Origin of the sequence: Sphingomonas sp. M1-B02, assembly GCF_026167525.1 — a bacterium.
Taxonomy (GTDB): domain Bacteria; phylum Pseudomonadota; class Alphaproteobacteria; order Sphingomonadales; family Sphingomonadaceae; genus Sphingomonas.
This window is the reverse complement of sequence record NZ_CP110679.1, coordinates 1,581,452-1,812,137: the sequence shown is the minus strand read 5'-3', so window position 1 is coordinate 1,812,137 and position 230,686 is coordinate 1,581,452. Positions and strand designations below refer to the sequence as shown.

At 61.2% G+C, this 230,686-nt stretch carries 193 protein-coding genes, 1 tRNA gene and 6 pseudogenes (2 of these 200 cut by a window edge); 105 read left to right on the top strand and 95 right to left on the bottom strand.

The annotated features are described in order from the left end of the window. Positions 1-728: the 3' end of an exo-rhamnogalacturonan lyase family protein gene (locus OKW87_RS08660; protein ID WP_443025038.1), read on the top strand. 1,978 nt of this gene lie to the left of the window's left edge; the window shows 728 of its 2,706 coding nt (coding positions 1,979-2,706); the start codon falls outside the window, past its left edge; the stop codon is at positions 726-728. 116 nt (positions 729-844) lie between these two features. Here OKW87_RS08660 and rdgB read toward each other — a convergent pair whose 3' ends face one another. Next, positions 845-1,489 carry an RdgB/HAM1 family non-canonical purine NTP pyrophosphatase gene (rdgB, locus tag OKW87_RS08655; protein WP_265538619.1) on the bottom strand — a complete coding sequence of 215 codons (645 nt, stop codon included), beginning with the start codon at positions 1,487-1,489 and terminating at the stop codon, positions 845-847. Further along, complete coding sequence (gene rph / locus OKW87_RS08650) at positions 1,486-2,199, bottom strand: ribonuclease PH (RefSeq protein ID WP_265538617.1); 714 nt, start codon at positions 2,197-2,199, stop codon at positions 1,486-1,488. Before rph ends, rdgB begins: the two co-directional genes overlap by 4 nt. A gap of 45 nt (positions 2,200-2,244) precedes the next feature. On the opposite strand from rph, the gene OKW87_RS08645 reads away from it, so the two are divergent. The 5 genes from OKW87_RS08645 to OKW87_RS08625 all read left to right on the top strand — a co-directional run bounded on the left by OKW87_RS08645 (position 2,245) and on the right by OKW87_RS08625 (position 7,639). Next, complete coding sequence (locus tag OKW87_RS08645) at positions 2,245-2,796, top strand: DUF6438 domain-containing protein (RefSeq protein WP_265538615.1); 552 nt, start codon at positions 2,245-2,247, stop codon at positions 2,794-2,796. Beyond that, on the top strand, positions 2,793-3,836 hold the full coding sequence (gene hrcA, locus OKW87_RS08640) for a heat-inducible transcriptional repressor HrcA (RefSeq protein WP_265538613.1): 1,044 nt from the start codon (positions 2,793-2,795) through the stop codon (positions 3,834-3,836). Before OKW87_RS08645 ends, hrcA begins: the two co-directional genes overlap by 4 nt. A 17-nt stretch (positions 3,837-3,853) precedes the next feature. After that, entirely contained in the window at positions 3,854-4,414 is a 561-nt protein-coding gene (gene grpE, locus OKW87_RS08635; protein WP_265538611.1) for a nucleotide exchange factor GrpE, read from the top strand. Between the two features lie 79 nt (positions 4,415-4,493). Beyond that, on the top strand, positions 4,494-7,241 hold the full coding sequence (locus tag OKW87_RS08630; RefSeq protein ID WP_265538609.1) for a [protein-PII] uridylyltransferase: 2,748 nt from the start codon (positions 4,494-4,496) through the stop codon (positions 7,239-7,241). A 14-nt stretch (positions 7,242-7,255) separates the two neighbouring features. Then, positions 7,256-7,639 carry a VOC family protein gene (locus tag OKW87_RS08625; RefSeq protein ID WP_265538606.1) on the top strand — a complete coding sequence of 128 codons (384 nt, stop codon included), beginning with the start codon at positions 7,256-7,258 and terminating at the stop codon, positions 7,637-7,639. 145 nt (positions 7,640-7,784) lie between these two features. Here OKW87_RS08625 and infC read toward each other — a convergent pair whose 3' ends face one another. The 3 genes from infC to OKW87_RS08610 form a co-directional block, all read right to left on the bottom strand. Then, positions 7,785-8,318 (bottom strand): translation initiation factor IF-3, encoded by a 534-nt coding sequence (gene infC / locus OKW87_RS08620; protein ID WP_265538604.1) that lies wholly within the window; start codon positions 8,316-8,318, stop codon positions 7,785-7,787. 287 nt (positions 8,319-8,605) lie between these two features. After that, entirely contained in the window at positions 8,606-10,609 is a 2,004-nt protein-coding gene (gene thrS / locus OKW87_RS08615) for a threonine--tRNA ligase (RefSeq protein ID WP_265543935.1), read from the bottom strand. A 152-nt stretch (positions 10,610-10,761) separates the two neighbouring features. Continuing rightward, entirely contained in the window at positions 10,762-11,595 is an 834-nt protein-coding gene (locus OKW87_RS08610) for an LD-carboxypeptidase (RefSeq protein WP_265543932.1), read from the bottom strand. Between the two features lie 177 nt (positions 11,596-11,772). Between OKW87_RS08610 and OKW87_RS08605 the strand changes: the two genes are divergently transcribed. The 5 genes from OKW87_RS08605 (at position 11,773) to OKW87_RS08585 (ending at position 15,196) form a co-directional block, all read left to right on the top strand. Further along, positions 11,773-13,170 (top strand): UDP-N-acetylmuramate--L-alanine ligase, encoded by a 1,398-nt coding sequence (locus tag OKW87_RS08605; RefSeq protein WP_265543930.1) that lies wholly within the window; start codon positions 11,773-11,775, stop codon positions 13,168-13,170. Positions 13,171-13,457: 287 nt separating this feature from the next. After that, positions 13,458-13,886: a hypothetical protein gene (locus OKW87_RS08600; protein WP_265543929.1), complete on the top strand. Its 429-nt coding sequence runs from the start codon at positions 13,458-13,460 to the stop codon at positions 13,884-13,886. Further along, a complete protein-coding gene (locus OKW87_RS08595; RefSeq protein WP_265543927.1) occupies positions 13,883-14,092 on the top strand; it encodes a helix-turn-helix transcriptional regulator in 210 nt (69 codons plus the stop codon). Before OKW87_RS08600 ends, OKW87_RS08595 begins: the two co-directional genes overlap by 4 nt. Further along, complete coding sequence (locus OKW87_RS08590; RefSeq protein ID WP_265543925.1) at positions 14,089-15,045, top strand: alpha/beta fold hydrolase; 957 nt, start codon at positions 14,089-14,091, stop codon at positions 15,043-15,045. Before OKW87_RS08595 ends, OKW87_RS08590 begins: the two co-directional genes overlap by 4 nt. A 75-nt stretch (positions 15,046-15,120) precedes the next feature. Beyond that, positions 15,121-15,196 (top strand) — tRNA-Ala (locus OKW87_RS08585). 43 nt (positions 15,197-15,239) lie between these two features. Here OKW87_RS08585 and OKW87_RS08580 read toward each other — a convergent pair. After that, positions 15,240-16,565, bottom strand: a complete 1,326-nt coding sequence (locus tag OKW87_RS08580; protein ID WP_265543923.1) for a hypothetical protein — start codon at positions 16,563-16,565, stop codon at positions 15,240-15,242. Between the two features lie 519 nt (positions 16,566-17,084). Between OKW87_RS08580 and OKW87_RS08575 the strand changes: the two genes are divergently transcribed. The 5 genes from OKW87_RS08575 to OKW87_RS08555 all read left to right on the top strand — a co-directional run bounded on the left by OKW87_RS08575 (position 17,085) and on the right by OKW87_RS08555 (position 24,905). Continuing rightward, the gene (locus OKW87_RS08575) at positions 17,085-17,606 is read left to right on the top strand and encodes an RNA polymerase sigma factor (protein WP_265543922.1); all 522 of its coding nucleotides are present in this window, start codon (positions 17,085-17,087) and stop codon (positions 17,604-17,606) included. 11 nt (positions 17,607-17,617) lie between these two features. After that, the gene (locus OKW87_RS08570; RefSeq protein WP_265543920.1) at positions 17,618-18,598 is read left to right on the top strand and encodes a FecR family protein; all 981 of its coding nucleotides are present in this window, start codon (positions 17,618-17,620) and stop codon (positions 18,596-18,598) included. A gap of 138 nt (positions 18,599-18,736) precedes the next feature. After that, on the top strand, positions 18,737-19,186 hold the full coding sequence (locus tag OKW87_RS08565) for an XRE family transcriptional regulator (RefSeq protein ID WP_265543918.1): 450 nt from the start codon (positions 18,737-18,739) through the stop codon (positions 19,184-19,186). A 349-nt stretch (positions 19,187-19,535) separates the two neighbouring features. Next, the gene (locus tag OKW87_RS08560) at positions 19,536-22,466 is read left to right on the top strand and encodes a TonB-dependent receptor (RefSeq protein WP_265543916.1); all 2,931 of its coding nucleotides are present in this window, start codon (positions 19,536-19,538) and stop codon (positions 22,464-22,466) included. A gap of 66 nt (positions 22,467-22,532) precedes the next feature. Continuing rightward, on the top strand, positions 22,533-24,905 hold the full coding sequence (locus OKW87_RS08555) for an alpha/beta hydrolase family protein (protein WP_265543913.1): 2,373 nt from the start codon (positions 22,533-22,535) through the stop codon (positions 24,903-24,905). On the opposite strand, the gene OKW87_RS08550 is transcribed toward OKW87_RS08555, so the two are convergent. From OKW87_RS08550 to OKW87_RS08525, 6 genes are all read right to left on the bottom strand, one after another. Next, positions 24,887-26,638, bottom strand: a complete 1,752-nt coding sequence (locus tag OKW87_RS08550; protein WP_265543910.1) for an asparagine synthase-related protein — start codon at positions 26,636-26,638, stop codon at positions 24,887-24,889. The two genes, OKW87_RS08555 and OKW87_RS08550, sit on opposite strands and share 19 nt — an antisense overlap. 4 nt (positions 26,639-26,642) lie before the next feature. Next, positions 26,643-27,296: a lasso peptide biosynthesis B2 protein gene (locus tag OKW87_RS08545; RefSeq protein ID WP_265543909.1), complete on the bottom strand. Its 654-nt coding sequence runs from the start codon at positions 27,294-27,296 to the stop codon at positions 26,643-26,645. Beyond that, positions 27,293-27,415 (bottom strand): hypothetical protein, encoded by a 123-nt coding sequence (locus tag OKW87_RS08540; protein ID WP_265543908.1) that lies wholly within the window; start codon positions 27,413-27,415, stop codon positions 27,293-27,295. The genes OKW87_RS08545 and OKW87_RS08540 overlap by 4 nt, the downstream gene beginning before the upstream one ends. Before the next feature lie 69 nt (positions 27,416-27,484). Beyond that, positions 27,485-28,123: a GntR family transcriptional regulator gene (locus OKW87_RS08535; RefSeq protein WP_265543907.1), complete on the bottom strand. Its 639-nt coding sequence runs from the start codon at positions 28,121-28,123 to the stop codon at positions 27,485-27,487. Between the two features lie 199 nt (positions 28,124-28,322). Then, on the bottom strand, positions 28,323-29,717 hold the full coding sequence (locus OKW87_RS08530) for a hypothetical protein (protein ID WP_265543906.1): 1,395 nt from the start codon (positions 29,715-29,717) through the stop codon (positions 28,323-28,325). 440 nt (positions 29,718-30,157) lie between these two features. Further along, entirely contained in the window at positions 30,158-30,991 is an 834-nt protein-coding gene (locus OKW87_RS08525) for a hypothetical protein (RefSeq protein ID WP_265543904.1), read from the bottom strand. A gap of 53 nt (positions 30,992-31,044) precedes the next feature. On the opposite strand from OKW87_RS08525, the gene OKW87_RS08520 reads away from it, so the two are divergent. Together OKW87_RS08520 and OKW87_RS08515 are read left to right on the top strand one after the other, a co-directional pair. Further along, a complete protein-coding gene (locus OKW87_RS08520) occupies positions 31,045-31,539 on the top strand; it encodes a hypothetical protein (protein ID WP_443025092.1) in 495 nt (164 codons plus the stop codon). Between the two features lie 33 nt (positions 31,540-31,572). After that, on the top strand, positions 31,573-31,761 hold the full coding sequence (locus tag OKW87_RS08515) for a DUF5818 domain-containing protein (protein WP_265543902.1): 189 nt from the start codon (positions 31,573-31,575) through the stop codon (positions 31,759-31,761). Between the two features lie 68 nt (positions 31,762-31,829). Here OKW87_RS08515 and OKW87_RS08510 read toward each other — a convergent pair whose 3' ends face one another. The 12 genes from OKW87_RS08510 to OKW87_RS08455 all read right to left on the bottom strand — a co-directional run bounded on the left by OKW87_RS08510 (position 31,830) and on the right by OKW87_RS08455 (position 48,842). Further along, the gene (locus OKW87_RS08510) at positions 31,830-33,734 is read right to left on the bottom strand and encodes a DEAD/DEAH box helicase family protein (protein WP_265543900.1); all 1,905 of its coding nucleotides are present in this window, start codon (positions 33,732-33,734) and stop codon (positions 31,830-31,832) included. Beyond that, entirely contained in the window at positions 33,731-34,003 is a 273-nt protein-coding gene (locus OKW87_RS08505) for a helix-turn-helix domain-containing protein (RefSeq protein ID WP_265543897.1), read from the bottom strand. The genes OKW87_RS08510 and OKW87_RS08505 overlap by 4 nt, the downstream gene beginning before the upstream one ends. A gap of 194 nt (positions 34,004-34,197) precedes the next feature. After that, a complete protein-coding gene (locus OKW87_RS08500) occupies positions 34,198-34,620 on the bottom strand; it encodes a hypothetical protein (protein WP_265543895.1) in 423 nt (140 codons plus the stop codon). 352 nt (positions 34,621-34,972) lie between these two features. Beyond that, positions 34,973-39,523, bottom strand: a complete 4,551-nt coding sequence (locus OKW87_RS08495) for an autotransporter domain-containing protein (RefSeq protein WP_265543894.1) — start codon at positions 39,521-39,523, stop codon at positions 34,973-34,975. A gap of 261 nt (positions 39,524-39,784) precedes the next feature. Continuing rightward, positions 39,785-40,909: a rhodanese-like domain-containing protein gene (locus OKW87_RS08490; RefSeq protein WP_265543893.1), complete on the bottom strand. Its 1,125-nt coding sequence runs from the start codon at positions 40,907-40,909 to the stop codon at positions 39,785-39,787. Positions 40,910-40,912: 3 nt separating this feature from the next. Next, a complete protein-coding gene (locus OKW87_RS08485; protein WP_265543891.1) occupies positions 40,913-42,127 on the bottom strand; it encodes a hypothetical protein in 1,215 nt (404 codons plus the stop codon). Between the two features lie 13 nt (positions 42,128-42,140). Continuing rightward, positions 42,141-42,851, bottom strand: coding sequence for a vWA domain-containing protein (locus tag OKW87_RS08480; protein ID WP_265543889.1), 711 nt, complete (start codon positions 42,849-42,851; stop codon positions 42,141-42,143). After that, positions 42,851-44,293, bottom strand: coding sequence for a PrsW family intramembrane metalloprotease (locus OKW87_RS08475; RefSeq protein ID WP_265543887.1), 1,443 nt, complete (start codon positions 44,291-44,293; stop codon positions 42,851-42,853). Before OKW87_RS08475 ends, OKW87_RS08480 begins: the two co-directional genes overlap by 1 nt. A 2-nt stretch (positions 44,294-44,295) precedes the next feature. Next, complete coding sequence (locus tag OKW87_RS08470; protein ID WP_265543884.1) at positions 44,296-45,120, bottom strand: PP2C family serine/threonine-protein phosphatase; 825 nt, start codon at positions 45,118-45,120, stop codon at positions 44,296-44,298. Next, positions 45,117-46,451, bottom strand: a complete 1,335-nt coding sequence (locus tag OKW87_RS08465) for a serine/threonine protein kinase (RefSeq protein ID WP_265543883.1) — start codon at positions 46,449-46,451, stop codon at positions 45,117-45,119. Before OKW87_RS08465 ends, OKW87_RS08470 begins: the two co-directional genes overlap by 4 nt. 115 nt (positions 46,452-46,566) lie before the next feature. Then, positions 46,567-46,908, bottom strand: a complete 342-nt coding sequence (locus OKW87_RS08460) for a hypothetical protein (RefSeq protein WP_265543881.1) — start codon at positions 46,906-46,908, stop codon at positions 46,567-46,569. 110 nt (positions 46,909-47,018) lie between these two features. After that, the gene (locus OKW87_RS08455; protein WP_265543879.1) at positions 47,019-48,842 is read right to left on the bottom strand and encodes a hypothetical protein; all 1,824 of its coding nucleotides are present in this window, start codon (positions 48,840-48,842) and stop codon (positions 47,019-47,021) included. Between the two features lie 140 nt (positions 48,843-48,982). Between OKW87_RS08455 and OKW87_RS08450 the strand changes: the two genes are divergently transcribed. From OKW87_RS08450 to OKW87_RS08440, 3 genes are read left to right on the top strand one after another with little or no spacing between them, the layout of a single operon-like run. Then, on the top strand, positions 48,983-49,540 hold the full coding sequence (locus OKW87_RS08450; protein ID WP_265543877.1) for an ECF-type sigma factor: 558 nt from the start codon (positions 48,983-48,985) through the stop codon (positions 49,538-49,540). Next, on the top strand, positions 49,533-51,920 hold the full coding sequence (locus OKW87_RS08445) for a serine/threonine-protein kinase (protein ID WP_265543876.1): 2,388 nt from the start codon (positions 49,533-49,535) through the stop codon (positions 51,918-51,920). Before OKW87_RS08450 ends, OKW87_RS08445 begins: the two co-directional genes overlap by 8 nt. 28 nt (positions 51,921-51,948) lie before the next feature. Then, positions 51,949-52,596: a hypothetical protein gene (locus OKW87_RS08440; protein ID WP_265543874.1), complete on the top strand. Its 648-nt coding sequence runs from the start codon at positions 51,949-51,951 to the stop codon at positions 52,594-52,596. A gap of 1,137 nt (positions 52,597-53,733) precedes the next feature. Here OKW87_RS08440 and OKW87_RS08435 read toward each other — a convergent pair. From OKW87_RS08435 to OKW87_RS08425, 3 genes are read right to left on the bottom strand one after another with little or no spacing between them, the layout of a single operon-like run. Continuing rightward, positions 53,734-54,279, bottom strand: a complete 546-nt coding sequence (locus OKW87_RS08435) for a YybH family protein (RefSeq protein ID WP_265543872.1) — start codon at positions 54,277-54,279, stop codon at positions 53,734-53,736. Beyond that, positions 54,267-54,578 (bottom strand): hypothetical protein, encoded by a 312-nt coding sequence (locus tag OKW87_RS08430; RefSeq protein ID WP_265543870.1) that lies wholly within the window; start codon positions 54,576-54,578, stop codon positions 54,267-54,269. Before OKW87_RS08430 ends, OKW87_RS08435 begins: the two co-directional genes overlap by 13 nt. 1 nt (position 54,579) lies before the next feature. Continuing rightward, the gene (locus tag OKW87_RS08425; protein ID WP_265543868.1) at positions 54,580-55,098 is read right to left on the bottom strand and encodes a hypothetical protein; all 519 of its coding nucleotides are present in this window, start codon (positions 55,096-55,098) and stop codon (positions 54,580-54,582) included. A gap of 762 nt (positions 55,099-55,860) precedes the next feature. Between OKW87_RS08425 and OKW87_RS08420 the strand changes: the two genes are divergently transcribed. The 4 genes from OKW87_RS08420 to OKW87_RS08405 all read left to right on the top strand — a co-directional run bounded on the left by OKW87_RS08420 (position 55,861) and on the right by OKW87_RS08405 (position 59,310). Then, on the top strand, positions 55,861-56,235 hold the full coding sequence (locus OKW87_RS08420) for a DUF6180 family protein (protein ID WP_265543866.1): 375 nt from the start codon (positions 55,861-55,863) through the stop codon (positions 56,233-56,235). A gap of 205 nt (positions 56,236-56,440) precedes the next feature. Next, a complete protein-coding gene (locus OKW87_RS08415) occupies positions 56,441-57,232 on the top strand; it encodes an alpha/beta fold hydrolase (RefSeq protein WP_265543864.1) in 792 nt (263 codons plus the stop codon). Further along, positions 57,225-58,916 carry a PAS domain-containing hybrid sensor histidine kinase/response regulator gene (locus tag OKW87_RS08410; RefSeq protein WP_265543863.1) on the top strand — a complete coding sequence of 564 codons (1,692 nt, stop codon included), beginning with the start codon at positions 57,225-57,227 and terminating at the stop codon, positions 58,914-58,916. The genes OKW87_RS08415 and OKW87_RS08410 overlap by 8 nt, the downstream gene beginning before the upstream one ends. Before the next feature lie 223 nt (positions 58,917-59,139). Next, entirely contained in the window at positions 59,140-59,310 is a 171-nt protein-coding gene (locus OKW87_RS08405) for a hypothetical protein (RefSeq protein ID WP_265544189.1), read from the top strand. A gap of 25 nt (positions 59,311-59,335) precedes the next feature. On the opposite strand, the pseudogene OKW87_RS08400 reads toward OKW87_RS08405, so the two are convergent. Further along, positions 59,336-59,452, bottom strand: a pseudogene (locus OKW87_RS08400) (AtaL-like protein); the annotation flags it as partial. Positions 59,453-59,486: 34 nt separating this feature from the next. After that, positions 59,487-60,350, bottom strand: coding sequence for an NmrA/HSCARG family protein (locus OKW87_RS08395; RefSeq protein WP_265543861.1), 864 nt, complete (start codon positions 60,348-60,350; stop codon positions 59,487-59,489). 104 nt (positions 60,351-60,454) lie between these two features. On the opposite strand from OKW87_RS08395, the gene OKW87_RS08390 reads away from it, so the two are divergent. After that, complete coding sequence (locus tag OKW87_RS08390; protein WP_265543859.1) at positions 60,455-61,348, top strand: LysR family transcriptional regulator; 894 nt, start codon at positions 60,455-60,457, stop codon at positions 61,346-61,348. A gap of 290 nt (positions 61,349-61,638) precedes the next feature. Here the strand turns inward: OKW87_RS08390 and OKW87_RS08385 are convergent, their stop codons facing one another. Continuing rightward, positions 61,639-62,622, bottom strand: a complete 984-nt coding sequence (locus OKW87_RS08385) for an ATP-grasp fold amidoligase family protein (protein ID WP_265543856.1) — start codon at positions 62,620-62,622, stop codon at positions 61,639-61,641. Positions 62,623-62,627: 5 nt separating this feature from the next. Here OKW87_RS08385 and OKW87_RS08380 point away from each other — a divergent pair, with 5 nt between their 5' ends. The 3 genes from OKW87_RS08380 to OKW87_RS08370 are packed head-to-tail and all read left to right on the top strand — an operon-like array spanning position 62,628 to position 66,750. Further along, positions 62,628-64,754: an HAD-IIB family hydrolase gene (locus tag OKW87_RS08380; protein ID WP_265543854.1), complete on the top strand. Its 2,127-nt coding sequence runs from the start codon at positions 62,628-62,630 to the stop codon at positions 64,752-64,754. After that, on the top strand, positions 64,751-65,842 hold the full coding sequence (locus tag OKW87_RS08375) for a hypothetical protein (RefSeq protein WP_265543852.1): 1,092 nt from the start codon (positions 64,751-64,753) through the stop codon (positions 65,840-65,842). The genes OKW87_RS08380 and OKW87_RS08375 overlap by 4 nt, the downstream gene beginning before the upstream one ends. Beyond that, complete coding sequence (locus tag OKW87_RS08370) at positions 65,839-66,750, top strand: glycosyltransferase family 2 protein (RefSeq protein WP_265543850.1); 912 nt, start codon at positions 65,839-65,841, stop codon at positions 66,748-66,750. The genes OKW87_RS08375 and OKW87_RS08370 overlap by 4 nt, the downstream gene beginning before the upstream one ends. Here OKW87_RS08370 and OKW87_RS08365 read toward each other — a convergent pair. Both OKW87_RS08365 and OKW87_RS08360 read right to left on the bottom strand, forming a co-directional pair. Next, entirely contained in the window at positions 66,684-67,760 is a 1,077-nt protein-coding gene (locus OKW87_RS08365; RefSeq protein ID WP_265543849.1) for a glycosyltransferase, read from the bottom strand. The two genes, OKW87_RS08370 and OKW87_RS08365, sit on opposite strands and share 67 nt — an antisense overlap. 110 nt (positions 67,761-67,870) lie before the next feature. Then, positions 67,871-68,134 (bottom strand): hypothetical protein, encoded by a 264-nt coding sequence (locus OKW87_RS08360; protein ID WP_265543847.1) that lies wholly within the window; start codon positions 68,132-68,134, stop codon positions 67,871-67,873. A gap of 621 nt (positions 68,135-68,755) precedes the next feature. On the opposite strand from OKW87_RS08360, the gene OKW87_RS08355 reads away from it, so the two are divergent. The 4 genes from OKW87_RS08355 to OKW87_RS08340 all read left to right on the top strand — a co-directional run bounded on the left by OKW87_RS08355 (position 68,756) and on the right by OKW87_RS08340 (position 71,204). Next, entirely contained in the window at positions 68,756-69,025 is a 270-nt protein-coding gene (locus tag OKW87_RS08355; RefSeq protein WP_265543846.1) for a hypothetical protein, read from the top strand. Between the two features lie 98 nt (positions 69,026-69,123). Continuing rightward, positions 69,124-69,378, top strand: a complete 255-nt coding sequence (locus tag OKW87_RS08350; protein WP_265543844.1) for a hypothetical protein — start codon at positions 69,124-69,126, stop codon at positions 69,376-69,378. Positions 69,379-69,765: 387 nt separating this feature from the next. Continuing rightward, positions 69,766-69,939, top strand: coding sequence for a DUF892 family protein (locus OKW87_RS08345; RefSeq protein WP_443025090.1), 174 nt, complete (start codon positions 69,766-69,768; stop codon positions 69,937-69,939). Positions 69,940-70,331: 392 nt separating this feature from the next. Next, positions 70,332-71,204: a mechanosensitive ion channel family protein gene (locus OKW87_RS08340; RefSeq protein ID WP_265543842.1), complete on the top strand. Its 873-nt coding sequence runs from the start codon at positions 70,332-70,334 to the stop codon at positions 71,202-71,204. Between the two features lie 289 nt (positions 71,205-71,493). On the opposite strand, the pseudogene OKW87_RS08335 reads toward OKW87_RS08340, so the two are convergent. After that, positions 71,494-71,996 (bottom strand): annotated as a pseudogene (locus OKW87_RS08335) (IS5 family transposase); the annotation flags it as partial. Between the two features lie 289 nt (positions 71,997-72,285). On the opposite strand from OKW87_RS08335, the gene OKW87_RS17545 reads away from it, so the two are divergent. Continuing rightward, positions 72,286-72,420 carry a YciI family protein gene (locus OKW87_RS17545; RefSeq protein ID WP_443025089.1) on the top strand — a complete coding sequence of 45 codons (135 nt, stop codon included), beginning with the start codon at positions 72,286-72,288 and terminating at the stop codon, positions 72,418-72,420. 353 nt (positions 72,421-72,773) lie between these two features. On the opposite strand, the gene OKW87_RS08330 is transcribed toward OKW87_RS17545, so the two are convergent. Next, on the bottom strand, positions 72,774-74,288 hold the full coding sequence (locus tag OKW87_RS08330) for a tryptophan halogenase family protein (RefSeq protein WP_265544063.1): 1,515 nt from the start codon (positions 74,286-74,288) through the stop codon (positions 72,774-72,776). 821 nt (positions 74,289-75,109) lie between these two features. Between OKW87_RS08330 and OKW87_RS08325 the strand changes: the two genes are divergently transcribed. After that, on the top strand, positions 75,110-75,613 hold the full coding sequence (locus tag OKW87_RS08325) for a YciE/YciF ferroxidase family protein (protein ID WP_265543840.1): 504 nt from the start codon (positions 75,110-75,112) through the stop codon (positions 75,611-75,613). 124 nt (positions 75,614-75,737) lie between these two features. On the opposite strand, the gene OKW87_RS08315 is transcribed toward OKW87_RS08325, so the two are convergent. Beyond that, positions 75,738-77,225 carry a PAS domain S-box protein gene (locus OKW87_RS08315; protein WP_322740340.1) on the bottom strand — a complete coding sequence of 496 codons (1,488 nt, stop codon included), beginning with the start codon at positions 77,223-77,225 and terminating at the stop codon, positions 75,738-75,740. A gap of 201 nt (positions 77,226-77,426) precedes the next feature. Between OKW87_RS08315 and OKW87_RS08310 the strand changes: the two genes are divergently transcribed. The 4 genes from OKW87_RS08310 (at position 77,427) to OKW87_RS08300 (ending at position 79,606) form a co-directional block, all read left to right on the top strand. Then, a complete protein-coding gene (locus tag OKW87_RS08310; RefSeq protein ID WP_265543838.1) occupies positions 77,427-77,696 on the top strand; it encodes a GlsB/YeaQ/YmgE family stress response membrane protein in 270 nt (89 codons plus the stop codon). Positions 77,697-77,786: 90 nt separating this feature from the next. Next, a complete protein-coding gene (locus tag OKW87_RS08305) occupies positions 77,787-78,422 on the top strand; it encodes a hypothetical protein (RefSeq protein WP_265543836.1) in 636 nt (211 codons plus the stop codon). Between the two features lie 332 nt (positions 78,423-78,754). Next, positions 78,755-79,078, top strand: a complete 324-nt coding sequence (locus tag OKW87_RS17540; protein WP_443025088.1) for a diguanylate cyclase domain-containing protein — start codon at positions 78,755-78,757, stop codon at positions 79,076-79,078. Positions 79,079-79,186: 108 nt separating this feature from the next. Continuing rightward, complete coding sequence (locus OKW87_RS08300) at positions 79,187-79,606, top strand: hypothetical protein (RefSeq protein WP_265543834.1); 420 nt, start codon at positions 79,187-79,189, stop codon at positions 79,604-79,606. Between the two features lie 59 nt (positions 79,607-79,665). On the opposite strand, the gene OKW87_RS08295 is transcribed toward OKW87_RS08300, so the two are convergent. The 7 genes and pseudogenes from OKW87_RS08295 to OKW87_RS08265 form a co-directional block, all read right to left on the bottom strand. Further along, positions 79,666-80,016, bottom strand: a complete 351-nt coding sequence (locus tag OKW87_RS08295) for a VOC family protein (RefSeq protein ID WP_265543832.1) — start codon at positions 80,014-80,016, stop codon at positions 79,666-79,668. 570 nt (positions 80,017-80,586) lie between these two features. Then, positions 80,587-80,961, bottom strand: coding sequence for a hypothetical protein (locus OKW87_RS08290; protein ID WP_265543830.1), 375 nt, complete (start codon positions 80,959-80,961; stop codon positions 80,587-80,589). Between the two features lie 700 nt (positions 80,962-81,661). Further along, positions 81,662-82,201 (bottom strand): hypothetical protein, encoded by a 540-nt coding sequence (locus OKW87_RS08285; RefSeq protein ID WP_265543828.1) that lies wholly within the window; start codon positions 82,199-82,201, stop codon positions 81,662-81,664. After that, entirely contained in the window at positions 82,186-82,401 is a 216-nt protein-coding gene (locus OKW87_RS08280) for a hypothetical protein (protein ID WP_265543826.1), read from the bottom strand. The genes OKW87_RS08285 and OKW87_RS08280 overlap by 16 nt, the downstream gene beginning before the upstream one ends. Before the next feature lie 603 nt (positions 82,402-83,004). Then, entirely contained in the window at positions 83,005-83,361 is a 357-nt protein-coding gene (locus tag OKW87_RS08275; RefSeq protein WP_265543824.1) for an iron chaperone, read from the bottom strand. 342 nt (positions 83,362-83,703) lie between these two features. Further along, positions 83,704-84,864 (bottom strand): GGDEF domain-containing protein, encoded by a 1,161-nt coding sequence (locus OKW87_RS08270; RefSeq protein WP_265543822.1) that lies wholly within the window; start codon positions 84,862-84,864, stop codon positions 83,704-83,706. 496 nt (positions 84,865-85,360) lie between these two features. Continuing rightward, positions 85,361-85,468, bottom strand: a pseudogene (locus OKW87_RS08265) (DUF3606 domain-containing protein); the annotation flags it as partial. 163 nt (positions 85,469-85,631) lie between these two features. Here OKW87_RS08265 and OKW87_RS08260 point away from each other — a divergent pair. From OKW87_RS08260 to OKW87_RS08230, 7 genes are all read left to right on the top strand, one after another. After that, positions 85,632-85,871 (top strand): hypothetical protein, encoded by a 240-nt coding sequence (locus tag OKW87_RS08260; protein ID WP_265543820.1) that lies wholly within the window; start codon positions 85,632-85,634, stop codon positions 85,869-85,871. After that, the gene (locus tag OKW87_RS08255) at positions 85,861-86,214 is read left to right on the top strand and encodes a hypothetical protein (RefSeq protein WP_265543817.1); all 354 of its coding nucleotides are present in this window, start codon (positions 85,861-85,863) and stop codon (positions 86,212-86,214) included. Before OKW87_RS08260 ends, OKW87_RS08255 begins: the two co-directional genes overlap by 11 nt. A gap of 436 nt (positions 86,215-86,650) precedes the next feature. Continuing rightward, a complete protein-coding gene (locus OKW87_RS08250) occupies positions 86,651-88,783 on the top strand; it encodes a TonB-dependent receptor plug domain-containing protein (protein ID WP_265544058.1) in 2,133 nt (710 codons plus the stop codon). 337 nt (positions 88,784-89,120) lie between these two features. Beyond that, positions 89,121-90,137 (top strand): HWE histidine kinase domain-containing protein, encoded by a 1,017-nt coding sequence (locus OKW87_RS08245; protein WP_265543815.1) that lies wholly within the window; start codon positions 89,121-89,123, stop codon positions 90,135-90,137. Next, positions 90,134-90,502 (top strand): response regulator, encoded by a 369-nt coding sequence (locus tag OKW87_RS08240; RefSeq protein WP_265543813.1) that lies wholly within the window; start codon positions 90,134-90,136, stop codon positions 90,500-90,502. The genes OKW87_RS08245 and OKW87_RS08240 overlap by 4 nt, the downstream gene beginning before the upstream one ends. A gap of 692 nt (positions 90,503-91,194) precedes the next feature. Continuing rightward, complete coding sequence (locus tag OKW87_RS08235; RefSeq protein ID WP_265543811.1) at positions 91,195-92,766, top strand: ATP-binding protein; 1,572 nt, start codon at positions 91,195-91,197, stop codon at positions 92,764-92,766. 175 nt (positions 92,767-92,941) lie between these two features. After that, positions 92,942-93,355: a hypothetical protein gene (locus tag OKW87_RS08230; RefSeq protein WP_265543809.1), complete on the top strand. Its 414-nt coding sequence runs from the start codon at positions 92,942-92,944 to the stop codon at positions 93,353-93,355. Here the strand turns inward: OKW87_RS08230 and OKW87_RS08225 are convergent. Next, a complete protein-coding gene (locus tag OKW87_RS08225) occupies positions 93,321-94,448 on the bottom strand; it encodes an NAD(P)H-dependent flavin oxidoreductase (protein ID WP_265543807.1) in 1,128 nt (375 codons plus the stop codon). The two genes, OKW87_RS08230 and OKW87_RS08225, sit on opposite strands and share 35 nt — an antisense overlap. A gap of 208 nt (positions 94,449-94,656) precedes the next feature. Between OKW87_RS08225 and OKW87_RS08220 the strand changes: the two genes are divergently transcribed. After that, a complete protein-coding gene (locus OKW87_RS08220; protein WP_265544056.1) occupies positions 94,657-95,679 on the top strand; it encodes an IS110 family transposase in 1,023 nt (340 codons plus the stop codon). 336 nt (positions 95,680-96,015) lie between these two features. On the opposite strand, the gene OKW87_RS08215 is transcribed toward OKW87_RS08220, so the two are convergent. Then, on the bottom strand, positions 96,016-96,681 hold the full coding sequence (locus OKW87_RS08215; protein WP_265543806.1) for a PEPxxWA-CTERM sorting domain-containing protein: 666 nt from the start codon (positions 96,679-96,681) through the stop codon (positions 96,016-96,018). 424 nt (positions 96,682-97,105) lie between these two features. Here OKW87_RS08215 and OKW87_RS08210 point away from each other — a divergent pair, with 424 nt between their 5' ends. Further along, positions 97,106-98,080: an alpha/beta fold hydrolase gene (locus tag OKW87_RS08210; protein WP_265543803.1), complete on the top strand. Its 975-nt coding sequence runs from the start codon at positions 97,106-97,108 to the stop codon at positions 98,078-98,080. A 178-nt stretch (positions 98,081-98,258) separates the two neighbouring features. On the opposite strand, the gene OKW87_RS08205 is transcribed toward OKW87_RS08210, so the two are convergent. Further along, positions 98,259-99,002, bottom strand: coding sequence for a PEPxxWA-CTERM sorting domain-containing protein (locus tag OKW87_RS08205; protein WP_265543801.1), 744 nt, complete (start codon positions 99,000-99,002; stop codon positions 98,259-98,261). Positions 99,003-99,299: 297 nt separating this feature from the next. Here OKW87_RS08205 and OKW87_RS08200 point away from each other — a divergent pair, with 297 nt between their 5' ends. Together OKW87_RS08200 and OKW87_RS08195 are read left to right on the top strand one after the other, a co-directional pair. Continuing rightward, a complete protein-coding gene (locus tag OKW87_RS08200) occupies positions 99,300-100,322 on the top strand; it encodes an NAD(P)H-binding protein (protein ID WP_265543799.1) in 1,023 nt (340 codons plus the stop codon). Between the two features lie 195 nt (positions 100,323-100,517). Beyond that, positions 100,518-101,438 (top strand): alpha/beta fold hydrolase, encoded by a 921-nt coding sequence (locus tag OKW87_RS08195; RefSeq protein WP_265543797.1) that lies wholly within the window; start codon positions 100,518-100,520, stop codon positions 101,436-101,438. Between the two features lie 176 nt (positions 101,439-101,614). On the opposite strand, the gene OKW87_RS08190 is transcribed toward OKW87_RS08195, so the two are convergent. Further along, positions 101,615-101,830 (bottom strand): hypothetical protein, encoded by a 216-nt coding sequence (locus tag OKW87_RS08190; RefSeq protein WP_265543795.1) that lies wholly within the window; start codon positions 101,828-101,830, stop codon positions 101,615-101,617. 89 nt (positions 101,831-101,919) lie between these two features. Between OKW87_RS08190 and OKW87_RS08185 the strand changes: the two genes are divergently transcribed. The 3 genes from OKW87_RS08185 to OKW87_RS08175 all read left to right on the top strand — a co-directional run bounded on the left by OKW87_RS08185 (position 101,920) and on the right by OKW87_RS08175 (position 104,436). Next, positions 101,920-102,456 (top strand): ferritin-like domain-containing protein, encoded by a 537-nt coding sequence (locus OKW87_RS08185; protein WP_265543793.1) that lies wholly within the window; start codon positions 101,920-101,922, stop codon positions 102,454-102,456. Positions 102,457-102,529: 73 nt separating this feature from the next. Then, entirely contained in the window at positions 102,530-103,312 is a 783-nt protein-coding gene (locus tag OKW87_RS08180) for an SDR family oxidoreductase (protein WP_322740339.1), read from the top strand. Beyond that, a complete protein-coding gene (locus tag OKW87_RS08175; RefSeq protein ID WP_265543791.1) occupies positions 103,309-104,436 on the top strand; it encodes a glycosidase in 1,128 nt (375 codons plus the stop codon). Before OKW87_RS08180 ends, OKW87_RS08175 begins: the two co-directional genes overlap by 4 nt. Before the next feature lie 118 nt (positions 104,437-104,554). On the opposite strand, the pseudogene OKW87_RS08170 reads toward OKW87_RS08175, so the two are convergent. Continuing rightward, positions 104,555-105,183, bottom strand: a pseudogene (locus OKW87_RS08170) (tyrosine-type recombinase/integrase). Positions 105,184-105,496: 313 nt separating this feature from the next. Here OKW87_RS08170 and OKW87_RS08165 point away from each other — a divergent pair. Together OKW87_RS08165 and OKW87_RS08160 are read left to right on the top strand one after the other, a co-directional pair. Beyond that, positions 105,497-107,035, top strand: coding sequence for a sensor histidine kinase (locus OKW87_RS08165; RefSeq protein WP_265543790.1), 1,539 nt, complete (start codon positions 105,497-105,499; stop codon positions 107,033-107,035). Then, on the top strand, positions 107,032-107,424 hold the full coding sequence (locus OKW87_RS08160) for a response regulator (RefSeq protein WP_265543788.1): 393 nt from the start codon (positions 107,032-107,034) through the stop codon (positions 107,422-107,424). Before OKW87_RS08165 ends, OKW87_RS08160 begins: the two co-directional genes overlap by 4 nt. Positions 107,425-108,158: 734 nt before the next feature. On the opposite strand, the gene OKW87_RS08155 is transcribed toward OKW87_RS08160, so the two are convergent. The 4 genes from OKW87_RS08155 to OKW87_RS08140 form a co-directional block, all read right to left on the bottom strand. After that, the gene (locus tag OKW87_RS08155) at positions 108,159-109,733 is read right to left on the bottom strand and encodes an alkaline phosphatase D family protein (RefSeq protein WP_265543786.1); all 1,575 of its coding nucleotides are present in this window, start codon (positions 109,731-109,733) and stop codon (positions 108,159-108,161) included. Positions 109,734-109,747: 14 nt separating this feature from the next. Beyond that, a complete protein-coding gene (locus OKW87_RS08150; RefSeq protein WP_265543784.1) occupies positions 109,748-110,494 on the bottom strand; it encodes a TonB-dependent receptor plug domain-containing protein in 747 nt (248 codons plus the stop codon). 510 nt (positions 110,495-111,004) lie between these two features. Then, positions 111,005-111,901 (bottom strand): nucleotidyltransferase domain-containing protein, encoded by an 897-nt coding sequence (locus OKW87_RS08145; RefSeq protein WP_265543783.1) that lies wholly within the window; start codon positions 111,899-111,901, stop codon positions 111,005-111,007. A 107-nt stretch (positions 111,902-112,008) separates the two neighbouring features. Continuing rightward, positions 112,009-112,506 (bottom strand): hypothetical protein, encoded by a 498-nt coding sequence (locus OKW87_RS08140; RefSeq protein WP_265543781.1) that lies wholly within the window; start codon positions 112,504-112,506, stop codon positions 112,009-112,011. Positions 112,507-112,997: 491 nt separating this feature from the next. On the opposite strand from OKW87_RS08140, the gene OKW87_RS08135 reads away from it, so the two are divergent. From OKW87_RS08135 to OKW87_RS08125, 3 genes are all read left to right on the top strand, one after another. Further along, entirely contained in the window at positions 112,998-113,981 is a 984-nt protein-coding gene (locus OKW87_RS08135; RefSeq protein WP_265543778.1) for an AraC family transcriptional regulator, read from the top strand. A gap of 170 nt (positions 113,982-114,151) precedes the next feature. After that, entirely contained in the window at positions 114,152-114,730 is a 579-nt protein-coding gene (locus OKW87_RS08130) for a PEPxxWA-CTERM sorting domain-containing protein (protein WP_265543776.1), read from the top strand. Positions 114,731-116,013: 1,283 nt separating this feature from the next. Then, positions 116,014-116,643, top strand: coding sequence for a PEPxxWA-CTERM sorting domain-containing protein (locus tag OKW87_RS08125; RefSeq protein ID WP_265543774.1), 630 nt, complete (start codon positions 116,014-116,016; stop codon positions 116,641-116,643). Between the two features lie 1,115 nt (positions 116,644-117,758). On the opposite strand, the gene OKW87_RS08120 is transcribed toward OKW87_RS08125, so the two are convergent. Next, the gene (locus OKW87_RS08120) at positions 117,759-118,481 is read right to left on the bottom strand and encodes a Crp/Fnr family transcriptional regulator (RefSeq protein ID WP_265543728.1); all 723 of its coding nucleotides are present in this window, start codon (positions 118,479-118,481) and stop codon (positions 117,759-117,761) included. A 487-nt stretch (positions 118,482-118,968) separates the two neighbouring features. On the opposite strand from OKW87_RS08120, the gene OKW87_RS08115 reads away from it, so the two are divergent. The 3 genes from OKW87_RS08115 (at position 118,969) to OKW87_RS08105 (ending at position 120,284) form a co-directional block, all read left to right on the top strand. Next, positions 118,969-119,319: a response regulator gene (locus OKW87_RS08115; protein WP_265543772.1), complete on the top strand. Its 351-nt coding sequence runs from the start codon at positions 118,969-118,971 to the stop codon at positions 119,317-119,319. A 258-nt stretch (positions 119,320-119,577) separates the two neighbouring features. Then, positions 119,578-120,039 carry a MucR family transcriptional regulator gene (locus OKW87_RS08110; protein ID WP_265543770.1) on the top strand — a complete coding sequence of 154 codons (462 nt, stop codon included), beginning with the start codon at positions 119,578-119,580 and terminating at the stop codon, positions 120,037-120,039. Between the two features lie 56 nt (positions 120,040-120,095). After that, entirely contained in the window at positions 120,096-120,284 is a 189-nt protein-coding gene (locus tag OKW87_RS08105; RefSeq protein WP_265543769.1) for a DUF6771 family protein, read from the top strand. A 525-nt stretch (positions 120,285-120,809) separates the two neighbouring features. On the opposite strand, the gene OKW87_RS08100 is transcribed toward OKW87_RS08105, so the two are convergent. After that, the gene (locus OKW87_RS08100; RefSeq protein WP_265543767.1) at positions 120,810-121,145 is read right to left on the bottom strand and encodes a hypothetical protein; all 336 of its coding nucleotides are present in this window, start codon (positions 121,143-121,145) and stop codon (positions 120,810-120,812) included. A gap of 141 nt (positions 121,146-121,286) precedes the next feature. Between OKW87_RS08100 and OKW87_RS08095 the strand changes: the two genes are divergently transcribed. The 3 genes from OKW87_RS08095 (at position 121,287) to OKW87_RS08085 (ending at position 123,971) form a co-directional block, all read left to right on the top strand. Further along, positions 121,287-121,460, top strand: coding sequence for a hypothetical protein (locus OKW87_RS08095; RefSeq protein ID WP_265543765.1), 174 nt, complete (start codon positions 121,287-121,289; stop codon positions 121,458-121,460). A gap of 805 nt (positions 121,461-122,265) precedes the next feature. Next, positions 122,266-122,955, top strand: coding sequence for a hypothetical protein (locus OKW87_RS08090; RefSeq protein WP_265543763.1), 690 nt, complete (start codon positions 122,266-122,268; stop codon positions 122,953-122,955). Between the two features lie 26 nt (positions 122,956-122,981). After that, positions 122,982-123,971 carry an OmpA family protein gene (locus OKW87_RS08085; protein ID WP_265543760.1) on the top strand — a complete coding sequence of 330 codons (990 nt, stop codon included), beginning with the start codon at positions 122,982-122,984 and terminating at the stop codon, positions 123,969-123,971. A 377-nt stretch (positions 123,972-124,348) separates the two neighbouring features. Here the strand turns inward: OKW87_RS08085 and OKW87_RS08080 are convergent, their stop codons facing one another. Then, a complete protein-coding gene (locus OKW87_RS08080) occupies positions 124,349-124,879 on the bottom strand; it encodes a hypothetical protein (protein WP_265543758.1) in 531 nt (176 codons plus the stop codon). A 262-nt stretch (positions 124,880-125,141) separates the two neighbouring features. Between OKW87_RS08080 and OKW87_RS08075 the strand changes: the two genes are divergently transcribed. Then, the gene (locus OKW87_RS08075; RefSeq protein ID WP_265543756.1) at positions 125,142-125,378 is read left to right on the top strand and encodes a DUF3253 domain-containing protein; all 237 of its coding nucleotides are present in this window, start codon (positions 125,142-125,144) and stop codon (positions 125,376-125,378) included. 48 nt (positions 125,379-125,426) lie between these two features. Then, positions 125,427-125,681 carry a hypothetical protein gene (locus OKW87_RS08070; RefSeq protein ID WP_265544052.1) on the top strand — a complete coding sequence of 85 codons (255 nt, stop codon included), beginning with the start codon at positions 125,427-125,429 and terminating at the stop codon, positions 125,679-125,681. Between the two features lie 459 nt (positions 125,682-126,140). On the opposite strand, the gene OKW87_RS08065 is transcribed toward OKW87_RS08070, so the two are convergent. Continuing rightward, positions 126,141-127,190: a hypothetical protein gene (locus OKW87_RS08065; protein WP_265543754.1), complete on the bottom strand. Its 1,050-nt coding sequence runs from the start codon at positions 127,188-127,190 to the stop codon at positions 126,141-126,143. Positions 127,191-127,586: 396 nt separating this feature from the next. Between OKW87_RS08065 and OKW87_RS08060 the strand changes: the two genes are divergently transcribed. The 5 genes from OKW87_RS08060 (at position 127,587) to OKW87_RS08040 (ending at position 132,507) form a co-directional block, all read left to right on the top strand. Beyond that, positions 127,587-129,248, top strand: coding sequence for a beta strand repeat-containing protein (locus tag OKW87_RS08060; RefSeq protein ID WP_265543752.1), 1,662 nt, complete (start codon positions 127,587-127,589; stop codon positions 129,246-129,248). Positions 129,249-129,310: 62 nt separating this feature from the next. Beyond that, complete coding sequence (locus OKW87_RS08055) at positions 129,311-129,709, top strand: hypothetical protein (protein ID WP_265543750.1); 399 nt, start codon at positions 129,311-129,313, stop codon at positions 129,707-129,709. A gap of 55 nt (positions 129,710-129,764) precedes the next feature. Beyond that, positions 129,765-130,448 (top strand): C39 family peptidase, encoded by a 684-nt coding sequence (locus OKW87_RS08050; RefSeq protein WP_265543748.1) that lies wholly within the window; start codon positions 129,765-129,767, stop codon positions 130,446-130,448. Next, a complete protein-coding gene (locus OKW87_RS08045) occupies positions 130,448-131,203 on the top strand; it encodes a hypothetical protein (RefSeq protein ID WP_265543746.1) in 756 nt (251 codons plus the stop codon). The genes OKW87_RS08050 and OKW87_RS08045 overlap by 1 nt, the downstream gene beginning before the upstream one ends. Positions 131,204-131,211: 8 nt before the next feature. Continuing rightward, positions 131,212-132,507, top strand: coding sequence for a hypothetical protein (locus OKW87_RS08040; RefSeq protein WP_265543745.1), 1,296 nt, complete (start codon positions 131,212-131,214; stop codon positions 132,505-132,507). A gap of 339 nt (positions 132,508-132,846) precedes the next feature. Here OKW87_RS08040 and OKW87_RS08035 read toward each other — a convergent pair whose 3' ends face one another. The 8 genes and pseudogenes from OKW87_RS08035 to OKW87_RS08000 form a co-directional block, all read right to left on the bottom strand. Continuing rightward, entirely contained in the window at positions 132,847-133,554 is a 708-nt protein-coding gene (locus tag OKW87_RS08035; RefSeq protein ID WP_265543743.1) for a DUF899 family protein, read from the bottom strand. Between the two features lie 180 nt (positions 133,555-133,734). Beyond that, entirely contained in the window at positions 133,735-134,631 is an 897-nt protein-coding gene (locus tag OKW87_RS08030) for a nucleotidyltransferase domain-containing protein (RefSeq protein ID WP_265543741.1), read from the bottom strand. A 409-nt stretch (positions 134,632-135,040) separates the two neighbouring features. Beyond that, positions 135,041-135,356: pseudogene (locus OKW87_RS17535) on the bottom strand (cyclophilin-like fold protein). Between the two features lie 182 nt (positions 135,357-135,538). Beyond that, positions 135,539-136,054, bottom strand: a complete 516-nt coding sequence (locus tag OKW87_RS08020) for a (R)-mandelonitrile lyase (RefSeq protein ID WP_265543738.1) — start codon at positions 136,052-136,054, stop codon at positions 135,539-135,541. Then, positions 136,051-137,154: an alpha/beta hydrolase gene (locus OKW87_RS08015; RefSeq protein ID WP_265543737.1), complete on the bottom strand. Its 1,104-nt coding sequence runs from the start codon at positions 137,152-137,154 to the stop codon at positions 136,051-136,053. Before OKW87_RS08015 ends, OKW87_RS08020 begins: the two co-directional genes overlap by 4 nt. Continuing rightward, positions 137,151-138,380, bottom strand: a complete 1,230-nt coding sequence (locus OKW87_RS08010) for an MFS transporter (protein WP_265543736.1) — start codon at positions 138,378-138,380, stop codon at positions 137,151-137,153. Before OKW87_RS08010 ends, OKW87_RS08015 begins: the two co-directional genes overlap by 4 nt. Before the next feature lie 114 nt (positions 138,381-138,494). Beyond that, entirely contained in the window at positions 138,495-139,403 is a 909-nt protein-coding gene (locus tag OKW87_RS08005) for a LysR family transcriptional regulator (RefSeq protein ID WP_265543734.1), read from the bottom strand. A gap of 310 nt (positions 139,404-139,713) precedes the next feature. Further along, positions 139,714-140,694: a sensor histidine kinase gene (locus OKW87_RS08000; RefSeq protein ID WP_265543732.1), complete on the bottom strand. Its 981-nt coding sequence runs from the start codon at positions 140,692-140,694 to the stop codon at positions 139,714-139,716. 457 nt (positions 140,695-141,151) lie between these two features. Here OKW87_RS08000 and OKW87_RS07995 point away from each other — a divergent pair, with 457 nt between their 5' ends. Together OKW87_RS07995 and OKW87_RS07990 are read left to right on the top strand one after the other, a co-directional pair. Continuing rightward, positions 141,152-144,007 (top strand): PAS domain-containing hybrid sensor histidine kinase/response regulator, encoded by a 2,856-nt coding sequence (locus tag OKW87_RS07995; RefSeq protein ID WP_265543730.1) that lies wholly within the window; start codon positions 141,152-141,154, stop codon positions 144,005-144,007. A 969-nt stretch (positions 144,008-144,976) separates the two neighbouring features. Continuing rightward, positions 144,977-145,699, top strand: a complete 723-nt coding sequence (locus OKW87_RS07990; protein WP_265543728.1) for a Crp/Fnr family transcriptional regulator — start codon at positions 144,977-144,979, stop codon at positions 145,697-145,699. 610 nt (positions 145,700-146,309) lie between these two features. Here OKW87_RS07990 and OKW87_RS07985 read toward each other — a convergent pair. Together OKW87_RS07985 and OKW87_RS07980 are read right to left on the bottom strand one after the other, a co-directional pair. After that, entirely contained in the window at positions 146,310-146,450 is a 141-nt protein-coding gene (locus tag OKW87_RS07985; protein ID WP_265543726.1) for a DUF6894 family protein, read from the bottom strand. A 1,003-nt stretch (positions 146,451-147,453) separates the two neighbouring features. Further along, positions 147,454-149,058 (bottom strand): ShlB/FhaC/HecB family hemolysin secretion/activation protein, encoded by a 1,605-nt coding sequence (locus OKW87_RS07980; protein WP_265543724.1) that lies wholly within the window; start codon positions 149,056-149,058, stop codon positions 147,454-147,456. Positions 149,059-149,247: 189 nt separating this feature from the next. On the opposite strand from OKW87_RS07980, the gene OKW87_RS07975 reads away from it, so the two are divergent. The 3 genes from OKW87_RS07975 (at position 149,248) to OKW87_RS07965 (ending at position 156,023) form a co-directional block, all read left to right on the top strand. Next, positions 149,248-151,164, top strand: coding sequence for a FecR domain-containing protein (locus tag OKW87_RS07975; RefSeq protein WP_265543722.1), 1,917 nt, complete (start codon positions 149,248-149,250; stop codon positions 151,162-151,164). 108 nt (positions 151,165-151,272) lie between these two features. Then, a complete protein-coding gene (locus OKW87_RS07970; protein WP_265543720.1) occupies positions 151,273-153,564 on the top strand; it encodes a putative bifunctional diguanylate cyclase/phosphodiesterase in 2,292 nt (763 codons plus the stop codon). 1,730 nt (positions 153,565-155,294) lie between these two features. Then, positions 155,295-156,023, top strand: coding sequence for a PEPxxWA-CTERM sorting domain-containing protein (locus OKW87_RS07965; protein ID WP_265543718.1), 729 nt, complete (start codon positions 155,295-155,297; stop codon positions 156,021-156,023). Between the two features lie 342 nt (positions 156,024-156,365). Here the strand turns inward: OKW87_RS07965 and OKW87_RS07960 are convergent, their stop codons facing one another. The 10 genes from OKW87_RS07960 to OKW87_RS07915 form a co-directional block, all read right to left on the bottom strand. After that, entirely contained in the window at positions 156,366-157,004 is a 639-nt protein-coding gene (locus OKW87_RS07960; protein WP_265544050.1) for an SGNH/GDSL hydrolase family protein, read from the bottom strand. Positions 157,005-157,186: 182 nt separating this feature from the next. Further along, on the bottom strand, positions 157,187-158,269 hold the full coding sequence (locus OKW87_RS07955; protein WP_265543716.1) for an acyltransferase family protein: 1,083 nt from the start codon (positions 158,267-158,269) through the stop codon (positions 157,187-157,189). A gap of 310 nt (positions 158,270-158,579) precedes the next feature. Continuing rightward, entirely contained in the window at positions 158,580-159,599 is a 1,020-nt protein-coding gene (locus OKW87_RS07950; RefSeq protein WP_265543714.1) for a glycosyltransferase, read from the bottom strand. A gap of 251 nt (positions 159,600-159,850) precedes the next feature. Then, positions 159,851-160,837, bottom strand: a complete 987-nt coding sequence (locus tag OKW87_RS07945; RefSeq protein ID WP_265543713.1) for a beta-1,6-N-acetylglucosaminyltransferase — start codon at positions 160,835-160,837, stop codon at positions 159,851-159,853. Beyond that, the gene (locus OKW87_RS07940; RefSeq protein WP_265543711.1) at positions 160,837-161,487 is read right to left on the bottom strand and encodes a glycosyltransferase family 25 protein; all 651 of its coding nucleotides are present in this window, start codon (positions 161,485-161,487) and stop codon (positions 160,837-160,839) included. Before OKW87_RS07940 ends, OKW87_RS07945 begins: the two co-directional genes overlap by 1 nt. Positions 161,488-161,835: 348 nt before the next feature. Then, a complete protein-coding gene (locus OKW87_RS07935; RefSeq protein WP_265543709.1) occupies positions 161,836-163,317 on the bottom strand; it encodes a hypothetical protein in 1,482 nt (493 codons plus the stop codon). Next, complete coding sequence (locus OKW87_RS07930) at positions 163,314-164,492, bottom strand: O-antigen ligase family protein (protein WP_265543707.1); 1,179 nt, start codon at positions 164,490-164,492, stop codon at positions 163,314-163,316. The genes OKW87_RS07935 and OKW87_RS07930 overlap by 4 nt, the downstream gene beginning before the upstream one ends. A gap of 640 nt (positions 164,493-165,132) precedes the next feature. Continuing rightward, positions 165,133-167,742, bottom strand: a complete 2,610-nt coding sequence (locus tag OKW87_RS07925; protein ID WP_265543706.1) for a calcium-binding protein — start codon at positions 167,740-167,742, stop codon at positions 165,133-165,135. A gap of 35 nt (positions 167,743-167,777) precedes the next feature. Beyond that, positions 167,778-168,248: a PilZ domain-containing protein gene (locus OKW87_RS07920; protein WP_265543704.1), complete on the bottom strand. Its 471-nt coding sequence runs from the start codon at positions 168,246-168,248 to the stop codon at positions 167,778-167,780. A gap of 220 nt (positions 168,249-168,468) precedes the next feature. After that, positions 168,469-169,428, bottom strand: a complete 960-nt coding sequence (locus OKW87_RS07915) for a UDP-glucuronic acid decarboxylase family protein (protein WP_265544049.1) — start codon at positions 169,426-169,428, stop codon at positions 168,469-168,471. 729 nt (positions 169,429-170,157) lie between these two features. On the opposite strand from OKW87_RS07915, the gene OKW87_RS07910 reads away from it, so the two are divergent. Together OKW87_RS07910 and OKW87_RS07905 are read left to right on the top strand one after the other, a co-directional pair. Continuing rightward, positions 170,158-170,394: an XrtV sorting system accessory protein gene (locus OKW87_RS07910; protein ID WP_265543703.1), complete on the top strand. Its 237-nt coding sequence runs from the start codon at positions 170,158-170,160 to the stop codon at positions 170,392-170,394. A 169-nt stretch (positions 170,395-170,563) separates the two neighbouring features. After that, the gene (locus OKW87_RS07905; protein ID WP_265543701.1) at positions 170,564-171,961 is read left to right on the top strand and encodes a sugar transferase; all 1,398 of its coding nucleotides are present in this window, start codon (positions 170,564-170,566) and stop codon (positions 171,959-171,961) included. A gap of 425 nt (positions 171,962-172,386) precedes the next feature. On the opposite strand, the gene OKW87_RS07900 is transcribed toward OKW87_RS07905, so the two are convergent. After that, positions 172,387-173,652: a DUF1996 domain-containing protein gene (locus OKW87_RS07900; RefSeq protein WP_265543700.1), complete on the bottom strand. Its 1,266-nt coding sequence runs from the start codon at positions 173,650-173,652 to the stop codon at positions 172,387-172,389. A gap of 382 nt (positions 173,653-174,034) precedes the next feature. Here OKW87_RS07900 and OKW87_RS07895 point away from each other — a divergent pair, with 382 nt between their 5' ends. The 4 genes from OKW87_RS07895 to OKW87_RS07880 all read left to right on the top strand — a co-directional run bounded on the left by OKW87_RS07895 (position 174,035) and on the right by OKW87_RS07880 (position 178,539). Continuing rightward, positions 174,035-175,426 carry an oligosaccharide flippase family protein gene (locus tag OKW87_RS07895; protein WP_265543699.1) on the top strand — a complete coding sequence of 464 codons (1,392 nt, stop codon included), beginning with the start codon at positions 174,035-174,037 and terminating at the stop codon, positions 175,424-175,426. 36 nt (positions 175,427-175,462) lie between these two features. Next, positions 175,463-176,410, top strand: coding sequence for a glycosyltransferase (locus OKW87_RS07890; protein ID WP_265543697.1), 948 nt, complete (start codon positions 175,463-175,465; stop codon positions 176,408-176,410). Then, positions 176,407-177,648 (top strand): glycosyltransferase, encoded by a 1,242-nt coding sequence (locus tag OKW87_RS07885; protein WP_265543695.1) that lies wholly within the window; start codon positions 176,407-176,409, stop codon positions 177,646-177,648. Before OKW87_RS07890 ends, OKW87_RS07885 begins: the two co-directional genes overlap by 4 nt. Before the next feature lie 231 nt (positions 177,649-177,879). After that, positions 177,880-178,539: a PEPxxWA-CTERM sorting domain-containing protein gene (locus tag OKW87_RS07880; RefSeq protein WP_265543693.1), complete on the top strand. Its 660-nt coding sequence runs from the start codon at positions 177,880-177,882 to the stop codon at positions 178,537-178,539. Between the two features lie 168 nt (positions 178,540-178,707). Here the strand turns inward: OKW87_RS07880 and OKW87_RS07875 are convergent, their stop codons facing one another. The 4 genes from OKW87_RS07875 to OKW87_RS07860 are packed head-to-tail and all read right to left on the bottom strand — an operon-like array spanning position 178,708 to position 182,863. Continuing rightward, positions 178,708-179,496: a CpsD/CapB family tyrosine-protein kinase gene (locus OKW87_RS07875; protein ID WP_265543692.1), complete on the bottom strand. Its 789-nt coding sequence runs from the start codon at positions 179,494-179,496 to the stop codon at positions 178,708-178,710. Beyond that, positions 179,468-180,952, bottom strand: coding sequence for a Wzz/FepE/Etk N-terminal domain-containing protein (locus OKW87_RS07870; protein ID WP_265543691.1), 1,485 nt, complete (start codon positions 180,950-180,952; stop codon positions 179,468-179,470). Before OKW87_RS07870 ends, OKW87_RS07875 begins: the two co-directional genes overlap by 29 nt. Continuing rightward, the gene (locus tag OKW87_RS07865) at positions 180,949-182,163 is read right to left on the bottom strand and encodes a hypothetical protein (protein WP_265543689.1); all 1,215 of its coding nucleotides are present in this window, start codon (positions 182,161-182,163) and stop codon (positions 180,949-180,951) included. The genes OKW87_RS07870 and OKW87_RS07865 overlap by 4 nt, the downstream gene beginning before the upstream one ends. Before the next feature lie 25 nt (positions 182,164-182,188). Then, positions 182,189-182,863, bottom strand: coding sequence for a polysaccharide biosynthesis/export family protein (locus OKW87_RS07860; RefSeq protein ID WP_265543687.1), 675 nt, complete (start codon positions 182,861-182,863; stop codon positions 182,189-182,191). An 89-nt stretch (positions 182,864-182,952) separates the two neighbouring features. On the opposite strand from OKW87_RS07860, the gene OKW87_RS07855 reads away from it, so the two are divergent. After that, positions 182,953-184,485 (top strand): tetratricopeptide repeat protein, encoded by a 1,533-nt coding sequence (locus tag OKW87_RS07855; RefSeq protein ID WP_265543685.1) that lies wholly within the window; start codon positions 182,953-182,955, stop codon positions 184,483-184,485. Next, on the top strand, positions 184,482-185,258 hold the full coding sequence (locus tag OKW87_RS07850; RefSeq protein ID WP_265543683.1) for a WecB/TagA/CpsF family glycosyltransferase: 777 nt from the start codon (positions 184,482-184,484) through the stop codon (positions 185,256-185,258). Before OKW87_RS07855 ends, OKW87_RS07850 begins: the two co-directional genes overlap by 4 nt. 9 nt (positions 185,259-185,267) lie before the next feature. On the opposite strand, the gene OKW87_RS07845 is transcribed toward OKW87_RS07850, so the two are convergent. The 5 genes from OKW87_RS07845 to xrtV all read right to left on the bottom strand — a co-directional run bounded on the left by OKW87_RS07845 (position 185,268) and on the right by xrtV (position 190,176). Next, entirely contained in the window at positions 185,268-186,446 is a 1,179-nt protein-coding gene (locus OKW87_RS07845; protein WP_265543681.1) for a glycosyltransferase family 2 protein, read from the bottom strand. Beyond that, entirely contained in the window at positions 186,440-187,459 is a 1,020-nt protein-coding gene (locus OKW87_RS07840; RefSeq protein WP_265543679.1) for a glycosyltransferase family 4 protein, read from the bottom strand. The genes OKW87_RS07845 and OKW87_RS07840 overlap by 7 nt, the downstream gene beginning before the upstream one ends. Before the next feature lie 94 nt (positions 187,460-187,553). Next, positions 187,554-188,444, bottom strand: coding sequence for a SurA N-terminal domain-containing protein (locus tag OKW87_RS07835; protein WP_265543677.1), 891 nt, complete (start codon positions 188,442-188,444; stop codon positions 187,554-187,556). Between the two features lie 27 nt (positions 188,445-188,471). Continuing rightward, positions 188,472-189,194: an exosortase-associated protein EpsI, V-type gene (epsI, locus tag OKW87_RS07830; RefSeq protein ID WP_265543675.1), complete on the bottom strand. Its 723-nt coding sequence runs from the start codon at positions 189,192-189,194 to the stop codon at positions 188,472-188,474. Beyond that, entirely contained in the window at positions 189,178-190,176 is a 999-nt protein-coding gene (gene xrtV, locus OKW87_RS07825; protein ID WP_265543673.1) for an exosortase V, read from the bottom strand. Before xrtV ends, epsI begins: the two co-directional genes overlap by 17 nt. 141 nt (positions 190,177-190,317) lie before the next feature. Between xrtV and OKW87_RS07820 the strand changes: the two genes are divergently transcribed. Next, complete coding sequence (locus tag OKW87_RS07820) at positions 190,318-191,295, top strand: cell wall hydrolase (RefSeq protein ID WP_265543671.1); 978 nt, start codon at positions 190,318-190,320, stop codon at positions 191,293-191,295. Between the two features lie 16 nt (positions 191,296-191,311). Here the strand turns inward: OKW87_RS07820 and OKW87_RS07815 are convergent, their stop codons facing one another. The 4 genes from OKW87_RS07815 to OKW87_RS07800 form a co-directional block, all read right to left on the bottom strand. Beyond that, positions 191,312-191,836 (bottom strand): CAP domain-containing protein, encoded by a 525-nt coding sequence (locus tag OKW87_RS07815; RefSeq protein ID WP_265543669.1) that lies wholly within the window; start codon positions 191,834-191,836, stop codon positions 191,312-191,314. A gap of 123 nt (positions 191,837-191,959) precedes the next feature. Further along, on the bottom strand, positions 191,960-192,547 hold the full coding sequence (locus OKW87_RS07810) for a L,D-transpeptidase family protein (RefSeq protein ID WP_265544047.1): 588 nt from the start codon (positions 192,545-192,547) through the stop codon (positions 191,960-191,962). Between the two features lie 92 nt (positions 192,548-192,639). Then, positions 192,640-193,230, bottom strand: a complete 591-nt coding sequence (locus OKW87_RS07805) for a PEPxxWA-CTERM sorting domain-containing protein (RefSeq protein WP_265543667.1) — start codon at positions 193,228-193,230, stop codon at positions 192,640-192,642. Positions 193,231-193,657: 427 nt separating this feature from the next. Next, a complete protein-coding gene (locus OKW87_RS07800; protein ID WP_265543664.1) occupies positions 193,658-194,389 on the bottom strand; it encodes a PEPxxWA-CTERM sorting domain-containing protein in 732 nt (243 codons plus the stop codon). A gap of 263 nt (positions 194,390-194,652) precedes the next feature. On the opposite strand from OKW87_RS07800, the gene OKW87_RS07795 reads away from it, so the two are divergent. Together OKW87_RS07795 and OKW87_RS07790 are read left to right on the top strand one after the other, a co-directional pair. After that, positions 194,653-195,912: a DUF1996 domain-containing protein gene (locus OKW87_RS07795; RefSeq protein ID WP_265543662.1), complete on the top strand. Its 1,260-nt coding sequence runs from the start codon at positions 194,653-194,655 to the stop codon at positions 195,910-195,912. 145 nt (positions 195,913-196,057) lie between these two features. Beyond that, a protein-coding gene (locus OKW87_RS07790) for an IS5 family transposase (RefSeq protein WP_265543660.1) occupies positions 196,058-196,821 on the top strand; the annotation gives its coding sequence in 2 pieces (ribosomal slippage) (positions 196,058-196,370 and positions 196,370-196,821; 765 coding nt in all). A 732-nt stretch (positions 196,822-197,553) separates the two neighbouring features. On the opposite strand, the gene OKW87_RS07785 is transcribed toward OKW87_RS07790, so the two are convergent. Further along, positions 197,554-198,225, bottom strand: a complete 672-nt coding sequence (locus OKW87_RS07785; protein WP_265543658.1) for a PEPxxWA-CTERM sorting domain-containing protein — start codon at positions 198,223-198,225, stop codon at positions 197,554-197,556. A gap of 1,196 nt (positions 198,226-199,421) precedes the next feature. On the opposite strand from OKW87_RS07785, the gene OKW87_RS07780 reads away from it, so the two are divergent. Further along, positions 199,422-200,780: a hypothetical protein gene (locus OKW87_RS07780; RefSeq protein ID WP_265543656.1), complete on the top strand. Its 1,359-nt coding sequence runs from the start codon at positions 199,422-199,424 to the stop codon at positions 200,778-200,780. Between the two features lie 803 nt (positions 200,781-201,583). Here the strand turns inward: OKW87_RS07780 and OKW87_RS07775 are convergent. Beyond that, the gene (locus OKW87_RS07775) at positions 201,584-202,897 is read right to left on the bottom strand and encodes an HlyD family type I secretion periplasmic adaptor subunit (RefSeq protein WP_265543654.1); all 1,314 of its coding nucleotides are present in this window, start codon (positions 202,895-202,897) and stop codon (positions 201,584-201,586) included. A gap of 793 nt (positions 202,898-203,690) precedes the next feature. Here OKW87_RS07775 and OKW87_RS07770 point away from each other — a divergent pair. The 9 genes from OKW87_RS07770 to OKW87_RS07730 all read left to right on the top strand — a co-directional run bounded on the left by OKW87_RS07770 (position 203,691) and on the right by OKW87_RS07730 (position 215,083). Continuing rightward, a complete protein-coding gene (locus tag OKW87_RS07770; RefSeq protein WP_265543653.1) occupies positions 203,691-204,488 on the top strand; it encodes a TIGR02466 family protein in 798 nt (265 codons plus the stop codon). Between the two features lie 52 nt (positions 204,489-204,540). Then, on the top strand, positions 204,541-206,217 hold the full coding sequence (locus OKW87_RS07765) for an ATP-binding cassette domain-containing protein (RefSeq protein WP_265543649.1): 1,677 nt from the start codon (positions 204,541-204,543) through the stop codon (positions 206,215-206,217). A 95-nt stretch (positions 206,218-206,312) separates the two neighbouring features. Next, the gene (locus tag OKW87_RS07760) at positions 206,313-206,498 is read left to right on the top strand and encodes a hypothetical protein (RefSeq protein WP_265543647.1); all 186 of its coding nucleotides are present in this window, start codon (positions 206,313-206,315) and stop codon (positions 206,496-206,498) included. 245 nt (positions 206,499-206,743) lie between these two features. Beyond that, positions 206,744-208,159 (top strand): TolC family outer membrane protein, encoded by a 1,416-nt coding sequence (locus OKW87_RS07755; protein ID WP_265543645.1) that lies wholly within the window; start codon positions 206,744-206,746, stop codon positions 208,157-208,159. A 33-nt stretch (positions 208,160-208,192) separates the two neighbouring features. Further along, complete coding sequence (locus OKW87_RS07750) at positions 208,193-208,993, top strand: hypothetical protein (protein WP_265543644.1); 801 nt, start codon at positions 208,193-208,195, stop codon at positions 208,991-208,993. A 1,135-nt stretch (positions 208,994-210,128) separates the two neighbouring features. Continuing rightward, a complete protein-coding gene (locus tag OKW87_RS07745) occupies positions 210,129-210,791 on the top strand; it encodes a PEPxxWA-CTERM sorting domain-containing protein (protein ID WP_265543642.1) in 663 nt (220 codons plus the stop codon). Between the two features lie 822 nt (positions 210,792-211,613). Continuing rightward, the gene (locus OKW87_RS07740; RefSeq protein ID WP_265543641.1) at positions 211,614-212,384 is read left to right on the top strand and encodes a hypothetical protein; all 771 of its coding nucleotides are present in this window, start codon (positions 211,614-211,616) and stop codon (positions 212,382-212,384) included. 1,002 nt (positions 212,385-213,386) lie between these two features. After that, positions 213,387-214,153, top strand: a protein-coding gene (locus OKW87_RS07735; protein ID WP_265543640.1) for an IS5 family transposase whose coding sequence is annotated in 2 segments (ribosomal slippage) — positions 213,387-213,699 and positions 213,699-214,153 — 768 coding nt in all. Because the reading frame shifts where the segments join, the coding sequence is not laid out codon by codon here. A 471-nt stretch (positions 214,154-214,624) separates the two neighbouring features. Then, positions 214,625-215,083 (top strand): MucR family transcriptional regulator, encoded by a 459-nt coding sequence (locus tag OKW87_RS07730; RefSeq protein ID WP_265543637.1) that lies wholly within the window; start codon positions 214,625-214,627, stop codon positions 215,081-215,083. An 838-nt stretch (positions 215,084-215,921) separates the two neighbouring features. Here the strand turns inward: OKW87_RS07730 and OKW87_RS07725 are convergent. Next, positions 215,922-216,092 carry a hypothetical protein gene (locus OKW87_RS07725; RefSeq protein WP_265543635.1) on the bottom strand — a complete coding sequence of 57 codons (171 nt, stop codon included), beginning with the start codon at positions 216,090-216,092 and terminating at the stop codon, positions 215,922-215,924. Between the two features lie 965 nt (positions 216,093-217,057). Between OKW87_RS07725 and OKW87_RS17530 the strand changes: the two are divergent. Then, a pseudogene (locus OKW87_RS17530) lies at positions 217,058-217,240 on the top strand (DUF5818 domain-containing protein); the annotation flags it as partial. Positions 217,241-217,379: 139 nt separating this feature from the next. On the opposite strand, the gene OKW87_RS07720 reads toward OKW87_RS17530, so the two are convergent. Beyond that, positions 217,380-218,417 (bottom strand): SAM-dependent methyltransferase, encoded by a 1,038-nt coding sequence (locus OKW87_RS07720; protein WP_265543633.1) that lies wholly within the window; start codon positions 218,415-218,417, stop codon positions 217,380-217,382. Between the two features lie 140 nt (positions 218,418-218,557). On the opposite strand from OKW87_RS07720, the gene OKW87_RS07715 reads away from it, so the two are divergent. The 5 genes from OKW87_RS07715 to OKW87_RS07695 all read left to right on the top strand — a co-directional run bounded on the left by OKW87_RS07715 (position 218,558) and on the right by OKW87_RS07695 (position 226,194). After that, positions 218,558-219,646 carry a hypothetical protein gene (locus OKW87_RS07715; protein ID WP_265543631.1) on the top strand — a complete coding sequence of 363 codons (1,089 nt, stop codon included), beginning with the start codon at positions 218,558-218,560 and terminating at the stop codon, positions 219,644-219,646. Positions 219,647-220,027: 381 nt separating this feature from the next. Beyond that, complete coding sequence (locus tag OKW87_RS07710; protein WP_265543629.1) at positions 220,028-220,189, top strand: hypothetical protein; 162 nt, start codon at positions 220,028-220,030, stop codon at positions 220,187-220,189. 207 nt (positions 220,190-220,396) lie between these two features. After that, positions 220,397-222,364, top strand: coding sequence for a glycoside hydrolase family 2 protein (locus OKW87_RS07705; RefSeq protein ID WP_265543628.1), 1,968 nt, complete (start codon positions 220,397-220,399; stop codon positions 222,362-222,364). A gap of 60 nt (positions 222,365-222,424) precedes the next feature. Then, complete coding sequence (locus tag OKW87_RS07700; RefSeq protein ID WP_443025087.1) at positions 222,425-224,776, top strand: GH92 family glycosyl hydrolase; 2,352 nt, start codon at positions 222,425-222,427, stop codon at positions 224,774-224,776. Continuing rightward, positions 224,773-226,194 (top strand): glycoside hydrolase family 125 protein, encoded by a 1,422-nt coding sequence (locus tag OKW87_RS07695; RefSeq protein WP_265543627.1) that lies wholly within the window; start codon positions 224,773-224,775, stop codon positions 226,192-226,194. The genes OKW87_RS07700 and OKW87_RS07695 overlap by 4 nt, the downstream gene beginning before the upstream one ends. An 8-nt stretch (positions 226,195-226,202) precedes the next feature. Here the strand turns inward: OKW87_RS07695 and OKW87_RS07690 are convergent, their stop codons facing one another. Both OKW87_RS07690 and OKW87_RS07685 read right to left on the bottom strand, forming a co-directional pair. Beyond that, positions 226,203-227,390 carry an ROK family transcriptional regulator gene (locus OKW87_RS07690; RefSeq protein WP_265543626.1) on the bottom strand — a complete coding sequence of 396 codons (1,188 nt, stop codon included), beginning with the start codon at positions 227,388-227,390 and terminating at the stop codon, positions 226,203-226,205. Between the two features lie 100 nt (positions 227,391-227,490). Further along, a complete protein-coding gene (locus tag OKW87_RS07685; RefSeq protein ID WP_265543625.1) occupies positions 227,491-228,816 on the bottom strand; it encodes a sugar porter family MFS transporter in 1,326 nt (441 codons plus the stop codon). 107 nt (positions 228,817-228,923) lie between these two features. Here OKW87_RS07685 and OKW87_RS07680 point away from each other — a divergent pair, with 107 nt between their 5' ends. Both OKW87_RS07680 and OKW87_RS07675 read left to right on the top strand, forming a co-directional pair. Then, positions 228,924-229,871, top strand: a complete 948-nt coding sequence (locus OKW87_RS07680) for an ROK family protein (RefSeq protein WP_265543623.1) — start codon at positions 228,924-228,926, stop codon at positions 229,869-229,871. A 58-nt stretch (positions 229,872-229,929) separates the two neighbouring features. After that, positions 229,930-230,686, top strand: partial view of an MFS transporter gene (locus OKW87_RS07675; protein WP_265543621.1) — the 5' portion only. Its footprint extends 575 nt past the window's final position; the window shows 757 of its 1,332 coding nt (coding positions 1-757); its start codon is at positions 229,930-229,932; its stop codon lies off the right edge, out of view.

Genomic DNA, 230,686 nt, shown 5'->3' with positions numbered 1-230,686 from the left:
CCGTCGAGATCGGGCGGAAAGTCCCGAGCCGCGATCCGACGCCGCTGCCCGCGGGCACGATCCAGATGAGCTTCGGCACCACCTGGTCGGTGCTGGCGGGCGCCTGGCTCACCGAATGGGAGCGAACCGGCGATCGCAAATGGCGCGATCGCATCGCCGCGGGGATGGACAGTATCGGCCGGCTCGAGCGCGGCTGGCTCGCGGGCACCGCGCCGTTCGACTATAAGAGCGGGCGCTTCCTGGGTCCGGGCGACAAGGTCAGCCTGTCGCACCTCAACGCCGTGTTCGGCGCCGTCGAGATCAACGCCGAGCTGCTCCAGCTGCTCGACGTGCCGCGCTATCGCACTGCCTGGCTCGATTATTGCCGCTGGTACAATGCTTCGCGCGAAGCCTTCGTCGCGCAGTTCGGCACCGCCGGCGGCGGTCGGAATTTGCGCCAAGGGCATTCGCGGCTCACCGCTTATGCCGCCAGGGCGACGTCGGACGAGGGGCTGGCCCGCCGCGCGGCGGAGGAATTCTATTCGGCCGATGCCGGCATGGGAATGACTGAGGGCGATCCACGACGGACGCTGCCGGGCGGGATAGTCGAATGGCCCGGCGTCTCGACCAACGGCGCGTCGCAATGGGGGCTGGCGGCGATCCAGACGCTCGCGCTGGTGCCGGAGGCGCTGGACGTGGTGCCGGTGCCGGCACCGCGGCGGAGGGGCGGGGCGGGGGGCGGAGACTGACCTCACCCCGTTCGCCCTGAGCTTGTCGAAGGGCCGTTCTTCTGCTCACTCGGTCGCGAGAGAGAGCGGTGCTTCGACAAGCTCAGCACGAACGGGAGAGCCGCTCCCTTCGCGCGCTAGAAAATAGCGTCCACCAATTGCGCGAACGCTTTTGCCCGGTGGCTCATCGCGTGCTTCGTATCGGGGTTCATCTCGCCAAACGTCTCGCTATGCCCCAGCGGCACGAACATCGGATCATAGCCGAAGCCCTTGTCGCCCCGAGGCGGCCAGACCAGGGTGCCGTCAACCCGCCCCTCGAACCATTCGACATGGCCGTCGGGCCAGGCGAGCGCCAGCGCGCAGATGAAATGGGCGTCGCGTCCGGTTCCCGGGGGAAGCGCCGATAGGCGATCCTCGATGCGCTGCATCGCCACGGCGAAGTCCTTGGCCTCGCCCGCCCAGCGCGCGGAGAAGATGCCGGGCTCGTTGCCCAGCGCCTCGACGCATAGGCCGCTATCGTCGGACAGAGCGGGGAGGCCGGAAAGATCGGCCGCTTGCAGCGCTTTCAGCTCGGCATTGGCGATGAAGGTGACGCCGGTTTCCTCCGGCTCGGGCAAATCGAGCTCGGCCGCGGAGACCGGTTCGATCCCGAACGGCGCGAGCAGCGCGCGGATTTCGCGCACCTTGCCCGGGTTGTGGCTGGCGATCACCAGCTTGCCGGGCTGGAGCTTGCGGATCGCCTGGGGCGCCTCGCCGCCGATGCCCTCGTCGGGACCGCTCACTGGACGGCCTTCAACTGCGCCTCGAAGATGCGCGTGCAGCCGATGCGGGCCAAGCGGAGCAGCCGCAGCAGGCCCTCTTCATCATAGGTCGCGCCCTCGGCGGTCGCCTGCGCCTCGGCGATCTTGCCGTCGGCGAGCAGCACGAAATTGGCGTCGGCATCGGCATTCGAATCCTCGTCATAGTCGAGGTCGAGCACCGGATTGCCCTGATAGATGCCGCAGCTTACCGCCGCGACCTGAGTCAGGATCGGATCCTTTTCGAGCAGCCCGTCGGCAATCAGCTTGTTGGTGGCGAGTCGCAGCGCGACCCAGGCGCCGCTGATCGCCGCAGTGCGGGTGCCGCCATCGGCCTGGATCACGTCGCAATCGAGCGTGATCTGGCGCTCGCCGAGCAGCTTGAGATCGGTAACGGCGCGCAACGAGCGGCCGATCAGCCGCTGGATTTCCTGGGTGCGGCCCGATTGCTTGCCCTTGGCCGCTTCGCGCGCGCTGCGCGTATGGGTGGCGCGGGGGAGCATGCCATATTCGGCGGTGACCCAGCCTTCGCCCTTGCCGCGCAGCCAGGGCGGAATCCGCTCCTCGATGCTCGCGGTCACGAGCACGCGGGTGTCGCCGAAGCCGATCAGGACGGATCCCTCGGCATGGCGCGTGAAATTGGGTTCGATGGTGATTTCACGCATCTGATCGGGGGCGCGGCCGGATGGGCGCATCTGCTTCAGTCTCCTGCAAGGTTGGCTCGGGCAACTAGACGCTGCATGGCGAACGCGCCAGTGTCGGCGGGCGATCCTTGGGAGCATCAGATGGCGAAGCAGTGGATATGGGTGAGTGCGGCGGCATCGCTGCTGGCCGGCTGTGCGACGAATTATGACGGCATTTCCACGGTACCGGCGGGTGCAGTGGAGCGCGTCACCTACGAAACCGGTCCCTGCTACGGCACCTGCCCGGTCTATCGCATCGTCGTGGGCGCGGACGGAAAGGGGGTCTTCACCGGCATCCGCAATACCGCGGTGACGGGCGAACGGGCCTTCACGCTGAGCGCCGGCCAGTATCGCGCCTTCGCCGACGCGCTTTCGCCTTATCGCCCGTCGACCGGGGATCGTATCTATCAGCCCGGCAATGCGCTGTGCGCGAATGCGCCGACCGACATGCCGAGCGTCGATATCCGCTGGGCGATCTCGCGCAGCGAGCCGCAGCGGCTCTATTTCTATTATGGCTGCGATCGCGAGAAGAACCGGGCGATGGCGACGGCGCTGGGCAACGCGCCCGATCTGCTTCCTCTCGAGCAACTGATCGGTCCGCGCCCTTGAGCAACTCGCCGATCCACGAGCTTACCAATCGCGCCCGCGACGTCTTTCGGGTGGTCGTCGAATCCTACCTGGATACCGGCGCGCCGGTGGGGTCGCGGACGATCTCCAAGGTGTCGGCGCTCAACCTTTCGCCCGCCTCGATCCGCAACGTGATGCAGGATCTCGAGGAAGCGGGGCTGCTCGCGGCCCCGCATACAAGTGCGGGCCGGATGCCGACGCAGACCGGACTGCGGCTGTTCGTCGACGGGATGATGCAGGCGAACGAGCCGTCCGCCGAGGAGCGTGCCGCGATCGAGATGCGCGCGGGGCAGGGCGGCCCGATCGAGGATGCGGTCGCCAGTACCACCGCCGCGCTCTCGGGCCTGTCGGCGTGCGCCGGGCTGGTGCTGGTCCCCAAGGCCGAGCCGCGGCTTCGCCAGTTCGGCTTCGTGCCGCTCAGCGACGATCGTGCGCTGGCGGTACTGGTCGGCGACGATGGCTCGGTGGAAAATCGCGTGGTGGAGCTTCCGCCGGGAATGGACCCTTCGACGCTGCAGCAGGCGGCGAACTATCTGAGCGCGACGGTGAACGGCCTGACCCTCGGCGAGGCGCGCGCGCGGGTCGAGCGCGAGTTAGGCCAGCAGAAGGCGGCGCTCGATTCGGTGGCCGCTGCGCTGGTCGAGCGCGGGCTGGCGGTTTGGAGCGAGGATGGCGATCGGCGTCCGGTGCTGATCGTACGCGGCCAGGCCAATTTGATCGACGCGGCCGCCACCGAGGATCTCGATCGCGTTCGCCAGTTGCTCGACGAGCTGGAGGGCAAGGAAGAGATTGCCCGCTTGCTCGACAGTGCGCGCGAGGGCGAGGCGACGCGCATCTTCATCGGTTCGGAGAACAAGTTGTTCGCCTTGTCCGGCTCGTCGGTGATCGCAAAGCCGGTTCGTGCGTTGGACGGGCGCGTGGTCGGCGTGGTCGGGGTGATCGGCCCGACTCGGTTGAACTATGCGCGGGTAGTACCCATGGTGGATTTCACGGCCGCCACACTGGCCCGGATATTGGCCTGAAGACGAACAGGGACTTAATGGAACACGAAGAGAAGATGACGGACGTGCAGGACGCGGATACCAATTTGCGCGACGAAACCGCCGAAGCTGCTCCCGAAGTGGCCAATCACGATCGCGTCGCGGCGCTCGAAGCCCAGCTGGCCGAGGCGAAGGCAGCGGTGCTCTATGCCCAGGCCGAGACGCAGAACGTCCGCCGCCGCGCGGAGAAGGAAGCGCAGGACGCGCGGGCTTATGCCGCGACCGGTTTCGCCCGTGACGTGCTGTCGGTTGCCGACAATATCACCCGTGCGCTGGCCGCGATCCCGCAGGCGTTGCGCGAGGACGAGAAGCTCAAGGGTCTGGTGACGGGCCTCGAAGCGACGGGCCGCGAAGTCGATTCGGTGTTCGGGCGGCATGGGATTTCGAAGATCGTCGCGGTCGGCGAGGCGCTCGATCCCAATCGCCACCAGGCGATGATGGAAATCCCGACCGCCGACGCCGAGCCGGGCACGGTCGTCCAGGAAATCCAGACGGGCTATATGATCCGCGATCGTCTGCTCCGTCCTGCGCTCGTCGGGGTCGCGAAGAAGCCGGACTGAGGTGCTGCACCCTCTCCTGCGAAAGCGGGAGAGGGATAAGTGGCTGGAATCGGCGCGCAGGCTCCCCTATCTCCCGCGCATGTCCTCGCGTTTCGATACCGTCCCCAATCGCCGCGCATTGATCGATCGGCGTGCGGTCGCGGAGCGGCTTGCGGCGCTAGATGCGCGGGACACCGCCGCGCTTCGCCGCGCAGCCACGGTCGAGTTGAAGACGGCGCTGGATGCCGGGCATGGCGAGATCGCCAGGCGGCTGATCGAGCATCCGTCGCGCGGGCTCGAAATGGCCGCGGCCGGCGCCTTCCTGACTGACCAGATTTTGCGCCTGCTCTGGGACTTCACCGTCGAGCGGCTGCACCCGAATTCCAACCCGACGACCTCGGAGCGCATGGTGCTGATCGCGGTCGGCGGTTACGGGCGCGGCGAGATGGCGTCGCATTCGGATATCGACATCGGCTTTCTCACCCCCTGGAAGGTCAGCGGCTGGTGCGAGCAGGTCATCGAATCGATGCTCTATTCGCTGTGGGACCTGCAGCTGAAGATCGGCCATTCGTCGCGCTCGCTCGACGAGATGGTGCGGCAGGCCAAGGCCGATGTGACTGTGCGCACCGCCTTGCTGGAGGCGCGTTACGTATGGGGTGACGTCGATCTGTATGACGAGGCGGCGCGCCGCTTCAAGAGCGAGGTCCAGGCCGATACCGCGCGCACCTTCATCGCGCAGAAGCTGGAAGAGCGGAACGCGCGCCACAAAAGGATGGGCGACAGCCGCTACGTGGTCGAGCCCAATATCAAGGAGGGCAAAGGCGGCCTGCGCGATCTCCACACGCTCTTCTGGATCGGCAAATATGCCTATAATGTCGGCGAGCAGGCGGCATTGGTCGAAGCCGGGCTGCTCACGCCGCTCGAATATCGCCAGTTCCGGCGGGCCGAGAATTTCCTGTGGGCGGTGCGGTGCCAGCTTCACCTGATCACCGGCCGCGCCGAGGACCGGCTGACCTTCGACGTCCAGCGCGAGATCGCCGAGCGGATGCGCTATTCGGATCGGCCGGGGAAGTCGAAGGTCGAGCGCTTCATGCACTTCTACTTCCTGCAGGCGAAGGTGGTGGGGGACCTGACCGGGGTGTTCCTGGCGCATCTCGACGAGAAGTTCGCCGCCCGCGGCTCGCGCTTCGGCCTTACGACGCTGTTCCGCAGCCCGCGCAAGCTCAACGGCTTCAAGATCGACCGCGGCCGGCTGGCGCTTCCGAGCGACGACTTCTTTCGCGAGGACCCGGTCCGGCTGGTCGAGCTGTTCCAGCTGGCCGACCTCCACGGCCTGGAAATCCATCCGCTGGCGATGCGGATCGCCACGCGCGATTCGAAGCTGGTCGATGAGGTGCGGAAGGATCCGCGCGCCAACGCACTGTTCCTCGACGTGCTGGCATCGCCCCGCGATCCCGAAACCGTGCTGCGCTGGATGAACGAGGCAGGCGTCTTCGGCCGCTTCGTTCCCGATTTCGGCCGCGTCGTCGCGCAGATGCAGTTCGACATGTATCATCATTATACGGTCGACGAACATTCGATCCGCGCGATCGGTTTGCTCAACCAGATCGAGAAAGGCGACCTGCAGGAGGACCACCCGCTCGCGTCGGCGATCTTCGAGCAGATCGTGTCGCGCCGCGCCTTGTTCGTGGCGGTGCTGCTGCACGATATTGCCAAGGGGCGCGGCGGCGATCATTCGATCCTGGGCGCCGAAGTCGCCGAGCGGCTGTGCCCGCGGCTGGGGCTCACGGCAGCCGAGACCGAGACGGTGGCCTGGCTGGTGCGCTGGCATCTGCTGATGTCCGCAACCGCCTTCAAGCGCGACCTCAGCGACTTCAAGACGATCCTCGACTTCGCCGCGCACGTGCAGAGCCCCGAGCGGCTGCGCATGCTGCTGGTGCTGACGATCGTCGACATCCGCGCGGTTGGCCCGGGTGTGTGGAACAGCTGGAAGCGCCAGTTGCTCACCAACCTTTACGAGTCCGCGGAGGAAGTGCTGCGGCTCGGGCACAAGCAGAAGGGGCGCGGCGAGCGCGTCGCCGCCAAGCAGGAAGCGCTGGCCGAAATACTCGGCTGGGAGCCCGCGCGCCTGGCGGCGCTCAACAAGCGCCTGACCGAGCCCTATTGGATCGCCGAGCCGCTCGACGTGCTCGAGCGCAACGTCCGGCTGATCGACGGGGCGGGCGACAAGCCGCTTTCGATCGAGGCGCGCGTCTATCCCGAGCGCGGCGCGACGCTGGTGACGGTCTATGCCTCGGACCATCCCGGGCTCTTCTACCGTATTGCCGGGGCGATCCATGTCGCGGGTGGCAACATCATCGACGCCCGCATCCACACCACCCGCGACGGCATGGCGCTCGACAATTTCCTGGTGCAGGACCCGCTCGGCCGTCCGTTCGACGAAGAGATTAGGCTCCAACGCATCCAGGCGAGCATCACCGACGCGCTGGCCAACCGCGCCAAGCTTTCCGAGCGGCTCAAGACGCGACCCTTGTCACGCCCGCGCGCCGATGCCTTTTCGATCGAGCCCAACGTCTTGATCGAGAACAAGGCGTCGAACCGCTTCACGGTGATCGAAGTCAATGCGCGCGACCGGCCGGCCTTGCTCTATCACCTCGCCCACGCGCTGTTCCAGTCGAAGGTGACGATCCATTCGGCGCATGTCGCGACCTATGGCGAGCGCGCAGTCGACACCTTCTATTTGACCGACCTGATTGGTGATAAGATCGAGAGCGCAGCGCGGCTCAAGACGATCGAGCGCCGCCTGCTCGAGGCCGCGGCGGGGCAGGAGGTTGCCCAGGCCGCCTGAACAAGGGGAATGCGATGCCGGTGATCGGAATGGGTGGCTATTTCTTCCGCGCGAAGGATCCCGAGGGGCTGACCGCCTGGTATCGCGAGACGCTGGGCGTCGGCGGGGGCTGCGGCAAGGACGAGCAGGGGCAGTCGAGCGACTGGTTCTGGTATCCCGAGCCCGGCCCGATCGTGTTCGCGCCGTTCAAGGACAGCACCGATTATTTCGCGGCGGACAAGCAGGCGATGCTCAATTTCCGGGTGCGCGACCTCGACGGGCTGCTCGAGCAGCTCAATGCGCTGGGGATCGAGATCATCACCAAGGCGGAGTGGAACACGCCGGAGACCGGCCAGTTCGCGCGGATCCATGATCCCGAAGGCAATCCGATCGAGCTGTGGGAGCCGCCGGCGGCCTGAACGCCTCGCTGCCGAAAGTCACAGAAAGTCGCACCAAGAGCGTCTTTGTCTAGCCCAGCGCTTAACAGGGCGCTTTCACAATTGTCTATATAAATCAAAGGCTTACCACCCCGGTCACGCCGGGGTGGTTATTCCGGCGCGCGCCTTATTTGGGCGAAAGCACCATCAGCATCTGACGGCCTTCCATACGCGGATAGGATTCGACCTTCGCGTCTTCGACGGTATCGTCCTGCACGCGCTTGAGCAGCGCCATGCCGAGCTGGCCGTGCGAAAGCTCGCGGCCGCGGAAGCGCAGCGTGACCTTGACCTTGTCGCCCTCGCCGATGAACTTGTGGATCGAGCGCATCTTCACATCGTAATCATGGTCGTCGATGTTCGGACGCATCTTGATCTCCTTGACCTCCTGCGTCTTCTGCGACTTGCGCGCGATGTTGGCCTTTTTCTGCGCCTCATACTTGAACTTGCCGACGTCGAGGAACTTGGCGACGGGCGGATCGGCGTTGGGCGACACTTCGACAAGGTCAAGCCCGACCGACTGAGCCTGCTCCATCGCCTCGCGCGTGTACATGACGCCGAGATTCTCGCCGTCCTGATCGATCACGCGGACCTTGGGCGACTGAATGAATTCATTGAAGCGGGGGCCGTTCATCGGCGGCGGTGCCAGAGGGCGCCGGGTCATGGGAGGACGTATAAGACTTGCTCCGATAGTTGATGAGAATAGTTGCTACGACAAGATAGCGCCTGTGGGGCCATCCGAACAGGGGGAGAACGCACGAAGCTGCAATTTGTGGCGTTCGCGATGCGCGCGGGCCACAGTGCGGGGCTCGGGGCGGCGGGCGTCGCCTGCTACCCTCTCCCATTGGGAGAGGGTCGAGCGGCGCAGCCGCGAGGGGTGAGGGCGAGGCGCGGTCGCCCTCACCCTTCCGCCGCTTCGCGGCTCCCTCCCTCTCCCAAAGGGAGAGGGATTCAGCGCAGATCGGGCGGGGTCGCCTCCGCGACCAGCCTGGCGACCGCTTCGTCCAGCGTCAGCATCTGCTGGCCCTGGCTGCCGAGCACGCGCAGCGCGATCGTGCCCTCCTCGGCCTCGCGCTTGCCGATCACCAGCAGGTTCGGGACCTTGGCGACCGAATGCTCGCGGACCTTGTAGTTGATCTTCTCGTTGCGCAGGTCGGTTTCGACTCGGATGCCCGCCGCGGCCAGCTTCGCCGCAACCTCGCGGGCGTAGTCATCGGCATCGGAGACGATCGTCGCCACCACCGCCTGCACCGGCGAGAGCCAGAGCGGGAAGCGGCCGGCATGATGCTCGATCAATATGCCGATGAAGCGCTCGAACGTGCCGAGGATCGCGCGGTGGAGCATCACCGGGCGGTGGCGCTCGCCATCCTCGCCGACGTAGGACGCGTCGAGCCGCTCGGGCAGCACCGTGTCGGTCTGGATCGTGCCGACCTGCCAGGTGCGGCCGATCGCGTCGGTGAGGTGGAATTCGAGCTTGGGGGCGTAGAAGGCGCCTTCGCCGGGAAGTTCCTCCCAGCCATATTCCGCGGTGTGGCGGCCGGTCGCCTCGACCGCGTCGCGCAGGCTCTGCTCGGACCAGTCCCACATCTCTTCGCTGCCGAAGCGCTTGTCGGGGCGCAGCGCGAGCTTGATGGCATATTGGTCGAAGCCGAGGTCCTTGTAGACGCTGTCGAGCAGGTCGCAGAAGTTCTTCACTTCCTCGATCAGCTGGTCCTCGCGCACGAAGATATGCGCGTCGTCCTGGGTGAACTGGCGGACGCGCATGATGCCGTGGAGCGCGCCGTGCGGCTCGTTGCGGTGGCAGCAGCCGAATTCGGCGAGCCGGATCGGCAGGTCGCGATAGGATTTGATGCCCTGCTTGAAGACCAGGATATGCGCGGGGCAGTTCATCGGCTTGAGCGCCATCAGATCGCCGGTGCCGGTCAGAACCGGACCTTCCTCCTCGGTGCCGGGGATTTCGTCGGGGACGACGAACATATTCTCGCGATATTTGCCCCAATGGCCCGACTGTTCCCACTGGCGGGCGTCCATCAGCTGCGGAGTCTTGATCTCCTCATAGCCCGCGGCGTCTAGCCGGCGGCGCATATAGGCCTCAAGCTGGCGCCACAGGACGAAGCCCTTGGGGTGCCAGAAGACCGAGCCCTGCGCTTCGGACTGGAGATGGAACAGGTCCATGTCCTGGCCGATGCGGCGATGGTCGCGCTTGGCGGCTTCCTCGAGCTGGAGGAGGTGCGCGTCGAGCTGCTTCTTGTTGAGCCAGCCGGTGCCGTAGATGCGGCTGAGCATCGCGTTCTTCTGGTCGCCGCGCCAATAGGCGCCCGAGACGCGCGTAAGCTTGAACGCCTGGGGGTCGACCTTGCCGGTCGAGGCGAGATGCGGCCCGCGGCACATGTCGAGCCAGGCGTTTTCGCCCTTACCGGCGCGATAGACGGTCAGTTCCTCGCCCTCGGGCAGTTCGGCGGCCCATTCGGCCTTGAAACGCTCGCCCTCGGCCTTCCAGCGCGCGATCAGATCCTCGCGGCTCCAGACTTCGCGGATCAGCGGCTCGTCGCGGGCGATGATGCGGCGCATCTCCTCCTCGATCGCGGGCAGGTCCTCGTCGGTGAATTGCCGGTCCCTGGGGGCGAAATCATAATAGAAACCGTCGTCGGTGGAGGGGCCGAAGGTGATCTGGGTGCCGGGGAAAAGGTGCTGCACCGCTTCGGCAAGGATATGCGCATAATCGTGGCGGGCGAGCTCGAGCGCATCCTTCTCGTCGCGGCTGGTGACCAGCGCCAGCTGCGCGTCGCCCTCGAACGGGCGCATGATGTCGCGCAGTTCGCCGTCGACGCGCGCGGCGATCGCCGCCTTGGCGAGGCCCGGACCGATCGCCGCGGCGATGTCCGCCGGGGTAGTCCCCGGGGCTACCTCGCGGACGGAACCGTCGGGCAGCGTAATGCGGAACATCTCGGACACGGTGATTCTCACGTTCTAGGCGATTATTGGAGCGCGGCTTATGCCTTCGCGGGTGCGATATAGGCAAGCGGCGCGCCAAAGTCGCCGGGGAAGCGCTGCATTTGGAGCCTTGGGCCCGGCGACTCCCCGCCTTGCAGGGAGGGGAAAGACAGTCAGAAAATGCCGAACGGCACGACCCGGTTGAGCTTCACATGGCCGATCTCCGCTGCGCCCAGATAGGGCACGCCCATCTCGCGGCACCAGCGCACGATCATCTGCTCCACCGTCTCGCCGAAACTATAGCTGCCTTCCTGCTCGCCATTGTCGGTGATGGCGGTGACCTTGCCGAGGCGAACCCCGGCGATGCCCTGGAGCTGGGTGGCGTGCGCCATCGTGAAGAGCATGCGATCGATCCGATAGAGCGGCTCGCCCACTTCCTCGATCATCAGCACGTGATCGGTGAGATCGGGCAGCCACGGCGTGCCGATCAGCGCATCGAGGATCGAGAGGTTGAACGCGGCCGCCGGGCGTCCGTCGGCCAGGCTGGGATCGAGCCCGCGGCGATCCTTGTCGATCAGCCAGCCCAGCGCCCAGGCGGTGGCGTCACCGGGGTCATTCCTGCCCAGGCTGCTCGCCATCGAGGCATGGACCGAGCGGCCGATCCGCCGGGCATAGAGTGCGCCGAGCAGGAACCCCATGTCGGAAAAGCCGGCATAGGTCTTGTGCCCTGCCGACGCGTTGAGCTTGGGCATGACTTCGTGAAGGATGCGGTTCGAGCCATAGCCGCCGCGCGCGAACCAGATCGCGTCGAACCCCGGATCGTTGGCGAATTCGAGGAAGGCGGCGGCGCGCACCGCATCGGAGCCGGCGAAATGGCCCTCTTCCAGATAGCATTGCGGATGGAAGACGATGTCATGTTCGGGATAGGTGAGCGCCATGAACCCGGCCACCCGCAGCGAGGATTCCCTGCTGACGGTCCGTGCCGGTGCGACGACTCCGATGCGCATTTGCGTACAATCCCCAACAAGTCAGTCCGCCATGCTGAACTCGTTTCAGCATCCAACGCGCAACAACGGACACCATAGCCCGCGGAGGGTGGGACCCTGAAACAAGTTCAGGGTGACGGCGGGGAGATATGGGCCAATCCCTTGCCCCCCCAGCCCAAACTGCGATAGCGCGACGCCATGCATCATCGCAAACCATACTTCTTCGTCGGCATCGGCGGATCGGGCATGATGCCCCTGGCAATGATCCTGGCGGGGCAGGGCGCGCGCGTCGCCGGATCGGATCGCAGCCTCGATTCAGGCCGGCTGCCCGCGAAGTTCGATTATCTGGCGAAGGCCGGGGTGGCGCTCTTTCCGCAGGACGGCAGCGGGGTCGTGTCGTCGGACCAGATCGTCGTCGCCTCGGCCGCGGTCGAGGACAGCGTGCCCGACATCGTCGCGGCGACGGCGCTGGGCGCCGAGCGCAGGAGCCGGGCGGAGCTGCTCGCCAGCCTGTTCAACGCCGCGCCGCTTTCGATCGGCGTGGCGGGGACCAGCGGCAAATCGACCGTCACCGGCATGATCGGCTGGATCCTCCATGCCTGTGGGCGCGATCCGACGGTGATGAACGGCGCGGTGATGAAGAATTTCGTGTCGCCCGACGCGCCCTTCGCCAGCGCGCTGGTGGGCGAGGGCGACGCCTTCGTCAGCGAAGTCGACGAGAGCGACGGTTCGATCGCGCTCTATTCGCCGCACATCGCAGTGCTCAACAATGTCAGCCTCGACCATAAATCGATGGAGGAGCTGCGCGACCTGTTCGGCGGCTTCATCGCCAAGGCGCGGACGGCGGTAGTCAATCTGGACAATGGCGAGGGTGCCGCGCTGGCGATGGCGCTGCCGGCCGGGCGGCTCACGACCTTCGCGATCGAGGCCGAGGCCGATCTGGTGGCGCGCAACGTCGCGCCGGAGCGGTTCGGCGCGTCGTTCGACCTGATCGAGCGGGGCGCGGCGCCGGTCCGCGTCACGTTGCAGGTGCCGGGTCGGCACAATGTTTCCAACGCGTTGGCGGCGATCGGCGCGGCGCGGGCGGCGGGGGTTCCGCTCCTCGATGCGGCGCGCGCGATCGAAGGCTTCGTCGGGCTCAAGCGGCGTTTCGAACTGGTCGGCGAGGCGCGCGGTGTCGCGGTGATCGACGATTTCGGGCATAATCCCGACAAGATCGCGGCCACGCTCGAGACGCTCCACGCCTTTCCGGGGCGGCTGCTGCTGCTGTTCCAGCCGCACGGCTATGGCCCGCTCAGGGTGATGCGGCGCGAACTGGTGGCGATGTTCGCCGAGCGGATGGCGGCGGAGGATGTGCTGGTGATGCCCGACCCGGTCTATCAGGGCGGCACCGTGGCGCGCGAGGTCACCAGCGCGGACATCGCCGGCGAAGTCGCGGCAGCCGGGCGGCATGCGATCCACCTTCCCGATCGCGCGGCGGCGGCTGCGCACCTGGTGGCCCAGGCGCGCCCGGGCGATCGAATCGTCGTGATGGGAGCGCGCGACGATACGCTTAGCACCCTGGCGCAGAGCATGCTGGACGAGCTGTCCGCCTGAGATAGCATTTTGGGGGGAGGGGCTGGACCCCGACAAGAGGCCCAGCCCTAGACCCGGAAAGCCGTTGGCCCTCGGAACTGGGAGGCATAACTCGGCTTGGGCGACTTGGTTCCGCGAAAATATCGTAAAAATCACGAAACGCGGTTTTTTCTGGAAGCCCCACTTCGTTGCTTGCTGCCTTCGCGGGTGACCGGTGTCCACCACACTTTCCCTTGTGGAAAGCGACATTGACATTGCACGCTTTGTGCACGTAAAGCCTCCTTTACTGATTCGAAAGGGAGCTTGACATGTTTTCGCTACGCCAGCGTCATAATGCCGCCCAGCGGCGCTACATCCGTCGCTTCATGCCGACGATGATCAGCTATGTCGTCGTGCTGTTTGCGTGCACCTGGCTGATGCGCTTCCATCCGCCCCAGGGCGCGATGCTGGTCGTCCTGTCGGCATTGCCGGCGCTGCCGCTTCTCGCCGTGATCGGCGTGATGGGCGTCTATCTCGCGGAGGAAGCCGACGAGTTTCTGCGCGCGCGGTTGGTCACGGCGATGCTCGGCGGTCTCGCGGCGACGCTGGCGGTCACCACCATTTGGGGCTTCCTCGAAAATGGCGGCGTGGTCCCGCATTTCGAGACGATGCTCACCTTCCCGCTTTGGTGCGGGAGTTTCGGGCTGGTGCAGTGTGGGCTGAGCTTGCGCGACCGGCTGGCGGGCGAGAGCGCATGAAGAACCGTCTCCGCGTGCTGCGCGCCGAGCGCGCGTGGAGCCAGCAGGATCTGGCCGAACGGCTCGAAGTCTCGCGCCAGAGCGTCAACGCCATCGAGACCGGCCGCTACGATCCTTCGCTGCCGCTCGCCTTCCGCATCGCCGATCTGTTCGAGATGGCGATCGAGGACATCTTCACCAATCCCGCCAAGGAGAATTCGCAATGATCCGCGTCAAGCTTTGCAAGGGCCGCCTGCCGCTCTTCGCTATCCTGATCGCATTGTGGGCGGCGCTGTTTCCGCACCAGAGCAGCGCCCAGGCTCAGCCGGCCCAGGCCGCAACCGCGGTGTCGGCGCCGCTGATCCAGATGGACCACATCTCGGTGCAGGTGATCGGCAAGGGCAGCCCGGTCATCCTCGTCCCCGGCCTTTCCAGCCCCCGCGCCGCCTGGGACGGCGTGGTCCCGGAGCTCGCCAGGGCGCACACCGTCTACCTCGTCCAGGTCAATGGCTTCGCTGGCGACGACCCGCGCGCCAACCTCAAGCCCGGCATTCTCTCCGGCATCGTCGCCGATCTGCAGACGCTGATTAAGGGTCGCAAGCTCAAGAACGTCGCACTGGCGGGCCATTCGATGGGTGGGCTGGTCGGGCTGATGCTCGCCGCGCGCCATCCCGATAGCGTGGCCCGGCTGATGGTGGTCGACGCGCTGCCCTATTTCGGGGTGCTGATGGCGCCTCCGGGCACAGCAGTGACTCCGGCGATGGTCGAGCCGCGCGCGGCGCAGATGCGTGACGCCGTCGCCGCGAGCTATGGCAAGCCCGCCGATGCTGCCGCCGCCGAGGCGAACGTGCGCGGGCTGACGGTGAAACCGGAAGAGACTCTGGCGAGGATGAAGGCATGGGCGATGGCATCGGATCCGCGCGTTGCTGCCCAGGCGATGTACGAGGACCTGACCACCGATATGCGCCCCGAACTGGCGGCGATCCGCGCGCCGGTGACGATCGTCTATGCCTGGAACCAGAGCTACCCGCGCAAGGACCCGGCGGACGCCTTCTTCCGCAAGGAATATGCCGGTACGCCGCGCATCCGTTTTGTGGAGCCGGGTGAGGCGGGCCATTTCGTGATGCTCGATCAGCCCGAGGCGTTCGCCAGTTTGCTGACCGCATTCGTCGCAGGTTGAAGGGCGCACGGAGTTGCAAAGGGGTCCGGGGGTGGCTAATTGCAGCGCCTCCCGGGCCGGCCCCGACGAGGCGGCGGGGCTGTAGCTCAGATGGGAGAGCGCTGCAATCGCACTGCAGAGGCCAGGGGTTCGATTCCCCTCAGCTCCACCAACCGCATGTTATTGATATAGTTGTAGAAAGTCGGCTTTTGACATCAGGGGCCGGGGTGCTGAACTAGCCCTTTGGTATCGCTCTGGTATCGCAAGTGTACCGAAGTGAAGCGGCCCACCTCGCTCCAGAAGGCCTCGATACCAGCAACGAACTCCATCAGATACTCGGGCCGAAGATGATTGTATCTGTCGCCGCAGCCGTCTTCGGTCGTGTGGCCGGCGGCGGTCTTTACTTGAGCCGAAGGCACGCCCTTCGATGCGAGGAACGTGTGCAAGGAGTGACGCAGCGTGTTGGGCGTGCCCACGCCTTGCATCAGCGGCCGAGGCTTGTTTTCCCGAAGCTTCAGGCGCGGCGGAAGCGTGATCGGCACGCCATGCTCATCAAGGACGGGGCGACATAGATCGAGGGCTGGCTGCTTCAGGCCGGCTTCTATTAGGCAACTCTTGAACGCACGTCCGACGTCTGCCGTCGGATGGTGAAAGTGGTCTGGTCCCCCGCAGACGCGGGCAGCCTCGAAGATGACCGCGCGATACACGATCACTTTGCCAGTGATCCCTTCCAGCCACGGCCTCAAGGTTGGCGCGATCGGCACCACGGCGCGGCGTTTACGGGTCTGCTGGCGGCCAGGCGCATTGAAGTAGATCCGATCGCCCTTGATCTGCGTCTCTGCCACAAGCTCCAAAATCGCTTGTGATCGTGCGAGCGTCGACAGGGAGATAACCATATACAAAAGCAGGTGTCGCCTTTCCGGCAACGCCGCTGCCCGCTCTAAGAGCGCGGCAATCTGCTCGGGCGTATAGACATCCTCGCGCGAACGGTTGCTGCCCTCGGGGACGATGACCTTCGGGACCGAGGCGACCATGTTTTCATTGCGCGCCCACATCACCGGACCGCGAAGTGCCGCAAGATCGCGTGCGATAGTGGGGGGACTTGCGCCCTCCTGCTCACGAAAGCGGATGAAGGCGCGCACCAAGCCGGTGCGGATGTCGGCGATCGTGGGTGCCCCCCGCAGCGTGCCTCGTGCCTGCTCACGCTCAAAGAAGCGAGCAAGCGTCGCGATCGAAGGGTCGTAGCGCTCAGGCGCCTTGAGGTAGGCTACATGATCACGTCGCCAAAGTCGGGTGATCTCCTCGATCGTCAGTTCTGAGGGATCCTGAAAACCCGTTTCTGGTCGCTGGTTCTCCAGAAAATGCTTCCCCAGCGCTGCCTGAGCTTCGCGGGGCGGGGTGACTCCCGCCCCCTTGATGCCGGTGCTGCGACGGCGGACCGCACGACGGTCGAGCCAGCAGATTTGCCAGTCGTCGCGATCACGCCTGTACCAAAGCCAGTAGGGGCCCAACTGCACCCTGAGGGCACTTTCCGACTTCATGTATTTTCCTCCGACAAACCGTGTCGGCAACTTCCCTTCGATTGACCTTCCTCGCGGCCATGCGCTCTGCAGCGCCCAGCCCTCAGCGCGCAGTCGGCCTACTGACCATTGCGACATCGGAGATTGATTCGCTCGTTCCTACGCATTCCACCGAGCCGGATGTTTGTCCGCTGACCCGGCTATTGCTAGTCTGAGGTTGGCGGGCGCCGTGAAATAGGGATCGTGCCTGAGTGCTGGGGGGCTCATCGAGCGTTGGCGTGGCGCGATCGCAAATAGCGGACCCTCACAATGGGTTTCCAACGCCCGCCCCCCCTCCGCCGGGCTTGCCCGCGGGATTTGCCTGAGTCAGGCTTGATAAGCACGCGGCGCCGGCCGGGTGCAGGGTGTGGAAACCCTTGTGTCGGGAACAGCTGGAAGCGGGTAGTGCCCATGCTTTCACATCGAGCGCGCGCGTCTTCGCGCGGCCGTCGCCCTCACACGTTTGTCTTTCCACTCCCTTGTCATCGAGGAGGCAAGACCGTGACGGCAAAAAGAGCGCAGGATCATTCGCGAACCACCGAGGGGCTCGAGCGTGCCGCGCTGGAGCGCGACTACCGCGCGCACGCCCCGTGGCTGGCGAATTTAGCGCGTCGCCGTTTGGGTCGATCGGAAGACGCCGAGGATCTTGTGCAGGAGACTTACATACGGGCCTCTCGCTATCCCGCCAAGGCGCGTCTCGAACCGCGCTCCCTGCTGGCACGCATCCTTGGCAACCTCATCAAGGATCGTTTTCGGGCAAATGCTCGGGAGAGGGCTGGCTATAAGGCATTTGGCGTCGAAGGAGGAGAGGGCGGGCCCAGCGAAGCAGACCAGCATCATATGCTGGTCCTCAAGCAGATCGTGCTTGGAATGCCCGCGCCACAACGCGACGTGTTCCTGCTCGTCAGGTTTACGCCGCTGAGCCAAGCTGAAATCGCGACGCGTCTGGGCATTTCGATCAAAACCGTCGAGTGGAGGCTTGCCAAGGCGCTCGCCTATTGCGCGGATCGGATCGCAGAGTGATGCTGTCCGGGATGTCGAGCGCAAAGGATCAAGATGCCCGCCTCGAGGCTGCCGAATGGTACGCGCGACTTCAGTCGCGTGCCGTCACCCATGACGAACTCGAACGCTTTTACGCCTGGCGAAGCAATCCCAGCCATGAACGCGCCTTCGCCGAACTCGACAACATCTGGGGTCAGGCGTCCGGACTATCCCGCGATCCGGACATCATGCGAGCCCTGCGGAGTGTAAAGAGCCAGCGGATGTCCTTTGGCACTTACATACTTGGCCTCTTGCGCGGCCGAGCGAGACTGCTGTGGATTCCCGGCGCCTTCGCTGCGCTTGCAGTGATGGTGACGGCATGGGCGATTACGAACCAGCCGGCGACCTATCGCACCGGCGTAGGTGAACGGCTTGTGGTGGAGTTAGAGGATGGAAGCCGGCTGACGCTCAACACCGCGACAAGCCTTTCGGTGCGCTTGGCTAGAGGCGAGCGCCGCGTAGAATTGGAACGTGGCCAGGCGATGTTCGAGGTGGCGCATGACCCGCAGCGCCCCTTCAAGGTGACGTCGGATGGCACCAGCGTCACTGCGCTTGGAACGGTCTTCGAGGTGCGCCGCGACGGTGACCAGGTCCGCGTCACACTGGTTGAGGGGCGCGTGTCGGTCGTGTCGGCACATGCGTCGTCGCCGGCGACGCTGGAGCATCCGGGCGAAACAATGGAGAGCGGCGCCGTGCGCGTTGGGATACGGCGCAGCGATCCGGCCGTCGCGACGAGCTGGATCAATGGCAAGGTGGATCTACGAGATGTGCCGCTGGCGAGCGCCATCGCCGAGATCAACCGATACACCAGCAAGCCCATCGTCCTAGATGCTCCTGCGCAGGCGCAGACGCGCATTTCCGGTGCTTTTCTCGCCGGAGACGAGGACGCGTTCGCCGCTGCGGTGACCGCGCTGCTGCCCTTGCAGAAAACGGTCGACGAGAGCGGCACCATTCGTTTGTCGGAGCGCCGATGAAGCCCACCAGCGAGTTTCTGATCGACTGCGTGCATCGAGCGTGGAGCATCTCGGTTGGCTGAGGGCGACGGCACCGAACCGGCTCGCGATGTCGCAAAGCATCCCGGAGACATAAGCGCGGCAACGATTGGCGCGACGATGCGCCTCATTCGCCGCGCCCGGCGGCTGCGCGTCAACGATATAGCGCGCGAAATGAAGATGCCGCTGCGCTCATACGAATATCTGGAGAGCGGAAAAGGTCGTGTAAGCTTCGAGCGCGTGATGGCATTTGCGCGCGCGACCGACACCGACGGGTGGGCGCTCCTGGCAAGCGGCCCTCTCAATTCGCCTGAGTTCGCGCTTCGTTGTGCCGACAATAAGCTGATGACGATTTTGATGATCACCATGAAGGAACTCGACGAAGATCTCGGCGACGACATCGTCTTTCTCGAGCCGGGGGCGCTGATCGGCGCCTTCACCCGGGTCCGCAACGATCTGACGCAGCATGTGCGCAAGCGGGACCAATTCGCCGAAACCTGGCTGAACGAAAAGGCTCCGATGCTTGGCCGGTGGCTCAACGACGGACCCAAGGGCTCTGGGGACGACTGAGCGACGATACGGCCGATTCGCTTCCACTCTGCGTGCTTCCCGCAAGGTTCTTGCGGATTTTCGGGTGCCAGCGACACTTGGGCGCCTCTGTAGCCAGCACGCGACCCGCGAAGAAAGAAAAAAGTCCGCCCGTGCCCGCGATCGCCGCGGTCGCCCATGCAAAGAAATTCTCTCGGCCGTTAGGGGTGAGCGGGTTCTGCGGCGTTTCCTTCATGATCGGGGAGGCCGGCGATACGTAGAGCTTCTCGCCCCCCCCGGAATCACAGGGGGACGAAGGATGAAGATGGGCAGGGCAAAGACAGCGCGGTGGATACTCCCGGTTGCGGCGAGCCTGTTGAGCGGGGCGGCAATGATCCCTCTCGACAGCGTTCAGGCGCAGGCCGCGCAGAGCTATCGCTTTTCGCTGAGCGGCCTCTCACTGGACGCGGCCCTGCGGCAATATTCGAGGATCACCGGCCGGCAGATCATATTCCGCCCGGAAACGGTCGCCGGCCGACCCGCGCCAAAGTTGATCGGGACATATGATGCGGATACCGCTCTCGCGCTTTTGCTGAACGGCGTAACCGTGCGGGTCGAGCATGTGCGGCCCGATGTTATCGTCATCTCGGCGGCGGGCGATGCTGCGCAGGTCAGCGAGATTGCCCCGGTCCAGGGCCGAGATATGGAGGCGGCCGCGCAGGCCTCGGAACCGATCGTCGTGACAGGCACCACCATCCGAGGAGCGATGCCGGCGGGTGCTTCCGTTACGACCATCGATCGCCGGGCAATCGACCGCTCCACCCGGGCGAGCGTCGCCGATGTCGTATCGCTCCTGCCGCAAAATTCCGGAGCGACCGGCAGCGACGCGGCGACGCTGGGAATCCTTGACCGCTCCAGCCTCAACTATTCGCTAGCCTCGTCGCCGAACCTGCGCGGTCTTGGGAGCGATGCGACATTGACCCTGGTTAACGGGCGGCGCCAGGCCGGCTCGGGCGGGCGGGGCGACTATTCCGACCTCTCGACGATCCCGCTCGCGGCAGTGGAACGGATCGAGGTCCTGAAGGACGGGGCATCGGCGATTTACGGTTCCGATGCGATCGGTGGCGTCGTCAACATCATTCTCAAGCAGGATTATGAGGGCGCAGACACGCGACTGCGCTCCGGCATCGGCACGAGCGGCGCGCCGGCGAACTACCAGGCGAGCCAGCTTGCGGGTGTGCGGTGGGGGGGTGGCGGTGTCCTGGTCGCCTACGAGTATGACCGGCGCGGCTCACTTGCCTCCAGCGAGCGCGCGGTCACGCGTTCGGCGGATCTGCGCCCGTTGGGCGGAAGCGACTGGCGTTCCTACCTGTCGGCTCCTGGCACGGTTCTACGATATGATACGGTCGCGCGTGCCTATGTCCCGGCGTTTGCGATCCCCGCCTCGACCGATCGACCGTCGCGGCAGGACTTCACACCCGGCCGCAACCTAGAGAGCCAGTTCGAGCTCACCGACACGCTGCCCCTGCAGGAACGTCACTCCGTTTATGTTCGAGGTGATCAGGAGGTAGCGTCGGGCATCGAGTTCTTTCTCGAGGGACGCTGGGCACGGCGGCGCTTTTCCTACGCGTTGCCGCCTTCGACCGCGACGATCGCCGTGACGGCCGCCAATCCCTATTTCGCGAGCCCCGACGGCACGCCGGCCACGATCATCGCCTATTCCTTCGGTGATGATCTGGGCCCGATCGATGCGCGAGGCTGGGTCGATGCAGCCAGCATCACCGGCGGCATGACTGCGGACATCTGGAGCGGCTGGCAGCTCGATGCCTATTTCCTGCACAGTCGGGAGCGCTCGGGCAGCACAACCAGCAACAAGATCAACTCCAGCGCGCTTTCCGAAGCGCTCGGCACGGCGCCGGACAATCCGGCGACACAATTTCGCGCTGCGCGCGATGGCTATTTCAATCCTTTCGGTTCCGGCATGTCCAACTCGCAAAGCGTTCTGCGTTTCATAGGGTCCGGCGTTTCGGGCAGCACCGGGCGCAGTTCTCTCGCTACTGCGGTCGCCAAGCTCGACGGGCCCCTCCTCCGCTTGCCTGCAGGGTCGCTCCGGCTCGCGGTGGGGGGTGCCTGGCGCGGCGAGACGCTCGAAAGTGGCGGATTCAATTTCGACAGCGGCACGGCGCCGCGTCCCGTCTCCACGACCTACGCCGACCGGCAGATCAAGGCGGTCTTCGGAGAGCTGAGCATTCCGGTCTTCGATGTGGCGCAGGACGCGGGGCCTGGTAAGCTCGACCTGTCGGCTGCCATTCGCCACGAAGAGTATAGCGATTTCGGCAAGACGACGACGCCCAAGGTTGGTGCGACGTGGCGGATTGCAGGTCCGCTGAGCCTTCGCGCGAGCTGGGGACGATCGTTTCGGGCCCCCGCATTGCCCGAGATCTACAGCACGTTCGGCGTTTCACCGACGCTGCTACCCACCGGCGCCGGCACCACCACTCCGGTCCTGTTCCTGAGCGGTGGCAACCCAGCCCTTAAACCCGAGACTGCGGACACGATTACTGGCGGCCTCGCCTTTCAGATGAGCCGGCGCGTGCGCCTCGACATCAACTACTTCCGCACGCGTTTCGTGAACAGGATCGATCGGCCCGCGCTGCAGTCGATCCTGACGGCGCTGACCGACGCATCGCTTTCCCCTTTCGTGGAGCGGCTCGATCCCGTGACGAATCCGGCGGATCTCGCAAGGGTGCAGACGCTTCTAGCCGATCCCGGCGCAGTCGATGTCGACGCACTTCCTATCAACTCATACCGAGCAATCGTCGATGGCCGGTATGTGAACACATCCAAGGTGGAAGTCGAAGGCCTCGATGTGGAAGTAGATGCGAACATGGCGTTGGGCGCGGGCACCATTTCTGCGACTGCCGGAGCCTCGTACCTTTTTCGGTATTCGCAGCAGATCACCCCTACGGCTCCGACGCTCGGTCTGGTTTCGACGGTGGGTTATCCGGCGCGGTTCAAGAGCCGATCCAGCCTCGACTGGTCGGACGGTGGCTTCGGCGCGACCCTGTCAGCGACCTATGTCGGGAGCTACCGCGACATCGACAGCGTACCCTCGCGGAGGGTTCCGGCCTGGCTGACGTTCGACTTGCAGCTTCGCGCGACACCGCAGTCGGCCAGGGGGTTCACCCTGTCTCTTGACGCCAGAAACCTGTTCGACCGCTCGCCCCCTTTCGTGAACCGCGCCGCCGGCGTGGGCTACGATCCGGCCAACGCGGATGTACTCGGTCGCCTGATCTCGGTTCAGGTCTCGAAGACCTGGTGATCCCGAGGGACGCCGCTGCGACCTAGCGCAGCGGCGTCCAGCCCACCCTTTCGAAGGAACATCGTCATGCGAGCCTTCCTCGCGGGCCTGGCTCTTCTGTGCCTCGCTTCGGCCGCCTCCGCGCGCCCCTACACGCTTGAGGATATGCTCAAGCTCGAGAGCTATGGTCAGATGCTGATAGCGCCGGACGGACGGTCGGCGATCGTCGAGCGCCGGGGCGCCTATGACAGCGCCTCGCGCTACTCCTATGGCTACTTGGTGCAACGGATGAACTCGCAGGTTCTGCGTCTCGACCTCGGGACGTCGCACGCACTTCGGCCGGCATTCCACCAAGAGGCAGATGCCGGTTATTGGGCCGGCGGCTTTTCGCGATCGGGCGCAAAGCTCACCGTATACCGGCTGCAACAGGATCGGCTGCGCCTAGGCGTCGCCGATCTTAAGCGCGGCAGCGTCCGCTGGCTGGAGGGCGCGCCCGATCTTCCCCTCGCAGCGCCGGCGCCGGTGTGGCTGGATTCGCATCGTATCCTCTATCTGCGATTCAAGGAGGAGCGACTTCCATTTGTTCTCGATCACCCCGGCGTGGTTCAAAAGACGATCACCGCGCGGTGGGCCGCAGCCGCAGAGGGCAAGCTAGCGTCTGCCGATCTGGCGCGTTTGCGGGGCATTTCAGAAGCGCGGTCCCGGGAAATCCGAGAGCTCGTGGTGGTGGATGTCGAGAGCGGAGAGGCGCGCGTTCTATTCACTGGCGCTGCAGATGAGTTTGTCGCGACACAGGGAGACAACCGGGTCGCGATTCTCGTCCGTGGAGAAGCGGTTCAACCTGACAGCGGCGTCCCAATTACTGCAAACTACGAGCCCCGCCGCCGTCGTCTGCTGTTGCTCAATCTGCGTTCCGGAACCGTTTCGCAGCCCTGCGGGCGCTGCGATGTCATGGCGAGAAGCGTCGAGATCTCTAGGCTCGGTGCGCTTGTCTTCTTAAGCCGCCTCGATGGTGAACCATGGAGCGCAATGGCGCTGCGGCTAATTGGCGCCGGGAGGTCTGCGCTGGACATTGGGACGCTGGGCCCGGCGAAGTCCGCGCTCTGGCTCGGGGAGCGTCTTCTGTTCCAGGCAGAGGACGGCTCTTGGATGCTGGGGCAGGGTGATGGCGCCTTGCGGGTCGGCATCGAGCGGAGCGCGCGCCTGGTTGCCGGGGACTTTAAGGCGGCTTGGCTGGCCGCAGGCGGAAATTCCCTGTGGCGGCTCGACCGCTCCGGCGCGTTGAAGCGTATCCATCGATGCGCCATCGTGCGCAGCGGCCTCGAATATCTGGACGACTCGAGCACCGGCATCCGCGCCGTTCGGAGGCCGCCGAGCCCGGTTCTCGGGTGCCGCGATGGGAACCGCATCACGGCATATTTTGGCTTTGAAGCAGGCCAGCCGGTGAGCGCCCCGTTGAGCGAGCGCGACGAACTCCTCGCCGTATCGCCGAAAGGTGGCGCGGCCATCACGCTGCAAACCGACGCCTATGGCGTGGGCTATCTCGTGCTTCACGAGAAAGGACGAAAGCGCATCGTCGTGGACCGGATCTCCACGCATCTCGCCCACGTCGACCGTCCAGAGGCGCTGCCACTTGTGCGACAGGGCCACAACGGCAAGAAGCTGATCGACTGGCTTCTCCTGCCTGCCGGATCGTCGCGGTCACCCCTCGTTGTCGTACCCTATCAAGGCACAGTTTATACCCGGTCGCTGCCGGCGGCTGCGCGTGCCGACTATTTCGGCTCGGCCAAGAACGCGCTGCTTCTCGTTGCGAACGGCTACGCAGTGCTCTTGCCCAGCTTGCCTGCAGGTCCGCCTGGTGCCCCGCAAAGCGTGTTGGTGCGTGATGTGGACGCAGCGATCGACGCCGCGGTCGGAACTGGGCGCGTCGATCCCGAACGGCTGGCCGCGCACGGACACAGCTATGGTGGTGTAAATGCGCTGACCCTCGCTGCGGAAAGCAAGCGGTTTCGAGCGATTGTGTCGGCCAGCGGCCTGAGTGATCCGGGGTCGGCTTACGGCACCGTACCGCCCGCCCAGCGCGTCGTGCTGGGGGAAGGCGTGCCGCTCGAAGCAGCCGCCGCTTGGTATGAGACCGGACAGGGGCAGTTCGGCGCGCCACCCTGGATCGATCCAACACGCTACCGGCAGGCGAGCAGTTTCCTGGAAGCTGAGCGAATCACCGCGCCGCTGCTGCTCATCGGGGGAGACATCGATTATGTGCCGATGGAGCAGGCTGAACGCTTGTTCGTCAGCCTCAATCGCATGGGGCGGGATGCGACCTTGCTGCGCTTTTACGGCGAGGGGCACGTAGTCCAGAGCCCCGCCAATCTGCGCCTGCAATGGGATACCATTCTTGCCTTCCTTGCCAAGGCGCTTCGGGACGAGACGGGTAGCCGCGCTCAATCAGCGGTCCAGTAGCGCAGCCAGGCCTCGAGACAGGCATAGACGGCGAAAGCTCGATAATCGGTGCTGATTGCAATCTGCTCAATCTGAAGCGCTTGTTCCACGGCCTGCCGGTCGATGAGACCGGCGCGCGCGAGGGCACCATCCAGCAATACGCTCAGCAGCCAGTCGCGGTTGTGCAGCACCGCGCGGGCATAGTGATCCGATGCTTCTCCCTTGCTGCGACGATGGAGGACCGCCTCGGAAAGCCTGTCGCGCATGGCGTCGCGGGCGAGGCCCCGGTCGAGGGGCCCCTTGGCCAGCAGGTGCACCGGGCATGCGAGGAGGCGCTCGACGAGCGGCTGGGCCAGGAGGGGATGATGGAGCGGCGCGCTCGGGTGGAAGAGGCGGGGACCGTGGACCAGCTGCGAGTTGGCGAGCATCATCAGGTGTCGGCGTTTTGCCGGCGGCAACTTGCCCCCTTGGGAAAGCCATGGATGGGTCGGCGCTGGGCGCTGGAGTGCCCCAAGCGAGACATGCCCGAGCAGGTGCGGCGTGAGCGGCGGCAGCGCGTCCCGATCCGCTTCCATACGCACGCCCATGGCCGTCGCGGCGACGCTCCAGATCGAGGATCCGCTGCGGACCGCATCGTCGCGCAGCTTGGTGACAGCGAGCCCGCGTAGTCCCTGTGCTTGCAGTCTGTCGACGGCGACAAGCCGGGTTGGCAGCTGGAAGAACAAGGCGTCGCCGCCTTGTCCGGTCATCACCAGGTCCAGCTTCTCCTCGGCGGCGAACGTCTCGCGCGCGGCTGCGAACACGCTGTCCAGTCCGGTGAGCGCGGGTTGCACTTCATGGTGGAGGTCGAGAAGCGGCCCATAGTCCGGAAGTGCGGCCCCGGCTTCGAACTCCCTGAGTGGTGTGCTCCATCGGGCTGCGACCGAGCGGGCAAAGTTCCGCTCGTCGCCAGCACTCGAGGCGGTTGCCACGTTGAAGGGGCGCATACGCCGGCCAGTTGCTGCGAGGCTTGCGAATACGCTCGAGGAATCGAAGCCGCCCGATAGCTCCACGCCCGTCAATTTGTCGGTCGCGAACTTGCCGGTGACCGCATCCAATGTGGCGAGGATGTCCCCGGGGGTCAGAGGCTGTGGCGTCGCGGCGATGCTGGCGGGCGACCAGACCGTCTCCCTTCGCTCGGGCTCTGCAAGGAGTACGGCATCGCCGGGCGTGACAATCGAGATGCCCTTCAGAAGCGACAGGTGCGCGGCCGCCGGGGGATGGGCGAGGACGTGCGCGACATTGTTAAGGTCGGGATCGGGCGGAAGCCCTGCCGCGCGCAGCAGACGAGGTGTCAGCGCCGTTGCTGCGATGGTGATGCCGCGGCCGCCCAGCACGAAGAGCGGCACGCCCCCCGAGGGATCGCGCAGGACAAATGCATCCGCGCCGTCGCCCAGGAGAGCGACATAGCTGCCCCAGCACGTGCGGGTCAGGGTCCGCGCGAGAGCCGCTGACCTCCCGTCGGGCGTGGTCCTCGCCGCGCTCCGATACATAGCCAGTCCGCCCGAAGGACAAACGTCGCCCAAAATCCAGTTCGGCGTCTCGCCATCGATGCTCTGCAGGTGTCCCGGCGCGGCCAGCGCGAGGATGACTCCATTGTCGATGACGCGCGTCACGCCCGGGAATTCCCGGAGAATGGCATCGGCGAACCTATCCGCGCCGTCCGGCGGCCCGCCCGCATGCCCATGTCGCAGGATGAAGAAGGCCGGGGGCATCCACTCAGCCCACTACGATGGGCGCGTAGCCCGAGAGCTGTTCCAAGTCGTCGGTGAGGACGACGTCGCCGGCCTGCACCCAGCTATGGGCGTCGAAGGGGAAGAGCCGAACGCCAATGACGAGGCGCGCATCAAGCCCCAGGACCCGCAGATAGGAGAGGAGCAGCAGCGAGCGCGGCAGGCAACGCCGAACGCCCGGCACATAGGGCCGCATCGAACGGAAACGTCGCGCCGCTGCGACGAGCTCGCCGATTGGGCGCAAGGGAGCGCTCGCATCGCCCCTGAACCAGGCGGAGGGCGGGGCGATACGAAGCTGGAAAAGGCTGAGCGGCAGCGCGGCGAGCAGCGCCGCCCAGTCAACCAGGGCAGGGTGCTCGCCGAGGTCGACGCCGAGATCGCGCCTGGGCATCTGGAAGCGCGGGTGAAGCGACGCCGCAAATCCGATATCGGCGCTAGAAGCCGCTAAGGTTTCGGCAAGCAGCGCCCCTTCGTCCGCCAAGCCGCAGGCGCCCGCGTCGCGGGCAACCGCCAGATAGCGATCGTCCTGCATGTCGAGGACAATATGGAACGCGTCCAGGATAGCGATGCGGAAGCGGGGAAGCATGGCGGGCGCTCGAATCGGCGGAGGCGGCAATGCCACCTCCGCCTGGTCGTTCACGCCTTCTCGCGAAACATGATCGGGGTCTCGAGCTCGGTCCGGTCGCCGGCGAAGACGGTCCGGGTGAGCCGGCGAGCGCTGCCGAGCGCGATCGGCTGCGGCTTGTTCGTATGGTTCATGGCAAAATACTCCTTGGTACATTGTGCCGCGGGACTGCGGCAACATGCATCAAAGGCCGATCGCGCAATCTACTCGAATGCTTTCCGCTCTCTTTTCGCAATCTGTTCGGCGAGCCTGGACAACATCCCCGCCGCCTTGATGCGCCGGGCATAGTAACGACGCAGAGCGGCGCGCAGCGGCGCCTTCTCGCCGCCGGCAAGCAGTGCCTCGAGAAGAGCCAGCTCCCCTTCCCAATCGCTGAACAGCTCGGGCTCGAGGCGCTGATAGCCGACCAGGCGAAGCGCCGAGCGTTCGAATATCGCTGCCGCCACATTGGACCCGGCTGCTGTCGCTATTGCCATCACCAGGCGCCGGGCGCGGGCATGCGGCTCGGCCCGGACTCCGGCCTCGGTAAGGGGAGGTGCAACGACATGGGGTGCGACCCCTTCGGCCAGGATGCCGAGCACATGATATTCGTCCGCGAGTTCGTGCGGCATCAGGCGGGGAACTGAATAGCCGTCGCGGTGCCGAACCTCGATTGCGCCTTCGCCGTGCAGCGTCGCGAGCGCCTCGCGAACCGGGCTGGGGCTCATGCCGATTTCATCGGCCAGGGTAACGGCCGGGATCGGCGTACCGAAGCTCCAATAGCCCTCGATGAGGCGCCGTTCGATAAAGGATCGGGCGTGCTCGCGTGCGCCATCAGGGTGCTTCGATGTCAATTCCGTCATCCGCAGATGGAAGCATGCGTCGCCGACGCCGCAAGCAAAGGGCAGCCGGCACCGTGCCTCGATAGACGCCGGCCGTTTCCTTCACGCGCAGCCCGCAGGCCCGCCTGGACAATGCCCCGGCGCCGCTGCGCATCCCCCGCGGGATCCACCGCGGGGCTCCGCAACGCCGGGCGAACGTCGCGGCGGGCGAGTCGGCCGCTCACGGGCGCCTGCCGACTGCGCCCAACGCGCGCGATACCCAGCGCCGCGCAGCTCCGATGACCGTGCGGTTGCGCGCGTGCTTCGGATCGCTCGGGTGCCGGTGGGCGCTCGTATAGGCATCGAGTTCGTCGAACAGCTTTTCCATCCCCGCCACGAAATCCGAGAGATAGTCGGGCCTCACGTGCGTATAGATCGATCCCGAACCATCGCCCCCCGCCTCGTGTCCGGCCGCCGTCTCGATCTGCGCGCGGGGTACGCCCGTGCGCTCGAGCCAGGTGTGGCTGGTGTGACGCAACGCATTGGGCGGACCCATGATTTCCATCTTGGGCCGCCATTCGCGGTCCTTCAGGTTGCGGGCGTTGCGCGGCCGCAGCCAGAGCAGCTCGCCCGTGCCCGTGGTCGCCTGCCGGGCCAGGTCGAGCTCGGGATGCGCGGCATGCGCCCGCAGGAGGCAGGTCCGCCAGGAGCGCTGGAGCCGATGGGTCTGGCGCTCCTCGAACGTGCCCTTGCCCGCCTGGATCTCCGCCTGGGTGCGCGACCGCCGGTACATGACGACCTTGCCCTCGATGCCTTGAAGCCAGGGAGCCACGCTGGGCACTATGGGGACGATGGCGCGGTGCTTCCTCGTCTGGGGCCTCTCTTCGGCGTTGAAGTGGATCCGGTCGCCTTTGATCTGTGCCGAGTAGAGCTCCAGCACAGCCTCCCCCCGGGCGTGCTCGAAGACCATGAGGAGGATGAAGAGGAAGAGGTGCTCTCCGTCGGGCATGCTGGCCGCCGACTCGAAGATCGCGGCCAGCTGCGGCACCGAGAATTCGATCTGCCGCTTAACCTTGTGCCCCTCGACCTTGGGGATCCGGGGCGCGAACGTCAGCAGGTGCTTGGTGACGGCCCAGTTCAAGGCGGAGCGGACCGCGCCGAAGTCCCGTTCGATCGTGGGCGCGCAGACGCCTTCGGCCTGGCGAAATGCGAGGAAGTCCTCGAGGAGATCGTCGTCGAGGATGCTCACGGTGCGGGCGCGCAGGTCGCCCTTCTTTTCGCGGTCGTCGAAGAAGCGCTGCCACGCCACGACCGACCAGGCGTAGCGCTGGGGGGCAGCCAGCCCCGAGACATGCTCGAGGAGCCAGCGGTCGAGGACCGGCCCGATCAACAGGACCTCGGGCGCCGCAGGCCCGCCCTTGTTTGGCGAGGCGTGCCGCCTGTGATGGTCGGTCAGCGCTTCGATCGCCTGCTGAGGCGGATTATCCGCATCGCCTCCACCGATACCGGTCTGGACACGGTGAGTCTTGCCGTCGGCGTACCAGCAGATGGCCCAGTCATCCCGGTCGCGCCGGTACCAGAGGTGATACTCCCCGAATTGAAATCGTCCGCTCGGACGTATGCCTGAGTGTTCCATGAAGCCCGCGACTCCTTGATCTTGCGCTTGGTGAGTTCGAGAAAGATGTCGCTGTGAAGCAAAGCGAGCGCGTGATGGGCGGAAAGCACCAGTGGCCTTCCTGTGCTCGCCGAGAGCTCGATGCGGTCGACGGTCTCGCTGAAGGGCCTGGCCAGAACCGCGGCACCTCGTGCGAGATCGTCCGCTAGCCCGATGAATGCTTCGCCCGACATGCTCGGGGCGTCCGTCGAGCCTAGGCTCGCTGGTTGGTCCTTGTCGTCGTTGCCGTCGCGCACTTGCTACATCCTTCCGAATGAACTCGGATAAGATGCGTGTATCGACTTCGAGGCCCGCTTACCTTTCCCTACTTCGTCGCGACTTCAGGACGATCTGGGGCAGGGCTACCTGCAGACGCATAGCCCGCTAGTCGTGGCTGCTGGGCAAAACTCGCACTCCGTTGCCTATTTCTTCAAAGCCTTCTGCACGAAGCGCACTTTGGGCGGCGGTGGAAGGCACGGAGCGTGGACGGTGCGGGCGAACTCTCGCCATAGCGAATGCAGAAACGCGAGGAACCGGGAAGGATCCGGGTCCCGGCCTTCAGAAATATGGGCAGTCGGCTTGCGTCCGGTGACTTCCTCAAAAAGGACTGCCGCCGAGGAGATCAGCCTCGCCGTCAGCCAGTCGGACCGCTGCCCCGCCGATCGGTCCTTGTGGAACAGTTCGCCCTTCTCGATGTCCAGGGCGAGCGAGGCTGCGGCTTCCGCACCGGCAACCAGTGCGCCGGGGCGGTAGTCTCCAAGGACCGTCGTGCTGCCCAGAGGATAGTCGCGCAGCGGCACAGAATGCCGCACCGCCTCGCGGGCGAGGTCCTCCGGCAGGTGGGCGGCTGCTATGGCGCGTTCGAGTCTGGTGGCAGCGTCGTGGAACTCCATCTGGTCGATTTCCGCAGTCATTCGCGCGTGCACCGCAGTCGTGCGGAAGCGTGCGACGATAGCAGCCGAAGAGAGCAGATGTCGCTCGAGAGTTTGGAGCAAAGTGAGCGCCTCCCGTCGGCCCCGGACGGGTGGCTGCGGCTCCAGGTCGGCATGGATGAAGGACATATGGAGGTAGGCCGCGCAATCGCTCCAGAACTCGACCATGGCTGCGGCGACGGGACGAGGCGGCGGACGTGTCGCGTGCGCCTCGAGCTCGCGCTGAAGCGTGTCCAGATCCATGCCGCGCAGGAGCGGCTCGATTGGGCGCATCGTGCCCGAATATGCGGCGGCATCGATGCCTGGCGATGGTGACGTCGTCATTTCGACAGAAGGCAAAAGGAGGTCGGCGGCGTCAAGCCCCAGTGGCGAGCACGGTGCTTCGGCAGCGAGCGGGCGGGGGCGGCGCCGCACTGAGCATGATCTTCCTGTCACCGCTTGTCTGGCTGGTCGCGGCCGGCACATCCTTCACCTGCACGCCAACCGCAGTCTGGGACGGCGACGGTCCGATCTTGTGCGCCGAAGGCCCCAAGATCCGGCTGCACGGCATTGCCGCGCGCGAGGTCAAACGGGTCGCCGGCCAGATCGTCGATGGTGGCTGCAGTCGCGGGCATCCATGTCCGAACGTCTCGGGCGTTGTGGCCCGCGACAAACTGGTCGCGTTGCTCGGCGGTGCAAAAGGGGCACTTCGCACCGGCCATGTCCGTGTGCGAAGCCGAATCCTGTCCTGCATTTCCTACGGGTCCGCCAAGGGAGGGCGAACCGATGCCTCCTGCTCGGGCCCTAGGACCGGCGACCTGTCGTGCGCGATGGTGCGCTCGGGCACAGCGCTTCGCTGGCGCGCCTATGGTGGTGATGCGGTGTGCCGCTGAGTGCCGCTTGGTGGCCGCCTCGAGCTGGAAGGCATGCTGCTCGAGGAGGGCCGGCAGCTTGTGCTCCGTATGGACGATGGCGGTGTCTGGCGCGTCGAGGCCGGAAGGTGGGCGTGGAAGCTGGCTGGGCGAAGAGTGTCGATCGTCGGCACGCGCGATGGCTTCAACCTCGTGGCGGTCGACAGGCCTGTATTGGCCGAACGTGGAACGCCCGGCCCCTAACCCGACAAGCGCTGCAACGCCTGGCCGGCGGATAGGGCAGGGCCATGGCACCGATGATATCGATCGCCTCATCCTGCGCCTTCTTCAAACGCGACCTCCGAAAGTATGCGACGAAGCCGGCCGAGGCACTCCTCGGGCACCGTACGCATCACACGGATGAGAGCGTCGTCCCCGGATTGCAGGACGGCCGTCCGAACGCGTTCGGCGTTGGTGTCGAGCCCCGCCAGCTCGTCTTCTTGGAGGCGCACGCCGCGCGAAATCGCGCCGTCGCGAAGAGCCTCGCGCAAGGTGACGGTATAGGCCTGCTCGAACTTCGTGCCGCAGCCTTGGCATGCGCTGGCCGCAGCCGGCGTAAGCTCGTCGCAGCTGGCGCAAGTTTGAAAACGCGGCACGGGCATGGGGAAAGGCTCGCCGCACTTCTCGCATTCCACCGCGAAGCGGAGGTTCTCCGCCCGACAGTTTTTGCAGCGCTTGGTCGGCGGCCGCTCCTCGCGTGCGATGCGCGGCGGCATCTCCTCCTCCACGCGCTGGGCGAACGCGTCGAGGATGTGAAACGCCGGCATCACGACATAGGCGCGGCTGTCGTCGTCGGGACCAGCGCTTCGCACCACTCGCCCGACCGCTTGCCGGAAGGCGAGTTCGGTCAGCGCCGAGGGAAGATATACGAGGACGCGTAGCCGCGGGATATCGACGCCTTCGGTGATCATCGCCACCGATACGATCCAGCGCTTGGTCGAGCGGCGGAACGCGTCGATGCGGCCGTCCGCGCCGGTCATGTTGGAGTGGACGAGCATCGGGCGCTCGCCTTCGATTGCGTGCAGCAGGTCGGAGAAATATTCGGCAACTTCGATCGTCGGGGCGATGACGAGGCCACCGGCCCTCGGCATGCGCTCCCGAATGCGGTCGAGCTCTGCCGTGGCGCAGGACAGCATGCTTGCCTGGAAGCTCTCCTGCGACGGCGTGCCGTCGGCATTATAGTGTGGCGAGCAAGCCAAGCGGTAGAAGTCGAGCGCCCGGCGCAGCGCCTGGGCAGCGGGGTGCTCGTCGGCGATCGGTGCTGCTTCCTGGCTGCTCACGGTCAGGCCATCGGGAAGGGCGGTGCCACCGGCATCGGCGCTTGACGAATCGTCGAGGACGATTCGGAAGCGGCCTTCGTGGCGGTGGAACGTGACCGGCCGGCAGTAGCCGAGATCGACGGCCTCGCCGTAGGTCAGCGTATAGACTGCGTCGGCGGGGAGGGCAGCCGAGCCGTCGGCGCCGCGCACCGTCCAGACGGTCTCGCCGCCATCGGAGCGCAGCGGCGTGCCCGTCAGGATGAGCACGTGCGCGGCTCTGGCGAAGGCCGCGTCGGCGCCTTCGCCCCAGGCGGCATCGACGGCGGCGTGATGATGCTCGTCGCAGATGACGAGGACGCGCGACTGCGTGCAGAGATGCGCGAAGGCGTCCTGCCGCGAAGCGACCGCCGCCCAGGTGGCGCAGATGTCGAGACCGAGCGCATGCATGTCCTCGTCGCGGCCCGTCACACGACTCATCGGCCGGCCGGTCATCTGGAGGAAGTCGGCCGCCCACTGGTTCACGACCTCGCTTCGCGGCGCGATCACGACGACGCGGTCGATGGCGCCGTCCTGGAGGAGGGTCGCTGCAATCGCGCAGCTGAGCAGCGTCTTGCCGGCCCCGGGTGCCGCATTGACCATGAAGAGGCGCGGATCGTCGGAGGTGAGGAAGCGTCGGATCGCCATGTCATGTGCGGCATTCTGCCAAGGGCGCAATTGCGGCATGTGGGAGCCTTTCTTGAGATTGCAGTCGGCGCAGAGGGGCTGCGCATTGAGAAGGACGGTCTGGCCGCCGCGGGCGTGCGGACGCCGATGGTCGGCATGGAAGGCCGGTCCGATCGGGCCACCGCAGCCGGCGCAGTGGCCGCCCGACGCGAGCGCCAGCGCAAAGCGCTGGCGCCGCGAGAAGCGGCGTCTCACCGCGCGATGCGATATTCGGTGAGGCTGATCTCGCGCACCGGGAGATCCGACGGCGGCACGACCTGCGCGCGGGGCGAAAGCCGGCGCAGCGCGTCTGCGACGGACACGCGGCCGCGCTCGAAAGCGTGGCCTTCGCGCTTCAGGTCCGAGACGATCTTGGTGAGGTCGGGCACACCGAAGAGGAGCAGCGCCTCAATGCGGGTGATTGGCATTCCGCTCAACAGGTGCTCGCGCGTGCTGGCGACTCCGTAGCGCTTGGTGATCTTCATTTCTGGTCTTCCTTTTTCATGTGCCATGTCCGGCACACCGACCAGTTCGACTTCTCCTACCTCCTTCAGTCCCAGGCGCGCTTGGGCGCCTGTCGTGAACGCCGCCGCCAGCGCGGGAAGGGTGCGGCCGTGTCCGCGTTGTGAAATCCTGCTTTAGCTTCGCCAGCGTCCGAAAATGGCAGGCCCGCGCTCCCTCAGCCGGCCGTCCTGGATACGGACATGGAGCTGCGTTCCATCCGTGGGGATGAAGGCGGCAGAGCCGTCTTGCCGCGAGCACCACAAGCGGCAGTCGGCAGCCAATCGACGCGGCCCGTGACGCGCATCCCCAGTGAGAAACGCAGCGGCGCCCGCGGGTTTACGGAGGGGTAGATCAGCACGATCTCGCTGAGCGGGTCGAAGGCCAGCGGGTCGGGGGACCCCTCAGCGACCAGGGCGAAGGTGAGCTGTCGGTGTTGGACAACCCCGATCATGCCTTGCAGGCGACTTGCTCCATGCGCCTCTAATTCTTTGGCCACAAGCGCTAGCGTCGCAGCTGTCTCATCTTCGAGTTGGTCGGGCATATCAGGTCCGGTGGTCTGTTCTGCCGGGACCAAGTCATTTCCTTTGGCCTGCGACATTGTCGCCACTTCGTTACTTCACTGCACTGCAGTGCATTGCATTGGGCCGGGCGTACGCTGTGGCGAGCTTCTTTCACCTGAAGCGCACCTTCCGAAGGTTCCGCATTCACGACGCGTTTGGATGGCAGGAAATGGGCCGACTGCCGCCCGTCAGCTTTCAGACAGGTATCGGGCAGGCGCGGACAACGGCGGGTGAGCGGCAACATAGCTGAGCGTAGGTAAACCTTTGTCCAAGCAACTCTTCGGGATGCGTGTCGCCTGTGTGAAAGGCTCAATCGACGAAGCGCGAGCGCAAACATGCATTTAGGGGAGTTCCAGAACAGCGGACAGGAGGCACGAACCCCGTTTCCGGCTAAAAGCGAAGCCGGATCGTGGCCTGTCCGGCGATCTCACGCTCTTGGCCCGATGCGACGAGTTGCGCATGTCCTCCCAGTGACCAACCTCCGCCCAGCCCGGTCTCGCCCGCCAGCTTAGCTTCGACACCCCACCGATCGGCCTGCGCGGGGCGAACGCGATAGGTGGTGCCCGCGGCCCCGGCCAGCCGCAGCGCAACCGCGCTGTCGCCCCGACCGTTCAGGAGTGTGCGCACGCTTGCGTCCAGCCAGCTGCCGCCCGCGGCGTAGCGGGCGAATATCCCCGCGCCATATCGCGTCCAGGCGTTCGACTGATCATCCGCGGATATGTCCAATGATTGGGCACCGGTCTCGGCAAATCGGGAGAGCTCGGCACGGCTGTAGAGCACCCCGGCCGTCGGACCCAGGATCCAGCCGTCGTTGCCGAAGCCGTAGCGCACCTCAGCATTGGCGCTGATCGTGCCGCTATCGACGCGGCTCCCGGCGGTGCGGCTGAGCGTGCCCAACGCGATCCCGCGATTGACCCGGGCTTCATTCGCCTGATGCACCACCGCGGCGGACGCAGTGAAGCCCGCTCCGCCGGTGCCGGCGCGGGCATAGGCGCCCAGATGCCAGCCGTCGATCGCGGCACGACTCGCCCGTCCAGGCAAGTGCACGTCGCCCTTGCCCCAACCGCCGCCGACTCCGACCGTCCAACGTGCGTCGGTGGCGGCATAGCCGATCCCTACGTCGCCACCGAACTGATCCTGCGTGAAGCGCGCGCCATTGCCGTCGCTTCGGACACTGCCGTTGAGCCCGAGCAGGCCGCCCCAAAGTGACCAACCGGCGCCCCCCTGCGTGAGTGCACGGGTGGCGAAACGGCTTGCAGCCGCCTGTCCCTGCCGCTGCTGCGATGCGCGCAGCACGCCATAGATCTCGCCGGAGGCGCTGTCGAAAGCAGCGCGCGCCGGGGCTTCATCCAGGAGCAAGAGCGTGCGGTAGACGCTCAGCGAATCGCTGCCCGCGGCCTGGGCAAAGTCGCGCAGGCCAGTCGCAGCGTTGGTCTGGTTGAACGTCTGGGCCACGGTCGGGAACGTGCGCACGACGTTAACCCGCACGTCGACTGCATTGGCGGCATAGCCGAGCACGAAGTCGAGAAACGCAGAGCTTTCGACCAGCCGACCGAACGTGCCGCTGACGCCACCCGTCGCTTCGAGGATGCGGATACTGCTGCCATCGGTGAATTCGAGCTCGGGCGAGAGGGTCGAAAGCGTCAACGTGCCGCCGTTCAGCTGCGCCATGCCGGTTACCAGGATCCGGTCGCTTTGGCCTGCGGCCGAAAGCTCCGCCTGATAATTCGAACCCACGCCCAAAATGAGATTGCCGTTGACCGTCAGCGTGCCTGCCGAATTGCCGGGCGCGATGGTGCCGTTGACGGTCAGGCTGCCGGTAGTGCCCGTGCCCGACAGAGTCGCGCCGCTGTCGATCAGGAGCGAGCCACCGAGCGTGCCGGCGAGATTGAGTGTCCCAGCGGCGACGCGCGCCGCGCCGGCATAGCCGCTATTGTTGCCGCTCAGCGACAGGATGCCGTTGCCGGCCTTGGTCAGCGTGCCGGCGCCGCCCAGCGCGCCTGAAACCGTCAACATATTTTCCTGGGTATCGAGCGTGCCGCCACCCGCCGCGATCACGAGGCCGCGGTTGCTGGCGAAGCTCGCGCCTGCGCGCAGCGTGCCGCCGTCTAGCGTGACGCCGCCCGTGCCGAGTGCTGCCTCCGCCGAGATCTGCAGCACGCCTTCGCGCACTTGCGTGCCGCCGGTGTAGCTGTTGCTACCGCTCAGGATCAGCGTCCCCGGGTCGCGCTTTACCAGCGCGCCGGTGCCGGTCACGGGCAGTGCGACGTCGGCAGTCGCCCCGGGGCCCACGCGAATGACGCTCTCCGCATCATCGAGCCCGAGCGATCCATTGGTCCCGGCGGTTAGCCGGTAGCCCGAGGTCAGGAACTGCAACCCCCGCACGCTTTGCGCGCCTTCCACCGAAACCGTGCCGGCAGCGCCCTGGAACGTGGCGAACGCGGGGGACCATGCGCGATTCTGCGCGCCATTGGCGTTGGTCCAATTGATCCCGGCGGCAGTCCAAGTGCCGTTGCCGCCATCGACGAGTCCGTCGGCGATGCTATCGCCACCGTCCCAGAAGAGAATATCGGTGAAATTGCCGACGACGAGATTGACCTGGCCGGCGGTTGCGGTCTGGACCTGATAATCGGCGGTGGACCCCGTGCCTGTGACCAGACCGTTGTCGGTCAATGTGCCGCCATAATTGAACAGACGATACACGCCGTTCCCGAAGCCGGGGCGCGGCGCGACGTCCAGTCGCCCGTCGAGTACCAAATTGCCGGTCACTTCGATCAGGTCGTTGGTCGCCCCGCCAACCGTTCCTGCCTGGCCGAGGTCGAAGCGTGCAATCGAATTGGCGCCCAGCGCGAGCGAAGCGAGGCGCAGCGTGCCGACTTCGCCTCCGCCTGCAGACAAGGTCGCGCCGTCGGCGATCGTGACAGCGCCCAGCGTCCCGCTTGCCTCCAGCACGGTGCCGGCCGCCGCATCGACGCGCATTGCGCCCAGATCGCCACTGGTGCGCAGGCGCCCACCGCTGAGCGCGGTGCGGGTCGCGGCGCCCGCGTTCAGCGTCAGCGTGCCGCCGCCGGTCTTCTCGAGAAGCTCAAACCCAGTGACGGCGCCGCCGATCCGGTCGGCGAACGCGACGGTACCACCCGCAACGTCGAAGCCGATCGCGTCAGTGCCATCGCCGCCGTCGAGTGCGCCGGTAAGCACGCCACCGGTCCGCGCTTCGAAACGGTCGTCGCCTGCGCGAAGCGATACCGATCCCTCGATACGGCCCGAATTGTCGATCGTCTCGCGCGCAAGATCGCCAATAATGGCAGTCCCGGAAGTCGCGGTGATCACCCCGGCATTGCGCACCACGTTGCGCTCGCCGCCGATGAAGCGAATCCCGGCACCATCGCCCGAGCCGCCGCGGACCACCGAGGATGCCGAAAGGCCGACTTCGAACGTGCCGATATTCTCGGGACCGCCCAATCCGACGCTGTCCAAATAGAGACCGACCGCGCCGTCGCCGCTCGCGGCGACCGTGCCGCTGTTTATGAGCAGATTGCGTTGATCGGGCGCAGGCCCGGTCTCGTCGAGATGCGAGCGACTGACTTCGATCGCAAAGGCGCCGGTCCCCGATGCGAGTATCTGGCCGCTGTTCGCGATCGTGAATAGCCCCGCTGGGCGAAAGGCGTTCGAATAGGATGAGCCGCGGGCCTTGATTCCGCTCGAATTCGGTCCGGTGACGTCGATCAGTCCCGCATTGCCGATATCGACAATTCCACCGTTGACGCTGATGCCGAAACGGGAACTTTCGCCAAGGGCATCGATCTCGATAGCACCCAGCGCGGTATTGACGATACGGGTCGTCGCAATTTCACCCCGGCCATCGACAATGATTTGCGTGACATCGATTCCGTACTGCGCTTCGATACGGCCATTGTTGGTAATCGAGACGTCGCCATTCTGATCGACGAAGACGCCTCTAAGCGCTGCCAGGGAGCCGTTGTTGATGATCTCCCCGCTTTGCCGGCCAGCGAACCCCGCAGCGATGTCGCCGTTAGCAAGATACTCCATGTAGCGGTTATTGACGCCAATCGCCGGGTTGTAGTCATTATTTGCCAGACCCCCTGCTTGGATCCTGCCGTTGTTGACGATCCGATAGCTGAAATCGACGAATTGCGGGACGTCCGGCCGATCGAAGCCGTCCGAGTAGAATTGGCGCGGGTCGAACTGCAGCGCGACCGCGCCGTCCCCGAAGTCTGACTGACCTTCCTCAAGCGTGGTGATGATGGTGCCGTCGTTGATGATTTCGATCCTGCGGTTGTCGGCAGTGGCGATGATGCCTCCGCCGTTCCTCGACGTCAGCGTCCCGGCGTTGCGGATCGAGACCAGGTCGGCGCCAAAGATGTCCGCCACGATTGCCGCACTTTGCGTGAACAGGCCGACCCCGTCGTTGTCGAGCGTGATATCGCCCAGATTTTCGATAGCGAAGGTGCCGCCCGACCCGCGCACCGTGATCCCCACGGGCATCAGGGCGCGCCGGCCGTAGCAGCTGGTAAGCGAGCAAATGGAGCGACCGAAAAGGTCGATGTCGGATCGTAGCGAAAGGCTCGTATTATTGGTTGCGGTAGCCAGGATGGCGCTGGCATTTAGATCGCGAGCAAGCACATTCGGTGTCGTCGTCGTTATCCGCAGCGCACTATCGGCATCGGCGATCCGGATCGAGCTGGTCGGCGTCCCCGCCACGAAGGCGATCGCGGGCCGCGTAGTGACCGAGATGTCGCCGGTGATGTTCTGGACCGTCAGTCCATCGCGGTTCCCACCCGCAGGGACGTTCACGCCGCTCGGCAAGCTGCCCGAGCAGGTGACGATCCGATCGACGATCGGGCATTCGACGCTCCCGGGGGTTGCTTGGGCGCTGGCCTCGTTGGGCGCGAAGAGCGCCGCCGCTGCGAGCGCCAGCACCGATGCGCCTGCTCCCTTGGCCGAGCGAACCCCGCGGATGTGACGCGATACGCTTCCCGCCTTCGACTGCAGGCCCATTCGATTGAGCTTACCGGAAAACCAGCATGCATCCTTGTGCCGAACGTCTCGCATCGCGTGCCCCCGCTTCCAGCTTGGCGAAGGCAAATCGCGCCCTCATGCTTCTCGCGGAAAAACCCGAGAGAACGGGTCACGGAAATTCTCAGTTCTGCAAATCGAGCCGAAGGATCGTCCCGTGCCTGCTCAGCGGGCCCTGGATTCGGACGGCAGTGGCTCCATCGGCAACCCTGCCTGAGCCCAGGAAGCCAGCCCCCCACGATACCAATGGACGTTGCGGTAGCCGGCAGCGCCTGCGCGCAAAACGGCATTGTAGGATTCCCAGCATTGCGCACCGGCACAGAAGAAGACCAGCGCTCGTTGTGGATTGCCTTCGCTAAGAGTCTTCAGGACGGCCTCGAACGGGGCCTGGTTGGCGTCGGTCACCGTGCCCGGCAGCCCGCCGCCGGGTACGAAATGGGCGCCCTTGAGGGTTTGCGGGTGCTGCTGGGCGAGCACGTCGACCAGCAGCGTCTTTTGATCCTGGGCGAGCAATGCCTGCAGCTGTGCGGTGGTGATTCGCTTTCCCACGGGGATGTCGGTGGGCGTGGGCGCGCCGACATTGGTTTCCAATTCGCGCTTTGGCTGGACGCCGAAGTCCGTGTCTTCGCCGCCTATGCCAACCGGGACCACTCCGTTTTGCTGGCCACCGGGGCCCGTGTTCCCGGCAATGATGGGTGCGGCGGGTTCCGGCGCGCTCATTTCATTCAACGTGAGCCCGGCCGCACCGACGGCAAGAAGCCCACCCCATAGATAGACCTGGGTCTTCGGGTAGCGCTTGTTGGCGATCAATATGGTGCCGGGCGCCGGCTTTTTCCGTTGCGTCTGGGCTCGATGTACGGGCGCGGGCGGCGCATGCACCGGCTGCGATAGTCCCGCCCACCGATCGGGAAAGGGCGGCGGCGGCGGAACCGCCGGGGAGGCGGTGTCAACATAGAGGGATGGCAACGGACCCAAGCCGAGCCCATAGGATAAGGCACGCACGATCGGCCGCGCGATATCGCCACGCAGGCCCGTGGTGGACTCGAGTCGATCGGAGAGCCGGTCGATCTCGAGTCCGAGCAAATGGCGCTCTGCCACGAGCAAGGCCTGCGGCACACCCTCATCGATCGCAGTCCCGACGGCACGAATTTCCCGCCGCGCATCGGGCACGCGATCGGCCAGAAGCGCGATGGTGCGCCGGCGGTCGCCGAAGGGCGGGTCCCCGAGCCGCTCGCGGATTTCCGCCAATGCATGCGCGAGCGCATCGAAGACTGCGATCGAGCCGCTCACCGATCAGGGTACCTGGCCGCAGCCGACGACGCGCTGGCATTCGCCGTCGAGAATGCACATCTTCGACCCCTTCAGCGTCACCTCCGGTAGCCCGCCCTGACCACCTTGACCTCCTTGTGCGGTCATGAAGGCAACGCACATGCCGCCCAGATTGATGCCGTCCTGCTGCCAGTTCACCGTCCCCGCCCGGGTCGGCGCGCCGCTGCCCTGCGTGCGTGTGAGCATCAACTGGCCGGCGCTGTCGATCTGTTGGGAGTTGGGATCCCTGGCGAAGGCTACCGTGGCAGGACCGTTATCCCAGCCCCCGGCCGGCAGCAGCAGCGCGCCGGTAATCGCCCCCACCTGCGTCGGTATCGAGAAGCCGATGGCAGGCGTACCAGTTTGCGACTGTTGCATGTAAAGCATGGGCAACTGACCCGAGGAAGGCGGGGCAAGCATCGGCGCCTGGGCCGAGCCACTGCCGGCTCCTCCGCCTTGGCCACCCTGGCCGCCGCCTTGGCCCCCGCCTCCTTGACCACCGCCCCCTTGGCCCCCCTGGCCGCCGCCACCTTGTCCTCCCTGGCCCCCTTGGCCACCGCCCTGACCCCCCTGGCCACCGCCTTGTCCGCCCTGACCGCCGCCTTGGCCGCCCTGTTCGAAGGGCGGGCCCGGCTGGGGCTGCTTGTTCATGTTGCTGTAGGCGAACAGCGCAACTGCGGCCGCAACCCCTCCGACTGCCCATTTATTTTGCCAGATCGGCTTCTTCTCTTCTTCCTCGTCTTCCTCTTCCTCTTGCTCTTCCGCGAGCGGGCCTGCTGGCGGTGGGGCATAAGCGAACTGGGGGGCGACGTGCGGCGCGAAGCTGGCCGGCGGGCTGGCACCGGCGATCACCGACTCGCCTGCCCACCCGGCGCCGGCGGCGTTCGGCGCTAGCGGTGCGGCAGCCGCCAGCCGCTGCGCGACCACAACGGCAGGACGGACCGATGCGATCGACAGCTTTTGTGCAGCGGCGATCTCCGATGCGATTGCCTGGATTTCAAGATCGGGATTGGCTGCGGCGGCGATGCGGCTACCGGCATTGCTCGCGAACGCCGCGGCAAGCGCGCGGATTTCGGCGTGAAGATCGGGTGCCTTGCTCGAAAGCTGGGGCACCAGGTGCGCGGCGTTGGTCAGGGCGGCGGGTCCAAACTGGTCCCGATAGCTTATGGCAAGCGATTGCAGGCGTTCTTCGACGGACATGTCCGACTTCCTTTCACCAGATGAGTTGGCTGTCGTCCGGCTCCGCCTGATCCCGGCTTTGGGCGAGCGGGGCGAGCGGATCGGGGGCGTTGGTGGGCGAGGACGCGGCTTTGACCGGCGCGGTGGTGGCCCATTTGATATGTTCGACCAGCGCAGTCGCATTGTTGGCGCGCAGCGGCTTCATGCGGGGGTGGCGGATGAAACGCTCCAGCACCTCCAGGTCGGCGTCGGTGCCGATCGCGATGGCGATGCGGATGGCGGCGTCGGCATGCTCAGACGCGAAGAAGACGGCGAGGCCCGCTTCGAAATCGTCAGTCGGATGACCGTCGGAGGCGATGACGACGACAGGCGGAAGCTGCCTCCCGGTCATTCCCGCACCGCCGAGCGCCTCGGCAAGCAGCACGAGCGCGGCGCCCATGTCGGTTTCGCCGTCCGCGGTCAGGTCGGTCCAGCGCAGGTCGGCGACCGGGAGTGCGTCGGGAAATATCCACGACGCCCCGGTCGCAAAGCGCAGCACCCGCACGCGGACATCGACCTCTGGATTATCCTCGGCCACACCGCGCAGTTCGGGGAGCGCAGTGCGCAGGGCGTAGTTGAGCGAAGCGATGCGATCGCCGCGCATCGAGCCCGAGCAATCGAGCGCCAGGATCACCTGGAGCTGGCGACGCTCGACGCCCATCATCCCCATCTGGTCGCTCCAGTCCACGGATGCGCCGCCGCCCATCAGAGCGCCACCACCGCGCCGAACAGCCCGTCGCCAAAAGCGATGCTGACCCCCGGCGCAAGGCGGATATTCTGGTCGCGGTCGATCTGCTGCTGGCTCCCGTCGCGCAGCCGTGCGGTCCAGCCGACGCTGCCGGTGTTGCGCAGGCCCAGCACGTCGGCGCGGGTGGGATGCGGCACGACCATGCCGGTCACGCCGACGCCCCGCCCGCCGAGCGCGGGTTCGGCGGACAGGTCGATCACCCCATTGGCGCGCAGCGGAATCTGCAGACCATCGATATCGAGCGCGATCGCGCCGGTGGCGGCAGATGCGAGTGGCACAAGGACCGGCGGCGCGGCGGACGCCCGTGGCGCGGGCGGGAGGGGCGCCGCGGTGGGCGCGGATCGTTCCTTTGCCGGCTCGACGATGATCGATCCGAACGTATCCGGCGTGGCCTCGCCGCCTTCAAGCAAATCGATCTGACGCGCTTTGAGCAGGCAGCCAATGGCCATGATCACGGTCGCGATCGCGACCAGATAATAGGCATATTCGTGAATCATTCCGGCGGAGTTCCACAGCGCGTGGGCGACGGAGGCGACGGCCCAGGCCCCGAAAATCAGCTTCCACTTCGATTTGGGGCGGATGACCGCAAGGCCGATCCCATATCCGACCAATGCCTGCCAACCGATATGCCCCGCGAAGCTCTGGACGACGCGTGGGACCATTAGCGTGAGCGCCTGGGCGACGCCGGCATCCCAGCTGCCCGTCTGCTGGATGGTCTGCTCCAGGGTGCGCGGCACATATTCGAAGGCGGTCTCTGCCATGATGAAGCCCGCGCCGGAGAACATGCCCATCAATACCCCGTCGAGCGGTCCGCGCAGGCGGAACTGCGACACGAAGCCCTTGTCCTTGGTCTTGCCCTGCATCACTTGCAGGGTGAGCCAGAACGCGATCAGCGTAGGAACCGCTTTGGTCCACTCCTCGGTAAGCCCGGCGATCATCAGCATGCCGAAGAAGCGCGCCGGGAAGGTGGGCGCGGTCAGGCCCATTTCCATGATGCCGGGGATCGTGTTCCGAAACGGAATGGCAAGGATCCCGAAGATCGGGCTCGCAGTGATGAACACGGTCGCGACGAAGGCGATACTATAGACCCAGATCGGTCGGCGCGGACGCGCGTAAAGGTAGATCGCGACCATGATACTGGCCAGGATATAGAAGACGCTCAGATTGACCTGCCAGGCGAATAGCGAGCGCTTGGTGGCGATGTCGGTCGTCTGCCCGTCCAGCCCCATGGTAATGTAGAGCATCGGCGCGACGATCGCAGTGAGCAGCGCGAAGATCATCAGCGGGCTTTTCTTCAGATCGATCTTGCTCGATCGGAAGGGGACCATCTCCGTGAAACTGGCCTCCGCGTGATCGCGCGGAACGAGCATGTCGTGGGATTTCTTCGACTTTTTCGCCATGGTCAGTTTCCCCTGTCAGAATCGGCGGGCGCGTGGACCTCCGCCGAGATGGCAATGCAGACGGTGCAATCGTCGCCGCTGCCGCCCGCCGAAATCTCCGCCAGCCAGTCGGGCAGCGCCGCCATCAGCGCGTCCCAGTCCCGTTCCGCGCGCACGCGCATCGCGGCGATGGCGGCGACGAAGCTGGCGTCGTCGCGGAACGACTTGGAAACGCCGTCGCTTGCCGCAAACAGGAAGTCGGGCAGCGCCTCCCCGCTTTGCCGCCACCGTGCCGCGACGCGAAACCGCTCGACGGCATCGGGCAGGCACAGCGAATAGGTCTCTTCGCCGCGCAAACCGGCGTCGGGGCGCAGCGGCCGTTCCAGCCGACCGTCGGCATAGCCGAGCAGCAAATCGCCATCGCCAATGTGCAACGTGAAGATCATGGCATGGCTGGCGGCGAAGGCGGCGAGCGTGGCGCCATATGGCGAGAGCGGCGTCGGCTGGGGCATCAATGCCTCGGCCTCGTCATAGGGATTGGCCGCAAGGTGCGCCGACACGTCTTGACGCCAGAGTGCCAATATTTCCTCGGCGATGGCGCTGTCGCTATCGTCGATCCACCGGTCGTCGAGATGGTGGAGAAGCAGGCTTACCGCGCAGCGCACGGCGATCTCCGACCCTATTTCCGAGCGGAAGTGCGCCGCGGCGCCATGCCCATCCGAAACGGCGCCGACCAGACGCGTGCCGTCCGGACTTTGACCCCAGGAAACCGCGTCCTGGTTGGGCTTGCCCGTGCGAATATGCGCGCTGCCCCGCGCGGAGGCGCCGCCGATGATCCAGCGGCTCATGCGGCCGCATCCATCAGCTGGCAGGCGACGATCTCGCCCGACACCGTTCCAAACGCGATGCGGGTGCCGGCAAGAATGCGGACGGCCTGGCCGGGCTCGACATCGCGGCGCGCCCCATCGGCCATGACCGCAGACCAAGCAAATGCGGTGAGGTTGCGCAGCCCGAACAGGCCTGGCCGGCTGGGATGGGCCTCAACCCGCCCGTCGGGCGTGCGTGCCGCGGTGCGCCGGCTGGCAAGGATGACGGTGCGGCCCTCATCGAGCAGCACGGTGCGGCTGCCGATCCGCAACGCCGGCGGCCAGACGATCGCCGCGCCGCACAGACAGCATCGCGCAGGCGCGCAGGCGCTGCTCTCGACGAGATGCTCGAAGCCGCATCCTGCGCATGCCAAGGCGGTATCCTCTACCGCTGCGAGCGGGGCGCGCCATTCGGTTTCCAGCGCGCGCGCGGCAGGATCGCGCAGGCCTTCGCCAAAGGCGCGGATGAACAAGCCGCGAAGCTGCGGCGGCAGCCCCTGCCAGCGCGCGACAAGCGGATCGTGATAACCGGCGACCGGACCGTTATCTGTGTCGTTCGGATCGAATAGGAACAGCGGATCGGTGCCGTACAGCCGCAGTTCGGCGTCGGCATTCATCAGCCGAATGGCATGTTCGCGGCGGCCATCCAGCGGATGCCAGCCAAGCATTGTGTAAAAGAACAGCACCGACATCGAGAAGAGGTCGGTGCGGCTGTTGGGCAGGGTCTCGCGCCGCACGACTTCGGGCGCCATGAACTTGCGCGTGCCATAGATGCTGGCATCGGCACCGTCGATGTTCACATTGTCATTATCGCAGATCAGCACCGATGCCGTCGGCGCATCTATGAAGATGTTGCCAAAATTGATGTCCTGGTAGCAAAAGCCAGCGGCGTGGAGTTCGAGGAAGCTGTCCGCGAGCTGCAGGCAGATATGCGCGCGCTGGGCCAGGGTCAGGTCCAGGCGGTTGGGCGGCGGCGCGATGAGATCGCGGATGCTGCGATACTGATCGCCACGCAACGGCATCAGATAGCCGAACGAGGGGCTCCCGGCGATATCGACCATGTCGATTGGCCATAGGAAGGAAGCATTGGGTGCACCGCGCCGGACGGCGCTTTCCAGCCGCCCGCGCAGCCCGCGGTCGATCTCGATATAATGCGCGTGGTACCATTTGAGTGCGAGCGGGAGGCCCTCGAGCGTGACATGATAAACCTCGCCCTGGCCGCCGGCGCCGAGGCGATGATTGACTACGCCGCTACGGCCATTTGCCGTGACGAGCCGCTGCCCGGGCGAGAGCGCCCCCGCCGTGCCGGTCATCGGTCCCGCCTCATGTCGCTACTGTGCCCCCTGCCCATCCTGGCCCTCCACAGGCTCAAGCGGCGCAAAGGCGCAGAACGGTTCAGCATCCGGCCGGAATATCGGACGCGGCACCTCATTTTTTTGACTTCGCCGCGACGGCCGCCCTAGCGGCGGCAAGATTGTTGGGATCGCAATTCTTGCAGTCGCGGATATATTCGATGAAGCGGCGATGCTCGATCTCGTCTTGCGCCTGATCACGATACCAGCGTTCGACGCTATCGTCGGCAAGTGTGTCGACGTCGCCGATAAAGTCGCCATTGCGGTCCCAGTAGCGCGGATCGCGCGTGTAGCGGGGATCCTCGAGAATATAGCGCGGCACCGGCCGCCCCTGGCGATCGTAGCCGCTGCGGCGTACCGCCTGGTCCCGGCTGCCGCCCGCCTGGCCGCAAGCCGAAATTAGCAACGTGACCAGCACGATGGCGCATCCAAAACGCCTGCCAACCTTGGGCATCCGCCGTCCCCCTCGTGCTTCTCAAAGGCATTTGCGGATAGATCCGGCAAAACGGATCATGCGGCGGGGATGGCTCAGTCCTTTTCCACCACGCGCGTCACGATTGCGCCGAACAACAGGCTCATCGCCCAACCGAACAGAACGATCAGCCATTCGATCGTCTTGCTGAGCATCCCGCCCTCTAGCGGGCGCACGGTGCCGCTAGCATCGGCATAGGTCACCGCTGGCGCCCAGAATGCGAACTGGCGGAAGTCCACGACCGGAAGCACGAGGTCGGCGGTGAACAGCCAGCCGTCGAAATGCGGATATTCGCTGGGCAGACCGGGACAGCGCGCCCAATAATTGTCTGGCGTCACTTCGTTGCGCACGCCGCAGCTTCCGGGGCCGCGCGCAGCCGTCGCGCGCTTTGCGCCGTCGAGATTGGCGACGATGATTGTCGGCTCCGAGGGGGCCATGATCCCGGATCGGCCGGCGGCGCTGAAATAGAGTCCCCCCACTAGCCAGACCATGACGATCCACATGCCGATCCGCTCCGGGCGATGCCCGTATCCGGCAAACAGGCCATAAGCGCCGTGAATCAGTCTTGCCCAGAAATTGCCCGCTGCAGTCGACGCTTGCGCAACGCCACGTCGGATCGCGAGTACGGCGTCAGCCTTGTGCCAAAGGGGGTCGAATAGGGCTGGCGGCAGGCGATTGCCGATCCGGCCGGCGCGCCGCATCGCCCGCTGCTTGGCTATCGCGACCACCGTCGCTTCGCGGGCATGACCCATCTCGCGCAGCACACGGATCAACTGTTCCCACGGTTGCGGACGAAACGTCCGGCCAACATCGTCTGGAACCTGGCTCTCCAGCCAGGCGATGCGGGCCTCCGCGCTCATCACCGGGCTGCTAATCCGCTGATACCGGAGCCCGTCGAGCGCGATCTGCCCTACGGGCCAGCTGACGAGATCGTCAGCTAGCGTCGCGATTTGCGCATCAGTGAGCACCACGCGTCCCTGGATGACCGTATCGCGCAGGATGAGCGCCTGGCCGATGGCCGCATTCTCGGCATGGATGGCATTGCCATCGCCATTCTCGAGCCGCGCTTCCTGAAATGCCAGATGCCCGCCGATACGCGCGCCCGGAATGCGAAACTCGCCGATGACGTGCGCGCCGGCGCCTAGCAGGATATTACCTTCCACTTGGATGCCGTCGGCGGCGAATGCGACGCCCTGCTGCGTGAAGCGACCGCCCGACAGGACCAGATCACCACCCACCTGCGCGCCAATCAGCCGCATCTGCCCTCCCGCTGTGAAGCTGTCGCAAAGCAATATCTGCCCCGCGACCGCGCTGTAGCTCGCATCGAAGGCAAGACTCTCCGCACCGACAAAGCATGCCCCCCTGCAATCCAGATCACCGCCGATCCGTGCACCGACCAGCGACAAGGGCGAGTCGACGACAAAGCCCCGGTTCAGCGTAAGTCCCCCGGCAATCTCGGCGCGATCGACGCGCAAGCTGGCGCAGCGGCTCCCGGAGAGGTTGAGCGACCGCAACCGCGCATCGAATCCATGCAGCGCCTCGTCGAGCATGCAGTCGAGCAAGCTTAGTCGCAGTGCGACGTCGCAGGCGGAGAGCCTCAGCCCTCCGCTGATCCAGCTGCCTTGGAGCTGCACGCCGGCCTCGTGAACCGGGTGCAGCGAGTCGCCTCCCAGCGCCAAGAAGCGGATCAGCGCCGCGCGGACGACGCATTCGGGCGTGGCCTGAATGGGTCGTTGTCCGCCCAACCGGCACCAATCGCCCTTTGTGCAAGCATCGACCAATTGTACCTCGGCAGCGGAAAGCGCGCCGAAGTCCGCGAGCCAGCGTCCCCGGGCACGCTCCGCCGGGCGCGGAGGTTGAGGCGTCTTTGATCCAGCCACGATATCAATTCCCCCTTCGAAGGGACAAGCGGATTGCAGCGGCATAAAGGGTCAGGCGGTGCGGGCGGGGCCCTCAACCGCGTTGCGTCTGAGCAAGCTTTCACATATTCCTGTTTTTGCAAGCGAAGTGGGGGCTGGCGATGACCGGGGACGAAGGCACCGCCATGTTATTGGCGCGCTGGCAGGGTGGTGAAACCACGGCCCGCGATCGGCTGATCACTCGACTCTATCCCGAGCTTGCCCAGATTGCTGCGGCCCGGCTGCGTGGCGAACGCAACTCGTCGCTATCGACGGGCGATCTGATCAACGACGCCGTGCTGCGGCTGATGCGAAGCGAAGCGCTGGGGCCGGTGGATCGCGCGCATTTCATCGCTTTGGCGTCGCGGATGATGCGCAACATCCTGGTCGATCATGCCCGCGCCAAACATGCCGCGCGCCGCGAGCACGTCCGTGTCGAACTTTGCACCCGCGTAGAAGGAGAGCAGCGCTTTGACCTGAATTCGCTCGATTCCGCGCTGATCCGGTTGGGCGCGATCGACGCGCAATTGGTGGAGATCGTGGAGATGCGCTATTTCGGGGGTATGACGATCGAGGACATCGCCACGGTGTCCGCATTGTCCGAAGCGACGGTCAAACGACGCTGGCACACCGCCCGCGCCTGGCTGCTCGACGTGCTGGCCAACCCGATCGATGGATGAGCTCTATGTCGAGCGCGCGGCGATCGCGCTGTTCGAAGAGATGCTCGCAGTAGATCCAGACGCGCGCGAGAGCTGGATCGAAAAGCGCAGCGAAGGCAGGCCAGCGCTGCGCGCACGGCTTATTGCGATGCGCGACGCCGATCGCGTCGCTTCGCTGCGCACCGGTGGCGCCTCGGAAAGCCTCGAGCAGGAAGCCGATCCGGAGCGGATCGGCGCTTATCGTATCGTCGAGCGGATCGGCCGTGGCGGCATGGGATCGGTCTATCGCGGCGAGCGCGAAACCGGGGACTTCGCGCATGTCGCGGCGATCAAGGTAATCAAGCCGGGGCTGATGTCGGAGGCGCTGGTCGAGCGCTTTCAGCGCGAACGCCAGACCTTGGCGCAGCTGACTCACCCCAATATCGCGCAGCTTTATGACGGTGGCGCTACCGATGCCGGATCGCCGTATATCGTGATGGAATATGTCGACGGACTGCCGCTGCTGCAGTTCGCCGAAGAGCGAAATCTTTCGCGAAAGGCGCGGCTGGCGCTGTTCCTCGACATCTGTTCGGCGGTGGCCTTCGCCCACCGCAACCTTGTGGTCCACCGCGACCTAACGCCCTCGAACGTGCTCGTCACGAAAAGCGGCACCGTGAAGCTGATCGACTTCGGTATCGCCAAGCCGGCCGATGACCAGGAGGCTCCGGTCGACGCCGTGTCGATCGGCAGCCTGAGTCTCACGCCAGGCTTCGCCGCCCCGGAGCGGATGACCAGCGCCCGCGTTTCCACGGCTGCGGACATCTATTCGCTCGGAATGGTGCTCCAACGGCTGGTGTCACCCAAGCCAAACGACGTCGAGCTGCGTGCTATCATCGGCCGCGCGACTGCGCTGGATCCGTCGAAGCGTTACCTGACCGTCGACGCGCTGCGCGCCGATATCGACGCGTGGCAATCGAAACATCCGGTAGCGGCAATGCGGGCCGGCGGCGGGTATCGGCTGGCGAAATATGTCGCGCGGCATCGCCCGACGGCGATCGCGGTCTCGCTAATCCTGCTCGCGCTGATCTCCGCGCTTACGGTGGCGCTCATCGCCAATGCCCGGACGGAGCGTGCGCTGGCGGAGGCCGAACGACGGTTCCAGCAGACTCGCGGCATCGCCAAGGCAATGCTGTTCGATGCCTATGACGAAGTCAGCAAGGCGCCCGGTTCGACGGCGGCGCGCGTGATGCTGGCGCGGCAGGGACTGACCTATCTCGATGCACTGGCGGCGGACCCCGATGCCCCGCTCGACGTGAAGCTGGAGGCCGGGCGCGGGTTCAAGCGGCTGGCGACGGTGATCGGGGGGGGGCAAGGAAGCCAGCTCGGCAAACTCGCCGATGCCGAGACCCTACTGGATCGTGCCGAAAAGATCCTCGCCCCGATTGCGGCGCACTCCAGCGGCAATCGCGACGTGGTCATTGCCTATGCCGACTTGTTGCTCGAACGCTCGGGCACCAATCTCTACAACAATAATGCGCCCGAAAAAGCACGAGCCCTGGCGATTGAGGCGCAGCGCCTCGCCAAATCCTTCGCGACGCAGACTCCCGAGACCGCGCGAATCTATGCCACGGCGATCCAGGCCGAAGGCGACTCACATGGCTGGTCCGACGACTATGCCGGTGCGCTGCCAATCTATCAAAAAGGTGCGGCGTTTCTGAATGGCTTGCCACCGCGGATCGCTAACACGGCAGATGTCTTGTCCCCCCGCTCGGCGATCCTTCGGTTGCTCGGCGAAGCGCATCACAAGCTCAAGCATGCAGAGGAAGCACGCCGGGCGCTGGACGCCGCCGTCGCGATCAACCAGCGGCTGGTCGCCTCCGCGCCAGAGGATCCGCGATTGCTTCGCAAGCTGGCCATCTCGGAATGGTATCGCGCGGTGGTCCACCGCACGAACAAGCGTGACGAAGCGGCACGGCAATCGGTGGCGTCCGCGGCACAACATGCCGCAATCTTGGCGGGACGCGACCCGCGCGATGCCGGCTCGTTGAGCCTTTATGCCGCAATCATAGACCTGCAATCGCAGATCCTCGCCGATCACAAGAGCTTCGCGGATAGCTATGCCAAGGGCGACCAGGTCCTCGCGATCCACGAGAGGCTGATCGCGCTTGGCGGCAATGCGGTCGGCCCGCGCAGGGCAAGGGCGACCGCGCTGATGACGACAGGCGCCAACCATTATAACGGCCGCGACTATGCCGGCGCGTGCAAGCTCTGGCGAATGGCCAAGGCGAGCTATCTTGAAATGGAACGAAGCGGGCAATTGACCGGATCAGACCGCGCCGGCTGGGGCAAGAATGCAATGAGCTTCACGCGCGACAGCTGCGACGGGGGTGCGCCGCGCGCGGGGGTGGGCCCCGAAGTCTGAACTGCTTTGCAGATTATTGGAGGCAGGCGTGACCGCAGCCGTTTTCGTATCCCTTGGCCTTATGTGGTCACTATTCTCGGGGCAGACGGGTGCCGGAGAGGCGGTAGCGTTAGACCGCATCTCCGGGTGCGGTATCCCGCGTAAGACGATCGCGGTCAAAAGGAACGAGGGCGGCCTAATCGAGCTCGCCGTCGCGAGGGCGCCGCCGCCGCGCGACGACCAACAGCCCACGGCGCCGGACATCGATTGCGCGGTAACCGCAGCCATCGAAAGCGAGCTTTCAATCGAGTTCGCCGATAATTACGTCAACGAGCATTTTCAACACGCATATGAAGTGGCACACCGCGCCCGCACAAAGAGAGTGGCAACGGCCTGGCTTGTTGCGCGCGGCATGTTCGCGAATCTGCCAATCTTCGATGCGGATACGGATAGTCTCGCCGGCTACGGCCGTAAAATCGAAACATTTTGTGCGATTCCCCCGGGAACCATCGTGCATCAATATGATGTGATGGTTCTGGCCTTCAAAAGGCGATCGGCCGAATCGGGGGTGACCGATACGCAGATGGAATGTCTGTCTCAATCGTTCGGCGCCTCCAATCTGAACAGCGACTACAACGACTTCTTTTTCGGGATCGTCGTGGACCAGTATGGCGTTCTGGCGGAGGGCAAGCGTTGATACCTGGAGCTTGAGCGCTCTATAGACGACCGCTTTCAAGACCGCTGAGAGTTGGCGATTTGTGCAGGGGCCCATCTAGATCAAGCGGGGCATCATTATGGTCAGATTCCGTTCGCAGAGTACTTCAATACCGACGCCGAGATAACGAATCGCATTAAGCAGACACCAAGCAGGTGCTCCTTGTGCCGTAACGTAAAGCCTTCCACGAACTTTCGGAAGGAGCAGCGAATCACCATCTTTAGAGTTTGAGCCGCGTCAAATCACCATGGCGCGGATCGTCCGCTTACGAGGCTCCGCGATCGGGACGGGAACGGCAACAAATGGGGCAAAGCCGCCGGTCGGCTCACGAACCACTAGCGGACGCTGTACAGGCGTGTCAGTTTGCGCGAATGCAGTTCTTATGCCCCGCGACTTCCGCAATTCGCCTGCCTGCCTTGCCCGCTGTAAGCGAGCACCTTTCGCTGGGCGTTATCTTTGCCATATCAGCTTTGATGTCGGCGGGCGCACCAACTGCTGCTGAAGCCAACGGGCAAACGCAACACACGACCTGCCCGGGTGGACGTACTGGAGAGGCCTGTCTTACGGCATTCGAGGTCGACCTGGACGGTGATCACAAGCCTGACCGGGTAGGCTTGGGCTTCGAACCAAGGCTCCGACTATATCACGTTGAAGTATACACCCATTCCGGTCGAAAGTTCCGGCCGTTTAGCGGTAGTTTGAATCACAAGCGAGATAAGGTTACGCTCACATCGCGCTCAGGTGAAGGAGATCTACGATGCCGCGCATGGACGAATGGAAAAGAGTGCGGATATGCCCGGATGTCACATGACGTTCCACCAAGCGTGCTTTATCTTTCAGACAGCAAGCACGGCGACTTTGTCCTCTACATCCCTCAAGCATATGGAAAAAGCTACAATGCGACCGGCGTGTTTTCGGTCATGCCTGCGCTTGGCAATATTTCTGCCGAGGCGCCTCCGATAACGCAGTAGGTCACCGCACGTGCGATTGAGCGGCAGAAAGAAGAAGCTGCGACGCGAATTCAGCAAACGGCAGCTAACCACCCACTTTCTTTCATTACGGCACTAGATCCGCCCGCCCCGGAGGCTGTTGGTCCGCTACCGACCCACTTGCAGACGTTCATTTAGGTGCCGTCGTCCCGCCCTTGCTCATTCTTCTGCGCCACTCATCATATTCAAGCAGGTCGTAATTCGGCGTGCCCCGCCAATTGAAGGCGTTGGTAGCCGAAGCGATCAGCCATCGGTTGCCCACCTTGCTCAGCGTTATCGTTAGATAGCCTGATTGGGCTCGGTCGGCGATCGCGGGCTTCGTCCAGAGTCCGTCCCATACGCTGTAGGTAACGGCAGTAACCGGGTTGAGGAATTTGACCGTCAGGTTCTTGTAGGAAACGTTATTCTTCTTGGGATCGACCATCCCAAAGAACAACGCGTTACCATCGATGATCTCTTGCCGACCATTCATCTTCATGCCATCCACAGTGATGAAGACGGCTTCGGGCGTGAACAGGGCCCCGTAGGCGTCCGCCTGACGGGCACCGAACGTGCGATATTGCTCGGCTACTACGGTTTCAACGGCAGCACGGTCAGCGGCGGTTTGAGAATGGCTAGGCGCGCTGAGACTGCCCGCACAAAGCGAAAGTGGCGCGATGTATTTCAGATGTCGCATAGGACGCTCCAATCACGTTCTGCCTCCGCTGGCGTTCCATCATGCCTCATCTGAAAAAGATCGCAACCGCGAAAGCTGGATGCGCTATTTCGGATGTCTTCTTTCCACCCATAGGCCTTACGGGGCCTATCTACACGCATCAAAAGCTGCCCGGCCGTAAACGACTCAATTGCTGCCGTTCGTCCAAGGTCACGGTGTGCCTGAAAGCGGCCGCTGGAAGGATCATATAAACCGGCATCCGCATCTACTAGACGCAGGTCGGTGAAGGCTTCCAGTAAACAAATCAACTCAGTGCTCATTTCAGTTCGTTTGATTATACACGACCGTAAAGCTAATTGGTGTAGAGAGTAGCGAACTGACAATGGTCGTTTCTGCCACGAGTTGCTGGCCATCTCTGCGATACAATATGGTCCGCTCGCTGTCGGCCGCACGGAACGTTAGCGAAACAGCTTCACCGTCCGCTTTTGCCGACACGTCAAAAACAAGGCTTTCCACGAGCTTCCATTTGATCGGCTCTTGGGCTATCCAAACGACAATCAGTGGATGGGCATCGTACTTGATCGAGAATCGACCTTCTGAACTCGAGATTCTCATTCTATCTGTAGCCGTGGACTTGCGCAGCCTTATGCGAGCGAGAGGGCGGGTTGCGTTGGAAAGGCCGGCAGTAGCGCTCTCGATCGCTTGGAAGTAGTCGTCGCTCCGTTCCCGGTCCACGACATAGTTGCCTGAAACCACACCTTGCGCCGGGCTCGCTGAGCCTGAGGTAGAGATCAAGATGGCAGCTCCGATCGCCGCCGACAAAGTTGAATGGCGCTTCACGCTTTCCTCTAATCTCGCCGCTCATCGTGACGGGTGTAGTGACGATCCGCCTCAGCGCATAGAGGGGCTAAGGCTTGCACTAACGAGGGAGTCGGCGGCATCAATGAGGCGGCTCATGATGCATGAACCATTAGGATACGGCAGTAGGCGATCTAATCGGATTGGCAGCGGCAAACCGAAGGCCAAAAGAGTTTGCTGTCTCGCTGCCTACGACGTGATGCCGCCTTTGATATGGCAGCTTTCATAAGAGAGACGCCCTAAAGCGGCCCATCCCTTATTCACCCGTCATGGTCATCGCCGCAGCCTAACGGACGGCGGCATTTGAGATCTCCCGTCCGATTGCGAATGGCCGGGATTCGGGCGCCTTGCAGACCGGCAACTCGTGGCGAAACCAGTTCGGCAGCCCTTGGGCCGTCTGCAGACCGGCAGCTATCGGCGTCAGATCGCGGAAAGCAGACATTGGCTCAGCTCGGCGGTCGAATCCAAATGCGGTCATTCCGAGGGCTCGCGAGCTTCCCAGCTTCGGACATTCGTTCTCCTCAGGCCGGTGGCCTCTTTCGAGCACTTTGTTGCTAAACCGCACGGGTAGCGTGGTTAGCCGCCGTTCGCCTGCCGGCCGAAGAACGCCACTACAGCTATCAAGGCGAGCTTAAAATGGGACTAGGTGATCTCCAACCGTCACCGGGGCAGCGAAGCCGATTGTAACCCTCCACCGCGTTCGGCATGTTCGGTCCGCATTGCAACGCAGCTGGAGAGTCACATATGAAAGTAAGTTTGCCGATAGCCCTTGCCCTTCTTACTATCGCTTCGCCTGCGCAATCTCAGGACAGCGACTTCAACCTCACTTACCACGTTGAGCGAACGCCATCAGCGCGGCTGAGTCTGGCGACCTGCGGAAACGCGGTGGCCCATATGGCGCGTCAATCCAAGCTTAGCGTTGATATGCAAAGTTTCCCAGGCCAGCTCGTGATCGTGAAGGGTGGCCGCGCAGGGGCTGGCGCATTCGTTGTACAATGCATCGCTGTGGGCAACACGACAGTAAGTGTTGTGCAGGGGATCGACTACAAAGCGCAGAAGGGGGCGCTAGGGCAATTCGCGGACCGTGCCTTTGCTGCAGTGAAGGCGGCTATCAAATAGGCAGGAACGGGGGCGCTCTAACCTGCCTGCGAGTACGGCGGCCGCTTTTAGAACGACGATCTTGGCTTTCCGAATAGGAGGCTGGGCGATGCGCCTGCCTGCGTCGCCGGTGACACTGCTTGGGAAAACAGCCCTCACTCCGGTTGGCTTGGCAAGTGTGGTTCTATGGTGTTAGCCGCGACCGAGGGCGGCTAGAGGATCGGCTATGTCTTTCTCGACTCGAAATAATGCGCACGTTCGTGGTGCGGGGAATCGGGCGATTGTCTTTGCGCACGGGTTTGGCTGCGACCAGAATATGTGGCGCTACGTGGCCCCTGCGTTCGAAGCCGACTTCCAGACAATACTTTTCGATCATATTGGCGCCGGGGGCTCCGATCTCGATGCGTACGACCCGGTGAAATACGCCTCGCTTGACGGGTATGCGGACGACGTCGTCGGGCTCTGTCGCGAGCTGGGGGTCAAGTCCGGCGTCTATGTCGGTCACTCCGTGAGCGCGATGATCGGCGTGCTGGCTTCGAAGAAGGCGCCAGAGCTTTTTGAAAAGCTGGTCCTTATCGGTCCCTCCCCCTGCTACATCGATGATGGTGAGGGGTACGTCGGTGGCTTCAGCGAGGCTCAGATCAACGAGCTCCTCGAGTTCCTCGACAGCAATCACATGGGCTGGTCGCAGGCAATGGCACCGGTGATCATGGCCAACGGCGACCGGCCCGAACTGGGTGAGGAGTTGACCAACAGCTTCTGTCGTACCGATCCGGAAATCGCCAAGGCTTTCGCACGCGCTACCTTCCTGTCGGATAATCGCGACGATCTCGCTGACGTGCCTGCCAGGGCGCTCGTGCTGCAGTGTTCCGATGACGTGATCGCGCCTCAGTACGTTGGCGAGTTCGTGCATCGTAACCTGCCCGGCAGCGAATTTGTGTTGTTGAAGGCAACAGGCCACTGCCCCAACCTTAGTGCGCCTGAAGAAACCATCGCGGCGATCCGCGCCTTTGTCTGACCAACTCCGTCCCATTGCCGACGCCCACGGTACGGCTGACGATCTCGAAGACCTGTTTGAGAATGCGCCGTGCGGTTACATCTCGGCGCAACCGGACAGCCGGATTGGGAGGGTCAACAGCACGCTTGCGAAGTGGCTCGGACACAAGCCCGAAGAACTTGTGGGGCGTCGGGTCCCGGACTTGTTCAATATTGCGGGCAAGATCTACTACGAGACCCATTTCGCACCGCTGCTGCGAATGCAGGGCGCCTTCCACGAAGTAGCTTTGGATCTGGTTCGCGCGGATGGTGGCTTGCTTCCCGTCTTGCTCAACGCAGTCGAGCGTCGGGACCCCGATGGAGCCGTTCGCTTTATCCGGATAACCGTCTTCAATGCCAGCGACAGGCGGCGTTACGAGCGTGATTTGCTCGAAGCGCGTCGAACGGCCGAGCAAGCCAGCACAGACCTCCGCGAGCTGAACGCCGACCTAGAGGCGCGGGTAGGTGAAGCAGTTGCAGAGCGGATGAAAGCGGAGGAGGCGCTGCGTCAGGCCCAGAAGATGGAGGCCATCGGCCAGCTGACTGGCGGAGTGGCCCACGACTTCAATAACCTGCTCACCGTCATCTTGGGCGGTTTGGACACGATACGCCGTCAGGTTTCAACGCTGCCGGTGTCCCCCGCGACCGAACGCATCGAGCGCTCGGTACGAATGGCCTCGCACGGCGCCGAGCGAGCGACTACACTTACCGCCCGGTTACTTGCTTTTGCGCGGCGCCAGCCGCTTGACCCCAAGCCGCTCGATGCCAGTCGCCTGGTGACAAACCTCGCGGACCTGCTTCAGCGGACCTTGGGAGAAACCATCGCGCTGGAGACGGTCACCGGAGGTGGCCTTTGGCGCACCCAGGCGGATCCGGGCGAGCTGGAAAACGCTCTCGTGAATCTGGCGGTGAATGCGCGAGACGCGATGCCCGCCGGGGGCCGTCTTACCATCGAGACGGGCAATGCGCACCTCGATGAAGACTATGTCGCGCAGGTGCCCGAGCCCGTCGTGGCCGGTCAGTACGTGCTCATTGCCGTGAGCGACACCGGCACCGGCATGTCCGCCGAGACCTTGGCGAAGGTGTTCGAGCCGTTTTTCACGACGAAAGAAGTCGGCAAAGGCACAGGTCTGGGCCTGAGCCAAGTATACGGCTTTGTGCGGCAATCCAACGGGCACATTCGCATCTACAGCGAGGTCGGTGAAGGAACGACGATCAAAATTTATCTCCCACGCCTTATTTCTGAAGGAGCCGTGGCCGAAGCAGATGAACCCTCAGTCGCCGCACCCACGCACGGCGGCGTAGAGACCATCCTTGTCGTTGAAGACCACGATGATCTTCGAACCTTCAGCACCGGCATTCTGCGCGAACTTGGATACGAGGTTCTCGAGGCCGCCAACGGGCATAGCGCACTCAAGGTGCTGCAAGCCGCGCACGACGTCGATCTGCTATTCACCGACGTGGTGCTGCCAGAGGGGATGGACGGCCGCCGGCTGGCCGACGAGGCCAGACGGCGACGCCCAGGCATCAAGGTACTCTTCACGACCGGCTATACGCGCAACGCCATCGTCCATAACGGACGATTGGACCTCGGCGTGAACCTGATCAGCAAGCCCTTTAGCTTCGAGCGGCTGGCATCAAAGGTGCGCGAGGTTCTAGATAGCTAGACAACAGCCGTGAAACGCGCGCATTCCGGCAGCTCTCGCCTATCTTTGAATGGCGAACGGCCTGATCGCGGAATGTCGCATGCTGGGCCGAGAGCTGCCGATCGCGTCCGATCCACCGCGAGCGTCTGCTATCTCCGGTTCCGGCCCAATATCCGGCTGGCCACTACCGGCACAGGAGGTCCGGTGTTTCGTCCCGCAGTCGGAGATAACAATAGAATTTGAGTTGAAGCTCGCCCGCTTCGTTCTCGAACAGCTCGTCGATGATCGCGCCTTCGCGCGGGCCCCTCGCCTGGAAGAAGGTAATCTTTCGCTGCGGCTCGAGCACGATTATCTCGCGCAAATCGTTGCCTGCGATCGTGGCATCGCGAACGAGGTGCGTCGCTTTCCTCCGTGACGTCGCAGCTGGTACAGAGGCCGGGCGGGAGAAACAACCGCGCGTCGCGGGCCTTGCGCTCGAGGCCCTTCCAGACCTGCGCGCGGGTGAGGCTGGTTGCGCCTTGCGGGTTCACGGGGACGGTGGCGGTCGAATAGATCATGGCAGGTGTCCTTGTCTGCGTGATGGGACGCCGGTCAGCGGGCGATCTGCGCCACATGGTCGCGGTAGGAGCGCAGGGGGCGGCCCAGCAGCGCGGTCAGCCGCTCGGCATCGCCCGCATCCGGAAGCATGCCGTCGCTCAGAAACCGCTCCGCCATCAGACGCATGTCGTATGCCATCCAGCTCGGCATGAATGCCCCCAGGTTCTGCTCGAATCCCCGGGTGTCATCGCCCGGATAGACGATCGTTCGGCCGAGCACTTCGCTCCAGATTGCAGCGGCATCAGCGCCGGTAAGCGTATCCGGACCGACCAGGTTGATGCGGGTGAGTGGCAGCGGCATGGCCGACTTCTCACGGCGGATGAGCTCGATCGCGGCAATCTCGCCGACATCGCGAGCGTCGATCATCGCGAGACCCTTGTCGCCGATCGGCATGGGGTAGATCCCGTAGCCAGTGACCACGTCCTTGATGGTGATCTCATTGTCCATGAAATAGGCGGGACGCAGGATCGTGGCATTCATGCTCATCTGCTCGATCATCCGCTCCACGCCGAACTTGCCCGCGAAATGGGGGACATTCACGTAGATATCGCTGTCGATCACCGACAGATAGACGATCCGCTCGATCCCGGCTTCGCGAGCGAGGTTGAGGGCGATCAGCGCTTGGCTAAATTCGTCCGCCACGACGCCGTTCAGCAGGAATAGCGTAGTCGCGCCCGACATCGCGCGGCGCAGCGAGCCCACGTCGAGCAGGTCGCCCTGGACGACTTCGACGCCGTCCGGGAAGCTGGCCTTGGAAGGATCGCGGACAAGCGCGCGTACCTTAGCGCCGCGGTCGACGAGTTGCTTGACGACGTTGCCGCCGACATTGCCGGTCGCGCCGGTGACGAGGATGGTCATTGGGTTACTCCTGAGGTTGGGCCGTTTGGCTATCCTCAAAATAGCGATCCACATCCACGCCGTTAGTCGCTAGATTTGTACAGACAGTCTTACTGGTGGAACGCATGGATCTTCTCGCTCTGGCAGATTTCAATCTGGTCGCCCGCCATGGAGGGTTCGGAAAAGCCTCGCGCGCCACCGGTCGTCCCAAGGCGACGCTGTCCCGGCGCGTTGCGGAGCTGGAGGCGAGCCTCGACCTGCGGCTGTTCGAGCGCGGCGCGCGCACGTTGAAGCTTACCGAGGAAGGTCGCGCATTGTCCGAGCGGACTGGCCAGTTGCTGACCGAACTGGAAGAGACGGCCGCAGCGATTGCCTCGGGTGGGCATACGCCGCGCGGCAGGTTGCGGATCAGCGCACCTTTGCTCTTTTCGCAAACGGCGATGGGGAAGCTCGCCGCGGGCTTTGCACTCAAATATCCCGAGGTCCGGCTCGAGGTCACGACCGAGGATCGGTCCGTCGACATGATCGAAGAGGGCTATGATCTGGTGATCCGCGTCAACCCGGAGCCGGATGAAAGCCTCATCGGACGGATATTCCTTCGGGATCGGCTGGTGGTGGTGGCGAGCCCAGACTTGGCGCCGCCGACAATTGGGTCGGCCGTTCCCGCCGTTGTTCGCGGACCGGTGGGTCGAAGCGATATCTGGAATGCAACGACGCCGACTGGCAAATCGAGCATCGCGGTCAATCCCGTGCTTAGCCTGTCGTCGCTCATCATGGTCCGGGATGCCGTGCGGATGGGCGTAGGCGCGGCGCGATTGCCGATATCCCTCGTCAGCTACGATCTCGCCGACGGTACGTTGGTGAATTGGGGAAATGTCGAAGGGTCCGAGATCGCTTTATGGACGCTCTACCCAACGCGGCGGCTACTAAGCGCCCGCGTCTCGGCGTTTCTCGACCATCTGAGAGAGGCCTTTCCGCTGGGAACCCCCAATGAGCTCGCCGCCTATCTTGCAAAATAATGATGCGTACTAAGATGTTTCGCTTCCATTGTCATTGGCCGGCGTCGTGAGGGCCATATCGCCCAGCATCGGACGCAACCAACATTCTAGTGCCATTGTGATAAATCGGCGCAATCGCAGCCATTCTCGGCAGCAGGCGCAGGACCGCAATCTGCCACGGCTCCCCAACCGGCACTATCCAAACTAGCTGACAGGCATGCGCCCATGATGTCTTACAGGGGTTATGCTCGTTTCCCGAAAACATGCTTATTCAGAGGACGGCAGTGTCTCTGTGCGCGGTTAGAAGCTATTCAAGTGCTGCTAAGGCTAAGCGCTGACACCATGGCGGTGCTGTACGCCAGATGCGTCGGATTTATCGCATGATCCCCCATTGCCGATGGCGCGATGCCGAGCGCCGCTGCGGGTGAAAAGGTCAGCTCGCCGAAGAAGATGCCGTCGCGGCCATCGTAAAGATCAACGCGGACGATCTGGAATGGCTTGGAGAGCGCGCTCGCAGCCTCGATCATGGCGGCGATCCTTTCAGCCGTTGGACGCCGGTAGGTTTCGGGCCATGTAAGACCGTCAGCGGGGTCGAACGGCTCTAAATCCGGAATTCGAAGCAGGCGGCTCCACGGCCTCCCAAAGCGGCTGTGATCGACTTGGCAGACGATCGGCACGCCGTTCGCGCAATGGAATTTGTAATCGTCCGGCGATTGTTCCGAGGCCGCGTCGACGAGCATCTCGACGATGATCTGCTTGCGCATCCCGGCATACTGCATTTCGCGAAGGATCGAGGAGTAATCCATCGAGGCCAGCGAAAAGAGACTGTCGAGCTGCCGCGCCGACTTCAAGTCGCGCAGGAAGATGACCGCCCCACTGGCGTGCGTGGGCTTTGCGATTGCCGGCATGCCAATGAACGACTTTAGCGCCTGATAAAGTGCCTCCACCGACGCAATATCGTCCATCGCTATGATGCCGAGCGTGTGCGGAGCGCGTAGCATTGGCGCAAGTTTCGCCGCCTCGAACTTGGCGGTCGCCTTGTCGACGACGGCACGTTCCAAATCCGTCCAGTCGGGATCGATCATCCGAGCGAAGATATGGTCGTTTATCAACGCGCGCGGATCGCCAACCGGAAGCGGCCACCGTTGGAAGCGGCGCGCAAAATGCGTGCCCGCGATCAAATGGTTGAAGGCCCGAGTGATAGGTTGCGAATGCGCCCACCCGCTTCGCACAGCGCCGACCGCAGGAGCAGCGTTCGATAGAAAATCGCAACTCGGCGAACGAAGTGTCGGCATCAGGCATGATCCTTGACTTGCCTACGAAACTCCAGCCCAAACGGAACGTTCAAACACCGAGGATCACCCGGTCCAATAGACCGATATTGGAGTTGTGGCTGGTGTTCGTCCTGTCGATCGTGCTCGGCGGCTGCCTCAAAGGCCCGCCAGTAGAATTCGGTATCAGCGAGGATACCGGTGGGCACATTACGTATGCCCTCGGCGCTGCCCAAGCGCTTTCCGAACGGCCGGATGTGACGCACGTGGAAATCGTCACGCGGCTGATCGACGAGACGCATTTCGGCCCGGCTTACGCCAATCCCCTCGAGCAGGTGTCGCCGAAACTGACGATCCGCCGTCTCGACACGGACAATCGTGCCTATCTGAGCAAGGAAGCCAATGCTGCCGATCGCCCGGCCTTCGCGGCCGCGCTGATCGCTTATATCGAGCGGCTGGATCCTCGCCCCGATGTCATCCACGCCCATTTCGCCGACGCTGCCGACGTCGCGGCACAGGTCAAGCGGGTGTTCAGGATACCCTTTATCTACACCGCGCATTCGCTCGGCATCGACAAATTGGCCTGTAGCGGTCAGCTGCAGCCGCATCTTGCCGCACGCATCGCCGAAGAGGACCGCGCCATCGCCGCGTCGGACGCGATCATCGCTTCCTCACGCGACGAGGCCGAGCGACAGCTGCTGCTCTATCCGTCGGCGTGCCCGGCAAAGATTCATTGCGTGCCGCCGGGTGCCGGGCTGCCCGGCGCCGGAATTCCCACGGCCGACCGCGCACGCCATCTGCTCGCGCCGTTTCTGCGAAACATGGACCGGCCGATGATCCTGGCGATCGCGCGACCGGTCGAACGCAAGAATCTGGCGGGGCTGGTCGATCTGTTCGCGCAGCATTCCAATCTATGCGAGCAAGCGAACCTGGTCATCATCGCCGGCCTGCGTCACGCGCCTGACAGCGGCGAGCCTGAGCAGCAGCGAGTGATCGGCGGCTTGCTAGCCGCGATCGACCGCCACGATCTGTACGGCAGCGTCGCGCTCCCCAAGCGCCATAGCCAGGATGACATCGCCGCGCTTTATGCCTTGGCCCGCGAGTCCCGCGGCGTGTTCGTCAATCCGGCGTTGAATGAGCCTTATGGCCTGACGCTGACCGAGGCTGCGCTGCACGGATTGCCGGTCGTCGCTACCTGCCATGGCGGCCCGGTCGATATCGTCGCGCGGCTCCAGCATGGCCGCGTCGCCGATCCGCGCGATCCGCCCGAATTCGCGGCCGCGATCCGGGCGTTGCTCGACGATCCGGCCGAATGGGCTCGGGCATCGGCGGCGGGCATCGCCAACGCCAGCGAGCTTGATTGGCACGGCTATGCCGCACGGTTCATCGAGATCGCGACGAACTTGGCCGCGGTCGTGCCCATGCTTCCGCGCCGGTCCCGTCTGCTGTTGTGCGATATCGACAATACCCTGACCGGCTGCGCCGTCGCGGCCCGCGGGATGTCGGGTTTCCTCGCCAATGAACCCGGACTGGCGTTCGGGATCGCGACCGGACGCTCGCTTCAGGAGGCCGATCGCTTGCTGCGTCACTGGGAGCTGCCCGTGCCGGAGGTGCTGATCACGTCCGTCGGCACCGAAATCTATTGGCGTCGGGGCGGCCGGCTCATCCAGGATGTTGCGTTCGCGCGCCATATCGACGCCGCCTGGGATGGCAAGGAAATCGACCGGCGGATCCTCGGGATGCCAGGCGTCGAGCCGCAGCCGCCGGTCGAGCAGCGTCGGCACAAGCGTAGCTATTTCGCGACCGATCCGGCGGCGATCGCCGCGGTCGCCGACGCAGTGGCGTCGCTGCCGGTTCGCGTCATCCATAGCCATGAGCGCCTGCTCGATATCGTCCCCGAACGCGCCGGCAAGGGTGCCGCGATGCATTGGGTCGCGGGCGCGATGGGCGTGGACCTCCACCATGTCTATGCGGCCGGCGACAGCGGCAACGATCTCGACATGCTGACCGCCTGCCGCAACGGGATCCTCGTCGCCAATTTCAGCGCCGAGCTTGCGCCGCTGGTCGGGCGTCCGAGCATCTATGTCGCAAGCCAACCGCATGCCGCGGGTATCGTCGAAGGCATGCGCACGTTCGCCCAGACGCTCGCCGCATGACCCGCCCGATCGGCTATTTCGTCCATCATCAGGGCAGGGGCCATGCCGAGCGGGCTGCCGCGATCGCCAATGCAGTCGCGAAGGAGTGCCCGGTCGTCCTTTTCTGCGCGAAGGACGATATCTTCCCGCCGCTCGCGGACCACGTCTCGGTGCGCGAGATTCCGTCCTTGTTCGAGGCGAGGGGAGATGAAGATCTCGGCCTGGCGAACGCGCGGACCCCGCCGAACCTGCACTGCGCACCGCTCGGATGGCCGGGAATCACGCATGCCGTCGCCACGCTCGCGCAATGGTTCGACGCCGAACGCCCGGGATTGTTCGTGACCGACGTCTCCGCCGAACTCGCGCAGCTGGCGCGGATCGCATCTGTGCCGTGCGTCAGCGTCCTCCAGCATGGCGATCGATCGGATATCGGGCACATGGCCGCCTATGAATCCGCGCTCGGCATTATGGCACCCTATGCCGAGGTGCTCGAGCAGCCGGGCCGGCCCGATTGGATGCTCGCCAAGACCTTCTATGCTCCCGGCGTCGGCGTCGCGGTGGAACCGCTCGCGCGCGAGGAAGCCCGCGAGCGGCTGCGTATCCCGCTCGATCGCAAGGTCGTCGTAGTGATCGCCGGCGGCGGTGGAAGCGGGACGCCGAGTACGCCGCTGACGCTGGGCGCGCGCGCCGAGCCCGACAGCCTGTGGATCACGATCGGGGCGGTCGAGCATGAATGGCATGCCACCGCCCCGGGCAATCTCGAGCATCGCGGCTGGGTGGATTCGCCTGAACGCTATATCGCCGCGGCCGACCGGATCGTGTCGTCGACCGGCAATACAACAGTGCACATGGTCGCAGCTATCGGACGGCCTTGGATCGTCGTGCCCGAATGGCGCTATTTCGACGAACAAGTTTGGAAGGCACGCATGCTCGATCGGGCCGGAGCCGCAGTCATGCTCGATCACTGGCCGTCGCATGCCGACGCTTGGATCGCCGCCTGGCAACGCGCCGCTGCTCTCGATCTCGACCGGCAGCAGGGACTTGTCGACCGATCGGCGGCAAATTTGGTCGCCGCCTGGCTCAACGGCCTTGCCGAGCGCCGCGCATGACGGTCTCGATATGCACGCTGGCCCATGGCCGCGACGCGCACCTCGTCAATCTGGTCCATGGCCTCAACGCCCAGGAACACCAGCCCGACGAGCTGGTGATCGGCGTGATGCAGGAGGCGCGGTACGATCTGCCGGCTACGGGCTTTCCGATCCGCCAGATCACGCTCGGCGCGACGGGCGTAAAGCTGGCTACGGCGCGCAACGCCGCCGCCCATGCTGCCCGCGGCGAGCACTTGCTGTTCCTCGATGTCGACTGCATTCCCGATCCCGCGTTCGTTGCCGATTACGCGCGGCAGCTCGATGCCGTCGACGCGCTGCTGATGGGTGAGGTTCTCTATCTTGCTGCGGGGGCGACGGAGCACGGGCTCGACTTCGATCGCTTCCGCGTCGACGGCGTCAAACATTCCGAACGGTCGGGCCCGCCGGCGGAGCCGCTCGGCGAGTGCACCGACTATCGCTGCTTCTGGTCACTCAATTTCGCGATCCGGCGCGCGACCTACCTGCGCATCGGCGGGTTCGACGAGGGCTATGTCGGCTATGGCGGCGAGGATACCGATTTCGGCAGGATCGTCAGGACCGCGGGTATTGCCTTCAAATGGTGCCGCGGCGCCCGCGCTTTCCACCAATATCATCCGCACCACATGCCGCCGGTGCACCATATCGACAGCGTGATCGCCAACGCGACCCGCTTCCGCGACAAATGGGGCCACTTCACGATGGAGCATTGGCTGCGCGCATTCACGCTGATGGGCCTGGTCGAGCTGCGCGACGGCGAGCTGGTGCAGGTGCGGCAGGTCAGCGACGACGACCTGGCGCTGACACGCCAGCAGTCCCACCAGCCTTATGCGAGTAGCGCCACCGTGCTCGCATTGCTCGAGGCGCGCGCCCCGGCCATTGCCGCCGCATAAGCGTGTTCATATCCCTCGATCATCGATCGGATCGAAAAGGCTTGTTCGACACGCTGGCGGCATGCTGCGCGCGAAATCCGGCGCGCCGCCACGATCGCATCGGCGAGCGAACGCGCATCGCTCGCCAGCACTCCGCACGCGCCGATCACTTCGCGCAAGGCTCCCCGGTCCAGCGCCGCGACTGGGACGCCGCAGGCCATCGCTTCCGCGGCGATGAGGCCGAAGGGCTCGTCCCAAGTCGGGGTTGCCAGCAGCACCGAGCTTTCGCCCACCATCCGGACCAGCTCGGCGCCTTGCATATGGCCGTGATAGACTCGCTCCTGGTCGAGCCTCGGCACGACCTCTGCCTGGAAATATTCCGAGCAATCGATAGGGCCGATCACGTCCAGCGCAATGCCGGCGTATTTTGCGGCGTCCAGCGCGATGGCGGTGCCCTTGTTGGGGGTGATTCGACCGGCCCAGACCGCACGGCCGTTCCCGTTCGGTCGGAAGGTCCAGCGGTCCGTGTCGATGCCATTATACACCACCGACGCAGTCGCGGGCGGGTTGGCCCACCAGCTTGCCAGATGCGCCTCGGAGGTGACCGTCTGGTGCGCCCAGGGCGCCGCTTCGTCGCAGAGTGCCGAGAACAGCGTAGCAAAGGGCGGCACGTGCAGCGACGTCACCATCGGCTGCCGGTCGCGGCGTGCCCAATGGTGGAGGGCAGGGTCCATCGAATTGTTGTGCACCACATCGAATTCGCCCGCGGTCACGGCCGCCCAGGCACATTCGAACGCGCCCGACAGGAATTGGGCCAGGCGCGGCGTGCTGTTCCAAAGGGCCCATGGCAATTCGGCGTCGTAATGCCGTTCGACGATCGGATGGAGCGGCAGGGCCGGATCGCTATCGCCGCTCGCGAACAGCGTGACCGAATGTCCGCGCGCGACCAAGGCCGAGACGAGCTGGTGGCAATGCGCCTCCATCCCGCCCATGAACGGGGATGCGATCGGATGGCGGAGATGACCGATCACTGCGATCCTCAGCCTAGCCCGATCCATGAAAATAACCCGCTACTTGTCGTGGAACATGCTGAGTCGCCCCGAGTACGGGTGCGGCCTCAATAAAAATCATCGGTCACCAATCAAGAATCGGCGGTTTTGATTTCCGTAATTTCGTTGTTCGAGAGTCCTGCATTTTCCTCCCGCAGGAAGCGCAGAAGTTCCCCGATTTCCCGCGGTCCGAACTTGAGGTCGAGGCCATCCATCTCGATAGATGCCGATTTTTGCATCTCCGGCGAAAGACCGGCAACGACTTCGGTGCACTCTTCCAGCGTGCCCCGCCCTAACGCGTCAGGTGCGCCGGTTGCGCGAATCGTGGCCGGCTCGCTCAATGGGTATGTCGTCATTCTAGTTCCTACCGTGTCGTCGCAGACATCGACAACGCCCCGGGGGTCCTTCCGGGTACATACCCCGTGAGGCCGAGTCTCGTCGCAAACGGCCGTCGACCTTGGATCTGTCGCCTTTGGGGCTGATCGATGACGGCGTACGGCAAGCGCAGATGAATGGCGATTTTGCACCGACATCCTGATGCAGATCGGTGTGAGGCGCTCCAAGGCTACACCTTCGCTAAATCACTCTCTCAAACGTGAGCAACATTTTTTTGCTCGGTTGCGCGCCTCGAGACTTGCGACATTCCATTCGACTTCATCGCACGACCGAGCATGGTGTTCGACGAATCGCGGCCGAGTTGATCGGCCGATGCCCTAACCAACCGGTGATAGCGGCGTTTCTGGCAGGGAAGCGTTGACCGCTTCTATGAAGAAAGGGGATGCGCCCGAACGACCACAATTGGGTGGAAAACGGAAAGGCAGCTTCAGGTCTGCAGATGGCGTAAGCGGAGGGGACAACGATCTCGGCCATTGCGGCACGGTAGATTGTGGGACGGGGCCGGTTACCGCCGTCACGGTTGTAACTGGACAAGCGCTCATTTCCGGGAGCAGGCTTAAGGTGGCGAGTCGGAGGGGGCGATGCTTGAGAAGATTTACGGGGAATGGCTGATCTCTGTTGATCCGCTTCGGATATCGAATGCGGATCAAATACTTGGCGTCCAACTTTTGTGCGATTGTCGCGGGCGTCCTGAGTTTGTGGACTTCCAGTATCAGACGGCCGATCAGGATCTCTCGATCCAGGAGGTGCGGATGGATTGGTCAAACGCCCTGGCGTTGCTCAGCTATCTAAAGTCTCTCCAGTTAGACTCTGGCCAACCTTTTCCGCTCGATCCAAGGGACCGGAACTAGCGGGCAGCGAGGGGTGGGGCGGGTTGCCGCCGTCAGGGGGTCACTGGACAGGCACACGTTTCCGACTGCAGGTTACGAAGAACGATTCGGAGAACCCCATGGCGGACAAAATTTACGGCGAATGGATGGGATCTGCCGAGCCTCTCCCGATCGTGAACGTGGATCATATACTTGGCGCCCAAGTATCGTTTGATTGGCGGGGCCGTCCCGAATTTGTGGAATTCCAGTATCGGACTGACGATCAGACATACCCGTTCCAACAGGCGCGGATGGACTGGTCGAACGCTATGGCATTGCTTTCCTTTCTCAAGTGCATCCAGCTAGATTCCGGCCAGCCTATCCCGTTTGATTAGAGGACGCGAAATGACGGGCAGGATGGGCGGATCGGATGATTGCCGTCAGAGACGAAAAGGGCCGGGGGTTAGCCCGGCCCTCTCGATTTCTCTGGCAGCTGGCGCTTAGGCCATGCCCATCCGCATCGTGTCGCGGGTCGAGCGCGGAGCATGTGAAAAATGACCTTGGGTATGCCTCCGTGGCAATCTCCGGGCAAACGCATCGAAGCTTTCCAACGTCCACCAGTTGGGTCCGGCGGGAAGGTACGATCGCAGAGCCGCAAGGTCGCTGACTTCACCGGACGATCAACTGAAACTTCGAGTGAAAGCCGGTGCAGAACACACGACTGAAGAAGCCCCGGAAAGGGCCCGCTTCTCAACGCGGTCATTGTCGCGCAAAATCAGCGCATGAACCATTATGGCATCGCCGGGTTTGGCACCGCCGCTTCCTTTGCCGGGACGCTCGGCTTGAAAAAGGCGGCCAAAGCGCTCGATAAAGCCACGAAGGGAATTTACAGCGGCGACGTATATGTAACAAAGCTAGCCGAGATGACCGTCAACGTCGATGCAGAAGACTCGTGACCTTTCGCCGGGTGCCGTTTCAGGCGGTCCGGCATCTTCGCATCTTCGGCGTGCCCCGATGAGGTCAGATTGTAAAAGATTCTGATCTCACCCAGCTCCGTGGCGAGGCGTCCGCAAGGTCTGCTGTCGAGGAGAAATCCGGAATCCGACTTGTTTGCCTCTATGGCGCGCATCCCTGACCTGCAGCTTATTGTCGCAACCTGCCCTGTTTTGGTTTTCGCAGGCCAACAGCAGAAAAGCGGGTTTTGGTAATTCGCGGCGAGTGCTGCACATCGCGTATGGATTGACGAGTGTTGGGTCCTTAACCCGGATCGGAAACCGGCCTCATACCCGATCTGCTTGGTCGCCAGCAATAGACGGACATAATGCATTAGATAGGGGTTAAGCAGCGAATGAGTGGAACCTTCCAAGACGTCGCCCTCGTATGGGGACTGAAGATTGTTTACGCTGGCGCAGTCCTCGGCGTCGGCATCTGGCTTGCGTTCTTTATTTCGCGGTTCGCAAAAAAGCAGACGGTAAAGAATCCAAGAATAGACAGCACGCTTGGGACATTTCTGTCCAGAATGGTGCGGTACGTTATCATCATCGTCGTCGTGATTGTCGTGCTCCAGATGTTTGGAGTTCAGACTGCCAGCCTCGTCGCTATAGTCGGGGCGAGTGCACTGGCAGTTGGCTTGGCGCTACAGGGGACCTTGGGGAATGTCGCATCCGGGATCATGGTTGCGCTGATACGCCCCTATCACATCGGAGACTTCGTAGAAATCAACGGAAAGGAAGGACTGGTTACGGATTTAAACCTGTTCTTCACTGAGCTGGCGACGCTGGATGACAGGCGCATTCTGGTTCCGAACGGACAGGCGGTATCCAATCCTATTATTAATTTCACCACCCACGGGCGGCGTCGATGCGTCATAATTTTCGGGGTCGGCTACGAGGATGACCTCGACAAAGTGATAGAGGTCTTGCACCAAATCATGACTACCGACCGTCGGGCCCTCGACACTCCGTCGGCCTGGTTCGGGGTAGAAAGCCTAGGCGATTTCTCGGTGAACGTGTCTGCTAGGGTTTGGGTCGGCACAAATAATTATCTCGATTATCGTGCTGACATGATCAAGGCAGTTAAGGAGGCATTTGATCGGGAAGGGATCGAAATGCCCTATCCGCATGCGGTCGAGATGAGCAAAGGCGAGTTGCAAATGCGCCAGGCACCAATCAAGCCGGCAATCATTTCAGATCAGTCTCAGGCGAAAGTGGAACCGGACTGAAGGCTTATGCAGGCAATAGCGCAAAGAGTTCGTCGAAAGCTTTCGAGCCCGTGACAGCTGAACCAGTCAGTAGGATCTTGCAACCAAACCATCCCTACATCGGTGCAACCAGATGTCCGTGAATAGAGCCGTTGCGCGCATATGAACCACCGGCGGGTTAAGGGAAGCGCTGACAGCAGACCGGATGGTTTCAAGCCCGGCAGTCGTGAAATAGACCTTCGTTCAGTAAACTCTGAAGCAGCAAGGCCCATGTTAGGGCGTAGACTCATAAGCGCGGAGCCAGAGGCGCCTTGTCGGCCAGAACGATGGTGCGCGGATTGAGGCGATCGAGCAGGCCGAGCGCAGCGGGTCCGTCGTGGGCCTGGCCGGCTGTCAGGCCGAGCCTGACCGGGAGACCTTGGGCATCGACGACGGCGTGGATCTTTGTCGTGAGGCCGCCGCGGGAGCGACCGAGACAATGATCTCGATCCCCCTTTTTGCCGTCGCAGCCTGCTGGTGCGCCCGGATGGAAGTGCTGTCGATCATCTGGATATCGCCGTCGTACGCCGCGGTGATGGCATCCATCAGGCGGTCCCATACACCGGCTTTGCGCCATCGGCTGAAGCGATTGTAGCAGGTGGTGCGCGGCCCATAACGCTCGGGCAAATCGCGCCATGGCGCGCCCGATCGCAGCACCCAGAAGATGCCGTTCAACACCCGGCGATCGTCGACACGCGGCACGCCTCTCGGCTTGTTGGGCAACAGTGGCTCCATCACGCGCCACTCGAAATCGGTCAGGTCGTATCGGCTCATGCCGACCGTGAATCAGAAATGCGCCGTCCTGGGAATCCCGTTTATGGGTTCACGACCTAGTCAGGCGAAATCACCTTGGGAATTTATTAGCTCGCTTATGCCGAACCGGACGAACGGATAGGAAAACAACACGCCGCATTTCCTGGTCGAGTATCGCGATATCGGCGAGTCGCAGGTGCGCGCGGCGCATCGCGACGACCATATAGCCTGCCGCAAGGGCCTGGGCGATGCCTCGCCTTGGCAGGTCCCGTCTTGAGCGATGATGGACGGCCGATCGGCAGCATGGTGATTGATTCTCGAAGCGCCCGACAAAACCGCGGCCGAGAGCATCGCAAGATCTGATCCGTTTGTGACCGCCGGGGTCTTGGAACTGGTTTCGGTCAGGTCATATCGTATTGCCGCGATGAGACCGGTGGACCGATAAGCGGTCTGGATTGATGCGCGCGCGCCAATTTCCTGCTCTTGAGCAGGGCAGGCGGGCGATAACGTCGGCACGGACCCTCGGGGCTGGCATTCCGCCGCCGGGCTTTTGGTCATTGATCTCGTCCCGCGGCCAGTCACGGCTGATCTCGCCGGATCGACAGGGCGATGAGCCGAAGACGAACACCTGCCGGCGGGTCTTAGCCAACGCTGATCGTGAGTGATGTGAGCGTTCCGGCAAACGTCCTTTTCTCGACCGAGTCCCCGCAGGCGGCTTTCCCCGTGCGAGCGCGACCTTTGAGACCGTTTGAGCTCCCGAAGGCACCCGGCCACATCCCTGTGAAACTGGCAAACCGCCTACGCCGGGATTGCTGCCGGGCAATATCGGCTGAGGAAATCTGGATGGCTGGGCATGTCGTTGACCAGGTCATCAATTTCACGTTTCATCCGTGCCAGCTCGTTGCGTAGCTGCTGCTCGGGCATCATCTCCGCCAGACGGTGATACCCACGCGGTTGTCGGCGCTGACCGAGCAGGACGGCCGCCCAGCTGTCGACGCGGAACAGCTCGTGCGGAAGCTGGTAGGCGCGAGCATTTTCCTCCCACAAGGCGAGCCGCTCCCTGACGCTGTCGGGCGGATCCATCGTCCGGCAATGGTCCCAGAAGCCGGAGTCGTCGCGCTCGGTCACATGATAGTGGAGGATGATGAAGTCGCGAATATTCTCGAACTCCTGCCGCGACTTGCCGTTGAAATAGGCGAGTAGGGAGGGGTTGAAGCCCTGAAAGGGAAAGTCCTCGATCAGCCGCGTGACGCCCGCCATCATCAGGTGGATGCTGGTCGACTCCAGGGGTTCGATAAAACCGCCCGCCAGCCCCAATGCCACGCAATTCTTATGCCATGCCTTGGCGCGGGTCCCCGTCTTGAAACGGATCAGCCAAGGTTCGAACAGCGGCTCTCCGCTGATCTCGGCGAGCAGCCGCGCATGCGCCTCGTCGGCAGACATGAAATCGCTGGCGAAAACGAAACCATTGCCGTCGCGGTGCTGCAGCGGAATGCGCCAGCGCCACCCTGCCTCATGCGCGATGGCGCTGGTATAGGGCTGTTCGGGCCCGTCCGATGTCGATTGTACCGCCACCGCGCTGTTGGTGCGGATCCAGTGACCCCAATCCTCGAATTCCACGCCGAGTGCGTCACCCAGCAACAAGGACCGGAAGCCGGTGCAATCGACGAAGAGATCGGCCTCGACGCGTATGCCGGATTCCAGCACCAGAGCCTCGATGAATCCGCTTTCGGGGTCCAGCTCGACATTGCGGATCTTGCCCTCGATGCGCTTCACGCCGGCCGGCTCGGCCAACTCTCGCAGAAACCGCGCATATCGCGCGGCATCGATGTGATAGGCATAGCTTGGCGCCAGCGGTGGTCCCAGAGACATCCGGTTGGCCTCGCCGGCCCTCGTCTCCAGACAGTATTCGCCCAGCTCGCCGCCAAAGCCCTGCGCATGGGCATGAAGCCAGAAATGGTGAAAGTCCGCCATCCAGCTCCAGCGGCGGCCATAGGTCCCGAAGGGGTGGATATAGCGGTCCCCCACGCGCGCCCAGTTTCGGAACTCGATCCCCAACTTCACCGTTGCCTGCGCGGCAGACATGAAATGCTCTTCCTTGATCTTCATGAGATTGTGGAAGCCCCGGAAGGTAGGCGTTGTAGATTCGCCAACCCCGATCGTCCCGATCTCCTCAGATTCGATCAGGGTGATATCTAATAGCGGTCCCAGATGCCGCGCGAGTGCCGTCGCCGTCACCCAGCCGGCCGTGCCGCCTCCAGCAACAACGACACGCTTAACAACCCGCTCGCCAGAAGGCGCCTTCACGTTCATTTCGCTATCATACTCAGGTTGGCGAGCGCGGTTGAAAGCGCTCCGGGCCGACGAGAAGACCAGCAACGCTTGCGCAGCGCACGGTCAGGCATATCAGTGGCATCATCGTTCTCCGTCGCTCGCCAAGCAAAAACTGCGGCGCCCGGTGAATAGCCCGCGAGGGCATCGGATGGCGTGGCTGCGGATCGATGCTAAAGCGCTCGACAAAGAATGCGCGGGCGCCTTCGCGACGCTGGCGGCAAAATTAATCTTGTCCATGGATCACCTCGCCCTCCCTCCGGATCTGCGCCCGACGCATTATAAAGCGGATATGCCCAGCACCCTAAGTGACCGCTTTCGGGATCGAGGGTCAATCCTGAGAATGATGCTTCTGGGGCGCCTTGTCGTGTGGCAGGTCTAGGGCCGTCTGCGGACCGGCAGCTATCGGCGTCAGGCCGCGGAAAGCGGACATTGGCTTAGTTTGGTGGTCGAGTCGCAAAGATCCACAAGTGGACGTTCGAACCGCGATTCCTCTGCCCGTAATTCGAATATCCGTTCATCAATGACGAGGCGCTGGCGCGAGTTGGATGTCTGAGGTCTAAATCAGGTCGATAGTGATGTTATGCTCTCTTCCGCGCGCAACGATGGGTCCAGGCTCCTCCCTTGAACATGATGCCGAGGGGTCCGACACGTCGTTCTCGTTCCGCCGTCCAGCTGCGGCATGCCCGCAGGATAGATCGCCACGATTGACGTCGAGCATGTGTTGGCTCCCAAGGAACTTGGAAGCTGGCGCCCCGTTTGCGGTTGGTAGCACCCCCGCTGCGCCCAGCAGGAGAATGCTGATGTCGGCTCCCGAAAATCTAAACGATCTCTACACCGGCGAACTTCAGGACCTATGGTCGGCCAACGATCAAATGGCAAAAGTCTTGAAGAAGATGGCCACGAAAGTCAGCGACCCGGCCCTGAAGGAAATGCTTGCGAAGTCGCAAACTGGAATTACCGAGCATACAGAGATGCTGAAGGGCCTGCTGGCTGACTCGGACGAGAAGGTCAAAAAGGAACATTGCAAGGGGATGGAGGGATTGGTCGCCGAGGCGATCAAGCACACCACTGAAGAGGCACCCGAAAAGGGCCCAGTTCTCGACGCTGTGATCATCGCGCAATATCAGCGTATGAGCCATTATGGCATTGCGGGATTCGGCACCGCGGCCTCGTTTGCGGGGACGCTCGGTCTGACCAAGGCAGCGAAAGCGCTCGATAAAGCGACCAAGGAAATTTACGGCGGCGACGAGTATATGACGAAATTGGCCGAAACTAACGTCAATATCGACGCAGAGGACGAATAGTATCCCGCCGGGTGCCGTATGTACGGCACCCGGCGCATTTACTTGGAGTTAATTTCCCCGTTGCTTCACGTTTTGGGTGCGCATATCGAAGCCTCAACGGCAAACCGAGCGCACCTAATGGACGCTAACCTACCAAGCTGGAACTGCCAATACCGCGTTCTCGTGCCCAGATGACGGCGGCACTTCGGCGATTTACTCTGATCTTGGCATATAGCCGTGCGATGTGGTTGCGCACCGTGTTTGGTGACAGGCCCAAGGCTTCGGCAATCGCACTGTCGTCCTTATCCTGACAGATCAACTCCAGCACTTCGCGCTCTCGCGGGCTCAACGGCGCGCCGTCGGTTGTAGGGGTCGGACCTGACTTGCCGCGAAGCGTCGCGAGCTTGTCCATGATCGAGCGACTGAACCATGTGGCGTCATTCATAACCGCCTCAATCGCATCGGCCAGTTCGAGCTCAGTGTGACGCCGCGCAGTGATATCTTGATACAACCAGACGACGCATTCGCTCCCGCCCATCTTGATTGCCTCGGCAGAAACGAGGCAATCGATCGCGTCGCCATCGCGAGGGAGAACGCGAACATCTTGGTTACGCGCACCGCCTCGTTTCCCGATGTCGGCCTCTACGTCGCGCCGCTGGCCGGCGTCGCTCCAAAGCTGGATGTCATCAGCGACCCGGCCAAGCAATTCAGCGGAGCTGCGGCCCGAGAGTCTGCCGAAGGCATCGTTCACCTCGATGATCCGGTTGTCCTCACCCGTCGTGACGACCATCGCTACGGGCGCTAGTCGGAACACCGTCGCAAAGTGCTCCTCGCTGTCTCGCAATGCCCCTTCGGCACGGCGTCGCGATTCTAGATCGGCGAAAGTGAAGAGCATGCAGCGTTCGTCGGCGAGCTCGATGGGCTGGCCTGCGAGTAATACTAGGCGCGTACCGCCGTCGGCCGTCGGCAATTCGGCTTCGACCTGCGGTATCGGGGCACCGTTCGCCAGCCGCTCGGAAACATGTTCGCTTCTCTGCGCTGCCGCCAGGATGTCTATGTCGCGTAGATGGCGCCCGAGCACATCGACGCGACAACGGCCGATCAGTTCGAGAAAACCGGCATTGACGCGAACATATCGCTGATCGGACAACCGAACGATTGCGGCGGGTGCAGGATTGGCCTGGAACATTGCTTCGAAGCGCGCTTCTGCCTCGTACCGCTCGGAAACGTCCTGAATGACGAGCGCAAGGCAGTCCGGCTCGCCACCATCGACATCCATAACCACGTCATGCACTTGATGCGTCCAACGTGGCTCGTTCTCGCCAAGCGGCGACACTTCGACAACCATGTCCGGGAAGCTTTCGCCCGCCAGCATGCGCATGATGGGATAGTCACGCCGATCCAACCGGTGATGGTTTCGATGACGCAGGCAAAAACGCTGGCAATAGTCGTCGGCGGTGGCGCCGAGCTCGCTCGCCTTCCTCACCCCATGCATTTTGAGCGCCGCGCCGTTGGCGCTTAGTATCGCGCCGGCGGGATCCACCAAAATTACTCCCGCTGTCATTCCCGCAACGAGCTGCTGAAGGTGCTGGAGCGTCGGCGAAGCGGCTCGGGGCTTTTGAGGGGAGGGCATGCCAACACAGCGCGCTGAGAGGCTTCGAGTTCCGGGTCAGCACGCAGTCGGCGCAGAAAGAACTGCACCAACGCTATTGGTATTAACTAACTAGGTCCGAACTCGCGGACCACGCGCCCACATGAAACTTCCAGCTGTCCCCGCGTTGACGTTCCAAGACCAGCAACCCGCTGGTTGCAGGGTCAAAAGCAGGAGCAACATATGGGAATAATCATTCTCCTCGTCGTCGGTGGTATAGTCGGCTGGCTTGCGAGCCTCATAATGCGGACCGACGGGCAGCAGGGCATTTTCCTCAACGTGGTCGTCGGTATCGTCGGCGCTCTGCTCGCCGGCTTCATCCTCACGCCGCTGATCGGCGGCGCGCCGATCACTAGTGGCGAAATCAGCATCCAGTCGATCCTCGTGTCATTGGTTGGCGCGGTCATCCTGCTGGGCATCATCAACTTGGTCCGTCGTGGCTCGGTTCGCTGATCAGCCAGGTCGCTGGAGAAGGCCGAGCATAGCCGCCCTATAGATCCTTCGGCATCTTACTTCGTAAATCGACAATCCAGGAGAGAATCGATGAATAACAATCAAAATGGCACCTTCGGCTTCGACGATCAGAACCGCGGTCACATGGATCGGGCGGTCGATGCAGGGACCAGTGCCCATGGCATTACGCAAGGCGTCGCCAGTCCTGGCGTCATCTCAGCAATTTTCGACAGCAATGAAGAAGCGCAGCATGCGGTTTCGGAACTGCGCAAGTTGGGCGTCAACGATGCCGACCTGTCACTCATCGCACAAGCAAAAGGCACGATGACCACGCGCGAAGGTGGCGGTGAAATAACCGACGAGGAACATTCAAACGTCCTCCGAGGCATTCTCGGCGGCGGCGCACTCGGTGCGGGCCTTGGCGTCGCAGCCCTCGCGATCCCCGGCGTTGGTCCTCTGGCGGCCCTCGGCGCCATCGCAGCTACCGTGGTCCCGGAGGCCATGGCAATCGGCGCAGTTGCAGGCGCCGCTGCAGGCACCTTTAACGAATCTCTCAAGAAGCACGGCGTCAGTGATGACGATGCCGCCTATTACGGCGACCGTCTGAAAGGCGGTGGGGTTTTAGTTACAGCGAACGCTAGCGGCCTCGATCGCGAACAGGCGCAAGAAGTGCTCTATCGCAATGGCGGTCATTCCGCAGCGCGAGCCCGGTCCGCAACTATCTAAGCGCTGCCCGAGAGCGGAGGCGCCACCACCTAGGTGCCTCCGCCTTTCATCAATCGACCCATCGGCCCGAGTTTATCTTGTAGATCAACGCGCGACGATGCGCCTCCTGAGGCGACGGGCCCTACAGGCCTGGTATGCCTCTTAGCTTCTAACGGCGAAACGGCTGAGATATCGATCAAGCCCTCTCCTTGTAGGTTCGCTCCCAATTTAAGCCGTCAGATAGTAAGGCTTCCAAGTTACCGGTTTCTCCTGCCGCAGGTGGTCACGCATCTCGATTGTGATCGGAAGATTCTTATCAGTGCTCGGGTAGCGTCGTTTCTGCGAGTTCGGTCGTGAGCATCCCCCGATCCGACGAGGAAAGGTTGCGATCTCGCTTCGTTGCCCGCTTGGGTTTGGCTCACCTGGCTTTCTGGCGCCTGGTCTTTCGCGTGAGTCGTCGGCTGGCAGTTCGCTCCTCGGCTGCAGGCAGTGCCGAGGATGTCGCGGCCCTCGTTGAAGGCGACGAGTTCGTTATTCTTCAGAAAGGAGCCCGGCAGCCCGGCGAAGCAGAGCGGCTCGCGCGCCGGATTGCATGCGCGATAGCTGAGCCTTATTCCATCGTCGGGCATTCGCTCTTGATCAGCACCAGCGTCGGTTATGTACGATACCACCCATAATTGGTCGATCTGCCGTGATCGCGCCCCGCTAGAATCGGTCGGGCTGGTGACGACCCGATTGCGGCCATTCCGGCGATCTGTCATCTTCGCCGCTGAGGGTCCGCGCATATGAAGATCATGTTCATTACATTAGCTTTGGCAATGAGCGTTTCGAGCTCTTCGGAGCCCGATCTCGATGCGGTCGTAGCGGCCCCTGGGAACCATCGTGTCCTGCTAGAGAACGAGCAGGTTCGGGTATTGCAGGTCGAAGTCGCGCCGGGCGAAACCGAGAACGTTCATGAGCACCGCTGGCCAAGCGTGCTGCATATCCAGTCGGCGCAACCTGCCATCGACATTAGCTACGCCGTGAGCGATGGAACGCTGGTCGAAACAGGGCGGACCAATCTGCCCGGTGGCGCGCCGCCCCCGGCGATCTGGGTCGCGCGTCAAGGGGCGCATGCGGTCAAAAATCTGGGGAAGGCACCATTTCGGCTTCTACGAGTCGAGTTGAAACAGGCCGTACCTAACCGGAGCTTGCCAAGTCGCTAATGGCTCACTTGCGGACTTTCAGCCTCTAACCTGAGGTTCCTGGAAGCCGACAGCAACGGCTAGTGGCTTGGGCGACCGATGCGAACGAGCATCCCGCTGGGATCGCTGACGGAGAACTCATATGTTCCCCACGGCTTGGTGTGCGGTGCGCCCTCTTCGATGATTAGGTCGTGGACGTCTGCGGCCATCGCGTCGACGTCATCGACATACAGGTAAAGCCCGAACGGGTTGTCCTCGATGTTCTTCGGCCACCCGGGCGCATGGGTAAGGTGCAGATGCCATCCCTGGCCATCCTCGAGGATCCGATAGTCGCCGTAGTCGCTTACGACGGTGAACCTCAGGCGTCGGTAGAACGCCTCACTCGCGTCCAGATCGCTACTCGGTATGATCGCAACCGCACGATGATCCATGCTTCGGGTCTCCAAATCTAGGTTCCCCACGATGTGATCCCTCCCGCATGATTTGGCGAGCGCCAAAGGGCGCCGGCGCGACCGAAGCGGACTGCATAGAAGAAGTCCGGCAAGTCATGCCTCGTAACCGCGACCGACGCTGCTAAAGTCGGCACATGCCGGACAATCCTTCAGCGGCCAATCTTCGGACATCACGCACTCGGAGCATCATCGTCCATGCCTTTACCGCACTGGCGCTTGAGCACCGCTATGATGCAACTCGCGTAAGGCCCGATGATCGTTATTTCGTGGTTCGCGGACCCTTATGGCGCTTGGCCAATCCAGCGCTTGATCCAGAGGAACAGAGTCGTCTCGTCCACCAGCTCATGGAGGTACGCCGGGCTATCTCGTCAGCAAGGCGTTCAGGAGGCCCGACAGCGGAGAGCGAAGCGCATGCGGCAGTGGATCAAGCAAGCAAAGCGCGCTGGGCGAGCGGGGGCTAGTCCGGTGTGCCGACGGGACGCCTGACCTCAACCGCTATATGGTGACAAAAGCCGACTATGCCGGATAGCTCCAGACGGTCGACGATCCCTAGACGAAGCTATTGGAACTGGCAGGTCCTGTGGGGGTACTTGCCGCTTCTAGGTCTCGGCCGGAGTCGTTGAGCAGCCATTCCTCTGCCAATGCGAGATCACTAAAGAACGATACACCGGGTCGGTTGGTCAACCGCTTAGCCTGCAGTCTCGACAGCGATGATCCCGTGACGAAAGCTAACCGTTTCGACCGGAGCCGCGGTGCGCCAACGACCGACGAAAAAAGTCTAACGACGTCCTGTGTCTGGATTTTCATGCGTTGCACGTCGCACAGCATCAAATGTTCGTTTGGACCACGGCCCAAGCGATCCAGATTGAGATTCAAATCGTGCACGAATTCTACGACATCAGCGTGGCTGAAGAAGCCGCCCATGGTCACTCGGAGCATTCCAGTGGCGCGATCGACAACGGTGGTAAACTGCGCTTGCATGGAGCTGAAGTAGCTCTTGTTGGGTTAGCGCTTCGCCGCCAGGACGCTCCGGTTTCTTACGGAGCTGAGAGCCTGAGTGAGCTGCTCCAGAATCGCTGGTTTGGTCCGCGACCGCCATTAGAGGGGGGGGCTTCGGGAAGCCGCAGACGGCATAGAACAGTGCCACCGGGAGCCGCTGAGGGCGTTTTAGCCGAAGTGCCTATTGTCAGGAGTGCTAAATGAGGTTGGTCGCTTGTATCTCGCGGTGGCAATTATCTCGTGGTCGCGTTCAACATCGCCTACCTACGTGCAGACGAGAATCGGCAGACCAAAAATCGGGTTGGTCGGCGAAGACTCCTTGCGGGCCGTCGGAAACATGACAGATATAGCATCGCAAGTCCTGGCCGATGGCATGGACGAGTATACTAGGTGCGGCGAGCGATGCCGATGGGCCTGGGAGCGGCCGCGCTAGGCCCATCAGAACCGGAGGAACAAGCAGCGAGCGTAAGGGCAACGGCTAGAATAGCAGTCAGCGAGACGGAAAGACGTTCCATAAAGAACGAAGCGTCAAACGCCGACGGCGGTTTCGCCACTTCCGCGCTCCACCGTCCGCCGGACATCACTCGGTCGAATATCGACGATGCCAGGTCCGAAGAGAAAAAGATCAAGGCCGATTTGCCTCCTCGACGGGCGCACCGACGTCGATCAGCCGCTGTGCGATCCACCGATAAGGCAGGTGGCAGCTGGTCCAAGGGTGTTGCGGCTCGATCGTCGCAGCGTTCCAGAACTCAGTAAGCAGCTGCTGATCCTTCACGAACGGCCGCAGCACGTGGAGGGCGAGACGGACCTCAAGCGTGCCCACCGCTTCTCGAGATGAGCGGTGCGCGGCCTCACGAAGGATCTGCAGGGAGAGGTTGACCAAGGCGTGCCGGTGCGCCTGTCGCCGCGCACGCTGCTTGCCGAATGGTAGGGCAACCAAATCAATTCGAGGCGCTGGGCAATGCTGCGGGCATTTGACCGCATGGTGAGCGGCCCGCCAGTCGGTACTCCCGCCGTTCTTCCTCACCTCGGCGATAAGCGCGTCCAACTCCCACACTTCGCTCGCCCGGCAACTCCGGCACGAAACCCGCACCTGTGCTTCCACGCGATGAAGATCGAATAATGACTTGGGCGGGCCGACCATCCGGCTCAGGCGGTCGCCCACTCCTTAGAAAGCGCGAGATGGCTGAATTGCTCGGCTAGGAGAGCGCGCGCCTGCTGTGCAGCACCGACGACCTGGCGATAGTGGATCATCCTGAAATGCTCGGCCTCGTCGAACTCCACGGGGAAGCAATCCTCGGTTGGATAGCAGGCTTCGTATATCGCGCGCGCCGCACGCAGCCGGAAATCATGCTCGATGCTCAAGCTCCATCAGTTCCGAATCACCGCGGCTGACCGCGGACGTTAAGCTAGAACAATGCGCGAACATTGAGCAAGCGTGTTTCGGCCTGGGGTTAGCCTAAAGCGCTGGGCAGATCGTCGCGATGATTATGGCTGGCCATAGCGGGCGAGAAGCGGACGCCTTCACCGCCATCACGTGACACGTTGCTGGTAGCGGTGAAGGTGATCCCGGCTGCCGTCAGCGTCTCGGCAATCCTCTCAAGCGAAGGTGGCCGCGTCTACGCACGGCTTCGATGAGGGCAACCCCCCGGCATGCTGAGACGGAGCGGATGATAGAGAAGCTAAGCGAGCGAGTTGCTTCCCGCCAGGGATTTGGCCGGCTGGTCGCCAATTCGCACCGCAACTCGGAGTGACTAAGCGCAAGCTACTCTATAGGGCCTTCAGCTCGCGACGGAGGGGGGCTGCTTGGAACCAAGCCGCCCAGAGAGGCTCCCGCCCGCCTTACCAACGTTCCACGCACGCCGGCATGCATGGCATGATCAAATTGTGAGTGTCCCATTGTCATCTTCCGTGGCCTCCACAGCCAGCGGCTTCTCGAGTTCTGCAGGCAAGTCTAAAGCCAACCACTCAAACGGCCAGTTCCTTACGCGAAGCAAGAGCGAGTGCAGCGATCAGTTCGGCCGGAATAGGCTTGTTTGGCGAGAATGTGACACCCGCCTTGGACGCCTTGAGACCGGCTGCGACTATATCGCCTAAGAGCGTGCTGATCGCACCTTTTTGAACGTACAAGCCGCACTGTTTGCTAAAGGCCGCATAGCCTGCGATAATTACACCCGCTGAGCCAAACCCTGGCATGTCATACTTGATGACCTCATCCACGTCGGGAAGCGTTAGCGCAAGCTGGGCGCGAACAAACCTTAGCTGCGCCCGGAGTGCCTCAGGAGCCGCAGCAATGTAGGCATCATGATCGGCAAACGCGGTCATCCCATATTATCGGCTATCTGACGTGCCCGCGCAAGCGGCGCAGTGGCTACGGACCCAACAGGTCCATTCAAAAGCCGCCCACTCCCAACTACTCCTGGCTAACCACAGTTAATCGGCTAAACTAACGGTGGCTTTCGGGATGGCCCATGGGCTGGCCGACCGTCCGGGATCGGGGCGCACAGACTCCGAGAAAAGCGTTGGCTTCAATGTCGACTTTCCACCCGCAATCGTTTCAGGATTTGTCAACTGTGCGCTCAGATTCTGAAACTGCGCTAATCTCAGGCGTCATACTCTAATGTAAGGCATCCTAGTCCGAACGCTAAGTTCTTATAAAAGCTCAGACTATGCGATTAGAGAATTATGATGTTCCCACACTTCGCCCCTCACTCCGCAATTTGTATTTGCTTCATAAGAGGCCACGCCCCCGCCCGAGCGCTTAATGCTGATCAACGCTTCGTCGGCGCGAACGATGAGTTCGTCCAGATCGCGGCCGTGCTGCGGATATAGTGCATAACCGACGCTGGTGCTGATCAAGAGCGAATGCCCGAGGATCGAATAAGGCTCAGCTATCGCGCGTGCAACTCGGCGCGCGAGGAGCTCTGCTTCGCCGGGGTGCTGGGCTCCTTTCTGAAGAATAACGAACTCGTCACCTCCAACGCGGGCCGCAACATCGCTTCCGCGCAGCACGGATCGTAGCCGGTCCGACACCGCTTTGAGGAGCGCATCTCCCACAGGATGACCGTGGGTATCGTTGACCGCCTTAAATCGGTCGAGATCAAGGCAATGTAACACCAGCAGTCCGTCGCGGCCGGCGCTATCCACCGCCATGTCGTATGCTTCGCGCAAAGATAGACGGTTTTTGAGGCCGGTTAGTGCATCGGCGCGCGCAAGGGTCGCGAATGCCGCGCGCGAGGTGATCTCGGTCGTCGCTAAGCGATAGTTGCGCATCATGCTATGAATGCCGCCGAGCAAGAACAGGAGCAACAGCGCGCCGGTTGCCATGTAGGTCGGATCTGGCGTCGCCAATGCTGCCGCGCAAGTCGGGATCACGGCCAGCGCGAGGCTCGGCAGCGCGATCCATGGACGCAGGAAGATTCCTGCGGCAACACCCGCGGCGTAGCCAAACACCAGCCCGATCACGAGCATGTGCGCTTCGACGCTAGCGACCTGGAACGCACGCACGCTGAATGCCCCGAAAGCCGCCGCGAACGCCAGGTAGGGGATCGCGAACAGCCGCTCGACGTGACGCGCCGAGGGCAGATCCAACGCCAGGCCGCACGCGGTTGCGCGATATTTCAGTAGCGCGCCAAGCCGCGCAACCACGGCAACGCCGCCGATCGCTATCAACAATGTGAGGAGTTGGTCTCGGGCCTCCAGCGCGACATGGGTGCCAACGCCTAGAAAGGCCACCGCCATGATCGTGCTCGGCGTGAGCGTCGCATACAGCGAGCGCACGGCTACGATGTAGGTGCCTTCCGGTAAGGTCTTCGAGAGATCGAACATTTGAGGCCTCTTTTCTCAGCCTAGTCGCGGGACGTTAACGTTGCGTGCGGCTTCGGGCCGTAGTTGTCCGGTGCGGGGAAACGAGCGATTTTTACGCCCTGCTGTCGACTGGCTCTGCCGGCTCAGACGAAAATAAATGCTGGGAACTTCATACCGGGAGCAGCGCAAGCGATGGAATCGCCGAGGCGCAAAGTCAGCTCGATCATACCTCGCCCCTCCCGCGTGGACCGACAACAATTAGTCGAACCGGGGAGGGTCATCCTTTCGAATCTCAGGTGGCGGAAGCGTATCGGTCGATGCCAGCACTTCCATTCTCGTGGCCGCGCCAGCGCTAGTGCCAGCAGTCGGGCTGGTCGCTTCGTGCGCTGCTTTGTATGCCTGGGCCTTCCCCAAGTCCCCGCTGACTGCTTGGGGCGCGCAGCATGAACACGCGCTGGCCGTCACCCGCTTGGTGCCTGCCATCGCGGCCCGGCGTTCGTGTCTATTCATCGTGTCGTTAAGCTTTCAGATACTCGCGGACCTTCTCGGCGGAATTGCCGACGGCATCGACGGCACGCTGAAGCTCCTCTTTCGACACGCCTAAAGCCTCGGTCCAATAACGGACCTCATGCTCCTCCCCATCGCGATCGGGTCACGGTCGGGCAACCCCACGTCACTTAATTTGTCGGCCATGGTCCTCTCCTCTCTGCGAGTGAAACCCTGTCCTCGGCGAAAGTTTCCTGCCGGCTTGAATGGAACGCGACTCGGCGCACGAGAGTCACGATGCGATGGCCATTATCATGACCCCGATCGCGATGCGCGAATTGCTCGTTACCCACCTGGAGGGCGCGGCGGGCGAGAACCGGGCGCATTGGGAGCGAGCCATTGGCCCTGTCGAGAAGTTGCCTACCCACCTGAACCTACACTGCAATTGGGGCATCGAGCCTAAGGCGAGCGACCGCGACATTCATACAATTGAGCAGGCAGTCGCGTTGGTTCGCGCTGAGTATCCATACGTTGCTCCGTGAACATCCGGTAACGCCCGACGGTCGTTATTTTGTCGTTCGGGGCCGATTATGGCGTTTGGCTAATCCAGCTCTAGATCCCGATGAACGCGATCGGCTCGTCCATCAGCTTATGGATGCACGGCGGGCGGTTGCAAAAGCGAAGCGGGCAAAAGACTCAGCAGAAGAGAGCGAGGCGCATTCCGCAGTGGATGAAGCAAAACGCGCGCTCGGCGAACGCGGGCCGGTATGGTGGACCGACGGGGCACCAGATCTCAACCGCCACATGGTGGCGAACACGACATATGCCGTCTGGTTCGAGATGATAGGCAACTCCAAGACGAAGGTATTGAAACTCGACGGATAGAAGCTAGGCTCGCGGTATGCGAGTAGCCCCCCGCTCGATTGCCTGATCTCGGCCCTCACCGATGAGGGTGCTCGGCTGTCGTGGCGATCATCTTCGCCGATGTAACTGATGCTGGCTTTTGAGAGCGTCAACACGACTGACGGCATCCCTGGCAATCCATTCGCCGACCTGATCTGCATCCAAGCCGAACGACGCTGGCTCATCTAGTGAGTGAGAACCGGGACCGCGTGGCGGACAAACAGTTCGAACGGGGATGCATGAAGGCGTCTTCACGTCGCGGCGGACATGGATTAGATTTCTCGGCACGTCGGCGTTCATGGCCGTGGCCACCGCAATCGTGGACGCACTCCTCTAGGTAGAGGCCAAAAGCTGCCGGCCGGCTACCGATCCAATTGCGGACATTTGCCGGACAGGCTGAAGCGGCTACTTGAACGAGATGAAAAGTCTCATGCTCACCGGCTCGCTCAATGCAGTCTGGGTGCCCGCGCTTTTTGCCGCGTCCGCGGCGAGCGCGCAGGAGCATCAGTCTACTGAGCGGGAGCATAAGGAAGCGGCGGACGAGGAGCAACACGAGGAAGCCGAAGAAATCATCGTTCAGGGCACGCGCACGCGCCGCCGCATTCAGGACGAGCCAATTCGGGTCGAGGTGATCGTCCGCGAGGAGATTGAGGAAAAGCTCCTCATGCGTCCGGGCAACATCGCCATGATTGTCAACGAGACGCCGGGCATTCGCGTTCAGGTGACCTCGCCTGCGCTGGGAGCTGCCAATATTCGCGTTCATGGGCTGGAAGGCCGCTACACGCAACTGCTTGCCGACGGCCTGCCGCTTTATGGCGGGCAGACCTCCTCCCTCGGCGTGCTCCAAATTCCGCCGACCGACCTTGGACAGGTGGAGGTAATCAAGGGCGCTGCTTCCGCCCTTTACGGCCCCTCGGCACTGGGCGGGGTCATCAACCTCGTTTCACGCAGACCCGGTGACAGCTTCGAGGCTGAGACGCTGCTCAACCTGACCACGCGCGACGGGCAAGATGTCACTGCTTATGTATCCAGCCCGCTTGGTGGCGGATGGAGCGCATCACTGACCGGGGGAGCACACCGCCAAAGTCGCGACGATCTGGACGCAGACGGCTGGATCGACATACCCGAATACGAACGGTTGACTGCGCGACAGCGCCTGTTTTGGAAGGGCGCGGGCGGTGCCTCCCTGTTTGTGACATTGGGCGCGATGACTGAGAGCCGGATCGGAGGCACGCTACCGGGCCGCACCACGCCGGACGGGCAGCCATTTCCGCAGGCGCAGGGCACCGAGCGGCTCGACGCGGGTTTGGTTGCGGAACTTCCCTTGGAGGGCCTCGGCACGCTCGGCCTTCGCGCCTCAGGCGTCACTCAGAACCACCGTCACCTTTTTGGCAACGTGGTGGAAGACGACCGTCACGACACTATTTTTGCCGAAGCGTCGCTCACGGGCCGGTCGGGCGCAACCTCTTGGGTCGGCGGCGTCGCATTCCAGCGCGACGGCCTCCGTTCTGATGCCTTTCCCGCCTTCAACTACGGCTATGAAGTACCCGGCCTGTTTGCGCAGGTTGAACACGACGTTCGACCGAACCTCACTTTCGCTGCGAGCGGGCGGGTAGATTTTCATAGCGATTACGGGACGTGGTTCAGCCCGCGCGTGTCCGGCCTTTGGCGACCGGGGGCGTGGACTGTGCGCGCGTCCTACGGACGTGGCTTCTACGCTCCGACGCCTTTCGTGGAGGAGATCGAGGATGCGGGCCTGTCTCGACTTGAGCCGTTGCGAGACCTTCATGCGGAGACCGCGGAAAGCGGCTCAATCGACATCGGTTACGCGCATGGCCCGATTGAGACGAGCCTGACCTTGTTCTCCTCGACAATCAAGAAGGCGACGCGGCTGGTGCCGGTCGCGGCAGACCGGGTTCGGCTGGTGAACCTTGCAGGGGATACGCAGGTGGGCGGGTCCGAACTACTGCTGCGATACCGTCAGGCCCCGTTTACCGTCACCGGCAGCTACGTCTACATGGACGCGAGCGAGCCGGACGAGGTCGGTAGCGGGCGTCGGCAGACGCCGCTCGTTCCACGCCACACCGCAGGTTTGGTGGCAGTGTGGGAACGGCACGGGGCCGGTCGGATCGGCGTGGAGGCTTACTACACGGGGAAGCAGCCACTGGATGACAATCCCTACCGGAACGAGAGCCGTCCTTACATTCACGTCGGCATCCTTGGCGAGATTGCGATTGGCCGAGTACGTCTGTTCGCCAATGCCGAAAACATCCTTGGGGTCCGCCAGACCCGCCACGATCCTCTTCTTCGTCCGCAGCGAGCGCCCAGCGGGCAGTGGGCCGTCGACGTGTGGGCACCGACCGAAGGCTTCATCCTCAATGCAGGGGTCCGACTGCGGCTCGGGGAGGCGAGTAGGTGCGATGTCGGTGCGTCGACGTCCGCCTCCCACCCAATCCCGGACATTGGAGGCAATGACGCGCCGCGCGGAAAGCGGACGGTCGGCAAGCGACCGTTTGCGGACGTTCGTCGCCCAGGCGCGAAACGCTTCTAAAACGGGTTGGAGAACGCGGCCACCAGCGCCGTAGAACAGGTTGCTCTCCGCCCAGTAAGACCACCACTACGGACTGGCTCGCTGGTTCACTTTCGATAGGGGCGGCTTCATCTCAGAGGCGGAACTGAGCCACCGTTTAGTCGGGAGCTCTGATAAGCGAAGTCGATCGAGAAATGGTCCAACACGAGCCGGCTTCTTGCATCACGGTCATCCTCCAGGCTCGCGTTAAAACATGAAAAATTATGTTTCAGTCAAGCAAAGTAGAATGCATCTAGGTTAATTTCTGCGCTCATTTACCGTGTATGAATGACACTCGAGTGATTCAGGATGCAAAGCTTTGGAACAGCGAAAATCCCAGGAATTGTCATTATCAGAAATTGACGCGTTCCGCGATCAGCTGGGTCCGTTCGTCGTAGCTGCGGAGAAAACTCGCATGCCGATGATATTCACTGAAGTGAATCATGATCATAAAATACTATTCGCGAATGATGCGTTTTTGACACTCACCGGCTACAGGCGCGATCAGGCGCTTGGCAAGAGCTTTCATTCTTTGTTGGCCTTGGAGAGCAGGACTAAGACTCGTTCGCTTGTGGAGGCTGCGTTCCGTGGGGAGTGCGACAGTGACCCGGAAATTCACTATCGGCGAGAGAATGGTTCTGAGTTTTGGGCATCGATGTTCGTTAGTCCGGTGTGCGATGGGCAAGGCCATCCCATTCAGAACTTTGTCTCGCTAATAGATCTGACCACTCATCGACGAATGATCGATGAACTGAACCATCGGGTCAAAAACACGCTGTCAACGGTCCAGTCGATCATTTCTCAAGCAGTGCGTGATTTGCCTGAGGCCGATGCTGTGCGAGCTTCGATTGAGAGTCGTGTCCTCGCATTGTCACGGTCACATGACCTGCTAACCAGCCAAAACTGGGAAGGAGCTGGCCTGCATGAACTTATCCGTGGTGCATTGCATCCGTTCGAAGCCGTTGCTGGACATGCTGAGCGGTTCTTGATCAGGGGTGAAAATCTGCATCTTCAGCCGAAAATGGCGCTGGCACTGACGATCGCCCTCCATGAGCTTGCCACGAATGCGATCAAATATGGTGCCTTCTCAAACAACGCAGGTAGGGTCGAAATCTCCTGGGTATTGGTACTCGATGCGAATGGTGACCGACTGGTTCTGTGCTGGCAGGAACAGGGTGGACCGCCCGTGATCGCGCCGACGCATAAAGGATTTGGATCGTGGGTGCTCGAGCGCGGACTAGCCCATGAGCTAGGCGGCACTGTCGCACTCGAATTTTTGGAACAAGGCCTCATGTGTACAATAGATATACCCGCGCCCGTCGAGATGGATGTATGATCGGCCTGCTCGCTGGCAGAAGAATGCTCATCGTGGAGGATGAGATGCTTGTCTTGATGCACATCGAGGCCGCGCTCGCTGAACTCGGCTGCTCCACAGTCCTAGCAGCGGCGAACGTAGATCAGGCCGTTGGGCTTCTCTCCAAACACAATTTCGACCTCGCTATACTCGACGTGAACTTGGGTGGAGAGAAAAGTTACCCGGTCGCCGACGCTCTAGCGAAGCGTAGCATTCCCTTTGCATTCTCCACAGGCTGCGGTGACCATGGTGACCGCACCGACTTCGAAGAGCGTCCAGTTCTGCGCAAGCCTTACGTGCAGGCCCGTCTTAAGGCCGTAGTGACACAGTTGCTAACCGGTACTTAGTTGGTCTCGGCATTTTTTAGCTATGGTTCTCGGACTTTTGACGCGGGCGGCAAGCCCACATCGCTTCAGTAAGCTGCCAGTCCGCTATCGTGCTGATCGCCTCGCTTTGCGGAGGTGCCAACATTTCAGTGTTGGCAGCTCAATAACATCTCCGGAGTGCCCCTCTTAAGTCATTGTTTAGAATGATTTCCTCTCTGCGGTGTTTGCGGAATTGTACCGCGTTTCTCGACGCTTGTCCGCGCCTCTTTTTGTCCACCGGGGAACAGAGATGCGAAGCGCCCGGAACAGGACCGCGGATCGGTCAGGCGGCTTTTATGTGAGCCGATCAGCGCCCAAGTGGCCGCTTGGCCGGAACGCGAGGTTGCGCAAAGCAACGCGGTCTGCGGCGATTAGCTAAGAGCTTCTAACTCGTTCAAATGTGACCGGTTGGGGACCGGCGTTGAATAGGGGGACTGCAGCACCAGGCTGCTCAGCGGAGCCCATGATAGGCTATGAGCGAGCTTGGCCTACTCAAGGGGGAACCTCCCCCGCGGCTCGAAGGTTGCGCTTCATACATGCAAGAGCAGAGACCCTGATCGCCCCAAGCTTGGAAGTTGGCTCCCCGCCCTGTTTTGGCGAGATAGGATAAATTGCAGAAGCCTTACAGATACGACGCGAGGATTAAACGCCTTTCGACTAGCAGAGGTACTTTAGTGGCAAAGCCCGTCGACCCCCAGATTGCGCAGGATGCTGCTGAGAAACGCATTGATCACTTCCGGAAAGGACTAGGTCCCTTCGTCGTAGCGGCGGATCATACCCGAATGCCGATGATCTTTACGGATGCGCAGGTCGAGCGGCACCCTATCGTATTTGCTAACGACAGCTTCCTTTTGCTGACAGGCTATAGTCGCGACGAAATACTTGGCAAGAACATTGGCTGCCTGCTCGGGTTCGTAACGGACAAAAAGACACACTCCGACATCGAAAATGCTCTCGACCGCGGCGCGGACGGAATTTGGGAAGTCGAGTGTTGCAGAGCGGATGGATCTGAGTACCTGGCTACAGTTCTGACGAGCCCCGTCCTGGATAGAGAAGGCGTAATTCGTCAGAACTTTCTGTGCTTCGTTGAGGTTGCGGGCCGCTTAGATCGGCTTAAGGCCCAGCGCGATGAATTTAATGCGCTCTATGAAAATGCCCCCGGCTTCATCGCTGTATTGCGAGGAGACGATCACTGTTTCACTTTCGCGAATGCATCATACGAACGTCTGGTCGGTCGCAATAAGCTAGTAGGACATAGAGTTATCGAGGTACTTCCAGATGTTGCACGCCAAGGTTTCATCGAAATTCTGGATCGGGTATACAAAAGCGGAGAGCCATACGTAGGAAGTAAAGTCCCGATTCAATTTCCATCGGAGGATGGCTCTCCTTGTGTGACTAAGCATGTGAACTTTGTATATCAGCCTGTCCGCGACGGTGACGGGCGGATCAGCGGAGTGTTTGTTGAAGGCTATGACGTGACGGCGGAGGTTTTGGCCTCGAACCAACTTTCTTTTGTGGAAGGAAAGATCGCTCACGCCTCGCGGGTCAATGCCATGGGCATGATGGCCGCAACACTCGCGCACGAACTTAGCCAGCCCCTCACGACAATCTCAAACCATGCCTGGGCAAGCGCCCGTCGCCTTGAAGATTTGGATCCCGCGCATGCCGCCCCGCTGGCTGAAGGATTGCACGCGATCGAGGAGGCGGCCAGGCGTGCGAGGAATATCATCCGGAACGTGAGAGAATGGACATGGCGAGGTGAGACGTCAAAAACCGAGTTCAACTTGAAGTCTGCCGTAGAAGAGTGCGTGCGGCTCGTGCGTGCCGGCGGCTGCCCTACCGCTACTATCGACGATCGCATTTCTGAAGAGCTGGCAGTGTTTGCGGATCGGCTTCAGATTCAGCAGATCCTAATCAACCTATTGCGAAACGCCTGCGACGCGACCGATCTAGTTTCGAGCGGTCGAGTAACGGTTGATGCGACACTCAGTGAGGGGCTCGTAATCCTTAGCGTTACGGATGAGGGCTCTGGAATGTCTGGGGCCGCAGCAGAACGCATTTTTGAGTGGGTAGAATCATCTAAGGAGGGCGGGACCGGATTGGGACTCTCGCTTTGCCGCGCCATGGTGGAAGCACAAAAGGGCAAGATCTGGCTCGCAAGAAGCGACTCGTCAGGTTCGCAGTTCCGCTTCTCGGTGCCCGCTGCAGTATCGCGAGGCCGCGGTACCTCAGCCGTTGTGTATTGATCGCGCAGGCGAGGGATTACGCGTCGACGCGTAGAGGCTCTCGATCGGCGATATCTAGTGCGCTGGAAGGGGAAGCCCGGGCCACCGGGTATGCGTGGGCAAGCAATGACGACCCATGGTCCATGCGATGCGCCTAGTGATATGAGTGGGCGATAGCCGCCAGGGGAGGTGCCCAATGCTGTCGTTGTTTCTGTCGTTCGCCTTGTCCGTCGCCATTCTACCTCAGACAGCGCCAGCCGTGGATTATTCCCGGCTCGCCGTCCTGGGTGAGGATTGGGTAGCAGCCGCTCGCGCCGACAAACTGAGCACCTCTGAGGTGACGGTGGTGCTCGAACTCGCGCAAACCTGGAAGGCGAGCAACAGGGAGAATGAGTTCGACCCCTACGTCAGAAAGCTCAACGCCTTCTATGTGCGGTCGGCGCAAGACCCTGCAAAACTGCGCCCGATTGTGCATGGGGCCGCTTGCTGGCACTCGCGTAAGGTGGCCGCGGCCAAGACGGTGGATCCCGGCAAAGGGCGAATCGTCGAGCCGCCTAGCTTCCTGTGGAACTGGATCAGCCCGAGGAACCCCGCTCGCTGTCCTGGTTGAATGACGAGGAAAGCGGCTGTTCTCGAGCCGCTTCTCGACAGCTCTGCAGCTCGGCTCGTAGCACTTGAACGAGTTCGGCAGCGGGCGTCGTACGCGCGAGTGGTGCGCCTTGTCCGGCCCATTGCGCACCGAAGCCATGCTCTCCCTTTGCCTTCGCGGCGGCATGCAGAGCTTTGCCTGCGTCATACGCGATGGGGTAATCAGGAGGCAGACTGTTGCTAACCGCAGCCGCCAGTCCGGTGAACCGATTGGCGAGCGCCCGAGCCGGTCGGCCCGAGATAAGCGATGTTAGCGAGGTGTGGTAGGCGCCTGGCCCCTTCAACGCCGCACGGTAGGCTTCATCCGCTGCGCTCTCGGGACAGGCAACGAAGGCAGTGCCAAGCTGCGCCGCAACTGCGCCAAGATCCAGGGCGGAGGCGATCCCTGCGCCGTCCATGATGCCTCCCGCCGCTACGACTGGAATCCTGGTCTTAAGCACTAGAAGGCGCGTCAGCGCGATTGTGCCAAGCGCGTCGTCGGGCGCGAGAGGATCGAACACACCACGATGGCCGCCAGCTTCAATCCCCTGTGCCACAATCGCATCAATGCCGGCTGCTTCGATCGCACGGGCTTCGTTGAGACTAGTGGCCGTAGCCATCAACAAGATGTTCCGGTCGCGTAAGGCAGCTATGATCTCGGTGGATGGCAGGCCAAAGTGAAAGCTGACCACAGGCGGCGCCAATGTCAGCAGCATCGCTAGCATGTCAGGATCGTCCGCGAAGCTCTTGTAGACGGTTCTTAGCACTGTCGGCGGCTTGGCCCCGAACTCGTTAAAGAGCGGCGCAAGCCAGTCGAGCCAGGCCGCTTCTCTGGCAGGGTCCGCGTTGGCGATGGCGTGAACGAAAAGGTTTACATTGAACGCCCGGTTGGTTTGCGCTCGCGTCTCAATGATCATGGCGCGTGCGCCAGCGGCATCGGTCGCTCCAACGCCGATTGAGCCCAAGGCGCCTTGTTCAGACACCGCAGCCGCTAGTGCCGGTGTGGATACTCCTGCCATTGGAGCCTGAATAAGCGGGACCGAGAGCCCTAGTCGGTCGATGAACGAAGTCGGCATCCGACACCTCAGCGCGAGCGTTACGGTTGCTTATGGGCCTTGCAGCTGCGCCTGTGAATGACCGGAAGTGGGTCGTTACCGGCCCGTCCGCTGTCAGCCAGCGCTTTCGCCCGCCCCGATGTCCGAGATTGGGTGATGGGGGTGACGCCCCCCGACGGCATCGATGTGCCAAAGTGGAGGTGAAGAACACCACTCGAGGGAGGCGTCCATATCGGAAGTTAGCATAATTGGGTTGGATATCGCCAAGCATTTTTTTCAGGCGCACGGCGTAGATGCGTCGGGCCATGTGCTTCTTCGCAAGAAGATCGCGCGTGCGAAGTTACTGCCGTTTTTCGCTGCCCAGCCACGTTGTCGGGTCGCTCTCGAAGCGTGTGGCAGAGCGCATTACTGGGCGCGCGAGCTGCTCAAGCTGGGTCACGATGTGCGGTTGATTGCGCCGGCCTATGTGAAGCCGTTCGTAAAGAGCCAGAAGAACGATGCGGCCGATGCCGAGGCGATCTGCGAGGCAGCCCAGCGACCGAGCATGCGGTTCGTGCCAGTGAAGACGGAAGAGCAGCAGGCGGCAGCGATGGTGTTCCGTGGCCGTGATCTGCTGGTGCGGCAGCAAACTCAGATCAGCAATGCCCTGCGCGGTCACATGGCCGAGTATGGCTGGATCGCACCAAAGGGCCTGGCGCATCTGGAGAAGCTTGCCGCACTGCTCGCCGATCCGTCGGCTGTTCCCCAGGGCGTACGATCGGTCTGCATGCTTCTGCTCGATAGCTTGGCCACGCTCGACCGGCAGATCGCCGAGCTCGACAAAGAGATCGTGCGTCGTTCACGCGAAGATGCGGTTGCACGCCGGCTGATGACGATCCCGGGCATCGGCCCGATCACGGCGACCGCGATACTGGCGCTCGCGCCGCCGCCCGGCACGTTCGCCAAGGGGCGTGACTTTGCTGCCTGGGTCGGCCTCACACCGCGGCAGCACTCAACGGGCGGCAAGCAGAAGCTGGGTTCCATCTCCAAGATGGGCGAGCGCACGCTCAGGCGGCTGCTGATCATCGGCAGCAGCGCGGTGGTCCTGCAAACGAGCAAGCGGGGGGCGCCCAAAGGATCCTGGCTGGAGCAGATGATGGCGCGCAAGCCACGCATGCTTGTCACGGTGGCGCTCGCCAACAAGACGGCGCGTATCATCTGGGCGCTGCTGATGACGAACGAGGATTATAGAGCTCCGGTCGCGGCGGCGTAAGCCAAGGCGGGCCGGAGGTCGTCGGGGCGTAGGTCGGTCGAAGGAGTGTATGGCACAACAGTGGGCGAGACGGGGTCGGAAGAACCAGGGCTTGCCACCGTGCTTCATCAGCACGCTCAGGGTGATGTGGTTCCGATCCGCGAACTCCCATACGGGCCCGCAGCCATCATCGCTGCATCAGAGGCCGGACAGATGGCAGCATCCGACTACGCGCCAATACTCCAAACACCGCTTGCGTCACGCGGGACGTCCACAGATGGAAAGCGGACGCTCGCCCACAGCAAAGCGCCGCCAGTCTTTAGACCAGCGGCGCTGCCTTACTCTAGGTATCAGTGCTTAGGCGATGGCGAACTGCGGGCCAACATTCTGTTTCTTGCCGCGACGCATGCCAGCGCCGACTGCGCCGAAGCCCACCAGAATCATCGCCCAAGTGGCAGGCTCGGGAACGGCCGACACGGTCGCGCCCGCGCCGAGCTGTGCGAAGCTTGTGACGGTGTTCCCGCCGGCCGTGAGATCGAGACGATAGGTGTTGTTCGCGTTCGCGTCGAAGCCCAATCCGGAGAACTGTGAGAAGCTCAAACGCTGACTGTTTTGAATGTCGCCGCCAGCGCTTACCTTGTTGTCATTAAGGAAGCACAGCGGCGAGATCGGGCAGAGAGGGTCGTACGTTACGAAAGCGCTCGTCAGGAGGTTGGTGAGTCGAATATTTGACCCGGAAGTAGCGCCGCCAATGCTGAAGTCATAGCTTACGTCCGTTCCGAGGGCGAAGACGTAGAGGCCGCTCGTTGAGGCCGACGCAGGATTTTGATACTCGTGGAAGCGAACTGCCAGTTCGTTATTTCCATCCGTCAGAACCGTCGCGTTAGCAGGGGTGTAATTGTTGCCCGTTCCATATTGGAACCCACCGGTTGGGTTCGAATTGTAGGTCGTCACCTGCGCTGAACTTGGTACAGCAACAGCCATAACGCACGCGGCAAGAACCGTTATAATCGCCTTCTGCATGGAAGCCCCCTCTACGCCGCGCATTGAAATCGTCGCGGCCCTTCTATTTAGTTCGATACCTACGAATTTAATGGAGTGTCAACGTTCGATCGAATCCCCATTCGGGGCACCTCTGTTGGAACGAAGCGAGGCTCCGGGGTCCATGCGAGGTGTCAGACGCGCAATCAGTCGGTGGGTAGGAATCTCTGAACAGCTAATATGGGCGGTGGGCAGCGCTTCCGACCAGCAGGACGGAATGTCCGGAATTGGGTCGGTTAGCGGCCCGGCCGCTACTGGGGCGCGACTGAGAGAGCACGAACCGCTAATGATGGGTGGGAAGCCGGGAATTTGTAGGCAGCGAACCATTCGGGGGCGCTTCGTCATATCCACCGCAATCTCTTGAAGCGTCGCTTGTGAATGCCAGATTTGGCTCTACAAAATGGGCATGCGGCGCATCGGTCTGTTCTTCGCACTGTGGCTCACCGGGCAAGCAGCGCTCGCTCAAAGGCCCCCGTCGCCTGCCCAAACGCGCGGTCCCTTGCCCCTGCCTCTGGTTGATCGTCAGGTCGCCGTGGACGGATCCCGGCGCCTGCACATCCGCTGCGGAGGAGCGGGCACCCCGACCGTCGTGCTCAATGCTGGCCTCGGCGGTGACGCCGACAGCTGGCGTGGCGTCCAGCATCAGATCGCGCAATCCACCCGGGTCTGCAGTTGGGACCGACCGGGCTTCGGATCAAGCGACGAAAGTGGTGCTTCGCAAGATGCCGCCTATACCACCTCTCAGCTTGAGAAATTGCTCTCCGCCGCCGACGTTCGACCGCCTTATGTGATTGTGGGACATTCCTACGGGGGTTATGAATCGGTGCTGTTTGCACACAGGAATGAGAAAGCGACCCGAGCACTGGTCCTCCTCGACCCGACCTATCCGCATCTCGACCGGATTTTCCTGCAGGCCGCCCCGTCTATCGGGCGCCTCTACAGCGATTATTTGAAGGGTCGGATCGCGGTCGGCCGTGCATGCCTCGCCGCGGCGGCGAAGGAGGGATGTGCAGGGCCGCCTGACAAGGACCCTGCCCGTCGCGCGGCCTTCCTCCGTAGCCGGCTATCCATATACGAGAGTTGGCAGGCCAGCGCTGTGCAGGTGGGGGCTGTAAAGGCATTAGGCCGGCTACCGCTGTTCGTGCTTACGGCAGGAGTGCATAGCCCGACCGATGGAGCAGATCCCGCGGACGAACCCAAGGCGGAGGCGGCTTGGAATGGAATGCATCAACGCTATGCGAAGCTCTCGACTGTCGGTGTGCACCGCCGCGTTCCGGGCGCCGGGCACATGATACACGACGATCGACCCGACATCGTGGTCGCTACCATCGAAGAAGCGATCGCGGTTGCAAGAGAGGGCGCTGGCCCCCGAGGACGTTGAAGGTGAGACGTTTGGTCGGTAGCCGACCGTCGCTTTTCGATGCGGGAGGGCAGGGGCGAGGGCTCCAAAAGCCGAAATTGGGTGATGGGGCGGACGCCCCCCGACGGCATCGATGTGCCAAAGTGGAGCGCCGCCAGTCTTTAGACAAGCGGCGCTGCCTTACTCGAGGTATCAGCGCTTAGGCGGTGGCGAACTGCGGGCCAACATTCTGTTTCTTGCCGCGACGCATGCCAGCGCCGATTGCGCCGAAGCCCATTAGCATCATCGCCCAGGTCGCCGGTTCCGGCACGGACGGGACGGCCACCGGGATCGCCGAGACATTTCCATTGAGCGAAAACGGGCTGGCATTCGTGCTGGGGGTGTAGTTCTCAACACGGAAGGTGCCGCCGGGGGCCGATGCGGCACTGGTCGCAACGATGCGGAAAAAAATGCTCGACGCGCCGGTCAGGGGGGCGAAGTCTAGGATGCGGCTCGTATCCGAAGTGCTTTGGGTAAAGGTCGAGACTTGCGTGAATGCGCCGCCGTCCACCGCTGCGAAGACGGCCATGTTACTTGGTCCAGTGTTCGAACGAGACGACGTGAAAGCGAGCTGATTGACCACGGCGCTATAGCCGGTGGTGACGTTGAAGCCGAAGTTAAGATAGTCATTGGCATTGGACGCAAACGCGCTCCAGCCAGACGAATTAAACCCGTCCGAAGCGCTGACCGGGGTAAGGCCGCTGCCTCGCGTGAAGTTCACCCCGGTGAGGTTCGCGGCGACAAACGATGGCGCTTCGGTCGCGGTGATCCCCGAATTGTCGCTGAAATTATACTGGAGCAGCGATGCCGCGTAAGCGGGGTTGGCAATGGCGAGCAGGCCGAGCGCGGTCGCGCCAGTGAGGCCAGATTTGATACGCTTCGCAACCTTCATATCCATCAACATTCTTCTTGCCCCTTATTTGTTTGGCGAGGGCTAATCTCCCGCTGCATGGTTTGATAGAGCGGCGTTGTGACAGGGCTTTGACGGATAACGGAAAATTAACGCTTGTCGAAATGGGGCCGAAAATCAGATTGTGGCTGAATGGCGGGTATGGGGAATTGGGCCGGGCAGGCTGAATGGCGACTTGTAGGTCGCTTGCGGACTGGCAGCTCTCGGGACAAGTGGTCCCAGACCCGCCAGACGAGTCGGGTGCCCTGTTCCTAAGCGCTCCATGATCGTAGGGTCTTTGACTGAACCGATATGAACACTGGGACGGGCACCGAGACAGCGGCGGCATTATCTGCAGTCGAACGGGGCCGCGCCTTCCCGCCAACGCTGGACGTGCGCAGGCCGGGGGAACGCCGACGCGTCTGTCTGCTGGGAGCGACCGGCACCATCGGTAGCGCAACTGCCGCCGCGCTCGTTCGGCAGGGACACGACGTAGTCTGTCTGGTCCGGGCCGGGGCTGGCGTCGGTAAATCACGAACGCCGGCAGGCTCCACCGGGCTGTTTGAAGGCGTCACCGTCAAGGCGGTCGACCCCACCGATCCCACCGCGCTGGCCCGCGACGGGTTTACCGGCGAGCGGTTCGATGCCGTGGTGTCGTGCATGGCATCGCGCACCGGAGCGCCTCGCGATGCTTGGGCGATTGATCATCGCGCCCATCTGAACGTGTTGGAGGCTGCGCAGGAGGCCGGTGTCGGCCACTTCATCCTGCTGTCTGCCAATTGCGTGCAAAAGCCGCTTCTTGCCTTTCAACATGCCAAATTGGCATTCGAGGCGGCGATCATCGATTCCGGCATGCGCTATTCGATCGTGCGACGCACTGCCTTTTTCAGATCGCTATCGGGCCAAATCGAACGTGCCCGCGAAGGCCGCGCCTTCCTGATCTTCGGCGATGGAAGTTTGACCGCTTGCAAACCTATCAGCGACGGCGATCTGGGGGACTACATCGCAGCGTGCCTGAACGAGGACAGCCGCTGGAACCGCATCCTGCCGATCGGTGGTCCGGGCGACGCCATCACTCCGCGGCAGCAGGGCGAAGCGCTGTTCGCGTTGCTCGGCCGCACGCCCAAGTTTCGCTCGGTTCCAGTTTGTCTGCTGGACGTGATTGCCGGGGGCCTCGCGGCATTTAGCCGAATTGCGCCATCGTTGGCCAAGAAGGCCGAGCTGGCCCGGATCGGCCGCTATTACGCCACTGAATCCATGCTCGTGCTGAATCGGGCAATCAGGCAGGTACGACGCGGCTGCTACCCCTTCGACCGGAACCGAGACCTTGTTTGACTACTACCACGCCGTCCTTGCCGGCGAAGTTGTGCCGCGACGAGGGGACCACGCCGTCTTCTAAGGACCGGACGAAATCGAAAACTGCGCATCTCCAAGAGGATGAGCCATTGCGCTGATGCGCGACCCGAGACAGTTTGTGTCGGCCGGCATCAAGCGGGGCTGCGTGTGGCTAAACGACCGAAGAGGATTTGGATGATCTTTGCCTGGGTGGTGGGCCTGGCCGCGGTCGCTATCGGCATCCTGGCAGTATCGCTCTATGCCCCTGACAAACCCCGCGCTGCGCTTGAGGCATCATATGCCGGGAACTATCGCACGGTCGACGGCGTGCGCCTGCGCCTGCGTGATACGGGCCCGAGCGATGCGCCGGCGATAATATTGCTGCACGGTTTCGGCGCGAGCCTCGACACATGGGAGCCGTGGGCGAAGGCCCTGTCGGCGCGTTACCGTGTGATCCGGTTCGACCTGCCAGGCTTTGGACTTACCGGTGCCGATCCCACCGGCGACTATAGCGACCAACGCGAAATCAATATCCTCACAGGCCTGATGGACCAGCTGCGAGTCGACCGCGCAGCGCTTGTCGGCAATTCGCTGGGGGGACGCATCGCCTGGAAGTTCGCCGCCGCCCATCCCGCCAGGGTAACTCGGCTGGTATTGATTTCCCCGGACGGGTTCGCCAGCCCAGGCTTCGACTATGATAAGCCCCCCAATGTCCCGCTGATGATGCAGGCGCTACCCTACGTCGCGCCGCGCGCTATGCTAAGATCGAATCTAGCCGCCGCCTATGCGAATGCCGCGGCGTTGCGCGAAACGACCGTTACCCGCTATCGGGACCTGATGCTCGCGCCAGGCGTACGGCGCGCAATGCTGGAGCGTATGGGCCAGACAATCCTGCTCAATCCTGCCCCGATCCTCGCGCGCATTGAGGCACCGACTCTCCTGCTTTGGGGTGAGCGGGACGGCATGATCCCCATCAGCAACGCGGCCGATTATCTTCGGCACCTGGCTGATGGCGAGTTGGTGCGGCTGCCTGACCTCGGCCATGTGCCGTTCGAGGAAGACCCGGTCACATCTTTGCCGCCGTTAGAACGGTTCTTGTCCGATAAAACGCCGTAGGCGCAGGCGGGAGAGTACCGTTTCTTTCCTGAACGCACCCGGTACGACTGCGGAAGACCAATGCCGACAGGGACGGCAATTGTCGGCGCGATCACATCGTCGGCTGAACAACAGTTCTCGGAGCGCAAAGCTCCCCTGCGTAGGCGCGGTCCCCGTCGGCAAGGACCGCGCCAGGTTCAGATCTCGGTCTTTTCTGCAAGATTCTGCTTGGACACACCAAATCGAGAACCTGGTCCGGCATGTGCTGTCTGCAAGCGGCCGCTTACGAGCGCAGTCGCATCGATGTCGAAGCGGCGGTTGGCGATGGCGACATAGACTCCGGTGAGGGCGATTCCCGAAAGTCGCCATAAACACAGATTAAATCGTGATTTTTCACCGTATATACCCCTCAACGCAGCGCAATCCTGCCTCGGCCCTTCGGCGACCGGCAACCTTCGCGGGGGGACGCCGTTTCTCTCGCAATTCCCAATGGAGCGAAGACATGGCGACGACGTACCAGGGCACTTCCGAAGGTCTGAAGGACCTGTTCATCGTGGCGTTGCGAAATGCCCACGCGCTGGAGAAGCAGGCGCTTTCGATCATGACGCCCCAGGTGGCCCGGATCGAGAATTACCCCGAAGTGGCCGAGCGGCTCCGCGCGCATATCGAGGAAACCAACGGACAGCTGACCCGCCTGGACGAGTTGCTCGCCGACCTGGACACGAGCGGCTCCGCGCTGAAGGATCTCGGGCTGAGCCTGACCGGCAGCATGGCGGCGATCACCCACAGCATCGCAGGCGACGAAATCCTGAAGAACAGCTTCGCCAATTACGCGTTCGAGAATTTCGAGATCGCGGCCTATAAATCGCTGATTACCCTGGCTGAACATGGTGGTTTCGCAAGCGCGACACCTGCCCTTGAGCAGACCCTTCGCGAGGAGCAGGCCATGGCGCAGTGGATCGACGAGGCGCTGCCGATGGTCACGCGGCGCTATGCCGACCTCTATGTGACCGAGGGCTCTTCCGAAGCGAAGGTCTGACACCCATTGCCACGCGGGCGACCGAACCGGTCGCCCGCGGTCCGGCGTATCAGCCGCACAAAGGATTCAGCCAGTGACCGATCTCGCCGATCCGCCTGCCACCACCCTGTCCGATGCCCATACCGAAATGCCGAGCCTGAACGGGCGCAAGGCGATAATCACCGGCGGCACCACCGGCATCGGCCGTGCCATTGCCGTGCTGCTCGCTTCGGAAGGCGTCGACGTCTTTGTCTGCGGCCGTGAACCGCAGCATCTTGAGGATGGTCTCAAGCGCATCAGGGAGGTCGGGAAAGGCAACGGGATCAATCTCGACCTCGCGGAGCCGGACGCCGTCGATCGTTTCGTCACGTCGGCACGCGATTATTTCGGAGACTTCGACATCGCGATCGTGAACGCAGCGGTCCCGGCGAAAGGTCTCACCACCATGACGGCCGAAGAATTGCGCTTTGCGATCGCCATCGACTTCACGGCGTATCTGACCACTGCGTATGCCGCGGTCGAAGTGATGAAGGATCATGGCGACATCGTCTTCATCGGTTCGGTTTCGGCGCATATGCTCGGCGCCGAAGGCAGCGTATATGCCGGCATGAAGGCCGGGATCGCCGGCTTCGCGGAGGCGGTGCGCAAGGAACTTGGCCCCAAGGGCATCAAGGTCTGCAACGTCGAGCCCGCCAAGACTGGCGCCGATTTCCAATATGAAAGCTTCACCTCGGAAGCGCAGGCGGAGGAGAATCGACAGGAGACGATGCTGCGCGCGGAGGACATTGCCGTGGGCGTGCATTACGCGCTCACTCAGCCACGCCGCGCAGTGGTGCAGCAGATTGTTATCGCGCCCCGTGCCCGGGGCGATGAATGACTGTATTCGATATCGATCAACTGGTATTTGGGCCGGACGATGTAGACCTCTCGCGGTCGCCGCTGGCTGGCCATTTGGACGCGGAAACCTATGTGCTCGGGGCGTTCAATCCTGGGCTCACGCGGTTACCGAACGGCAATCTCGCAATCTTCGTCCGTATCGCGGAGGCGCTGCGCAAGCCTGTGGTGGACGGAAACATCCACGCGATCCGCTGGACGGAGGGGCGCTATGTGCTCGACCCCTGGCCGGTCGATTTGTGCGACACTTCCGACCCCCGCAAGTTCCTCGTGCGCGGTGGAAAGTGGAGAGTGATGGCGCTCACGTCGCTGTCGTGGATACTTCCGGTCGAGCTGACTCCCGATGGGCGCGAAGTGGTGACCGTCCATTACGACAAGGCGATCGCCCCGCACGCCAGCTTCCAATGCTATGGCGTCGAAGATCCGCGCGTATCGAAGGTCGGCGACCGCTGGCTGATGACAACCTGCTCGGTCAGTCCAGAGCGCCATTCAACGACGCTCTACAGTTCTACCAACGGCCTCGATTATGTTTTCGAGGATATCGTGCTTGATCATCAAAACAAGGATATGCTGATCTTCGAGGGCTTGGTCGGCGGTAAATACTGGGCACAGACTCGACCTCTCGGTGACCTGTATTTTGCATATCCAACGGGCAGCGAATGGCGCGCCGGCCCTTCGATAAACCTGGCAACTTCGCTTGATGCACTCCACTGGAAGCCGCATCGCGAGCCTGGTATCCGCCCAAGTGCCGCGACCGTGCACACCGCGCGCATGGGAGGCGGCACGCCGCCGATCCTCACCGATCGAGGTTGGCTGACGCTGTGGCATGGTGTCGAACCAAAGGAGATTGTCGGGATCTACCGAACCTATTGGTCAATCCTTGATCGTGACGATCCCGCGAAAATGGTAGACACCAGCCACACCCCTTTGCTCGAAGCCAATCCCGAACTAACCCGCCCGCTTGAAGACAAGATGTACGTTCGAGACGTGGTCTTCACCACCGGTATCGTCGACGCTGGTCATCACTATATTGTGGCATCCGGGGAGGCGGATCTTGCATGTAGGATCACGCATATCCCGAAATTGGCATTAGAGGATCTTAATTAACAATAGGAAGCAGCGTCCGGTTTCAGCCACCGGCATGAGTACGCAGAATGCCTGAAAGTGGGGCGCAAAGCCGCCCAAAATTTGAGCGGCCCATCATTACCGACGGGCCGCTCTCGCGTCAGAGCTCGGTTCGCTCTGCGAGGATCAGAGCAACTTCAATGTCGACCCCGAGATATCGATGCGTTTTCGATCTTCGCGTGACCGAGCAGGATCTGGATAGCGCGAAGATGCCGGTGGCTTTGTAAATCATCGATGCCTTTCGTGAAACGAAGCAAATGCGTGCCATACTCAGCGCGTCTGAGGCCAACTGCATCGACCGACTCATCGACCAGCCGAGCATATTGTCTCGTGCTGAGGTGACTCGCGTGATCGACACGCTCGGAAAAGCATAGTCGTCGATTCCGCCGCCGCGGCGCTCGAACCAACTGAGCAAGCTCGCCCTGACCTCAGCGGTGAGGTCAAATTAGACCGGCTTTCCAGTCTCGGCTGGATCACGATCGACCCTGTCCAGATATCTGCTCCGGATACGAGATCGCCGATCTTGATCTTTACCAGATCGCAGCCTCGCAGCTTGCTGTCGATCGCTAGATTGAGGAGCGCTCTTTCACGAAGGCGACCTTCTCAATCCAGGAAAAAGCGCACGGCCCAGATTTGCTTCTGCGTTAGCGGACGCTTGGTGCCGACTGTCTTGCCTGCGTTCCAAGGGGGCCGGCGCTGGGCAACAGGATCATAACGCGAGTGTTCCATTGTTCCTCTCCACGGCCGTAATTGGCCGCAGGAGTGAACGCGGTGGGCGTCGTCGATAAATGCGGCCGTCCGTTAGCGACCCAATTGTCGCCGTTTAGGTCGCTCACCTAGCTTCCCCAAACCTGCGTCCGCTCAGCCATGATTTTTCGGCTCACATTGCGGGCGACGAACTGGCAGTTTTGACGGATGATCGAGATAGCGGCCGTTTGTCGCCGGGTCGAATCACCCGCTCGTTGACGGGATTCATTAGATCGCATGCATCAATCTATGGTTTACTGCGTTCGACCCATGCACAATGTAACAAGGCTTTTGAATGGCATCGATTGAAGAGCTCAAACAACGGCAGAAGGCACTTGCTCAGTTTGGCGCGTTCGTTCTCGATCATGACGACCTTCAAGGCGTTCTCGAAGAGGCATGCCGAATCATCGCTTTCGCGCTCGGTGTCGACCTCTCCAAGGTTATTCAGATCGAACGCAACTCTAACACAGGCCTCGTGCGGGCCGGCTACGGCTGGAAACTGGGCGTTGTCGGCAAGATGCGCGTTGATCTCGACGAACGCTCTTCAGAGGCATACGCGATCGAAAAAGGCGAGCCCGTCATCACCAACGACCTTGCGCAGGAGGAGCGGTTCCACTTCCCGGAATTCCTTCGCGACCACGGCGTCGTAGCTCTCGTAAACGTCCCGATCTTCCTCCCGGGCCGTAAGCCCTGGGGCATCCTGCAGGTGGACGCGAAGGAGCCGCGAACGTTCGGCGAGGAGGATATAGACTTCCTGCGGACCTACGCCATGATCCTCGGGCCGGTTGTGGACCGGCTGGAAACCGTGAGCGAACTTAGCGCCACGGACGAGCGGCTACGCCTGATCGCTGAAAACGCGCGAGATTACGTGATCGTCTTGAGCGATCCCGCGGATAGGATCACCGACTGGCTCGGCGGGTCCGCCGAGATCCTAGGCTGGGCTGAGGACGAAGTGCTTGGGAAGACGACCAGCCTCCTTTTCACGCAGCAGGATCGCGACGAGAAAGTGCCGGAGCGGGAGCTAAGTGAAGCGACCGCGGGCGGCACCGCGGCAAATGTCCGCTGGCACTTGCGGAAAGATGGCAGCAGGGTCTTTCTCGATGGCCATACCGTCGCGCTGAAGGACTTGGGCGGGGAAGTTCAGGGCTTCCTGAAGATCGCCCAGGACGTGACTTCCCGCAAGAGAGCCCAGGAGCACCAAGCGGTGCTGTTGGCCGAGCTTCAACACCGGGTCCGCAACATCCTCGCCGTGATTCGCTCGATGGTTCGCAGGACGCACGAAGAGGGGCAGACGGCCGAAGAGTTCATCCAGCATCTGGAAGGGCGGCTCGGCGCGCTTGCCCGTACCCAGGTGCTACTCACCCGCACCGTGGACGCGGCGGTGGACCTAGATATGCTGATCCGCGATGAATTGGTGAGCCAGGCTTCAGACGACGACGAGATGAAAATCGAGGGCCCGGAGGTCAAACTCGCACCAAAGGCGGCGGAGGTGCTCACGCTAGCGATCCACGAGTTGACCACGAATTCGGTCAAATACGGTGCACTTTCGCAGCCGCGTGCTGAAATTGAAATCTCTTGGAACGTCGAGCAGCGAGGTGGATGCGCATGGTTGAGCTTGAGCTGGTCTGAGACCGGCGTGCCGATAGTTCCGAGCTCCCCGCTTCGCCGCGGCTTCGGAACCGAGCTTATTACGCAGCGAGTGGCATACGAGCTGCGGGGCACCGGCACCTTGAAAATGGGCGCCGGCGGAATTCGTTGTACGCTCGAATTCCCTTTGGAAGCGCGGCCGAGCATTCTTCAGACAGACGAGTATAAGGGGCACTTCCAGGCATGATGCGTGAACGAAAGCCCAGCGCCGACCTAGGCGGAATGAGAATCTTGGTGGTCGAGGATGAGTTCTACCTCGCTACGGACATCGCTGATCAGATTGAGCGGGCGGGCGGCACTGTGCTGGGGCCGTGTGCCGACGCTTCTGCGGGCGTGGCGGAATTGGACGCAAGTCCCGACTGCGCCGTTATCGACATCAACCTCGGCCAAGGCCCCTCGTTCGAGATGGCCGAGGCGCTGAAGAGAAGGGGGGTGCCCTTCCTATTCATGACAGGCTACGATGCTGCGACGATCCCCCTGGAGTTTGCGCATGTGGAGCGGGTCGCAAAACCGGCGGACACCTCCCGCGTAATCGATGCTATAGCCCGTCTGACAGGCGGAGGAAGAGTGAGCTAGTTATCAGTCTGCCGATCGTTGGGATGAAGATTGGCAGGATCGAACTTCCCCACGTACACTAGCGACTTCAGTTGTGGATCTCCACAACCCCCCCGACAATGCCACCAGTCCTTCCTCATGAAGAGACCCAAAAATACGGTTGACGTGCACAGGTGTCAGGCCGAGCGCATCACCCGGTTGCTCTTAGGTCATCGGCAGTTCGTATCGTAGCGCCGTTGGATGACTTTCATTGCCACGGCGCAGCGCCAATTCGCACAGTAAGTGGGACATACGCATCCGCGCATCGTGGCGTCCACGTTTACGAACCATTGGGCGACGATTGCGGCCTGCAGGACGCACTCGCACGAAAACGCAGCCACTATTGCCGGGTAACGCTTCACCGGATCGGTGCCGGCAATACTCAAGGGTTCGCAGCGCCGTTGCTCGTTGTCGTGGTGCTCGCGACGGCTTGTCAGCTTTCCTGATCGCTGCCTCAGAGCAGATAGTCGCCTAACCACCCAATCTCGGACATTTGGGCGGGCCAGCTGTCCTGTGAGCGGACCGTCCGCATAATAAGCGCCCGAATCAGCACGGCAATGATGCCACTGGGGCGCAAAGCCGCCGAACGATACGACGCCAATATCTACGCCGCCACAATCTTCCAGTGCACGCTCGATTCATCAAACCCATCGAATATCAAGGAAGCGATTGCCGCGGGCGCGAGGTAATCGGAAGATCGCATCGCGCCCTTGCGCTCAGGCAAGCTGAGGCCCAGGCTGTTTGGGATCGACAACGTAGCGCGCGAGCGTGCGAACCGGCGCGCCGCGGGTCTGCACAGCATCGACAACCTTCACATGGGTGTCCCAACGATCGAGATGAATGTCGAATAGCTGATAGCCGCGCTGGTTGTTGAGCAACAGCATGTTGGGATTATGCTTCAACACATCCTTCTGGGTCGGGCGCCGTGCATTACCGTCGCCCCCGCTGGAGATCGAGCTCGTCAGGAACTCGCTGGCCGCTGCAGGTCCCTCTGGCATACGGTCGTCCCGTGGAACCGAGCCGACAAAATGCTGATGCGCATCGCCGGTGGCAATCACGACATTGGTCAGCTTGCGATCGGTGATCGCCTTGACCAGCCGCTTGCGGCAGTCGGGATAGCCGTTCCAGCTATCTTTGCCATACACCGCCTCGCTGGCGCCGTCCTCGCGCTGGTCGAACGGCATTATCAGGACTTGCTGAGCCAGTAGGTTCCACCGCGCCGGACTGTTGAGCCCGCTGGTCAGCCAACGCTCCTGCTCGGCGCCCAGGATCGACCGTGCGGGATCGTCCTGAGCGACGCAATTTTTGCCGCCGCCGCCCCCAGGGCCGCACAGCTGTTCATTGCGGTACGAACGCGTATCGAGCACGTGCATGCGCAGCAGACTGCCATAGTCCAAGCGGCGGAACATCCGCAGCGCGCCCGCGCGCGGGAATTGCGCGGCGCGCACCGGCATATGCTCATACCAAGCCTGCATCGCCACCGCGCGGCGCAGTTCGAAAAGCGCGGGCGCGGTTCCATCCTGATCGGTGTTCGCCGCCCAATTATTGTCGATCTCATGATCGTCGAACGACGATGCGAAGGCCGCGGCGGCATGGGCCGCGATCAGGTCGGGATCGGATTTATACTGGGCATAGCGGCGGCGATAATCGTCGAGGCTGTAGATCTCGTCGCCGGCATGTTCGCGCACGATCGGCGCATCGCCGCCTACTCTCCGGCGTTTGCCCTCATAGATATAGTCGCCATAATGATAGATTAGGTCGAGATCGGGCTCTTGGCTCAGGTGGCGATAGGCGGTGAAGAAGCCGGCCTCATAATGCTGGCACCCGGCGACGCCGATTTTGAGCCGCGACGGCAACGCACCGGCGGCCGGCGCGGTCATCGCCGTGCCGACATTGCTGACATTATCGACGCCGGTGCGGAATCGGTACCAATAGCGACGCCCCGGGCGCAGCCCGGTGACTTCGACATGCACCGAATGCGCGAGTTCGGGTGGAGCGATGGCGTCGCCCGAGCGGGCGATCGTCTTGAAGCCGCTGTCTTCGGCGACTTCCCAGGCGACGGCGACCGCTGCCATCGGCATGCCGCCATGTTCCTCGAGCGGCTTGGGCGCAAGCCGCGTCCAGATCACGAAGCCATCGGGAAGCGGATCGCCCGCGGCGACGCCCAGCGCGAATGGATCGCTGGCGAAGGCCGGGTGCGCCCACAGCCGCGTGGTCGGAACCAGCGTGCCGAGGGTGAGGAGTCCGGCGCCGCCGAGCAACGCCCGGCGACCGATTTGATGGGTTTGCAAGGTTATTCTCCAGGTCAGTTGCTGTAGGTAAGGTGAAGGAAGAACAGGCTGCCATACTCGATATCGGCGCGGCGATAAGCGAGGTTCAGTCCGACAAGGAGTTCGCGATTGGCATTGAGCAGATTGCGCGCTTCGAAGCGTGCGCCCAGTGGCTGGAGATGTCGTAGCGGGCGGTCAGGTCGACCGTGGTGTTGGCGCCGTCGCCGACATCGAGCCAGGGCGAGTCGCCCAGCGTGTCGATATATTTGCTCTGCTTGTTGACCGCGACACGCAGCTCGCCGCGATCCTCGACATTGTACGTCGACCAGTCCGTGGCTCGAATAATTGGTTGAGACGTCGACCACCAGACGCTGGCCCGAATAGTCGAACGCACTCGCCGGGATGAGATTGATCAGCCCGCCCATCGCACCCGATTTGAGATCGGAGGTGAAGCTCTTATAGGCCTGGATCTGCTGCACGGCGCGCGCCGGGACAACCTGGAGACTGACCTGGCGGCGACCGCCGCCGGTATCGCCGATCGTTGCCAGCGTGATGCCGTCGAGCGTCACCGGAATTAGATCGGGATTGACGCCGCGCACTGACACGAACTGGCCGATATTGTCGTTGTTAAGCGTGCTCACCCCCATGATGCGACACAACGAGTCGGCAAGCGTGCGATCGGGCAGTGACCCGATGTCGTCCTGCGATTGAGTATCGACCACAACGAGCAACTCGCGCCGCGACTCCATATCCTTGCGGTTTTGGAACACCGAACCGGTCACGACGGTATCCGATCCTCGGTCGGCGGCTCCGCGACCTGTGCCTGAGCGAATTGCGCAGCGGAGGTGACGAGAGTGAATGAGCTGAGAGTGTCGGTGCGGCCCGAATATGTAGCGACCATTTTCTTGATTATTCCCGTGACTTATACGTCGCCGTTGCATCTAACGCTGCACTGCAACATGCCCGTGGCAAGCGCGCTACGGTTCGGGGACTCTTGAGTTGCGGAGATGTGACAATGAAGCCGAGGTTATTCTTGGTTGTGGCGCCGTGCCCATACTTCGGCGACCGCAGGGATCTACGGCGCTGCCTGATTGCTTAAGCTCGACGTTCGGCAATGGACGTTGCCGGAACGCAGAAAGTGCCGTTGCCCAATTTGCCTGCTCAAACGGAAGAGCGTCCGCTGTTAGACACTAGCTCAACCCAAGGGAACGGCGGGAACTGGGCGCAAAGCGTTGGTCACTACGCAAGGCGGCGCAAATGACATCTTACAGCCGACGGGCATTCCGGGTGAGCTAGCGTGAAAGCCGCGCTTCGCATGTTAGACGTACCAGCTCAGACAGAATGCTGACCCGTTCGGTTAACCAAGCGAGTTCCTCGTCGGCGACGCGATAGTGGGGTGAATATCGCGCATCAACATACGCTCGGCGAAGTAGCTCGAAGCTCCGTTGTGAGAACCGCGTGTCGCGGGGCCACGCTTCTATCAGCTTGGGCACTAGCCGCTCGGCTTGAGACCGTAGGAAATTGAGCTTGTGGCTCTTCGGACTGTAAAGCGTGACCACTAGCGAGGTGCAGTGGTAGTATCGCTCAGCCGCCTGATGAAGGAGAAACACGGCCTCTTTCCTCATGCTTTGATCTCGAGCTTGCTGTCCCAAGGCCAAATAGTTGTTCGCGGTGGGGAGCCACTCGTCAAAATAGCCCCGTGCTTCAGCCAGCGCAGCCTCTGGCGACAGCGGCTTCGCCTGCTCAAATGGGTGGTCTGGCGCCTCATAGAGCGCGATGCCATCCCGGACGATATCGACGAAAAACGGCCGTCCGCGCTTCAGCTGGGCGTTCACGTCGGAAAGGCTGTGGACGATGAAATTGACCGGCGTGCGCAGTTTGCCAGTCACGGTCTGCTCGCGCAGCAGATGGTCGTCGGCCTGTGCCCAATATTCGGTGACGTCGGCGAGTTCGTCGTGGTTGACCACGACCAGCAGATCATAGTCCGAATAATAGCCGCCGACGGGGTCGGCTACCCAGTCGCCGCGGGCGTAGGAGCCAAACAGGATGATCTTGAGAATCCGCCCCGCCTTGCGGTGAGGAGCGTTGCGGCCCGCAAGCGCGTCCTCAAACTCGGCGAAAAGGATGCGCACGATCGCCGCGAGTTCGTGACGCTTGGCGGCGGGCAGATGATCGAGGTCGGTGCGCATCGGTGCGAGGTTCTAGCGGGGCAGGGGGATCGGCGCACCGTTTTAATGCGCCCGGTGGTACGCGGCGCCCAGCCGTCCCGTCATAGGGCAGCCGGGCAGAACCGCCGTCATGCAGCCTGCGGGACGTCGTCGATATCGAGCCCGTTACCAAATCCAGGCTGCGTACGCACGAGCGCCCGCAGCCGCTGATCGGCGCGGCGAAATCCTTCGGCCACGAGCCCCTTGGGCTTGCCATCGACATGGATGAGCTCGCCCGGATGCAGCGCGAAGTGCCCGCGCACGCCGTCGCGGGGAAGGATCACCGCACGGGCGGATCCTTCCGCGAGCCACAGGCGGCAAGCGCTGTAACTGTAGCAGGCACCATCACGCGGGACGAACACCTCGATCCCGGCGAGCACGAGGCCGTCGCGCATCGTCTCGAAAGCGAGGTGGATGACGTCGGTATCGAAGGCGACCGCGGCGCGGATCAGGCCCGTCTTGCCCTCGGCGGCGAGTGAATCACCCCCGGTAACAGCGACGCCGGGCTCCATCCTGACGTTCTTGCCCAGAAGCATCTGGACGGCGGCGGCGACATGGGTGCACAGGATCGTATTGTCGGTGGTCATTGCTTCTAGTCCTTTTTCCCTCCCCACACGGGAGACATGCTCCCTCTTCGAAGTTCCCAATTGAAGCCTTGTCGTCCCGCAACAGCTTTTTCGGGCCGCGCAGAACCTGACCTACCAGCGGAAGCGCACAGATTGCGCAGAGCTACCACTATCGGCGTCCATGGAAATCACCGCGTCGAGAACATGCGTGGAAAGCGTCGCGCATAATCAACGCGTCACCAGTCGTACTTCCAAATATAAATGGAGTGAACCAAGGTGCTTGCAGGACGATGTGACACCTAATTAATCAAGTGGAGTGAGGCGTGCCTAAATCGTGGTGATCACAGCAACAGGACAGCAACGGGATAACGGGATAACGGGATAACGGGTATTGCGCGATGACGAATAAGGGGGACGCGTCTGCAGCGCCGCCCGCGACTGGGCCACCCGGACCCTTAGGCAGATGGTGTGGAAGATGCGTTGGGATCACAATGTCGATTGAACCAAACTACATGGAGTTCGACGTCTCGGGACTCCCACGTAGTGAGCAGTTCGCCGCTTGGGCCTCCGCACTGCCAGCGTACACGGCGACCACGTCCCGACCGGAGCAAGGCTTTGAGGCTAAGGTGCGCGCCTGGTTTCTACCACCGATCGTTGTAACACTTTCTTCGATTGGCCCGGCGCGGTGTCGCCGAACGTGCGAGACCGCGGTACGAGACGGGCTTGATAGCCTGACCTTCCAGTTGCTGTTAGCCGGTCGGATGCGAGGGCAAGCAGAGGGAGTTCCCTTTCGGGCGGTGCCGGGCGACGTTGCGGTGCAGGACGCGGCACTCACATTCGAAAGCATCGCGACGCGGATGAAATGCGTAACCGTGACGATGCCGCGTGCCTTCCTGGATGAGGTGGCACCAGGGTTAGACGTTCACGGCATGGTTCTGCGCGATGGGCTAGGTGCGCTGTTGAGCTCCTTCCTGCGTACGCTGCCCGACGCTCTAGACGGAGCCGAACTTGAGGCCTCAGCTTCGGTGCCGCGACTGTTGCGTGACCTGTTGGCCGCTTCGCTGCCGGCTCATGCGGCGGCGGCTGCGATCGACGCGCGGCGACCCTTGCGTGACAAAATACGGCGCTACGTGGCTGCAGAAATGCACCGTCCTTTGTCGGTCGACGACCTATGCGCCGGCCTCGCGGTGTCGCGGGCCAGCCTGTACCGGGCCTTCGACGACGAGGGGAAAGGCAGGGGAGGCGTCATGGCCTATGTGCTGGAACAGCGGCTGCTGCGTGCGCGGCGATTGCTAACCGACCCGACCGCTTCTCGCTCGGCCGGAGAAGTCGCAGCCGCCACCGCATTTCGCGACGTGTCAGAACTAGGCCGCGCTTATCGACGTCGGTTCGGCATTACCCCAGGCGCCGCGCGCCGGTCCGATCATGCGAAAGCACCGCCCGCCGGTGCGGCTGAAAAGCGTTTTCGTTCTTGGGTAGAGAACGATCAACGCTGAGACATCACGCACCGTAATTAGAAACGCCATGCGGATAGCGCCGTACTGACCTACGAGCTAAACCTCCGCACCTGAACAACTTCCGCGCTTCCGCCAAAAAAACTTCGCCAAATAGAAGGAATTCGATCGTCACAGTTTAGATCGGCGCAACGTGGCAAAGGAGAGGGAAAATGAAGATGAAGAAAGCCGTTTTGTGCGTCGGAGCTTTCGTGGCGATTTGCATGGCGATGCCCGCCGCTGCAGCGACGTTTCTTGTGAACTTCAACAGTCCCAAATTTATTAGCGCCGGCCCGTTCTCCGGCTCAATGACGCTGACAACAACGGACATAGCAGCCGCCGACGGAAGCTATGCGATCATTGGAATAACGGGAAGCGGGATCTACAAGACGAAGACCTACATTTTTAGTGGACCTATTCTTGACGACGGGGCGAGCAACAAGATATTTGCAGACCGTACCGGTCAAGTATTTGATATTCCCGGGACAAGCTTCTCAATGACGTCTGGCTCATCTAAGCTAACCGGCAATATATTTTATTATAAGTCGACAACGAACTCTTACATGTGGGAGGTTGGCTCCGATAACGGCATCATAAACTCTTTCGCTATTCAAAAGATGGCCAGTGCAGTACCGGAGCCGGAGACCTGGGCCATGTTGCTCCTAGGTTTCGGCATCATCGGTGCGACCTTGCGTTATCGACGTCGTCCGGCGACGATCACTTATGGACCGCCCGCAGGCGGTTTCTGTTGATACATGTGGGCGGGAAGCTGCGCGTCCGCTGAACCTGCAGGGAAACTAGCGCATCCAGCCCTAGCCGAACAAATACGACCAACGGGCGATTGAGCTAGCGGTCGCGTTGGTTCGCGCAGATCCTACGTTGCACCGTAGCTATCCAATGCCCCGGCACTGCTTTTCGCTGACAGGCTACCGTCGAGGAGCGCCGCCTCACGAGAACCTATCGATCTCAACCGGCAGAAAATGAGCGCCTAACGCTCACTGGACGATTTGCTGACGGACTTTGGGCGCTCGGCCCTGTGTGCCGCCCGTCGAGCGCGCATACCGGACGCTGCAATGAGGCCGATCACTAGCAGGATCGCCACCAAAATGATGATTGCATAGAAGCCGTCGGGCATGGATCAACCTCAGATCGCTTGTTGCAGCGAGTGCTTGAACCACCGCGTTAGAAAATAGATCCGCTAAATCATTATAACATAGCGATATTTATGTCCATTCGACGGTGATGCGCGATACCGTGGGGAATACGAACGCAAGAGGCCCCACTTTCTTCGTGATAACTCATAAGGAGGCTGGGGTTTCTCGCTGGCCTCAATGGAGCGAAGCTGACGCCGCCAAGGCAGGTCCGCATACCGGAAGAGTGATCCTCGGCTCAGCCGAAGGAGATAATCCTCGGCTAGCGCGGAAGAAAGGTCTGCTCAATCGCAGAATTTGTCGATAGAGCCCTGAGTTTGCAATGGAATTCTTTGGAATGCGGGCAATCTGCGAAGGTGCCCTCCGCATGCCCACGTCATCATCCATTGCCATTAATATCGGTGCCTCCAGTACAGCCCTCAGCCAGAAGGCTTCGGCCACCCGAATATGGTGCGCAGCCATGGCGCGAATGGCGGCATGGGGTTCTCGCATGTGGATTGTGTCGCAATGCGCTTAACCTGCCGCCAAACGTCGGCGCGGCCGGCGTGAAACTAGAGCGTGGCTACCCTGCCGCGATTCTCGCGACCGGCGTGACACCGTCGGATTGCGAAAGTAGGCTTGTCCCACTTTGGGACGTCCGCTACCGTAAAGTAACGCAATGCGAGGGCCCGACAGGCCTTACCCAATCGGACGGCGCCGAGCGGCTCTTGCCGGCTGTTTAGTCCTGAGCCCACAAACGGCAGTCCGGTCGTTTGCGTCAGCCCATAGAGTTCGATAACGTCATATACTTCTGATATATAACGGTTAATCATTCGTTCCGACTCGCATCGTGCGAAGTTTGAAGGGACCATGATATGCCGTTTCCAAAAGCCCTAGCAGCTGCGATGTTCTTGGGGATCTTTTCAGCCACCCCAGCAAGCGCGGCAATCGTATTCACACAGGAGCCCACTGAATCTTTCGCGGGGACGGCCATCAATCGATCCGATGGACAGAACTTCCTGAATCAGTTCTCGTTAGGGGCGGCTACAAATCTGAATGGGTTCGATCTGCTTTCGTCGCTCACGGGAATTCAGGTAGGGCAGAACGTTACAATTAAAATCCGTAATAGCGTGTCCGGGGCCCCGGCGATCATGAATCTGTTCTCGTTCGCTAGCACCATAAATTCGACAAGCGGGGGTTTTCTCCAAGCTGACTTCTCTAATATCTTTTTAGGAGCCGGCACTTACTTTATTGGTATGTCCGGGACGGCTGCTAATATTGGTCAGGATATATTTCGCGATAGCTCGATTCCAGCGAAGGCGTACCAACTCAACGGCGATAACATCCAGTATGCGAGTGGTTTCGTGTCTGGCTTCAAGGTTCACGGCGACGTCGCAGTTGCAGCCGTTCCTGAGCCTGCAACCTGGGCAATGATGCTGCTTGGTTTCGGCGTGATCGGCTCGGCAATGCGGCGCGGAATGGGCAAGCCGGGCGAGCGGTTCACTCGCAAGGCACGGGCTAAAGCGACCGCTTAGGGTTCAGCGTTAAAGTATGAAAAGCCGCCGGGGCAACCCGGCGGCCTTTATGTACCCGGGGGTTTGCGTTTGGCCGACGCGATAAAGTCGATTGCCGTACTAACCTTCATAATTGCCCGCCCGTCCGGCCGCTTGGCGAACGCTACCGAACGAATTGAGTGTCCCGTTTTCGTTCGCCGTGACCTTAATGACGTCGATTGAACGCATTTGGATGTGCAGCTTCGAGCAAAGGCGCTGGTCGACTTACGACCCAGTTGAGGACATTCGCGTTGTCGGGCACATTCCGTCAAATACACGATTTGCGAACATTAAGAGCGACAATCCCGAGCGCTTCAAGCGAGCGGGGGGAGCCCGTGAAGCGCAAGCGTGGGAGGAATGCCGATGGCGCAGCGTAGACCTTGGTGATTGCGGCGGGCTTGGCAGCGATGGTGCTGGGATGTCTCGTGTGTTCGGGGTCCTCTAGAACCTGTCCCATACATGTCCGATCTGCTCCACCCAACCGATAGACGGTTGCGGACTACAGTGGCGCGAGAGCGCGAAGGTCCTAGCATACCGGGCGCTGTCGGCCTTAGTCGCTCCCTCACCCAAAGGTGGATAGGATCGGCAATCGCCGGGCACCGGGTTTGTAAGAAAGGCGTTCACCAAGATTCAGGGCAACTGCGATGTCGGCTTGCCACCCAATTTTGGCCATCGGTGCGAGCGAGAAAGCGTCGACTGCAAGCGGCCGGGACTGGTAACGACCCAATTTGAGACGTGAATGTTGCAGCCAGCAAGAGGCCCCACCTTCGCCGTGATTACTCATAGGGAGGCTGGGGCTTCTCGCTGGCCTAAAAGCCAAGGCTGACGCCGCCTAGCGGGTCCGCATACCGTAAGAAATGAATCTTCGGAGCAACCGAAAGATCTAGCCTTCGGTTGGCGCTCGCGGTTCATCTTCCTAACTGACATGAATGTCAACATGCTACTGGCCCTAGCGGGGGCATTTAAGGAGAATGCGCTTTGAATGCGTCGCAATCCATGGATCCCCAGATTGCTGCGATCCATGCCGAATTCGCTGCTCGATACGATTTGTTGGTGGCTGACTTCGGCCCGAGGGACGATACCAGAGAGACAGGCTATCAGCCCGTGTGACGCAAACGCCGGTGGAGATAATTCTCGTCGAAACCGGCGATCTGGACCAGCTTGACCGGGTTCAGAATGATGACGCTGCCACGCTTGATTGCCATTGCGCCCGCCAACCGCAGTTCCTTCAGCACCCGGTTGATGTGGACCGCAGTCATGCCTAGTGCGTCTGCAAGGACGACCTGAGAGAGCGGCAAGGCAAACTCACCATCGCCAGCCAGTCCGATGTTGCGCGCCCGCAGGTAAAGTTCACAGATTAGATGAGCCAGGCGTTCGGTGGAACTGCGCCTTCCCATACTGACGATCCAGGCCCGCATGATGCCTTCGTCCACGAGTTGGGCCAAATACATCGCCGATGCGATATTCGGATGGTCGCGCATTAACGCCTCCATCTCCGATCGGGATACCGTAGCTACCATTGCGGTGGTGACGGCTTGGATGCTGTGGTCCATCTCGGCCAACAACTTGATGTGCAGGTCGCAAGCATCGCCTGGCATCAGGAATGCCATGATCTGGCGCGCGCCGCTTGGCAGTATTTTATAGCGGCACACCCACCCTTCCAGCACCACAAACATGGGCCCGGTCTCATCACCTTCTCGGATAAGGTCCTGTCGAGCAACGTACCGGCGAGGACGGGCCGTGGCGGCTTCGAGCGCCGCGGCATCGGCCTCCGTCAAGTTGGCCAACCCACTCAGCTTCTGGACGAACGAGTTAGCCATAAGCCACTCTAACATATGATGTCTTGCAGACATATTGATGAATGTTATTGTCCAATATTGTTGTACATTGTGGTGATAGCCGTCGAATCGTATAGTGAGAGATCATCGTTGACAGGCTCCCTCAGGCGTCGGCGGCTGGGAGCGAATGCGTGCTCCCGCCTATTTTCAAAGGCCTTACGATGTCCATAAACGACAACCATCCGACACCGCTTGCGGCATCATCTCTCTCGGACGAAGTTCACGGTAAGGCGGCTCTGCTGCTCGTCGAAAGCCTTATTCACGGACTCTGCGAGAAGTCGCTATTGAGCAATGCGGACGCAGTCGAGATTGTGGAACGAGCAGGCAGCGTACAGTTCGAACAGGCAGAGGCAGCAGATGGACAGGGAGCGCCGTTGTGGCGATCCTACGAACTATTGCTGGCCATAGCCGCATCGCTCAGGACCGATGGCGGGACCGACCCTACCTCGCCACGCTTGGTACTCTGATCATGTGCCACGTGCTCATAATCGAAGATGAATGGCTGATCGCAGACTATCTTTCATACCTCGCAGAACGAGCAGGCGGAACGTCGATCGTAATCGCTTGCACAGAGGATGAGGCAGTCCTGTCCGCGCATGAGCGGCTTCCCGACATCATTCTTTCGGACGTCAACCTGTTCGCTGGAACCGGGCCGCATGCAGTCCAGACCATAATGTCGGACCTAGGGAAAATCCCGGTCATCTTCATTACCGGAAGCCCAGAGGCTTGCGAGCCGTGCGAGCCTCCTGGCGTTATACTGATAAAGCCAATCGACCCCGTGTGCGTAATGGATACGTTCAGACGTCTCGCCCACTTGTAGTCATTACGTGACACCATCGAGGAACCTGGCCCTTAGCCGTGACTGCCTAACCGACTCATAAGCTGGCAACGAACTATCGCTAACAACCTTTGGTCCAAAAGCAGCCCGACCGCTTTGCACCCGATTGCAGCCATTGTGGCTTCCATCGCCGCGCCGACAGCAGATGGGCGCTAGCGACACAATACCGGACATTTCCTCGCCTATTGCCCTTAGCTTTACACGCTATAGAAACCGACGCCGGTCGCAGAAGGAAAGCCAATGCCTGATTTAGAAGAGCGCACTAACCCCGTTGAGCTAGCCACCGAGCTTACGATCGCTTGGCTCTCGAACCCCAACACACGGGCGTCTACCGATGATGTCCCGGTCTTCCTCCGCAAGATGCACGAGGCCGTCGCAGCGCTCGGCTCTCCTGTCCCGGCACCAGCCTCTTTAGGGACTGAGCAACACGAATTCACTCCAGCCGTCTCGGTTCGAAAGTCTCTCGCATCGCGCGATCACATTATCAGTCTGATCGATGGCAAACCGTATAAGACACTCACTCGGCATTTATCGAAGCATGGCCTTACCGCATCCGAGTATAGGGCACGTTATGGGTTGAAGGCCGATTATCCAACCACGGCACCGGCTTACTCAGAGAAGCGCCGGGAAATGGCAAAGAAGATCGGCTTGGGTAAGAAGCCCGGGCAAAAGCGTGGCAAAGCTGCCGCCGCGCGGGAATAATTGGCTCTACCCGAATCCGTCATTCACCTCGTTCTCTTTATGTTCTAGAATGGGGTATGGATCGATTCGACACCGGGGTTATCTCCGCCGCTCTCCTCGCCGCACCAGCGTGGGCACGCATCGGGCTCACCGTTCGCGACCCACGCCTGCAAGAACGTGCGGCAACCGAGCTTGCGCAATCGGTGATTGAGAAGCTTGAGGGCCAAGACGAGGCGGACGCTAACCAGCTAGCCTTGTCGCTCTGATGTGGGCGCGAATGTTCGATTTCAGACCCTAGGCGCCTACCAGAAGCAACAGGCCAATATGCTGGTGGAGGGCCGCGCCTGCCCGAATAGGTCGGTACTTGACACGGAAGGGGCCCACCACGGCGAAGGGCGAGAGCGTGCTGATGGTGACCTGCAACGCCAACGGCGTTTACGAGCGTGACGAGCAACTATCGCCCCATTAAGGGGCAACCGCGCCGACATCCAGATGCCGACCTAGGTACGCACTGTATCTCGGCCGCGAGCTTCCAAATCACACCGGAGACTGCCACGGCAATTCGTCACCGCTCATGGACCGCGAGGCCTCAATTAACTCGTCGCTCGCGCTCTCCAGGGGCGCCGCGATCGAAGTGGCGTCGAGCGAATTAAGAAAGCGACCTACCCCTCGGGCTGAGGGCTGCACGGACGCCCGCGTGGTTCTCACATGGCGAGACAGTCTCGACCCTGCGCCGGCGGAACCATTCGCAAGGTCGCGGCATGAAGCGCGCCGCCGCCCCGTCAGCGCCCTCAAGCTTTCCCGCGGCCCAACCGGAACAGTCCCGGCGCGCGCGACCTGAGCTGCAGAGCAACAAACAAAGCGGTCGGCCAGAAAACGGTATTTGCGAAGTCGCTGAACGTGTCGTCCATCACCTGGCCATGACCGAAATAATCCATGATCTCGTTGACGATCTCAGCAAGGTACACAAAGGCAAGTGGCACCGGCGAGGCCAGCGAACGTCCGGAAATGACCCTTGCCAGAAGCAGGACGGCCATTCCGGCGTGGATGTGGAGCATCGCGTCATTCGCACCGATGCCGTCTCCGATCCATGCGGCCAAGTCTACGTAGATTTCGGAGGGGTTCATCGCCTCATCATAACGTACGATCGTGATCCTAGGCCATGGCCAAGTTTGGGACGGAGTGGGCCCTCCCCAGAGGCTGCCACACGAGCAGAAGATTACCCTCTCAGGCTTTTCAAGATAGAGAGCGCTGTATAATCCTTCCCTATGAGCGGAACGGACACAATCGAGCGCGCCCTCGATCTTGCGCGCAACAGCAGCTGCCGGAACGTGCAAGAGATCATTCGAACGCTTACGATTGAAGGGCACAGCGGTGTCGAGATGCATCTGGCCGGCCAGACGATCCGCAAGCAGCTCAAGACGCTGATAGCGCGACGCTGATTGCCGTTCGAAGACCGCACGGACGCGTTGAGTTAGCCGAGACGCAGGAAACCTGACGAGAGCACCAGCGCCCCGGCTACCCTCTTCGCTAGGGCGAAGACCGGAAATCGCCGCAGATATTTACGATTTGGTGAAGGCGATGTTTTTCCTGCGGGTCAGTTCGTTCGTTCCCGCGATGATTTGAGGGCAGCGGTCGCCTCGGCCGCGGACAGCATTCATTTCGAGCGGCTAATTCACCCCCCCAATATCACGTCCCGCGCCGGGACTCGCTTGAGCTAGGTTCCAATTTGGACCTGTGATAGCTTTGCCAGGCTCGCAATCCCTTTTCGAGCCAAACCGGACGGTGGTCGGGAGAAGTCTTCCGCCAAGAAGCTCTCTCGGCCACCACCGTTTCCTTTACCGGACTCAAGCCGGGTCAACGATATCCACCGCGCCACCGTCGGAAAGCCACGGCATCGTGATCTGCACGTCCGTTGGCCCGTCATGGGGTCGCACCAGCGCTTCGGCTTCCTCGGCGCCGCCATCAAGCCACTGGTCCCATACGTCAGGCTCAAGATCGCCGGCATCGCTTTCCGGTGGAATGGTGCCTCGCCGAACGACCGAACCTAGGGCGCGACGTTGCCGTTGCGTTAAAGCTGAATGAGCGGCGGGAAACGTGCGGCCCCAGCCCGAAAGCGGCCGGGCCGTAATCCGCCTAATCGCCAACGTTGGCGCGGTTGGATGCTCCAAAAGCGAGAGGTGGGAAACGACTCAGCACCATACATTCGTAGCGTCGGGCGGCGTCGCCATCTTCGACCATTAATTCATGTCGATCGGTTTGAACGCTATTCATGCCCAGCGCATCGCAAGCCAATCTCCTCCTTCCTGCCTGCGGTTTACAAGATGCCTTACCGCGATAGACTCCAGCCGCTCGTTGCGTGAGGGAGTGTCGTTCAATATGACCATAGCGAAATACGTGGTAGCCACAGTGTCTGCCATCGCACTGACATCGTGCGGAGAGACGGGCGGAGAGCTGGCGGCGGGTGCGGAGAATACCAATGCCATTGGTAATACATCGGCCCCAGCCGCCGCGGCGCCCACAGCGTCAACCTGGAACGGGGGTGCCTCCAAGTCACTCGACATTCAGGTGGCGCATCCCAACGGGGTGGTCCTGCAGGTCACGTCGCTGCAGTCGCGAGTGACGGACACCGCCGTTGGCATCCGCGTCATCAACGGGCGGACGCAAGAGGTCGACCTCAACCGCTTTCCAAACAATCGGAACGGCTTTCTCCTTTTGGAGAGTGGCGAGCGGCTGTACCTCTCGCCCCCGGTCAGCAACGCAAGACTGACGATACCCGCCGGGCAAACGTTCGAAGGCGAGCTGATCTTCCTTGGCCGGTTGCCGCCGGTACGCAGTGGCGTGTTGGTGCTGAACGAACAGAGTTCCGGCGACGCGCAGTATAGCACGACACCAGGCTTTCGCATCGACCTGCCACTGTCGGACGGCGCGAAATGACCCGAGCATGTTGGATAACGGCGACGATGACCGGGATCGCCGCTCTTATACTGTCGGGGTGCGACACGCTGGAATCGATCGGTGGCAGTGAGGGCGAGGCGATTGAGGCACAGACGACACATCGCAGTTCCGCGGTTTTGCAGGTTCAGTCGCTACGATCGTCCGGCGATCGCATTGTCGTCGCAGTCCGCATCCTAAACGGCCGCGACCGCGAAATGAAATTCAATGCGGGCACGGATCACAGCTACATCGTCACTGACTCCGGCGAGAAGCTGATGCTGGTCAAGTCGGCCACCAATCCCGGGCTGGCGGTACCGCCGGGAAAGATGATGGACGGACAATTGGTCTTTGCCGGCGAGTTGCCGAGGTCGGGGCAAGCCACGCTGATCCTGAATTCGCACGACACCGCCGACGGCGAATATACGCTCACACCCCGCTTGGAGGTGTTATTGCCGCTCGATGCGGCGGGGAGCGGCTCGGTCCCGGAGGTATCGGCACTCTCAAATATGCGGCCGGTGCCAGCATCGAAATTTGGGCGGTCGACAGGCGGCGGATCGACGTTCGGGCAAAGTGGGCAATCGACCAGCACGCTCAGGGCGATCGAGAAGCTGCGCTCGGATCTGGGTGCTGTCGACACCGACCGCGGCACGGTGGTGTCACTGCCGGGCGACGTCACGTTCGATTTCGACAAAGCGACTATTCGCCAGGAAGCCAGCACTACGCTAGCCCAACTCGCGCAGTTGATCGCCGCGGGCGCCGCCGGCGCGATCAAAATCGAAGGGCACACCGATGCCCGCGGCGACGACGCATACAACAAGCGGCTGTCCGAGCAGCGCGCCGAGGCGGTGAAGGCGTATCTGATCGAACGGGGTGTCGATGCCGGCCGGCTTGACACCATCGGACTCGGCGAATTGCGTCCGGTCGCGCCGAACGCAAGTGCGGATGGGTCGGACGATGAAAGCGGACGGCAGCGCAATCGCCGCGTCGAGGTGATTCTGCCGAAGGCGACGCCTTGATCACCAGTAATTGAAAGTATTTTTTCAACGTCAAGAAGGAGCGAAATGCAGCTGCTTCAGGGAAATATGTCCTTCTTTCTCAAAGCAATCGTCGCGCCTGAATGGCGACATTGTCCGGCGTGTTCGGGTCTTGCTAATGATAGCATCAGGGGAACCGATAAAGCTCATTCCCGTGGTCAAACCTTCCACGACACCAGCCGTCTCTTCGGGGAGGCTTGCGGGTAGTCCCATTTGCGGTCGTTCCAAGTTGCCTTGCCGCTACTCAACTCCGGACGCTTGTCCATATCGACGCGATGACCGCTTTTGCGAGCGGTTGCAGCAGCCTCCACGTCGTCAAGTGGGTGGGGGCAGACATTCCTCGAGCAGGTCAGCGAGCGCTATTTCTTGCCGGCAGAAACAAGCCGCAGCCGCTCGACCGCGCCAACGCCCTCTTTGCTCGCATAGGTTTCGCTGCGGATCGGGTATCCAGGCTCTGAAAGATCGAACCAGAGATCGTGTTGGTGGGTCTCCGAGGTGGGATCAAGGTCTGTGACATCATGGAGGGTGAAGTGCAGTCCTCCGGTGCCATGGCCCACCAGCTTGAGCCGTGGCTGATTGCCCTGAGGGCAGTAATGGGTCGCGAGCAAGGCTTTACCATCGCGATGGTATAGAGTCAGAGAATGCGGCTCTCCCCGTACCTCCCAACTCTCGACCAGCACAGTGTCACCAGCGGTCAAATAGAAGTGGATGCGAAGTGAACTGTCAGGATTGTCTGCTGGTCGCCAGACACCCACCATCCGAACCAGCTGAGCGAAGACTTCCTCTGCGTTGATCACTTTTTGTGTCGTGCGCGATTTCGCTAAAACTGTCTGGGCAGATGCCGGGCCACACAATTGGATGACGATTGCCAAAGCTATCAGTAGCCGCATGGAACCTCCGGGTCGGGATCAATGTGCCGCGGGGAACCGATATCCGCAATTGGGTTAGAGGCCGCCAGGCAGCCTCGCGAAACGCGAGGCCCACATTCGGCCATTCAGATCGCCCTTCGCGATCGCCGTGAAGCGGACGCCCATTCATATTGGTCCCGGGCGCAAAACCCATTAGTCAAATCGCGTCGCACGGCCGCCTGAGTAAAGCAGCTAGCTCCTTCTTCGGCTTGACCGCGTAGCGTGCCGGGCCGACGCAGTCGGAATGACCGATCCAAGAGCCACTACCTTGTCTCTGCTCGCGCGCCGCGAACTGGACGCGACACTCTGCCCGAGCGAGGTCGCGCGCGCGATCGCGCCAGACTGGCGCGGCGCGATGCCCGCAGTCCACGCCGCGATAGATGGGCTGGTTCGCGACGGGCTGGTACGGCTGAGCTGGAAGGGACAACCGCTGGCAACGCGATCGGGACCATACAGGATCGGTCGTCTCGACGCCGATTGAAGTCAGCATCCTCTCCCGCGCCCGTCGCCATTGCGCTATCGCGCGGCAATGGCGAGAAAGAAGCGCTACCTAACCGCGGCGATGGCCGACGGCTACGTGAAGACGATCGGCCCTACCGCCGCACCGTTCACACATTATTGGCGCATCGTCGCGCATCTGCACGACGGCAAAACCGAGGTGTTCTGGGGCCACGCCATCTCCGCGAAAGAGGCCGCGAGCAAGGCGGCGCTGACAGAACAGGCGGCTAGGCGGCACGGGTGGAAGCGCTTTGATTTCGAAGTCGTCGAACTCACCGAACACTGACGCCCTTCACCTGCGGGCAGGTCGATCCGGACCACAAGGGCGCCACCGCGGCAGCGTGGAGTTTCAGCGTGCCACCTTCAGTCGCGCCAGTTCTGCTGTGATCGTCGAGGCTAGCGGCGCCAAACCTGCGTATGGACGATCCGGTTGATTTTGCCCGGCTCGGGGCAGGGCATCGTAGACTGCCTGCCTAAAAGCTGAGTCGCCGCGAAGAGGCAGGCGCGACCCACAAGCGGACGCTCCTATGGCCGTTCCCGCTTTCCAGAAGCGGACGCTCGTTCATATTGGCCCTGCAAGGCCTCTAAGCGCCCCAATCTCGGTCGTTCGGCGCGCTGTAACGCGTCCCCGATTTACGAACGTACGCTAAGTTGAAGTCATTCGGCACAACTCGCTGGTCGACCGTATATTTTGTCTAGAGCGCTGGCCGCGAGCCGACCCAGGCCGGCTGTGCCCGCTGGCATGTCATATCGAGGAATGCCTGCCGTTCATGCGGACCGTAACCGACAGCGCCTCCTGAACAATACTGTCCTTCATTCGCACTAGGCTCGACAGCATCAGCACGACAAGTTCGGTCTGCCGGTTGGTCTTGGTCTTGAGATAGATCTGTTTCATGTAGCTTCGCGCAGTTTGCTCCTTGATGTGCATCGATTCAGCGGCTCGGCAAAGTGCCTTGCCCTGCGCAAGGTGACAGACGAGATCGGTCTCCACCGGGGATAGCTGATATAGGCGGCAAACGGGCGCTAGCATCTTGGCGGTGCTTAGTTGCGGATCGACGACGTACATGATGACCGCGACGTCCGACGCTTCGACTGCTGACGTTTCGGCGGCGACCAGCGAAACGATCAGCGGCGGACCCGAATCACGATGCAAGGCGAGCACTGGTGCGGACCGCGCTCTGACCGCGGACCGCTGCGCATTAATTGCCTCGACATGCTCGAGCGCCACTTGGAGACTCATGCTTTCCGCGATGATCGTTGCCGCGACCGAACCATGGTTACGCCGCAGGCCATCGCCCGTCGACAGGATTGTCTCCGCGGCCTCGTTGGCGAACACGACCTCCCCGCGCTTCGTTAGGAAGATCACACCCGTGTCCGTCTGGTCGAGCGCCGATTCGAAAATGCCGCAGCGCTGGCGCCAAATCCGGTTAGTCTGCCAGAGCTTGAAATAGCCGATCGCGAACGGATGCCGCTGGAGATAGACGTGTTCGGCCTTTTGGCGCTGCTCGTCGGTCGGGTTGTTGAAGTAGACGCTGATCACCAGCCTGCTGTGGCCTGCAATTGAGGCAACCGGAATGAGCAGAACCTCCTCGCCAAGGCCGTCGTCACTAGCGCGCCACGCATGCCTCTCTGGTTGCGCGCCCGTGCCGAAGCTACCGATCGTGTCAAAAATGGCCTGCTGCCGCTCGATGGAGATCGGACGATCGATGAACAGAACTGTCGGCGGATGCGTGCCGCCGGGGTGCGTCGTTAACACCGACGCACAGCCACCCAGGGTCTGGGTGACTTCGCGCATTACAGCGGCGAGATCGTCGACGTCTGGGACCGCATTACGCTCCATCCCGAAGTCCATCCCACTAACGGCCCTTTGTCTCTCCAGCATGCAGCCTCCTTGCATCGATAGTACGAATATCGAGACAGAAAGTCGCAGGAAGCAGGAATAGTTGATTGAGTTCGCCGCTTAATTGTCCGCAATCGGGACCGATTCGAAACTCTGCTAATTTTGAGCAATGATCGAGATTAATTACCCCAATATTAGGGGTGGTGTTGTCCAATCCCGGGGGCAGGGACTTTACGTAACCTGGGGCAGCGGCCGAACCTGCGCACGATTAGCTATGTGGGCGCCGCGGTGCCTTCCGCGGTTCGCTTAGCCGGACAAAGCCGGGGCGACCCCAACAGAGGATGTACCCCAATGAAATTCATTTTGCTCGCTTCGGCATCGGCCGCTGCGCTGACCTTCGCCTCATCGGCGAGCGCGCAGAGCACTAGCGCAACGACCCAATCGCGAGCAGGCGCAGCCGCTCAGGGCGATGCCACCAACAGCTCCAACAACGACAATTCGACAACCAATACTGACAATTCGGATCGCTCGACCTCGGGCGCCAACAGCGGTGCGCAGGTCGCCGCGAATAATGGATCGAACGCAGCCGACAACCGTGATCAGTCGAACAGTTCGACCACCAATACCGATCAGTCGGATCGTTCCACCTCGGGTTCGAACGGCGGCGCGCAGGTAGCCGCGAACAACGGTTCGACCGCGTCCGACAATCGCGATCAGTCGACCTTCAGCTCGACCACAAACACGGATCAGTCGGATCGCTCGACCTCGGGTGCCAACAGCGGCGCGCAGGTTGCAGCCAACAACGGCTCGAACGCCTCGGACAATCGCGACCAGTCGACCAGCACCACCAATCACGACACCGATAATTCGGATCGCTCGGCGACGACCAGCAGCGCCAGCGGGGCCCAGGTCGCGGCGAACAGTGGAGGTTCCGCGAGCGACAGCCGCAACATGTCGGACAATTCAGATCGTTCGACCACGGATAATTCGGATCGTTCGACGACCGACAATTCGGACCGCTCGTCGACGTATCACGACAATGCTGACCGCTCGACGACGAACACCGACAGTTCGGATCGTTCGACCACGACGACCAGCGCAAGCGGGGCCCAGGTCGCTTCGAGCGGCAGCGGCAGCGCAACCGACAGCCGCGACATGTCGTCGACGGACAATTCGGACCGCTCGTCGACATATCACGATAATGCCGACCGCTCGACGACGAACACTGATAATGCCGACCGCTCGACGACGAACACCGATAATGCCGACCGATCGACGACGAACACCGATAATTCTGACCGCTCGACCACGACGACCAGCGCTAACGGTGCCCAGGTTGCTTCGAACGGCAGCGGCAGCGCGACCGATAGTCGAGACATGTCGTCGACGGACAATTCGAGCCGCGTCGACAATTCGGATAACAGCGCGGTAAGCGGTGCGCAGGTCGCTGCGAACAATGGCGGCTCTGCGAGCGACAACCGGAACATGTCGACGACCGACAATTCGGACCGTTCGACGACGAGCACCGACAATTCGGATCGCTCGACCACCACGAGCAGTGCATCGGGTACCCAAGTTGCCGCGAACAACGGCGGGTCGGCTAGCGACAATCGCAACATGTCGACGACGAACTCCAGCCGCGCCACCAACAGCGGCACGGGTTCGGTTGCCAATGGCGGCGGCAACGCATTCTACGCCGACTCGTCGACGCGCCTCGATGGAACGGCTTCCGCAAGTTCGGGTGCGGCTGCGACAACCAACCAGTTCGGATCGAGCGCAGTGGTGTCCTCGGCCAATCTGGCGAGCTACGTCACCGGCGTGCGGGTCGACTACTCGGTTCCGAGCGGCGCGAGCGGTTCGGGCACGAACAACAGCCTCACCACGGGCGCCGGCGCCTTTCAAAACTATGCCGGCCTCCAGTCGCTCAACATGAACACCGGGGTCGGTGCATCGCAGAACTCGGCGGTGAATGTGAGCGTCTCGGCTGGTGCCATCAATCTCGGCGGTCAGTAACCAGAACGGGGCGGGGGGAGGCTTCGGCCTTCCCCCAATCTTCTCAATCGACGGAGCCGATGATGAAAAAACCTTGGAGCGCGTTGCTGATCAGCGCGGCCATCCACGCCGCGCCTGCATACGCTTTGCCGGACCCTGAGCCCGCGCCGACCGTGCCCGCAGCGCCGGCCGTCGCGCAGCCCACGGGCCCCGCCGACTCGCATTTTGCCGGGGCCAAGCCGATCGCAAGCGCCGACCTGGGCGCGGTGACCGGCCAAGCGGACCTTGCAATGGTGGTCCGTGCGCAGAATACCAGCACGGTCTCGAACAATTCGGTTTCCGGCCAGTCGCAGACCGGCGCAATCCGTTTCGACGACCGTTCCTTCTCGAGTATGAACGGGCTGTCGCTACTCAGCGTCAACACCGGCAATAACGTCTCGATCAACGCCTCGCTCAACGTTAATATCGCGATCCAGCCTTGATCGTATGCGATCGCGGGACCTTCCTTCGCGTTGCGCGGCGCCGGCGATGCTAGCGATGCTGGCGGCCCTCGGCGGCTGCGCGAGCGCGCCATTACCCGAACGCGGCAGCCGGCTTGCCTCGGGCGGGGTGCTCGATTTCCAGCTGCCGGTCACGTCGCTGCTCGGGCGCCGCTTCGAAACCGTGGTGCGCCAGCAATATGATTTTAGCTGTGGTTCGGCGGCGCTCGCCACGCTGTTGCGCTACCACTATGGCGATCGGCAGACCGAGCAGACCGTGTTCATCGACATGTTCCGCGATGGCGAGCAGGACCAGATTCGCAAACTCGGCTTTTCGCTGTTGGACATGAAGCGATATCTCGCCGCGCGCGGGATCGCAGCCGACGGCTATCGCGTGACGCTCGATCAGATCGCCAAGGCCGGCACCCCCGGCATCGCGCTGATCGACTTCAACGGCTACAAGCACTTCGTCGTCGTCAAGGGGTTCGAAGGCCGGACCTTGCTATTGGGCGACCCCTCTCTAGGGCTACGCCGCGAGGACGCCGCGACATTCGCTAGGCAGTGGAACGGCGTGTTTTTCGTCATCAACGGCAGGAGCGCGGGCGGCAATTTCAATAGCTCGCCGGATCTCGCCCGCGCCCCGCGAGGGCGCTTCTATGCACAAGCCGAGGCGCTCGACCTCGCCGGGCTGGCGCTGACCCGCCCGCTCAACCTGCCCGCACCGTTACCGAGGGAATTCTGATGCTCGCGTCCGGTCTTCTGCTGATATTCAGTCTCGGCGCGACCGCGCCGGTCGAGATCGATGCCTGTCTTACCGCCTGCATCGCCACCGCAGAGCGAGTTCCCGACACGTTGCTCGCGCAGATGCGCGGCGGCGTCGAACTGCCCAACGGGCTCAATGTCGCGATCGGCATCGACATTCAGACGCGCGTTGACGGAGTGCTTGTCCTTCACACCGTCTATACCAGCGACGGGCCTAATGCGGGCATCCGCGTTTTCACCAACGGTACCAACCAGGTGCCACTGCCGCCCGGAGCGACGACGGTACGGACCAGTTCATCGGGCGGGATCCCAATCGTGACGGTCGATCGGTCGCCGGCGGGGACGACGATCGTTCCCGGCCGGTCGATCAATGCGAGCAACGTCAACGTGGTCAATAGCGGGCCCGAGACCTGGCCGTCGGGGCAGGGGGAAACCCCGGTGCCGGTGACCGCCAACGGCCCCTCCGTTGCGGCCGCACCGGGCGCCTTCCGGATCGAGACCAGCGACACGGGGGCGGCGGTGATCCTCGCCTCACCCAGTCTAGAGATCCGCCAGCTTGTAGGTAGTGCAACCGGCATCGTCGTGGCCAATGCCGCCGACAATCGCTCGATCGAGACCGTGAGTGCAATCAACGTCGAACTGCAGGGCGTGTCGCCGCAATTGCTGGCGGGGGCCTTCGCCGCCCAGCGCATGGCGGTCGAGTCCGTGCTCGTTCGCGCGCCCGGCGGACTTTAGGAGAGAAAATGAAGCTATTGCTCGGCACGGCTCTCGGCGCCGCGATCGGATTGAGCGGGGTCGCTTCGGCGCAGTCCGTTTCTGGTGATGTTGCGACGCTGCGCAAGGAAATCGCGGCCGAACGCGCGCTGATCGAGGAGCAGCGTGCGGCAATCGATCGCCAAAGCATGCGGCTACAGGCGCTTGAAGCGCAGCTTGTTGCGAGGATACCGGCAAACGACGGGCAGACGGAAGCTGCTTCGAACAGCCCGACCGCAGTGCCGCTGCCGCCCTCGCCGCCGCCCTCCGCGAGGCAGGCCGGCGAGGTCATGGCCGTCGGCGAGGCGCCGACCGACCAGCGGCAGGTCGAGGTCGCGGTGCTCGCCGATCAGGGCGGGATCATCACGAGCAGCGGCCGGCTGACGATTGAGGGCGCGTTCGAATATGCCCATGCAGATCGCAACCGCGTCGTGTTTCGCGGTGTGGCAATTCCCGAGGCGGTGCTAATCGGTGCCTTCGACATCAACGAGAGCCGCCAGAATGTGATGACGGCGGCGATCGTCGCTCGGCTCGGCGTGAGCAGCCGCTTCGAGATCAATGGGCGGCTGCCTTATGTCCGCCGGTCGGACCAGTCGACGCTCGCGCCGGTCGTCAACAACGGCAATGCGCAGACCGGGACCGACCGCTCGATTACCAACGGCAATCTCGGCGACGTGGATTTCGGGATGCGGTACCAGGTCACCGACGGCGGCGGCGGATTACCCTATCTGATCGCGGGGGTGCAGGCGGTGGCCCCGACCGGCACCGATCCGTTTGCGGTCCCACGGGACGCGCTTGGTAATCCGCTGGAGGCCGCGACCGGCGCTGGCTTTTGGGGAGTCACCCCGAACCTCACCGCCGTATTGCCGACCGACCCCGCTGTCTTGTTCGGCACCATGAGCTACACCTATAATTTCAGCCGCAAGATCGGCGGGACGATCGGCAGCGCCTTTGTCGACCGGGTCAGCCCGGGCGGGGCGCCGTCGGCGAGCGTCGGCATTGCGGTGTCGCTCAACCCGCGGACCTCATTCAGCCTCGGCTATGCGCTCACCATCGTCAACGGCACCGAGACGCGTCTGCAAACGATCAACCCGCAGAACGGCGTGCTCAGCGACCCGATGACCGTGCTCACCCGCGACCTGCAGCTCGGACGCCTGCTGTTCGGCATGAGCTACCGAGTCAGTCCCAAGACGACGCTCAATTGGAACGTCGAAATAGGCGCGACGGAAGATGCAACCGATCTACGTACGAGCCTGCGCATCCCACTTACATTCAACTTATTCTAATGCTTTGGCATCGACCCGCGCGTGCAGTGTTATAGCTCCAGCACGGGGAGCGTGCCATTGCCGTGAATAGACCGCTGTCGGGATCTCAGAATCCTCGCCGAGCGACCGGACCAAGGGCGCGAGTTGGCGTTGCGTCGAAGCTGAATGAACGGCCGGAAACTTGAGGCCCCAGCCCGAAAGCGGCTGGGCCCTAATTCACCCAATTGCCCCCGCCATTAACGAATGGCTGCTTCCGGTCTTGACCGACGCTTCGGCGAACGACCAGTATTGAGGCACAGAGCGGACCAGGTGCGATCGACCCACTGCAATCACTTGAGGTATTTCTGCCTATTGGATGTTTCAGTAAGCGAGCTTCGGGTACCACTTATCACCGCGCCCTCTCGGCGTGAGATCAAGCACGGTCCATAACGGCGAGAGGTCAGGACCACCGCGCGGGTCCTTGCCCTCGTCGGCCATCTCGCCGGTCATCTCGCCCTTCCAGAAAAGCCGGATTTCAGCGTTCTCGCCACTTCCATTCTTGTTGAACACGGCCATCACGGGCCATTCAGCGCCGGATTTGGGGTCAAGACCCCCAAAATCGAGCGCGTAGTCGTCTTCTAGAGTCTGATGGAACCGGAGGGCATGCCAACCGCGCTCCTGAGCAAAAGCGAGTTGCCGCTCAACTGTCGAGCGGCCGATGACCGCCAGAGCAACACGCTGCGTCAAGTCGTTGGCATTGGCATCCAGTGGACCAAGCAGATTTGTACACATTGGGCAGGGGCGGTCGCGCTCCGGACCGTACATCCAAAAATATGTGACAAGCGTATCGTGGTCCCCGAACAATTCGATCAATCCGACGTCGTCGCCGTTCGTATCCTTGAACCGATAGTCTTTTTCGATCAGCGGACCATCAGGGAGCGACTGTCGCTTCGCCGATACGCGATCGATGTACCGCTGCAGTTCAATCTCGTCGGCGAGCAAATCCTGGCGCGCTTTGCCATAGGCGCCACTCTCGCCCGGAAACGGCTTGCGTAGCGCAGCAAGGTTCGCAGTGGTGGAATCCGACATGGCTCAAGTCTCCTGACCAAGACAACGCGTGACCTGAAGCAAAAGAACCACGCGAACAAGCAACAGCTTCCGGGCATCGTCGGAGCAGCTGAACGGCCGCAAGGGGCGTAAAGGGGCTATTTGAGTATACTGGGTGCGACGTTGGGGCCGGTTCGCCAGCTGGACATTCAGTGGGACCATTCAACGCGACAGGCGCGCCCCGCACGCTTGTCGAACTAGCTCGGACAACACACCGACTCGTTCGATCAGCCAGTAAAGTTCGGCTTCCGTAATTCGATAGTGGGGCGAGTACCGCGCATCCACATACGCGCGGCGAAGTAGCTCGAAGCTTCGTTGCGAGGACCGGGTGTCGCGGGGCCATGCCTCGATTAGCCCGGGTGCTAGCGGTTCGGCGTGCGATCGTAAGAAGTTCAGCTTGTGACTCTTCGGGCTATAAAGAGTAAATACAAGGGAGATGCAGTGATATAGCCGTTCTGTAGCTTGGTGCAGGTCAAACGCCGCTTTCTTCAGATCGCCGTCCCGCTGGGCATATGAAGCTCCCCGGATGAACGGCGCTACGCTTGCAAACCACTCGTCAAAATAGCCCCGTGCTTCAGCCAGCGCAGCCTCTGGCGACAGCGGCTTCGCCTGCTCAAATGGGTGGTCTGGCGCCTCATAGAGCGCGATGCCATCCCGGACGATATCGACGAAAAACGGCCGTCCGCGCTTCAGCTGGGCGTTCACGTCGGAAAGGCTGTGGACGATGAAATTGACCGGCGTGCGCAATTTGCCAGTCACGGTCTGCTCGCGCAGCAGATGGTCGTCGGCCTGTGCCCAATATTCGGTGACGTCGGCGAGTTCGTCGTGGTTGACCACGACCAGCAGATCATAGTCCGAATAATAGCCGCCGACGGGATCGGCTACCCAGTCGCCGCGGGCGTAGGAGCCGAACAGGATGATCTTGAGGATCCGCCCTGCCTTTCGGTGGGGAGCGTTGCGGCCCGCAAGCGCGTCCTCAAACTCGGCGAAAAGGATGCGCACGATCGCCGCGAGTTCGTGACGCTTGGCGGCGGGCAGATGATCGAGGTCGGTGCGCATCGGTGCGAGGTTCTAGCGGGGCAGGGGGATCAGCGCACCGTTTTAATGCGCCCGGTGGTACGCGGCGCCCAGCCGTCCCGTCATAGGGCAGACGGGCAGAACCGCCGTCATGCAGCCTGCGGGACGTCGGCGATATCGAGCCCGTTACCAAATCCAGGCCGCGCACGCACGAGCGCCCACAGGGATGTGGTCGAGACCCTTCGGTAGCTCAACGATTTCCAAGGTCCGCTTCGGCGTTTGCACGGGAAATGCCGCCTGTGGGGACTCGCCCTACAATCGGCCGGACCGCCTGTATCATGAGCTGCCTGTCGGCAACGCGCTTCCATCTGGACCTTCGTCGATGCAAACGATCTTCTTAGAAGCTGCCATCCTCGCTTGGTGTGCACTGGTGTTTGAGAATGACAAACCATTAGTTCGCGCGCTGAACGCGAATGTTTACGGGACCGTCTCGCTCGAAGCTCGAAAGGTCTCCAATCACTTGACCGAGAACAACGATACCAGGCGGGGGTAGCTGACCTTTACGGTAATAGATGACGAAATCATCGCTCCCCCACAGCCCCACCGTTCCTGTCGAAAAATCCACTTTCCGCGGCATCTCTGGCAAGGGCGAAGGGTAGATTTCCCGTTTTCTCCCGCCGCAGATGATCACGCATCTCGATTGTGATCGGCAGCATTCTCACCAGCGCTTGAGCAGCATCGTTATCGGCTAGTTCGGCGGTGAGCATCCCCCGATCCGACGAGATGAGAATTCGATCTCCCTGCTTTGCCCGCTTGGGTTTGGGGCTCACTTGGCTTTCTGGCGCTGTGTCTTTCGTGCGAGCCGTCGGGCTGGCAGTTCGCTCCTCGGCGCTGCACGCAGCGCCGAGGATGCCAGTGGCAAGCATGATCGCCATTCGACCGTCGCTTCTCACGGATGCGTCGGCCCGGCGAGATACTGTTCGTCGGTGACATGCTCCATCCACGTTACCGGTGAGCCGTTCTGTGCCTCCTGAATGGCGATGTGAGTCATGGCCGCCGTAGGCGTGGCGCCGTGCCAATGCTTATGGTCGGCCGGGCTCCACAGCACGTCGCCGGCATAGAATTCGAGTTTCCGGCCGCCCTCGATTTGGGTCCAACCCACCCCTTCGGTGACAATCAAGGTCTGGCCCAGCGGGTGCTTGTGCCAGGCGGTCCGAGCGCCGGGCTCGAAGTGGACGATGGCACCGCCAACGCGGGACGGGTCAGGGCGCTGGAACGAGCCGGTGATCGTGACCTTGCCGGTAAACCACTCCGCCGGGCCGGCCATGGTCTTCTGGTCGGCTTTGCGTGTCACTTCCATGGTAGGTGCCCTTTCTTGGGCGATTGCAGTCGAGGTCATGCCGATGGCGGCAAGCATGGCCAAAACGGGCGCGGCGCGGTCGCGGATGGTCAGAAGGCTGCTCACTTTGCTGCTCCTGTCGTCGGGAGGGTGGTGGTGAAGAACGATGCCAGCCGATCGAACGGGATCGGGTTTACGCGGTCGTAGAGGTCCACATGGCCAGCGCCCGGTACCATCACGAGTTCCTTGGGCTCGGCAGCCCGGCGAAATGCGTCCTCGCTGAATTCGCGCGAGTGCGCCCGATCGCCGGTGATGAACAGCATCGGGCGCGGCGAGATCGTCTCGATGTCGTTGAAGGGGTAGAAGTTCATGAACTTGACGCTGCTGGTCAACGTGGGATGCGTCGTGAGCAGCGGGGTGGATCCCTTCGGCGTGAACTCGCCGCGCGGGGTGCGGTAGAAATCATAGAATTCGCGCTGGATCGGGTCGGTCTCCGCAGTCAGCTGATCCGTGGTTCCGCCGACATATTCGATCTTGCCGCCAGCGAACTCGACGTCCCGCTGCTCGGCCGCCGCCGCGATCATCTGCTTGCGCTGGGCGAGTGACTGGCCCTGGCGCAGCCCGTTCCTGCTTGCCGAACCCATGTCGTACATGCTGACCGTGGCAATCGCCTTCATCCGTGGATCGATCTTGGCTGCGCTGATGACGAAGCTACCGCTGCCGCAGATGCCGAGCACGCCGATGCGCTCCCGATCCACGAACGCCTGGGTCCGCAGGAAATCGACAGCGGCGTTGAAATCCTCGGCATACATCTCGGGGGCGACGGCATTGCGCGGCTGGCCCTCGCTCTCGCCCCAGAAGGACAGGTCGAGCGAAAGGGTGACGAAACCACGCTCGGCAAGCTTGGTGGCGTAGAGGTTGGAGCTTTGCTCCTTCACTGCACCCATTGGGTGGCCGACAATGATAGCAGCATTGCTGGCGTTGCGGTCGAGGGTCTTCGGCATAAAGAGATTACCGGCGACGCGCAGGCCGTACTGGTTCTTGAAGGTGACCTTCTGCACCGTCACCTGCTCGCTGACATAAAAATTGTTGGCATTGTTGGAAATATCTTGAGCCTTTGCTGAGACGGGAATGGCGGCGGCGGTTAGAAGGCCGAGGGCGAGCGCGGCGCCGGCGCTGCGCGACGTGGCGAGCCGTCGGGCGCTTCGGCGTGGATCGATTGTCATAGGCTTATTTCTTTGATGGGGATTGGAGCGGAGGAGCGGCCGCCGGCCCAGCCAAGCAGCGCGGAGCCAACGAGCAGGAGGGCAGCTGCCAGGAAGGTCGCCCGGGCGCCGAAGGCGTCGAACAACAGGCCGCCACCGCCGGCTCCCACGGTGATCGCGAGCTGAACGACCGCGACCATCAGCCCCCCGGCAGCTTCAGCCTCTTCGGGAAGCGTGCGGCTGAGCCACGTCCACCAGGCGACCGGCAATGCGGTCCCGACAAATCCCCAGCCCGCAAGTAGAACGGCCGTGGGGATGGGCATCGAGCCGAGGGGAATGAGGGCCAGGGCCAAGAGGGCCATGACAAGGGGGGCTGCAACCAGCGTGGTAGCCAGGCTCCAGGCAACAACTCGACCGATCAGCCAAGTTCCGGCCAGACCCGCCAAGCCCATCGCAAGGAGCATGGCTGAGAGGAGCGAGACGCTCACTCCGGTGGTATGCTCGAGGAACGGCCGCAGATAGGTGAACAGCGCGAACTGGCCCATGAACAGCAAGGCGATCGCGGCCATGCCGAAACGCGCCTTGGGCCGGCGCAGAACGCTGAGGGCGCTCTCTCTTGCCGAGGAGCGTACCGACGGCATCGATGGCAGAGTCAGCCATTGCCAGACGAACGTCGTCGCCGCGAGCGGAACGACAATCAAGAACGCACCTCGCCAGCCGATGTACTGGCCAAGGAAACTCCCGAGCGGTGCGGCGATGGTGGTGGCAAGCGCATTGCCGCCGTTAAGAAGCGCCAGCGCCTTAGGTACCTTATCCTGAGGCACCAGACGCATGACCGTGGCGGCGGACATCGACCAGAAGCCGCCGACGGATATGCCGAGCAACGCCCGGCCAGCCATCAGCATGAGGTAGGTCGGGGCATGCGCGACCATCAGTCCCGACACCAGCATCAGCGCGGTAAGACCGAGCAACAGCCGGCGGCGATCGATCCCGACCGCGAGCGAGGATATGCTGAGGCTGGTCAGGACCGCGAACAATCCCGACATGGAGATGGCCTGTCCGGCGGCACCTTCGGTGACCCCCAAATCAAACGCGATCGGGCTGAGGATGCTGACCGGCATGAACTCGGAAGCGATCAGAGTGGCGACGCACAAGGTCAATGCCAGAACCGCTCCCCAACTCCCGATCTGCGAAGCGGGTGCCGCAAGCGCGGGGCCTATCGATACTGTTTCGGTGGTGCTGGCCATAGTTAGTCCCGGGCTACGTGATTGAGCCTTCAGGGTTCTATATGGTCCAGGAGAGGCCTAGGATTAGCCGGTGTCTGGTTGATGGTGCGATGAGCCTAGCTCATCAATCCTATGTCAAAGTCCGAGCGGGCGCATCTCTCTGATGAGTTCGACCAGCAGGCGCAGAGCCGTCGGCAGCTGGCGACGTCCCGAATAGTAGATGTGGAATCCCGGCCCAATCGAAGCCCAATCGGCGAGGACGGTCCGCAACTCGCCGCCGGCGACCAGGGACGCCACCGAAGGCTCGGGAAGGTAGGCTAGGCCGGCGCCGCCCCTGACGAGGCTCAGTGCAAACTGGGTCTCGTCGAAGGTGATAGCGCCGGGCGCGTCGATCGCGAGTTCCTCGGCTTTCTTTTCGAACTCCCATTGGTAGATGCTGTCATCCCCAAGGCGGATGCGGAGGCAGCGATGCTCGAGCAGGTCGCGAGGGTGCACGGGCGTGCCGTGCTTCTCGAGGTAGGCAGGCGAGGCTACGACAACCCACCGGATGTCGGGCGAGAGGCGCTGCGCGATCATGTCCTCGGGGACCGTCCCGCCATATCGGATACCGGCATCGGCCCCCTCGGCGATGACGTCGACCAAATGGTTGCTGACGGCGACATCGATCTGAATGTCGGGATAACGCTCTACGAAGGCCGGGAGGACAGGGCCGAGGAGTAAGGTTGCCGCGTGTTCCAGCACGTTCAGGCGAATGCGACCCGTGGGTTCGACCCGATAGCGGTTCAGCGCTTCGACGGCCGAGCCGATTGCATCAAACGGCTCGCCAATCTTGGCAACAAGCTCTTCGCCGGCGGCCGTGAGCGTGACGCTGCGGTTCGTCCGGTTCAGCAGGCGCACGCCGAGCCGGGTTTCCAGGCCCTTGAGAGAATGGCTCAGTGCGGACGCGCTGACACCGAGCTCAAGCCCGGCGCGCCGGAAGCTCCGATGCCTGGCGATCGCCAAAAAGTAGCTGAAGTCGGCAAGGTCTGTCCGGCTGATCTGCATCACAGCAAACTGCCCGCGCAGCTTCCAAATGACAACTCTGTTGAAGCCTGCTCAATATACATCGTGCCTGCCAGCGGCGGCCGCCTAGCGCGGATGGCGCCCGGTGGGTCCGCTTGTTTATTTGGTGCTGGTAACCGGACGATCGTCGACGGCCCCATTTGGTGGCCCGGGCAGCAAAGCGCCCAATTTCCGCCGCTCGGCTTCCGAGCTTCCGGTCCCGAAAGCTGCCTCGAGTTATCTGCCCGGTAGGCAACCCTAGATAGCTGGCTTGCGGCTTTGCAATCACCCGCTGGTGCGGTGGGCCGACAGACTATGTTTCAAGCCGGTCGCGGCGCATACGAACGGTTACTACTAGACCGCTTTTTTGCCAGTCATAGATCAGCTCCCCGCCGAGCTGGCCCGACACGCTGCGGGCGATTAGCTTGCTTCCGAAGCCTTCTAAAGCCTTGGCATCTGCGATTAAAGGTCCGCCCGTCTCCGTCCACGTTACCAAGATGTAATCGCCGTCCATTTTGCTCGAAACGTCGAGAAAGCCGGTTTCTGCGGACAACGACCCATATTTTACGGAATTAGTGGCCAGCTCGTGAATTACCATCGCAAGCGATGTCGCCGCCTTCTCCCCTACGCCCATCCTGGCAACTGCAACACGAATGCGACCGGAGAAAGCCGCCGTCTCGTCGTAAGGAGCGAGCAAGATCGACAAAAGATCGCCAAGCAGCGCAGCCTTGCCCTGCTCGTTCGGCAGCGGCCGCACAAAGTCATGTGCTCGCCCAAGCGCAGTCAGGCGCTGGGTCAGCTTTTTGGCCATTTCCTCGACTGATGTGGCTGAGCGGGCGGTAATCTGGGTCAGACCGGTGGCAATGGTCAGCAGGTTTTTGACCCGGTGGCTCATTTCCCCAGCAAGTAGTTCGCTGCCCTCCTCGGCTTGCTTGCGACCGGTAACATCAAGGAAAATACCGTGCATAACGCGGCCAAGAATGCCGTCGTCGGCACCCCTTCCTCGCGCTGCAATCCAGCGCACTTCGCCTTCCAGGCAGATGCGAAAGTCGATCTCGTAAGACCCCTCTATCGACCGAGTTGCGTTGAAGGCGGCGCGGACCCTGTCTCTGTCGACGGGATGGATGCGAACCGACAGCTCTTCGAAAGTAACTTCATCCGCCTGGGGCAACCCCCAGAGTTCGAAGGCGCGTTCATCCATCGAAAACTTGTCCGAATCGACGTGCCACGCCCACACAGCGACGCACGCTGCGTCAACAGCTACCTTCAGTCGCTCGTCCGGCTGAATCAACACTCTCGAATCATTGGCTACCAACCGTCTGCCCTCCCGCGCCAAACAACAAGGTAGTGTGCGATTGAATGATGGGGTGCAAGCCAAGCAAATTACGCGAGCACCGCGGAGAAGCGCTTCCGCCAGCTAGGCTTCCCACGCCATTAGCGCGCGGCTGAACCCAATTCACCCTGTTTCCTGGTCCGATGCGATGTCCTCGGCCTCGGCATATCCGCAGCAGACCCAATTCTAGGTAGGATATATACAACGCCGCAAGAGTGCGTTGCGACGAGAGCGCATCTTAAATGCTACCCGCGGGATGAAATGGACCCAAATTCATCCTCACGCGCTTTTACGAAGATTGCAAATGCGGGGGGCCTCGCACGAGCGTCGAGGACTGCGAAGCGCTCGGGCTCCGATTGTCTTGATCTCCCCTTCGCGTATTGACCCCTTCGATACGCGCAACTCTGCGAGTTTTAAGATGCTGAGTTTCCTTGTTGATGGCGGCCAAATGGGGGCAGCCATACGTGCCTATGACTGGAACAATACGCAGTTGGGACATCCTGCGGAATGGCCGACGCCACTTAAAACTCTCGTCGGGGTCGTGCTCGGCTCCAATCAGCCGATGTTTATAGCGTGGGGCAGTGAGCAAATCCTGTTCTACAACGATGCCTACGCTGCCATTCTGGCGAACAAACATCCCGGCGCGCTTGGTGGCTGCTTTCTTGAGGTATGGTCTGAAATCAAGGCGGACCTGGTCCCGATCGTGGCGCAGGCCTATGGCGGGGTGCCAGTCCATATGGACGACATTACCCTCATGATGAATCGGCGCGGCTATGTGGAGGAAGCGCATTTTGCCTTCTCCTACACGCCGATCAGAGGTGACGGCGGTGTGGTGGAGGGGCTCTTCTGCGCGTGCACCGAGATCACCGAGCAGGTCCTTGCGGATCGCCGCCGCGAGGCGGACACGCAACGCCAGCGGCAAATGTTCGAACAGGCACCGGGATTCATCACGATCCTGCATGGCCCCGAGCACGTATTCGAATTTGCCAATGCCACCTATCGCCGTCTGTTCGGCGACCGCGAATTCGTCGGGAAGACGGTGCGTGAGGCTTTTCCCGAGTTGAGCAGCCAAGGCTTTTACGAGCGGCTCGACCAAGTCTACCGAACGGGCGAACGCTTCGTTGCTACTCATGTCCGGGTTGTGCTCGATCGACACGGAGACGCGTCGAGAGAGCTTTTCCTCGATTTCATTTACGAACCCATCACTGACGACGCAAATGAAGTGATCGGTATCTTCGTCGAAGGTCATGACGCCACTGAGGCACGGCGTGCCCAAGCCGAGCTTCGCGAGAGTGAGGAGCGCTTTCGCCGAATCCTCGAGGGTGTGAAGGATTATTGTATCTTCACCGTCGATACCGAGAATAGGGTTCTCGATTGGACGCCCGGGGCCGAGACTGTTTTCGGGTGGCGAAGCGATGAGATGGCAGGCGCGACCGCTGACATCCTTTTTACGCCTGAAGACCGAGAGAATGGTGTTCCCACTCGCGAACTTGCAACCGCTAGAGACGCGGGTTGCGCCAACGACGAGCGGTGGCACATTCGCCGTGACGGCTCGCGGTTCTTCGCCAACGGGTCGGTTCGGCCGCTCCACGATGCGGACGGTGAGATTGCCGGCTTCATCAAAATTGCGAGAGACGAGACTGAGCGACGGGCGGCAGAAGCCGCATTGCGCGAAACCGAACAGCGCTATCGCCTCGCCGCCAAGGCGACAAACGACGCGATCTGGGACTGGGACCTGGCCACTAACCGTGTCGAGTGGAACGAGGCGGTGCAAGTGTTGTTCGGATACATTAACGATCAGGTCGAACCCACAGCGGCCTGGTGGATCGAGAACATTCACCCAGAAGACCGAGAACGGGTCAGCGTGGCAATCCATCAAGTAATCGACGGTGCGGGCGATCATTGGGCGGCGGAATATCGTTTTCGCCGCGGTGACGGCACGTATGCCGACGTCTTTGACCGGGGGCACGTCTTCAGGGACGAAGCGGGACCGGCCACTCGCATGATCGGCGCGATGCTCGATCTCACTGAGCGGAAACATGCAGAGAATGCGCTTCGAGATCTGAACGAGACACTTGAGATGCGGGTGTCGGAGCGCACGGCTGACCTGGTGGCTGCACAGGACGCCCTTCGCCAGGCGCAGAAAATGGAAGCTGTTGGTCAGCTCACTGGTGGCCTTGCTCATGACTTCAACAACCTGCTCACAGGCATTTCAGGCAGCCTTGAAATGATGCAGGTCCGGATCACGCAGGGTCGGACGGAGGATGTCGAGCGGTACATCGTCGCTGCGCAGGGGGCAGCTAAACGAGCTGCGGCCCTGACGCATCGTCTCCTCGCCTTCTCGCGCCGGCAGACTCTGGCCCCCAAGCCCACTAACGTAAACCAGCTCGTATCGGGAATGGCAGATCTGATCCAGCGCACGGTTGGCCCGTCCGTCGAATTAGAGACCGTGAATGCGGTGGGGCTCTGGCCAAGCCTTATTGATCCTAGCCAGCTCGAGAACGCGGTCCTGAATTTGTGCATTAACGCTCGCGACGCAATGCCCGAAGGAGGCAGGATCACCATCGAAACCAGCAATCGCTGGATGGATCAGAGGATGGCGGAGCAGCGCGGCCTAGATCCCGGCCAGTATATTTCACTCTGCGTCTCCGACACTGGTACGGGGATGCCCGCGGACGTAATCGCAAAGGCGTTCGACCCGTTCTTCACTACAAAGCCGATTGGAGAGGGAACCGGGCTTGGTCTTTCCATGATATATGGATTTGCCAAGCAGTCCGGCGGATCGGTGGCCATCTATTCTGAGCTTGGGCAAGGGGCCATGGTGTGCATCTACCTGCCTCGCCACCTCGGCGATGCTGAAGCAGATGGCGTCGAGCTCAATGTCGAGTCAGCACCGCGCGCAGAGGCAGGCGAGACGGTTCTAGTGGTGGATGACGAGCCGACCGTGCGGATGTTAGTCGCCGAGGTGCTCACGGACCTTGGCTATACGGCGATCGAAGCGGCGGACGGCGCTGCTGGCCTGAAGGTCATTAATTCAGATTTGCGAATAGACTTATTAGTTACAGATGTCGGCCTCCCGGGGGGGCTGAACGGGAGGCAGGTGGCCGATGCGGCTCGTGCCGTTCGGACCGGCTTGAAGGTTCTATTCATCACCGGATACGCTGAGAACGCGGTCCTTAGCCATGGTCATCTCGATCCCGGGATGCACGTTCTGACGAAACCATTCGCGATGGATGTGCTAGCAACCCGCATTAGGGAGCTAATTCAAGGGTAGAGTTCCTAACTGAACCGGCAGGACGTAGCCACGCGATAAGCACCGTGCTTCACCGAGTAGTCTGCCCATCCTTCCTATGGTGCTTCGCCGATCCATCTCCCGGTGAGCTGGGCACCAATGCCCACATCCGCCGTCGCTGACCTGCAGCAATTGAGGTTCGCTATCGAGATCTAGCCGTCCGAAGCTGCCCATTGGCAAGCGGCCCAGGAGCTGCAGGGCCGCTAAAAGAATGCTGGCTGTCGGCAACGCGCCCGAGTTTCAGACGTTCGCGGGCCGACGCGCGATGCCTCTAAGCGGAAGGAAGTCTCGCGGGGCGATTTTCTCACCGCCGGTGGCAGAATGTTTAAGTGCGGGCCAGACGTTTGAATGCGTCCATCACGTGCACGGGGTCGATCGGCTTGATCAGTATAACGCCGGGAGGCGCACACGGGTCGCAAGCCTCGGGGTTTCCGGTGATGAAAATGACTGGGATTTTGCCCAGTTCGGAGAGGATTGTCTCGACCGCATGGGGCCCGTGCCAGCAAAGAGGTTAACGTCTGAAAGAATGATGTCGGGAAGCCGCTCATGCGCGGACAGGACTGCCTCATCCTCTGTGCAAACGATTACGATCGACGTTCCGCCTGCTCGTTCTGCGAGGTATGAACGATAGTCTGCGATCAGCCATTCATCTTGGATTATGAGCACGTGGCACATGATCAGAGTACCAAGCGTGGCGAGATAGGGTCGGTCCCGCCATCGGTCCTGAGCGATGCGGCTATGGCCAGCAATATTTCGTAGGATCGCCACATTATGGGCATCGTTACGCCTTTACCTCAGGCGAGAGCACATCGACTCTCACCGCCGACGCCTGGGACGTGTGTACGGTGATCGTTTGCTAAGCGAATCTCAAGCTATCACCACAATGTACAACAATATTGGACAATAACATTCATCAATATGTCTGCAAGACATCATATGTTAGAGTGGCTTATGGCTAACTCGTTCGTCCAGAAGCTGAGTGGGTTGGCCAACTTGACGGAGGCCGATGCCGCGGCGCTCGAAGCCGCCACGGCCCGTCCTCGCCGGTACGTTGCTCGACAGGACCTTATCCGAGAAGGTGATGAGACCGGGCCCATGTTTGTGGTGCTGGAAGGGTGGGTGTGCCGCTATAAAATACTGCCAAGCGGCGCGCGCCAGATCATGGCATTCCTGATGCCAGGCGATGCTTGCGACCTGCACATCAAGTTGTTGGCCGAGATGGACCACAGCATCCAAGCCGTCACCACCGCAATGGTAGCTACGGTATCCCGATCGGAGATGGAGGCGTTAATGCGCGACCATCCGAATATCGCATCGGCGATGTATTTGGCCCAACTCGTGGACGAAGGCATCATGCGGGCCTGGATCGTCAGTATGGGAAGGCGCAGTTCCACCGAACGCCTGGCTCATCTAATCTGTGAACTTTACCTGCGGGCGCGCAACATCGGACTGGCTGGCGATGGTGAGTTTGCCTTGCCGCTCTCTCAGGTCGTCCTTGCAGACGCACTAGGCATGACTGCGGTCCACATCAACCGGGTGCTGAAGGAACTGCGGTTGGCGGGCGCAATGGCAATCAAGCGTGGCAGCGTCATCATTCTGAACCCGGTCAAGCTGGTCCAGATCGCCGGTTTCGACGAGAATTATCTCCACCGGCGTTTGCGTCACACGGGCTGATAGCCTGTCTCTCTGGTATCGTCCCTCGGGCCGAAGTCAGCCACCAACAAATCGTATCGAGCAGCGAATTCGGCATGGATCGCAGCAATCTGGGGATCCATGGATTGCTGTGCCTTAGCGTGCGACGCTGATGCACGAGCAACGTAGTAATCGTAGTGGTTTTTTGATTCGTGCATTTTGAAGCGCCCAAGGCGAAGCCGCGACCGATTTGGCTGAAGCCGCCCTTAACCCCAGCACGGAAACAATAGGCTCATGGCAGTGGCGGATTATTAACAAGCGTAAACAATCGGATGCAGAGGTAAAATTATTCTCCGGCCTCAGTCGAACCGCCTGCCCCCGGAGTTGCTAACGGTTACCCGGACCGCGCAACATGGCTCATGTGCCCGAAAGCAGTAGATCGAGACTGCTATCACGCTCTGACTTGACCGATTTGCACGGCGTCTGCGTCGCCATCAAACCCGATCGGGCCGATCGACCCAAGCAAATTCCGACTGGTAGGTTCGAATCCCTATCTCCCTTTCCCGGCCGGCGTGTCGATGCCTAACGAGATAATCGTAAAAAGTAGGATCTGATCCGCGTCCGTTACTTCGACTCGGAACTCCTCACCTGATCACACCAGCTGCGGCCTTTCCCGTAAGGTTTCGCCGGCGAACTGGACTGCCATAATCCGAGCATCGGAAATGTTCGCAAGTTCGACCCCCTCAAGGTCAGGATCATAAACGGCACCAGCCATGTTGAAAAAGAAAAGCATCCAGCACCCTTCCATATCGGAAGAGCGCCGTCTGTCTCTTAGCCGTCAGCCTCCGTTTCCCCGCTGACGATGAGTATTGGTAACATACTATATTTTCCTAGGAAGCGAGAATCGAGCCGCTCTAATGAATGAGAATCTCGAGGTCGCTAACGCAAATTCGTGCACAGTATCCGGAATTTCGCGAGCCCTGCCTGGAGATCGTCACCCAACAAAAATCGGGCCTGCTTAGGCCTTGTCCCATTTACCCACTTCGCCAATCGGAAACCGTGCGAAAACTCAACATAAATTATAGTCTCGGACTGATCATGGTCTTATGGTCGCATCTGATCCGAGGGCGTCCGCTTTACGGGCCTGGGGCTGGGCGTCTCTTACCGAGCGCTCAGCCCTACTTACAAAATACCCCCGGCAAACCGCGCCCTTCTGTCGCTATGTACTGCTCGCCAGGTGGATGGCATGGCCTCGACATCGGGCATCGCTGGGAAGTGAGCCTGCTGTGCGACTGGCGCTCTACGCTTGCGATCCTTCGTGGCCGACCAGCGGTTGCTTACCGAGTTCTGGAAGGTCCAACGATCGGGCCGCGGTACCCTTGGACTAGCTGCGACCTGCCTTAGCGGTAGAGCGCCCAGCGACTGGTCGATGCGGATGATACTGTGAAGGAGGCGAAATCGGCCAATTGGGGTTGATGGCGACGCCATCCATCGTCACCGTGCGAAGCGGCGGCATAGTTACCAGACATAATTTGGGCGAGCTACAAAGGGTGGCCGACTTTGAAAACGCCTTCATGATCTCAATGGCCCGTCTCCACGCCTTTCGAAAGCGGCATGATGCCAGCATAGCCTCGCACGGAGTTGGACGATGGCTCAATATCCCGCCGGTCGTGCCTTGTGAGGTAACACCGGTGGCCCTTCCGCGAGATGCATTGCGAGATCGCTCACCGCCCCGCTGACCCCGCGCCAACCCGTTGCTGCGGTCGAAAGCTTGCCACGGTCGGTAACAATAGAATTTAGAATGTCCGGATGAGCCGGACATTGATTTTCGGAGATCGGTCGTCCGTATCGTAGCGCGGGCCGGAGAGGGGAACCGCGACTTCGAGATTGGCGTCCATCTTGCGGGAGATGTCGGCGCGAAAGCCCCCGCCGCCCGACGCAAGCGAGCCGTCGCCGTACCCGTCGGCGAGATTGGTGACTTCGCCCCCATCGAAATACCCGTAGAGCTGAAGGTTGCGGAGTAACCTAAACGGCTTTGCCCAATCGTAGCGAAATTCCACCGAGCCCATGGCTCCCTGGTCGCCGCTGCGCTCACTCCAGTCATAGCCACGCACGAAAGCGGTGCCGCCGATGCCGATCTCCTCGGCGAAAAACAAGGGCTTGGATGAGAGCTGGCTCTGGACTGCGAGCCGCATGCTGAAATCGCCACCCAAGCTTCGCGTCCAGTCGGTCCAGGCGGAGAGAGTGGTGAAGCTGGCACCTGCATCGCGCCGTGACGACAGCGAATCGCCAAACTCAGAAGCGCCCAATATGCCGAGGCCCCGCGACACGGTGGCGTTGACGCGTAAGCGGCCCCCTGCGAATCTGCTGGCGCCGTACAAGGATATCCGCGCGGCCACGATCCGATCGTGCCGCACAAGATCGCCCCTGCGCCGCTGGGCGATATCGCGGACGCCGAGCGCGCCTTGCATCCACAGGCTCGCCGCGCGGCGGCGGGCCAGCGGCTGAAGCATCTCGATGCCAGCGAACCAGCTGCGGCTGCGGATGTCGAGATAGCCGATATAGGCACCGGGGTGAGCTAGGGAACTGGATCCGACGAGTGCAATCTCAGTGCCGTCGCGGCTGATGCGCTTGGAATAACGCGCGCGCGCATATTGCAGCTCGTTCGGCTGCAGGGGCGTCGTGGAATAGGTTACCGTGAATGCATCGTCGGACGCAAAAAGCGCATTCATGTCTACGTCGATGCGCATCTGAGCAGGTCCGATCGGCCGGCTTCCGTCGTTCGTTGCGACGATCCGTGCGGACAGTCTGTCGGTGAGCAGACGCACGACCAATATTCCCCGTCCACCCTCCCGCACATAGCGGCTCCCGGTGACCAGTACGCCATCAATATCCCCGGCGATCAGCAGGCGCCGTTCCACCTCCGATATGCGGGCGGGGCGTCCAGTGACGAGCGGCTTCAACGCCGCTTCCACCGCAGGTTGCTTCGGGCCATCGATCTGGATTTCGTCAATCTGGCCCTCATCAATCGAGATGGTCAATATGCCATTGGCGAGGGCCTGCGGCTCGATCCAGGCAGAACTGAAAGCCAGTCCACGCTCGCGCGCCCGCGCGCCGACTGCGCTTGCCAGTTCCGCTAGCTGCTCGGGGTCAAGCGTGCGCCCGATCCGGGTCGTGACGATGTCGGCGAAGTCGCCTGGCGTCAGCACTCGAAGACCGTGGACAAGGACGGCGCCCACCAGCACTGGCGGACCGACCGTGGCGACGGGCGCCGCAGGCGCCTCCACTTCCACACGCAGCTTGGGCGGCGGCGCGCTGTTCTCGAGCGGCAGCCGTTCGCGTGCGATAGCGGCGGGATCGACACGGTCGAGCACCTGTTGTCCCACCGCGGGCGTCGCCACCAGGCCACTCAGTATCGCGAGATAGAAAAGGCGCTGTGTGGCGCTACGCATCGATTGCTCCCTAACGCAGAGAGCTACGGGCCAAGCCGTTACGATTTCATCAAATTTTACGCCCATTAACTAGGCTCAGGAACATTATCGGAAGACCCTGTGGTTTATCCCGACCATAAGAATGGCGGGAATCTCATCATGAACTGGTTGTTTAAGCTGCCGAGCAGCATTCTGTGTTTACTCCTTGCGAACGCTGCGGTCGCCCAGACGGCAGATTGGAGCGTCAGCGAAGCGTCGGGGCAGGTCGTCGTCCGCGATGGCAAGGGAGATCGTGTCGCGAAGCGTGGGACGGTTGTGCCCGAAGGCGCCGTGATCTCCACCGGGCCAGATGCGCGGGCGGTCCTTGTTAAGGGTCGCGACTTCGTCACGGTTTCCGCCAACAGCCGCATCCGAGTTCCCGCCGCCGAACAGGCCCGCGGCGTGTTCCAGCTCCTTCAAGAGTGGGGCAATGCCGTTTTCAAGATCGAGAAAAAGCCAGACCCGCATTTCGGCGTCCGCACTCCTTATTTGGCGGCAGTGGTGAAGGGGACTACCTTTTCCATCACCGTGACCGGGCAGGGCGCATCACTCCAGGTTGTCGAAGGCGCGGTCGAGACGTCGACCAACGACGGCGGCGCGAGCGAACTGATCCGGCCGGGCATCGTTGCCAGCGTCATCGCCAACGATCTCTTCCGATTGACCGTACAGGGTCAGAACACGCGAACGATCGATTCGCCGCAACGGCCGATCGCTCCGGCGCAGGGACCGGTCCCCGCAGCACCACCTGGGTCAAGCGCGCCCAGCGACGGCCCGGAGGGAGCAGAGCCAACGCCGCCGCAAACCGCCGTCGAGGATCCGGCTCCCATCGGGAGCGAAATGGCCGTGGCAGCGACCGAGCCCGCAATCATCACTGAGGCGATCGTAGGCAAACCCGTTGACCTGGGCGAAGTCACCGGTGGCCTAGTGCGCGGCACCTCAGCCGTGCAACTCGCAAGCCTTGAGATAGCCACGACTGAATATACCGGCGGACCAGGGAGCAACGCCGTAAGCCCGACCCCTCCCGCTGAAGGCGTCGTAGAAACGCCACGGACCCCGATCGTAAGGGCTGCGACTTCGGACGGATCGTTCGTAGTCGAACTCACTGCTGCGGACAATGGCCCGGGTCGGCCCGAGGAGTTTCGCATGCTTCCCGGCTCCACGGGCTCTGAGAATGGGAGGCCGGCGGGGCCGGTGATCGCCGGCAAAGGCCCCAGGGACGACGTCGAGCTCGAAACGGCCGCGCCGGACGCGACGGACAAGCGCGCGCCGGATGCGCCGGACAAGCCCGCGAAGGACCCGGCCGACGCCGCGGACAAGAGCCCCAAGGACGAGGTCAAGCCCGAGACGGGCGCGCCGGACGCGAAGGAAAAGCCTGCGAAGGACCCGGCCGACGCCGCGGACAAGAGCCCTAAGGACGAGGTCAAGCCCGAGACGGGCGCGCCGGATGCGAAGGACAAGCCTGCGAAAGACGCGGCCGACGCCGTGGACAAGGGGGCGAAGAACGATCTCAAGCCCGAGACGGGCTCGCCGGACGCGAAGGACAAGCCCGCGAAGGACGCGGCCGACGCCGTGGACAAGGGGTCCAAGAATGACCTCAAGCCCGAGACGGGCTCGCCGGACGCGAAGGACAAGCCTGCAAAGGACGCTGCCGACGCCGTCTCGGACAGGACAACGAAGGACGCAAAGGAAGCCTCAGATAAGACGACAATGGACGAAGCCAGGGCGGCAAAAGATGCCGCTGCCGCCACAGACAAGGCAGCCAAGGATGCTGCCGACGCGATCGACAAGGCGGCGAAGGACGCAAAGGATACCGCAGACAAGGCAGCCATGGACGACGCTAAGGCGTCGAAGGACGCCGCCGACAAGGTTGCCAAGGAAGCCAGGGACGCAGCCGACAAGGCAGCGATGGAAGACGCCAAGGCTGTGAAGGACGCCGACAAGGTTGCCAAGGACGCAGCCGACAAGGCGGCGAAAGGTGATGACGACGATAAGGGCCATAGGGACGAGAGCAAGAGGGAAGGCGACGACGACGATTGAGCGTCCCTGAAGAAGCGGTAATTTCAGTGAGCCGTTGACGCCGCGTTAGGCGTGCGCGCGTAAGCCGATGCATTGATGGTGCATTCTTGGAATATCTTGGCGGGGAAGTTGAACCGCCACCGGCGCTTTATCGTGCTTGCATCGTGCTGCCTGGTCGGCATGCTTGCCGGCAGCAGCGGCATAGGCACCGGCCTCGAGCGGAGCCTTCGCCAAATCGGCTGGCAGGTGCGCGATCATGGTGCCAGCGGTCAGATCCACATTGTCGAGATCGATGCGCGGAGCATTGGCGCGATCAACCGCTGGCCATGGCCGCGGAGCAATTACGCACAACTAATTGACCGGCTCCGGGCAGCCGGGGCCGCCCAAATCGTCTTTGATGTGGATTTCTCATCAAGGTCGGATCCTGAACAGGATCGTGCTTTTGCTGCCAGTCTGCAGCGCGCGGGCGGCAAGGTGGTGCTTCCGACCTTCGGCCAGCAGGCGGGCGGTGGGCGTGAAGGTTGGACCGACTCGCTGCCGATTCCCGAGCTACGCGAACATGCCACGCTGGCTGCCGTCAGCATCGTTGCCGATGCTGATGGCCATGTGCGCCGCGCGCCGATTGGCACGATGACGGACGGCGTGCCCCGTCCATCGCTATCCGCCATGATGGCCAGCGTAAATGGTGCCGCCGAACAGGATTTCCCGATCGACTTCGCGATCGATCCCGCGACGATCCCGCGCCACAGCTTTATCGAAGTCCGCGACGGCACCTTCGATCACGCCGCTATCGCCGGCAAGATCGTGTTGATCGGCGCGACGGCCGTAGAGATGGGGGATCGCTATCCCGTGCCCAACCATGGCGTCGTCCCGGGCGTGGTCATCCAGGCGCTTGCTGCGGAGACCCTCGCGAGCGGCGTCCCGCACGAGGGGCGCTGGCAGCTCCCACTGTTGCTTTCGCTCGGGCTCTGCTGGTTCATCCTAGTTCAGTCGACGAGGCTCAAGCTGGGCGCCTGCATCGCCGCGGCACCCGTCATCCTCTTTGCCAGTACAACGCTCGCGGATGGCATGGGACATTGGTCGTTTCCCATCGTCCCCGCATTGTTGGCAATAGCGGTCGCCGCGCTGGCGGCCAGCGGCATGCGGATGATCGCTGCCGCCAAATATCGCCGCTCGCACGATACCGAAACAGGTCTGCCGAACCGCAACGCGCTGCGGGAAGCAATGCAGACCTATGGCGGCGCCGGCGTTGTGGCCGCGCGCATCGCGGACTTCGACAAGTTGGTGGCAGGCCTTGGTGACGCGGCGACGACCGAACTTGTTCGACGCATCCGCGATCGCATCTCGCTCGTGGCTGAAGGCAGCACGATCTACCGGATCGAAGACCGTGTGCTCGCATGGCGTTCTTATGACGAAGAGCAACTTGAGACGCGTCTCGGTCCGCTGCGGACGGCCATGCTGAGCCCGGTGGAGGTCAATGGGCGCCGTGTCGACGTGACCCTTGCGCTGGGCTTCGCTGCCGAGGCGCAGGAGAGTCGCATCGATCGGATCGTCGCCCATGCGACGCTTGCTGCTGATCGCGCGCTCGTCAACGGGACGGGTTGGCATTTCCATGATGCCGGCGAGGACGAGGCCGTTGATCGGGAGCTTTCACTTCTGGGCGAACTCGACGATGCCCTTGGCCGAGGCGAAATTCAGGTTCTCTATCAGCCAAAGCTCGACCTCAAGACCGACCGGATCACCAGCGTGGAAGCGTTGGTGCGGTGGCACCACCCCACTCGCGGCTTTCTTCGGCCCGATCTATTCATCCCGCTGGCCGAGCGCAATGATCGCATTGCCGGGCTGACACTGCACGTCCTGCAGCAGACGATCAGCGATCTTCAGCTCTGGAAGTCGTCCGGCCATAGCATCACCGGTGCAGTCAACCTTTCGGCCAAGCTTCTGATCTCGGCGGAGTTCATCGAGAAGCTGCGCGAACTTGTAGAGAGGAGCGGCATTGCGCCGGATGTCTTGACGTTCGAAATCACCGAATCAGCGGCGATGAGCGACCCGGCGGGCGCCGCCGAGGCTCTGGCTTCGTTCAAACAGCTCGGGATCGCAATCTCAATGGACGATTACGGCACGGGGCAGTCTACGCTCAACTACCTTAAGGAGCTGCCGCTCGACGAACTGAAGATCGACCGGAGTTTCGTCCAGTATGCTCACGAAAATCGAGGGGATGGCGTGCTCGTACGTTCTACCGTGAACCTTGCGCACGAGCTGGGTCTCAAAGTCGTCGCGGAAGGGGTCGAGGATGCGCCCTGCCTCGCATTCCTGCGGTCGATCGGGTGCGATATGGTTCAGGGCTATTTGGTCAGCAAGCCAGTGCCTGCTGGCGAACTCGTCGACCTTCTGACGCGATCTTTCCAAGACGCAGCGTAGGCGAAAAGCTAGTTCAGCGACCGCTTGCGTCGGACCGTTGGGACTTGGCGGGCACCTACCCGGCACTTTGGTCAAAAGCGGGCAGACAGCGGGCGGGCAAGGGCAGCTGCGCTGACTGAGCGTGGACCGGAGTCGACAATCGTGACTTGTCTCCTCGTTACGCCTTAAGCTGATCGCGGTCCCGTCCTGGGTCGGCAAGGTGGAGGAATCGTGACCTTACTGGCTGCCGTGCGTTTGGTTCACGCCACGGTTCGCCACGAACGACGCCCTATGTCCCGCTCGGTTTGGAACAGAAGTATTCTGAATCTTGAAACAGTTCTTGGCATCTTCCATGCACCAGGGTGACACGACTGCGGAGGAGAGCAGATTGCTCAGAGGAACCCTTGCTAGAACTTTAGAATAAAATTCTTGAGATAATCGCGAAGGGCGACGGGCTTGCCGATACCGCGACACGAAGGTGTCGGGAGGCGGAAAAATTGGTATCGGGCGCGATCAGCTCGGTGCTGACCGTCGACGGAGCCGGGGCTGCTCCATCCTCTTACCGGGCCGAGCCTTCCGGAGGGTTACTCCCAGGCGCTCGAAGACGTAGCCATTGGGCTTGCAACTGGCTCCTGCGGCACCGCTGCATATTTACGCGACGAGGTGACTGTCGCCGATATCGAAACTGACATTCGGTGGGCTGACTTGAAGGACCTTGCGCTGTCTCTCGGTCTAAGGGCTTGCTGGTCGAGCCCATACTGGATGCGTCCGGGGCGGCAATCGGAACCTTCGCCTTCTACTACCGCGAACAGCGAGGTCCAACCCAGGCGGAGCGGGAGATCGTCATCAGCGGTGCGAAGGCATCGGATCCGGCCGTGGGCTCCCACAAGTCGGTCCGATCCAAGTCGTAATAGTCTTTCGGCGCGCGCGAGCGGGACAGCTCGATTATTCAACGGTATATCGGCCAGGTTCAAACGCTTTCGCCGACCTGAGTCCAAGCGATCCGAGGCGCGGTTCAAGGACGCTCCTCGGATCCACCACAGGCCTGCGCGGTTTGCAAAATTCGATGAATTCGCATGTTGGCGATGGACTATCGGACCCCAGTGATGTCCGGCTACGCGGCGACGACCGGCGTTGGCGCAACATGGGGGCGCAATGAAGGGCTCATCCCCGCGATGAAAATGGCCGGCTGCTTTTTGTGAGACAGTCAGCCTTAGAACGGAGGTAGGTAAGGAGGATTGTACGTGGTCCATGATGGTGAGTAAGGGAAGTTCTAGATATAGAGAAACTTGGATTAGCCTCCAACATTGCATTATTGTTGTCCTAAACTCGGGCCTGTGTCCGTCAGGAAGGCCTTGTTCAAGCGGACAGGACAATGCCGGTTTTCGCGCGCGGCGAATGAACGATACAACCGCTGCACCGCCCAAAAGCTTGCAAGGACGCGCCGCGACGCAGGCGGAACTGATTGAATGTGCTAGGATTATTAGAAGGGCCCGCTTTGCGTAATAGACAATACCCCCAAGTCAGATGCTGGCGCCCAGGGCGAGAGACTAAATACAATGCGGCATGCCGCGCACCCTGTTCGGTCTTGTCTCGTGGTGAATCAGAGTCCCATTTAAAGACAGAGTCGATATCCTACACGGACTCGACGTTTTTTTTGATTCGACCGGGCATAGAAACGTCGCTAATTATCCGAACTGCACTTCAACATCTGTTGATCATCGTATTTGGGGCGAGAGTGGGGGAAGATCATGAAGGGCATCACTATATTGACGGGTAGTCTGGCGATCGCCGGGGCAATGTTCCTTTCGGTCCCCGCGGTGGCCGGTACCTTCGTTCTGACGTCGGGAAGCAACAGCTCGACCTCCGGAGCAGCCGGAAACAGCAAGGTTGTAGTGGCCGACGGCATCACCATGACAGCGACGGCTTGGTCGACCGACAATACTGGTGTCGCATTCCTGCCGGAAGCGGCCTACCTGGGCCGCTATACGACCGGCGTAGGCGTCACCAACAATAACGAAGGCAATGGCAGGGACGGAAATAGCCACGTTATCGATAATATCGGAAGCTATGACTTCGTCCGGCTAGTCTTCTCGGTACCAGTGGTACTTACCGGACTGTCCCGGACGGCCTTCGATGTGGTCGGCGGCTCGGCCGTTGACGATTGGGATGCGTGGGTCAGCTATGGAAGCACCGGGTTCGGTACCGCTGCGCTTTGGCAGGGCTACCTCAACCGGGGCGTGACCGTGCCAAACAACGGTTCGCTTTCGAACACAAATGCCGGGACAACGTGGCTGGTGGGCGCTGCCCGCAATGACAGCCAGGATCGCGACGACGGGTTCAAGTTGACCTCGGTGTCCGCGGTGTCCGCGGTGCCAGAGCCGACCACTTGGGCGATGATGCTCGTCGGTTTCGGCTTCATCGGCGCCGCGATGCGTCGCCGCGGCAGCAGCCACAGGGGCCTTCTTAGCGGGGCTTGACTACTTACTTTGAGAAAGGGGTCGGCAGTCTTTGCCGGCCCCTATTTTTCATTTTGACGTTCGGGGAGAGTGAATCGGCCTCGGAAAAGACCATCTATGTCCATCTGCGCCGATCGTGGAACACGCCATTCCGTCGCCGTTGTAACGATCTCGGCACGCGAGGATGGATAAGGTCCAAATGCCCAACACGACCCGGGTGCTATGGCCCAAAAGGCTGCGAATTGAAGATCTCACCGAGGATTCGTCCTGCCGGAGCTTCAAGGACGCGAAAATACCCGGCCGTATGGTCTCCGACCAGCGGAGTACCGAAGGACAGTCTCAAGGGTGCCTGTGCAAACTAAGCTACTGCTTAAGCAAATTATTCAAGGCAGCCGCGTATATAACAGCGAGCTTGCCTTGCCCGCCTATACCAGTTCCGCCGCCATCTGACGGATGCAGACCGTCCGGGTAGAGGTTACGATCACAAGCTGCGGCGTCCGGCCCCATAATGGGGTCAGCGGCGTAATCGATAACTGCGTCGATTTTTCCGCTTACGGCCGCGCGTATAGCGGAATTTGCGACCAGCCGGCGTTCGGTGTGCCTTCTGGTATAGTCAGCGAAAGAAGGGATGCAGATCGGCAGGACTGTGCCGACGGCAACTTTCGCGCCCAAAGCCTTCCATTTTGCCGTGTACGCCCATAATGCGTTTAGCCAGTCATCCGCGCTTTGGAAGGTGCCATCACCCAGATCGTTGGCACCTATTAGGATAGTTACGTATTCAGGCTTCAAAGCGGCATCGCTAGCGAAACGCGCCTCCAAACTATTTGAACCGTTCAAGATCGTGGAGCCGCCTACCGCTCGCCCAGAGAACCTCACGTTAGGATTCGCACCAGCATAGATGCCGGTGTGATTGCCATTCCAGAATACAGAGATGCTGTCTCCCTCAGAAAGCACGAACGGCTTGGAAGTTCGTGGCGTCGGGGACGGCGTAGGGACCGGCATGGGGATGGGCTCAGGTACGGAGGGCCCGATTGCAGGTCCCAGGACGACGACAGAACCAGGCTTCGCGGGTTTCATGTTGAAGAGACCCGGCCCGCTCGCCCAGGCCGTTCCTACGGTTGCAAGTGCGAGGACGCCAAAAAGCTTTATTGAATATGCCATGCCAAACCCGCCCAGTAAGATGTTCAAGGTATACTCTCGACCCCTCTAGATTCAGTTAACGGCTTAGGCTGGGGCTCGGCTGCAATCACCGACTTTCCGCGATGCTCCAAGCGCCGCCTCAAGCTGCCGCAGGGTTTCTCGATCATTTTATACATCACCGTCGCGTAGACGACCGAGGCGGCGATACCGAACAAAGCTGCGAAAGGGACGCCGAGGTACGTAAAGAGCGCGATTAGCGGAAAATGGGCTAGATATAGCGTGTAAGAAAGTAGAGCGACGCGGCGCGCTACCTCACAGTTGAGCAGCGTGTAGAAAAAGCCCCTCGCCTGGATCGCGGCGCTGAAGACAATGAACAGACACGCGCCTTGCAGCGTATACCGGAACGTCTCACGAAACACCGGATTTCGGACCGCAAAGCATATCAATAAGACCCCGATCGCCGAAAGCAGGTGTGCCCGAGATGGTTTCCACGGATTCTCATCCGCGACCGGGTTATTCCACAAAGCCAGACACGAGCCAAAAAGGATCGAGTCAATACGCGTATGCGACCAGTAATAGTTACTCGAATATTCATCCAACAGCGCCACATTTGCTATCCGGATGCAGAGCACGGCCGCGCAAAGCGATAGGCAAATTGTGGCAGACCGGCGGGGCTGCATTGACACGAACACGCGAGCAAACAGTAGAGAAAATCCGATATAGAAATGCTCCTCTACATTTAGTGACCACAGCGGGATAGGAACGTTGCTGTATGCGGCGATCTGCTGAGCATAGTTGCTCAGAAAAAAAGCATCCCAAACTAAAAATTGTGCGTGAACATCTTCCCCGAAAAGGCCCGCGACACCTATAGCAGCTACTAAGAACAGCGTGATATAGAATGGCGGAAATATCCTCAAGCTACGCCGGAGATAAAATGCCCTTAAATTTACTTTACCGGTCTGCGCCACCTCACGCCGCAACATCGTGGTGATCAAATAGCCGCTAAGGAAAAAAAAGATAGTGACGCCGAAACCGCCGGGGATGACTCTGCCCAGTCCAGCGTGGGAGACCATCACAATCAAAATGGCGATCGCTCTGAAGCCGTCGAGCGCTGGTATTTGCCCCACTTGCAAGCTCCCTGCGTTGCACTCTAGTCGCGTAGCTCGAGCGCGCAAACCCAACATGCCGGCATGGGCCAATCGCGGTCGTAGTCTCGCATTATCACCGGGCAAGAGAACGCCCCCAAATAGCGCTTTGCCAATCATGGCGGTAAAGCCGACACTTCTGTCATGCGCCTTGTGAGTAAAAGATTTCCATTTCGTTTAGTAGTTGTGCAGAGATCGCTAAGCCCCCACCCACCGCGATGAATTTTCGGCGTCACTGTTCATACATCCCTTGAAGTCTAGAAAGGCGCAAGCCCAGATAACGCAGCTGATCCTAGCCTGCGTGGAGTTTAAGTACTCCGGCCAAAGAATCCCGGGCTAATGAGCGCCCATCGAACCCCCAAGGATTGCCACAATAATCGCCGTGCCCAAGCGATCGGCCCAAAGCTCGAATGCGCCCCGCAAATGAAGGTGCTGTATAGGTCCTGTGGCGGCGATCCAAGCGATCGGCGTAGGTACTGTAGGATTCGGCGAGCTTTTCGAGGCCAGGTCGGGTTTGACAATCCACCCGTGATATCATGCGGCTTAGGACCGCTGCGCGAGAGCGTGCGCCCGCCGCGCCGTATCTGTCAGCTTCGGAATGATGGTAGAGCCGCTGGGCAACTCGGCCCCAGAACGAAGGGCTTGAGTCCGAGCCGAAGGCATTAGCCCCATGTTGACGATACATCACAAGGTCGCTGTTCACGAAGCCGACGCGCTTCTGGGCAAGGGCGAGCATGAAGTACCACCGGTCATGGCCGAGAATGTCGTCGCTGAAATGCTCTCGACTAAGTGGAAGCAGGTCGTCAAAATGGGTGAGTTCGCGTCGGAACGTCTGCAATAAGCCGCGGGCGAAGTGCCAAGGGGGAGGAACGTCGAGACTTAGAACCATCTGTTGTTTAACCGGCTCGCTAATAGGCCTCAGCGGACGCTCTTCAGCGTCTACAACTGTGGCATGATGGTAGGCGAGGAGCAGCTTTGGGTTGGCGATGAAGACTTGCTTCATGGTCGCTATCTTATGCGGAGACCAAGCGTCATCCTGATCGCAGAACATTATCAAGTCTGAAGCCGCGCGGCCCACCCCCTTAAAAAAATTGTGACGAAAATTTAGTCGCCTCTCGTTAATCTCCAGCCGCACAGGAAAAGGCGCGTTGACCGCGAAATCTCGAACAATCGAGACTGTATCGTCTATCGAGCAATCATCGCAAATAATCAACTCGCTAGGCAGGTCTGTCTGATCCGCGAGTGTTTGGAGCTGCCTCGAGAGAAACGAGGCACCATTATACGTCGCGAGTACGACAGAAACATCAGTCATTGAAATATCCAACGATATAGAGACCTGCAGAGGCGGGCGGAGGTAAACTATCTGAACGCATCTTAATTTTTTGCGAAACCCGACATAAGACATCCACACGACAATCAGAGGATCTTGTACCAAGACATATTGTGCGGCAGCAGTCACGGTTCTAGCATGCAGCAGCGACAAGATTATTAGTCGATGCCCCGAAATTATCTGTTCATACGTAGGGGAAAACCACTTCGTTCTAGCGTGAGCCGACGGCGAGCCTAAATTTGCACGCCTCCATTATCCGGTACTGGGGGATTACTTTGCACATTTATCGGGGGGGGCAAATCCAGCAATTGCTTGTGGATTAGTACAATAGCATCTGAGGACTTAGCAAATTTTCGGGCAAAAAAGGCACCGGAAGCGCGAATTTCTGGTATTTGTTCGGCAGTGAGTTCCATCGGATGAGCACCGCCGCCATTCCATTCGGCGAAGCGGTGATTATCAATGCAAACGGTGAGATCGGAAGAACTCATTATCATCGTCTGGTAGAAGCATTCATCAACCGTGGTTCGCTTGGCCAGATGCTTCATAAGAAAACGTCGCGTCAGACTATCTTTGCCTAACGCCTCGGCAGTTCGGGCATTCCCCATGAACCAATGATCACCATAATAGAAATTGAGCCGGCTGCTCCTTACGGGCCGACTAATCCACGGCCACCGGACAGTAAATCGGCCTATTCGCAGACGGGGCTTAAAACGCAAGATTGGGACCCACCATTCTGGCGAAAGGTAAAACCTTTGCTTCAACCGAAAGTTAGCTGCTGACCCAAAATGGTCGAGCGCCGGATTTAATGATCCAACGGTAGTGATCACCGAATCATTCTGGATGAGTAGCGGTCTAGCGTCAATGAACGTGTCGCATTCCGTCGAGGTTAAGAGATTACGAAGGCTGCTTGCACTGCTGACGGGATAGTCCGTGGCACTCAAAAGTACGAACCAATCTGGTCTAAAACGGTCGAACAACGCACTGATCGTGCGTAGGCCCGCCAGAACGACAGACATGCGAGCCCAACCAGTTTTAATTGGCCTAACAAATACGACGTTGTCAGGAAAGTGACCAACATCAATTGGGGACTGAGTTATGTCATGATGACAGGCAATCGGAGGAAAATTGTAGATCTCATTAAGGGTGTTAACGAGCTGTAAAAGTTGCAGCGCATCCTTGTGGGAGAGGATGCAAAAACCAATTGAGATGCCCGCGTCCATCAGATGCTGCGACGGGTCAAGGTCCGACGCAACCGGCGAACTGATGCAACCATGTCCCGCACTCCCCATAGCCGGTTGTAAATAGCGCCGGGTTCAATATCGCTACGCGATGGCCGTTGGTGACCAATCGGCGGCTGAGCGAAAACCGTCGTGACTTCGGGATGGGCGCGACGAAACCAAATATATGCGGCGTCGATTGGCGGGTGCTTGCCGTCGACATCCAGGTTTCGGAGATATTCTAGCACTAGCTGTGCTCCTTCACGACTGAAGCCCATCATATGCGAGCCAATGATGTCGCTATGCTGTAAATTATTGGGCTCAGCGGGCATGTAGCCGCCGTAGAAAATCTGCCAGCCTGAACCCAGAGAGATGCTGCCTGCATCAGGCGCGAGATCGCAATCATCCTCTAGGATAAGAACCGATGCTTTTTTTCGGACAGCTTCCTCGAGAATTTTAACGTGGCTCTGGTAACATCCCCGTGCGCCAATAGAAGAGAATGGCCCGGCGTCTGAAGGCCGTAGCGCATCAAAAAAAGCAATCCGTGGATCGCCGGCCAATCCGGCCCGAGCAATTTCGCTTTCCATCTCGCGGCGACGATCCCGACGCTGAGGCAGGCTGATTACCCGGAGAATTTCAAAGTCATCGAACATGTTCGGTCCCGTTGCTCGGAATGCGCTGAGTTGAAAAGGGTTATTATCTGCATCGCCTAAAACGCTGCATTGCGAAGCACCACCGTCCTGAAAGACAGTCGTTTCATTCAGTCGCGCTTTGGTCCCAGTAAGTGGCAACGGCGCTCCAATCTCGCGAGGCAGCTAGTCAAGATAATTGAACCGGGGGCAACGACAGGATGGAGGAGGCGTACCGCAAGTTAAGGCCTCAGACGAAGCCGCCGTCAAGGTCTATGGGCCGTCGACCACCAATTTCGCGCCGTACCCATCCAGTGCCGGGGCTTTCCGCCTTTCCGTATCGGGAAATGGGCAGCGGGATGTCTCAGGAGACTACCCCCCGCTTATGGGCGGGCGGCTGTGGATGCGCGCCATCAGATATCGAGCCGTAACTAAAAGCGCTACTAGCATAAGTACCCAAACCACGCGTGCATTATAGCGCTCGTGCGGCGTCGAAAGGACGCCACAAACGATATTATTCGCGATCCATCCAATCAGCACCACCGAGCTATATCCGGAGACCTTGCTAGCCTGGTGAAATGAAAGATCACCGACTAGAATTATCAAAGACAAAACTAATGTCGGCCAGAGCATCAATTCGACCGCGTTAACCGGCATCGTCCGCGCGTAGGCCCGGGTACGCTCAATTTCAACCATCACTTGGGCGGGCATGCGTTCTAGGTGGCCGGTGGGAGGATAATTAAACTCCATCAATCCTAACATCGAAAATTGCCGGCCTGCGGCCTGCATAGCTGAGGCCACGACATCAAAAGGACTTGAGATTGCGACCGCTGAAACGAACCGACCCTGCTCCGCAGCGAGCGAGCGCCGTTCCTCGAACGAAACTGCCGAGAATACGCCATCGCGAGGCGAGGGGCTCCAGAGGAAAGAGTCGCTTGGTAGTGGCAGCCGGTTGCGAAACTTGCACAGCAAAAAGCCAGACGCGGGGCAGTTCTGGTTCAGGTACGCGGTTCCCGGGCCGTCTTCGACTAGGCGTGCGGTGATAAAAGGGGGCCTGATCGGCGCCACACCGGTGACTTTTGCCACGGCTGCTCCGAAAGCGAACTCGCCAACAAGGCCCAAGGAGGCTGCCGCCGCGATCACCATGGCGGTACGCGCAATTCCACGGCCCCGGGTAAGCCCTGCCCAAGCAAGGGCGGAGAGAGCGATTGTAAGCAAAATGAGTATATTGGCGCTGTGCATCAATGCGGCGGCCACGATGACGACAAACCAGAGCGCGCGTCCCACTCCCGTCTCGCGCTTCCAACCTGCAATAAGCATTGCAGCCGCCAAAATGGCAATACCAGCCATGAAGTCGGGCATCAGTATCGTTAGAAAGAAGGGGAGTGTTCCAACTGCAAGGATTCCAAATGCGAGGGAACACGTCCAGGAAAACGCCTGTTGGGATGGATCGACGAAGTGCCGAACTACCCCGATTATCACGACGCCGCCGAGGAGGACCTGAACTAAAATGGTGAACCATTGTGAACCCAGCACGACACCGCCGAAAGGCAGTACACCGTAATAAACCGATCGGCCGAGCAGGATCGGGCGAGATACAACGCGAGACGCGGATTCCACGGTCCTGGCCTGTGGGTCGGTCGTCGTCGCTTTGACAGGAAGGACTGCACTATCAGTCCAAATACTGCGCCAGCCAATTGCACGATTTAGCGCGGCATCGACTCCCCGTATGTATGCCGTCGTATCGGGAAAATAGAATGCGCCTCCATTTACGGCCGCGGGCCACAGTAGAAAGAGTGACAGCAAGATCAGCAGGCGCTGGTGGGGGCGCAATCGCGTTATTTCGTTGCTCATCTTGCCACCATGGATTCGATCGCTTGCGGCATCGGCTTGGCTCGTCCCCGAGTGTGACGGCCATTTGGTATCTCGCTTCGCGCATTCAGGGTACGCTGGTAGTTGAGACCTGCCGACATTCCCAGTACTATAGCCAAAAGATATTGCGGCTCCTGTGTAATTAATACCCACTCGTATAGACTGTGAACGGTTACAATCGACGCCATGACGCTTATTCCAAGGCACAAATCAGCATATGGAAAAGCTCCTCGCCTGGTCCAGCCTAGGTTAAACGCAACGATAGCGCCTACAAAGAGTATACATGAAAAGGCGATAGCACCGAGATACCCGGTCTCCGCAGCAGTCAATAAGAATACATTGTGAACGTTTGCAGCCCTGCTCCCCATACTCCAAACGACTCCCGCTCGATCAGAATAGCCCTTTGTATTTGCAATGACGACATAGTTATTTGCGCCGACGCCAAACGGGTAATCGCTGATCATAGCCCTCGCTGCACGCTCGAAGTGGAGTCGTTCGTCGTACGTTCCATCTAAAGGGGCCTCTGCAAATCTATCGCTTAGTGTAATGTATGCGATTGGTGCGGCGGCGATAATTCCCAAGAAACCGACAGCCGCAACCTTCATTTTTGTCTTATTAGGCCGGCGAATGAGAGAAAGGAGGATGAGTACTCCAGCCCCTACTCCCGCAAATGCTAACGTGCCTCTAGAACCCGATAATACCACTACAACTAGGCTCGCGGCTAATCCCCATTTCAGTATCCACCGCTTATCGCCACAGAGCATGAGCCCTAGGCATCCGAGCAACGCAAAATGGGTCATCATGCCAAGCAGATTCTGATGACCCATAGTTCCGGACGCTTGGACGACGCCATTCAATCGTTGGCTGATGGAGAAACCAGCTTGGAACATAATTCCGACGGCGAAGCCGTATATAATATATCTCGCCCCGGAGGGGGAACTGGTGATGCAGGTGACGGCGACTATCAGAATTATCATTCTGAGAATCTGCCAGATATAGAAAAAAGACGACATCTCGTTCGTTGATGACAATAGAGAGGCTGTCAAGACCGCGGCGTATGCTATATAGGCGATTAACGCCGGCGAATAGATTTTCCCCTTCAAGGGAAGTGCGAGTATCACAGCCAGAGCAATTGCGTCTGGCGCGGCCACAAGCATGCCTTTGACATAGCCCGGCCACATCGCCCAAGAAATGATCGAGACATAAGCGTGCGCCCAGCCTCCCACAAAGGGTGCGGCACCCAAGGCCGCCCAGCAGATGTTGCGAGCCTTAGGGTTCGATTTGAGAATGTACGCCAATATGGGAATGGATAGGAAAAAAAGTGCTAAGCCAGCGAAGCGCATCTCTCACCTTGGTAATATGGTGCCCGATCGTCCGATGGGCATGGGTGCAACGGCCTTATGCCAGTTCTGACCAGCCTTCCACATTCCTCTGCAAACGACTCGGCCTCTCTCGCCATCTTCTACTATTTCGCGACCGACGATTTGAGTGCGATGTGGCGTCCGTCAAAGGAGCGACAGGCGCAAATTACCCCTTATCAGAAATTTCTTCTGGCGAGACACATACCAGAAAGCTCGCGGGGGCATCAGTGGGGCAGAAGCCCTTCGGCTCCGCTGCACTCGCCTGTAGCGTAGGGCGCCCGCCTCTCCCAGGCGCGGGCGCCCTCTTCCGGATTGGCAGAATCGTCTGTGCCATCCGCCCCAGTCGAAGTCCGGATGGAATGCGACAGGCGCAGCGCGTCGGAAGCTGATCCGTCGCTACGCAAAAAAAAGAAGCTCAAGTTCTCCGTTAAGGTCACTAGGTCGCGGCCAGGTTGGCAATGGGAGCGATCGCCACGAAGTCAGTTGCGTGGAGCACCGTCCCGCTCGCAAGCTGGGCAAAGAGCACTGCCGCTCCACTGCCATTGGCATCGGCGTCGTAATAAAGCCGTCCGATGGCCTGGTCGTAGAGGAGTCGGTCATCGGCATCCGTTGCCATCGTTCCCAGCCTGAACTCGCCTTCCGTGATGCCGCCGCCGGTCACTGCTTCAAATATATCCGACGCAAGGCCGATCTCGTCGCCCGCCGAAAAATCCTGAACGGTGTCCACGTTACCGCTGCCCAGCGCCGTGGTGAAGGCGAAGGTATCGTTGCCGTCGCGGCCGATCAAAATGTCGTTACCGCCGCGACCGTCAAGGACATTCACAGTGTCGTTGCCCACGACCGTCTGGTTGAATTCATTGCCTCGCAGAGTGAACCGTTCGTTCGGATCTCTCGAGGTCTGATCGGCCGCCGTGATGCCCTCGATCTCGGTACCGTCACGCAAATGATAGCTGACATTTGCCACAATCGTGTCGATGCCTTGGCCTACGGCTTCAATTACAACGTCGCTTTGAAGGAAAACCGCAAAGGTGTCGTTGCCATACAGGCCCATCACAGTATCGGCGTTTTTCTGGCCGTCGCCGGAACGGCCATTAATGATATTATCGCCGTAATTCCCGATAATTAATTGTGATGCCCCATTACCAACAAGGTAGAAGCTCTCGGTTCCGGCATGAAGTGAAGTAGATAATATTTCCACCGCTGCAGTAGAATACAGAAAAAAGCTGGTGCCACTTGTGTAAAGAGTGTCATTGCCACCGCTGTCATATATAATATCGCCGGTCGCGAAAACGCGATAAGTATCGTTTCCAAGCCCTCCATTGAGCGTGTCGGGGGCGTCTGGGCCGCCGGCACTTAGGATATTGTCGCCGTCATTGCCGTTGATTGTCTGTGATAGCCAGTTCCCAGTGATGTTTATCGGGGCGTCGCCCGCCTCGGCAGAGAGTGTCTCGACGTGGGAATTGCCCGTCAGCACAAAGTTTGACGCCGTCGCCGTAACGGTGAGTGTGTCCGTGCCGCCTTCGGGAGCCTCAATGACCATATCGAGCGAGTTGGCGACGTAATAGGTGTCATCTCCCGTGCCGCCGATCAGGGTGTCCATTCCGCCCCCCCCCGTGAGCGTGTCACTTCCACCATTGCCGGTCAGTACGTTCGGTGCCGAATTGCCCACAAGCAAATCATGTCCAGCTCCGCCTGCCGCATTGCTGATCAGGGTCCCCGCGGGAATCGTCACATTTCCGAAGACCCCTTGCGTGAAGCTGAGCGTGGCAGATCCATCTTGGAACCGGGCTGACCCCAATCGAAGATCAATGCTCAAGCTGTTACTCCCAGCATATTCGATTTGATATGTGCCGCCGGATAACGAGATCGAAGGAAGTGCAATCCCTCCGTTCGGGGGCGTGCCTGGCGTCGGAGTGGGGGCTGGGTTAGGTGTCGGTGTCGGTGTCGGTGTCGGTGTCGGTGTCGGCGTTGGTGACGGTGTCGGCGTGGGCGTCGGGGTAACCGGCGCGATGTGCAGCACATTCGATCCCGGCGCAGTCTCCTGGAGCGCGAACGCGCCATTTTCGATTACAAGGGTGCTGTCGGCTACCCTGTCCCCGTTGTAATCGACCTCAATCAGCGTCTTGCCGCCAGTCGAGGCAGCGCGATATTGCCCGGCGGTTCCCGTGAATGCCTGATCGCCTATATAATGGGGTGCCGGCTTTCCCTCATAATTGAACTGGAAATCCAAGCTGTCATCCGGGTCGAAATCGAGGATGTGCGTACCATTCAAGCTGTCGAGTGCGTATGTAAAATCCCAGACGTCCGCACCGCCGCCGCCGCGGAGATAGTCGGTGCCCCCCGAGAATTCGCTGATTGCGACGAAGGTATCGTTCCCGGTCGAGCCGTAAATCGTCTGACTGGCCTCATCGTTAATGAAGGCCGTCGGCACGTTCGATCTCGACGCATCGACGACACCGCCCCATATCGTGAGCGATTCGACGCCCGTCATTGTAGTAGCAACGGTCCCATCGGGGCCGATTGACGTTATCAGTGCCGAGGCAACTGTTCCGCTTACCTCGACGCGGCGTCCCGCCAGGTTCGCCTGGACGCGATCGTCTCCGGCGCCGGCGTCAATCTGGTTGTTCAGCGCACCAACCACCAGAAAATCGCTTCCGGCACCTGTAGTGGCAAAGATACGGGCGGCGGTGTAGTTGATCGTCATGGCGATGCTCACGCCGCCCGCAAGGACGGTCAAACGCTCCAGCGATGGGTTTGCCGAGCCTCCATCTTCAATTTGAATATGCTCAATGTTGAAGTATTGAGTATCGAGCGTGGCAACGTCGCTGAATGTTCGATTATTCTCGACTGTGATGGTTCGGATGGTTGCCGCGGACGTACCATCGTTCGCCGTCACGATGAGAATGTCGTCACCGCTGCCGCCGTCGACAGTATCCTCTCCGCTGCTCGCGTAGATCACGTCATCTCCGCCGAGGCCGACATAACTATCGGCGGCCCCGGTTCCCATCAAAGTGTCGTTGATGCCGCTACCAAGAATATTCGCCATATCACGGATGTCTCTCTAGGATTAAAAAAGGAACGCTATGCAGACAAAGAGAGCATGGCCGCCAGTAAGGCGGACCAGAGGAGCAGCGAAGCGCCGACAATGATTATCATTCTTGTCCTGAATGGAAATCTGGCGTCTGCCTGGTCAGCGGTGTGATTGCTTCCCAAACGCTCGGGAAAGATGGTGCTCATGGCTCCGGCCCCGCTTGAGGCCGTAATTCCGTCTAGGAAGTTTGAGGGTAGACTGGGCGTGAATCGGCATCCGAAGCTATCGCCGCGCTGCCGGACCACCGTCGCGCGGCGCATGCCGAGACCGGAGATGCCTACAGAGATACTATCGCCAACTCGAAGTGCGAGAGGCGTGCTTGTGCGAAATCCCGACAGCGAGATTTCATCGATCTCAATGTCGATCGGAATCCCGTCGCTGCTCCGTAGCGTGCCATCAAGCGCTACCTCGGTCCGTTCGCCGCTTCGAGCGTCGATAAATAGCTGTGCCGCAATGCCCACGATTGGCGCCCTCCAGTGGGGATAGCGCTACCCTGGAATGGTTGAGGAAGGGTGAAATCGGCAGGGCAATAAGTACATATGCGCGCATCGCGTCGACGGGCTTTCGGACGCTCGGATCGGTTAGGCGGCACTGAATTGGCAAAATTGCGAGCGAACAGTCAAGCACGGCTTCTATGAAGCAACCGATGCCCGACTGCCACGCGTCACCAAATTCTCGATTTCAATTGGAGAGCTTGTTGCGGAAATAGGAAATAGTTCGATCGAGGCCTTCACTAAGTTGCACATTTGGCTCCCAGCCATGCAATAGCTTCTGTGCCAAGCTGATGTCAGGCCGCCGCTGCATTGGATCGTCCTGGGGAAGGGGTCGTGTCACGAGGGTGGAGCGCGCGCCCGTCATCTCGATCACCAGCTCCGCGAGCTGTCGGATGGTGAATTCGTGCGGATTGCCGATGTTGACCGGTCCGTGAACGTCAGGTCCGGAATCCATCAGTCGCAGGATGGCTTCGATCAGATCGTCGACGTAGCAAAATGAGCGACTCTGCGCTCCATCGCCGTAGATCGTGATGTCTTCGCCCCTGAGCGCTTGGACTATGAAGTTGGATACCACCCTCCCGTCAGCCACGTGCATGCGCGGACCATAGGTGTTGAAGATACGAGCCACTTTCACATCGACACCATGCTGACGCTGATAGTCGAAAAATAAGGTCTCCGCGCAACGCTTGCCCTCGTCATAGCACGAGCGGATTCCGATCGGATTGACGTTGCCCCAATAGGATTCGACCTGCGGATGGATGGCCGGATCACCGTAGACTTCGCTAGTCGATGCCTGAAAAATGCGACACTTCAATCGCTTGGCAAGGCCGAGCATGTTGATTGCGCCGTGGACGCTCGTCTTCGTGGTTTGCACGGGGTCGTGTTGATAATGGATCGGCGAGGCCGGGCACGCCAGATTGTAAATCGCGTCTACCTCGACGTGCAACGGAAAGCACACGTCATGGCGCATAAATTCGAAGCGTGGGTTTCCCACCAGATGGTCAACATTGCTTTTGTCCCCCGTGAACAAGTTATCCACGCAAAGAACTTCCTCGCCACGAGAAAGCAATCGATCGATAAGATGCGATCCTAGGAATCCGGCGCCGCCCGTGACCAGGGATCTTCTTCGGTGAGAGTATTGAGACAAAGACGGGTCCTTTTTGTTCGAAATTGAAACCAAGCGTCGCTGGCCTTCACGTGGCTAATGCCTCTGCCCCGTCGCATGTGTTGCTGGTTGAGCGGGCATGTCTGCAGAGGCATCCACTTCACTAACGGTGCGCCCCCCCGTATCCGATACTTTCACAACGAATCGTTCCCTGCCGCAGGAAACGACGTATGTCGCGGGCCCGGTAGCGTCGATGTCATACTGGATCGCAGTAGGCTCGGCACAGCGCGGTCCGATTGTGATCGCAAGTTCCTGTCCGCTTAAGCGGTGCGGCACCGAAGGATTTTTTGACGTGCCCATGCCGGCGCTGACATCATTCCCCACTTCATGACTATCGATTCCGGTCCCGCATGCAACCGTAGCGAAGGCGAGGCCGACGATGCAAAATCGGCAGAATCCATTTGGCTCTGACTTGATCACTGTTCCCCCGCGCCGACTGACGATAACGCACAGTCCGTAAATGGTCCAATTCAATGAAATAACCGTTCGGGCCACGTAGTAATCTACGCCTCAAAAAAAAAGCGCTCAAACTTCGCGATTGCTGGCACAGGAGTGACAAAGCTGCAACTTGTGAGCTCCTCGCGCGCTCGACGGCCGCACCGGCCCGGTTGACGCTAAGGCCGCGATCCGCCACGCGTATGATCTGACAATCTCCACGGGGCGCAGCGCGCCACATGATGATCTGGGGAGAACGCGTCCGTAGGAGTGACCATGGAAACGGTTTGGGATTGGACAACGTTGTTCTGTTTTGCGGGCCTGATCACCATCTTTCTGCACCGCTCCAATCTTGAGAATCCACCAGATAGCCTGTGGCAATATGGGCCGCCTGCCCTTGGCTGCGCTGTCGCCAACTATCTCGGGAACGAGGGCGTGCCGATCGCGGCGGCCGCAGTTCTCGGCGGCGCCGTGTGCTACGTCTACTTCGTGCTAAAATTCCCGAGATTCTGAGAACTGGTCCGACTCCACCAGCGGGCAGTGGCAGCGCTTACTAGCGTCCGGGACTGATCCATCCTGGTACGGACATCATGTTGCCCGATCAAACCAGTAAGGCTATTTGTACCTGCCATCTGGTATCGTGGCCGATCTCGAAAAACTTGAGCTACGCTAGGACATAAGGATGGATCAGTTGCGGCCCGGCGAGCAGATCAATTGTACACTAGACCCAGTGAACAGCGCCCCGCTATGGACGGCACAAAGTCGACGGCTGTTTCTCTATGGGAGCTCGCTGCTTTTGGACACCGCCGCGGTTGCAGGGAGCTTTTTTGCGACCGATGTGGTCATGCAGGATTACTGGTTGCCGGTCCCCGGGTTCGCTGTTCTCGGCTCAATATTGTCGCTGTTCGTTATGTTCTCGATCAGCAAAGAATCGCAGTCAATCGAAACCCTGAAAAATCCCTATCTTGGACTCCAGCGTTCGACCGGCGCTCTCGTCGCAGCGTTTCTGGTGGAAGTCATCCTTATTTTCATTACCCAGCTCGGCGGCGCGATCTCTCGGCTCGGGTTTGCAATGTTCTTCGTGCTTTCGATCCTGTTTGTGAGCGTAAGCCGACTGGTGACACAAATTGCCACCAAAGCGCTCCTGGGGAGCGGTGTTGAAGCAACCGTATTGCTGCTTGATGGTCCAGCTATCGCCGGCGAACGCGGTATGAAGGTGATCGACGTCGGCAAAATGAACCTTTGGCCCGACCTCGCCGAACCCACGACTATTGCCCGTCTTGCGAACATGATCGCCGGCTATGATCGAATTATCGTCGCCTGCAACGAAGACCGGCGCGTCGCCTGGTCGATTTTCCTACAGGGAACCGGGGCAGGGGGCGAGATCGTGGCGGGCCTCGAGCAATCGCTCGGCGCGGTGGGGATCGGGCGCTGCTCGTTGCGCGACACCCTCATCCTGTCGCGCGGGCCGCTTAGCTTTTCCAACCGGATTATGAAGCGTTCGTTCGATTTGTGCGTGGGCATCCCTGTGACGATTTTCCTGGCCCCGCTGCTGATCGCCGTGGCGATTGCCGTGAAGCTCGACTCGCCGGGGCCGGTCTTTTTTCGGCAGGAACGTATCGGCGAGGGAAACCGCAATTTCCGGATCTTCAAGTTTCGTTCGATGTGCGAGGAGGTCAGCGACGCCGCTGGCAGCAGATCGACCAGCCGGGACGATCACCGGATCAGCCGGGTCGGAAGGATCATTCGTCGAACCAGCATCGACGAGCTGCCGCAGCTTTTCAACGTTCTTCTGGGGAATATGAGCTTGGTCGGCCCCCGGCCTCATGCGCTTGGGTCGCTGGCCGGCAGCCGTCTCTTTTGGGACGTCGATCCACGGTACTGGCTTCGCCATTCCTTGCGCCCGGGCATCACCGGGTTGGCGCAGGTCCGCGGCTTTCGTGGCGCCACCGATAACGCCACGGATCTGGAGGACCGGCTCCGCTGCGATCTGGAATATCTCGGCAGCTGGAGCATGCGGCTCGATATCCAGATCCTCCTCGCAACCTTCCGCGTCCTGGTGCACGACAAGGCTTATTGAGGCTGGGATTTGGGGCCGCTGTCGCCAACCAGGGCGATTAGAGGTGTGAGACTGAGTATCCCGTAAGCTGTTGCTGTGGGCGCTCCCTTCCGGCGAAACGCAAATTGTTTGCGACAAAGCCAATTGGGCTCCCTGCTGTGGCGGGTGCGGCGCAGATGCGGCTGCGCGCGAGCGACCAAGACGAAGCAGCGCGAGCTCTGGGCGGGGTTGCCGTCGGCGAGGTGCGTGGACGGTCGACCCTCGATGTCCTGGATGCTCGGTGCGCTATTTTGGATGCGCGGCCATCTCGAGAGTCGCCGCGCCTGTCGATCTTCGCAATCGCGGCGATGCGTTCCCACCGTCCGATCGACTCCCGACGTGAGAAGCCGACCCGGAGACATTCGGGTCGGCTTTACATTTCTCAAGAAGAGTGTTGGCGCGCTAGGCTAAAGGCTGGGTATCGGCACGACGCGTGGGTTGGCGTTCCACGTAAAGCTCTCGCGCTCCTTCATTTGCCATCCATTGCCCAAGTCGCCGCCCGAGCAATTCAGCAGCTTGTCGACGCAGTTTTCGGTCCACGCCTTCATTACATTGTCGTCCCATGCTCCGAACCAATCGGAGTGAAAGGTCGAGCCGGGGCGCATCGGGGGCATGCCCGCCATCTCATCGGATGAAAGATGCCACGTGGACGTCCTCGTTGTCCAGGTGCCCGAACGATCGAGGTTCTGATCCGTGGTGTACCAGACGCCCATTGTAAACGTCGGAATGATGTACGGATGGGTGCTAGGGCACTTGAGATAACCCCAATCGCCATAGCCCGAGTAAGCAACGTGGCTGCGATGGTCGGGACTGTCTAGATCTTTGCCATTCCAGCAGTCCGGCGCGTTGATCACAGCTCCTAACCGGTTACCCGTAGGACAGTTTGCGGCGGCGGAAACGATATCCGGGTAATGCCCCGGAGTAGCGGTGGCCCCATCGCAATTGAAGTAAGCCGCGCCAGTTGGGCTATCCTTGGGATTCGACATATTGAATCCGAACACGAATCGCAGACCACGGGGCAGCCCCACGCAGACGGCGCCTTGGCGCGCGCAATTCGGATCATTCGCCGGCATACGCTTGTAATAAACCGATACATAATCTGGCACGACGACGCTGCCCTTGCCGTCCAGCATGGCAGGCATCCAGTAAGCTGACCTATTGAGAATGTTGCCGCAGGTACTATCGCCCGTCGACCGCAGGCTCTCGTATGTAGAGTGGGCGTCAGCCTTCGTGTTGCCGAAGAACTGGTGGAGATGAGACTGGCCGGATTGACCGGGGTATACGATTGGGTCGTCTTTCGCCAAGTGGCTGGCGTTGCAAATAAAACGAAACGCGCCAACAACGTCCGGTTTCGCGCTCGAAGGTGTAGCCCCCGTACCCCAAGACGGAACTAACAAGGCGCTGACATTGAAATTGCTGACGACCGCAGCCAGTTCGCCTTTGCCAACCTCCGTAGGAAGAGCGGGGGGAACGGTGGGCGTTGCGACCGGACCTGGCTCCGGCATATGATGCGCCTCGGAGGGGGGAGGGATAAACACGACCGAGCCCGGCTTTACCGGTTTCAGAAATGAGCCTCCGCCAGCAGCTAGCGCAGCAGAAGTCGCAATGCTGAATACTGCAATGGCCAGAGCTTTAGCAGATAGCCTCTTACGAAAAGTGGCCGCGATCTTCATGATTTAAGTTTCCCAGAGAGCACTTGAAAGGAGGAATACCATTCGCTTCGATAATTCTCGGTATCCGTGCTTGGTTAAAAATCAGTGTTCCAGGGCTCAGCCGTGGCCGCCTGCGCAACCTTAATGGGTATGAAAGGCAAAACTGGCATTTGAACCGAGACATCGCTGGACTTCGGAATCGACGGCGTGGATGGGGACGGCGGCGCGTGTTGAGGGCGGCGCATAGTGGCACGGAGCGGAGCAACAATTTGTCGAGTATGGTTGCGATTGTCGGCGCGTCGGGGGGGCGCCGCGAACTGGCGTCTCCGGGAGACGTTCGGGCCTGCGGATCCTCGAATGTCGCATTGCGGCTGCGGGCGGCTCGCTCCTTCGCGCGATTGAGATGAGCATGCTCACGGCTTTGAAGGCCCGACTGAACCTGAACATGTTGGGCGGCTGGCACGCCGTCGCGCTCGCGCAAGCGGGCTGGGTTTCCGTGTCCTTTGCCGGTCAGCAGATCCTGCGGTTGTTCACAAACATCGTCCTTGCCCGCCTGCTCGATCCGCAACTGCTGGGGATGATGGTCGTCATCAACTCGCTCAGAACCGGTGGCGAGTTGCTGACCGACGTTGGGGTCGGGCAGAGCATCGTCAACAATCCGAAAGGCGCGGAACGTCCGTTCTACAGCACGGCCTGGACCATCCAGATCATGCGAGGGGTCTTGCTGTTTGCCGTATCCCTCATCCTTACCCTGCCGATATCCAACCTCTATGAGAATCCCGCGCTAATTCATTTGCTTCCTGTTGCAGCACTAACGTTCCTGATATCCGGCTTTACGTCGCCATCGCAATTTCTGCTGCAGAAGCATGGCCATATCAAAAAATTCGCGACATTCGAGCTGCTCACCTCGCTCGGCTCTGCGATCATTCATATCGCGCTGGCATTTTATGCCCCGTCCGTATGGGCTCTGATTCTTGGACTGGTATTTTCTACCGGCTTCACCGTGGTCTGCAGCTTCTTCATCTACAAGGGCGTGCGGCCTGATCTGGCTCTCGAGCGAAACTACGCGCGCGAAGTTTTCTCTTTCGGGAAGTGGGTATTTTTCGCCACGCTGATCTATTTCGTCTCCACCAATTTTGATCGGCTCTATTTCGCCGGGGCAATACCATTCGCGCTGCTCGGGCTTTATGGCATCGCACGGACTTTCGCGGATGCCGCTTCCCTTTTAATGCAAAGAGTGGCCAATCTGGTCATATTCCCGCGCGTGGCCTCGTCCGGCCGGCAGGGGCATGAGCTCCGACAGACGATCGCGAAGACAAGATTTGCAGCCATGATGCTCGTCGCGGTCGTCTTGGCGGTCGGCCTGGCCCTGAGCGAGCCAGTCATTCACCTGCTGTACGACGAGCGGTATCGCGTGGCCGGCCTCATGCTGCCGATCATGATCCTGGGCGTGTGGTTTGCTATTCTCGCATCCGTCACGGACGCAATATTATTGGGGATCGGCCGGCCGAAATCCATCGCCGTCGGAAACTTCGCCAAGCTGGTTTGGATCGTCCTATGCCTGCCGCCGATGCTGGCGCACTACGGAATATTCGCTGCGCTGATCGTATTGGCTTTAGGTGACGGGGTTCGATATATCGCTTTGAGCGCTCTGCAAATTCGCGCGCACCTCTCCTTCATTCGTCAGGACCTTACGTGCACCTTCGCGTTCTTCGCCCTGGCCGCTTTGATGCGTTTTGTCGTGTTCCAATTGGGCCTTGTCGAAAGCTTCCCGCTTTGGCCGCATTTCCGATGAGATCCGGTGGCTGACGCGAGTTCCACAGGGCGTGTCGTGGCCGTGGTCATCGGCCGCAACGAGGGGGAGCGGCTGCGCAGGTGCCTGCTGTCGCTCGCCGCGCAACAGCTCGCCATCGTCTATGTCGATAGTGGGTCGTCCGATGGCAGCGTCGAGCTTGCCGCCGTGCATGGCGCGGAGGTGGTCGCGTTGGATCCAGCCACGCCTTTCGGCGCTGCCCGCGCGCGAAATGAGGGCGCTTGGAAGGCCGCGTTGGTGCAGCCCGGATGCAAGTTCATTCAATTCGTGGACGGCGATTGCGAGGTCGATCGCGATTGGATCGCGACGGCAGCGAGGTTCCTGGATGCGAGGCCCGACGTTGCCATTGCCTGCGGCCGGCGGCGCGAGCGATTTCCAGATGCGAGTTTCTACAACAAGGTCTGCGATCAGGAGTGGGACACCCCGATCGGGGAAGCGCGGGCGTGCGGCGGGGATTTCTTGGTGAGGCGAAGCGTGTTCGATACTGCCGGTGGGTTCGACACCTCCTTGATGGCGGGCGAGGAGCCTGAAATGTGCGCGCGCATCCGCGGGCTGGGCTGGAAGGTGTGGCGCCTGGACTCGCCGATGACGACTCACGACGCGGCAATGATGAGCTTCGGGCAGTGGTGGAAGCGCGCGACACGAAGTGGGATCGGCTATGCGCAGGCGTGGCACGCTTCGTCCGATCGTGACGAGCGCCTCTATGCGTCGGAATTGCGACGCGCGCTCTTCTGGGCCGGGCTGGTCCCGATCGGGGGGATCTTCCTGGCGGCGTTCGCCCACCCGCTCTGGCTGTTCCTGGCGCCGGCCGCATGGCTGCTTCAAATCGCTCGACTTTCGCGATCGCTGGGTTGGCGAAAAGCAGCATTGTTCACTGTTGGCAAGGGGGCGGAATTGGCCGGCCTGATGATCTGGCTGTTCAGGTCCGCTCGGGGCGTCCAGCGGCACGCGGTAACCTATAAATGACGCGGATAACCTACGTCGTCAGTGAATATCCCGCGCCTTCTCACACGTTCATCCGGCGCGAGATTGCCGCTTTGCGCCGCCGTGGCATTTCGATCGAGACGGTTTCCATCCGCGCAACTGATTCGTTGAACGACAGCCAGATCGACCTTGAGGAACGCCGCGTGACAAGGGTCGTCCAGGCTACACCCTTCGTTCAGATTGGCGCTGAATGTGTCCGGGCGATTTTCCTCAATCCAATCCGGTTTTCGAAGTCGCTGCGCCTCGCGCTTAGTCACCGCGTACCGGGGTTGCGGTCGTTTTTCTGGGCGCTTTTTCATCTGGTCGAAGCCATCATATTGGCGGGCCATGTCCGCAAGGCGGGATCGACCCACATCCATAGCCATTTCGCAAATAGCGGAGCGACGGTCGGGCTCCTCGCAGCCAAGTTTCTCGGAATATCCTGGAGCTTCACCGTCCACGGTATCTCGGAGACAGACTATCCGGCCGGCGCATTGCTTGGCGACAAGGTGAGGCAGGCGAGCTTCGTGTCTTGCGCGTCCTGGTTTATGAAGGCCCAGGCAATGCGAATGGTGCAACCCGATCAGTGGGAGAAGATCTTCGTCACGCGATGCGGGCTCGAATTTGCGCAGCTGCCAACGGCGAAGCAACTAAGCCCCGCGGGTCCATTGTCGATTATCTGCGTAGGTCGGTTATCGCCCGAAAAGGGCCATGCAGGCCTCTTGAGTGCATTTCGCCGGATCGTCGCAGAAGGCATCGACGCCAAGCTGGTCCTTGTGGGCGACGGCCCTGAAGGCCCTGCTCTAGCACGCACCGTGCGTGACTACGACTTGGTCGAACGCGTCGAGCTCACGGGCCGCCTCGACGAGTTGGAGACGCTGACGCGGATTGCCGAGGCTGACGTTCTAGTTCTGCCAAGCCTCATGGAGGGACTGCCCATGGTCCTCATCGAGGCGTTGGGTTTAGGAAAGCCAGTTGTATCGAGCTGGGTCGCTGGAATACCGGAACTCGTGGAACCTAATGGAACGGGTATTCTTTTTGCGCCGGGCGATTGGGAACGTCTCGCGGACGCGCTTCGCCGCATCTGTGTCGATGAAAGTTTGCGAAACCGTCTCGCTCGCGGCGCGAAGCAGCGGGTTGCGGTCGAATTTGACATTGACCACGCAGTCAGGCCACTTTTCGAGCGCTTCACTTCGAGACAGGTTATGTCTGCACCGGATTTGATAACCTTCGAAGAATGAGCTTACGCGCCTACATATTGGTAGGTCCCTGCGCTCAGGCTCGATCGTTCTGTCCCGAAAAGGGAAACGTCTGCAGATTAGCGTAATAAGAGGTCGACTCATCCTACTGAGAGCGCTAACGAAAAATTAACGGGCGTTCCGAGGCGAGTCGTCACATCCGTTTTTTTGGTTTCTATTAACGTGGATTAGTGAGCCCGGTTTGCCGGGTTTTACTGCTTGGGAGATAAGGGAATGAAGAGGGTATTCGTACTGGGCGCGGCAATTGCAGCCGCCATCGCATCGCCTGCTAACGCCGGCGAGTTCTTGGTCGAGGTTGGTGCGCCGTTGCAGTCGCCCAACGGCGGCGGCAATGACGATACTCCGAAGTTCCGCGTGGTAAACACCACGCCGGGTTCGGCGACAACTCCGTATTTGCTCTCACTTGTACTCTCGCTTGACGCAACCACGTCGTCGACGATCACAGCGCTCTCGAACTTCGGCGGCGGAAGCTTCAATCCCGGAGTCGACAATCAGCCCAGCATGTCCGCTCCGAGCGTATCCTTCTCGAGCAAGCTCGCGACGCTGACCTACGACGCTACCGACTTTGATCCGGGCGCCTACTCAACGTTCACGGTGAACTTCGGCCCCGGCAGCAGCGCGGACTTCCGTACCGCATTGTTCAACGGCACGAACACGCTGACCGCAATGTTCAGCGACAACACCACGGCACAGGTTACCTTCAACGGCAGCCCGACTTCGAACGCTGACTCGTTCGGCTTCTCATCGACTTCGGTTGCTGCCGTTCCTGAGCCTGCAACGTGGGCGATGATGCTGCTGGGCTTCGGTGTGATCGGTGGCTTTATGCGCCGTCGTAGCCCGACTGCAGCTCGCGGGCGTATCGCGTTCAACTAATTGCATGATCAATGCAGAAGAAAACCGGGGCAATCCAATTGCCCCGGTTTTTTTGCGTCCGGAATGCTTCGCTGACATCCGCGTCCGCCGCGCGGGCAGGCCGCGCCAACCCGCGGCGATTACATCGCCCCGATCGCTTTCAGTTCACGCCGAGAGTATCGCCGCGTTCTAATAATATTTGCGATAGGCCTGCGAATAGCCACTGTAGCCGTACGGATCCGTCACTCCGCCTTGGTAGCGATTGAGTACGGTTCCGAGAAGCGGCGTTGGCTCGAACATCGCGCGGCTCTCGATGACCTGCCGACGCGTCGTCTTGCTGCCATCGACGACGAGCAGATAGGCATCCAATTGCTGGATCACGATCATCGCATCGTCATTGGCAAAGGCAGGGGGCAGATCGCAGATGACGATCCCTTGCCCGTCATGCGCCCGGATCGTGTCGATCAAGCTGCGAAAATGCGGTCCAGAAAGTAATTCGGCGTTGTTCCTGACGGGATGAACCGTCGGGAAGACCGCCAAATTGGTCGCTTCTACGCGCCAGCCGAGCGCCGACAGCGAATCGACTTCGCCGCTCAGATAGTCGGACAAACCGAACTCCGGCGTCATGCCCATGTAACGGGCCACCGATGCGCGCGTCAGATCGAGATCGAGCAAATATACCGGCTGATCCCCGACGCGCGCCATCGAAGCCGCCAGATTCAGCGACACGAATGACTTGCCCGCGGCCGGTTCAGCGGACGTCACGCCGATGACCGACCAGCCATTCGCCGTGCATTTCTTCGAAACCTGCGTCCTCAGCAGGTTGAACGGGCGAGAATCCGCGTTGCGGGTTTCGAAGCCGATGATGTGGCGACGATTGATCGTCTCCAGTTCGGGCGAGAATATCGGAAGGCTGCTGAGGGCGGGGAGGCCGCCGGTGGCCGGGTGATTAATCATCGAGGGGCGTTCCTTGGCCACGACCGTGGCGCTTACGCTTGAGGAGCCTACCGAACCATCCGCGCTGGCCGCGGCGCCGCGCGGACGCCGATTTCGAACGGATGATCGGAATCGCCGCCAGTGGCGCTTCGCCCAGAATTGCGCTGAGCATCTGGGGACTCCGCACAGGACGAAGTATCATTTCAACGGCAAAGGCGAGCAGCAGGCCCAGCAGAATACCGCCCCCGGCACCCAGGCCACCTAGCAATAACCGGTTCGGCGAATGCGGCGTATCGGGAATGATCGGGGGCTCGACGATCGACAGACGCTGACCCATCTGCTCGTCGTCGGCGCGAACGCCCGCCCTCGCCGCCAGAAGCCGGCCCGAAACCGACTTCATCTGTTCGTTCAAGCCGGTAAGCCGCTGCTGGAGCTGCGCGATCTGCTGCTCGGCCAGTGGGCCCCTGGATTGCGCCTCCAAAGCGGTGGCAATCTGAGCGCTCTCTCTGCCGCGCGACGCCTGCAACGCGGCGATCTGCGACTCGTTAAAAGCGATCTGCTGCTCGATCTGATTTGATATCGAGGCCTTCGGCTTCGTGCGGGCCTGCGCCTTGGCTTCCTCGATACGCTGGCGGGCAGCGATCACGTCGGGATGTTGATCTGAATAGATTGCGCGAACCGCCGAATATTGTGCTTCCGCTGCAGCGACACCGGGATCGCGATCATCGACGATGGATGCGGCCTGACGCTGCGCACGCAGCTGGGCGTTTTCCCGCTGCAGCGTAGAAATTTGTACTTCCAATCCCCCGGAATTGGTCATCACCGGAGCGCCGCCGGACAAAGCACGCCCATTCCGCGCGCTGATCGATGCGATCTGTCCTTCGAGGGCGCTGATCTGGCGCTGAAGTTCGTTGGACTGGTCGGATAGAAACTGGACGGTGCTCGCCGCCTGCGTCGAATTCTGGCTGGCGTCGAGCTCGAGTATCTGCGTCACCAGATCCTGAGCAACCGCTTGGGCCTGCGCCGGTTGCGGATAGTCGAAGGACAGTTCGAATGAGATCGTCTTGTCGCTGGATCCTTCGCCCGTTGCGCTCGCAGCCGGGGTCAACACGATCGCCGACCGCATCTTCTCGACGATTTCGGAAAGGGGCTGGCGGGCGCGCTCTCCTGGATAGAGGCCGTGCGTGTCGATCAGGGCGAGCAGGTCGGGCCGGCTGGTGATCTGTTCACGAATCCGCGCGACGCGACGATCCACATTGTCCGGCTGACTGGCGCCGACGAGGTCACCGGGGAGCTTGGGCGACTGGACCAGGATCACCGCGCTCGAGCGATAGATTGTGGGCAGGAGATATATGGCTGCGGCGGCCGCCGCTATTCCCAGCAGGATCGAGAAAATCATCCACCACTTGCGCTGCCACAAGATCGACGGAATCTGCCCGATAAAATTCTCTCCAGCCTCCGAAGCTCCTTCGTTCTCGCCAAAGCCTACGCTGTTCATTCAGTCGATCCCACTCGAAGTCGGAAGCCCGCCCGCACCTGAACGTTTGCCTTCCGCGACACTAGGTCCTCATATATGTCGGCATAGGTTGCCGAACCGAAAACGGAAATCCGGGGACTGATCTGGCGCGAAATGTCGACCGTACCGCCCAAGAAGGACGCAGCGCCGATCGTCGTCGGCCCAGCGCCTTCGCCGCTGCGCGTATAATTGGCGCTGAGCCGCAAACGATCCTTAATTCCAACCTGGCGACTCAGCGAAAGCGAGACATTGTCCATCGTGCGCAACCCGCCCAAGGCAGTAGGCTGGACGCCCCGATCGGCATTAAAGCAAATCTCTGTTCGTTCCCCGGTGTTACAGAGGCTTCCCCGTGCCGCGAATGCAGTCGTTTCGGACATAGATCCGGTGGGAAGTCTCGAGCGCGAGTAGGTTAAACCCACGTTGAGCGACGCTTTTAGGCCGGACGACAACTGCATCTCGCCGCCCAACATAGGCGTGACGCTGAAGCCATCCCCGGCTTCCCCACGCAGATAATCCACCTCGCTAAATGCCAGCATGAAGCTCAGCCACATGCGCTCGGACACCGAGCGGGAATATGCGAAGTTCTGGGAAGCGAAATTATACTCCGCCAGATTATTGGTGTCGAAGCGCGCAGCGGACGCCGAAATATCAACACTCGCCATATCACGTGGACCGGGTCGGTAAGTCGCGCCGGCACGAACCGCGATCGTCGTCGTCCTAGCTGCTTGTCCGATAAAGGTCACGTCGTTGATTTGCGGCGCTTCTGCGCCCCCAGGAGTATTGAGACTCCGGTTCGAAAACAGGGCGTCCAATGCACTTGAGCGATTGGTATTGGCGCTCGCGCCAGCGCGGATCGCAAATCGCTCGGACTGCTTGCGAGTCAAGTCAAGGTCGATGCCAGCGACGGCATCCGTAGTGTAGCGCCGTGCATAGGGTTCTATCCGGAAGATCCCGCTCAGGCGAAACGTCGAAATTTCGCTCTCCTCGGAAATCCGGGGCGCCACTTCCACGAATGCGGACGCCCCGCTCGTTTCGTCGCCCGACGAGAGGAATGGATTCGTCGCGAACGAAGCGCCGGCCGACACGTCCGCAGATACGTTGCGCTGCGCCAGGCAATCGGACGCATGAAAGCCTCCGAACAAGACCACGACCGCGAACGCGGCGCTTTCACCGCGCTTCAACATTACCGTCATTTTCACTGCCCCCCAAGATGCCCGGTTAAGGCACGATGACCGTATCACCCGGCTCAATCGCAATCACGGCGGATCGATCGAGATCGCCGCTGCTGACGCCGGTGCGGAAAAGCGGCGCAAGGCGCGCACGAAGCGGCACGAGCTGCGTACCCCGCTTGCGCAGGATCACCACATTGTCGAGGCTGGCGAACTCGGTCGGCCCCCCGGCAAGGCTCAACGCTTCCAGAATATTAACATAGCGGCCCGGCGCGAAGGCGCCCGGGGACTTCACCCGTCCCATTACCGAAAACTGAAGGCCGTCGGCGGCTTTCACAGAGACGGTGATCTTGGGAACCTGGCCCCGATATTGTTCGCGCAGTCGCTCGCTCAGGATCGCCTCGATATCGATCGGCAACTTGCCGAGCGCGCTGACCTGTCCGACCAGCGGAAACGCGAAGGAGCCGTCCGGAAGAACGCGGACGTCGCGCTGGAGGCGATCTTCGCCCCAGACGTAGATATTGAGTTCGTCTCCGGCATTGACCCGATATCCTGGGGTCGCAGTGCCCGCGGAGGCCGTTGCTTGCGACCGCGCCGCGCCATTCGAGGCGGGGATCACGGCGCCCGGGGCTGCCGCATCTTGGGCATAGGCCGAGACGCTGGAAAGCTGCCCTGCCAGGGCAACTACTACCCACAAAGCGATATACTTTCCGGAGACATTCATACTTGGACCCTCTACACCATCGACTTGTTATACTCCACTGATATACGCGAAAGATGGAAACGCGCCAGCCGCATACCCGTCGTCGTCTCTTGGGCCGTGTCGCACTTTGGATCATCCCGGTCCTGCTCGCCGGGTGCAGCAGCCGAGATACCAGGTCGCGCGAACTGGCGATCCAGGCAGAATCACAATTGCAGTCGGGCGCACTGGATGGGGCACGGGCGAGCATAAACGCGGCCATCGCCGAGCGCGATGATGTGCCGGAATTTTACATTCTCAAGGGGCGTGTGGCGCTTGCACGCGACTCCCTGGATGAAGCCTTCGACGCCTATTCGAACGCAAGCAGCCTGGCCGCGACCAACATGGAGGCGCTGCAAGCCATCTCGCAACTCGGCATCAGCGTGGGACGGTGGCAGGAGGCCGAGCGGGCGGCCAATCGTGTTCTGACCATCGATCCCGGCGATCCGAATGCGACATTCACCATCGGTCTCCTCAAGCTTACGCAGCATAAGGCGGATGAGGGAATCGAGCGCGCAAACAAGATATTGGCCCAGGATCCGCGCGATGTTCGCGGGCTGATCCTCAAGTCGCGCGCACTGTTCCAGCAGGGAAATACTGCCGATGCGTTGAGGGTACTGGACGATGGAAGCGCCGGGTCCGATCCGCCCGACATCATCCTCCTGACCTATCTCGAACTCCATCGCGAGCGTTCGGACGCTGCTGCGATGCTGACCTATTTCCGCAAGCTCGCGCCGTTGCGCCCGCGCGACATCCCGTTGCGCCTTGACGAAGCGAATCTGCGCTACAAGACCGGTGATGTTGCCGGAGCCCGCATCTTGGTCACTGCGCTGCTTGCGCGTCCGGACCTGTCTCGCTCGTCGATGGAGCGGATCGTTTCTCTGTGGCAGCAATATGATGTCGAGCCGGTGGCACTGCTTCGGTCAGATCGTCAGCAAGCCTTCGGCACTCCCTTCTCGAGGATCGAGACGGCACGCTACTATCTCGACATCGGGAAAGCTGGAAGCGCCCTCGCGACGCTCGGTTCCGCAACTTCGGTCGAGGCGAAGGCACTGCGCGCGCGCGTGGAGCTCTCCGTCGGGCCGGATGCGCGAGCCATGACGGACATCGCCGAGGTGCTCTCCGCCGATGTCACGCAATGCGATGCGCTGATCGGGCGGGCTAATGCCGCGAACCGGCGCGGCGCAACCCGTGCTGCAATTACCGATGCACAGCGCGCAATCGCCGAATGCCCCCAAAATTCAGGCGGGTACATTCAGCTGGCCAATGCCTGGCGCGCGTCGAAGGATTGGGAAGGGGAGAGCCGCGCCTATGACGCGGCCCTCGCGGCCAAGCCACAGGATTTTCTGATCGCCCGCGCTTATTCCGCCCGCGCGTTCCAAGCCGGCGACAAAGGTCGGGCGATTGCGGTCGCACGCATGATCACGCGGGCCGCGCCTTCGGCGACGATGGGATGGAAGATGCTTGTCGATGCCTGCGCGCGGATCGCGGAAGAACAATGCAAGCCGGACGCCGAGCGCCGTCTTGAGATGGCCGCCAGCGCCTATGTGCTCGATCCATTGCCCGGTGAGCGGCCTCGCAACCTGCTCGGGAGGTTGCAGCGGTGACGGTGCACGTTGCGCCCGGCGAGGGCAGCGCGCCGGATTCCCGCCGGTTTCTGGGCTTTGATTTCACGACATTGAGCGAACATCGAATACTCGAGCGTATCCGGCAGTTGGCCGACGCACCGACATTCGCCTATGTCGTGACGCCCAATGTCGATCACGCCATCAAGCTCGAAGCGGCTCGAAGCGACGCGGGGGGAGATGCGCTGGTAGACGCCTATGCAGGCGCCGCGCTGACCGTGTGCGATAGCCGCATTTTGCTGAAACTGGCCGCGGTCTCGGGAATCAAGCTTTCGCTGCTCCCGGGGAGCGACATGACCCGGCTGCTCCTCGAGACGTGGACCCGTCCGGGCGACAGGGTAGCGGTCATCGGCGGGACCCTGGAGCAGGTCGATTCACTGGCGGACCGCTGGCCCCACATCCGTTTCTTTCATCACGAGCCGCCGATGCATGTCCTGCGCGACGTCAATGCGCAGGATGCGATCGCGGACTTCGTCGAAGCCCAGAAGTGCAACTTCAATTTCTTCGCGATCGGGGCACCACAGAGCGAGATCGTCGCCCACCGGATAGAGCAGCGCGGACGGGCAGGCGGCGTCGCGCTGTGTGTCGGCGCGTCGATCGAATTCATGACCGGTGTCAAACGGCGTGCGCCGCGCTGGATTCAGCGCACATCGCTCGAATGGGCCTATCGCCTGGGGCAGGAGCCACGCCGATTGTGGCGTCGCTATTTGCTCGAAGGCCCCCGGATTTTCGCAATCTGGTGGCGGCAGCGCTAGCCAGCGCCGTCAGGGCCGCCTGCGCGTGCGGATCCACTGGGGTGGGCGGGTCCGCAGCATGTTCAGATACATCGGTATCTTCCACAAAAGGTAGCGGGGTGCGAGCAGCAAGGCGCGAGTCGTGAGAGTTGCCCGGCCCTCTCGAGCCCAGGCGACCAACGTCACGAGCGAGGCAAGTGCCATCAGGCCGATCAGCGCGAGCACGGGTCCCATTCCTTGTCCGGCCACGGCAAGGACGAGCAACAGAAAGATGCCCGCAAACGCCGCGAGAAACAGGCTGACGAGCGGCGGCACCATCAGGTGAAGGCCCAATATCAAGGACGCCCGGGACGGCGTGGATATGCCGTGGGCCAGCGTCGGCAGCGCCCATCGCCTTGCGGTCTGGAAAAAGCCTTGTTCCCACCGCCTGCGTTGATCGAGCAGATCATCGACATGCGCCGAGGCGCTTCGCACCGACGCGTCGGAAACCAGCCCGACGCGATATCCCCGCCGGACCAGCTCGATGCCGAGCGCCAAATCCTCGACGATGTTGCCGGTGGCCAGTTCCGATCCCCGAAACACTGCCCAGGGAAACGCCATGCCTGTGCCCGTGAGCAGCGCGGTGCCTCCAAGGCGCCGCATGCCCCGCGCGCGGACGACATTCTTGACGAGCAGAGCGAAGCTAGAAATCTGGACCAGCGGCGGTGCATCCCGATCGGGTTCGAGCACGTTCACGCACTGCACGGGTTGCTGGGACTTGTGTGCGGCCGCGGCCAGCTTTTCGACCGTTCCCGGCGTTATCCGGCAGTCTGCGTCGATGACGAGCACCACGTCCGGCGGAGTGGCGGTCAGATAATCCCGCCCGAAGCTGAGAGCGTGCCCCTTGCCCCTGCGCTCGGTGTCATGTCGTTCGACGACGGTCGCGCCGGCCCGCCGCGCTTCGCTTGCGGTATCATCGCTGCAATTGTCCGCGATCACGACCAAGCGCGCGGAAGCGGGCGCCGATTTCGTCAACTCCACCAGCATCGCATAAATCCCGGCCGCCTCGTTATGCGCGGGTATCAGAATCGCAACGCTGGCGGGGGGGGGTGAATCTCCAGCCTTCGAAGGGCGCGCCCGCCGCAGCCCCGCGATCATCTCTGTCGAATAGATCGTCAGCGGGGCACCGAGCAGGACCGCAACGGCCCATCCGACCGAGGCGATCAGCATCCCCCGACGATCCCGGAGAGGAAGCGATGATATTGCTCCGCTATCTGGGGCCAATAGAAGCGGGCGACACGATCATCCGGGGATCCTTTTTCTAGGCTCAGCGCGCGCTCCAGAGCTTGATGTAGCGCATCCGGACTCTCGGTGTCGCAGAGTTGCTCCCGGTCGCCGACGATCCAGCGAAGTCGGGGCGTGTCATGTCCCACGATCGGCAGTCCGCACGCCATGGCTTCGACGAAGACATTCCCGAAAGATTCCAACAGAGACATGTGCAGGAAGACATCCGCGCTGTTGTAGAGCGCCGGCATTTCAGCTGCGGACACGGTGAGGCGCGTGAAGCGCCCCGGCAAATGCTGGTTCGCTTCCTCGGAGACACGATTCCGCAACGCGCCATCGCCCGCGACGACCAGATGCGCGCCTGGAACGCGAGCGACCGCGTGAATCCCCTCGATCACGCGCTTGCTGTCGATCAGCGCGCTCACCATGAGTATGAGCGGCGGTCCTTCGGGCAGGCCAAACCGAGCACGATCCGAAGGTGCCGGAGAAAAGGCCCCGGGAGATACCCCGTTGGGGATCAGCGCGCAGTTCCATCGCGCCCTGCTGCGCTCGAAGAAATCGGGGTTCGTGCAGATCAGTCCATCGCAGCGAAACGTTCGATACTCAGCCGATTCGCTGGTTGCTGGCCAGTCGCCATTCTGGGTGACGAAGATTTGCGCCGGTTTGCTGCGGGCAGGTCGCCGCAACGCCCAGTGGGTGAACGGAAAGGAGCAGGTCACCACCGCGTCGAAATCTTCGGGACGGTATGATCGCAGCAGCGACAACGCGAATGTCGCGTCTTCCCACGCAACATCGCTTCGCAACGGCGGGATGCGCGGGAATCGTTCGAACCGTTCGCGCCGCAGCGAGGGCACCTGCTTGAACGCATAGGGCGTATCGGGACGGGGAGGGCCGGAGCCCATGACCGTCACGACATTGCCCGTACGCGCCAATTCGCGCGCCACGGCCAGCAGCGCCACTTCGGCTCCTCGTTCGAAACGATGGAAGCCGGGCAAGGCAAACAGGATCCTCATGGCGTCACAGGCATAGCGTCATGATACGCCCGTGGGATCGTCACCTGGGCGGTGCCGCGGGCGTCGCAGGCGATGCGGCCGGCGCCGCGGGTGATGCCGCCTTTTTCGCAGCACTCGGCTTGGCAGGTGCGAAACCGGTTTGATATTCGATCTTCGCGGCCGACGTGGCTGCCTTGAGGCGCCCTTCGATAGCCTTGGCCAGTTCCTCTTCGCGCACGGCATTGGCGGCGACCGGCTTGGCGCCGTCGCCGGCCAACGGCACGGCGCGCCGCGCGGTCACGACTGCAGCGGTCGCGCTGCGCCCCTGGGGCAGGATGAACGGCTCCCCGCTGGGGAGGGCGTTGATCTGACTCAGAATCGCCGGAGGGGTTCTCGCCGTGTCAAGTTCCGCGGGCGCACGCGAGAATTGAATGTTAAGTTGTCTAAGCGTCGCTTCCACCTGATCCATGTTCCGCGCCGCCTGGAGCGGCTTCAGCGTGGTTGGATCCGCCGGCACCGCGAACTGGATTCTGTCTAGGGTCAGGATCTCCCGTCCACCGAACATCGCCGGGCTTTTCTTGATATACTCGTCCAGCTTAGCCGCTTCGGGAATCCGAATGGTCGCGCCGATCTTTTTTGCGAGCATCTGCGCCAGCAGATTGTCGTCCAATGCCCGACGGCGGATCAGATACTCTCCGTCCTTGTCGAGCCCTTCTTCCTTGGCGACTTGGGCCAGCAGACGCCGTTCGATGATGCGTTGCAATGCCTGCTGGCGGATAGCATCCTTGTCGACCGACTTCGGAAGATCGACGGCTCCGACCTCGGAATTGACTTCCTGAATCGTGATCTCCTCACCATTCACGACAGCCGCAACCTGGCCTTCGGCCTTCTTCTGGCAACCGCCCAACACAAGTGCGAGAGCTATCCCACCAATCATCGCTACGTTTTTCACGTGACATTCCTCATGCTTTGGCCCGCCTCATGCTTTTGCCCGTCCATGAGGCGCGCTCTGATTATTTCCGAACAGAATTTTCTTGAGTGGCCCGGGTGCATCCCGATCCAGTTCCGCGATGAACTTTCGGGCGACCGACAAGCCGTCCTCATGATCGTTATCCAGCAACGATACGCGCGCCAAGAGCCCATCGGGCGATGAGTGGTCGAGATTGGCGCGAACGACCGCCATACGCTGCTCGATCCAGCTCTGCGGGAAGATATCGCCGATCCGAGTCCAATATAAAACCTGTTCGGTTCTGGCCGATGCTGTGGCGACGAATGCGTTACCGCCGACCTTCGAACCCGAGGCCTGGACGATATCGATCTGTTCGGTAGGGCTGAGATCGAACCCGCCGGCGGTGTAACAGAATTCGGGGCGGTGCACCTGGAGCAGGCCGTCCTGAACATTGCTGTAGGCAATGAGCAGCATGATCGGCGGCTGCTTTGGCGAGGTGTATACGCGCGTGACGAGATTATCGTACAGCCGATCCGACAGGGCATCGGGTGGCGGCAACACGACGCCGCTCGCCCCAGCGACCGACCAGTCTCCCACGCGGTTCGGCACCAGCGCCTCCAGCGTGCCGGCAGCGAGCCGACTCGTCGGGCGTGGCGGTATACGCGCATAACCGACCGCCGAGATCGCCGCGAGCAGCCCGCCAAAAACGAGATGCCGACGCTTGAACAAGCCCGGATTATCCTCGGTCAGCAACGCCCTGATCCTCTCGCCCAGCCGTCACAGTTCCCTGACGCGCATCCGTCTTGCGATAGCGCGTCCAGACCCGCAGGGCGACGGCATCGACCAGCAGCACTGCGCCCAGTGCGGTTGCAAAGGTCAGCAGTCCCGCAAAATCGTGTAGAAATCCTTGAGCAGGGGCATCGCCTGCATAATAAGTCAGGAGGATCAGCGTCAGCACCCGCACGAAATTGGCGATCAGCGCGATCGGCACTACCGTCAGCGCCAGGAGCAGCGAATAAAGCGGATTCGCCTGATGGCGCACATAGACATAGAAAAGCGCGAGCGCCGACAAGGTTATGATCGAGTTCAGCCCAGAACAGGCGGCCGCTACCAGCAATTCATACTGGCCGATGACGATCATGACTCCGGCGCCGCCGATCGGATAGCCGAGCGCTGCAAGCAGCGCGATGGCCGCCTGAGACACCATCGCCTTCATGGGCATGGTGATAAACGCGACGACCGTGTCGGGCGGCGGAAACACAAATCCCAGATAGATCAACGGAAACCAGAGTCGCCGCATCGCGGGCCCACCGATTACGCTGTAAAGCGCGATGAGCAGCATCGCGTACATGGCATAGCCCTCCACCTCGACGATCTGCGAGATGCGCGCGACCAGATAGACGGGAATGATGAGGGCGAAAAGCACGAGCGGCCGCCACAAGGGCGGCGCCTGGAAAAGCGAGCGCGCCGAGGGGAATAATTGCCAGAGCAACCATAGACCGGTCGCCAGCACGATCGGCCCGTGCCCCCCCTGTTCGGTCACCCATGTCGATTGCGCCACATAGATCAGGGTCGGGATGCTCAGCGCCAGGCTGCCCAATATGAGCATGACCAACGGCGGCGATAAACGCCTCAGCGACCTAAAGTCGCGCCCGCGGCTTTGACTCATTTCTTCGCCGAGCGATATTTCGGGAGGCATTTTTCTGGAAGTCTCTAATCTTCGAATGTCGGCCATCGACTGCCCGTTTATCGGACACATCCGACGATAGCAATCGAACTAAACCCTTGAGGAGCGTCCGAAGATGGAGCAATCCGTCCCCCTCGAAGCGGCGTTTTGATAGCCATCGAGCCGAAAAAATGACTGGGCCCGAAGACCGTGAGCAAACCGGCATCTACGCAACAGAAGCGCATATGGATCGTCACGGCGGGAATAGCTGGGCTTGCGGTAGCGATCCCGTTCGTCGCCAACTTGCCTTGGAAGCAGGGTGACATTACCAGATCGTCACAGGCGCCGAGGACGCAAGTCGAACGAAGGGCGCTGGATGCCATCCCGCCAGCGGCGCCGCTTAACCTCTACAAACCCTTGACGCCCACGGATGCCGTCGCCGAGAATTCGGCAGTGCCCATAGTGCAGGGCGCGCTCGAAAAGGCGTTGCCGTTCATCCTACAGCAAGCGCAGATCGACGCGGGCGCGGTTGATGCTGCGCGTGAATGCATGACGGCCGCGATCTATTATGAGGCCGCGGGTCAGCCGATTTCAGGGCAGCGTGCGGTCGGCCAAGTGATCCTTAATCGGCTTCGTCATCCGGCTTATCCAAAGACGATATGCGGCGTCATATATCAGGGGTCTGAACTTTCGACTGGGTGTCAGTTCAGCTTTACCTGCGACGGAAGCCTGGGCCGAAGGCCCAGCGCGCGTGGGTGGGAAGTTGCACGCAAAGTCGCCCTTTCCACCTTGTCGGGGGACGTTGAGCCGTCTGTCGGCATGGCGACCAATTATCATGCCGATTATGTAGTGCCCTATTGGTCCTCGTCGCTCCAAAAGATTGCGTCGATCGGTAATCACATCTTTTATCGCTATGCTGGGTCCTGGGGACGGCGCGCTGCATTCAGGGGCGTTTATGCCGGCGACGCGGCAAAAGTAGCGGAGGCGACGATTGTGTCCCCGCAAATTACGGCCGAGGCAATGCCAGTTGAGGAAAGCGGATCCTTGCCGCCGCGGAAGTATCTTCAGGCGGACGATGTAGCTCGCCTCGAGGCGCCCCGCTCTTCCTTCCCGTCGGGCGGCATATCACCAGCCTTGCGAGCGGATGAGGAAAAGGGTGAGTTGATCGTTCGCGAGGGCAGGCGCTAGATCAGGTCTTTTCCGGCTAGAACGGGACCTCGCCTTCATAATTGCCAGCGTCGCTATAGCGACAGACCAGAATATCTTCGGCTCTTCCCTTGGCCATCGCGCACCCGACTTGACCAGTGTCGCGCCATACCACTTGGGTGTAGTGACCGATATCGGCCACTCTGCCGGTGACGCTGTTGTTCGGAAACTTCCCTCGCTTGAAATAGCGCTTTTCCCGGATCCAGGCGTCCACCATCGCCTCGGCCGAATAATGGTCCTTCGTCCCGGCCCAGAGGTTTTCGCCTTCAGGCGTAGTTGGGTTCTCCGGTGCATGCTCGAAGCGGCTTGCGGCCGCCAGATGCTCCGCCCATGCCTTCGCGGAAGCTGCGAGCCCGGCATCCCACCGCAGGGGCGGCGTGCCCGTGGCCGCGCGCTCGCGATTATGCGCGGCCAGCACGCGCTGATCGAGATTTGTCGTAAGTCCGGTGCTTCCCATCAGCAGCGGAGTTGCCGTCGCGGTCAGCAGGCGCAGAATCCGATGATTTGACCATCTAAGGAACACGGCAAGAGCACCTCGCAACTCTGCCAGATGGTTAGCCGCACAGCCGTGTTCACCGCGCTAAGAGGTTCGGTTAGCGAGAGTTAACGATGTCGATATTGCTTCGCCGCGACAGCCGCACGATTGTCAGGCGACGGAGCCGACTATCGCGACGAGGTCTCCGCGGCTCACCTGATCGTAGAGAAGGCGCGCAAAAGCGAGCGGAATCCCGATGCAACCATGGGTGGCGAAACCGGTCCGGACATTGCTCGCGTGAATGGCGATGCCGTCATTGGTCAGTCGCAGCATGAACGGCATATCTGCATCATAGATTGTCGAGCGATGCTGCTTCGCTCTCTCGATGATCGGGAACGTACCGACGGGCGTAGGCTTTCCTCCGGTCCCATACAGGATCACGGTCGTTCCAATCTCGTGGCCGGCGCGAAAAACCGAAAGCGTCTGGCGGCTGAGGTCGACGCGAACCCAAACGTCGCCCTGCGGAACATCGTCGCTTTTCCAAACATATCCACCGAACCGAAGCGGCTTCCTGACTTTCAACAGGCTGCGGACCAGGCGCGTCTGGCCTCCTGGAAGCGAGAGCGTGGGGAATTTTTCCTGCGGGAATAGGATGCGCGCCGTGCTCTGCGGTTTTGGCCCTGGAAAAGCGATGGCCACAGGAGCAGGTGGTGCCACGGGCACGGGCGCCCGGACGAACGCGATCAGCAAGCACGCCACTAGAATGCCGACGCCGGCGAGCAATAAGAAGGAGACGGCTCGACCGGGTCTAAGCATTGCTCAATGCCCTCCGAGGCTCTGCGGTCGCCTGGTTAGAGAGGCTGACGCCGGCGAACCGAAAAGCGACGCCTGCGCATCGCACCTCCGATTACGAAGAAGCCAATCATCATCGTCAGCCAGGTCGTCGGCTCCGGAACCGCGGACACCGGCGGCGCGATGGGTCCGGTGGGGAATGTGGGCGTCGCCGTCGGCATGGGTCCTGGCAAAACGCCTGCGACCGCGGGGCCGCCCGCCGACGGGATAACTGATGCTCCGCCCAGGCCCGGTCCCGTGAGGATAGCTTCCTGCAGCGGGATCTCGATCAGGCCGGTCTCAGTTGAGCCGGGCGCCATTATATCGGGCCCTTGCTCCTCTCGGAAGCTTAGCTCATCGACAAAGGGGTTCGATCCCGCATCAACGCCTTCGGGCTGGAGCTGGGCGGCAGGTCGACGACGGATGTTCGCCAAAACGCGTTCGCCGGTCGGGCGCTGGATGCCGCCAGTGAGCATTGCCGGGAGAAGCTTCGACGGCTTGGTGGAATATATCGCGCCATCCGCGCGTCCGCCCGGCGAACGCCGCGCCAATTCCGCCAACGGGTCGGGCGCACCCGCCGTTGGGCCTGTTTCCCTTGCAGCCATGATCATGGTGCTCGCCGAAGTTAATGCGAGCGCCGCGAACCCGGCCGCGATCTTAAGGAAACGTGATGCTCTCACAGCTTATGCTCTCGATATACCCGCCCGCACGCTTGGGCCTACTCATCGATCTGTATAACACTTAGTGTCGGTCTAAAGTTGCGCAATCTATATCGAATCGACGGCACGTAATCCCACTGTGAGACGCGCTGTAAAGCCATTAACTATGCACATAAATCTTTTCTGCGGCAAGAATGAAGTTAACGTGCTTTGAAGCGACCAGACTGAGCGTATTAGAGGGCGGCAGGCTGCTTCGAGGAAGCCCCCGTCCGACTCGGACAAAACCCAATGCGAGTCTGCTAGCAACAGCGTCCTCAACACGCCAAAAAGCCGCCGGCCCGTGAGCCGGCGGCCTCAACATCACATTCCTGCGACGATCTCAGGCGAAAGCAGCCTTCACGCGCACCTTTCGGCGACGCATCGCCGAGCCAACAACTCCAAAGCCCAGGAGCATCATGGCCCATGTGGTCGGCTCGGGAACCGCGCTGGTCGGCGCGGCAACGCTAAAGCTTCCGAGACGCTCCGACCCGTAGGAAGCGCCTCCGGCAACGCTATAGCTGAGGCTCTGCGACAGGTTCAGGCGCACATTCTGTGGCGTATAGCCGCCGGAGAAATAGCCTGCCGACGCGGCACCCGCAATGAAGTCGCGGAAAACGCTGTTCGCGATCGAGAATTCGGTCGTGGTCAAGCCCGCCAGCGTCACGACCGAATAATTGATCGCTGAGCTGATGTCGAAATAGTTGGATGTGCCCGCGACGAAACCGCGCCCGTTGGTGACTTCGATACCCAGTTCGGAGCCACCGCTACCGGTGACGGGGTCGATGTCGAAATAAAGGTTGGCGAAAGAGCCCGCGGTGGTCCCGCCGGTTTGCGTAATCGCGCCAAAAAGCGTGTCATTCGCGCTGGCCAGGCGGATGTCGTAGCCCGCGGTCGCGCTGTTGCCTGGGGCGCCGAAGTTGGACGTCGGCGCGGCGGAGTCGGTGGCGACGGTTGCCGTCGGTGACCCATATTCGCCGGCGCTGACGGCACCATCGACAGTTGGATCGGCGAGTGCGGGTGTGGACGCAAAAATAATCGCCGCACACACGGCAGAGGGGAGTTGCCCACGCATATCAGATACTCCAAGATTGCCCCGGAGCGATCTGCCCGGCGACTGGCATTATTATTAATTATGCGTTACGGTCAAGTACTTATGGCACGCTGCTCTTAGTCTCATAACGATACATTTGCTTTGGTGGTTTGAGTTGCCCCGAAGCGAAGTGAAGCGCGATGACTGATCCCGAGTTACATATCGCTGGGAGGCGATCAACGCCGTCGCGAAGGGCGACCGCGAGAGTATATGGATCGAGCCATCATCGAAGAGTAGTAGGGGGCATGATGATTCGTTGTCTTCTGGTTGCACTCGGCTGCCTGGTCAGCCCTGTTGCAGCGGCTCAGGATAGCTGTCCCGCCATCGCTTCCACGACGATGGTCACCGTCAGCTTTCCACACCTTGTCGCGGATGATGTCTGTTCTGCAGGCCCGGTAGATCGCGATCGGTTGCCACCTGACCCTCGGCGAGACGGAGCGGTGCTGCAGTCGACGACGATCTCGCAGCTTGCGTCCCAGGCACCGGGCGTTCCCAGCGTGGGCCTGCCACGGATTGCCAGCAATTTTCCGACGAAACCCTTGCTCGTTCCGGCGTGGGGCACGGGCGCCGTGCCCGCCAGCGCCGCGCCGGACGTGGTCGGCGCATTCCGGCTAATCTGTACCGCTGGTCATGTGAGCGCCGACGACCCGATCGTCTATCCGGGCCAGCCCGGCAAATCGCATTTACATCAATTTTATGGAAACACGCAGGCTAATGCATCCTCAACCTATGAGAGCCTGCGAAGATCAGGCGACAGCACGTGCGAGAACAAACTCAATCGCTCGGCCTATTGGCAGCCGGCCATGCTCAACGGCAAGGGTAGTGTCGTCCGACCTGATTTCGTGACGATCTATTATAAGCGGCTTCCTGCGAACGATCCGAACTGTAAGCGCCAGGGGATAGCCTGCGTGGGGCTGCCGCGCGGCCTGCGCTTCATCTTTGGATACGACATGCTCTCGGACACCGCGCCAACCGGCTCGTTCGTCTATACCTGCGTCGGTGAAAACGGCCAAAAGGCCTTGAACCCGAATTCGCCAGATATTTCGACTGCGATCAAGGGGTGCCCGCCCGACTACCAATTGGAGGTCCGGGGGCAGGCGCCGGATTGCTGGAACGGCATCGATCTCGACAGTCAGAACCACCGAGACCATGTGGCGTACGGCAGCTATGGGGATTGGGGCTATCTTAAGTGCCCATCGACGCATCCCTATATAATCCCGGCTTTCACGATTGCATCCTTTTATACAACGGATGCCAGCCTTCCTGGATGGCACCTTTCTTCGGACATCATGCCGGGACATTCGATGACGCCGGGCAGCACATTCCATGCCGATTGGTTTGGGGCGTGGGACGACGAGACTATGATGATGTGGGAGACAAACTGCATCAACAAGATGCTTAACTGCTCGGGCGGTGATCTTGGAAATGGGAAGCAGATGAAGCGCGCGCTGGATTTTTCCTGGAAAGCCAAGCCACGCCTGGTGCCGGCGCCCCCCCCAAACTGAGGTTTGCGGAGATTCCGGATCTCTTGGCCGGTATTTGGTTGATTTCATGCGTCGGCAATCTCAGTCGCCTCGATCGCGGTAAACACTAGGTCGTGAACCCATAAACGGGATTCCCAGGACAGCGCATTTCTGATTCAGGGTCGGCATGAGCCGATACGACCTGACCGATTTCGAGTGGCGCGTGATGGAGCCACTGTTGCCCAACAAGCCGAGAGGCGTGCCGCGTGTCGACGATCGCCGGGTGTTGAACGGCATCTTCTGGGTGCTGCGATCGGGCGCGCCATGGCGCGATTTGCCCGAGCGTTATGGGCCGCGCACCACCTGCTACAATCGCTTCAGCCGATGGCGCAAAGCCGGTGTATGGGACCGCCTGATGGATGCCATCACCGCGGCGTACGACGGCGATATCCAGATGATCGACAGCACTTCCATCCGGGCGCACCAGCAGGCTGCGACGGCAAAAAGGGGGATCGAGATCATTGTCTCGGTCGCTCCCGCGGCGGCCTCACGACAAAGATCCACGCCGTCGTCGATGCCCAAGGTCTCCCGGTCAGGCTCGGCCTGACAGCCGGCCAGGCCCACGACGGACCCGCTGCGCTCGGCCTGCTCGATCGCCTCAATCCGCGCACCATCGTTCTGGCCGACAAGGCCTATGATGACGGCATCCGCAATCTGGTCGAGGCGCAAGGTGCGGTGCCCAACATCCCGGCGAAGTCCAACCGCAAATGGAAACCCTGCTTCAGCAAGGCGCTCTACCGCGAACGCAACTTGGTCAAACGCTTCTTCAGCAAGCTCAAGCACTTCCGTCGCATCGCCACCCGCTACGATAAGCTCGCCGAGAACTTCCTCGCGATGGTCCAGCTCGCCTCAATGCGCCTCTGGCTCCGCGCTTATGAGTCTACGCCCTAATATGGTGAGAGCGGCGGGGGTGTTTGCGCTATTCGGTGCTGCCGAGAGACCTTGGCTATCCTCGCCTCCAGACAAATATATACTCATTGACATATGGCTGCTCACCAATGATCTGACAGGTAACCTCTCGAGTGGAGAAGCGTAAATGTCTGGTTTCCCAGACGAGCGTCAGACTAATCGTTGCGCAACCTCGGTTCTTGCTACGCTTGAGCGTCAGCATCGGGATCCCATGAGGGTTTTCCTGGTGGATGTGGGAGCGCTGGGTTGCCGACTCGAAACGACCGAACGGCTGAGCATTGGAACCTTTGTTAGCGTAGTAGTTCCAGGTCTCCATCTTCTCGAAGGGTGGGTCGCTTGGAGCTCAGCAACAGAAGCCGGAGTCTCGTTCGCGCCTCAGCCTCCGACGGGAACCATCGAAACAATTCGTAAGGGCTAGTTCACCCTGGAAGGTCAGAAGGCCTTCGCACTGCGTAAAATGCCCTGAAATTCTACAAGTAGCAGTTTGCGCCGATTGCGGCCCTGCCTATGCGAGGCGCCCCACCATGGTGGAAAGTGGTGGAATGAAAGCATTTATAACTGTGCTGGACGGGCGGCGATAAGGCTAGGGCTGTCAGTACATTTCGACGTCGGAGGGGGAGGCATAGGCCCCGTTAGACACTAGCCTCCCCCTCCGGCGACCTCGTTTCACCAGCTCAGGTGACCGGGCAAAGGCGTCTACGCTTCCGCCGAAGATTAGGGATGGGAAAATGCAGCCTTCTGCGGACGGCGCCGCCTCAGTGCTCCCCCGACCATGCCGAAGCCAACGACCATCATGGCCCAGGTTGTGGGTTCGGGGACTGCCGAGACCGAGGTGCCGGAGAAGCGGAAGTTTGCATCGCAGACACCACCGCCCGAACAGATTCCGGTGAGCCCACTATTCGCAATGATTGAGCCGCCGGCATAGGCATCCGGGCCGACTGCAGCGCCAGTGCTCAAGTTGATGTTCGGTCCATACACAAGGCCATAGCGATTGTTGCTGCCGGTGAGGAGCGCCGTGTATGTCTGTCCCACCTCAAGCGATGTGCCGGAAAGATCAAAGTCGAGCCAGGTCGGCGTGCGAGTCGAAGCTGGGATACCGACGGCCGTTATGGTTCGAGTCGCAAGCGTCGTGCCGTTGAAGCCGCCGCCGGACAACAAGGTGAGGGTGATCGGATCGTTTGACTGACTACCATTCAGAGTTTGCACCTGAAACCCGAAGGAAAGCAGGCTAGTGTCCACGGCCGTGAATATCTGACCTAGCGGGTCATTCGCCCCTATCCCAAGCGACCGCTGACCGGAGCCCGAGGTGACCACCACAGTCGCACCTTGCGCGCCCGCGGCCGGCAGAGCCAACGCGGTGGCCATAACAAACAGCTTTAAATTCATGGTGCTACCCTTTTCTTTTAAGTCGTCGAGACCCCGCTCGTGTCTGTGGGCGCTATGGTAAACGTGTGACGAAACCGAGACTCAGTGGAACTTTTGACTGCCTCGAGATGGAGAACTGACGGGCGGCGTTTGCATTGCCTCGTGAGTCTAGCTGTCCCATTCGGGACTCACTTGCATTAGGGAGCCAATTGGAACCTGCGATCGCTTTGGGATGCTCGCAATCCCTCTTCGAGCGGGACTGCACGGTGGTGGCTTCCACCAATCGCTCCTCTCGACCGCTACAGCACAGCCTTCGTCGTGAACAATTTTTGTCCTGGCCGTTTAGCCGTTCGCGGCACCGGGGCGGCGGGCCACGTGGCCCGCGTCTCCAATCAGGCGGCACCGGCGTCATCAATGTGCGGAGGATCGTGTTGCGCCAGTTACGGTGTGTGACGTGTCGCCGTTAACGCGCCTGGTCCCCGGATACCTTCGCTGATCGCAGGGCGGGGGCCCGTCGGGCCAGATGGTTCACCCTGCTCCATCACCTCGGTCCGCATACCATCGTGTGGGCGGACAAGGCGCGTGCCTCCGATAATCTCCGTGAGTATCCAGAGGCAGGATGCCATGCCCAACACCTCGCTCCAGAATTCCGCAAGGGGGGTCCCTACCTCAGAAAGCGGCTCTATTTTGGCGCAACTTGGCTGGCGGCCAAACGAAGATTGCGTAAGCATGCGCGAAATGCACGGGCTGTGCCTTGAGCTGGCCTCTAACCCGGAACTCTTGGAGCGCGCTAAGAGCGCGACCTCATCAGGTGATGGGCGCGGGCGGTATGTTCGATGCCGGCTTGTGGAGCGGGAATAGTAACTTGCAAGGGTCAAGTTAAGGGAGTAGTTTTGTCTCTTCCGATTCTCCCTCGTTGAAGGCAGTTTCGGGCAGTTGCGTCTAGTAGCGTCCGACAGTTCGCGACATCATTTGGTGTCTCAGCTTCGGGCGGAGTCGTTTGGCGATCTCCTCGCACGACCCGATGAACGTTTTTGACCCCATGGGTGTCAAACCGTGAGTTGTGCAAGCAAATCGCAACAGCAGGTTGCTTCCCTAGGAAGCTGCCTACTCGCGTCACTACGGGGCGTGGCCCAGTGTAGGCCGGCCAATTTTTCCACAACCTAAACCTGCTCGCTCGCGGCGTTGCCGCGGCGCGCACTCATTTGGAGGTGACAATGGCTTACACGACCATTCAAGATGTTGCTGCAGACGGCGTTTCGGCCGCGCTGCAAAATGCCCTGGATTCCGGCCTCGATCCTTTCGACGCGATCCTGGCAAGCTTCGGATCACATGATCTGTTCGCACCAGTCAGCTTTGCTGATCCCGATACCGAGGGTCAGGACGAGAATGACGAGGGCAATGAGAACAACGAGGGCAACGAGGACAACGAGAGCGACGAGGACGACGAGAACGACGAGGGCAATGAGAGCAACGAGGGCGACGAGAGCAACGAGGGCGACGAGAGCGACGAGAACGACGAGAACGATGAGGGCAACGAGGCCGACGAAGGCGACGAGGCCGACGAAAACGATGAGAACAACGAGGACGACGAAGGCAACGAGGCCGACGAGGGCGATGAGAACGACGAGGACGATGAGGGCGACGAGGCCGACGAGGGCGACGAGAACACCTTGGACGACGGCGACGAGAACGACGAGGATAACGAGAACAACGAGGGCGACGAGGATAACGAGAATAACGAGGACAACGAGAACGACGAGGGCGACGAGAACAACGAGAACGACGAGGCCGACGAGACTAACGAGGATAATGAGAGCGACGAGAACGACGAGAACGACGAGAATAACGAGGGCGACGAGGCCAACGAGAACGACGAGGGCGACGAGGACGACGAGAGCGACGAGGACAACGAGCACGACGAGGGCGACGAGGCCAACGAGGGCGATGAGTTCGACGAGGGCGGCGCCGGCGGCAACAATGAAGACGACGAAAATAACGAGGACGACGAGGACAACGAGGACGACGAGGCCGACGAGGGCGACGAGTCCGATGAAGGCAACGAGAATGATGAGGGCGACGAGGCCGGCGGCAATGACGAGGGCGACGAGGACAATGAAGGCGACGAAGGTGACGAGGACGACGAGGCCGACGAGGGCGACGAGGGCGACGAGGGCAACGAGGGCGACGAGGGCAACGAGGACGATGAGGGCGACGAGGCCGACAACCAGGGCGATGAGGACGATGAGGCTGACGAGAACGACGAGGCCGATGAGGACGACGAGGGCGACGAGAGCGACGAGGGCGACGAGAATAACGAGGATGACGAGGGCAACGAGGCCGATGAGGGCGACGAGGGAGTCGAGGGCGACGAAGGCGACGAGTCCGACAACGGCGATGAGGACAACGAGGACGACGAGGCGGACGAGGACGACGAGGGCGACGAAGGCGACGAGGCCGATGAAGGCGACGAAGGCGACGAGGACGACGAGAATGACGAGGACGATGAGGGCAACGAGCAAGACGAGAACGACGAGGGCGACGAGGGCAACGAGGCCGACGAGGGCAACGAGTAATCGGCGTCCGAACTTGTGAAGGTGCGACCGGCGACCTGTCGGTCGCACCAAACAAGGGAGAGGCCGATAGCCGGCCTTCTCCAGGTTTCGAGAGAACCCCCAGCTTCGGCTGGGGGTTTTTTTTCTGATCTGTCGACGTCAATGAGGCGCCGCCCAAGCCGCGTTCCTTCTATGGCAACATAAGGGCAGGCATTCCTTCGCTTCTCAGAAGCGTGGCGCTGGTGAGATTTCCTGAGCCGGTCGAGTTCAAGCCCTGCTATCGTTTGAGCGATGAGAGGAGCGCCATAAGAAATGCCGACGCCAACGTACGGAAGGCCACTCGACTGGGCTTGTGGGCGGCTCGAGGCCGCAGTTCGATCGATGTACTCCAAAGCTAAGCGCCGATAACCAGCGTTTGACCGCGAGCCGGGGACGGTCCTCTCTCGAGGAGGTCGACGTTACCGCATGCGCTATTCAGCAAACCGGATAGTCTGGCGAAGCTCGGGGTTCCGTGAGGGCGGCAAGGTCACTTTCGCGACTCCCGCGCTTGCCCTTCCGTTGATGACGCTGCGATCGCCCCCCTCTCCGCGATTTAGATACCTGAACCGCGTCTCAAAGATTGGATTCAAAGCGTCTTTGAGGCTAATCGTCGGTTGGAGGAGTTGCGGGAATTGAGGTTCTCTGTGGGCCAGTAGACGGACAGCGCCGAGGGTTCCCCGCCAGGCTTTTGACGACCAGCTCTTATCCCCTAGGGATTTGAAGCATTGCAGGAACTGGCTTGCGCGGGTTAGGGCGATGAGGAGCAACGCCCAGCAGCATTCTGCTCAATCGCGAAAGGCCTTGGCGAAAAAGTCCGTGATCGGTCTAATGACATAGCTCGCGGGCGAGCGGCTTTCTGTCTTGAGAAAGGCATCGACCGGCATTCCTGGAAGCAGTTCGACATTTCCAAGCTTCTGCATCTCGCTTTCCAGGAGACTGACGTCGACGAAATAATAAAATGCTTGCGTTTTTTCATCGCGAAATGCATCGGCCGAAATGGCCGTTACTCGGCCATCTATGATAGGCGTTGATCTTTTATTGAACGTGGTGAACCTGAGTCCTGTTTCCTGACCGACCTGGACCTGCTCGATATCCGTCGCGTCGACGCGGACTACCACTAAGCCCGGTTTGTCGTTCGGCACGATGTACATGATCGGCTTAGCCGCTTCTACAACCGATAGTGGTCCAAGCAGCTTTGAATCAAAAACCCTTCCGCCCACGGGCGCGCGCACATCCAATTTACTAAGTTTGTAAACGAGCGCGTTCCGGTTCTCAATCAGTCGCTTTGACTGCTGACGTAACAAGTTAAGTCTGTCCGCACTGACCTCCCTGATATCCAACGGTGCCGCGTAGGTCTTCACGGATTGCTCGGCGACCTTTCCGTTCAGCTCAGCCTTCTTTGCAGCCAAGCTACCTAACTCGCCCCTAGCTTTTATGGTGTCTCTCTGCAGGTTCGACACCACTGTTCTTGTAACATATCCATTTTGTAAGTTCTGCTTCGCTTGGGAGAGCTCGTCTTCTAGAAGCGCGAGCTCTTCACGCTTGGCCGTGAGGGCGGACTGAACGCCGATGGCCTCATCCGAAATCTGGCTTCTTTGTCTATGCAGAAGGGAAACCTGCGTGCCGACGGAACGAAAATGAGCGTCGAGTTGGCGTTGCTGCTGTTTCAATAGAGATTCCACCCCAGGGTTGTTCTGGCGGGCCTCTTGCAGAAGGGGGTGGGGCGCAAGGGTCGCGCGGTTCTCTAGCTCGGCTTCAAGTCGAGCCTCGTTGGCGAGCAGTTCGAACAGCTCGCTGTCGATCGTGGCCAGTTCCGAGCGAAGCGATGAGTCGTCAAGTTTCACAACGACGTCCCCGCTTTTTACTTTGTCCCCGCTATTCACCAAAATCTTTGCCACTACGCCCCCAATCGGGTGCTGAACGGCAATCCGGTTGACCGACGCCTGAACCTGCCCCTTGCCGATGACGGCGCCGGAAATATTGAAAGTCGAAGCCCACACGAAGACAAAGCCAAACAGGCCAATCAAAGCCGCCAAACCGATTCCTAGGGGTTTTCGAATAGTCCACGAGCGCCGGCCGCGCTTTTCTTGCGATGGCATGCAAACATCCCCCCTCTCGAACGGAACCTCCGGCAAGCTCGGCCAGACTAATAGCCGAACTGCTAGCTATCCCACTATATGCCGCTTGTAGCGCCGACGCTCGAATGGCGCACCGCATCAAATCTATCGCCGGCAAATCCGCTGTAACTGGCTTGGCGGTTGATGGGGGCACCCAGACGCCGAATCGATCGCTCCAAACGCCTTATCTTAGTATAATCGACGAAATGATCACTTGGCCTAAGCCAATAGTCAATAGCGCAGGTGATGCTTCGCGTCCGCTAGAAGCGACGTCCTTCATCAGCCCAATCGTCTATCGTGGGGGGTTTGCCCGAAGCTCACCCACGTACCGAGGCCCCTAATCAAAGCTTACTCAAATGCGGCGAAGAGTCTCGGATCTGTTCCATAGGGGGCGGATCTGTTGTGCCCGTCGTGATTGACTCTCGACCATCAAATGTGTTTAATAGGAGCGACCGTTTGAGTCGGAAATGTTTTGGTATCCGGCGCTCAGGCGGCCAGGGGCAAATCCCAAATAATAGTATTCGTCAGGCGTTGTCTGTTTCGTGCGATCCGTAAGTGCCATTTGACCCCCAGTGGTGTTGGAGCATCGATCGTACAGCAAAGCGCGACAGTAGGGTGTTCCCCGCGGGAACGGTCTACTTTTAGTGACTACTATGCTCGGCCCATAGTAGGCCGGCATTGCTTTGCTAGAGGCATTTGACCTGCTCGCGTCTGGCGCCCCAGACTTGCTTGCGTTCAATGCTCGAATAGCATCTCAACCTGATGGAGAGAGAGCATGTCGATAGTTCATCCAGACGTTGTAGAACAAGAAATTGCGTCCGAGGAATTCGTGGGCTTCGAAGCGAAAACGGTATTTGCGAAGTCGGCTGATTTTGGCAAAAGAGTTGGTTCGAACCGGGCCGACGATATCAATACGCGGGCCTTAATCAAGAAGGCCTCCCCTTCTGAAGCGTTCGTTCGCAACAACTACTTTCCAACAATGGTATATCAGTATGACGTGGTTAACTGCGCCGAGATCAACAAAAGGCTTCTAGAGTTGACTTACGCCGAGCGCGAAAGCGGCGTCGCTGTGAACAAGTCGAATACCGCGGAGCTTGGAAGTTGGCATAGCGCTACGATGCTGCACAAGAATCCGGCCTATCAGCCGATCCTTACGGAGATTGATGCAGCACTAGGCCGGATCTCTGACGAGCTGAACTATGCGACTGATCAAGTACTCAAGATTACGACGATGTGGTCGATCATCAACCCGCCCGGCAATGGCAATCGTGCCCATGTACACCCCAACAGCCTTTGGAGCGGAGTCTATTATGTCCAAGCTCCAGAGAATGCTGGTAAGATTGAATTCATTGACCCGCGGACGGTCCTAATAATGAATCAACCGAAATACGAAACTAAGAAAAAGCGCCCCCGCGACTGCTGGACGAAGGTCAACTTCAAACCGGTTCCGGGCAGGATGATAATTTTTCCGGCGTGGCTTTACCATGGGGTAGATATCAATACGAGCAAAGAAAAGGGCAGGGCCGCGGACAGGATCATCATATCCTTCAATATTAACCAAGTAAAAAGATAACGGTTGTTTGGTGATAGGGCGATCAGTGTTCATAAAAAGGGGGCGGTGACCGATGGCTGTCGTCAAGGAGGCAAATGTACTGAGGAATGCTTTTGGTGGTGTCCGCAGTATCACGTTTTTTGCCGTTATTCTAAGCATCTTCTATGGTCTGCTGAAGCTTGCCGGCCCTCTTTTTATGATTCTTGTTTTCGACCGGATCTTACCCTCGAGGTCGGAGGCTACCTTGGCGGTTTTGCTCATCCTTCTCCTCATCGTGCTCGGGGCGATGACTCTATTAGATTATTCTCGTCGACGCATTTTAGCGCGTATCGGGGCTCAGTTCCAAGAACGTATTGAGGACTACATTTTTAACGCCACGGCGCGCGATGCGTACGCCGCTAGAGTCGGAAGCAAGCCGGCAGCTGGGCTAAACGAAGCTGATCAGTTGCGGGGATTCTTTCACTCCGGTTCGTTGGTAGTCATATTGGACTTTTTTTGGTCGCCAGTGTTCCTGGCTGTATTGTTTATAATAGATCCGTTAGTTGGATGGGTAGTCGTAGTCGGACTCGCGTTACTTGTCGTCATCAACTTCTGGAGGATGTCGTTTACGAAGGCCCGCGAGGAGCTTCGTATCCGTTCCGCCGACAAGGTCGGGGAATTGAAGGATACACTTCAGGTGTCGCGTCACGTGATCGAATCACAGCAAATGACGGCCGCCTACAATACGCAGTGGATGGTGGCGCGACGCCGGTCACGCGACACGGCCGTGGAAATCAAGGACGGGACTGCATGGTTCTCGACTCTGTCATCGCATACCACCCTCCTGATCCAGTACACGGCTCTAGCCGCTGCCGCTTATCTGACGATCAAGGGCGAGTTGACGGTGGGTGCCATGGTAGCCAGCATGTACCTTGCTCGCCATGTCTTCAATCCAGCGGAGCGGTTCCTGAGACAGGTGCCAAGCATCCGTGAGGCAAGGGAAAACTGGAGACGACTCGACAAGATTTTGAGCGTAGTTAGAACCCCAACGGCAACGGCCGAAGTGCCGGCCGCTTTGCGGCTCTTCCAGGTCGCAGCGCGCTGCCCGATCACGCGCGATCAATTGCTCCGCAACATCACCTTCGAGGTTTCGCCCGGTTCGGCGGTCGAAATCGTTGGCGGTGGCGGGTCCGGCAAGACCGTTCTGGCCGAGGTGTTGATCGGCCGTTTCCCGCGGTCGGGCGGCAAGGTCCTGCTTGGGAACGTCGCTATCGAACGATTGTCGATTACCGATGCAGCCCGAACTATCGGCTACGTACCACAAAGGGTCGATTTTCTTGGCGGTACCATCGAGGAGAACATCGTCGGTCTGGACCCTGAGCCGGACGGGGACCGGCTTGTTCGCGCGACGCGCCTGGCTCAGGTGCACGACAAGATAGTCTCCCTTCCGGAGGGATATCTGACCCGCATAGATGCGGTCGGTAGCATCTTCTCGAAGAGTGAACGTCATAGACTTGCCCTCGCGCGAGCCCTCTATCCAGATCCCTATCTGTTGATCATCGACGAGCCTGATGCGACCTTCAGAGACGCGTTGTCCAAAGGCCTCAAGCGCGACATGGCTGAATTCTTCACTCGAGGGGGTATTTTGATCGTCCTCACTCGCCTCGCACTAAAGCGGTATGATGCGAATCTACGCTTCGTTTTGGATAACGGTACTCTTAGAAAGCCTGAAGATGTTCACGTCACAGATCTGAAGGTAGTCTCAATATAAAGTACGTAATATGCTGCGAAGCGATTTAGATGATAATTTTTGGCTATTACGGATCTACTATAACATCGATGGTAATAATTTGGGAGGATTATAACATGGCTGAAGGAAACAAGCCTGACTTTGATGTGTTCGCGATCAGAGAGCGTGATGGCGAAGGTAAAGATATCTTCATCAAGGTCGGTGTGGCGTTCAAGCGACGGAATGCCGAGGGCGTGTCAATCCTGCTTGATGCGTTGCCGCTCGGTAGGAAGCTGGCGGTGCTGCCACCTGAGAAACACTGAAAAGCGATCGGTCCTTGGTCCATACTTGGATGAGGCGACCTCAGGAGCCATCGAAGGCGATGCACCCAACGCCTCGGAAGGAATCGGGGAGATTGGCGGTCCGTTTCCGTCGGCAACTGAGCTGCCGGATTGCTGCCGCAACGTGTCGCGTACGGACCCCCGTCTTTGTCCCGCAGGACGGGGGGGCCGGCGGGCAAGCTCCCGACACCGCTCAGAACGGGGCCCTCGTCTCACCAAGCCCGCCAGTGGAAACCCTTCAGAACGCGTTGGTTCGAACCTATCAGACGAACCCTACATTGATGGCGCAACGTGCTGCACTTCGTGCGATCGACAACGGCGCCGCGCTGGCGCGAGCTGAAGGACGTCCGTTTATCGCCACCAGCGCTAGGTTCAATGAGGATGTGTACACCACCCGAAAAGTCGGAACAGTGGGCCGAGATTTTACCGCTTCCGCCGACCTGGAGCAGGTTCTGTTCGCGGGTGGACGGATCCGTAATTCTGTGAAGGCCGCCGATACCCGCGTGATCGCAGGACGTGCGGACTTGCGTGCTATGGAAGGCGACGTGCTTGTGGAGGCAATTGGCGCTTACGCGGACCTCTTGCGTGATCGCCAGATCCGGAATTTTACCTTGGACCAAGTCAGAGTGTTGGAGGTGAACCCTCTTTCCACGCAATCGCGCCTCCGAGTGGGCGACCTCACGCGGACCGACGTGTCCCAGTCCGAAGCCCGCCTCGCGTTGGCGCAGAGTAGCCTGGCCTCGGCAGAGGGCCGTCTGCAGTCCTCGGAAGAGAATTTTGATCGCGTGGTTGGCTCCCGCGCGGGCATACTCAAACCTCTGCCGGCGTTGCCACCGATGCCCAGCACGGCTGAACAGGCCGTCGAAATTGCCTTGGCCGACAATGCAGACGTGGCTTCGTTCGTGGCGCGTGCACGCGCCGCAGGATATGTAGTGGCCGCAGCGAAAGCCGAGCGATATCCAACTATTTCGGCGGTGGGCTCAACGGCCTACAGTAATGCGCTCGGCACGGCAGACCTATCGAACGGTCTTCCAAGAGGCACTTTGCCCAATAGTGCGACGAACATCGGGGCTGGCCTAACGCTGCGGCTCCCTTTATTCCAAGCCGGTGCGGCAAGCGCCCGTGTGCGGCAGGCTGAAGAAGCGAGAGCCGCGCTGGTGAAGGAGGCAGTTTTTGCCGAGCGGCTCTCGATCGCGAGCGCGCGGGCTGCTTTCGCAACGTGGCGCAGCTCTTTAACGGCCATTACAGCAAATGAATCGGCGGTTGCATCGAACGAAGTGGCGCTGCGAAGCGTTAAGACCGAGCAAACCGTCGGTTCGCGCAGCATTTTAGATGTGCTGAATGCCGACCAAGAACTTCTCGCTAGCCGAATTGCGCTCTCTAACACGACGCGTGACGCCTATGTTGCAGCATTCGCGCTTCTTAATGCGATGGGCGCAGCCGAAGCCGTCGACTTGGGCCTTGGGTTGGACATGCTTTATGACCCACGAGCGTACTATCGGCGATATGTACGTATTTGGTCGGACTGGGCCGATGGACAGCGACGTCCACCCGCCTCGACTCGCACGGTCCCTGAGGGCGTGGACAGCCCGTTGACCCGACTAAACGCAGGTCGACCGAACACAGTAGAATTGCGTCCCTGATAACGCAGAACACATAAATCGAGCGGGAAGAAAATGAATAAAGCTCTTATCGCAGTCGTGATTATCGGTGGGGCAATCACGCTCCGCGGCGTGCATTCTTCAATGGAAGCTACTTCATCTGTGTCAGATCCGCCCGCGCTTTATCGATCATCCGTCGTCGGGACCGACTTCGACTTCATTACGGAAAGTGACCCTGATTCATTCCAACGTCTAGAATACAAGGGTTTTGACGAGTTCGAAATGCCCGACAAGCGAGGTACCGAACAAGCACTCGTCCAAAATGCGTATATATTTAACGCATACTTCACAGACGGCACGATGATAGGTGTCGCCTTAAGCAAAAATTTCGGCAGCAGGGAAGCTGCAGAGAGGGAGGTGAAGCGCTATATACCAAGAATCGGAAAATTACCTCCTCTGTACCGTCAGAAAATCAAGCATATTGTCGTGCACAAGGGTGGCGCCGATACCACGGCCTTTGCAGAGGACAAAGGCAATTTCTTTGTCATATACTCGGACAACGCGACTAAGCGCATCGGTACTCACGATCTCGAAGAGACCTTTTTCCATGAAGGTACGCATGCCTCTATTCAAGAGGATTATCTCGAAGGGGCAGCGTGGGAAAAGGCAAAGTCGCTAGACGGCGCCTACATAACGGATTACGCAAAGACAGAAGATCAGGAAGACTTCGCAGAGTCAGCCCTCTTCGCATATACTATAATATATCATCCGGATCGTTTTCCCTCAGTAGAACGAGATAGAATAGTCAAGCAAATTCCAAATCGCATAGCGTTTTTTAAAAACTTATATACAGGCCGTGAAGGACCGCTTAAGTAGCAAGTGATGCTAAGAAAAGCACGCCTGACTCCATGGAAAGAGCATCCCGGTTGTCCCACCCGTTGATTATGAAGGATCGGGGACGCCCTGTAATTATGACGACATTAGATGCTGCCGATCCATGCACACGAAATTCCACCAAGAGCATTAAGAATGTGATCGCTGACGTGTCTCCCGTCTTTCGTCCACCGGCACGGCAAACAGAGACCGGTCGTTGTTGTTGCGCAGAGGCGCGGACGAAGCAACGGGGCGAGCTTAAACCCGCCCGTTGCTGTTTGAGTCCCGCGGCGACCGCCGCCGGTGTAGCGTAGCCGAGCGATGAATGCGGCCGCTCGGTCTTGTAGTCTCATATCCGGTGCCGTCGGCGCAGATCCGTCACCTCCGCGCCAGCTTCGGCTTCCGTCAGGATGCCGACGATCTGGTCTTCCGAACACTGTTTCCGCTTCATCTGGCCAACCCCTTCCCGGGTCGGACTCTAGCTCCAATTGGAAGACAAAACGCGGGTCATGTCATCGCACATAAAGCGAAGCTGAGTGATTCCCTAGTTCGCAAGCTCGGATATACGAACGTCGATACGGCGAGTTGGCTAAACTGCGGTGGCTAGGAAAAAACTTTCGTATTGAAACATCCCGCTTTCCTTCCGCCTGCTGCCGGCCCGCAAAAAATGAAGACGGAATCTTTTCTATCATTCGTCGATCCGATATCTAGTCGAAGCGACTTCTGCAAGCTGATGATACGGTTCGCCTAGGGAGCGTCCGTCCGAGTTTTGGAGGTGGGGCATTATCGCCCGCCTTACTAAAAAACCAATTTAGATGATTGAAAATATTGAGATAGCTTAGTTGCCTTTGGCTGTCCTGTCATGAATAGGTCGGACGCAGCAGAGCATCAGTTCCGCTTGCTGTCTACGGCGAGAATCCAACACGCTGACCCGCGGGGACGGACGTTAATGCACTCATGGTTTCCCAAAACGGGATTCCGTTCCGGTATGATTAATAGTCGGTCGACTCCCGGCTGCGGAAAGGATAAATACGGCCAACGCGGTGACGAGTCGATTCGAAGTTCGTTTATTGTGATTCTCGCTTGCGTACAGTGTGTGGCTCGGGTCGTCCGAGTCGGGCTGCTAGGGAGGTAGAGAATGAAGCGGATATTTGTACTAGGAGCGGCTATCGTAGCCGTCGTCGCGTCGCCTGCGAATGCGGGCGAATTCTTGGTGGATGTTGGGGCACCTTTGCAGTTTCCTGATGGGGGCGGGACAGATGACCGTCCTGTGTTCCGCGTCGTGAATACTACCCCGGGGTCCGCAACGTCGCCATTCATCACGTCTCTGCTGCTTGCTCTTGATTCGAGTACGCCGGCGACCATAACTGCAGTAAACAACGCTGTGGGGTTTGGGGACTTTCCCCCTGGAACTGACAACGGGACCCCTGTGGGGAACCCGACTGTTTCCTTCATTACGAACAAGCTGGTTTCGCTGACTTACGGCGTGTCTCGGTTCGACCCAGGCGCCTATTCGTCTTTCAGGGTGAATTTCGGCCCTGGTGTAACCGACTTCCGGACGGCATTGTTCAACGGTTCCAACACGCTGACGGCGATGTTTAGCGACAATAGTACTGCTCAAGTGACCTTTATCGGGAGCCCGACGTCGAACGCCGACACCTTCGGCTTTTCATCGACCGCTGTTGCTGCGGTTCCGGAGCCGGCGACCTGGGCGATGATGCTGCTCGGGTTTGGCGTGATCGGTGGCTCCATGCGACGTCGTGGCCTGACGGGAGTTCAAAGGCGCACGGCTTTCGGCTAAAAGCATAAGAGGTTCAGAAGGAGCTGGGGCAATAGCGATTGCCCCGGCTTTCCTTACTTGGCCCGCGCACTGCTCCGTTACCTTATCTATCGTCGCTTTGTATGGGTTCAGTTTCTGTGACGCAAAGAGTCGACTAAGGCGGTCTCGGACATCTCTCGGACCGCGTTCCCAGCATACTGGCCAGGTCAGAGACGTGAAAGGATGGATCGGCTCCAGTTCGGATAGAAATTTTCGTGGGGATGCCCAATATCGGGGTCCTCTGTCACCGGATGATCGATAATCAATTGCCGAAATCTGGGCGCAAATCAATCGCCCAAGTACTTGCCCTTGGCGCGGTCATGGAACAACGAGAGAGTTAGCGCTCGTGGAGGCGGCGACCCCTAGGGAGCAAATGAAGGGCTTGTCTCTTGGTGCGATGTTATTCTCGGCTGCCCCGCCAGGATGGGGTCGGTTTAGTGCGTCTATAACTGTTCCCCCCAAGAGACCTGCTAAGATTCACCGCAGATAGGATATCACCGAGCATGCTGCGAAAGGCGAGCGTGCGGTGCTGCTCAGAATGAGTATCTCTATTCGTCGCAATTGCGTGCACGAATGTCGTTCTGTGATGGCGATGAGATAGGCGAGGCATATGCTCATGAACCGATTGACCATGCTTTACTTGGCATACCGCCGGTTCCTTCTGGCCGGGCTTTCGGGGCACTTTTCTTTCTGGCTTTTCAGGGCTCAAGTAGTCGCTGCGGCACCATGCGATCGCCGCGGAATAGATTCGGGTGCTGAGAGTGTCCTGCCCTCACACTATCTATACATGAATATGCAGCCGCGATGAACAACCTCCCCGGAGACTCGCAGAGTAGGCAGCATTGCCTTTCGGACTGGCTCGCGGTGCACGAGCTTGACTCGGTGACATGTCGTCGAATTCTCGACGCTTTGCCCTGGGACGCCGGCGGTACATCAGCGACAGACGAGAGGTTGGACTTTGCGTATCAAGAACCCAATCTTGAGGCAGTCTGGTTTACAATCGCCGCCGCAATGGGCAATTTTTTATCGGATCAGCGAGGTATCGTCGACGATATTTTCGAAAAAACTGTCAAGATCTGTGTAGATCATCCGGATAAATCGCGCAAAGCGCTCACACTCGACAATGGATCGACAGCATATCCGACAATTATTTTCAGCTATCGTAGTGATCGGTCCGATCCCCTGGTTATGGCGCATGAATTTGGCCATGCCCTGCAGATCAGGGCCAGCCGCGGAAAGTTCGTTCCTCCGATTATAAGGGAAGTCTGCGCATTTCTCGGCGAGGGCGCGCTGTTGTCTCATACCTTGCGTGGCAATGCGTCGCAACATGCGCACTTATCCCAAGTCTGGCGTGAGGATACCATCAGGTATTTCGGCCCACAGCGAGATCGACTGCGGGGGGCTCTTTTAGAACCCAATGCACCTTACAAATACTTCTGGAACTACCCGATCGCTCGCTTTCTCGCGATACAGATATCTAAACAGTGTTCTCAGGAATGGGTTTGGAGCATTTTCGAGGGTAAATCATCGGTTCGAGCAGTTTTGCGGGAGTTGGATTTTTCGGTGAGCCAGTAGACTAATGCGCGCCGAAGGTTGCCCCGCCTGGCCTTAGGCGGGCCCACTTTTGTTGATCGGAGCTTGGGCCATTTGAGGCAGGCGGTCGCTTAATGCTAACCATTGGCAGCAGCCAGCCCAATGAGCAGGCGACAAATCGAGATGCCATGCCTTCTTCAGCTTGTGAGAGGCGAGGCTGACGCCGGCAAGACGGGTCTCCGTCAGTAAAAAATAATCTCGAGAACCGGGGAGATGCAAGCTCTGGGTTGACGTAGGAACAGGGAGCCGCGTGGCCGCTGTGGATGTCAATAACACAACGGGTCTAGGCCGAGAGAAGCATTTTAATTAACGAGCGTTCTGCATGGAATGACTGCTTATCTCCATTCCCTGCGCGCAAATGCGGTCGGCCGCGGCCGCCTCAAGAACGCGTGGAAGAGGGCCATTAGAAACATGAAAGCCTCGTTGAAGTCGCCCACGTAACGAGCTGGTCCCGGTCCTGAATGGTGTCGGCGCCGCTTCGCGCCATAATGGTTCGGTCTCTGAGCTTCTTGGGAGTCCGGTTCACGCATATGCTAGTGAAACCCGTAGCGTCGGCAGGCCGTTTGGAGGGTGAAAATTGCGCTGATCTCCCTTCGATCAAGGCGGATCGCGAAATGAGTCATCCACGAACGCCTGCATTGAGCGATGCTGCGAGTCTGAGCGGGACATAACCTCCGGGCCAAAACGGGGACGCAAGTTTAACAGACCATCAGCGCTCGCAGGGGCTGCTGGGGATAGACTACGCCTCTACGGTCGAGCCTCATGACATGATTGAAGCGCTAGGGGTTGAAGGCCGGTAACTATGGAATCGTCCGGCTGACGCTAACAACACAAGAACTGTGCCTAGAAGCGTGAAGAGCGGCTGACCGCCCTTGTTCGCTATGGGGAGCCTCCTACGAGGCTCTTCGACTAAACAGTGTCGAACTAGGTCGTGAACCCATAAACGGGATTCCCAGGACGGCGCATTTCTGATTCAGGGTCGGCATGAGCCGATACGACCTGACTGATTTCGAGTGGCGCGTGATGGAGCCACTGTTGCCCAACAAGCCGAGAGGCGTGCCGCGTGTCGACGATCGCCGGGTGTTGAACGGCATCTTCTGGGTGCTGCGATCGGGCGCGCCATGGCGCGATTTGCCCGAGCGTTATGGGCCGCGCACCACCTGCTACAATCGCTTCAGCCGATGGCGCAAAGCCGGTGTATGGGACCGCCTGATGGATGCCATTACCGCGGCGTACGACGGCGATATCCAGATGATCGACAGCACTTCCATCCGGGCGCACCAGCAGGCTGCGACGGCAAAAAGGGGGATCGAGATCATTGTCTCGGTCGCTCCCGCGGCGGCCTCACGACAAAGATCCACGCCGTCGTCGATGCCCAAGGTCTCCCGGTCAGGCTCGGCCTGACAGCCGGCCAGGCCCACGACGGACCCGCTGCGCTCGGCCTGCTCGATCGCCTCAATCCGCGCACCATCGTTCTGGCCGACAAGGCCTATGATGCCGACGGCATCCGCAATCTGATCGAGGCGCAAGGTGCGGTGCCCAACATCCCGGCGAAGTCCAACCGCAAATGGAAACCCTGCTTCAGCAAGGCGCTCTACCGCGAACGCAACTTGGTTGAACGCTTCTTCAGCAAGCTCAAGCACTTCCGTCGCATCGCCACCTGCTACGATAAGCTCGCCGAGAACTTCCTCGCGATGGTCCAGCTCGCCTCAATGCGCCTCTGGCTCCGCGCTTATGAGTCTACGCCCTAGCTTAAATTGGAAGATCCCGTAGTATTAATGGCGAAAAGCCGAAGGCGGCACTGTCACACTGACCCGCAACTCATCACCGAACAAGCAAGCTCCGGCCTGTCGCTTAACAATCTCCGACGGACCTAAGCTTTAGAATACGAGTATCCTAGATGCTCCGGCAGTACATGTCCTGCCGATAGAAATGGAAGATAGCACCAGACAAGCTAGAAAAGATAAATCATGGTACGCGTTCCATTGTCGGAAGAGCTCGGGGCCTCTTAACCACCGACACCCGCGGGCCGTTGGCGGTAAGCTTGGATAATATAGATTTTACGGATTTAGATAACTAAGATAGTGAGTTAGCCGTCAATCTTGTTTGCGGACCGGAAAGCAACGTTAAGGACGCTTATCACCCAAGAACGGATATCCGCTTTTCTCTTGCGTCGAGTAGCACTCGCATTAAAAAGTAGAGCCGGTCGCAAAGGAAATTCCATGCCTAAATCAGAAGATCATATTAGCACCGTCGAGTTGGCAACGGAGTTGACGATCGCTTGGCTTCGCAACCCCAATACCCGCGCCTCAACAGACGATGTCCCCGCCTTCCTTGCCAAGATGCATGAGTCTGTCGGAGCGCTTGGCTCTACCGCCCCGGCACCGGCGGTCGAGGAGACGGGGCAACGGAACTTTGCTCCCGCCGTGTCAGTTCGGAAGTCTCTGGCCTCGCGTGATTTCATTATCAGCCTCTTAGATGGGAAGCCATACAAGATGCTTACTCGGCATTTATCGACGCATGGCCTTACGCCAGCAGGGTACCGGGCTCGATTCGGCTTGAAAGCAGATTATCCGATGACGGCACCAGCATACTCAGAGCGGCGTCGCGAGTTGGCGAAGAAGGCCGGTTTGGGCCGGAAGCCCAGTCAAAAGCGCGGCAGAGCCATTACCAAGGTCTAATTGAGCTCACAATGAATGCATCGTTCATTTTGCTCTTTTATGTTCTAAAACTAGGGGTGGGCCGATTTGACACCGGGTTGATCGCTTCTCGTGAAGCCGCGGGCGCAGCGCGATTCGGGCCGAATTGGTCTCGCCCTCCGACCTGGTACCATCATCCGCGGTCTGCCGCCGAGCCAGCACGTTTCGCACCATTTTGGAGCGCCGCCGTACCGAGCAACGTGGCGGCCGGCGCAGACCAAGCCGACGCAGCGCGGGCCACGGACGACGAATCGGCTCGTTGGCCTGCTATGGAATGATAGACAGCGGTGGCATTCTGGACTCGGCCTCGCTAGAGTTTTTCGGTTTAACGCGCCGGTAACTCAGAACGGCACCGACCTAAAACGCCTCGGTCGGCGCTCGCGGAGCTATCCCTCTGCGAATCACGATCGACGGGGCCGCCCTGTCGGACGGCCAGACCGATCGCTAGCCCGACGATACGACAATTCAAATTGCCCCTACAACCTCGGCGTGGAAGTTGCGGTTTTCGTGCTTGAGGCGTGCCGCGACTGGACAGAGGACTATCCGACCGGGCCCAGCTTGTCGCTGACTCGTAGCTATGAGGGCTGCTGCCAAGTGGGACCGCTATAGACAGGCCGGGCGGTGGAAAAGGGAGTTAACACCGCCCGGCGAGGCCCCGTAAGGCGGCGCCCTCGGGACTAAGGACATCAACGAACTATTGCAGATATGGTTCATGCTGTCTTTAGCGCCTGATTCCAAGCACGATAAAAAGCATGGTCGGCCAGAACACCGTGTTTGAGAAGTCGCTGAACGTGTCGGCCATCACGTACCCATGGCCGAATTAATCCATGATCTCGTTCGCGGCCTCGGCGAGGTACACGATAGCGAGCGGCACCGGGGTGGCCAAGGAGCGTCCGGAAATGACCCTCGCGAGAAGCAGGACGGCCATGCCGGCGTGGATATGGAGCATGGCGTCGCTCGCCCCGACGCCGTCTCCGATCCAGGCCGCCAATTTCACGTAGATTTCGGAAGGGGTCGTCGAGAGATCCGGCTCTTTGGGCCACCGCCTACTTCCCTCCCTCACGCAATATGGCTTCGCTCACGGTCCTGCCACTCACGCCGCATCCACAAAGTCCAATGCGCGATCATCTGACGGCCGCGGGGTCGTAATCTGCATCTCCATCGGCCCGTCACAGAGGCGCGCAAGCGCAGCGGTTTCCTCCGCGCTGCTATCGAGCGACTTGTCCCGCTCGTCGCGCTTAAGAACCACCGGTATGGCTTCGGATCGATCGGCGCGACGATCGCATCCAGCACGTAGGTCGTGAACGCATTATGCAAGACGCGCTCGGCCTCGCGCCAGATGCCGGCGAACACCCGACGCGTTGACCGGGGAGGCAGAGCCAGGCCTGCTTCGGCAGGTCCTTGTCGTCCTCGGGACGCGGTTCGGCGAACTGTGTGAGCGGCACCACGTAGCGGCTCGCCAGATTGCACGCGTTGATCACTCCGCGATCAGGACCTGCGGGATCCGAGCTCTACGCGACCCTTCGACCGTCCGTTCCACCTTTCACAATAACGAATCGTTGAGTCCTGTTCTTATTTATTCCTTCGGCTCCTATCGGTGCGAACCTAAGGCGATGGTTGGGAGACGTGACCCATCATACGATAGACCGTCCGGTAGCGTACCGAAGGGAACCTGAAAGGCGGTGCAGGTATTATTGGTGCTCAGGACTGGGCGCTCCTCGCCGAACGCTCAGTCCTGAGCCTTTTTCCGACACTTGAGCACTTCAACCCCTTACAGCCTGTCGGCAACGCGCCCTTTTTCCGGCCTTTCGACGTTGCTTTGCGACGTTAAAACTGACTTTCAAACGCAACGCTGACTGTCGTACCAGACGCCGCGTCACCGGCAAAGTTGATGAACTCGACCCGCGGGATGATGCTTGAGATTGATGCGGTGGCGCTTGAGACCTCGACACGGGACCCGGTGCCCGCAGGCTGGTTGGGCGACGCGTGACCCTAGAGGGTTGGCGAAGCGGGGTTGACCGACTGGATGTCCAGCTAATCGGCCCGCCAGATCCAGGGCTACTCTGGGCAGCTGAACCGCCGGGGCAGATCTGCCCCAGCCGCTGGCAATTGTACTATTGCGGCTTGTGGATCGCCTGACCCTTCGCAGGGCGCACTGCTATGGCGCGAAGATTGAAAGCGTCCGGACACACTAAGCTGGGGCGGCATGCAAGGCGGTGACAATGAACCGGAGCGACTCATCAGTCGAAGTCAAGACGGGGTCATCAAGCTCGGAGACTTAATCAAGCCGAGGAAGCGGGGGGGCTGCAAGGTACGCGCGGTACAACGAGATTATCTCCGATTTTGAAAGACTGGGATTCCCTGCCACATTGCCCACGACGCTGGCGAAGTCGAGCATTGCCATAATGGCTTCGACATTGCCCCGGATGAAATAATGCGATGACGGACTTGCGGTAAAATCGCAGTGTACACGACCCGCCCGCGCACCAACGCGTTGGATGGCGAAATCAGCGTGGTTCGAGGTGGTAAATTCAAAATCCGGATGTTGGGTTTCGACGAGCCGTAGCGCGCGTGGTTCGCGGCGGCGCTCCCAGATTTGGAATACTGCTGGAACGTCATATGGCTTTGAACGGAACAGAAATGCGTCGCGGGGTACCGTCTCCTCGCGCAGCAAGTGAAAGGCTGGGTCAATTCGATTTTCAATCGATGCCTTCCGAAACGTCCTAGGAAGGATAAGTGCGATAACGCTCGCCTGGCGAGCCGCACGGTTGAAAACGCGGACGGCCATGCTGGCATTTTTTCCAAAAGGGGGATTGCCAATGACTGCGATTTCACGGTCGCTTTCGATCTCGACGGTAAGGAAGTCAGCCGTTTTGATGCCGGGATATTTCGGCTCCACATCGAATCCGAGGCTACCGTCAGGCAACAACTGGTAAAACGATCCCGTGCCAGCGGTTGGTTCCACCATCAGATATAGGGCCGGGTCGAAATGCTGCCCGAAAATCCCGTAGCAGTCTGCCGCGACGTCTTGCCGGGTATAGTATTGGTCGAGCTGAATATCCCACGCGTGATTGTCGTTGAGTGCCCCCCGCATGACCCTGACCTGCGGCGGGGACTCTATCACCTCAGCCGCGACGACCCCGGGGATCTGCGGATAGTTCGGTGACGGGATGAGCGTCGGGACCTGGGGTGGACTCTCTCCGTGGGCCGCGCCGTGCTCAATCCGGCCGAGAATGCTGACGAGCGGAATTGGGCTGACGCTGCTCAGGCCGCGCTTAGTCCTCTTTGGCGTTTCGGTGTTTCTTTGAGTCTTCACATAAACCTCCCTTGTTTGCGATATAGTCCTATCAAGAATCAGACATAAATCGCTCCTATTGAGCTACGCGTCAAGCGGTTTCTGTGCGACCGTAGATAAGACTTCTTGCTAATAGTGGATGCTCGGCTACCATGGCAGCCATGGAACGCGCCTACGACCGAGCATCCCGACGCTTTGACCGCCTGCCCGCGGAGTTACCCGCGGCGGAGCGCGATTTATGGGTGCAACTAACTCCGGAGCTTCGCGAGCAGGCGGTCAAGCGTCTAGGCGCCATTCGCAAATGGCTCGACGCCCGGCGGGGGGGCGCGCGCTCGCCCCGCGGCCTCACCGACCGCTTGGCGGCGGAAGCCGGAGTCTCGCGTAAGCGCTTCTACGAGCTGCTTTCCGCCTGCGATCCTGAGCCCACCCTCGCGGGCCTCGGGGTCCGTGCTTCCGCGCCTCTGCGCCGTCGCTCCACGATTGCCGGCGACGGGCGGCAGCGGGTAGAGGAGGTGATCCGTAGATGCTTCTTCGAGGATCCAGAGATGGCTACGGAGAAGGTCGTTAAGCGGGTGGGAGAACTCGATCTCGAACGGAGTCCCGCGCGTACGAGCGTATTGCGCTGGCTGACAGATGCGAGAAGGCTCGCGAGGCCGCTACGCGCTTTCGGCGAGCATGTGGCGCTGGACGTCGCATGGCTCGCAATGTGTGACACGGACGGGCAAGCTCACACGCTGGCCGTGGTCATCGATGAAGGGACTGGCTTCGTCCTGGGCTGGGAGGTGGCGGGGCGCGCCGATGGGCTCGCTGCGTATCGAACCGCCTTGGCGCGCGCAGGCAAAAGCCTCGTTCGGATGGCGGTCGGAGGAGCGCCAGCGCCGCGGCGCGACCTCAACCTCGTCGTGTTCATGCTCGACGAATGGGACCCTGTAGACCGCCTGCGCTTTACAAGCCATCTTCCCGAGGGCGTTCCCCAACGGAGTATCGAGCGGGGGAGGGCGGTGCGGCCGCTGCTTCGCCATTTCAGCGGCCGCCTCGACAGGATCCCGCTCCAGCCGCAGCCCCCGCTCTCTGTGGAAGGTCTGCCGGTGGCATCGCGCGCAGATGCGCGCCGATTGGCGTGCAAGACAATCGATGCCCACAATCAGGCGATACTGGTTCGGATCGCTGGACCTGAGGACGAGGCGAGGTGCAAGCGCCGGATGTCGCTGGCGTCGTTACTCAAGGACGCCGCTCGACGCCGCCACTGAGACCTCTCGCTGTTGGGCTGAACTTCGGAGCATCGAGCGCGCGCAGTGCTATCGCAATGCAGAGGTCAGAGGTTCGATTTCCCTCAGCTCTACCAGCCGCCATTGATTCCATTAGATTATATCCGCCTTCTGGCGATCGGTCATAAGATCAGCCATAATGTTTGAAAAAGGCTTGCGGCGAATGGCAGCGAGCACGCACGGGCATTCTATGAGATACGACCGCGAGCGACGCCGTGATGGACGACTGTCATATCTGCGTAATCAGGTCTTGAGCGGACAACTGCATCCCCACGCGTCATCGCTCGCCCAGTCTGCGTCTTGAGGCTGACGCTCGATATTTGGTAGTCGCTAGACTTGCCCTGAAGCCCCGACGCGTAATCGATGCCGGCGGCAACCGCGAAGGGCAAGCCGCCGTTTTCTAAATGCATTGTCGATCCCATCAACAACCGCTGGCGCCGAAACAGCGACCTGTTGAGCGCGTGGCTGGTCGCTTTCGGCACCGAGAGCGCAAAATATCGCCCGCAATCGAAGCTCACAAGCTAGGTGCTGACGGGATCTGGCTTTCTGGCGTGAGCTGCTTTCGCGACACCGCATCCTACGCGCGGCCGGCGATGTTCAATTGACAAAATGATTTATTTAAGAGACGCTGACAGTAGTTTGCGGATGGTGGCGCGAGCCGACCCGAGACGACCAAGTAGGGCTGCGCCCTTCGAAATTGCCTGGAGAGGCTGCACCGAAAGGGAACACCGCATGCGCACGATTCTTATCGCCACCCTGCTGGGGTCGCTGCCGGTCACAGCACTGGCGCAAACGGCACCCGCCCAGCGCGACGACAAGGTCTATACCGGCGCGATCAGTACGCAGTGGGGCAAGGCGGTCACGCCTGAAAATGCCTGGCGCAGCTATCCCCGGCCGCAGCTCCAGCGCGAAAAGTGGCTGAACCTCAACGGGCTGTGGGACTATGCGATCGCCAAGGCGGGGACGCCGCGGCCGCAGGCGATGGACGGCAAGATATTGGTGCCGTTCGCAGTCGAATCGCGCCTCTCCGGCGTCGCACGCAAGGTCACACCCGAAGACCGCATCTGGTATCGCCGCGAGTTCGCCGTGCCCGCCGATTGGGCGGGGCAGAATGTGAAGCTCAATTTCGGCGCGGTCGATTATGAAGCGGTGGTCTGGGTCAACGGTGCCGTGGTCGGCGCGCACAAGGGCGGGTCCGACGCCTTCGGTTTCGATATCACGGCGGCACTGAAACCCGGGGCCAATGAGATCGTCGTCCAGGTCGCCGATCCGACCAGTGCCGGCAGCCAGCCGCGCGGCAAGCAGATCCTCGAGCCCGACGGCATCTGGTACACGGCGTCGAGCGGCATCTGGCAGACGGTGTGGCTCGAGCCGGTGTCCGCGCTCCATATCGCCGACGTTCGCGCGACGCCCGACATCGACACCGGCCGGATCGAAGTCGATGTCGCGCTGAGCGCATGGGCCAACGACACCGATGCCGTCCGGCTGACGGTGCGCTCCGCGGGCCAGCCGATCGCCACGACGATCCTGCGCGCCAATCGCCATGCGAGCATCGCGATCCCCGATGCGCATCTCTGGTCGCCCGAGGACCCGTTCTTGTACGATCTCGTCGCCGAACTGGTGACGGTGAAGGATCCCTATGCCGGCAGGCCCGAGCGCAACCGGGTCGCTTATGATGCGCGCTTCACCAGTGCTGAGATCGATACCTATGCCGCGGCGGAAATCGTCGGCGCGGCGCGCGACCGGGCGAACGCTTATTTCGCGATGCGCAAAATCTCGGTGGGGCCGGGGACGGTGCATGGCCAGCCGATGCTGCTGCTCAACAACAAGCCCTATTTCCAGAACGGCACGCTCGATCAGGGCTGGTGGCCCGACGGGCTGCTGACGCCGCCGTCGGAAGAGGCGATGCGCTATGATCTGGAGTTCCTGAAGAAAGCCGGATTCAACATGGTCCGCAAGCACATCAAGATCGAGCCGGCGCGCTATTATCACGATGCCGATCGGATGGGGATGCTGGTGTGGCAGGACATGCCCTCGGGCGGCGGCGAGGACCAGTTCCTGGCGGGCACCAGCCAGAGCCAGGCCGTGTTCTCATCGGACGTGATGACCGATCACCAGACCGAGCTGGCGCAGATGATCGGCGATCTGCGCGCCTTCCCCTCGATCGTGATGTGGGTGGTGAACAATGAGGGCTGGGGGCAATATGACTCCGCCACGCTGACTCGGCTGGTGAAAGGGATGGACCCGAGCCGGCTGGTCAATGCCGACAGCGGCTGGCTCGACGTCGCGTCGCGCGATTCGGACGTGCTCGATATCCACACCTATGAAGACGTGCCCAAGGTGCCGGCGCGGCAGGCCGAGCGCGCGATCGTGATCGGCGAATATGGTGGGGTGGGGCGGCCGATCGACAATCATCTCTGGCGCGCGGGCAAGCGCAACTGGAGCTATCAGGTTGCCAAGGACGCCGACGATTATCTCGCGCGCTATCGCCGCAAGTTCGAGGAGATCGTGCGTCAGGCGAAGGTGCATGGCCTGAGCGCGTCGGTCTATACGCAGACGACCGATGTCGAAGGCGAGATCAACGGGCTGCTCACCTATGACCGCGCAGTTTCCAAGGCGCCGGCCGAGGCATTTGCCGCGATGGCCAGGCCGCTCTGGGAGAAAGATCGCGCGCCGGCTGCCGCGCCGGTGGCGCGCTAGGATGGACTGCGGGCAGCGTTACGACATGACGACCTCAGGGGGAGAGTGAAGTTGAAGGCATTGGCTCGATCACTCCGCGGCGGCGCGGCGTTGCTGGCTTGCGTCGGGCTTTGCCTGCCCGCGCCTATCCTGGGCGGCGCTGCATTTGCGCAGAGCGCGCAGCGGGAGGCACTGGTCGATCTTGTGAACCCGCTGATGGGTACCGATTCCAGCTTCGAGCTGTCGTACGGCAACACTTATCCGGCGGTCGCGGTGCCGTGGGGGATGAACTTCTGGACCCCGGTCACCGGCGAAATGGGCAATGGCTGGGGCTATACCTATGACGCGCACAAGATCAGCGGCATCAAGCAGACGCACCAGCCCAGCCCGTGGATGAACGACTATGCCGCGTTCGAGCTGATGGCGATGACCGGCCCGGTGCGGATCAAGCAGAAGGAGCGCGCCTCCTGGTTCAGCCACAAGGCCGAGGAGAGCAAGGCCTACAAATATAAAGTCTATCTGGCCGACCATGACGTGACGGCCGAAGTGGTGCCGACCAGCCGCGCCGCGCAGTTCCGCTTCACCTTCCCCGACAGCGACGATGCGCACATCATCCTCGATGCCTATAACGAAGGATCGATGGTGCAGGTGGACAAGCAGCGCCGCCGCATCACCGGCTATGTCCGCAACAATAGCGGCGGGGTGCCGGAGAATTTCCACAATTATTTCGTGCTCGAGTTCGATCGCGACTTCACCGTCTCGCGCACCTGGGACGAGAATTGGCAGCTTCACGATCGGCCGAAGAGCGAGGGCGCGCATGTCGGCGCGGTGGTCAGCTTCAAGACCAGGAAGGGCGAGCAGGTCGGCGTCAAGGTCGCTTCCTCGTTCATCAGCCTAGACCAGGCCGAGCGCAACCTGGCGCGCGAAGTGGGGCGCGACAGCTTCGCCCAGACCGAAGCCAAGGCACGCCAGATTTGGGAGAAGGAGCTTTCGCGGATCCGCGTGAGCGATCCTGATATCGACAATCGGCGCACCTTCTATTCGGCACTGTATCGAATGCTGCAATTCCCGCGCACCTTCCATGAGGTCGATGCGAAGGGCGCGGAGGTCCATTACAGCCCCTATGACGGCAAGGTGCATCCCGGGCCGATGTTCACCGACAATGGCTTCTGGGATACGTGGCGCGCGGTCTTCCCCTTCTTCGCGCTGATGTATCCCGAGCTGGACGGCGAGATCATGCAGGGGCTGGTCAACACCTATAAGGAATCCGGCTGGCTGCCCGAATGGGCGAGCCCGGGGCATCGCAACGTGATGATCGGATCCAACTCGGCGATCCTGATTGCCGACGCCTATCTGAACGGCGTGCGCGGCTTCGATGTCGAGACGCTGTACGAGGCGATGGTCAAGAATGCGACGACGTCCGAGGGCCGCCCGCGCGACAAAAGCGGCAAGGTGCTGACTGCGGTGGGGCGTGAGGGCGTCGAACAGTATAACCGGCTCGGCTATGTGCCCTATGACGTCGGCATCAACGAGAGCGCGGCGCGCAGCCTGGAATATGCCACCGCCGACTTCGCGCTGTCACGCTTGGCGGCGGCGCTGGGCAGACCCGACGATGCCCGGAAATATGCCGCGCAGGCGCAGAATTACCGCAAGCTTTTCGACAAGCAATCGGGCTGGATGCGCGGGCGCAACCAGGACGGCAGCTGGGCGACGCCGTTCAACCCGCTCAAATGGGGCGATGCGTTCACCGAGGGCAATTCGCTCCATTATAGCTGGTCGGTGATGCAGGACGTACAGGGGCTGGCGGACCTGATGGGCGGCGACAAAGCGTTCGTCGAGCGGCTGGACTCGATCTTCTCGACCGCACCCTTGTTCGACGACAGCTATTATGGCCAGACGATCCACGAGATTCGCGAGATGCAGATCGTCAATATGGGGCAATATGCCCATGGCAATCAGCCGATCCAGCACATGATCTATCTGTACGACTGGGCCGGGGCGCCGTGGAAGACGCAATTCCATGTGCGCAACGTGATGGCGAAACTATATTCGTCAGCGCCCGACGGCTATCCGGGCGATGAGGATAATGGGCAGACATCGGCCTGGTATGTCTTTTCGGCGCTGGGATTCTATCCGGTGACGCCGACGGTGGGCGAATATGCGATCGGTAGCCCGCTGTTCCAAAATGTCGAGCTTACGATGCCCAACGGGAAGGTGTTGAAGATCGAGGCGGCCAATAACAGCGCGAAGAATGTCTATATCCAGTCGGTCACCTTCAACGGCAAGGGGCACGAGAAGACGTGGCTGACGCGCGAGGCACTCCAGGGCGGCGGCACGCTGCGCTTTGTGATGGGGCCGACGCCCAACAAGCAGTGGGGGGCGAGCAAGAGCGCGGCGCCCTTCTCGATGAGCGCAGCGGGAGAAGTTAAATGAACCGTCGCGAAGTGATCGCGGGCGCAGCGACGCTTGCCATGGCGGCCTCGCTCCCCGGGGTGGCACTCGCCCAACAGGCGAGCAAGCGCCCGCCAAAGTCCGAACGGCGCTTCACCAGCAAGGCGGTCGAAGCAGAGATCGCACGGGTGAAGGCGAAGATTGCCGACCCCGAGCTCGCCTGGCTGTTCGAGAATTGCTATCCGAACACGCTCGATACGACGGTGACGCTCGGCGAAGTCGACGGGAAGCCCGACACGTTCGTGATCACCGGCGACATCGATGCGATGTGGCTGCGCGACAGTTCGGCGCAGCTCCAGACCTATGTCCACCTGACCCCCAAGGATGCCGATCTGCGGCGGCTTTTCCGCGGCGCGTTCCAGCGCCAGGCGCGGTGCATCCTGATCGATCCGTTCGCCAATGCCTACACGCGCGATCCGGCGGCGAAGTCGAACCTGCCCGCGATCAACGACCGAACCGACATGAAGCCCGGCGTCGCCGAGCGGAAATGGGAGATCGATTCGCTCTGCTATCCGATGCGGCTGGCGCATGCCTATTGGACCGCGACGCGCGACAAGGCGCCGTTCGATGCGCTTTGGGCGAAGGGGATGGCGGTGGCGGTGGGCACCTTGCGCGATCAGCAGCGCAAGGACGGGCCGGGCGGTTATCATTTCCAGCGCGTCGATCCCTCGCCGACCGAGACGCTGATGTTCGGCGGCTATGGCGCGCCGACCCGCAAGGTGGGGCTGATCCATTCGGGCTTCCGACCCTCCGACGATGCCTGCGTCTTCCCCTTCCTGATCCCGTCGAACCTGTTCGCGGTCTCGGCGCTCAAGATGCTCGCGACGGTGCTGCGCGAGGCGCGTGGCGATGGCGCCGCGGCGCAGGATGCCGAAGCGCTTTCTGCCGAAGTGCGCCAGGCGCTCGATGCGCATGGCAAGATGGCGGACGGGAAGGGTGGCGAGGTCTGGGCCTATGAAGTCGATGGCTATGGCAATGCGATCTTCATGGACGACGCCAATGTGCCGAGCCTCTCGGCACTGCCGTTGCTGGGTGCGGCGGATCGCAACGATCCGCTCTATCGACGCACCGCGGCGCTCGCCTGGAGCCCGCGCAATCCCTATTTCTTCGCGGGCAAGGCGGCGGAGGGGATCGGCGGGCCGCATGTCGGCATGGACATGATCTGGCCGATGTCGATCATTAGCCGCGCGCTGATGAGCGACGATCAGGCGGTGATCCGCCAATGCCTGCACACGCTAAAGGCGACGCATGGCGGCACCGGCTTCATGCATGAGAGCTTCCACAAGGACGATCCCGCGAAGTTCACGCGCAGCTGGTTCGCCTGGGCCAACGGGCTGTTTGGTGACCTGATCCTCGATGTCGAGACGCGGGCGCCCGCGCTGCTGAACCAGCGCCTCTGATCTTGGGGCTATGCCGAGGCTTTCCAGAGCGCGGCCTGCTTGGGCAGCAGGAAGTGGCTGAACGGCAAGATCGCCGCGCCGACCGCGGGCGCGTCCGCGGACAATGCGGCGCGGATCACCGGGGCGACCGTGGGCAGCAGGTGGGCGCGTGCCTGCATCAGTTCGTTGGCGCGCTCGGCCAGCCGTTCGAGCAGCGCGGTCGGCAGCCGGCCGCCGATCAGCACTGCAGCGGGGTTGATCAGGCAATTGATCGCGTCGAGCGCTACGGTGAGCTGGTGCGCGGCGTCCTCGATCCATGCGGCGATGCACGCCTTGCTCGCCTCGTTCGGCTCGGCGTCGCCCATCACATCGGCAAGCGTGCAGCCGCCTTGCTCGAGATGGCGGGCCAGCCCCGATAGCGACACCAGCTGCTGGATTTCCTCGCCGGATGCGGCGCGCATGAATCCCAATTCGCCGCTGCGCCCATGGGCGCCGCGCAGATAGTTGCCATCGACGACGAGCCCGCCACCCAGGCCTGCCGAGATCAGGATATAGAAGAAGCTGTTGTTGCTGTGGCCCAGTCCCAATTGCATCTCGCCCATCGCGGCGGCGGCGGCATCATTCTCGACGAAGGTGGGCAGATCGAGCGGTTCGCGGAACAGCTCGACCATATCGACGCTGTCCCAGCTGGCATAGGTATCGGGACGGCCGGGCAAATCGACTAGCCCGAGATCGTCGGGGACTGCGATCCCCAGGCCCACCACCTTGGCGATATCGACCTTCGCCTTGCGCAGCATATTCTTGATCGACCGGCGATAGAGCGCGCGGACATGATCGGGGAGGGCGAAATTCACTTCCTCGGAAATGCGGGCCAGGGTTTCGCCGGAGAAATCGACGAGGACGATCGTGATATGGTCGCGATCGATGTTGACGCCGATCGAGTAGCAGGCGTCCGGACGCACGACGAGCTTGGTCGGCGGCTGGCCGCGGCCGCCGCGGCGCTGGCCGGCCTCCTCGATCAGGCCGTCCTGGAGCAGGCGCTTGGTGATGTTCGCGATCGCCGGGCCGGTCAGCCCCGTGATGGCCGCGAGCTCGACGCGGGTTAGCGGGGCGAGCACGCGGATGGCGTGGAGCGTGACGCGCTGGTTGTGGTCGGCGGCGCGCTCAAGGTTGGTGCCCGACAGGCGCGGGCGCGTTTGCGTCGAGCTGGAGGTCATGCGTGCGAAAACAGCCGGCGGACAGAAAGTGGCCCGGCGTCCAGCCGGAGAGTCGATAGTGTAAGGCTGCCCGCCGTCTCAGCCTTGATTTGCACATTCGTCATCGGCCCTCGACTGTCCTTTCCATCTTCTCCAGCGCGACACCGCTAGTCTCGGGGAAATAGCGCCAGATGACGACTGCCTGCACCAGCATTGCGCCCGAGAACAGCCAGAACGGCAATGCCTGCGTATATTGTGCCACGACGGGAAAGCAAAAGGCGATCAGCGCATTCATGCCCCAATGGGTGGCGCTTCCGAGCGATTGGCCGCGCGCGCGCACCGAGGTGGGGAAGATTTCCGACAAATAGACCCAGATGACCGCGCCCTGCGATGCCGCGAAGAACAGGATGAAGAGGACCAGCGCGGGAAGGAGCAGCGCCTGGCCCTGCCCCGCGGTGTAGATGCCCGCGACTGCGGCGAGCGCCACCGCGGTGCCGATCGCGCCGATCAGCAACAGCGGCTTGCGGCCCACTCGATCGATGATCGTCATGCCCAGGATCGTGCCGACCAGATTGGCGACGCCGATCGCGACGGCCTGGATATCCGCCGACACGCTGTCGAACCCGGCGGCGGCGAAGATGTCGCCGAGATAATATAGGATCGCGTTGATCCCCGAGAGCTGGTTGAACAGGGCAAGCGCGATTGCGAGCAAGATCGGGCGGCGGTGGACACCCCAGCGCAGCTTGCCGTCGCCGGCGGCGGCGTCGCCCTCCGCAAACTGGGCAAACAGGGCATCGGGCTCGCCCATCGCCAGCGTCTCCACGGCGCCGCGGGCCTCATCGGTGCGACCGCGCTGATAGAGCCAGCGCGGGCTGTGCGGGATGCGCAGCAGCAGGAGGAGGAAGAGAAGCGCCGGGAAGACCGCGACGCCAAGCTTCAGGCGCCACGCCAGATCGCCGTCGGTGGCGAGCGCGATCAGGAAGTTGCTGACATAGGCGCCAAGGATGCCGATCACGATGCTCAGCTGGAAGAAGCCGACCAGAAGCCCGCGCCGCGCGGGCGGGCTGATCTCGGCGATATAGATCGGCGCCAGGACCGACGATCCGCCGATCGCCAGCCCGCCGACGAAGCGGAAGGCGACGAGCATCGCGAGTCCACCGCTGAACGCCGATCCGATCGCCGAGACGATATAGGCGATGGCGATCCACAGGAGCACCGTGCGGCTGCCATGGCGATCGCCCGGCCGGCCCGCGCCCAGCGCCCCGACCAGCGTCCCCACCAACGCGGCAGAGACTGCGGCGCCAAGCTCGGCCGCCGACAGGTCGAACTCGGCGCGCAGGGCATCGGTGACGCCGGCGATCACTGCGGTGTCGAACCCGAACAGCAGCCCGGCCAGGCTGGCGGCGATCACTGCCCTCATGTTGAGCTTGCGGCTGGCTGCGCGCATCGATCCTCTCCCCTGTTGAATTATGTAATTTGGATTATTAATGCAGTTGCAGGCATAGGCAAGCGATCGGATTAGAACCCGCGTGCAGCCGGAAGAAAGGGAGGGGAATGACCAACGCTCTGCAATCGCCGGAGCCCGGGCGGGACGCGTCGGGCGGACGGCCATGGGCGGGGGTCGAACTGGGTGGCACCAAATGCGTGTGCACCCTGGCATTCGGCCCCGAACGCGTGATCGACCAACGGACCGTGGCGACGACCAGCCCCGACGATACGCTGCCGGCGCTGCTTGAAGTGCTGCATGGATGGAAGCAGGCGCATGACTTTGCTGCGCTCGGCATTGCTTCCTTTGGCCCGATCGATATCGACCGAAGCTCCCCCACCCACGGCCAGATCCTTGCGACCAACAAGCCGCGCTGGCCGGGCACCGACGTGTTGCGCGCGCTTTCCGGGCCGTTCGAAATGCCCGTCGGCTTCGACACCGACGTCAACGGCGCCGCGCTTGCCGAGATAGCCTGGGGCTGCGGCAAGGGGGTGGACGACTTTGCGTATGTGACCGTGGGAACGGGCGTGGGGGTGGGGCTGATCGTGCTTGGGCGGCCCACGCGCGGCTTTGCGCATGGCGAATGGGGCCATATCCGCGTGCCGCGGCTTCTCGGTGACGATCATCCGAGCGTGTGCAGCTATCATGACGATTGCGTCGAGGGACTGGCTTCGGGCACGGCATTGGTCTCGCGGCTGGCCGGGCGCACGGTGCGCGAAATTTCCGAGGACGATCCGGCGTGGGACGCGATCGTCCACTATATCGCGGCGATGGCGCATGCGCTCGTGTGCGGCGCCGCGCCGCGCCGCATCGCGATCGGCGGCGGCGTGCTCTCTGCCCAACCGCATTTGCTCGCGCGGATCGATCGGGCGCTGCGCGTGAGCATCAACGGCTATCTGAAGCTGCCCGACGACTATGACTATGTGACGCGGCCCGGGCTGGGCGATCTGGCGGGGCCGTTGGGGTCGATCGCGCTTGCGGTCGCTGCCGCCGAAGAGGCCTGCCGCGCCGGATAATCCCGAAACCAATAAGAATGCGGCGCAGCGACGCGCGCAACATAGGAAGGATAGGACCATGGCGCGATCGAGTTCCCCGAGCACGACGCTGGCATTCGCGGCCGTCACCACGCTCTTCTTCGCCTGGGGGTTCATCACCTCGCTGATCGATCCGCTGGTGGCGTCGGTGAAGGGCATCTTCACGTTGAGTGACTTCCAGGCGCAGGCCGCGGCTTTCGCTTTCTTCATTGCCTATGGGCTCGCGTCCTTCCCGGCGGCGGCGTTGCTCTCGCGCGTCAAATCGATACCGACGATCCTGATTGCGTTCGGCTTCATGATTTCGGGCTGCCTGGTGATGCTGGCCGCGGCCAATCTGGCGCTGTTCACGCTGGTGCTGCTCGGCCTGTTCATCCTTGCGTGCGGGATCACCATCCTGCAGGTGGCGGCTAACCCGCTGGCGGCGGCGCTGGGCGATCCGCGCTATAGCCATTTGCGGCTGACCCTCAGCCAGACCTTCAATTCGTTCGGCACCTTTCTGGGGCCGCTTTTGGGCGCGCATCTGTTCCTGAAGGGCGTCGAAGTAAAGGATGGCGAGGCCATCACCGCTGCCGTGCGCGCCGACGCGCTGGCGGGGATCGATGCGGCCTATCTGTGGATCTGCGGGCTGATCGCGGCGATGGCGCTATTTTTCTGGCTCAGCCGCCGCGTCGTCACCCAAGCGGCACCTGTGCCGGCGTCGACCGCCGGGCTTTTCTCCGCGCTACGCTCGCGCTGGGCGCTGCTCGGCGCGGCGGCGATCTTCCTCTATGTTGGCGCGGAGGTCGCGATTGGCACGC

Bases quoted from the DNA above. Each gene is read 5' to 3' on its own strand.
- OKW87_RS07940 (WP_265543711.1), bottom strand. From the start codon at position 161,487: ATGTTCGATGACTTTGAAATTCTCCGGGTAATCAGCCTGCCTCAGCGT.
- OKW87_RS08430 (WP_265543870.1), bottom strand. From the start codon at position 54,578: ATGAGCACTGAGTTGATTTGTTTACTGGAAGCCTTCACCGACCTGCGT.
- OKW87_RS07950 (WP_265543714.1), bottom strand. From the start codon at position 159,599: ATGACTGATGTTTCTGTCGTACTCGCGACGTATAATGGTGCCTCGTTT.
- OKW87_RS07690 (WP_265543626.1), bottom strand. From the start codon at position 227,390: ATGACCTCCAGCTCGACGCAAACGCGCCCGCGCCTGTCGGGCACCAAC.
- OKW87_RS08230 (WP_265543809.1), top strand. From the start codon at position 92,942: ATGCTGTCGTTGTTTCTGTCGTTCGCCTTGTCCGTCGCCATTCTACCT.
- OKW87_RS08605 (WP_265543930.1), top strand. From the start codon at position 11,773: ATGCATCATCGCAAACCATACTTCTTCGTCGGCATCGGCGGATCGGGC.
- OKW87_RS08420 (WP_265543866.1), top strand. From the start codon at position 55,861: ATGAAAGTAAGTTTGCCGATAGCCCTTGCCCTTCTTACTATCGCTTCG.
- OKW87_RS08525 (WP_265543904.1), bottom strand. From the start codon at position 30,991: ATGACGACGTCACCATCGCCAGGCATCGATGCCGCCGCATATTCGGGC.
- OKW87_RS07935 (WP_265543709.1), bottom strand. From the start codon at position 163,317: ATGAGCAACGAAATAACGCGATTGCGCCCCCACCAGCGCCTGCTGATC.
- OKW87_RS08135 (WP_265543778.1), top strand. From the start codon at position 112,998: ATGGAGTTCGACGTCTCGGGACTCCCACGTAGTGAGCAGTTCGCCGCT.
- OKW87_RS08130 (WP_265543776.1), top strand. From the start codon at position 114,152: ATGAAGATGAAGAAAGCCGTTTTGTGCGTCGGAGCTTTCGTGGCGATT.
- OKW87_RS08325 (WP_265543840.1), top strand. From the start codon at position 75,110: ATGTCGGCTCCCGAAAATCTAAACGATCTCTACACCGGCGAACTTCAG.
- OKW87_RS08275 (WP_265543824.1), bottom strand. From the start codon at position 83,361: ATGACCGCGTTTGCCGATCATGATGCCTACATTGCTGCGGCTCCTGAG.
- OKW87_RS07975 (WP_265543722.1), top strand. From the start codon at position 149,248: ATGAACTGGTTGTTTAAGCTGCCGAGCAGCATTCTGTGTTTACTCCTT.
- OKW87_RS08010 (WP_265543736.1), bottom strand. From the start codon at position 138,380: ATGGCCAGCACCACCGAAACAGTATCGATAGGCCCCGCGCTTGCGGCA.
- OKW87_RS08515 (WP_265543902.1), top strand. From the start codon at position 31,573: ATGCTGCTCGAGGAGGGCCGGCAGCTTGTGCTCCGTATGGACGATGGC.
- OKW87_RS08435 (WP_265543872.1), bottom strand. From the start codon at position 54,279: ATGCGACATCTGAAATACATCGCGCCACTTTCGCTTTGTGCGGGCAGT.
- OKW87_RS08260 (WP_265543820.1), top strand. From the start codon at position 85,632: ATGGCCATTATCATGACCCCGATCGCGATGCGCGAATTGCTCGTTACC.
- OKW87_RS08560 (WP_265543916.1), top strand. From the start codon at position 19,536: ATGATCCCTCTCGACAGCGTTCAGGCGCAGGCCGCGCAGAGCTATCGC.
- OKW87_RS08645 (WP_265538615.1), top strand. From the start codon at position 2,245: ATGGCGAACGCGCCAGTGTCGGCGGGCGATCCTTGGGAGCATCAGATG.
- OKW87_RS08110 (WP_265543770.1), top strand. From the start codon at position 119,578: ATGCCTGATTTAGAAGAGCGCACTAACCCCGTTGAGCTAGCCACCGAG.
- OKW87_RS07780 (WP_265543656.1), top strand. From the start codon at position 199,422: ATGGCTTACACGACCATTCAAGATGTTGCTGCAGACGGCGTTTCGGCC.
- OKW87_RS08300 (WP_265543834.1), top strand. From the start codon at position 79,187: ATGAAGATCATGTTCATTACATTAGCTTTGGCAATGAGCGTTTCGAGC.
- OKW87_RS08210 (WP_265543803.1), top strand. From the start codon at position 97,106: ATGCGGCGCATCGGTCTGTTCTTCGCACTGTGGCTCACCGGGCAAGCA.
- OKW87_RS07870 (WP_265543691.1), bottom strand. From the start codon at position 180,952: ATGAACAGCGTAGGCTTTGGCGAGAACGAAGGAGCTTCGGAGGCTGGA.
- OKW87_RS08145 (WP_265543783.1), bottom strand. From the start codon at position 111,901: ATGCGCACCGACCTCGATCATCTGCCCGCCGCCAAGCGTCACGAACTC.
- OKW87_RS08565 (WP_265543918.1), top strand. From the start codon at position 18,737: ATGCGCCTCATTCGCCGCGCCCGGCGGCTGCGCGTCAACGATATAGCG.
- OKW87_RS07930 (WP_265543707.1), bottom strand. From the start codon at position 164,492: ATGCTTGTGGCCGCGCCAGACGCAATTGCTCTGGCTGTGATACTCGCA.
- OKW87_RS07680 (WP_265543623.1), top strand. From the start codon at position 228,924: ATGACCAACGCTCTGCAATCGCCGGAGCCCGGGCGGGACGCGTCGGGC.
- OKW87_RS07985 (WP_265543726.1), bottom strand. From the start codon at position 146,450: ATGCTTTTCTTTTTCAACATGGCTGGTGCCGTTTATGATCCTGACCTT.
- OKW87_RS08355 (WP_265543846.1), top strand. From the start codon at position 68,756: ATGCTTGAGAAGATTTACGGGGAATGGCTGATCTCTGTTGATCCGCTT.
- OKW87_RS08475 (WP_265543887.1), bottom strand. From the start codon at position 44,293: ATGGCGAAAAAGTCGAAGAAATCCCACGACATGCTCGTTCCGCGCGAT.
- OKW87_RS08215 (WP_265543806.1), bottom strand. From the start codon at position 96,681: ATGCAGAAGGCGATTATAACGGTTCTTGCCGCGTGCGTTATGGCTGTT.
- OKW87_RS07960 (WP_265544050.1), bottom strand. From the start codon at position 157,004: ATGCCGGTCCCTACGCCGTCCCCGACGCCACGAACTTCCAAGCCGTTC.
- OKW87_RS08395 (WP_265543861.1), bottom strand. From the start codon at position 60,350: ATGACCATCCTCGTCACCGGCGCGACCGGCAATGTCGGCGGCAACGTC.
- OKW87_RS08500 (WP_265543895.1), bottom strand. From the start codon at position 34,620: ATGTCGCAGGCCAAAGGAAATGACTTGGTCCCGGCAGAACAGACCACC.
- OKW87_RS08055 (WP_265543750.1), top strand. From the start codon at position 129,311: ATGAAAAAACCTTGGAGCGCGTTGCTGATCAGCGCGGCCATCCACGCC.
- OKW87_RS08350 (WP_265543844.1), top strand. From the start codon at position 69,124: ATGGCGGACAAAATTTACGGCGAATGGATGGGATCTGCCGAGCCTCTC.
- OKW87_RS08345 (WP_443025090.1), top strand. From the start codon at position 69,766: ATGAACCATTATGGCATCGCCGGGTTTGGCACCGCCGCTTCCTTTGCC.
- OKW87_RS08555 (WP_265543913.1), top strand. From the start codon at position 22,533: ATGCGAGCCTTCCTCGCGGGCCTGGCTCTTCTGTGCCTCGCTTCGGCC.
- OKW87_RS07730 (WP_265543637.1), top strand. From the start codon at position 214,625: ATGCCTAAATCAGAAGATCATATTAGCACCGTCGAGTTGGCAACGGAG.
- OKW87_RS07705 (WP_265543628.1), top strand. From the start codon at position 220,397: ATGCGCACGATTCTTATCGCCACCCTGCTGGGGTCGCTGCCGGTCACA.
- OKW87_RS07910 (WP_265543703.1), top strand. From the start codon at position 170,158: ATGGAAACGGTTTGGGATTGGACAACGTTGTTCTGTTTTGCGGGCCTG.
- OKW87_RS08125 (WP_265543774.1), top strand. From the start codon at position 116,014: ATGTTCTTGGGGATCTTTTCAGCCACCCCAGCAAGCGCGGCAATCGTA.
- OKW87_RS08185 (WP_265543793.1), top strand. From the start codon at position 101,920: ATGGCGACGACGTACCAGGGCACTTCCGAAGGTCTGAAGGACCTGTTC.
- OKW87_RS08175 (WP_265543791.1), top strand. From the start codon at position 103,309: ATGACTGTATTCGATATCGATCAACTGGTATTTGGGCCGGACGATGTA.
- OKW87_RS07800 (WP_265543664.1), bottom strand. From the start codon at position 194,389: ATGCGTGGGCAACTCCCCTCTGCCGTGTGTGCGGCGATTATTTTTGCG.
- OKW87_RS08090 (WP_265543763.1), top strand. From the start codon at position 122,266: ATGTCGATCGGTTTGAACGCTATTCATGCCCAGCGCATCGCAAGCCAA.
- OKW87_RS08505 (WP_265543897.1), bottom strand. From the start codon at position 34,003: ATGAAGATCACCAAGCGCTACGGAGTCGCCAGCACGCGCGAGCACCTG.
- rph (WP_265538617.1), bottom strand. From the start codon at position 2,199: ATGCGCCCATCCGGCCGCGCCCCCGATCAGATGCGTGAAATCACCATC.
- OKW87_RS08195 (WP_265543797.1), top strand. From the start codon at position 100,518: ATGATCTTTGCCTGGGTGGTGGGCCTGGCCGCGGTCGCTATCGGCATC.
- OKW87_RS07745 (WP_265543642.1), top strand. From the start codon at position 210,129: ATGAAGCGGATATTTGTACTAGGAGCGGCTATCGTAGCCGTCGTCGCG.
- OKW87_RS07995 (WP_265543730.1), top strand. From the start codon at position 141,152: ATGCTGAGTTTCCTTGTTGATGGCGGCCAAATGGGGGCAGCCATACGT.
- OKW87_RS08205 (WP_265543801.1), bottom strand. From the start codon at position 99,002: ATGTTGATGGATATGAAGGTTGCGAAGCGTATCAAATCTGGCCTCACT.
- OKW87_RS08360 (WP_265543847.1), bottom strand. From the start codon at position 68,134: ATGACGACATACCCATTGAGCGAGCCGGCCACGATTCGCGCAACCGGC.
- OKW87_RS08630 (WP_265538609.1), top strand. From the start codon at position 4,494: ATGTCCTCGCGTTTCGATACCGTCCCCAATCGCCGCGCATTGATCGAT.
- OKW87_RS08015 (WP_265543737.1), bottom strand. From the start codon at position 137,154: ATGACAATCGATCCACGCCGAAGCGCCCGACGGCTCGCCACGTCGCGC.
- OKW87_RS07740 (WP_265543641.1), top strand. From the start codon at position 211,614: ATGAACAACCTCCCCGGAGACTCGCAGAGTAGGCAGCATTGCCTTTCG.
- OKW87_RS08370 (WP_265543850.1), top strand. From the start codon at position 65,839: ATGACGGTCTCGATATGCACGCTGGCCCATGGCCGCGACGCGCACCTC.
- OKW87_RS08060 (WP_265543752.1), top strand. From the start codon at position 127,587: ATGAAATTCATTTTGCTCGCTTCGGCATCGGCCGCTGCGCTGACCTTC.
- OKW87_RS07775 (WP_265543654.1), bottom strand. From the start codon at position 202,897: ATGCCATCGCAAGAAAAGCGCGGCCGGCGCTCGTGGACTATTCGAAAA.
- OKW87_RS08530 (WP_265543906.1), bottom strand. From the start codon at position 29,717: ATGGAACACTCAGGCATACGTCCGAGCGGACGATTTCAATTCGGGGAG.
- OKW87_RS08580 (WP_265543923.1), bottom strand. From the start codon at position 16,565: ATGAAGTCGGAAAGTGCCCTCAGGGTGCAGTTGGGCCCCTACTGGCTT.
- OKW87_RS08085 (WP_265543760.1), top strand. From the start codon at position 122,982: ATGACCGGGATCGCCGCTCTTATACTGTCGGGGTGCGACACGCTGGAA.
- OKW87_RS08095 (WP_265543765.1), top strand. From the start codon at position 121,287: ATGAGCGGAACGGACACAATCGAGCGCGCCCTCGATCTTGCGCGCAAC.
- OKW87_RS08600 (WP_265543929.1), top strand. From the start codon at position 13,458: ATGTTTTCGCTACGCCAGCGTCATAATGCCGCCCAGCGGCGCTACATC.
- OKW87_RS08200 (WP_265543799.1), top strand. From the start codon at position 99,300: ATGAACACTGGGACGGGCACCGAGACAGCGGCGGCATTATCTGCAGTC.
- OKW87_RS08270 (WP_265543822.1), bottom strand. From the start codon at position 84,864: ATGTTCGATCTCTCGAAGACCTTACCGGAAGGCACCTACATCGTAGCC.
- OKW87_RS08375 (WP_265543852.1), top strand. From the start codon at position 64,751: ATGACCCGCCCGATCGGCTATTTCGTCCATCATCAGGGCAGGGGCCAT.
- OKW87_RS08165 (WP_265543790.1), top strand. From the start codon at position 105,497: ATGGCATCGATTGAAGAGCTCAAACAACGGCAGAAGGCACTTGCTCAG.
- OKW87_RS08610 (WP_265543932.1), bottom strand. From the start codon at position 11,595: ATGCGCATCGGAGTCGTCGCACCGGCACGGACCGTCAGCAGGGAATCC.
- OKW87_RS08075 (WP_265543756.1), top strand. From the start codon at position 125,142: ATGACCGATCCAAGAGCCACTACCTTGTCTCTGCTCGCGCGCCGCGAA.
- OKW87_RS08540 (WP_265543908.1), bottom strand. From the start codon at position 27,415: ATGAACCATACGAACAAGCCGCAGCCGATCGCGCTCGGCAGCGCTCGC.
- OKW87_RS08310 (WP_265543838.1), top strand. From the start codon at position 77,427: ATGGGAATAATCATTCTCCTCGTCGTCGGTGGTATAGTCGGCTGGCTT.
- OKW87_RS08380 (WP_265543854.1), top strand. From the start codon at position 62,628: ATGATCCTTGACTTGCCTACGAAACTCCAGCCCAAACGGAACGTTCAA.
- OKW87_RS07990 (WP_265543728.1), top strand. From the start codon at position 144,977: ATGGCTAACTCGTTCGTCCAGAAGCTGAGTGGGTTGGCCAACTTGACG.
- OKW87_RS08250 (WP_265544058.1), top strand. From the start codon at position 86,651: ATGAAAAGTCTCATGCTCACCGGCTCGCTCAATGCAGTCTGGGTGCCC.
- OKW87_RS08035 (WP_265543743.1), bottom strand. From the start codon at position 133,554: ATGTCGGATTCCACCACTGCGAACCTTGCTGCGCTACGCAAGCCGTTT.
- OKW87_RS08050 (WP_265543748.1), top strand. From the start codon at position 129,765: ATGCTGGCGGCCCTCGGCGGCTGCGCGAGCGCGCCATTACCCGAACGC.
- OKW87_RS08595 (WP_265543927.1), top strand. From the start codon at position 13,883: ATGAAGAACCGTCTCCGCGTGCTGCGCGCCGAGCGCGCGTGGAGCCAG.
- OKW87_RS07715 (WP_265543631.1), top strand. From the start codon at position 218,558: ATGGAACGCGCCTACGACCGAGCATCCCGACGCTTTGACCGCCTGCCC.
- OKW87_RS08070 (WP_265544052.1), top strand. From the start codon at position 125,427: ATGGCGAGAAAGAAGCGCTACCTAACCGCGGCGATGGCCGACGGCTAC.
- OKW87_RS08240 (WP_265543813.1), top strand. From the start codon at position 90,134: ATGATCGGCCTGCTCGCTGGCAGAAGAATGCTCATCGTGGAGGATGAG.
- OKW87_RS07685 (WP_265543625.1), bottom strand. From the start codon at position 228,816: ATGCGCGCAGCCAGCCGCAAGCTCAACATGAGGGCAGTGATCGCCGCC.
- OKW87_RS07905 (WP_265543701.1), top strand. From the start codon at position 170,564: ATGGATCAGTTGCGGCCCGGCGAGCAGATCAATTGTACACTAGACCCA.
- OKW87_RS07880 (WP_265543693.1), top strand. From the start codon at position 177,880: ATGAAGAGGGTATTCGTACTGGGCGCGGCAATTGCAGCCGCCATCGCA.
- OKW87_RS08065 (WP_265543754.1), bottom strand. From the start codon at position 127,190: ATGCGCGAAGTCACCCAGACCCTGGGTGGCTGTGCGTCGGTGTTAACG.
- OKW87_RS08115 (WP_265543772.1), top strand. From the start codon at position 118,969: ATGTGCCACGTGCTCATAATCGAAGATGAATGGCTGATCGCAGACTAT.
- OKW87_RS08005 (WP_265543734.1), bottom strand. From the start codon at position 139,403: ATGCAGATCAGCCGGACAGACCTTGCCGACTTCAGCTACTTTTTGGCG.
- OKW87_RS07900 (WP_265543700.1), bottom strand. From the start codon at position 173,652: ATGAAGATCGCGGCCACTTTTCGTAAGAGGCTATCTGCTAAAGCTCTG.
- OKW87_RS08045 (WP_265543746.1), top strand. From the start codon at position 130,448: ATGCTCGCGTCCGGTCTTCTGCTGATATTCAGTCTCGGCGCGACCGCG.
- OKW87_RS08105 (WP_265543769.1), top strand. From the start codon at position 120,096: ATGGATCGATTCGACACCGGGGTTATCTCCGCCGCTCTCCTCGCCGCA.
- OKW87_RS08415 (WP_265543864.1), top strand. From the start codon at position 56,441: ATGTCTTTCTCGACTCGAAATAATGCGCACGTTCGTGGTGCGGGGAAT.
- OKW87_RS08550 (WP_265543910.1), bottom strand. From the start codon at position 26,638: ATGCCCCCGGCCTTCTTCATCCTGCGACATGGGCATGCGGGCGGGCCG.
- OKW87_RS07860 (WP_265543687.1), bottom strand. From the start codon at position 182,863: ATGAATGTCTCCGGAAAGTATATCGCTTTGTGGGTAGTAGTTGCCCTG.
- OKW87_RS07805 (WP_265543667.1), bottom strand. From the start codon at position 193,230: ATGATCATGGCTGCAAGGGAAACAGGCCCAACGGCGGGTGCGCCCGAC.
- OKW87_RS07795 (WP_265543662.1), top strand. From the start codon at position 194,653: ATGATGATTCGTTGTCTTCTGGTTGCACTCGGCTGCCTGGTCAGCCCT.
- OKW87_RS08160 (WP_265543788.1), top strand. From the start codon at position 107,032: ATGATGCGTGAACGAAAGCCCAGCGCCGACCTAGGCGGAATGAGAATC.
- OKW87_RS08040 (WP_265543745.1), top strand. From the start codon at position 131,212: ATGAAGCTATTGCTCGGCACGGCTCTCGGCGCCGCGATCGGATTGAGC.
- grpE (WP_265538611.1), top strand. From the start codon at position 3,854: ATGGAACACGAAGAGAAGATGACGGACGTGCAGGACGCGGATACCAAT.
- OKW87_RS07895 (WP_265543699.1), top strand. From the start codon at position 174,035: ATGAGCATGCTCACGGCTTTGAAGGCCCGACTGAACCTGAACATGTTG.
- OKW87_RS07965 (WP_265543718.1), top strand. From the start codon at position 155,295: ATGAAGGGCATCACTATATTGACGGGTAGTCTGGCGATCGCCGGGGCA.
- OKW87_RS07885 (WP_265543695.1), top strand. From the start codon at position 176,407: ATGACGCGGATAACCTACGTCGTCAGTGAATATCCCGCGCCTTCTCAC.
- OKW87_RS08330 (WP_265544063.1), bottom strand. From the start codon at position 74,288: ATGAACGTGAAGGCGCCTTCTGGCGAGCGGGTTGTTAAGCGTGTCGTT.
- OKW87_RS08295 (WP_265543832.1), bottom strand. From the start codon at position 80,016: ATGGATCATCGTGCGGTTGCGATCATACCGAGTAGCGATCTGGACGCG.
- OKW87_RS07925 (WP_265543706.1), bottom strand. From the start codon at position 167,742: ATGGCGAATATTCTTGGTAGCGGCATCAACGACACTTTGATGGGAACC.
- OKW87_RS07785 (WP_265543658.1), bottom strand. From the start codon at position 198,225: ATGAATTTAAAGCTGTTTGTTATGGCCACCGCGTTGGCTCTGCCGGCC.
- OKW87_RS08485 (WP_265543891.1), bottom strand. From the start codon at position 42,127: ATGTCCGTCGAAGAACGCCTGCAATCGCTTGCCATAAGCTATCGGGAC.
- OKW87_RS08140 (WP_265543781.1), bottom strand. From the start codon at position 112,506: ATGACCACCGACAATACGATCCTGTGCACCCATGTCGCCGCCGCCGTC.
- OKW87_RS08390 (WP_265543859.1), top strand. From the start codon at position 60,455: ATGGATCTTCTCGCTCTGGCAGATTTCAATCTGGTCGCCCGCCATGGA.
- OKW87_RS08340 (WP_265543842.1), top strand. From the start codon at position 70,332: ATGAGTGGAACCTTCCAAGACGTCGCCCTCGTATGGGGACTGAAGATT.
- OKW87_RS08445 (WP_265543876.1), top strand. From the start codon at position 49,533: ATGGATGAGCTCTATGTCGAGCGCGCGGCGATCGCGCTGTTCGAAGAG.
- OKW87_RS08305 (WP_265543836.1), top strand. From the start codon at position 77,787: ATGAATAACAATCAAAATGGCACCTTCGGCTTCGACGATCAGAACCGC.
- OKW87_RS07760 (WP_265543647.1), top strand. From the start codon at position 206,313: ATGGCTGAAGGAAACAAGCCTGACTTTGATGTGTTCGCGATCAGAGAG.
- OKW87_RS07695 (WP_265543627.1), top strand. From the start codon at position 224,773: ATGAACCGTCGCGAAGTGATCGCGGGCGCAGCGACGCTTGCCATGGCG.
- OKW87_RS07945 (WP_265543713.1), bottom strand. From the start codon at position 160,837: ATGGACGCGGGCATCTCAATTGGTTTTTGCATCCTCTCCCACAAGGAT.
- xrtV (WP_265543673.1), bottom strand. From the start codon at position 190,176: ATGGCCGACATTCGAAGATTAGAGACTTCCAGAAAAATGCCTCCCGAA.
- OKW87_RS08625 (WP_265538606.1), top strand. From the start codon at position 7,256: ATGCCGGTGATCGGAATGGGTGGCTATTTCTTCCGCGCGAAGGATCCC.
- OKW87_RS08030 (WP_265543741.1), bottom strand. From the start codon at position 134,631: ATGCGCACCGACCTCGATCATCTGCCCGCCGCCAAGCGTCACGAACTC.
- OKW87_RS08480 (WP_265543889.1), bottom strand. From the start codon at position 42,851: ATGGGCGGCGGCGCATCCGTGGACTGGAGCGACCAGATGGGGATGATG.
- OKW87_RS07765 (WP_265543649.1), top strand. From the start codon at position 204,541: ATGGCTGTCGTCAAGGAGGCAAATGTACTGAGGAATGCTTTTGGTGGT.
- OKW87_RS07845 (WP_265543681.1), bottom strand. From the start codon at position 186,446: ATGCTGATCGCCTCGGTCGGATGGGCCGTTGCGGTCCTGCTCGGTGCC.
- OKW87_RS08225 (WP_265543807.1), bottom strand. From the start codon at position 94,448: ATGCCGACTTCGTTCATCGACCGACTAGGGCTCTCGGTCCCGCTTATT.
- OKW87_RS08465 (WP_265543883.1), bottom strand. From the start codon at position 46,451: ATGACCGGCACGGCGGGGGCGCTCTCGCCCGGGCAGCGGCTCGTCACG.
- OKW87_RS07750 (WP_265543644.1), top strand. From the start codon at position 208,193: ATGAATAAAGCTCTTATCGCAGTCGTGATTATCGGTGGGGCAATCACG.
- OKW87_RS08120 (WP_265543728.1), bottom strand. From the start codon at position 118,481: ATGGCTAACTCGTTCGTCCAGAAGCTGAGTGGGTTGGCCAACTTGACG.
- infC (WP_265538604.1), bottom strand. From the start codon at position 8,318: ATGACCCGGCGCCCTCTGGCACCGCCGCCGATGAACGGCCCCCGCTTC.
- OKW87_RS08450 (WP_265543877.1), top strand. From the start codon at position 48,983: ATGACCGGGGACGAAGGCACCGCCATGTTATTGGCGCGCTGGCAGGGT.
- OKW87_RS08385 (WP_265543856.1), bottom strand. From the start codon at position 62,622: ATGCCGACACTTCGTTCGCCGAGTTGCGATTTTCTATCGAACGCTGCT.
- OKW87_RS08470 (WP_265543884.1), bottom strand. From the start codon at position 45,120: ATGAGCCGCTGGATCATCGGCGGCGCCTCCGCGCGGGGCAGCGCGCAT.
- OKW87_RS07865 (WP_265543689.1), bottom strand. From the start codon at position 182,163: ATGACGGTAATGTTGAAGCGCGGTGAAAGCGCCGCGTTCGCGGTCGTG.
- OKW87_RS08570 (WP_265543920.1), top strand. From the start codon at position 17,618: ATGTCGAGCGCAAAGGATCAAGATGCCCGCCTCGAGGCTGCCGAATGG.
- OKW87_RS08315 (WP_322740340.1), bottom strand. From the start codon at position 77,225: ATGCCCTCCCCTCAAAAGCCCCGAGCCGCTTCGCCGACGCTCCAGCAC.
- OKW87_RS08290 (WP_265543830.1), bottom strand. From the start codon at position 80,961: ATGGGCGGCTTCTTCAGCCACGCTGATGTCGTAGAATTCGTGCACGAT.
- OKW87_RS08100 (WP_265543767.1), bottom strand. From the start codon at position 121,145: ATGAACCCCTCCGAAATCTACGTAGACTTGGCCGCATGGATCGGAGAC.
- OKW87_RS08535 (WP_265543907.1), bottom strand. From the start codon at position 28,123: ATGACGGAATTGACATCGAAGCACCCTGATGGCGCACGCGAGCACGCC.
- OKW87_RS07770 (WP_265543653.1), top strand. From the start codon at position 203,691: ATGTCGATAGTTCATCCAGACGTTGTAGAACAAGAAATTGCGTCCGAG.
- OKW87_RS08590 (WP_265543925.1), top strand. From the start codon at position 14,089: ATGATCCGCGTCAAGCTTTGCAAGGGCCGCCTGCCGCTCTTCGCTATC.
- OKW87_RS07710 (WP_265543629.1), top strand. From the start codon at position 220,028: ATGCCGGCGGCAACCGCGAAGGGCAAGCCGCCGTTTTCTAAATGCATT.
- OKW87_RS08080 (WP_265543758.1), bottom strand. From the start codon at position 124,879: ATGCGGCTACTGATAGCTTTGGCAATCGTCATCCAATTGTGTGGCCCG.